The sequence below is a fragment of the Pseudomonas hygromyciniae genome, assembly GCF_016925675.1.
In the GTDB taxonomy this organism is placed as follows: Bacteria; Pseudomonadota; Gammaproteobacteria; order Pseudomonadales; family Pseudomonadaceae; genus Aquipseudomonas; species Aquipseudomonas hygromyciniae.
In genome coordinates this window covers 1,613,481-1,844,166 of record NZ_CP070506.1, presented here as the reverse complement: position 1 = coordinate 1,844,166, position 230,686 = coordinate 1,613,481, and the positions used below count along the sequence as shown (strand labels likewise).

Here is a 230,686-nt window from a genome sequence, read left to right as displayed (position 1 = left end):
TCGGTTTTTCAGTAACCACGAGGTGATGCTATCGCAGGCAAGCCAGCTCCCACATTTTTAGCCCAAGGGCATCAGGCGATTTCGGCGACCACTGCCGCCAAGGCCTTGGCCGGATCAGCCGCCTGGCTGATCGGGCGACCAATCACCAAATAATCAGAACCCGCATCCAGCGCCTGGCGCGGCGTGAGGATACGACGCTGGTCGTCCTGGGCACTGCCCGCCGGACGAATCCCTGGCGTCACCAATTGCAACGTCGGATGGGCAGCCTTCAACGCCTGGGCTTCCAGCGCCGAGCAGACCAGACCATCAAGGCCTGCCTTCTGCGCCAGGGCCGCCAGACGCAGCACTTGCTCCTGGGGCTCGATATCCAGGCCGATGCCGGCCAGGTCTTCACGCTCCATGCTGGTCAGCACGGTCACACCGATCAGCAACGGTTTGGGGCCGCTGCGTTGCTCCAGCACCTCACGGCACGCAGCCATCATGCGCAGGCCGCCGGAACAGTGGACATTGACCATCCACACGCCCATCTCGGCGGCAGCCTTGACCGCCATCGCGGTGGTGTTGGGGATATCGTGGAATTTCAGGTCGAGGAACACCTCGAAGCCCTTGTCACGCAGGGTACCGACGATTTCTGCGGCGCAACTGGTGAACAGCTCCTTGCCGACCTTGACCCGGCAGAGCTTGGGGTCCAACTGGTCAGCCAGCTTCAGTGCGGCGTCACGGGTGGGGTAATCCAGGGCGACGATGATAGGAGTCTGGCAGACGGACATTGGAATGGGCTCTCAGGCAAGTCGAAATCGGCGCGGATTGTAGCGCAAGCAGCGGCTTTGCGGGATCCGATGATCGGTAAATCCTCGGCTAGCGCCTATTTTTCTGGGATAACCGGCTAATATTTCAAAGCCGATACATTCACGACACGCCTGCAACATGCCACGGCAGTAGCCTCGCCCGCACGCCCCGACACGGCGCCCATGCTCACGCAATTACCCCGCCGCGACCCTTGGGCCGGGCGGCCAACCAGGCAGATGATCGCACCATGCATACCCCTTCCGCCCTGCCCCATGAACTTGCCACCGAGGACAAGCGCTGGAACACCCGCGCGCTGATCGTCGACGACGATGTGCCAATCCGCGAACTGCTGATCGATTACCTGGCCCGCTTCAATATTCTCGCTAGTGGTGTGACCGACGGCGCCGCCATGCGCCTGGCCATGCAGGCCGAGACCTTTGATGTGGTGGTGCTCGACCTGATGCTGCCCGGCGAAGATGGCTTGTCGATTTGCCGTTGGCTGCGGGCCGAATCAGATATCCCGATCCTGATGCTGACCGCGCGCTGCGAGCCCACTGATCGCATCATCGGTCTGGAATTGGGCGCTGACGATTACATGTCCAAACCTTTCGAGCCTCGGGAGTTGGTGGCACGGATCCAGACCATCCTGCGCAGGGTGCGCGATGACCGCACCGAGCAACGCACCAACATCCGCTTCGACAATTGGCGCCTCAACAGCGTGCTGCGCCAACTGGTGGCGGATGATGGCCTGGTGGTGCCGCTGTCCAACGCCGAATTCCGTTTGCTGTGGGTGTTCATCGAGCGCCCGCGCCGGGTGCTCAGCCGCGAACAATTGCTGGATGCGGCCCGTGGGCGCTCGATCGAAGCCTTTGATCGCAGCATCGACCTGCTGGTCTCGCGCCTGCGCCAGAAATTGGGAGACGACCCCAAGGCCCCGCAACTGATCAAGACCGTGCGCGGCGAAGGCTACCTGTTCGACGCGCGGGACATCGGCTGATGCGCAGCGCCTTCAACACCTTGTTTGGCCGCCTGTTCGGAGTGCTGCTGGTAGCCATTGTGCTGGCCCATGTGCTGGCGTTCTTTTGGTTTCACCACTACGGCCCGCCGCCACCACCGCCCGTCGACGTCATGATCGAGCAGGCGGACGGCTCCTTGCAGGCTGCGCCCCAGGCACATCGACGACCCTGGTTCGGTGGCCCGGTGGTGCCGCTGACCTTCCAATTTATCTCGCTGATCATCGCCGCGTGGTTTGGCGCCAAACTGCTCAGCCGCCCGATCCAGCGCTTGAGCGCAGCGGCCGAGCGTTTGAGTGTGGACCTGGACAGCCCGCCCCTGGACGAATCCGGCCCGCGTGAAGCCCGCCAGGCCGCCTCGACCTTCAACCTGATGCAGCGACGCATCCGCGAACAAGTCAGTCAGCGCGCCCGCATGCTTGGCGCGGTTTCCCACGACCTGCGCACCCCTCTGTCACGGCTCAAGCTGCGCCTGGAGCAGATCGACGATCTACGCCTGCAGGGCCAGATGCGCCAGGACCTGAACGACATGATCGGCATGCTCGACGCCACCTTGAGCTACCTGCACGAGCAACGCACCAGCGAAAGCCGGCAGTGGCTGGACGTGCAGGCACTCGTGCAGTCCCTGAGCGAAAACGCCCAGGACCAGGGAGCAGACGTGCAGTGCCAGGGCCAAAGCACGCCGTTGCGAGTGCAGCCCATGGCCTTGCGTTCGTGCCTGAACAACTTGATCGATAACGCCCTGCGCTATGCCGGTACGGCCCGCATCGAACTGCAGGACAGCCCCCCAGGCGTTGGTGATTCGGGTAATCGACCATGGGCCGGGGATTGCTGCCGAACAACGCGAGGCGGTATTCGAACCGTTTTTTCCGCCTGGAAGGCTCGCGCAATCGCAATTCCGGGGGGCGTGGGGTTGGGGATGACCATTGCCAAGGAGGCGGTTGAGCGGTTGGGGGGGCCGGCTACATCTGGAGGAAACACCGGGTGGCGGACTGACGGCGGTGCTAGGGCTACCCAGAAGCCAGCCTCTATAAGGGACTCCGTATGTTTACCGCCGTGATAAAAGCTTCATCTAACGTAGTTGCATCGTAGTGGCTCATAAAGCTCACAGCATTAGTAAAATGGTTAAACCGTTGCTGAGCAAGCATGTAAAAATCGTCACAATTACTGGCTACCTCCTCAACGTTATGCGATGAGATCAAAATTGCCGCGCCTTCGTTTGCAGCACCCCGCAGACACTTCCATATGTGATATCGAAACTCCGGATCAACACCCGCCGTAGGCTCATCAAGAATCACAAAGTCTGCCGCAACAGACAGCAAAGACAAAGTAAAAAACCAGCGCTTTTCGCCATAACTGCAAAGAGATGACTTTTTGTCCCAGATACTCAAATAACGGTCAACTAACGTCGGACTCCACAACTCCAGCTTCTCGAGAGACTCTTCTTTAGTGATTTTTTTTTCGGAGCAAAACAGGGTAATCATTTTAAAAATATCAGACATGCGAAATACAGCAGGCGTCGAAATCACCTGCGACAAATAAACTCGACTCGAAAACTCATCCGTAATCGCGCCACTATCAACACTCCTTAAACTGCAAACAATATCAAAAAAAGTAGTCTTACCAGAACCATTTGGCCCTAGAAGTCCTGAAATTGAGCCGGACTCGACTTTCATTGATGCATCTTTAAATACGGTATGACCCGCATATTTAAAGTCAATGGCTTGCGCAGAAAACCTTCTCATCAGTAGCGACTCCAAACGGGTGTCACAAGCAAACGTCTAACGGAAATCAAAAAGACCGCCACATACAATATAACTATAACAGCGACTAAAAATCTCAGTTGACCAACCCCCTCCATCATTATTCTATTCGCCCACCACAGCGGATTGAAAAAACTGACAACCGTCATTAACGGCAGAGACGAGTTCATCCCCGCCACACCGACTACCAGCATGGCAAATGACACGACGGAAAATAATGTACTCGCATTCTGGAAACTGATCGGAATCAACGTCAATAACAGAGCGAATGTAGAAAACAGGACAAAACACACATAAAATCTGACGAGCACAATACAAAACTCTACAAGACTCACTGGACCAAAAACAATATGTGTAATCGCGTAAAAAACAGCACAATATACCAAAGACATAAATGAACAAGCTATAAATTGCCCCAACATAAAAATAAATTTGCTACGAAAGGTATAAATAAATGACCTAACAAAGCCGCTCTCCCTACGCCCCACAATGTAAAACGCGAACCCAAACAATGCGACACTGGAAGCCACATAAGCATAAAACCAAGACGTGCTGGACAAATAGTCGCTTGATGCTGAATATATGAGACCTCTCGAATAGCTCAGCAAATAAAAAACCACTCCGGGAGACACGACAATCCAGAACAACGCAAGGGGCTCCTTGACTTGTTCCTTTATTAAAAGCCCTGCCAACGATAAGGACTTTGATATTAAGTTAGCGCGCATAATTCACCTCAAGGAAATGGCACCATCACCCTTAACCTATCCTGCACTATAGAATCCTTGAATACTTCACTGTATTTGTTTTCGATATTTACCCCCTGTGCATTATTCATATGCATAAACAAATCTGGCGAAATGTACTTACAAAAAACGCATCGTACACCCTCTACAACAGAGACATTAGAATACAAATAACCTGTAATTTTTTCGCTACTTAATGCTGAACGCAGGCCTAAAAAATCAAACCTGTGCTCAGAAACATTATTGCTTACCGAAGAAACCAGCACATCTGTAACTTCCAGATAGGTCGCATATGAATTACATTTTAAAAAATGCCGCAAATAGGCGTCCTTGATTTTTCTTTCGTCCGACTTTAAGGATACAAAAAGATCTACAAATCGAAATGTCTGCCACAACTCAAACAATGACTTTTCAATCGCTTCCCCAGCACCTGAAGCGAAGGACATTCCCGCACAGTAACGCACATGATGCCCCTCTTTACGTTGCCCATAAACAGTGAGAATACAAACACCAGGAAAAGCATGATCGGAAATATCTAATACAGAAACCTCACCAGCACCAGACAAAGCCTCATATAGCGCCAGAGATTTTTTTGTTTTCCAGAAGACTTTTGACTTGCCTCTCGCAAACTAATGAGTTGCATTTTTTGGTGAGCCAGAATCTTAGTAAAAACTGCCTTTCCATATGCTCTTTAATAGCCCCAAAAAAGGCCACCTCCGGATCCCAATGAAAACTACAACCACAAGTATCCCGAAGCGGATAGATCGGACTATCCTTTTCCAATCCATGCCAAGATAAAGATATGAAAACAGCCGGGATATAACAGGTTGAAAAATCAGAAATCCGAACCACTTTAGACATTTCGAACCTATGACCCTCAACACACTCACTTGACATTTTTCTGGAAGTCGTCTGCAAAAAAACCTTTACAAAACATTTAACCTCAGCCTCTCCTAAAAACTCACTGAGCAATGCACAGTCTTTTGAGACTATTTCCTTATAGAAGTGACGACGCTCAAAGTACTCACCTAAAGCAGTCCTAATTGAGTTTGTCCCTCCCCCTACTCCGGACCCAGTATTTGACCAACGATCTGTTACCTATACTGAACTCGGGAAACCGAGCAACCCTGCAGGCTGAAAGGCCAAAATATTAGGAAGCCCTGGCTTACCCATTAGATTAAATAGATTCATGTGCTTCACCTACAAAGTGGACACACATTGGTAGAAACATGGCAGGATTGAGACCCAAACTCTTGCTCAGCATGGTATCTGTATACCCTGACCATAGCCGACACACCAACCCTAAAGACTTGGCTCGCAACTCGACGAGCATATAAATAGAACCAACCTCCATAAGAGCCAAGCGATACCCACGATAACGGTATTTAAAAATAACCTTTGGCAGATACACCATATAAATAAGCGCAAAACTTGGACATCCAACACTCTGAGACACCGTTAAAAGTGATTTTTTTAATTGATCAACGTTTACTGCAGACTGCACAACTTCGAACCTACCTGAATTCGGTAACAAATGAAGAACTTTTCCCGAATACGGCCAACTATGATTCCCCTCAAACAGCGAACAAATAAAAACCTCAACGGGATAAAGAGCGCCCCCGCTTGGGTAGCCTCTCTTGTAAGATTCTTTATTCCTTGAAAGCAAGGGCCCTACTAGTTTCTCAACAATTGAAAAATCTATCTCTGATGGTAAAAAATGCTCACAAGATTCATTTCTATACAAACAACTTAACCCTTCATAACTACTGGCACTCACTGGAAAAGTCAGGTCCATATCAGCGTAAAGCCTTAATTCATTGCCTGTTAATTGCACAATATTCTCATCACTAATAGAGTGCAAACAAGTACGCCGCTGAAATGCTTCATGAATGGTGTAGTTACCACTACTATGAAAGTCAAGAACCTCATCATAGACAGATGGATTTACAAATTTCAAATAGTAGTCATGAGGAATATTTTTCATTATGCCACACTCAGACAGTCACACATATACCAATGAACACAGACATCTTCAGTCACCACCCCATTCACCAAATTGAGATAGGATGCCTGCAGTATATTGTCCTGATACAGCTTTGAATTTCCCAACTCAGTATAAAATTTCACCTTTCGAATGATCGCTCCTATTGTGACAATTTCCTGATACAGAGTAAGCGATTTAGATGGGACCTCTATGTGATTAACCCTACAAATCTCCATGAGTTTCGCCCAACTATTTCTTGCAGGACTAATTCGCTCACTATTTGTTATTTTGTCAACACTGCAGAAATGACACGGATTTCCGATGCTCCGCATATAAGGTTGCCCAATACAAAAAACATCTCCCATTCGATGACAAACACTTATCGCGCTCTCCGGGGCAGCTATAGCCAGCTCAAAATAAATCTGTTTTATTGCGTGATAATCATAAGACTCGCACAACAACACTATAAAGTACTGCTTTCCCGCCACTAAAGACAGGAGATCATCCGAAAACCCCCTAAACTCAAAGCATGTTGAAAGCTCTGACCTTAACAACTTTTCGAGCTCCACCTTCCCATTCCAGTCAGAAACAAAAATTGTTTTTTCAAAAAACATCTCTCCTACATCCCGCCGCATTCCCACTGCTGCCTCTAAAAAATCAAAGGCACAGCTTGGTACCAATCCATACTCAGAAAAAATCTCACTGACTTCATCCACCGCCATCACCGAGTGACCGCTTAACTTCCTCAGCGCACTCAACAACGGTTTAGAGTGAATTCTGGATATCCCTACTTCCGAAACAACCAAGTCCTCAGACTCTAAGTTTAATATTTCATAACTAGGTATATTGATGTTCATCTCAGGCTCCCTTTTTAATGGAGGTTTTTAAATAAACGATAAAGCTAAAAACCTCCACAACGCCCTTAAGTTACTTCTTTAATCACTATTCATCTGGGGACAGTTCGGGGGCGATTGCATTCCCTCCACAGCCACCGCATCCGCCGCTACCTCCGCTGCACCCTCCACCTCCGCCGCATCCACCACTGCCACCACAGCCACCCGCACTGCCAGAGGCTCCAGCAGCGCAAGAGAGCGAATCAAATCCAAAATCATCACTGAAGCTAAAAACAGCTTCGCCCAAGCTTTCACTTTTCATTTTGACTCTCCAAACTAATGAAATGTCGATTTCCATCACCCGATATAGGGTGGTAAAATCAAGTTAGTTCTTTCTGAGTTAAATTCAAATATCGAAAAAGCGGAGCGTAGGATTTTATTTATTTAAATATAAGTAGATTCCCACGTAAAAATCAGACCTTTCTGAACTGTATAAAACCCAATCAGCGAAAGCTAAAAAAATACTTTTAATAATTAATAATTTACCTAACCCCTCCGCTATACAGATACCCCACCACAAACCTTAATGCTTTGTAGGAAGTAATAAAACACTCCGTAAAATCCACAGAAAAACCGACAAACGGTATCACTAAGCGTCGTTTCAACAACGGTACTAGGTGCTAGAAAATAATCATCACATGAAGTTTTGCAGCATAGAAGAGCATGCTTAACAGCAGAAATTTGTAGGAAATGGCAGGTTGCGGGGGGAGGCGCGAGGCAAGGATAATTTCATTTGCGGGCTAGCTTTCAAAGCGAGCCATTGATCAGTTCCCGATAATATTGCTCCAGATACGCAAAGCCCTCTGTCGTGAAACGCTTGAGCGGCGGCTTGACAGCAAAAATGTGGCTACCCAGAACCTTTGGCTAGAGGGCTAGTCCCCCGCAGGGCTGCGCAGAAGCCCCAACACCAACCACCTCGGTGTACCTAGCACAACGTGATGAGGCTATTGGGGCGGCTTCGCCACCCAGCGCGGGGCAAGCCCGCTCGCCACAGAAAACCAGCGGTCCACAGCACGTTCCAGGCTGCTGCAACGCCCCTATGTGGATAGGTGCTAGCCCACCTTGTCTTCCCGGCGAACCTGCGCCTGACTCGCGCTCCAATCGGTTAACAGGCTATATGCCACCGCCAACAATGTCGGCCCGATAAACAAGCCGATAAAGCCAAACGCAATCAACCCACCAAATACCCCCAACAACACGATCACCAGCGGCAGGTTGCCGCCGCGGCTGATCAGGTACGGTTTGAGCACGTTGTCCACACCGCTGATGATGAACGTGCCCCAGACGCCGAGGAACACTGCGTAGGTGTAGTCGCCCTTCCACACCAGCCAGGCGGTGGCCGGGATCCAGACGAGCGGCGGTCCCATGGGGATCAGGCTCAGCAGGAAGGTGACGATACCCAGTACCAGCGCCCCAGGCACTCCGGCGATCAGGAAGCCAATCAGTGCCAGCAGCGCCTGGGCGGCGGCGGTGCCGATCACGCCGTTGACCACCCGCTGTACCGTGCCGGCCACCAGGTCGATGTAGTAACCGGCACGCTCACCAATCAAGCGCTCCAGGAGGCGGTGGACGAACATCGCCAGGCGCGGCCCGTCGCGGTAGAAAAAGAACACAAACACCAGGCTCAGAGTCAGTTCCAGGATGCCGCCGCCGATCTGCGCGCTTCGGGCCAGCAACCAGTTGCCGACCTGCCCCAGGTACGGCTTGATTGTGACCATCAAGGCCGCGCCCTGCTGGTCGATGCTGTCCCACATGCCTACCAGCCGCTCCCCCACAAACGGGATGGAGCCCAACCAGTTGGGTGCCTCGGGCAGGCCGTCGACCTGAATATCCTTGATCAGCGCCACGGCGTCGCGCACATGGTCGGCCAGGTTGAAGCCCAGCCACACCAGCGGCACCGCCACCAGCAACATCCAGCCCAGGGTCAGGATCCCCGCTGCCAGTGACTCGCGCCCACCCAGAGCACGGGTCAACAGGCGCATCAGCGGCCAACTGGCAAACGCCAGCACCGCGCCCCAGAACAGCGCCGACCAGAACGGTGCCATCACCCAGAAGCTGGCACCAAACAGCACCAGGAGCAGGATCTGCACCAGCAGGCGATCATTGTTGAGCATGTGGTTTCTCGAAAAGAAGTCTGTTGAGGGAGAGCTTAGGCGAACGGCGCGGGTCCGTTCGCCCTGGAACAATCAGCGGATCACTTGCAGATGCAGGCCCTTGGCCTCACCCGCACCGGTTTCCAATCGCGCCGCACGCACGCCCTTGTCGATCAGACCCTGGCGCCAGGCTTCGGCGTTAGGCCCGCTCACACTGACCCGCAAGGTGGTATCGAGGTTCAATCCACGGGAAATCAGGATCAACCACGTTGCATCAGGCTCTGCTCCCAGCAACGGAAAATCCAGGTCGCCGGTACTTTTCAATTCACGCAGCAGGGTGGCCGAGGTGGGTAGCAATTGGCCCAGTGGCGCGCTGGCGTCCATTTGTTCCACATGCAGGTAAGCGCGACGATTGCCACGAGTGATGCCGTAAAGCGCCACCAGGGAATTGTCCTGGGGGGCTGCCAGGCGCATTAACAGGAACTCCTGCTGGCCATCGGCGCCAACCAGTTTGGCATTGCCCAGCACTTCGTTGGCCCAGAGGCTGCTTTCGCCGCAATCGCGAGCCTGGCACCAGAACAGCAACTGCGCGCCTTGCTCTTGCAACGCCTCGCGGGTGGATTTGAAGGCCGCGCTGGAGCTGTGCTCGGCGGGCAGTTCATAGGTAATGGCTGTCACCTGGCCCCGCGCCGTGGCCTGGCCATCGTAGCGTAACTGGCCGCTGATCTTGCGGATCGCGCCCATGGGGTAGATGCGTTCTTTTTCTTCGGCGGGACGGTAGTCGACAATCTGCGCATCCACCTGTCGGGCCACGCTAGGCAGATCCTGGCTTCCCGGCAGGTCAGCAGCGAAAACCAACGGGCTGATGCAGCACAGCCCAAGCACACGGATAATTCCCTTGGTACTACTCATCGGATCGGTGCGCCTTGGCCGGTGGATGCCTTCGCGATATTCGGATTGTTCATGGTTGACTCCCTTTCAATCCGCCCAGCCTCGACAGTTGCCCCCGCCAAGTCAAGGCGCGGTGAAGAACCGATTGAAACAGTCTGCAACAAGAGCCGCCCCCGACTCGTCGTTCAGGTGCAAATGATGACCGCCTGCGAGGGTGGTTACAGTGAAAGGAAGCTGGGAAAGCAGCTCGGGATGTTTGGCCAGCATGCCCTCTTGTGCCACCACCAACTGTGTAGGACACGCCACTCGATGCACGAAGGCCATGGCCTGTTCTTCCGTCAGGCGCATCGGCGATGCCAGGGTCAAGCGACTGTCGCTGCGCCAGGTGTAGCCGCCCGGCACCGGCATCAAGCCGCGCTGGGCCAGGAGTTCCGCGGCTTCACGGCTGACGGCCACCACGCCTTTCATCCGCGCCTCCACCGCACGGTCGAGTGTGCTGTACACCGGTTTGCGCTTGTCTTGCAGGCTGATTTGCGCCTGCAACGCCATGCCCATGCGCTCGGCGGCATTCTCGCCGGTGGCGGTCGGCGGGATCACACCGTCGATCAACCCCAAGTGCGTCACACGCTCTGGCAAGGCCCCGGCCAACACCGTGGAGACAATCGCCCCGAGGGAGTGACCAAGTAATGCAAAACGTTTCCAGCCCAGTTGCTCGGCCACTTGCAGCACATCAAACACGTAATCCCAAACGGCATACCCTGCCCCGGCCGGGCGGTGGGCCGAGTGGCCGTGACCGGCCATGTCCAGGGCAACAATGCGCAAACCCTGCAGTTTCGGCGCCAGGCGCGCAAAGCTGTTGGCGTTATCCAGCCAGCCATGCAGGGCGATCACCGGCAGGCCATCTTCCGGGCCGAACAGGTGGGCCGCCAGCTCGATATGCGGCAGGCTCAAGCGGACTTCTTCGACGGGTGTGGTCATGCGCAACTGCGCTCACGCTCGCGGGCTTCCCAGCGGGTGAACAGGTTCTTGATCAAGGTCGCGGTGTCCTGCGGGCGCTCAAGGGGAAACATGTGGCCGCCAGGCATGGTCAGCATCTCACCCATGGGCAGGCGCGCGACGCCACTGGCGTGATGGCGCATCACCACCCGGCTCTGCCGGCCGCGCACCACGGCCAGTGGCACTTTCAATTGGCGGGTCTGGCCGGGGCTGGTGTGCGGCACGCCCCGGTAGATGCTGATTTCCGTTGCCGGATCGAACCGCAGGCGCAGGCGGTCGCCCACCTGGTGCAAACCGTGTTGCAAATAGGCCTCCAGGCATTCCGGGTCAAAGCCGCGGAACAGTGTCTTGCCGGAAAAATACTGGCGGGCAGCATCCAGATCGCTGAACTCTTCGCGCCGGCCCAGGGTACGACCGGCGGGGGTCAGGCGGTCAATCAGGCCAAAGCGCTTGGCCGCGCGGATCACCCAGCGGTCGGCCAGGGTCAGCACCGGCGAATCGAGCATCACCACCCCGCGATACAGCTGCGGGCAGCGCAGGGCCGCGTGCAAATGCAACACGCCGCCCAGTGAATGGCCGACACCCCACACCGGCTCCGGTTGCTGCTCCAGGTGATGGATCAGTTCGTCCACCAGGTTCTGCCAGTTGTCATCCACCGGGAACCGCGGATCGTGGCCGTGCTGCGACAGGTGCGCCACCGTGTACTCCGGCGCCAGGGCATCGAACAATTTGCCGTAGGTCGCCGAAGGGAAGCCATTGGCGTGAGTGAAAAACACATGTTGCGACATAACCAGTCCATCTTCAAAAACAGAAATCGATTGTCCCCACGCCTGGCCGCTACAGCAATGACTGTAACTGCCAGGAATGATGACACTCACGCCACGCCTATCGCGCCGGCGGGTTTTCGCCCAGCGGCACCACGGCCATGGTCAGGCGCGACACACAGCTGGCCTTGCCCTCGTCACTGGTCAGGCGAATGTCCCAGACATGGGTGGTGCGCCCGATATGGATCGCCCGAGCCACCGCCGTCACCCGCCCGGAACGCAGGCCGCGCAGGTGGTTGGCGTTGATTTCCAGGCCCACGCAATAGAACTTGCTGGGGTCAATGCACAAGTAGCTGGCCACCGAGCCCACCGTTTCGGCCAACACCACCGAGGCCCCGCCGTGCAGCAGCCCATAAGGTTGATGGGTGCGATGGTCGACCACCATGCTCGCGGTCAGGGACTGGTCGTCGAAGCTCTCGAAGCGAATATCCAGCACTTCACCAATGGTGTTTTTCTGTCTGGCATTGATTTGCTCGATATCGGGAACGGTGCGCCACAGGCTCATTGCAGTGTCCTTCTTGATTTTATTGAATGCTCAATCCTGCCACAGCACCGCCTCGGAGCGCGCACTCCAGGCCTGGAACTGTGGACCGTAGGTTGACTCGATGACGTTGCGCTTGATCTTCAGGGTCGGCGTCAGAAAGCCGTTTTCCACGGCCCAACTGTCCTTCACCACCACCAGTTGACGCAAGCGCTCATGTTTATCCAGCACCTGGTTGACCTCCTCCAGCAAGCGCTCCAGGCTGCCGTGCAAGGACTGCCGAGCCTCGCCGGCCGCCTCCTGTTGGCCCACCGCAGACAGCACGCATAAGCCCATCGGCGCGCTCAGGCCATCGCCAACCACGCACACCTGTTCGATACGCCCGTGCTCTGCCAGGCGATTTTCGATGGGGGCCGGGGCGACGTACTTGCCCTTGCTGGTCTTGAAGATTTCCTTGAGACGCCCGGTCAGGCGCAAGCGGCCTTCGGCATCCTGCTCGCCCTTGTCGCCGGTACGCAGAAAGCCGTCTTCGGTGAGGGTCTCGGCGGTCTTCTGCGGGTCCTTGAAGTAACCGAGCATGGTCGCGCCGCTGCGCACCTGCACCTCACCGGCCGGATCAATGCGCACCTCCACGTCCGGGCACGGCAGGCCGATCCAGCCGATTTTCTGCTGGCCGGGACGACAGACATGGGAATAGCCGCAGCTTTCGGTCATGCCATACACCTCCAGCACATCCAGGCCCAGGCTCTGGTACCAGCGCAGGAGCGCCTCGGGTACCGGTGCGGCCCCAGACAGGGCTACCCGTACCGCGTCCAGCCCAAGGCCGGCGAGGACTTTACGCCCGACGCGCTTGCCGATAAACGGCAGGCGCAGCAGAAGGTCCAGGCGTTTTTCCGGGATTTTGCCGTACACGCCCATCTGGAATTTGGTCCAGATCCGCGGCACACCGAACAAGGCCGTGGGCCGGGCGCGTTGCAGGTCGGTGAGGAAGGTGTCGAGGCTTTCGGCGAAAAACACCGTCTGCCCAGTGTAAATCGCAGCCATCTCGACAAACATGCGCTCGGCCACATGGCACAGAGGCAAGTAGGACAGCAGGCGATCGCCCTCCCCCAGGCCGAACAACTCGGTGCCTCGGGTCGCCGCAAACGCCAGGCCGCCGAAGGTGTGCATCACGCCCTTGGGCAGGCCCGTGGTGCCTGAGGTGTAGATAATGGTGGCCAGGTCTGTCGCAGCAGGTGCAGGATCATCCTGGATCGGCGAACAGGCTTGCAGGTCGGCCCAGGTGAAGTCGAATTCGCCCTCGGGGCACAGCGGCAGGCTGATGGTGGCCAGCCCAGGCTTGATACCCGGGGCCATGGCGGGCCAGTCGTCAAGTTTGCCGATAAACGCCAACGCTGCCTCGGAGTGCTCCAGCACATGGGCTACGGAGTCGGCGGTAAGGTTGGGATACAGCGGCACCGAGACATGCCCGGCCATCCAGATCGCCAGGTCGGCGATGATCCAGTGCGCGCAGTTTTTCGAGATCAGGGCAATGTGCGAACCCTGGGGCAGTTCCCGCGCGCGCAGCCAATGGGCGGCACAACGGGCCTGGTGACCGGCTTCGCCCCAGGTGAGGGTCTGCACCTCGCCACCGCCAATGGGCTGGACCAGGAAGCGCTGGCGCGGATGGCGCGCCTCACGTTCAAAGAAAACCTGCAGCGGCAAACGAAAAGCGACAGACATGGGACGCGCTCCTGTGTGTTCCGATGGTAGCCAACCAAGCACTTGCTTGGTGGACTATTCCATGCACACAGGAGCACTGCAAGTTCCTTGCTGACACAACACAAATAAGTGTGTGCGGGCTTGCTCGCGAATGCGGAGTGTCAGCCACTCTATTCATTGACTGATACACCGTATTCGCGAGCAAGCCCGCTCCCACAGTTGATTGTGTTGTGCCTGAAAAATCAGGGGTTTTTGACGCTGTTGAGGCTCATCAGCCCCGCCAACGGAAAGTCCCCTTCCAGCTCTGCCAGGCTGGCGGTGTGCATCGGTTGCGGCTGGCGCTGGTGCCCGTGCTGCAGAAAGCTGATCAGGTTGCCCACCAACGGTTGATGGCTGACCAGCAGCACCGTGTCATCGGTGTCGAGCTTTTCCAGCACTTGCTGGGGATTGCTGTCAGGCGTCAGCCACGGCACGGTACGGATCTCTGGCACAACGCCCAACGCCGTGCGCACCAACTCTGCGGTCTGCTGCGCCCGCACATAGGGGCTGGCGATGATCGCACTGATGGGCTGGTCGATCAGGTGTGCGGCGCTGCGCAGCACCTCATCGCGACCACGTTCGGTGAGGTTGCGTTGGGCGTCGCTGGGCGCATGGGACTCGGCTTCACCGTGGCGCAATACCCACAGCTTCATAGCTTGGGCTCCTCATCGCGCACCGGGTGCGGGGCCGGCGGCACGCTGTGGGCGGCCTCGCCCTCCGGCGCGCGCGGGGTTGGCCAATCGGCGAAGGGCCAGGGTTTCTGCTCGCTGTGGAAGCTGCCAAAACGGCCAATCTGCGCAAGGAACTGGCTGAGGCTGTCGCCAAAGTTCATCAGGCCCAGGTTCGGTGCGCCATAGATCAGGCGGTAGATCAACTGCACCACCACCAACGCGCCGAGGATAAACTGCGCCACTTGCCAGACCAGGGCAAACACCAGCATCCACAGGATGCGCAGGACGATAGATTCATACTTGGGTGCTGCTTTGGGATCGTTCATCGCGCGTTCCTCAGTTGAAACCACTGGTGGAAATAAAGTCGACATCAGTCTTGGGCTCGGCACGCATCAGCAACTCAATGACTTGGTTCAAAGTGCGCCCTTCGAACAGGATCGCGTGCAGGCCGGCGACCAACGGCATATAGACCCCGGTTTCCTGGGCCTTGGCCTTGAGCACTTTGAGGGTATTGACCCCTTCGGCCACTTCACCCAGGCGGGTGACGGCATCTTCCAGGCTCAAGCCCTGGCCCAGGGCAAAGCCCACCTGGTAGTTGCGGCTTTTGGGCGACGAACAGGTGACGATCAGGTCGCCCACCCCGGCCAGGCCAAGGAAGGTCATGGGGTTGGCGCCCTGGTTGACCGCAAAGCGGGTCATTTCCGCCAGCGCGCGGGTGATCAGCATGCTCTTGGTGTTTTCTCCCATGCCCAGGGCCACCGCCATGCCGGCGATAATGGCGTAGACGTTTTTCAACGCGCCGCCCAGTTCCACGCCAAAGCGGTCGGCACTGGCGTAGACGCGGAAGGTGCGGCCATGCAGCACCGCTTGTACCTGTTCGCACAGCGCCTCGTCTTCACTGGCGACCACGGTGGCGGTCAGGGCGTGTTCGGCCACTTCCCGCGCCAGGTTCGGCCCGGAGAGCACGCCGATGCGGGCCTGGGGCGCGATTTCTTCGAGGATTTCGCTCATCAGCTTGAAGGTCTGAGCCTCGATGCCCTTCGTCAGGCTGACCAGCATCTTGCCCGACAGCCGTTCGGCATGGGGCGCCAACACCGAGCGAAGGGCGCTGGAAGGCAGCGCGACAAAGCACAAGTCGCAGTCATCCAGCGTGGCCTGCAGGTCCGTGACCGGCGTGACCGCCGCATGAATCTTGATGCCCTTGAGGTAACGGGGGTTTTCCCGGTTGACCCGAATGGCCTCGGCCTGTTCCGGATCGCGCATCCACTGACGCACCTGATGGCCGTTTTCGGCCAGCAGATTAGCCACGGCGGTACCAAAACTTCCGCCTCCCAGGACCGCTATTGGGCGCTGTTCAGTCATATGCAATCCGTTAATCCATAGCAGTGGCGATGGCGGCATTATACGGGCCGGCCTGACGGCGGCCAGCCCTTACTTAATTTCCCGCGCTTGTCGGAAAATGGCCGAATAGACCACAGTAATTGCCATAGCGCCGACTGGCAAAAGCCCCCACCTCAGTTAACATGGGCGGCTATCCGCAATTATCAAGGCCGTTCCGTGTATTTGGGCCCTCCTTCTCGTTCATCTCTGTTGCTGGCGCTGTTGGTCAGTACGCCGTTGCTGGCCGACGATCTGTTCCTCGACAACCAGCCGCTGCCCCAAGTCCTCACGGCGACCCGACTCAAGCAGTCGGCCGCCGCCGTGCCCGGCAGCATGACGGTGATCGACAGCGAACTGATCAAGGCCAGCGGCGCGCGGGATATCGCCGAGTTGTTGCGCCTGGTGCCGGGGATGATGGTGGGCTACACCTCAGGCAACCAGGCAGCCGTCAATTATCACGGCACCAATGCCAGCGAAGCACGGCGCATGCAGGTGCTGATCGATGGCCGCTCGGTGTACCGCGCCGGCCTCGCCACCGTGGACTGGAGCGATATTCCGGTCGCCATGGAGGATATCGAGCGAATCGAGGTATTCCGTGGGCCCAATACCGTCAGCTACGGGGCCAATGCACTGATGGCGGTGGTCAATATCCTCACCCGCTCACCAGCCAACAGTCTGGGCACGCGGATGAAAATGACCCGGGGCGAGCGCGGGATCAACGACTGGTATGCCAGTCAGGGCCTGGGCTGGGACACCGGCAACCTGCGGCTATCGCTGTCCGGGCAACAGGATGACGGCTTCGACAGCGACCGGGTGGGCGCCGATTACCGCGACAGTCGGCGCCTGAGCCGCTTCAGCCTGAAGGTCAGCCAGACCCTCGACCAGCAGCAAAGCATTGACTGGCAAATCAACGCCAAGGAAGGGACCAACCAACGGCCCTATACCTACAAGCCGGTGTTTGCCGGGATTACCGATGGTGGCAATGATTCCGACGTCAGCGCCAAGGACTACGCGGCCTCCCTGCGCTGGAACTTCGATTTCAATCCCGACCACAGCCTGTATATCCAGGGTTCGGCGCAGCAATGGGATCGGCGCCAGGTCTGGAAAGCCTGTGATGCCAAAGTCTCGTTCAGCCCCGAGTTGACGCAACTGTGGCAAATGAACCCCAACTACGCTGAAAAGTTGGCGCGGCATATGAAGGACTATGAAAACGGTAGTCCCCCGCAAGGCTCCCCGGCAGAGCAGGCGCTGGCCGAAGAAGTCCTGAAACAATGGAATAGCGGCGGCAAGGAAAGCGTCTGCGGCAACATCGACCAAAGCACCAAGGAAAGCCGCTACGACCTGGAAATACAGGACACCCTGAGCCTGTCCGACAGCCTGCGCCTGGTCAGCGGCATGAACTACCGCTACGACCGCGCCGACTCCGACACCTACTTCAATGGCCGGCTGGACGACACCACCTGGCGCCTGTTCGGCCACCTGGAATGGCGCGCCAGCGAGCACTGGCTGTTGCAGGGTGGGGCGATGTACGAAAACACCGACCTGAGCGGCAACTCGCTGACGCCCAGGGTCGCGGTCAACTACCTGATCAACCCGCGCCACGGCCTGCGGGCGGTGTACTCCGAAGCCATTCGCTCGCCGGACATGTTCGAGAACAACGTCAATTGGAGCTATAAGGTCACCAACCTCAGCTCCCCCACCTATGGGCAAAACTCCGGCCAGTATTTCGTCAAGACCCGTGGCCCGGGCAATCTCGACAAGGAACTGATGCGCTCCCGGGAGCTGGGCTACAACGGCTTTTTTGCCGATATCGGGCTGAACATCGACGTCAAACTGTTCTATGACGAAATCACCGGCATGATCAGCGAGCCCTTGCGCAATAACCAGTACATCGCCAGCAACACTAACAGCTCGCGTTTTACCGGTACCGAGACCCAACTGGACTGGCACCTGAGTACCGCCGACCGCCTGCGCCTGACCTATGCTTATGTGGATGCCGACGCCAGCAACCCGCTGGACCGGCAACAGACCGCGCGCAACAGCGGTTCGGCCGGCTGGATGCGTGAATGGGGACAGGGCTGGTCCAGCGCGCTGTTCTATTATGGCAACGATGCACTCAATCAATATCGCTTTGAACGGGTCGACATGCGGGTCGCCAAACGCATCGCCCTGGGCAAGGCCAATCTGGAGCTGGCCGGCATGCTGCAACAACGCCTCGACCAGCAGCCCACCACCCATGTCGACAATAACTACGACCAGCGCCATGTGCTCTACTTCAGTGCCGAGTTAGAGTTCTGACATGAGCCCTGCCCAGTCAAGGATGAACGCCCTCTTTGGCGCCCGGTTCTGGCGCAGCTGCCTGCTGCTTGCCAGCCTGGCATGGGCCATGCCCGCGTGGAGCGCCGATATCCTGCTGACCGCCGCCGAAGATGGCCCCGGTGTGCAGGCATTCACCCAGGCCCTGCGCGAGCAACGCCCCGCCGATAGCGTCACTTTCAAGGCCCTGCCAGACATGCCCGCCCCCCGGCCAACTGCCGAACAGCACCCGCCTGATCCTGCTGGACCTGCCCAGCCTCGACTGGCGCCTGCAGGACACCCAGGGCCCGGCGACGCTGGTGCTGCGCATCAGCCGCCTGCAAGCCCACGCGCGCCTGGGCAATCATGTGCCCGGCAAGATCAGCCTGCTGTGGAGCGACCCACCGGTGGACCGGCAGTTGCGCCTGATCGCCAATATCCTGCCCCAGGCCCGACGCATTGGCGTGCTGTACGGCAACGACAGCGAATTCCTGCTGCCGGAGCTGCGCCAGCACGCCGAGGCCCTGGGTCTGGAAATCGTCGCCCAACACTGGGACAACATTAACGACAGTCGCCCGCTGCTCAGCCTGTTCAAAAGCAGCGATGTGTTGCTAGGGCTGGATGATCCCCAGCTCTACAACCCCAAGACCGTGAAAAACCTGCTGTTGAGCAGCTACGCCAGGCAATTGCCGCTGATCGGGCCCAACGCCGGCTTCGTGCGGGCCGGCAGCCTGGCCAGTACCTACAGCGACCAAGCTGACTGGCTGAATGTACTCGACCGCCTGCTCGATCGTCCGCCGGCTGGTTGGCCGCGCTCGCTGTACCCGGAACACTTCAAAGTCGTGGGCAACCCGCAAGTGGCGCGCTCGCTGGGCATCGAACAGGTGGACGAAACCGCCGTCGCGACCCGATTGGCCGAAGGGGAGAAACACCCATGACCTTGCGTCGCCGCTGGGATATCAACACCCGTACTCAGATCATCACCCTGGGCCCGGCCCTGTTGCTGACCCTGCTTTTAATCAGCTTCTTTACCTTCGTGCGGATCCAGGATCTGCGCCAGGAACTGGACCACACCGGCCAACTGATCGCCAACCAACTGGCCCCGGCCACCGAGTACGGCGTGATCTCGGGCAACAACGACGTGCTCGACAGCCTGCTGCGGGCCACCCTGGCCACGCCCCATGTGCGCTTTCTGGAGATCCAGGACAGCGCGGAAAACATCCTGGTGTACGTGGAGCAGCCCTCGGAAAAGCACGACCGCTCGCTGTCGGTGAAAATCTTCCAGGCACCGATTCGCCTGCAGCATATCCAGCTGGGCAACGATTTTTTCCAGGACAACACCGCGCAGCCCAAGGCGCCACGGGCCGACTATCTGGGCCGGGTGATCGTCGGCATGTCCAATGACGCCTTCAGCCAGCGCCAACAGGAAATCCTCTTCAAGGCCGCGATCCTCGCACTGTTTGCCCTGCTCTTTACCTTCCTGCTGGCGCGGCGCCTGGCCGCCAGCCTGTCGCAACCGATCAGCGCCATGGGCCATGCGGTCAAGGCGATCCAGCAGGGGGACTACAAGACCCCACTGCCGATTGTCGACGACTCCGAGCTGGGCGACCTGTCACGGCATATCAACAACCTCGCCGAAGGCCTGCATCACGCCAGCCGCGAACAGCAGCAGGCCATGGCCCAATTGATCCAGACGCGGGAAGAAGCCGAGCGCGCCAACAGCGCCAAATCCGACTTCCTGGCGATGATGAGCCACGAGCTGCGCACACCGATGAATGGCGTACTGGGTATGCTGCAACTGCTCGAAACCACGTCCATGACAGACGAGCAGACCGAGTACGCCGCACTGGCCTCGGAGTCCACCGAACACTTGCTCAAAGTCATCAACGACATTCTCGACTTCTCGCGTATCGAACGCTCGGCCCTGGAGCTTGAGCATATTCCGTTCAACCTGGTGGACCTGATCAACAGTTGCGCCCAGTCCTTCCAGCACAGCGCCATACAACGCGGGCTGGTCCTGGAATTGTCGATCCCGCCGGGCATGGACGCTTTGCGCGTACAGGGCGACCCGACACGAATCCGCCAAATCCTGGTGAATCTGATCGGCAATGCGCTGAAATTCACCGAGCGGGGCACGGTCACGGTCGAGCCCAACTGGCAAACCCTGGACCCTGAACTGCTGTGGTTTACCTGCACGGTGCGCGACACCGGGATTGGTATCTCGGCCGAACGCCTGGAACTGATGTTCGACGCCTTTCAACAAGCTGACAGCTCTATTTCCAGGCGTTACGGCGGTACCGGTCTGGGCCTGCCGATTGCTCGCACCCTGGCCGAGCGGATGGGCGGCACCTTGCGTGCCCTTAGCGAGGAAGGCGTCGGCTCGGTATTCACCCTGGAAATCCCCCTGGCGATCTACCAGCAGAGCCTGCCGCAGATCGCCCCGGACACCCAGCACAAAGCCAGCGCCGGTGAAGGTCGCCATGTGTTGCTGGTGGAGGACAATCCGGTCAACCGCACCGTGGTCGAAGCCATGCTGCGCAGCCTGGGGTTCGAGGTGAGCATCGCCACCGATGGTGCCGAAGCGATTCGCAGCGCTGAAAGCCTGATTTTCACGGCGATCCTGATGGATTGCCGGCTGCCGGTGATCGACGGCTATGAAGCGACGCACCAGATCCGCCAGTTGCCCGGCTGCGCCGACCTGCCGATCATTGCCCTGACAGCCAACGCGCTACAGGGTGATCGCGAAGCATGCCTGGCCGCAGGAATGAACGATTACCTGGCCAAGCCGTTCAAACGCACGGATTTGCAGCAAATCCTGCAACGCTGGGTGCATTAGATGGGCACCATCAGCCAACTGCGACTGGCGTGAAAGACGAAAGTGCGGCAGTCTTAGGCACCCGAGCGGGCCTATAAATGAGTCCGGTTTAAAATTTCAGTGCACAAGTGTACATTCATGTCCTTGATGCTGTGACTTTCACTACAACGCAATAGTCTACCTGTAGGCTGCCGACGTGAGGCAAGCACGCTTCAGTCGGTCGGGAAGATTTACCCGGCCCTGCCGCATGGGATTATTGAGGAGCTCGCATGACCAAACAAAACGCCTTTACCCGGGAAGACCTGCTGCGCTGCAGTCGCGGTGAGCTGTTCGGCCCAGGTAACGCGCAACTGCCCGCCCCGAACATGCTGATGGTGGATCGCATCACCCATATCAGCGAAGAGGGTGGCAAGTACGGCAAAGGTGAATTGGTCGCCGAGCTGGATATCACCCCGGACCTGTGGTTCTTCGCCTGCCATTTCGAAGGCGATCCGGTCATGCCAGGCTGCCTGGGCCTTGATGCCATGTGGCAGCTGGTCGGCTTCTTCCTCGGCTGGCAAGGCCTGCCGGGCCGCGGTCGCGCCCTGGGTTCGGGCGAAGTGAAGTTCTTTGGCCAGGTCCTGCCGACCGCCAAGAAAGTCACCTACAACATTCAAATCAAGCGCGTCCTCAAGGGCAAGCTGAACCTGGCCATCGCCGATGGTTCGGTGAGCGTCGACGGTCGCGAGATCTACACCGCCGAAGGCCTTCGCGTCGGCGTGTTTACTTCCACTGACAACTTTTAAGGGTTATCCGCATGCGCCGCGTCGTTATCACTGGTCTGGGCATCGTTTCGTGCCTGGGCAATGACAAAGAGACCGTCTCCGCTAACCTGCGTGCAAGTCGCCCTGGCATCCGCTTCAACCCGGAATATGCCGAAATGGGTCTGCGTAGCCAGGTTTCCGGCTCCATCGACCTCCCCCTCGAAGAACTGATCGATCGCAAGATCTATCGCTTCGTTGGCCACGCCGCAGCTTATGCCTACCTGGCCATGAAAGACGCAATCGCCGACTCCGGCCTGAGCGACGACCAGGTATCCAACGTGCGCACCGGCCTGATCGCTGGCTCCGGCGGCGCGTCGACCTTGAACCAGATGGAAGCGCTGGACATCCTGCGCGAGAAAGGCGTCAAGCGCGTTGGTCCGTACCGCGTCACGCGGACCATGGGCAGCACCGTTTCCGCGTGCCTGGCCACACCATTCCAGATCAAGGGCGTGAACTACTCGATCTCCTCCGCCTGCGCCACCAGTGCCCACTGCATTGGTACCGCTGTGGAGCAGATCCAGTTGGGCAAGCAAGACATCGTATTCGCCGGTGGCGGTGAAGAAGAACATTGGAGCCAGTCGTTCCTGTTCGACGCCATGGGCGCACTGTCCACCCAGTACAACGAAACCCCGGAAAAAGCCTCCCGTGCCTACGACGCCAAGCGTGACGGTTTCGTGATCGCCGGCGGTGGCGGCATGGTGGTGGTCGAGGAGCTGGAACACGCCCTGGCCCGTGGCGCGAAGATCTATGCGGAAATCGTCGGCTACGGCGCAACTTCCGACGGCTACGACATGGTTGCGCCAAGCGGCGAAGGCGCCATCCGCTGCATGCAGATGGCCATGGCCACCGTTGATACGCCAATCGACTACCTGAACACCCATGGCACCTCCACTCCGGTGGGCGACTCCAAGGAAATGGAAGGCGTGCGTGCGGTATTCGGCGACAAGGCTCCGGCCATCAGCTCCACCAAGAGCCTGTCGGGTCACTCCCTGGGCGCCGCTGGCGTTCACGAAGCGATCTACTGCCTGCTGATGATGGAAGGCAACTTCATGGCGGGCTCGGCCAACATCGAAGAGCTGGACCCAGCCGTTGCTGATATGCCGATCCTGACCAAGACCCGTGAAGATGCCACCATCAACACGGTCATGAGCAACAGCTTCGGCTTTGGTGGCACCAATGCCACCTTGGTGCTGAAACGCTGGCAGGGTAAGTAATACCCCGCAGGTTGTGCATATGAAAACGCCCCGACTGGTTCGGGGCGTTTTTTATTGGGCGGGGTTAACGCTAGACCGTGTCGCCTTCATCGCAGGCAAGCCAGCTCCCACACTGATCGCATTCCAACTCGGTCAAGTGTGGGAGTTGGCTTGCCTGCGATGGCGATCTTCAGCCCTACACCGAAAACCGCGCCACCATGCTGTTCAGGTCCACCGCCAATCGCGACAACTCCTGGCTCGCCGCACTGGTTTGATTCGCCCCCGCCGATGTCTGCATCGCCAGGTCGCGGATATTCATCAGGTTGCGGTCCACTTCCCGCGCCACCGCCGCCTGCTGCTCCGACGCGCTGGCGATCACCAGGTTGCGCTCGTTGATCAGAGTGAACGCCGAGGCAATCTCCTCCAACGCAGTGCCCGCTGACTTGGCAATGTCCAGGGTCGCACGCGCGCGGCCATTACTCTGCTGCATGGAACTGACTGCCAGATCGGTGCCCTGCTGAATCCCGCCGATCATCTGCTCGATTTCCTGGGTCGATTGCTGGGTGCGATGGGCCAGGGCCCGCACTTCATCGGCGACTACCGCAAAACCACGCCCGGCCTCGCCGGCCCGCGCCGCCTCGATCGCCGCATTCAGCGCCAGCAGATTGGTCTGCTCGGCAATCGCGCGGATCACATCCAATACCTTGCTGATGCCATACACCTTCTGCGCCAAGTCCTCGACCTGGGTGGCATTGGCGGTTACATCGTCGGCCAGGGATTCAATCGACAGCACCGTCTTGTGCACCTGCTCACGCCCGTGCTGGGCAATGCGATCGGATTCACGCGAGGCCTGTGAGGTGGCCACCGCGTTACTGGCCACCTCCTCCACCGCAGCGGTCATCTGGTTGACCGCCGTGGCGGCCTGTTCGATTTCCTGGCTTTGCTGGTGCAGGCCGCGGGTGGCATCTTCGGTGACACAACTGAGCTCCTCGGAAGCCGAGGCCAGTTGGTTGGAAGAGTCGGAAATGCGCCGGATCGTCTCACGCAGGCTTTGCTGCATGCTCTTGAGCGCCTGTTGCAGGCGCGCTGGCTCGTCCTTGCCGCTGACGGTGATCTCGCCAGTCAAGTCGCCGCTGGCGACCCCCTCGGCGACCCTCACAGACTGCGCCAGTGGCAACACAATGCTACGGGTCAACAAAACGGCCAGGGCGATGGTAATCAGCGCGGTCACGGCGATCATGCCAATCACCCAGACTCGCGACTCACTGAACACTTGCTGGGCCAGTGCGGCCGCCTGGTTGGCGCTGACTTTGTTGAGAGTGACGAGTTCGCCAAGGGTGCCGGCCAAGGTATCGGCCAGATGATTCATCTCGCCGTTGACCACCTTGATCGCGCCTTCCAACTGATTCTGCCGGGAAAGCGCCATGACCTGTTCCTGGCGTTGCAGATACTGTTGCTGCTCGACCTTGAAGCGGTCAAACAGCACCTGATCTTCGGGCAGGACAATCAACGCCTCATACAACAACTGCGCGGTGTGCAGCTGCTTTTTGATATCAATGATTTTTTGCTCATTCTGTGTCACCGCCGAAGGATCGCGGTTGATCAGCAGGCGCAAGGTCAAGGCGCGTATGCGCAGCAGGTCCTGATTCATTTCGCCGGCTGCCATCACGCTGGGCAGCCAGTTGGTTTCCACTTGGTCCGACTGCTCGCGCATATTGCCCATTTGCAGCAAGGCGAACCCGCCCAGCACAAACACCATCAACGCCAACAATCCAAAACCCAGGCCTGCACGCGGAGCGATATTGAGACTTCTGATACTCATTGCGCTGATTCCTTTCAAAAGCGCTGCATCCACCTGCAGCGAGTTGCTCTTGAAAGGTATCGGCGTCTTCGACTTTTTGCGTAAGACGAAAACGCGATATCAAAACGCCTTTATCTACCTAGTCCATAGCTGTGGCGGTTCAGCGCACGGTAAAGCTCTTCTGAGTCAGCAGGCGATCGCCCTGAAACACCATGAATCGCCACTCACCCGGCACCACTTCGTGGCTTTCGGTGAACTCATAGGCCATCATGTCCTGTGGCGCGCCGGGCACCAGTTTCTGGGTCACTTCGAATTTATCATGGCGCTGGCCATCGGCCGTGCGGATGCCAGGCGTGAAGTAGAGCAAGGTCAGCGGCGTATCTTCGGCGACCTTGCCCAGCAATTGATAACGCAGGCCGAACTTGGTGCCCAGCTTGGCCGGCACCTCGGTGGTGGCCTGGATCTGCTCGTTGCTGCGCCGCAACACGCGTTCGCCCGACTGCAGTTCGGCTTTGGGGCCTTCAAACACGCCAAATTCCACTGGGCCTTCAATACGGACTTCGGCGCTGGCAAAGCTGCTGATCATCATCAATGCCGTCAGGGCGCTTAAACGGGTGAGGTGCATAGTGGGCTCCTTGAGTGAGATGGCGGGAGCTTATGACACCGGTATGACGGGACGATGACAAACCCGATCAGCGCGCCTTGGGCAAGATCGCGAGAAAATTGTCCCGCGCAACTTTTCGCGCAACATCTTCTGGCAAGGCATCGAGGAAGGGATTGAAGCTGCGCATTTCCTTACCCAACTTGTTGAACCGCCCTACAACATCAGACCCCAGCATAAAACGCTCCGGGAAGCGCTCTACCAGCTTCAGCCACTCAGGCCGCGGCTTTCCCGCCTCATCCAGCAAGTAGGGCGTGAGCACGCTCCAGGACAGGTCGACGTAGAGATTGGGATAAGCCTCCAGCATCCGGCTCAGGGTCGGCAACAGGAAGTCCAGCTGCGTCTGGTGCCGGTGGATCTCCATGCTGGTACCGGCATGGGCCCAGATAAATCGGGTATGCGGATGATTGCGCAGTGGCTCTTCGATTTCTGCCAGATACAGGGGATTGCGCTCGCGCTTGGAGGTGATGTTGGAATGCACCAACACCGGCAGGTCATTCTCGGCGGCCAGGTGATAGATCCGCGTCATGGCCTCGTTATTGGCCCGCGGCGTATCTCCAGAAGTCAGTGCTGTCAGGTCATCGTGGCGGGTGAAGACCTCTCCGATGCCCTGCCACAGGCCTGGATTGAGGTCGAGCATGCGCTGGATATGGGCCTCGGAGTTCTTGTCGTTAGGGTTGAAGCCGCTGAGGAACGGATGGAAATGCTGGCGCTGTTCGGGGGTCAGCTTGTTGACCGCAGCGGCGACGATCACATCGGTGGCGCTGTACCAGTAGGCATCGGCATCATCACCAGCGTAATAGCGCGGGCGCTTGGGCTCGTCTTCATGCCATTTCTTCGCCACAGGCACGCCGGAAATCATCACATGTTCGATGCGATTGTCAGCCATGGCCTTGAGCAATTTGTCCATGCCGGCCGTCTCCTGGAAGAAGTCGACGTAATGCAGGTGCGCGTCGCTGTAGGCATAGTCGCGGGCGTGCACGGCGACGCTGCTGGCGCTCAGCAACAGGGCAAGGGTCAGGCGGGTCCAGGGCACGGTAAAACCTCAATCCAGGTTAAGTGAGGTAGACCGCCGGTAGCTTGCTGGGGTTCATCCGGCAAAAAAAAACGCGGAACACTCAGATGCCAGCATGCTCTATAACTGCATGACGTTCATCCTGCCACCTAGTGAGGTTTACCATGCCCGTTATCGTCAATACGCTGAACACCGAGAATTTTCGCCATAGCGTCAACATCAATAACCACGAGCTGTTTACCGACCTGCCCAAGAGCCTGGGTGGCGACGACTCGGCGCCCTCGCCTCACGATTACTTCGACGCCGCGCTGGCCTCCTGCAAAGCCCTGACCGTCAAGCTGTATGCGCAGAAAAAAGACATCCCTCTGACTGGCGTGACCGTGGAAGTCACCCATGACAGCAGCGAGGAGCAAAAGGGCAAATACAAACTTAACGTCAAGCTGACCCTCAAGGGCGTGCTCACCGACGAGCAGCGCGCTGAACTGCATCGCGTGGCCGACAAGTGCCCGGTGCATAAACTGATGACCACCGCCGAGATCAGCATCGATACCAAGCTCGCCGAAGGCGCGTTCAGCCAATAACACCTGCTTCCTGTCTGGCGGGTTATGCTCAAGCCCTACGAACCCGCTCAGACAGGGATGCTCCATGACCACCGTGACCGTGATTCGCCCGCGCCCAGAAGATGTGGAAGGCCAACCAATCCTGCGCCCCCTGCCCTCGCGAGAATGCCGCAGCGTTGGGCCCTTCGTGTTTTTCGACCATATGCTCCAGACCCGCTACGCGCCCGGCAGCGGCATGAATATCCGCCAGCATCCGCATATCGGTTTATCTACCCTCACCTACCTGTTTGAAGGCGAACTGCTGCACAGGGACAGCCTCGGCTCCGACCAAGTGGTGCAGGCCGGCGATGTCAGTTGGATGACTGCAGGCAGCGCGATTGCCCACGTCGAACGCACGCCCGACGAGCTCAAGGCCAAGGGTTTCAACCTGCATGGCCTGCAGGTGTGGCTGGCATCGCCCAAGGCCCATGAGCAGGGACCGGGGCATTACAGCCATCACCCCGCCATCAGCCTGCCGGTCAGTGACAACCTCGGCGTGACGATCCGCATGATCGCCGGCAGTGGCTTCTGCCTGGAGTCACCGGTGCCCGTGCTGTCGCCGACGCTGTATGCCGAGGTTCATATGCAAACCGCCACCACCCTGCTGATTCCTGATGAACATGAGGAACGGGCGGTGTACGTGCTCGACGGTGAAGCGCAGTTGGACGGCGAACCGGTGCAGGCCCATAGCCTGGTGGTGCTACCGGCAGGCCAGAGCATGGCGCTGTTTGCCGAGACCGAATGCCACCTGGTGGTCTTCGGCGGCGCGCCACTGGATGGGCCACGGCGGATCAATTGGAATTTTGTCGCCAGTGATCCGGCGTTGATCGAACAGGCGCGTCAGCGCTGGGCGGCCGGGGATTGGCCGACGGTGCCGGGGGAAAGCGGGAGAATCGAGTTGCCTGTGAGGTAGCTATCGCGGGCAAGCCCGCTCCCACATGTTGATTTGTGAACACCGTAAGTGTGGGAGCGGGCTTGCCCGCGATAAGGCCCTGACAGGCGCTGAAGACTCAGCCCCCGAACACTTCATCCAACAAATTATGCATCGCCTGGAACGCCCGACCAGCCGTCTTGGCGTCGTACATCATCTTGCCCGGCACATTGGCATGGGGATCGGTGAACGAATGCACCGCGCCGCCGTAGCTGAGCAATTGCCAATCCACACCGGCCGCGTTCATCTCATCTTCAAATGCAGGCAACTGCTCTCTGGGCACCAACGGATCGCTAGCACCATGCAACACCAGCACTGACCCCTTGATATTCTTCGCGTGCGCCGGGTTTGGCGTATCCAGGGTGCCATGGAACGACACCGCAGCCTTCAACGCCGCTCCGGTACGCGCCAACTCCAAAGCGCAGCAACCGCCAAAGCAGAAGCCAAAGGTCGCCAGCTTCGAGGTATCGACAGCGGCCTCGACCTGGCCTTGCAGTTGCTCAAAGGCCGCCTGCATGCGCGTGTTCAGCAGCCCACGGTCATTTTTCAACGGCATCATCGCCGCCCCGGCCTCATCGCCATTGGACGGGCGCACCTGCTGCCCATACAGATCGGCGATCAACACCACATAGCCCTTGGCGGCTACGGCCTTGGCGATCTCTTCGGCGCCGGCGCTGACGCCCATCCAGTTCGGCGCCATCAACAGACCCGGCAGCGGGCCCTTGTGGCTGGCGTCGAAGGCCAGGCGGCTTTCATAAGGCTGGCCATCAATCTGATAGACCACGGAACGCACGGTGACTTGGCTCATCATTTTCTCCAGTGAGAATGGATTAACGCGGTTCCCTGTAGGAGCGAGCTTGCTCGCGAAGAACGTCAACGATAACGCGCAAATGCTGAGTGAACGCGGTGATCACACGTTTTTCGCGAGCCAGCTCGCGCCTACAGTGGAGCCATAACGAAAAACCCCGCCGAAGCGGGGTTTTCTTGCAACGTTGTTAAACCGACAGTTCAACCAACAGCTTGTTCAGTCGGCGCACATAAGCGGCCGGGTCTTTCAAGCTGTCCCCTGCGGCCAGGGCCGCCTGGTCGAAGAGGATGTGCGACAGGTCGCCAAAGCGCTCTTCACTCTGCTCGCCGTCGAGTTTCTCGATCAACGGGTGAGCCGGGTTGAATTCGAAGATCGGCTTGGAATCCGGCACCTTCTGCCCGCTGGCTTCGAGGATCTGGCGCATCTGCATGCCCAGGTCCTGCTCGCCGATGGCCAGGATCGCCGGGGAATCGGTCAGACGGTGGGAAACCCGTACTTCGCTGACAGCATCGCCCAGGGCGGTCTTGATGCGTTCAACCAGGCCTTCTTTGGACTTGGCCACCTCTTCAGCGGCTTTTTTGTCCTCTTCCGAATCCAGGTTACCCAGGTCCAGGTCACCACGGGCCACGTCGACAAAGGATTTGCCGTCGAACTCGCTGAGATAGCTCATCAGCCACTCGTCGATACGGTCGGTCAGCAGCAGCACTTCGATGCCTTTCTTGCGGAAGACCTCCAGGTGCGGGCTGTTCTTGACCTGGGCGTAGGTTTCGCCAGTCAGGTAGTAGATCTTGTCCTGACCTTCCTTGGCGCGCGCCAGGTACTCGGCCAGGGACACCACCTGCTCGCCATCCTCACCTTGAGTCGAAGCAAAACGCAGCAGGCCGGCGATTTTTTCCTTGTTGGCAAAATCTTCTGCCGGGCCTTCTTTCATGACCTGGCCGAAGTTTTTCCAGAAGCCTTTGTATTGCTCAGGCTCGTTCTTCGCCAGCTTTTCCAGCATGTCCAGCACACGCTTGGTCAACGCCGACTTCATGGAGTCAATGATCGGGTCTTTCTGCAGGATTTCCCGCGACACGTTCAGCGACAGGTCGTTGGAGTCCACCACGCCCTTGATAAAGCGCAGGTACAGCGGCAGGAAGGACTCCGCCTGATCCATTACGAATACGCGCTGTACGTACAGCTTCAGGCCCTTGGGCGCTTCGCGCTGGTACAGGTCGAACGGAGCACGGGCCGGGACGTACAGCAGCGAGCTGTATTCCAGCTTGCCTTCAACCTTGTTATGGCTCCAGCTCAGCGGGTTTTCGTAGTCATGGGCGATGTGCTTGTAGAACTCCTGGTATTCCTCGTCCTTCACTTCAGTGCGCGGACGGGTCCACAGAGCGCTGGCGCGGTTGACCACTTCCCATTCCTGGGCTGGCGTCTCCTCGCCTTCGGCAGCCGCTTGTTCTTTCGGCAGTTCGATGGGCAGCGCGATATGGTCGGAGTACTTCTTGATGATGTTGCGCAGGCGCCAACCATCGGCGAATTCGTCTTCACCGGATTTTAGGTGCAGCACGATGCGGGTACCGCGATCAGCCTTGTCGACGGTGGCGATTTCGAATTCGCCCTCGCCTTTGGAGGACCAGTGCACGCCTTCGCTGGCGTCGAGACCGGCGCGACGGCTGAACACTTCAACTTTGTCAGCGACGATAAAGGCCGAGTAGAAGCCCACGCCGAACTGACCGATCAGGTGCGAATCTTTCTTCTGGTCGCCCGAAAGGTTCTTCATGAAATCAGCGGTGCCGGATTTGGCGATGGTGCCCAAGTGGGTAATCGCGTCTTCACGGCTCATGCCGATGCCGTTGTCTTCGAGGGTGACGGTCTTGGCGTCCTTGTCGAAGCTCACACGGATTTTCAGTTCCGCGCCACCTTCCAGCAACTCAGGCTTGGACAGGGCTTCGAAACGTAATTTGTCGACAGCGTCAGAGGCGTTCGAGATCAATTCGCGAAGGAAGATTTCCTTGTTGGAATACAGCGAATGGATCATGAGGTGCAGCAGCTGCTTCACCTCGGTCTGGAAGCCCAGGGTTTCCTTTTGAGTTTCCACACTCATGGTCATCAAACTCCAATTGGATGGCAGTGGCCGCGCCCGAGAGGGTTGGCGGCGGGTTGTCATCAAAGTTGGGGGCTAAGACCAGGATTTCAAGGGTGGCCCTGCTCCTGAATCTTGAAATGCGCACGAGCGGTGGCAATAGGCTCGGCTGGGGTGCTTTGCCAGGCGGTGATTGCCACATTGGCCACCCGCCGTCCCTGACGCCATACCTGGCAGGTGGCGTAAGTGTCACGAAACTGCCCGGCCCGCAGGTAATCCAGGGAAAAATCGACGATCTTGGGCAGGCCTTTTTCAACCCCTGGGGTACCCGTGGCCACCCACAGGTGAAAGGCCGCCGACAACTCCATAAAACCCGCGATCACGCCACCATGGATAGCTGGCAATATCGGGTTACCAATATTGTCCTTGTTGGCCGGCATGCGGAACAACAGTTCATCCCCCAGGCGCGTGCACTCGACGCCGATCAGACGCGCGTAGGGAATCAGCTCGAGCAACGCCTTATAGTCGCCGCGTTGGTGGGCCTGCTGCATCCGGGTCTTGAATTGGTGGGTCATGCCTGTTCTCCCTTGATGCTACTGCCCAGTCCCTTGGTGCCCTTCAATCGCTTGCCCATACGCATGAACGTACCCACCACATGGGCAATCGGCTGCTGGGGGTCGTCCTGGTAAGCAAAACCACGGGTGAAAATCACGTCGCTGGTCACTCGGTAACATTGGGCAAAGCCAAACACCGTCTTGTGCGGTTCGGCCGGGTGCATGTAGTCAATGCGCAGATCCAGGGTCGGGCAGACCTCGAACTCCGGCAGCACGCACAGGGTGGCCATGCCACAGGCCGTGTCCATCAGCGAGGTCAAGGCGCCGCCATGGATGATCCCGGTTTGTGGATCGCCGACGATCTGCGGGCTGTAGGGCAAGCGCAAGGTCATGCCCTCGGCGCTCGTATCATGCACCTCGATGCCCAGCACCTGACAGTGACGCAAGGCCGAGACAAAACGTGCGGCACGCTCAAAAAGGGGGGTATCGGTCATTCGATAAAGACTCTTATTAGTAGTGATCCGGCGAAAGAAATACCCCGGAAGAAAGTTCCTTGGCGAAACGTCTTATATATCTGTGGGATTAAAGGAACTAATGCAGGCACCCCGTGCTCGAAAGGCCACTAGATATCTTCAATAAGGAGAAACACCCCATGCGCAAGACTTTCGCTGTTTCCTTGATGTTGGCTGCCGCCCTTGGCCTCGCTGCCTGCGATAAAAAATCCGAGGACAAAGCTCAGGATGCCACCCAGCATGCTGAACAAGCTCAAGAAAAAATGAGCGAAGCTCAGGATAAAGTGAACGACGCTGCAAAAGAAAACGCCGAAGCCGCCAAAGCCCAAGCTGAATCTGACGCAGCCGCCGCTAAAGAAGCTGCTCCAGCTACACCTGCAACCGGTTCCTGATACCGCGGTTTAAATACCATGTTGCAAAAGAAAGCCCGCTTAGATAACGGGCTTTACTTTGTGCGGGAATTTTTATCAGATCAGCAAAGTGCGAAATGTAGGGCTAAGCATCAACAATAGTGAGCACAGCAACCCCACCAACCACACCAGGCTGCGTTGCCACGCCAAGTCGGCCCAATAGCAGGCTAGATAGATTACCCGCGCAATCACAAAGATGATCGCCAGCCAGTCAATCAGGTAGCCCTGGGTCTGAGTGGTATGGGCCATCAAGACTCCCGCCGCAAATAAGATAAACGCTTCAAAACTATTTTGATGAGCGGCCACCGCCCGCGCACCGAAGCCGGTCAACTGCGCCTGTTGATTGCGGGGAAGATGGTTGTCATACCCACCCTGTTCTTTCATGGCCTTGCCCACCGGCATCCGCGCCACGAAAATCAGCACTGCGCTGATAAATACACACCAGAACGGAATACTCACGATATAGCCTCCTTGGTCGCTTCAGGCATCGGCGCCTCTGTAGGGGTATAGACCATGACCTCCAGAACGTCGGAATGAAATTCCCGACGATACAACACCAGCACCACCCCACTGCTCATCAGCATGAACAGCCAGGGGCTGACAAACCAGGCAAGCATGGTCATGCCGAAGTAATAGGAACGCAGACCGAAGTTGAACTGGTTGGCAGCCATGGAGATCACCCGCGCTGCCCGCGAGGCAAACGCCTTGCGCTCTTGCTCGGAGACGTGACGCTCCCCGACCATCGGCGCCGAGCCAATCAGGATCGCCGCGAAGTTGTACTGGCGCATGCACCAACTGAAGGTAAAGAAGGCGTAGACAAACACCAGGGCCAGGCACAGCAGCTTGATCTCCGACATGCCCTGGGACGCCTGCTGCACCATGGGAATGTCCGCCAGCAGCGAGACGGCGCGCTCCGAAGCCCCGAGCACAGTGAGGATACCGGCGAGGATGATCAGGGTGCTGGAGGCAAAGAACGAGGCGTTGCGCTCCAGATTGCCGATCACACTGGCGTCGGCAATGCGGTTGTCCCGCAGGAGCATGCGGCGCATCCAGTCCTCGCGATACAGGTGCAGCACACTGGCGAGACAGGCCGTGTCCCGGGCTTTCCAGCTGGCATAGCGGGTATAGCCGCCCCAGCAGATGACAAACCATAGCGCAGCAAGCAAGTGGATCAGGTTGGCTTCGACGAACGACATGCGGGTCCTCTAAACAATAGGGCTGGCTCACTCGGTCACCTGCAAGAGCCGGCTTACCGGCGATGGCGTCCTTTCAGTCAGTATCAGGCCGACTGATATACCGCTATCGCTGGCAAGCCAGTTCCTACACCCGCCGCGCTTGAGCTTTAGAATTGCGTACCCGTTCGACGTTAGCCCACAAAAAAAGACACTGCCCATCGCCCATAAAAAATGCCCCGGATCGATTGATACGGGGCATTTCGTTGTCTGCGGATAACAGCTCGCTTTAGGCGATGGCTTCGCTGCGTTTGCCCAGCATACGGTCAACCCCGAATGCAGCCACCAGGGTAATCACACAAGGTACCAGCCATGCCAGGCCTTGCTCGCTCAATGGCAGGTTAGCCATTTGCGCAGGCATCCAACCGGCCAGGCCAGCGCCCTTGAGCGCGTCGATGGTACCGAAGATGAACGACACCAGCATCACCGGGCCAAGGATGCGGCCATGCTCATGCCAGAAGTCCTTGCAGAAGCTCAGGGCCACCAGAACAATGCACGGCGGATAGATGGCGGTCAGTACCGGAATCGAGAACGCAATCAGCTTGGTCAGGCCCAGGTTGGAGACCAGCAGCGAGAACGCGGCCAGGATCACTACCAGGGTCTTGTAGGACAGTGGCAGCACTCGGCTGAAGTACTCGGCGCAGGCACAGGTCAGGCCCACCGCCGTCACCAGGCACGCCAGGGAGATCAGCACTGCGAGGAAACCGCTGCCCAGGGAGCCGAAGGTGTGTTGCACATAAGCGTGCAATACCGCTGCACCGTTGGCTGCGCCGGCAGCCACTTCATGACTGCCCGAACCGAGGCGAAACAGGCTGATATACACCAGCGCCAGGCCCACGCCGGCAATCAGCCCGGCAATGATTGCGTAGCGGGTGATCAACTGTGGAGACTCGACGCCACGGGAGCGAATGGCGTTGACGATGACGATGCCAAACACCAGCGCGCCCAGGGTATCCATGGTCAGGTAGCCATTGATAAAGCCTTGGGAAAACGGTGCGGCAACGTATTCAGGCGTAGCAACGCCGATATCACCTGCAGGCAGGGCAAAGGCTGCGATACCCAGTACCGCCAGCGCAATGATCTTCAATGGCGCGAGGAAACGGCCAACGGTATCCAACAGGCGCCCTGGGTACAGGGAGATGAAGAACACCAGCAGGAAATACACCGAGCTGTAGAGGAACAGTGCCAGCGGGCTTTCACCCGTCAACGGCGCCAGCCCTACTTCGAACGAGACCGTTGCAGTACGTGGCGTGGCGAACAGCGGGCCGACAGCCAGGTAGCACGCTGCAGCCAGGATGCCACCGGCGACCTTGCCGATGGGGCTGCTCAATGCGTCCATGCCACCGCCGACCTTGGCCAGGGCGATGACCGTGACGACCGGCAGGCCGACCGCAGTGATCAGGAAGCCCAGTGCTGCCATCCAGACATGAGGCCCGGACTGCAAACCGACGATAGGCGGGAAGATGATGTTGCCGGCGCCCACGAACAGGGCAAAAGTCATAAAGCCCAACGCCAGGATATCCTGGTTTTTCAACACTTTCATTTGAGGAAATACCACACTACTGAATCGGAATTTAGAGAGGGATTCCCTATGGATGAGGGAAATGCTACCGGCCCTTATGGGGACCGGCCGGTCTAGCACGCGGCTTCCTTTTGGGATGCAGGCGCATAAAGAGGCGGCAAGCGTACAGAAATTGCCTGACAAACGCACTGTTGCGGGGCGGACTGTCCGATAAGCGACACTTTGATGTCGCGTTTTCATACTTAACTTAACAATACGAACAAATGTGGGAGCGGGCTTGCTCGCGAATGCGGTGGGTCAGCACTGAATGTATCAACTGATACACCGCATTCGCGAGCAAGCCCGCTCCCACATTTTGAGCTTCAGCAACTTGCAGAAAGCACAAAGGCCACCCGAAGGTGGCCTTTGTGTGGTGAAGCGTCAGATAAGCGCGAGGCTTACTTGATCGCCCAGCCAGTCAGCTCGGACAAAGCCTTGCCGATGTCTGCCAGCGAACGCACGGTTTTCACGCCTGCGTCTTCCAGGGCAGCAAACTTCTCGTCTGCAGTGCCCTTGCCGCCAGAGATGATTGCGCCAGCATGGCCCATGCGCTTGCCCGCAGGGGCAGTCACACCAGCGATGTAGGAAACAACCGGCTTGGTCACGTGTGCCTTGATGTAGGCAGCCGCTTCTTCTTCAGCCGAACCGCCGATCTCACCGATCATTACGATCGCTTCGGTCTTCGGGTCTTCCTGGAACAGTTTCAGGATATCGATGAAGTTCGAGCCTGGGATCGGGTCACCGCCGATGCCGACGCAAGTCGACTGACCGAAACCGGCGTCAGTGGTCTGCTTCACAGCTTCGTAGGTCAGGGTGCCGGAACGGGAAACGATACCGACTTTGCCTGGCAAGTGAATGTGACCTGGCATGATGCCGATCTTGCATTCGCCTGGGGTGATCACACCTGGGCAGTTAGGGCCGATCAGGGTAACACCCAGCTCGTCGCACTTAACTTTAGCGTCCAGCATGTCCAGGGTAGGAATGCCTTCGGTGATGCAAACGATCAGCTTGATGCCGCCGAATGCTGCTTCCAGGATGGAGTCCTTGCAGAAAGGAGCTGGAACGTAGATCACGCTGGCGGTGGCGCCAGTTTGAGCAACAGCTTCTTTCACGGTGTTGAACACTGGCAGACCCAGGTGCTCGGTGCCGCCTTTGCCCGGAGTTACGCCACCGACCATCTTGGTGCCGTATTCGAGGGCTTGCTGGGTGTGGAAGCTACCTTGCGAACCGGTAATACCCTGGCAGATAACTTTGGTGTCTTTATTGATCAGGACGCTCATTATTTGCCCTCCGCAGCTTTGACAACTTGTTGAGCAGCGTCGGTCAGGCTGGTAGCCGCGATGATGTTCAAACCGCTTTCTGCCAGTACTTTAGCGCCCAGTTCAGCGTTGTTACCTTCAAGGCGTACAACAACCGGGATTTTCACGCCGACTTCTTTCACTGCACCGATGATGCCTTCGGCAATCATGTCGCAACGAACGATGCCGCCGAAGATGTTGACCAGTACTGCAGCGACGTTGGAGTCGGACAGGATGATCTTGAACGCTTCGGTAACGCGTTCTTTGGTAGCACCACCGCCCACGTCGAGGAAGTTGGCTGGTTTGCCGCCATGCAGGTTGACGATGTCCATGGTACCCATGGCCAGGCCAGCACCGTTGACCATGCAACCGATGTTACCTTCCAGGGCTACGTAGTTCAGTTCGAACTTGGCAGCGTGCGCTTCGCGCGGATCGTCTTGCGACGGATCGTGGAAAGTCTTCAGCTTAGGCTGACGGTACATGGCGTTGGCGTCGATGTTGATCTTGGCGTCGAGGCAATGCAGATCGCCGTCAGCCTTGATCACCAGCGGGTTCACTTCCAGCAGGGCCAGATCGTGATCCTGGAACAGTTTGGCCAGACCTACGAAGATCTTGGCGAACTGGGCAACTTGCTTGCCTTCCAGACCCAGCTGGAAAGCCAGCTCGCGACCCTGGAATGGCTGAGCGCCAACCAGTGGATCGATAGTGGCCTTGAGAATTTTTTCTGGGGTTTCGTGAGCGATCTTCTCGATGTCCACGCCACCTTCGGTGGAAGCCATGAACACGATGCGACGGCTCGAACGGTCAACGACAGCGCCCAGGTACAGCTCTTTAGCGATATCAGTGCACGATTCAACCAGGATCTTGGTGACTGGCTGGCCATTGGCGTCAGTCTGGTAAGTCACCAGACGCTTGCCCAGCCACTGCTGTGCGAAGGCCTTGGCGTCTTCTTTGCTGCGAACCAGCTTAACGCCGCCCGCTTTACCGCGACCACCAGCGTGGACCTGGGCTTTGACAACCCACTCGGTGCCGCCGATTTTGTCGCAAGCTTCTGCTGCTGCTTCCGGGGTGTCTACTGCGTAGCCCTTGGAAACTGGCAGGCCGTATTCAGCGAACAGCTGCTTACCCTGATACTCGTGAAGATTCATGCTTTTTACCGTCTTCGTTAGGTACTGCGCATTCGGCGCTGCGCTCATTATGAGTGCCGCGCCACCTGTGACTGCTGCTCGCACAACTTGCCGAACTTAAGCCCGGTCAAGCTGCACAAGACTGCGTCCAGCGGATATTCCGCGGTGAGTCTTGCGCGCAAGGCTCACGACGGGCAACTCCGCCGTGGTTTCTTATTATCTCGCTTAGCGCTTCTTGCGGTTGGCGATGTGGATGGCGCCGCCATTCACAGCCAACGCTGCTTCGTGCAACGCTTCGGACAGGGTCGGATGGGAGAAGACCATCATGCCCAGGTCTTCGGCACTGGTGCCGAATTCCATACCGATAGCGCCCTGCTGAACCAGTTCTGCAGCGCTTGGGCCAATCACGTGGACGCCCAATACGCGGTCAGTCTTGGCATCAGCGATGACTTTGACAAAACCGCCAGTGTCGTTCGCTGCCATGGCACGGCCAGAAGCGGCAAACGGGAAGGTGCCGACGTTAACTTCAACGCCTTCAGCTTTCAACTGCTGTTCGTTCTTACCAACCCATGCAATTTCCGGGTGGGTGTAGATAACCGAAGGGATCAGGTCGTAGTTCATCTGGGTCTTGTGACCCTTGATGCGCTCAACCACCATGATGCCTTCTTCGGATGCCTTGTGTGCCAGCATCATGCCGCGAACCACGTCACCGATGGCATAGACGCCAGGAACGGTGGTAGCGCAGTGATCGTCGACATGCACAAAGCCACGCTCGTCGATGGTCACGCCGCTGTCGGAAGCCAGCAGATCAGTGGTCACTGGACGGCGACCAACGGCAACGATCAGCTTGTCGAAAGTGATGGTCTGTTCGCCATCCTTGTCGGTGTAGGTCACGACAACTTCTTCGCCGTTGACTTTCGAACCGGTCACGCGAGCGCCCAGCTTGATGTCCAGACCTTGTTTGGTCAGGGTTTTAAGCGCTTCTTTGGACACCGCGGTGTCGGCAGCCAGCAGGAACGTGTCCAGGGCTTCCAGTACGGTCACTTCGGAACCCAGGCGGGACCAGACCGAACCCAATTCCAGGCCGATTACGCCAGCGCCGATCACGCCCAGGCGTTTTGGTACCGATTGGAATTCCAGGGCACCGGTCGAGTCCACGATCACGTTCTGATCAACTGGAGCCGGTGGAATGTCGATTGGACGCGAACCTGGAGCCAGGATCACGTTTTCGGCTTCGATGATTTCGGTCGAACCATCTGGCTTGGTGATTTCAACTTTCTTGCCGGCCAGCAGTTTGCCGTGACCTTGCAGGGAAGTAACGCCATTGGCCTTGAACAGGGTAGCAACGCCAGAGGTCAGGCCTTTGACGATGTTGGCCTTGCGGCCAACCATTGCTGGCACGTCCATGGTCACGCCAGCGTGGTTGATGCCGTGGATGGCAAAACCGTCCTGGGCTTCGTGGAATTTCCAGGAGCTGTCCAGCAGCGCCTTGGAAGGAATGCAACCCACGTTCAGGCAAGTACCGCCCAGCGCCAGTTTGCCTTCCTTGTCGGTGTATTTTTCGATGCAAGCAGTCGAGAGGCCCAGTTGAGCGGCCTTGATGGCGGCAACGTAGCCGCCAGGGCCCGCACCAATCACTACAACGTCAAATTTCTGCGACATGAAAAAAAATCCTCTTTAGCAAAAAAGCTTCAAGCCCGAGCCACAAGCCAGGCTGCAATTGCTTGCAGCTTGAAACTTGCAGCTCACGGCCGCTTTATCAGATATCCAGCAGCAGACGAGCTGGATCTTCCAGCAGGTTCTTGATGGTCACCAGGAAAGTCACGGCTTCTTTACCATCGATCAGGCGGTGATCGTAGGACAGTGCCAGGTACATCATCGGACGAATCACAACTTGGCCGTTGATGGCCATCGGACGCTGGATGATGTTGTGCATGCCCAGGATCGCGGCTTGCGGCGGGTTGACGATCGGGGTCGACATCATCGAACCGAAAGTACCACCGTTGGTGATCGTGAAGGTACCGCCGGTCATCTCGTCGATGGTCAGCTTGCCGTCACGGGCTTTCTTGCCGAAGCCAGCGATGCCGCCTTCGATTTCAGCCAGGCTCATCAGCTCGGCGTTACGCAGGACTGGCACCACCAGGCCACGGTCGCTGGAGACGGCAACGCCGATGTCAGCATAACCGTGGTAGACGATGTCGCTGCCGTCGATGGAAGCGTTGACTGCCGGGAAGCGCTTGAGTGCTTCGGTGGCCGCTTTCACGAAGAACGACATGAAGCCCAGGCGCACGCCATTGTGGGACTTCTCAAACAGATCCTTGTACTTCGAACGCAGGGCCATGACTTCTGTCATGTCGACTTCGTTGAAAGTGGTCAGCATCGCCATGTTCGACTGTGCTTCAACCAGGCGCTTGGCCACGGTGGCACGAACGCGGGTCATCGGTACGCGCTTCTCGGTGCGGTCGCCAGCGGCGAACACAGGAGCAGCGGCAGCCGGGGCAGCAGCCTTGGCAGGCGCGGCAGCCGGAGCGTTTTTCTTGGCTTCAACAGCAGCTACCACGTCTTCCTTGGTCACACGGCCGTCTTTGCCGGTGCCTTTGATGGAAGCCAGGTTGATGCCGTTTTCTTCAGCCAACTGGCGTGCAGCCGGTGCAGCGATTGGATCTTCACCACCAGCGGCCGGAGCGGCAGCAGCAGGTGCGGCAGCCGGAGCAGCAGCGGCGGCTGGAGCAGCGGCAGCAGCGCTGCCCGCTTCGATCGAGCCCAGTACCTGGTTGGACAGGACGGTTGCGCCCTCTTCGGCAACGATGGCACCCAGGACGCCGTCGGCTTCGGCCAACACTTCCAGCACGACCTTGTCAGTCTCGATGTCGACGATCAGGTCGTCACGCTTGACGGCCTCGCCTGGTTTCTTGTGCCAGGTGGCAACGGTGCCATCGGCAACCGATTCCGGGAATGACGGGGCTTTGATTTCGATAGCCATTATCTGTGGGTCCTTAAAATTCGGTTTCAGTCAGCGCGAAGGCGTTAAACAGTGAAAGCATCTTGCAGCAGTTTTTCCTGCTGCTCGGCGTGCATCGATGCATAACCACAAGCAGGCGCAGCAGAAGCATCACGACCGGCATACTCCAGGCTCAAGGCCTTGTTGTGGTTGCCGATGCTGCGACGCAGGTGATGCTGGCTGCTGTACCACGCGCCCTGGTTCATCGGTTCTTCCTGACACCACACCACATTGGTGAGGTTGGTGTAAGGCGCAATGGCCTCCATCAGGTCGTCTTCCGGGAACGGGTAAAGCTGCTCGATACGCACGATGGCGATGTCTTCGCGGCCTTCGGCACGACGTTTTTCCAGCAAGTCGTAGTAGACCTTGCCGCTGCACAGGATCAGGCGAGTGACCTTGGCCGCGTCCAGGGTGTCGATTTCCGAGATAACGGTCTGGAACGAACCATCGGCCAGATCTTCCAGGGTCGAGATGGCCAATTTGTGACGCAACAGCGATTTCGGAGTCAGCACTACCAACGGCTTGCGCAGCGGGCGGATCACCTGGCGACGCAGCAAGTGGTAGATCTGGGCCGGGGTAGTCGGTACGCAGACCTGGATATTGTGCTCGGCGCACAATTGCAGGTAACGCTCCAGACGGGCCGAGGAGTGCTCCGGACCCTGACCTTCATAACCGTGTGGCAGCAACATGGTCAGACCGCACAGACGGCCCCACTTGTGCTCGCCGCTGGTGATGAACTGGTCGATAACCACTTGGGCACCGTTGGCGAAGTCGCCGAACTGGGCTTCCCAGATCACCAGCGCGTTTGGCGTGGTGGTCGAGTAACCGTATTCGAACGCCAGCACGGCTTCTTCGGACAGGAACGAATCGTACAGGTCGAAACGTGGCTGGCCTTCATACAGGTGCTGCAACGGGATGTAGGTGCCCGCGTCTTTCTGGTTGTGCAATACCGCGTGACGGTGCGAGAACGTACCACGGCCGATGTCCTGGCCGGTCATGCGGATCGGGTGACCTTCGAACGCCAGGGTCGCGTATGCCATGGTTTCGGCATAACCCCAGTTGATCGGCAGGCCGCCGGCTTGCATCTTCTGACGGTCTTCGTAGATCTTCGCAACCTGGCGCTGTACTACGAAGCCTTCCGGGATTTCCAGCAGCTTGGCGGACAGTTCCTGCAGGGTCTTCAGATCGAACGAGGTGTCGTGACGCGCAGTCCAGGCGTGGCCCAGGTACGGGCGCCAGTCCACGAACAACTCTTTGTTCGGTTCCTTGACCAGGCTTTTTACTACATGCAGACCGTTGTCCAGCGCGTTGCGGTATTCATCGATCTTCGCCTGAACACGCGCTTCATCCAGCACACCGGCCTTGGTCAGGCTTTCGGCGTACAGCTCACGGGTGGTGCGCTGCTTGGTGATCTGCTGGTACATCAACGGTTGGGTGCCGCTAGGCTCATCCGCTTCGTTGTGACCGCGACGGCGGTAGCAAACCAGGTCGATGACCACGTCACGCTTGAACTGCATGCGGTAGTCAATGGCCAGTTGGGTCACGAACAATACAGCTTCCGGATCATCCCCATTCACATGGAGGATCGGCGCCTGGATCATCTTGGCAACGTCGGTCGCGTACTCGGTAGAGCGCGCGTCCAGCGGGTTGCTGATGGTGAAACCAACCTGGTTGTTGATAACGATGTGAACGGTACCGCCGGTCTTGAAGCCGCGGGTCTGCGACATCTGGAACGTTTCCAGGACCACGCCTTGACCGGCGAATGCCGCGTCACCGTGGATGGAAATCGGCAGAACCTTCTCACCGGTAGAATCGTTGCGACGATCCTGACGCGCACGTACCGAACCCTCGACCACTGGAGAAACGATTTCCAGGTGGGATGGGTTGAACGCCATGGCCAGGTGAACTTCACCGCCGGTGGTCATCACGTTGGACGAGAAGCCCTGGTGGTATTTAACGTCACCGGAACCCAGCTCGACCTTCTTCTTGCCTTCGAACTCGTCGAACAGCTCGCGCGGGTTCTTGCCGAAGGTGTTGACCAACACGTTCAGGCGACCACGGTGAGCCATGCCGATCACGATTTCCTTGGTGCCGTAGGAACCGGAACGCTGGATCAGTTCGTCAAGCATCGGAATCAGGCTCTCGCCGCCTTCCAGGCCGAAACGCTTGGTGCCCGGGTATTTGGTACCCAGGTACTTTTCAAGGCCTTCGGCAGCGGTTACGCGCTCAAGCAGGTGGCCGCGCACATCGGCGGACAGCACCGGACGGCCACGCACGCCTTCCAGGCGATGCTGGAACCAGTGGCGCTGCTCGGAATCGGTGATATGCGTAAATTCAGCGCCGATGGTGCGGCAATATGTCTGCTGCAACGCTTCGTGAATTTCGCGTAGGCTCGCTTCCTCTTTGCCGATGAACAGGTCGCCGGCACGGAAAATCGTATCAAGATCGGCATTGGTCAAGCCGTAGTGATTGATCGACAGGTCTGCAGGTGCAGGACGCTGCCACAGCCCCAGCGGATCAAGCTGGGCTGCCTGGTGGCCACGCATACGGTAGGCCTGGATCAGTCGCAGTACTTCAACTTGCTTCTTCTCGTGCTCACTGCTCACGCTCCCGGCGGAAACCGGTTGGGCGCGGCGCTGGTTCTTTGCCAGCAGCACAAACTGATCGCGAATTGTTGCGTGCGATACATCGGTGGCAGCGTTGCCGTCTGAAGACAACGTCTGAAATTTGGTGCGCCATTCTTCTGGCACAGCGTTAGGGTCGTGCAGGTAGAGCTCATAAAGCTCTTCCACATAGGCAGCGTTACCACCTGAAAGATAGCCGCTGTTCCACATGCGCTGCATCACGCTTTCTTGCATGCTTGGTCACCCTCGATTTGGGGACACCACCGGCGAAAACACCGAGTTTGCTTGCAAAAGGCCAAGTGCAGCGACCAAAACAAGCCACTTAGGATCACGCTGATAGTTCGGGTACCAACCCGAATGCCCCTGCTTGTCTCATTTCTTCAAAGTAAGAGCTGCGGCTTTGTAAGTCGCTGCTCAAGTTAAAACTACGGCGCCGGTTGAAGCCTGCGCCGTAGCATTTACGGGCACAACGGTCCTGCTTTTACTACAACGTCTTACACGCCGCTTTGCAGCAGCATGTTACGGATGTGACCAATGGCCTTAGTCGGGTTCAGGCCTTTGGGACATACGTTGACGCAGTTCATGATCCCGCGGCAGCGGAATACGCTGAACGGGTCATCCAGTGAAGCCAGACGCTCGGACGTCTTGGTGTCACGGCTGTCTGCCAGGAAGCGATAGGCTTGCAGCAGAGCAGCTGGACCCAGGAACTTGTCCGGGTTCCACCAGAAGGACGGGCAAGAGGTCGAGCAGCAAGCGCACAGGATGCACTCGTACAGACCGTCGAGCTTCTCGCGCTCTTCCGGGGACTGCAGACGCTCGATGGCCGGAGCCGGCGTGTCGTTCTGCAGGAATGGCTTAACCTTCTCGTATTGCTTGTAGAAGATGCTCATATCGACGACCAGGTCACGGATAACCGGCAAACCTGGCAATGGACGGACAACGAGCGTGCCTTTCTTGACCACGGCAGACAGCGGCGTAACACACGCCAGGCCGTTTTTGCCGTTGATGTTCATGCCGTCGGAACCGCAGACACCTTCACGGCAAGAGCGACGATAGGAGAAACCTTCGTCCTGCTCTTTGATCAGGGCCAGCACATCCAGCACCATCAGGTCTTTACCACCGGTATCGACCGTGAATTCCTGCATGAACGGCGCAGCGTCCTGATCAGGGTTGTAGCGATAAACACTGACTTTCAACATGGCAGCCACCCTTAGTAAGTCCGAATTTTCGGTTCAAACGTCGGAACCGTCTTCGGCGAGAAGTTCACAGCACGCTTGGTTACGCGCTTGTCACCCGGGAAGTACAGGGTGTGGCACAACCAGTTTTCGTCATCGCGATCTTCATAGTCTTCACGAGCGTGGGCACCACGGGATTCTTTACGAACCTCGGCGGCGATCGCAGTCGCTTCAGCCACTTCCAACAGGTTTTGCAGCTCAAGGGCTTCGATACGAGCGGTGTTGAACGCCTGGCTCTTATCGTTGATCTTGACGTTGGCAATCCGCTTGCGCAGGTCAGCCAGTTGGGTAATACCCTTCTGCATGTATTCGCCAGTACGGAATACACCGAAGTAGTTCTGCATGCAGCTTTGCAGCTCGCGACGCAGGGTTGCCACATCTTCGCCATCAGTGCGCTCGTTCAGAGCATTCAGGCGCGCCAGGGCAGCTTCGATGTTGGCGTCGGTCGCGTCATCGTACTCGATGCCGTCGGTCAGGGCCTTTTCCAGGTGCAGGCCGGCAGCGCGACCGAATACCACCAGGTCGAGCAGCGAGTTGCCGCCCAGACGGTTGGCACCGTGTACCGATACGCAAGCCACTTCGCCTACAGCGAACAGACCATGAATGATCTCGTCCACGCCTTCGGCGTTCTGGGTGATCGCCTGGCCATGAATGTTGGTCGGCACGCCGCCCATCATATAGTGGCAAGTTGGAACCACCGGAACCGGAGCAACAACCGGGTCAACGTGCGCGAATGTCTTGGACAGTTCGCAGATACCTGGCAAGCGGCTGTGCAGCACTTCCTCGCCCAGGTGATCGAGCTTCAACATCACGTGGTCGCCGTTCGGGCCGCAACCGTTGCCGGCGATGATTTCTTTAACCATCGAACGGGCAACCACGTCACGACCGGCAAGGTCCTTGGCGTTCGGAGCATAACGCTCCATGAAACGTTCGCCGTGCTTGTTGATCAGGTAACCACCTTCACCGCGGCACCCTTCTGTAACCAGTACACCGGCACCGGCGATGCCGGTTGGGTGGAACTGCCACATTTCGATGTCTTGTACCGGAACGCCTGCACGCAGGGCCATGCCAACGCCGTCGCCGGTGTTGATCAGGGCATTGGTGGTCGAAGCGTAGATACGGCCTGCACCGCCCGTCGCCAGAACAGTAGCCTTGGCGCGGATGTAGGTGGTTTCACCGGTTTCGATGCAGATAGCGATCACGCCGACGAATGCGCCGTCCTGGTTTTTCACCAGGTCAACTGCGTAGTACTCGTTCAGGAACGTGGTGCCGGCTTTCAGGTTGCCCTGATAAAGGGTATGCAGCAGTGCGTGACCGGTACGGTCGGATGCCGCGCAGGTACGGGCAGCCTGGCCGCCTTTACCGTAATCCTTGGACTGGCCGCCGAATGGACGCTGGTAGATACGGCCTTGCTCGGTACGGGAGAACGGCAGACCCATGTGGTCCAGCTCGAACACCGCAGCCGGGCCTTCCTGACACATGTACTCGATAGCGTCCTGGTCACCGATATAGTCGGAGCCCTTGACGGTATCGTACATGTGCCAGCGCCAGTCGTCGTTCGGATCGGCAGAAGCGATGGCGCAGGTGATGCCACCCTGGGCCGATACGGTGTGGGAACGGGTCGGGAACACCTTGGTGATCACGGCCGTCTTGTGACCGCCCTGGGCCAGCTGCAGTGCAGCACGCATGCCGGCGCCGCCGCCACCAATAATGATGGCGTCAAAAGAAATCGTTGGAATGTTAGCCATGAATCAGATACCCCAGAGAATCTGCACACCCCAGACGAAGTAAGCGAACATCGCGACGCCGCATACTGCCTGGAAAAGGAAACGTACTGCAGTCGCGGACTTGCCCAGCGCCATCGGCGTCAGGTAGTCGGTCGCGATGGTCCACATGCCGACCCAGGCGTGAGCGCCCAGGGCCACAAGGGCGAGCAGACTGAAGATACGCATCCCGTTGTGGGAGAACAGACCATGCCATTGGGCGTAGCCAATGCCAGGGTTTGCAACGAGGTACCCGATCAGGAAAATGAAATAAGCCGCGAGAACGACCGCAGACACACGCTGCGCCATCCAGTCATAGAGGCCCGAACGCGAAAGGTTCGTAACGCTGGTTACCATATCCAAACTCCTGCCAGAACGATCAGCACCACGGAAATGGCGATGATGATTTTCGAGCCCAGGCGGCCGCCTTCCAGCGTCTCACCGATGCCCATATCCATGATCAAGTGGCGCACACCGGCTACCAGGTGATACAGCAGAGCGGACAGGAGGCCCCATGCTACGAACTTGGCCAGCGGGCTGGTCAAGCATGCCTTCACCTCGGCGTATCCTTCCTCGGAACCCAGGGATTTGCTCAATGCATAAAGCATGATGCCCAAGCCCAGGAACAGGATGATGCCGGAAACACGGTGCAGGAACGACGTAACGCCGGTGATGGGGAGTTTGATGGTCCTTAGGTCTAGGTTTACAGGTCGTTGGCTATTCACGGCTTTTTTTCACACTGAAGAGCCCCTAACAATCAGGGCAAAGTTGTTGGGGAGTGCACTGGTCAGGTAAGCACCACCCAGGGAGTGCGACCCCCAATGAAAGCAAGCCCAAAAGCCCTTGGCGGTCGGTGGCCGAGTATAGACAGTTAGGCTACTAATGACAACGCGCGCTCCTCACCCTAATAGCTGATTGCGCTGACGGGATAAAAGGCGTAAACGGCAGGCAATTTCGAGGAAAAAGTACGGTTAAAGCCTTCTGGGGCAAGACTTTAGGCAAATTGACATCTGGATTTATATCAATATAGTGGTGCGGGCCCTGCGTGGGGGGTCTGTCTGATGATTTGAAGCATAAATAGGAGGCCACATGGCTGACAAAAAAGCGCAGTTGATCATCGAGGGCGCAGCCCCCGTCGAGCTGCCCATTTTAACCGGCACCGTTGGTCCCGATGTTATCGACGTACGGGGCCTGACGGCCACGGGCCGTTTCACTTTCGACCCAGGCTTCATGTCGACCGCTTCTTGCGAATCGAAGATTACCTATATCGACGGCGACAATGGCATTCTGCTGCATCGCGGCTACCCGATCGAACAACTGGCCGAGAAATCGGACTACCTGGAAACCTGCTACCTGCTGCTAAATGGCGAATTGCCAACAGCCGAGCAAAAAGCCCAGTTTGTCAGCACCGTGAAGAACCACACCATGGTTCACGAGCAGTTGAAGACTTTCTTCAACGGCTTCCGTCGCGACGCCCACCCGATGGCCGTCATGTGCGGCGTAGTCGGCGCCCTGTCGGCCTTCTATCACGACTCCCTGGACATCAATAACCCGCAGCATCGCGAAATCTCCGCGATCCGCCTGGTTGCCAAGATGCCGACCCTGGCCGCAATGGTTTACAAGTACTCCATGGGCCAACCCATGATGTACCCGCGTAACGACCTGACGTACGCGGAGAACTTCCTGCACATGATGTTCAACACCCCGTGCGAGATCAAACCGATCAGCCCGGTGCTGGCCAAGGCCATGGACCGGATCTTCATCCTCCATGCCGACCACGAACAGAACGCCTCGACGTCCACCGTGCGCCTGGCGGGCTCCTCGGGTGCCAATCCGTTCGCCTGTATCGCCGCTGGTATCGCCGCACTGTGGGGCCCTGCCCACGGCGGTGCGAACGAAGCCGTGTTGACCATGCTCGATGAAATCGGCGATGTGTCCAACATCGACAAGTTCATCGCCAAGGCCAAGGACAAGAACGATCCGTTCAAGCTGATGGGCTTCGGTCACCGGGTCTACAAGAACCGCGACCCGCGCGCCACCGTGATGAAGCAGACCTGCGACGAAGTGTTGAAGGAACTGGGGATCAACAACGATCCGCAACTCGAACTGGCCATGCGCCTGGAAGAGATCGCCCTGACCGACCCGTACTTCATCGAACGCTCGCTGTACCCGAACGTCGACTTCTACTCGGGGATCATCCTCAAGGCAATCGGCATTCCAACCAGCATGTTCACCGTGATCTTCGCCCTGGCGCGGACCGTGGGCTGGATCTCCCACTGGAAAGAAATGCTCTCCAGCCCGTACAAGATTGGCCGCCCGCGCCAGCTGTACACCGGCTACGAGTCGCGTGACATTACCAAGCTGGAAGATCGCAAGTAAGCATTCAACTGCTTAGCTGCATTGAGAACGGCCTCCCTTAGTGGAGGCCGTTTTTGTTTGTGCTGCCTGACATACCGCTTTCGCGAGCAAGCCCGCGAAAGCAATAACCCAGGCAACACAGAACCCCAGGCAAAAAAATGCCCCGGCCTTTGGACCGGGGCATTTCTTATTGAGCTACAACCTTAGTGGTTAACCGCCCCGCTCGCCCCCAGGCCAGTCTGCGAACGCACAAACTGCGGGAAGTACAGCGCACGCTCTTTCACCGCCGCCGCCGACTTGTCGGTGATGGAGAAGAACCAGATACCCACGAACGCGATGATCATCGAGAACAGCGCCGGGTATTCGTACGGGAAGATCGCCTTTTCATGGTGCAGGATCGAGACCCAGATGGTCGGGCCGAGGATCATCAGGCCAACCGCACTGACCAGACCCAACCAACCGCCAATCATCGCGCCACGGGTGGTGAGGTTCTTCCAGTACATGGAAAGCAGCAGCACCGGGAAGTTACAGCTGGCCGCAATGGAGAACGCCAGGCCGACCATGAACGCAATGTTCTGGCTTTCGAACAGGATGCCCAAGCCAATCGCCAGCACTGCCAGGGCGATGGTGGTGATCTTCGACACGCGAATCTCATCCTTCTCGTTGGCCTTGCCTTTCTTGATCACGCTGGCATACAGGTCATGGGACACCGCCGAAGCACCGGCCAGGGTCAAGCCGGCAACCACCGCGAGGATGGTGGCAAACGCCACGGCCGAGATGAAGCCCAGGAAGATACTGCCACCCACCGCATTGGCCAGGTGCACCGCCGCCATGTTGTTGCCGCCCAACAGAGCGCCTGCTGCATCCTTGAACGCCGGGTTGGTGCTGACCAGCAGAATCGCGCCGAAGCCGATGATAAAGGTCAGGATATAGAAGTAGCCGATAAAGCCAGTGGCATACAGCACGCTCTTACGGGCTTCTTTGGCGTCACTCACGGTGAAGAAGCGCATCAGGATGTGTGGCAGGCCAGCGGTACCGAACATCAGGGCCAGGCCCAGGGAGAACGCCGAGATCGGATCCTTGACCAAGCCGCCAGGGCTCATGATCGCCTCGCCTTTAGGGTGGACCTTGATCGCCTCGGAGAACAGTACGTTGAAGTCGAAGTTGACGTGCTTCATCACCATCAGCGCCATGAACGAGGCACCGGACAGCAGCAGCACCGCCTTGATGATCTGCACCCAAGTGGTGGCCAGCATGCCGCCGAACAACACATAGAGGCACATCAGGATGCCCACCAGGATCACCGCTACATGGTAATCAAGGCCGAACAGCAGTTGGATCAGCTTGCCCGCGCCGACCATCTGCGCGATCAGGTAGAACGCCACCACCACCAGCGAACCACAGGCCGACAGGCTGCGGATCTGGGTTTGCCCGAGACGATAGGACGCCACGTCGGCAAACGTGTACTTGCCCAGGTTACGCAGGCGCTCGGCGATCAGGAACAGAATGATCGGCCAGCCCACCAGGAAGCCGATCGAGTAGATCAGGCCATCGTAGCCAGAGGTGAACACCAGTGCGGAAATCCCCAGGAAAGACGCCGCCGACATATAGTCACCGGCGATCGCCAGGCCGTTCTGGAATCCGGTGATCTTGCCACCCGCGGCATAGTAGTCGGCCGCCGAGTTGTTACGTTTGGATGCCCAGTAGGTAATGCACAATGTTGCGCCGACGAAGGCGACAAACATCAGGATCGCTGCGATGTTCAGCGGTTGCTTGTGCACTTCACCGGTCAATGCATCCGCCGCCCAAACAGCAGGAGCAAAAAGCGAAGCGCCGAATACAGCCAATAGACGACGGATCATTGCGCAGCCTCCTTGAGAATCGCATTGTTCAGGTCGTCGAATTCGCCGTTGGCGCGTCGCACGTAGATGCCTGTGAGAACAAAGGCCGAGACAATCAGCCCCACCCCGATAGGGATCCCCCAGGTTATGGACGATTCAGGACTGATCTTGGCCCCCAGCACTTGGGGTCCATAAGCGATCAACAGGATGAATCCGGAGTAAAGCCCTAGCATGATCGCCGAGAGAATCCAGGCGAACTTTTCCCTTTTTCTTACCAGCTCCTTGAAGCGCGGGCTGTTTTGAATCGAGAGGTAAATGCTGTCATTCATTGTTTTTATCCTCGCAGCACAGCTTTTTTATTATCGGAACGTATCCACTGTATGCGGCTGCAGGACAGGTTCCAGACGACCTTAGTCTTAGAACCAGTGTAGCGAGGGTTTACGGCGCGGCAGAAACAATTGTAGGAGCGAGCTTGCTCGCGAAAAACATCAACGATAACGCGCACATCCTGGATGCTTGCGGTGTCTTTGCGTTCTTCGCGAGCAAGCTCGCTCCTACAGGTTTATCCGATTAATTGGCGGTCCACTCAGCCACACGCTCAGGATGCTTGGCCACCCAATCCTTGGCCGCCGCATCAGGCTTGGCACCTTCCTGAATAGCCAGCATCACTTCGCCGATTTCATCCTTGGAGGCCCACTGGAATTTCTTCAGGAATGCCGCGACTTCCGGGGCTTTCTTTTCCAGGCCCTTGCTGCCGATGCTATTGACCGTCTCGGCGGCGCCATAAATGCCTTTTGGATCTTCAAGGAAACGCAGTTTCCACTTGGCGAACATCCAGTGCGGCACCCAGCCGGTCACCGCGATGGAGTCCTGCTTGTCTTCGGCACGGGTCAATTCCGCGATCATTGCCGCCCCGGAGCTGGCTTGCAGCTTATAGTCCAGCCCGTATTGCTTGATGGCCTCGTCAGTCTTGAGCATCACGCCTGAACCGGCATCGATGCCAACAATCTTGTTCTTGAAGGTGGTGTCGGTCTTCAAGTCCTCGATGGACTTGGCCTTGACGTACTCCGGTACGATCAAGCCGATCTTCGCATCCTTGAAGTTGGGGCCGTAGTCGACCACCTTGTCCTTGTTCTTGGTCCAATACTCGCCGTGAGTGACCGGCAGCCAGGCCGAGAGCATGGCGTCGAGTTTGCCGGTGGCCACGCCCTGCCACATGATCCCGGTGGCAACTGCCTGCAGTTTCACGTCATAACCGAGCTTTTGCTTGATCACCTCAGCCGCCACGTGGGTGGTGGCAACACTGTCCGACCAGCCGTCCACATAGCCGATGCTCAGGGTCTTGCTGTCGGCGCTGGCCAGTGTGGAACCCATCGCAACTACCAACGTGGCAGCTGCGCCCAAGAGTCGTCGCATCTTCATAGTGCATCCCCGAAAGTGCTGCGCCCGACGGATGCCGAGCGACGTCAACCTGTTGTTCTATGGTGCTGTAGGATCATCAACCCGCCGCCCCCGGCGACCTGCTCTGACTACGACCTCGGGTAAGCAAGAAACGACATCAAGTTGCCAGCAGGACGAACTGTAGGAAATCCCGTCAAAATTCCGCCCAAACTTTGCATGTCAAAATTATGCGACCCCACTGAAAACCGGCAAATACAGGTAACATGCGCGCCTTTGCTCCCACACGGCCTGACCATGACCGCGACTGCTCGCTTCCCCTTGCTGCCTTATGTATTTGCCTTGCTGCTCGGCCTGTTCGCCCTCGGTGGCTACTGGTACGGCCTTGGCCAGCCGGTAGTGCTGCCGGATGTGGCCAGCGCCAGCCACAAGCTGCAATGCGCGTCCTACACACCGTTCGACAAGGACCAATCGCCGTTCGACCAGCCCTTCAAACTGCGCCCCGAGCGCATGAACGCCGACCTGGCACTGCTGGCCACGCGTTTTGAGTGCATCCGCACCTACTCCCAGACCGGCCTCGAGGCCTTGCCTGACCTGGCGCGCAAACACGGGCTGAAGCTGATGAGCGGCGCCTGGATCAGCAGCAACCCGGTAGACAATGCCAAGGAAGTCGACAAGCTGATCGCCTCGGCCAATGCCAACCCCGACGTGGTCACATCGGTGATCGTCGGTAACGAAGCCTTGCTGCGCAAGGAAATCACCGCCACGCAGTTGGTGAAGTTGATCGAGCAGGTCAAAAGCCAGATCCAGCAGCCGGTCACCTACGCCGACGTCTGGGAGTTCTGGCTGCAACACCCGGAAATTGCCCCGGCGGTGGATTTCCTGACCATTCACCTATTGCCGTACTGGGAAGATAACCCGGCGGGCATCGATCAGGCCCTGCGCCATGTCAGCGATATTCGCCAGACATTCGGTAACCGCTTCGCCCCCAAGGACGTGATGATCGGCGAAACCGGCTGGCCCAGCGAAGGCCGTCAGCGGGAAACCGCGGTGCCGAGCCGGGTCAACGAAGCCAAGTTCATTCGCGGCTTTGTCGCCATGGCCGAAGCCAATGGCTGGCACTACAACCTGATCGAAGCCTTTGACCAGCCGTGGAAGCGCGCCAGCGAAGGTGCGGTCGGCGGTTACTGGGGGCTGTTTGATGCCGATCGCCAGGACAAGGGCATTCTGGCCGGCCCGGTCACCAACGTGCCGTACTGGCCTGTGTGGCTGGGTGTTGGCGGGTTGATCCTGCTAGGCACCCTGGTGCTCGGCGGACGTGTTCGCACCACCCGCGCCGCGTTGTTGCTGCCGTTGCTGGGCGCGGTAGCGGCGGGTTCGATTGGCAGTTGGGCCGAACTGACCCGGGTGACTGCGCGCTTCACTGATGAATGGATCTGGGCCGGGCTGTTGCTTGCCCTGAACCTGTTGGTGCTGGCCCATGCAGCCCTGGCCTTGAGCGCTCGCCAGGGTTGGCGCGAACGGGCCTTCGCCTGGCTGGAGCAACGCGCTGGCTGGCTGATCGCATTTGCCGGGTTCGCCACGGCGGTGATGATGCTGGCGCTGGTGTTCGACCCACGCTACCGCAGCTTCCCCAGCGCCGCCCTGCTGCTGCCGGCGCTGGTCTACCTGCTGCGCCCAGTGACCGGGCCACGACGGGAAATTGCCCTGCTGGCCTTCATCATCGGCGCCGGCATTGCGCCGCAGCTGTATCGCGAAGGCTTGATGAACCAGCAAGCGCTGGGTTGGGCGGTGGTGAGTGGGTTGATGGTTGCTGCCCTGTGGCGTTGCCTGCGAGTGCGCAAGGCTTGAGATTGCTATCGCGGGCAAGCCCGCTCCCACATTCGACCGCGTACTAAATGTGGGAGCGGGCTTGCCTGCGATCGGCCCTATCAGACAGCCCGAGGCGCCCTGACCAACCGCAACCCGGCAATCACCAGCGCAAACACCGCAAAATTGGTGTTGTACAACGCCAGTGCCGGAATTCCGAACGCCAGCCCCAGCACCGCCAAACCCCAGCCGGCACGGCCTGGCACCAAAAACGCCAGTACCGACGTGACCAACGCGGCCCAGCCCAACATCCGGAAGTGAATCATCAGCCCCAGATTGGCGCGCAGCTGGCATTCCCAGCGGCTGGCGTCATCGGCACAGATGCCCACCCACTGCCCGTCTTCCATAAACCCATAACGGGCGCCATAACTGGCGGCCAGCCATAACGGCAAGGCCAACAGCAGTAGGATCAGCGGCAAACGACGGGACATAAAGGCACTCCGATAGGCGAAAACGGCGCCCAGCTTAATCTCCCCGGGGGCATTGGCAAGGGTTGCACACAGATAACTATTCATCAAAGCGTGCCAAAGTGTATCGTCTGCCTACTATTACCTCGATTCCTGCGTTTTTTTCCGACTTTTAGTGCCGATGGCTGGCACTTCGGCGATAACGCGGTGGTCATAGCCTGCGAACTTCATTAAGCACGTTTCCTCTTAGGGATTTAGTCATGCTCCGTTCCTTACGCTGTGCTGCCCTGTTGGGTGGCCTTTTTTTGAGTGCGTCAGCACTGGCGGTCGATGTTGATCCGGCCAGCTATGGCTACCCTTTGACCAACCCGTTCGAAGCGACCATCGCCACAACGCCACCGGACCTGCGGCCGGATTTGCCGTCCATCGATGAGATCAACCAATCCGACTACAGCCTGAACATGCGCCCAGAGCGTGAATTCAGTCTGCCCGACAATTTCTGGCCGGTGAAGAAACTCACCTACCGCATCGCCAAGCAAGACCGCGCGGCCCCCCTGATTTTCCTGATCGCCGGCACCGGCGCGCGTTTTGACAGCTCCATCAACGAATACCTGAAAAAGCTGTACTACAAGGCCGGCTACCATGTCGTCCAACTGTCGTCGCCCACCAGCTTTGACTTCATCAGCGCCGCCTCGCGCTTTGCCACACCCGGCATCACCCAGGAAGACGCCCAGGACATGTACCGCGTGATGCAAGCCGTACGCGCGCAAAACGCCACGTTGCCGGTCACCGACTTCTACCTCACCGGCTACAGCCTGGGTGCCCTGGACGCGGCATTCGTCAGTAAGCTGGACGAAACCCGACGCAGCTTCAACTTCAAGAAAGTGCTGCTGCTCAACCCGCCGGTCAACCTCTATACCTCCATCACCAACCTCGACAAGCTGGTGCAGACCGAGGTCAAGGGCATCAACAACAGCACCACGTTCTATGAGCTGGTGTTGAACAAGCTGACCCGCTACTTCCAGCAAAAGGGCTATATCGACATGAACGATGCCCTGCTCTATGACTTCCAGAACTCCAAGGAACACCTGACCAACGAGCAGATGGCGATGCTGATCGGCACCTCGTTCCGTTTCTCGGCGGCCGATATCGCCTTCACCTCGGACCTGATCAACCGTCGTGGCTTGATCATCCCGCCCAAGTACCCGATCACCGAAAGCACCAGCCTCACGCCGTTCCTCAAGCGTGCGCTGCAGTGTGATTTCGACTGCTACCTCACCGAACAAGTGATCCCGATGTGGCGCGCCCGCTCCGACGGCGGCAGCCTGCTGCAACTGATCGACCAGGTGAGCCTGTACGCCCTCGAGGACTACCTGCGCGACAGCCCGAAAATCGCGGTAATGCACAACGCCGATGACGTGATCCTCGGCCCTGGCGACCTGGGCTTTTTGCGCAAGACCTTCGGCGATCGCTTGACCGTCTACCCGCTGGGCGGCCATTGCGGCAACCTCAATTACCGCGTCAACGCCGACGCCATGCTGGAGTTCTTCCGTGGCTAAACATCTCCTGCTTCTTGCGGCCTTACTCTGTGCAGGCGTTGCCAACGCGGACAACAGCAAGGCTCACGCACCGACCGTGGTCGACCAGGATGGCTTCAAGGAACCCTTGAGCAAACTCAAGTTCAACCCTGGCCTGGACCAGCGCGAGTTCGAGCGTTCGACCCTCAACGCCCTCAACGTCTATGACCCGCTGGAGTCGTGGAACCGTCGGGTGTACCACTTCAACTATCGCTTCGACCAATGGGTATTCTTGCCAGTGGTCGATGGCTATCGCTACGTCACCCCAAGTTTCCTACGCACCGGTGTCAGCAACTTCTTCAACAACCTGGGCGACGTGCCCAACTTGATGAACAGCCTGCTGCAACTCAAGGGCCATCGCTCCCTGGAAACCACAGGCCGCCTGCTGGTCAACACCACCCTTGGTATCGCCGGCCTGTGGGACCCGGCCACCGCCATGGGCCTACCGCGCCAGAGCGAAGACTTCGGCCAAACCCTGGGTTTCTACGGCGTGCCCGGCGGTGCTTACCTGATCCTGCCGATCCTCGGCCCATCCAACCTGCGCGACACTGGCGGCCTGTTGGTGGACTACACCGCCGAATCCCAGATCAACTTCCTCAACGTGTCTGAAGTCAGCTCCAACCACCCGGAAATCTGGGCGTTGCGTGCGGTGGACAAGCGCTACCAGACCAGCTTCCGTTACGGTCAGATGAACTCGCCGTTCGAGTATGAAAAGGTGCGCTACGTGTACACCGAGTCGCGCAAGTTGCAGATTGCGGAGTAACCGCCCAAGCACAAAAAAAGGCCATTCGATTGAATGGCCTTTTTTATGGCTCCCAGGTGCTCAAGCCTTGAGCGATTTCCACGCCTTGCCCACCCCGCTGACTACCGCCAGCACCAGCGCCCCCCGCAATGATCCCCGCCACGGCATTGAGCAGGGTCGGCATCAACCAAGTGATGCCACCGATGCTCTGGCTGACAGTTTCAATCCAATGATGCACCGCAGGCACGCCATGAGTCAGGATGCCGCCGCCGACCATAAACATGGCTGCCGTGCCGATCACCGACAGGCTCTTCATCATGTACGGTGCGGCCCGCAGAATCCCGCCACCGATGCTGCGCGCCATCTGCCCGGGCTTTTGCGTGAGCCATAGGCCCAAATCATCGAGTTTGACGATACCGGCCACCAGACCATACACGCCGATGGTCATGACCAAGGCGATGCCCGACAGTACGATCACTTGCTGCATCAACGGTGCGTCGGCGACGGTGCCCAGGGTGATGGCGATGATTTCGGCGGAGAGGATAAAGTCGGTACGGATCGCGCCCTTGATCTTGTCTTTCTCGAAGGCCACCAGATCTGTTGCGGGGTCGGCCACGGCTTGGACCAACTGGGCATGTTCGGCCTGATCGTCGGCCTTGCTGTGCAGGAATTTATGGGCAAGCTTTTCAAAGCCCTCGTAACACAGGTAGGCGCCACCGAGCATCAACAGTGGCGTGACCGCCCACGGCGCGAAGGCACTGATCAACAGCGCGGTAGGCACCAGGATCAGCTTGTTGATAAACGAGCCCTTGGCAACCGCCCACACCACCGGAATTTCCCGCTCGGCGCGCACGCCAGAGACTTGTTGGGCATTGAGCGCCAGATCGTCACCCAGCACGCCGGCGGTTTTCTTGGCGGCCATTTTTGTCATCAAGGCCACATCGTCGAGAACGGCGGCGATGTCATCGATCAGTACCAACAAGCTGCTTCCTGCCATGAATCGGGCGTCCTTAATGTGGGATGTTTCGCAGCATAGCGTGCTACAAGACGTCGCGGGCACATTCTTGAGACACGCGGATCGCCGGTGCTACCATGCGCAACCGCCTGTCCTGGCAAGGAATCATCTGGTCTATGAGCACCATTCGCGAGCGCAACAAAGAACTGATCCTGCGGGCTGCCAGCGAGGAGTTTGCCGACAAGGGCTTCGCCGCGACCAAAACCAGTGACATCGCCGCCAAGGCCGGGCTACCCAAGCCCAACGTCTACTACTACTTCAAGTCCAAGGACAACCTCTACCGCGAGGTGCTCGAAAGCATCATCGAGCCGATCCTGGCTGCCTCCACCCCCTTCAACCCAGACGGCGACCCCAAGCAGGTATTGAGCGGCTATATCCGCTCGAAAATCAGCATCTCCCGCGACCTGCCGTTTGCCTCGAAAGTGTTCGCCAGCGAAATCATGCACGGCGCCCCCCACCTGAGCCCCGAGCAGGTGCAGCAGCTCAACGCCCAGGCCAAACACAATATCGATTGCATCCAGAGCTGGGTCGATCGCGGCCTGATCGCCGCTATTGACCCTCATCACCTGATGTTCAGCATCTGGGCCGCAACCCAGACCTATGCCGACTTCGACTGGCAGATCTCAGCGGTGACCGGCAAGGCCAAGCTGGATGAGGCCGATTATGAGGCGGCGGCGCAGACGATTATTCGGTTGGTACTTAAAGGGTGTGAGCCGGACTGAAACACCGCGGTGTGGCCAAGATTCGCGAGCAAGCCCGCTCCCACACTAGATTTGTGCCAGACACAAAATGTATGAACAACAAAGATCCCATGTGGGAGCGGGCTTGCTCGCGAAAGCGCCCTCCCAGACACATCCTGCCAAAAGCCCGCCCGTCAGCCTCAAACTCCCCGATCTAGCCTCTCAAGACACCATATGAAGAGAGGCAACGGAATGCCTGATAGAGCCACCTCACACCGCCTGCGCATCGGACGGATCAGCGAACCCAACAATATCTACCTGATTACCACCAACACCCACGAACGTGTGCCGATCTTCAGCGACTTCTACCTGGGCCGCCTGGTGGTCTGGCAGTTCAGGCTCGCCCAGTATCAAGGGCTGGCACACTCTCTGGCCTGGGTGGTGATGCCCGACCATTTCCACTGGCTGATCGAGCTGCAAAAAGGCTGCCTGGGCGACTTGATGTGCCAGGTGAAATCCAAAAGCACTCGATCAGTCAATGGCGCCACTGGCCGCAAGGGAAGGCTCTGGCAAACCAGCTTTCATGACCATGCGCTTCGCAAGGAAGAAGACCTGGTGAAAGTGGCCAGGTATGTGGTGGCCAATCCATTGAGGGCGGGATTGGTGGAGAGAGTTGGCGACTATCCGCTGTGGGATGCGGTTTGGGTATAGATTCAAGACCGAGTCGCCGCTTTCGCGAGCAAGCCCGCTCCCACATTTTGACCGTGTTCACAGGTCAAAACTTGCGAAAGCGGGCCTCCCAGTCACTACAACCTCAAGCCGACACCCCCGCATCCGCCAACAACCCCACCCCTTCAATCGCCGTAATCGCGCACTGCTCATCAATATCCGACGTATCCCCACTGATCCCGATCGCCCCTAGCACCACGCCCGCCGGATCCCGGATCAACACCCCACCCGGTGCCGGCACGACACCGCCCTGCCCCAGGCTGTTCAAGGCAGCAATAAACGCCGGCCGTTGCTGGGCATCCAGGGCCAACAAGCGCGAGCCCTTGCCCAGGGCTATCGCGCCCCAGGCCTTGCCGATGGCGATTTGCGGGCGCAGCAGGCTGGCGCCGTCTTCCCGTTGCAGGGTGATCAGGTGCCCGCCGCTGTCGAGCACCGCGATGGTCAGCGGTGCAGCGGCAATGGTGCGGCCTGCGGTGATGGCCTGGCTGACCAGGTTGACTGCGACTTTCAAGGTTAGAGCGCTCATGGGTGCCGTCCTTATCTTGTTATTGAGAAAGCCTTGGGGCTCTGATTGATCAGAAGCCGGATGCAACAAATAGAACACAATAGATTTGTTTTTTTGTATACAATATTTCGAAACATACGCACCACACGTCGAAATACTCCCGCTAAAAAGCCTTCCGACGAATGCACAGGCTCTGGAACAAAATGGATTGACCTGCGCCGCTCGCCGTGAATACACTTTGAAGCAACACCACTTGTATACAATTACAAAACGCAAGAGGCACCAAAACCATGAGCAAAATGAGAGCAATCGAAGCCGCTGTCCTGGTGATGCGCCGTGAGGGTGTAGACACCGCCTTCGGTATCCCAGGCGCCGCGATCAACCCGTTGTATTCGGCCCTGCAAAAGGTCGGCGGCATCGATCACGTCCTTGCTCGCCACGTGGAAGGCGCTTCGCACATGGCCGAGGGGTACACCCGCACCAAGGCCGGCAATATCGGCGTGTGCATCGGCACTTCGGGCCCGGCGGGCACGGATATGGTCACCGGCCTGTACAGCGCCTCGGCCGATTCAATCCCGATCCTGTGCATCACCGGGCAAGCGCCTCGCGCCCGGATGCACAAGGAAGATTTCCAGGCCGTGGATATCACCAGCATCGTCAAACCGGTGACCAAGTGGGCAACCACCGTGCTGGAACCTGGCCAGGTGCCGTATGCGTTCCAGAAAGCCTTCTATGAAATGCGCTCCGGCCGCCCCGGCCCGGTGCTGATCGACTTGCCATTCGACGTACAGATGGCTGAGATCGAGTTCGACATCGACGCCTACCAGCCACTGCCATTGGCCAAGCCACTGGCCACGCGCATCCAGGTCGAGAAAGCCCTGGCCATGCTCGACCAGGCCGAGCGCCCGCTGCTGGTCAGCGGTGGCGGCGTGATCAATGCCGACGCCAGCGAACTGCTGGTGGAGTTCGCCGAACTGACGGGTATCCCGGTGATCCCGACCCTGATGGGCTGGGGCACCATCCCCGACGACCACCCGCTGATGGTGGGCATGGTCGGCCTGCAAACCTCGCACCGCTACGGCAACGCGACGATGCTCAAGTCAGACGTGGTCCTGGGCGTCGGCAACCGCTGGGCCAACCGCCACACCGGTTCGGTGGAGGTGTACACCGAGGGTCGCAAATTCATTCACGTTGACATCGAGCCGACGCAAATCGGCCGTGTGTTCACCCCGGACCTGGGCATCGTGTCCGACGCCGGTGCCGCGCTGACGATGTTTATCGAAGTGGCCCGCGAGTGGAAAGCCGCCGGCAAGCTCAAGGACCGCAGCGCCTGGCTGCATGATTGCCAGCAGCGCAAAGCCACCCTGCACCGCAAGACGCACTTCGACAACGTACCGGTCAAGCCGCAACGGGTGTACGAAGAGATGAACCAGGTGTTCGGTAAAGATACCTGCTACGTCAGCACCATCGGCCTGTCGCAGATTGCCGGCGCGCAGTTCCTGCACGTCTACAAGCCACGCCACTGGATCAACTGTGGCCAGGCCGGCCCACTGGGTTGGACCATCCCCGCCGCACTGGGCGTGGTCAAGGCCGACCCGAGCCGCAAGGTGGTGGCACTGTCGGGCGACTACGACTTCCAGTTCATGATCGAAGAGCTGGCCGTGGGCGCGCAGTTCAAGCTGCCTTACATCCACGTGGTGGTGAACAACTCGTACCTGGGGCTGATCCGCCAGGCCCAGCGCGGTTTTGAAATGGACTACTGCGTGCAGTTGTCTTTCGATAACCTCAATGCCCCGGAACTCAACGGTTATGGCGTCGACCACGTCGCCGTCGCCGAAGGCCTGGGTTGCAAGGCCCTGCGTGTGTTCGAGCCGGGCCAGATCCAGCCAGCGCTGCGCAAGGCCCAGGAAATGATCGAAGAGTTCAAGGTGCCGGTGATTGTCGAGATTATTCTGGAACGCGTGACCAATATTTCCATGGGCACCGAGATCAACGCCGTCAACGAATTCGAAGATCTGGCACTGGTGGGCAACGACGCACCGACTGCCATTTCATTGCTCGATTAAGGAGAACCCCATGCCGCGTTTTGCCGCCAACCTGTCCATGCTGTTTACCGAACAGGACTTTCTCGCCCGCTTCAAAGCCGCCGCCGACGCCGGCTTCAGTGGGGTGGAATACCTGTTCCCCTACGACTTCAGCTCTGCGCAAATCAAGGCACAACTCGACGCCCACGGTTTGACCCAAGTGCTGTTCAACCTGCCGGCCGGCGACTGGGCCAGCGGCGAGCGCGGCCTGGCCTGCCACCCCGACCGGGTCGAGGAGTTCCGCGCGGGGGGTCAACCTGGCCATCGCCTATGCCCAGGTGCTGGGCAATACCCAGATCAACTGCCTGGCGGGGATTCGCCCTGCCGGCGTGGATGACGCCACCCTGGAAAAAACCTTTGTCGCCAACCTCAAGTACGCGGCCGACAAGCTGCAAGCAGTGGGCATCAAGCTGGTAATGGAAGCGATCAACACCCGCGACATTCCCGGTTTCTACCTGAACAACACGGCGCAGGCCCTGGCGATTCGCGAACAGGTGGGCAGCGCCAACCTGTTCCTGCAATACGACATCTACCACATGCAAATCATGGAAGGTGACCTGGCCCGCACCATGGCGACGCACCTGGATCAGATCAACCATATCCAGCTGGCCGACAACCCAGGACGCAACGAGCCGGGCACGGGCGAAATCAACTATCGCTTCCTGTTCGAGCACCTGGACCGCATCGGGTATCAGGGTTGGGTGGGCTGCGAGTACAAGCCGTTGACCACGACCGAAGCCGGTCTTGGCTGGCTCAAGACCCATAACGCGATCTGACCAAAACACACACAACCCAACTGTGGGAGCGGGCTTGCTCGCGAAGGTCTGACATTCAACATTTTTGTCGACTGATCTACCGCAATCGCGAGCAAGCCCGCTCCCACATTTAGATCGCCTAGGTCTGGTAGACCGGGCCAGGCTCGCACAGAGAATAAAAAGAGGATTTGATCATGGCTAAAATCGGCTTTATCGGCACCGGCATCATGGGCCAACCCATGGCCGCGAACCTGCAGAAAGCAGGTCACCAACTGTTCCTGTCCGAGCACCATGGCAAAGCACCCGCCGAGCTGATCGCCGCCGGTGCCGTGGCCCTGGCCAACCCGCAGCAAGTGGCCCAGGAAGCAGAGTTCATCATCGTCATGGTGCCTGACACCCCTCAGGTCGATGACGTGTTGTTCCGCGCCGACGGTGTGGCCGCAGGCCTGTCGCCGAACAAAGTAGTGATCGACATGAGTTCGATCTCGCCCACCGCCAGCAAGGCCTTTGCCGCCAAGATCAACGCCACCGGCGCGCAGTACCTCGACGCCCCGGTATCGGGCGGCGAAGTCGGCGCCAAGGCCGCAACCCTGAGCATCATGGTCGGTGGCGAACCGCAGACCTTCGAACGCGCCCTGCCACTGTTCCAGAGCATGGGCAAGAACATCACCCTGGTGGGTGGCAATGGCGATGGCCAGACCGCCAAGGTGGCGAACCAGATCATCGTCGCCCTGAACATCCAGGCCGTGGCCGAAGCGCTACTGTTTGCTTCGAAGAACGGCGCAGATCCAGCCAAGGTACGTGAAGCGCTGATGGGTGGCTTCGCTTCATCGAAAATTCTCGAAGTGCATGGCGAACGGATGATCAAGGGCACCTTCGACCCGGGCTTCCGTATCAACCTGCATCAGAAGGACTTGAACCTGGCCCTGGCCGGTGCCAAGGAACTGGGGATCAACCTGCCCAACACCGCCGGTACCCAACAAGTATTCAGCACCTGCGCCGCGATTGGCGGCGGCAACTGGGACCATTCGGCGCTGATCAAGGGGCTGGAGCATATGGCGAATTTCTCGATTCGCGATAAGTAACCTCCCCTTTTGGAATGCAATACCTTGTGGGAGCTGGCTTGCCTGCGATAGCGGTCTTTGAGTTACAGATTTATCGCCTGGCATACCGCTATCGCAGGCAAGCCAGCTCCCACATTTTGTTTGCATTGCGCGTTTCAAATCCAATAACAAGAATCCGGGAGCCCGCTTATGTCGGTCGATCCGCAACACCTGCTTCGCGAGCTGTTTGCCACAGCCATCGACGCTGCCCACCCCCCGGCAAGTCCTCGAACCCTATCTGCCCGCCGACCGCAGCGGCCGCGTGATCGTGATCGGCGCAGGCAAAGCCGCGGCCGCCATGGCCCTGGTCGTGGAAAACAGCTGGCAAGGTGAAGTCCACGGCCTGGTGGTCACGCGCTACGGCCACGGCGCGCCCTGCCAGAAGATCGAAGTGGTCGAAGCCGCGCACCCAGTGCCCGATGCCGCTGGCCAGGCCGTGGCCAAGCGCGTGTTGGAGTTGATCAGCAATCTGAACGAAGACGACCGCGTGATCTTCCTCTTGTCCGGCGGTGGTTCCGCCCTGCTGGCCTTGCCCGCAGCAGGGATTACCCTGGCCGACAAACAGACCATCAACAAAGCCCTGCTCAAATCCGGCGCCACCATCGGCGAGATGAATTGCGTGCGCAAGCACCTCTCGGCGATCAAGGGCGGGCGGTTGGCCAAGGCCGCTTGGCCGGCCACGGTCTACACCTATGCGATTTCCGATGTGCCGGGCGATCAGGCCACGGTGATTGCCTCCGGCCCGACGGTTGGCGACCCGAGCACCTCGCAACAGGCCCTGGCAATTCTCAAGCGTTACCAGATCCAAGTGCCGGCCTCGGTGCGCAGTTGGTTGCAGAACCCAGAGTCGGAGACCGTCAAACCCGGCGATCCGTGCCTGGCGCGCAGCCATTTCCAGTTGATCGCGCGGCCGCAGCAATCTCTCGAAGCGGTAGCGGTGAAAGTGCGCCAGGCCGGTTTCAGCCCGCTGATCCTCGGCGACCTGGAAGGCGAAGCGCGGGACGTGGCCAAGGTCCACGCCGGCATCACCCGGCAGATCATCCAACACGGCCAGCCACTGGCGGCGCCGTGCGTGATCCTGTCCGGCGGCGAGACCACCGTGACCGTGCGCGGCAATGGCCGTGGCGGACGCAACGCCGAGTTCCTGCTGAGCCTGACCGACAGCCTCAAGGGCCTGCCCGGCGTATACGCCCTGGCCGGTGACACCGACGGCATCGACGGCTCCGAAGACAACGCCGGGGCGATCATGACCCCCACCACCTACGCCCGCGCCGAGGCCCTGGGCCTGTCGGCCAGCGACGAGTTGGACAACAACAATGGCTACGGTTATTTCGCCGCGCTCGACGCGTTGATCGTCACCGAGCCGACCCGCACCAACGTCAACGACTTCCGTGCCATTTTGATACTTGAGACTGCTGCCCATGACGCCTGACAAGAAGGTCAAAATCCTCGCCACCCTGGGACCTGCCACCGACGGTATCGATGACATCCGCGAACTGGTGCAAGCCGGGGTAAATATCTTCCGTCTGAACTTCAGCCATGGCGATCACGCCGACCATGCCCAGCGCTACCAGTGGATCCGCCAGGTCGAGCGCCAGCTCAACTACCCGCTGGGGATCCTGATGGACCTGCAGGGGCCCAAATTGCGCGTCGGGCGTTTCGCCGAGGGCAAGGTGCAACTGGTGCGTGGCCAAGCGTTGCGCCTGGACCTCGACCCCACGCCGGGCGACCAGCGCCGGGTCAACCTGCCCCATCCGGAAATCATCAAGGCCCTGGAACCGGGCATGGACCTGCTGCTGGACGACGGCAAGCTGCGCCTACGGGTGATTACCAAACATGCCGATGCGATCGACACCACGGTGTTGAATGGCGGCGAACTGTCCGATCGTAAAGGGGTGAATGTCCCACAAGCCTTGTTGGAACTCAGCCCACTGACCGCCAAGGACCGCCGCGACCTGAGCTTCGGCCTGGAGCTGGGCGTGGACTGGGTGGCGCTGTCGTTTGTGCAGCGTCCCGAAGACATCCGCGAAGCCCGCGAGCTGATCGGCGACAAGGCGTTCTTGATGGCGAAGATCGAGAAACCCTCGGCGGTGCGCTACCTGCAGGAAATCGCCGAGCTGAGCGATGCGATCATGGTCGCCAGAGGGGATCTGGGTGTGGAAGTGCCGGCCGAGAGAGTGCCGCAAATCCAGAAAGACATCATCAGCACCTGCCGCCAGTTGGGCAAGCCGGTGGTGGTTGCCACGCAGATGCTCGAGTCCATGCGTTTCTCGCCGGCACCCACCCGCGCCGAAGTCACGGATGTGGCCAATGCCGTGGCCGAGGGCACCGATGCGGTGATGCTATCGGCCGAAACCGCCTCTGGCGAATACCCGCTGGAAGCGGTGCAGATGATGAGCAAGATCATCCGCCAGGTGGAGAACGGCCCGGATTACCAGACCCAACTGGATGTGAGCCGACCCAAGGCCGATGCCACGGTGTCGGATGCCATCAGCTGCGCGATCCGTCGGATCAGCAGCATCCTGCCGGTGGCGGTACTGGTGAACTACAGCGAGTCGGGCAGCTCCAGCCTGCGCGCGGCGCGGGAACGGCCGGCGGTGCCGATCCTCAATCTCACGCCGAACCTGTCCACCGCCCGGCGCCTGAGCGTGGCCTGGGGCGTGCATTCGGTGGTCAATGATCGGTTGCGGCAAGTGGACGAGGTATGTTCCACGGCGCTGGAAATCGCCCAGGCCCAGGGCATGGCGCAGCGTGGGGATACGTTGCTGATCACCGCGGGGGTGCCCTTTGGGCAGCCGGGGTCGACCAACTCGTTGCGTATCGAGACGTTGATCTAACACCTGTTCTGGCCCCATCGCGAGCAAGCCCGCTCCCACATTTCACCGTATTCGCAGATCAAAATGTGGGAGCGGGCTTGCTCGCGATGGGGGCAACTCGGTCTTACTGACTTACCCACCATGCCCAACCCAACCTGCCCCGACTGGGCCGAAGCCCTGCTCAACGGCTTCAGCCAGATATTCCTGCAGCGCCACCCGCTGTGTGGCCTGCTGTGCCTGCTGGCGATCCTCACCTGCGCTCCGGCCCTGCTCGGCGGTGCACTGCTGGGCGGGGTCGCCGGCTTGCTCACCGCCCAGCGCCGCGACTATCCCAAGGCCGAGCGCCAGGCCGGGCTCTATAGCTATAACGGTGTGTTGCTGGGGTTGCTGATCAGTCAGCACTTCGCCTGGTCGGCGCTGGTACCGCCGCTGATCCTGGCGTGCGGTGGCCTGAGTGCGATCCTGACCCGGCAATGGGTCAAGCGCATGGTCCATGGCGATGACCTGCCGGCCTATACCGTGCCCTTCGTGGCCATCGGCTGGTTGTTGCTCGGCACGGTCTCACCCGCCGCGCTGCCGGTAACCCCAGCGGACTCCCTCGCCTGGCTCGGCGCCCCACTGGTCGGCCTGGGCCAGATCATACTGTTGGATCAACCACTGGCCGGCTTGCTGATCGCCATTGGCCTGCTGCTGGCCAGCCCTCGCGCGGCGCTGTGGGCGATGCTCGGCGCCAGCAGCGGCGTGGCACTCGGCCTGCTGCTCGACGACCCCGCCGGCGCCCTGCTCGGCCTACATAGCTATAACCCGGCGCTTGCCGCCCTGGCCCTCAGCCAGTACCGGCGCCAACCCTGGCTGCCGGTGCTCGGCATCCTCCTGGCAAGCCTGCTCGCCCCAGGTTTTGCCGGCCTGCACCTGGCGCCGCTGACAGCGCCGTTTATCCTTGCCTGCTGGCTGGTGCGCGCAACGCTGCGCCTGCGGCACAGGGCCAACATGGACAGCCCGTTCGAATCCCCCTAGGCTTCGCAGATCTTCGATTCAGGCGGACTTCATGGACAGCAACAACGACTGGCGCCAGCGGCTTTACGTCATGGTATTCCAGAGCGACACAGCGGCCGGGCGGCGTTTTGACGGCATCCTGTTACTGATCATCCTCGCAAGCATAGTGATCGTGATGCTCGACAGCATCGACCAGGTCCACCAGAACTACGCCAATGTGCTGGCCTATATCGAGTGGGGCTTCACGCTGATCTTCGCCATCGAATACGGCCTGCGCCTGTATTGCTCGCCCAAGCCGTTGCGCTATGCCTTCAGTTTCTATGGGCTGGTGGACTTGCTGGCCATCGTCCCCGGCATCCTTGCCCTGTACTACAGCGACGCGCAGTACCTGCTGATTATCCGCATCATCCGCATGTTGCGGATCTTCCGCGTGCTCAAGCTCAGCCCGTACCTCAAGCAAGCCAACTACCTGATGTCGGCACTGCGCGGCAGCAAGCAGAAGATCGTGGTGTTCCTGGTCAGCGTCTGCACCCTGGTGACGGTGTTCGGCACCCTGATGTACGTGATTGAAGGCCCGGAGCACGGTTTTACCAGCATCCCCAAAGGCATCTACTGGGCTATCGTGACCCTGACCACTGTGGGCTTTGGCGACATCGTGCCCAAGACCCCGCTGGGCCAAGTGATCTCATCGTTGGTGATGATCACCGGTTACTCGATCATCGCCGTGCCCACCGGGATTTTCACCGCCGAACTGGCCAACGCCATGCGCGGCGAGCAACTGCAACACGATTGCCCGGTGTGCAAGAAAAGCAGCCATGAACCCAACGCGGCCTTCTGTTCACGCTGCGGCAACGGGCTCTATCAGAAAGTGGAATAAGCAAAGTTCTTTTTAATCTTTAAACGTCTATGCAGCCCCGGCTATAGTCGTGGGCTATAAGCCACTACCTTCTCGAACAACAAGGAATGAGCAGTGAAAAAACTCGTTAGCGCTTCTCTCCTGGCCGCTGGCCTTGCCCTGTCTATCGGCGCCCAGGCCGCCTCGACCACCCTGCTCAACGTCTCCTATGACGTGATGCGCGACTTCTACAAGGATTACAACGCCGCGTTCCAGAAGCACTGGCAGGCCGAGCACCCGGACGACAAGTTGACCTTGCAGATGTCCTTCGGCGGTTCCAGCAAACAGGCGCGTTCGGTCATCGACGGGCTGCCGGCTGACGTCATCACCATGAACATGGCCACCGATATCAACGCCCTGGCGGACAACGGCAAACTGGTGCCGGACAACTGGGTCACCCGCCTGCCGAACAACAGTGCGCCGTTCACTTCCGCCACCGTGTTTATCGTGCGCAAGGGCAACCCCAAGGCCCTGAAAGACTGGCCCGATCTGCTCAAGGATGGCGTGCAGGTGATCGTGCCCAACCCCAAGACTTCCGGTAACGGTCGCTATACCTACCTGTCGGCCTGGGGCTATGTGCTGAAGAACGGCGGCGATGAAAACAAGGCCAAGGATTTTGTCGGCAAGCTGTTCAAGCAGGCACCGGTGCTCGATACCGGTGGCCGTGCCGCAACGACCACGTTCATGACCAACCAGATCGGCGACGTGCTGGTGACCTTTGAAAACGAAGCAGAAATGATTGCCCGTGAATTCGGCCGCGATCAGTTCGAAGTGATCTACCCAAGCGTCTCTGCCGAAGCCGAGCCACCGGTGTCGGTGGTCGACAAGGTCGTCGAGAAGAAAGGCACCCGTGCGGTGGCCGAGGACTACCTGAAGTACCTGTGGTCGGCAGAAGGCCAGGAAATTGCAGCCAACAACTACCTGCGTCCACGGGACCCGAAGGTGCTGGCCAAGTACACCGACCGCTTCCCGAAAGTCGACTTCCTGTCGGTGGAGAAGACCTTTGGTGACTGGCGCACCGTGCAAAAGACGCACTTCAATGATGGCGGGGTGTTCGACCAGATCTACAACGGCCAATAACTGAATGTGAGAGCGGGCTTGTGTGGGAGCGGGCTTGCTCGCGAATGCGGTGGGTCAGACAAATAGTTTTTGACTGATACACCGCATTCGCGAGCAAGCCCGCTCCCACATTGGCTTGCGCGCAAGGCATCAATGCCAGGCATGACTGAAATCATCAGTAACACTTTACCCCCTCCTTCGCCTACCCTTTACTCTTCACGTCCTCCTTCCCCGCTTTAACGAGAACACCATGATCGCTACCCCACCCGCGACCACCACCCTGACCCGTGGCATGGTGCTGCTGTTCGCGTTCTGCTGCGGCGCTATCGTTGCCAATATCTACTACGCACAACCGATCATTGAACTGATCGCCCCGGATATCGGCCTGACACCCGCCATGGCCAGCCTGATCGTGTCCCTGACCCAGATCGGTTATGCCCTGGGCCTGTTCTTCCTGGTGCCACTGGGCGACCTGTTGGAAAACCGCCGGCTGATGATCACCACCACCGTGGTCGCCATCGCCAGCCTGCTGGGTGCGGCCTTCGCCGAGCAGCCGAACCTGTTCCTGCTGGTGTCGTTGCTGATCGGCTTCAGCTCGGTGTCGGTGCAGATCCTGATCCCCCTCGCCGCGCACCTGGCGCCCGCCGAATCCCGTGGCCGGGTGGTGGGCAGCATCATGGGCGGCCTGTTGCTGGGCATCCTGCTGGCACGGCCAGTGTCCAGCCTGGTGGCTGACCACTTCGGCTGGCGCGCGATGTTCATGGTTGCTGCGGCGATGATGGCCCTGATCAGCGTGGTACTGCTGTTGACCGTGCCCAAGCGCCAGCCCGATCACAGCGCCAGTTACGGCCAGTTGCTGGGCTCGCTGGGCACTCTGCTGCGCGAGCAACCGTTGCTGCGTCAGCGGGCGTTCTACCAGGGCTGTATGTTTGCCGCCTTCAGCCTGTTCTGGACCGCCGTCCCCGTGGAGCTGTCGCGTAACCACGGCCTGAGCCAGAGCGAGATTGCCCTGTTTGCCCTGGTCGGTGCCCTGGGCGCCATTGCCGCCCCCATCAGCGGGCGGCTGGCCGATGCCGGCCATACCCAGCGCGCCTCGCTACTGGCGATGCTGTTTGCCGCGCTGAGTTTTCTGCCGGCGTTTATCCACCCGATCTACAGCGTGATTGGCCTGGCAGTGACTGGCGTGGTCCTGGATTTCTGCGTGCAGATGAACATGGTCCTCGGCCAGCGCGCCATCTATGCCCTCGACGCCAGCAGCCGCAGCCGCTTGAACGCGCTGTACATGACCAGCATCTTCATCGGCGGCGCCTTCGGCTCGGCGATTGCCAGCAGCGTGTACGAACATGGCGGCTGGCTTGGAGTGGTCGTAGTCGGCAGCCTGTTCCCGCTGGTGGCGCTGGTGCGGTTCCTGAGAGTGTCCAGAGTCGCCTCACCAGTGAGCGCCTGATATTGGCCAACGCCTAGCGTTTACCTGTGCCCCGCCTGGCTTCTCTCCAACAGGCGCAAGAGCCCCTGCATCATCATGAGAGCGGTCTGCAGCATACTCGTCAGCGATGCGAGTAGAGAGGGAGCAGGTGCCGGTGCCGGTGCCGGTGCCGGTGCCGGTGCCGGTGCCGGTGATGGTGATGGTGATGGTTTTGGCGCCTGCGCACTCGTCACTACATCGCTTGCTTGAATCTTGCCCACGGTGTTTACCAGCAAGTCAGGTTGGCCGTTTCCACTCATGTCGATAGCCAGGCTGCCACGCCCTGTACTCGCATCGTGGCTCAACACTGCACTACCGGGTCGCCCACTGAATTGACTGGAGAAGTTGAGGTCCTTGATCCCGGCCTCTCGCAAGGCGCCGGATACATCGATCTTGTCGACACCACTGGTGAAGTCCTCGATCAGATCTGGGTTCTTCGGCGTGGACTCGCTGGCTTTGTCATAGACAAATGTGTCAGCGCCGCCTCCCCCCCTTCAGCCTGTCTTGCCCCCCTCCTCCCTTCAGACGATTGTCCGCATTGTTCCCCCGTCAGCACGTCACTGCCTGAACCGCCGATGGCATTTTTCCAGTGTCACGCCCTTGGCGATGGAAACATTACCTTTCATTCCCCCAACGTCCGAGAAGGATTGCTCATTGAGATTAATGTTCTGGTTCTGCGAATACCCGGAAAAATCCAACGTATCGTTCCCACCACCGTCCCACACACAAAATACGGCTGAATCAGCAGCGCTCTTGAGGCTCAGCACCTCGCGCCCGGTGTTGGAATTGAAGCCATAGGTCGTGTCAGTGTTGCGGGTAGCGTGGTTGGCACCGTAAAGCCTCTGGACCGCCGCGATGTCGTACATCATGGGCGCCGAGGGCCCCTTGTTTTTGAAGTCGTGACCAGCGTTCTCGCGTTCAGACCAATAACTCATGACGGTGCCAGCCTTTGTATCCTGCGCAAACTTGGCACTGTTCACGTACGATCCGCCGCCGTTGTAATCACCGGGATGTGAAAGCCCAAGACAATGGCCGATCTCGTGAATCATCGTGGTGTGAAAATGGCTCCCAAGCTTTGGGTCATTTGACACGCCTTTGGTGCCGATCAGCGCACTCGTCTTGGCGTTTTGCGCTCCAGATCGCCATGCCACGCCCCTGTCCATGTGATTGGCGCCGGATACATGAATAGAACCGTCAGCCTTTCGGGCATTCTCATGAAAACTGATATCGGCCACGTCTTGCCAAGCCTGCATCGCCCGGCGGGCACAGGTTTTTTGCTGCTCGGTGAAACCACTCAAGCTGAAAGAAACCTGGGTCTTGCCATCCTTATCCCGATCATGAAAGCGCGTCCCCTCTCGCGTAAGGTACTGGGCAGCCTGATCAGTACTGATAGAGCGTTTCCCGCGAGCGGAAAACTGCTCCTTGGCCGCTCCATACAGTTCTGGCGAGCGGCAACCAGGCTGGGTAGCCGCGTTGTTGATTTGACTCATGGTGATCTCCGAATCGATTGATGGCTGGGATAACAGGTTTCCAATGCGTCAACTTTCATCGCAGAAAGCTGCATCGGTCACCGTCATCCGCGCCTAATCTTTCATGCAGGAAATCACCCCGCCACCCGCGCTTTGCGTCTGATTGAAACGCGTTGGCCTGCCGTCTGGTTTGCTGACAAAACACATGGATTCTTACAAAACCTGCGGGTTAATCAGTCTCGAGAATTCATGTTCAAGTCGCTGACAGCCATAAAAAAACGCAAAAAGGCAGAGAATTTTTTAAGCCAAATCGTCAGCAGTTCAAGAAACATCCGATCTACATTCCGCCGTGCACACCTAAGAACGCACCAACTTCTCCAGCGCCGCATCCGCCAGGAATGACGAGCGGCTCTTCACCTTGTGTTCGCGCACATACCGGTCAATGCGCTGGATCACATAGCCTGGCAATGTCACATTGACCTTCTCGGTCTTGCCCAGATAAGGCGAGATATCGAGCTCCAGCATGCCCCAGCCCATGCCCGCGTATTCGTCGTTGCCGTGGTACGCCGCGACTGAGGTCGGCATGGGAATCGCCCGGCCTTCACTCGCCATCTCCTGCAGCATGATGTGCGCCACTTCGACCGCTGCGTTGTACGCCTCTTCAAAACTGTCCCCGGCGGTCACTGCACCAGGAATGTCGGGGATCTGGATACCGGTGGCGGTAAAGTCATCGCCCCATTCGATACAGATTGGGTATTGCATGAATATTCTCCTGAAAAACCGCTCTAGAACGAAAACAGCCCGGCGCGCTGCCTGATACTTCGTACGGTGCCCAAGGGCAGGTCCTTCTTGGGATGGGGCACCGGTATCGTGTACGGGTTATAGCGATGAGTGAAAATATGATGGCTGCCCGTGACCCGATCCAGCACCCAGCCCGCCGCTTGCAGTTCCTTGATCAATAGCCTGCTTTGCACCACAGCCTCCTTGCTCCGGCCTGAATAAAAGTAACCCTAGAGTTATCTTTACTCAAGCACAGATTTATCGAGGCTGACTGGCGGTTGTTTTGCCGGATATTGAAAAGCCGCAGGACTTGGGTTAAAGCACCCGCCCATCCCAGCCCACCGTCACATGCCCCGGCAGTTCAGCGCGATGCTGCAACAGCCAGGCATCCAACGTGTGCCCGACGTGGGTCAACACGCCAAGCTCGGCGCCGCACGCGTCGATGCAGTGCAGGGCCAACGTCAGGTCATTGTGATTGCGCGGCGCCTGGGGTTGGGGTGGCATGGAGCAGTCGATGACCATTACGTCCAGGGGCTCGCGCCGCAACCAGGCAATGGTCGCCGGCGGCAGGCCCGTAGTGTCGGTCAGATAGGCCAGGCGCCGCCCCTGCCCTTGCAGCAGATAACCGAACGTCAGCTTGGAATGTTGCAGAGGCAACGCGGTGACCGCCAACTCGCCAAACTGCCGAGTCTCGAACTCGGCAAAGGGCTGGCTGAAATCAAGGATGCCGGGGTGTTTGTACAGGTCCGACAGGCCTTCGGGGTCTGCCGGGCCATGCACGGGAATGATCAGGCCCTGGCCCCAGCGCAGATGCAACAGGCCCTGGGCATGATCGGCGTGGTAGTGGGTCTGCAGAATGCCGTTGAGGCTGCGTGGCGCGAAGCGCTCGGTCAGGTCTGTCAGCCCGCTGTCGATCAACCAGCGCTGCTCGCCGCACTCGATCAGCGCGCTGCACTCGCGGCGGCGCAAGCGTTCATCGCTGCGCGCCAGGGCACAGGCCGCGCATTCGCAGCCATACACCGGAACTTGGCGGGCATCGCCGGTGCCCAGCAGGGTCAAGCGCATGCCGACTGCCCCGCGTCCAGACAAGCGAGCAACCGGGCGACGGTGTGCGCCAACGGCCCGGAGTTATCCAGCAGGAACACCCCCGGCGCGGCCTTCAGGCTATCGCTGAACTGAGCGTTGCGGGCCAGGCGTGCGTCGATTTCTGCCACCGACTCACGGCCCCGCGCCAGCAAGCGTTGGCGCAACACCGCCTGATCCACCGTCAGCAGCACCACCAACAGCGTCGGATAACGCGCACGGGTTTGCGCCAAATGCCCACGGGAGCCATTGACCAGCACATCGTCACCGGCCGCCAGCCAGTCGTCGATCTGCCGTGGAATGCCATAAGACAAACCATTGGCATGCCAACTCAGAGCAAAGCCGCCCTCGGCTTGCAATGTCGCAAATTGCGTGGGGCTTACGCCCTGAGCGGCCTCACCCACCGCTTCCGCCGAACGGGTGATGACCCGCCGCACAATGCGGCAGCCGCGCTCGGCCAATGGCGCGCGCGCGGCCTCCAACAGGCTGTCCTTGCCCGAACCCGATGGTCCGATGAGATAGATCAACCTGCCCGCCATCAAAACACCCTCTTGGCTTGTCGCCAGACTTGTTGGACTACCGGCAGCCCGCCCTGAGCCCTGGCTTGCACCAGGTCCGCACGCAGGCCCACGGCAATTTCCCCGCGATCCCTGAGGCCCGCTGCCTGCGCAGGGGCCAGGCTGATCATTTGGATCGCCTGGGGCAGATCACAGTCATTGTCCTGGGACGCCAGGGCAAAGGCCGCTGGCAACAGGCTGGCCGGGTAGTAGTCACTGGAAAGTATATCCAGCAATCCTTCGGCAGCCAGGCCGGCGGCGGCCACATTACCCGAGTGGGACCCGCCACGCACCACGTTCGGCGCGCCCATCAGCACTTTCATGCCCAATTGCCGGCAACCGCGCGCCGCTTCCAGGGTGGTGGGAAACTCGGCGATGCTCATGCCGTAGCGCGCCGACTCCTCGACATGGGCCAGGGTCGCGTCGTCATGGCTGGCCACCGACAGGCCACGCGCCAGGCAATGCTCGACGATTGCGGCGCGGTAGCGGTCGCTGTAGGCCTTGGAGTTGGCCACTTGCAGCACTACGAACGCATCCATGGTTGCCTCGTCCAGGTGATACTTGCCCATGTAGTACTCGCGGTACTTGGCCTCCAGCACAAACTGGCGCTGGCCCGGCGAGTGGTCCATCACCGACACCAGTTGCACCAGCGGGTTTTCCACGAGGTCGCGGAACACGCTCAAGGTGTCCGGATGGCACAGCTCGCAACGCAGGTGCAGGCGGTGTTCGGCACGGGTCAGGCCGGCCTCTTGCGCCGAGGCAATGGCATTGAGCATCGCCGGCAGTTTCTGCATGCGGTTGCCCTTGGGGTTCACGTCGCCGATGGACACCGCATCAAACACCGTGGTGATACCCGCCGCAATGATCTGCGCGTCATGGCTAAGCACGGCCGAGGTCGATGGCCAATCCACACCGGGGCGTGGGGTCATGTGTTTTTCCAGGTTGTCGGTGTGCAACTCCACCAGCCCCGGCAGTAGGAAATCGCCGCCCAGATCCTGGGCCTGGGGCAACTGGCTGCGGCCTTCGGCGAGGTCGACGATCACCCCGTCCCGCAGCACCACACTGCCTAGAAATACACGATCCGCGGTGACCAACTGGGCATTGCTGAGGATCTGTTCAGCGGGCATCGGCGTAGTCCTCATCGTTGATAACAGCGGCAGTCATGTCCAAATGGCGGTCGGCCACCGCTTCACGGGCAGCGCGGTCGTGGAAGATGCCAATCAGTGCGGCACCGCCCGCCTTGGCTTCGTTTATCAGTTCCAGGACAACCTGACGGTTGCTGTCATCCAGCGAGGCTGTCGGTTCGTCGAGCAACATCACCGGCCAGTCCACCATGAAGCCGCGAGCGATATTGACCCGCTGCTGCTCGCCCCCCGAGAACGTGCCCGGCGCCAATTGCCACAGGCGCTGCGGGATATTCAGGCGCGCCAGCAGGTGCTCGGCCCGTGCTTGCGCTTGAGGTTTGGGCCACCCCCGGGCCAGCGCTGGTTCCATCACCACATCCAGGCATGCCACCCGCGGGATCACCCGCAGAAATTGGCTGACATAGCCCAGGGTCTGCTGGCGTACCTGGAGAATGTCCCGGGGCTGTGCGCCTACCAATTCCAGCCATTGCCCATCGTGACGCAGGCGAATGCTGCCGCCCGCTGGCAGGTAGTTACCGTAGAGGGTGCGCAGCAAGGTACTTTTACCGGCACCGGACTGGCCGTGGAGCACCAGGCACTCACCGCCCTGCACGCATAGATCCACCCCGCGCAACACATTCAGCACCACGCCGTTCTGCTGGTGCAAGGTGAAGGTTTTCGAGAGGTCACGGACCTCGATCAAGGCATTCGTCATGGCTGCAATACCGAAGACACCAGCAGTTGAGAGTAAGGGTGCTGTGGATCGTCGAGGATCTGGTCCGTCAGCCCGGTTTCCACCACCCGCGAGCGGCGCATCACGATCAGGCGGTCGGCCAGCAGGCGCGCCACCGCCAGGTCATGGGTGACGATCACCACCGCCAGGTCCAGCTCGCGCACCAGGCCACGCAGCAGGTCAAGCAGGCGCGCCTGCACCGACACATCCAGGCCACCGGTGGGCTCATCCATAAACACCAGGCGCGGGCTGGAAACGAGGTTGCGGGCGATTTGCAGGCGCTGCTGCATGCCGCCAGAGAAGGTGCGCGGCAAGTCGTCGATGCGCTGCGGATCGATCTCCACCTGGCCCAGCCAATCCAGGCCGGCACCGCGCAGTTGCTGGTAATTGCGTACGCCCTGGGCCATCAGACGTTCGCCAATGTTGGCGCCGGCCGACACGCCCATGCGCAGGCCGTCGCGGGGGTTCTGTTCAACAAAGCCCCACTCGGTACGCAGCAAGGTACGGCGCTCGGCTTCGCTGGCACTGTAGAGATCCAGCCATTCGCCGTCCTTGCTGCGGTAGCCGACGCTGCCGGCCTGGGGCGGCAAGCGCCCGCTGAGTAGCGAAAGCAAGGTGGATTTACCCGAGCCGGACTCGCCGACAATCCCCAGCACTTCACCGGGGTACAGATCAAAACTCACTTCCTGGCAGCCCTTCTGCGGGCCGTACAGCAGGGACAGGTCGCGCACTTGCAATAGCGGCTGGCTCACTGGTTGTTCTCCTTGACCCGTTGGGCGCAGTACCAGGTGTCGGAACACACGAAACTCTGGGTCCCGGCATCATCGAGAATCAGCTCGTCGAGGAATGATTCATGGCTGGCGCAGATGGCGCAGTGGTGTTCCCACTTCTGCACTTCAAAAGGGTGGTCCTCAAAGTCCAGGCTGCTGACCTGGGTGTATGGCGGCACCGCGTACAGACGCTTTTCGCGACCAGCACCAAACAGCATCAATGCCGGGCTCATATCGAGCTTGGGGTTGTCGAATTTGGGGATTGGCGAGGGGTCCATCACATAGCGATCGTCGACCATCACCGGGTAGGCATAGGCGGTGGCGATATGGCCGAAGGTGGCGATGTCTTCATAGAGTTTTACGTGCATCACCCCGTAATCGTTGAGGGCGTGCATGGTGCGGGTCTCGGTTTCCGAGGGTTCGATAAAGCGCAGCGGCTCGGGGATCGGCACCTGGTAGACCATGATCTGCCCCGCCTGCAACGGGGTTTCCGGGATGCGGTGGCGGGTCTGGATCACCGTGGCGTCGGGAGTGGCTTCGGTGGTGGCGATGCCGGCGGTGCGCGCAAAAAAGCGACGGATGGACACGGCGTTGGTGGTGTCGTCGGCGCCCTGGTCGATGACCTTGAGTACGTCGTCGGCGCCGAGGATCGCCGCTGTCAATTGCATGCCGCCGGTGCCCCAACCATAGGGCAACGGCATCTCGCGCCCGCCAAAGGGCACCTGGTAACCGGGGATCGCCACCGCTTTGAGCAAGGCGCGACGGATCATGCGTTTGGTCTGTTCGTCGAGGTAGGCGAAGTTGTAGGCGGCGTCATTCATGGCGGTTGCCCTCGGCCGGTTGGCGCAGTTTGCGGATCAGTTCCAGTTCGGCCTGGAAGTCCACGTAGTGAGGCAATTTGAGGTGCGAGACAAAACCGGCCGCCTCGACGTTATCGCAGTGGGCCAGCACGAACTCTTCACGCTGGGCCGGCGAGACGATCTCTTCGCTGTACTCCTCGGCACGCAGCGAGCGGTCTACCAGAGCCATGCCCATGGCCTTGCGCTCGGCATGTCCAAACGCCAGACCATAGCCGCGGGTGAACTGCGCCAACTCAGTGGCTGAGCCGACGAACTGGTTGACCATCTCGCACTCGGTGACTTCAATGCTGCCCAGGCAGATAGCAAAGCCCAGTTCCTCGGGTTCGATCCAAACCTCTACGTCACCGATGCGAATCTCCCCGGCAAACGGGTGATTGCGCCCGTAGCCACGCTGGGTCGAGTAACCAAGCGCCAACAAAAAACCTTCATCGCCACGGGCCAGGGCTTGCAGGCGCTCGGCACGGCTAGCGGGGAACTCCAGCGGGTCGCGGGTGATATCGGCGACGCTGGCGTGGTCATCGGCTTCGTGCTTGATCAAGCCCTCTTTGGCCAGCAACCCCAGCACTCGTGGACACGGTTCAAGGCGCGCATCCGACGTGGTCTGCGGGCCTGGGTACTCGCCCTCGGCCAGCAGTGCGAAATCCAACAGGCGATGGGTGTAGTCGAAGGTCGGGCCAAGCAATTGGCCGCCGGGCAAATCCTTGAAAGTGGCCGACAACCGCCGGCTCAACGACATCTGCGCGGTGTCGATCGGCAGGCTCGGGCTGAAGCGCGGCAATGTGGTGCGGTAGGCACGCAGCAGGAAGATCGCTTCCACCAGGTCCCCTGCCGCCTGCTTGATCGCCAGCGCGGCCAGTTCTTCGTCGTACAGCGAACCTTCGGTCATCACCCGCGCCACGGCCAGGGGCAGTTGCTGGCGGATCTGCTCGACGCGAAGCTCAGGCACGGCAGGATCACCCCGGCGTTTTTTTGCCAGCAGGCGGTGGGCATTGTCGATGGCCTGCTCGCCACCTTTGACGGCTACGTACATCAGGCGTGCTCCTGTGTGATGCGGGTGCTGCGCGGCAAACCGAGCAGTTGATCGCCGGCGCTGAACAACACGTCCAGGCCTCGGGGAAAAGCCTCGCGGCGCTGGCGTTCCAGCCAAAAAGCCGGCGGCAGCGGCAGCGCGACTGAGCGTTGGGCCTGGATGCCCGGGCCGCGCCAGAGCAAGCCACGCCCGGCATCCAGGGCGGCAAGCTGGACCAGCAAGGTGCAGGATTGGTCCGGGTAGCGATCATTGCCGTGGTCGAAGCCGCTCAGGTCGAGCAGGTCCGGTTCGCCGAGCAACGCAAACGCAGCCTCCTCCCGACGCGCGGCCAAGGGGCAGCCACAGTGGAAGGCCAGGTTGGCGCGGATCAGTGGCGTGTCGAAGCCTGGTGCCAGCCACAGCGGCGTGTCGACATCCAGCAGCGCCAGGCACAAGGCGTAGGTGGCGGGCGCCAGGCCATCGAGGTGCGGGGCTGCTGGCAGGTGCTGGATCAAACCCGGCTCGGCCAAGGCCTTGAGCGCTGCACGAAAGCTACGCTGGGCATCCAGCACCGGGTCGACAAACGCCGGCTGCAATAATTGAGCGTGCATCAGTTTTCTCCTCGCACCAGGGTGAAGAACTCGACCTTGGTGGCCGCGGTGTCGGCTTCTTTTTGCGCGCGGCGCCGGGCTTGGGCCTGGGCCAGTGCGCTGATCAAGTCCCTGAGCCACGAGCTCGGCTGCGTGCTTTGCAGATGGGCATCGGCCAGGGCCGCCAGTTCGGCGTGGGCCTTGTCGCGCCCGGCCAGGTAGCTGTAACCGGTGCGGCCATCGGCCAGGCGCACCACACAGCGAGTCACCGTCATTTCACCGACGTTGAACGGCGCGCCATTGCCGCCCATGCGCCCGCGCACCAGGGTCATGCCGATTTCCGGAGCGCGGATCAGTTGGTACTCGGCGTCCTTCAATGCCGCTTCATGGGGTTGCAGTTCATTGAGCTGGGCACGGGCAAGTACGCCAATCCAATGCTGACGCGGGGACAGATTCATCGGGTTCTCCATCAAGTCACCACCTGGTACTGGAAGCGATCCGAACGGCTGGTGGACTGCGCCAGCTCCACCGGGCGGCCATCGCGATCGCGGGAAAGGGTGAATACGGTCAAGGCCGGCAAGTGCCGAGGCATCATCAGCAGCGCGGCTTCGTCGCGGCTGGGCAGGCGCGCACCGATCAGGCTCTGGGTGCGGGTCAGCGGCACGTCGCGCTCGCGCAGGTACTGGCGCAGGGAGCCGCCGTTGTAATCGGCCAGCAACGGCGCGTAGCTGGCGCAGTAGCGATGGCGGATCAGGCTGACGGGCTGCTGGTCGAGCTTGCGCAGGGTTTGCAGCTCGATCATCGATGCCATTTCGGCGATGCCCAGGTGCTGCGCTTCTTCGCGGCTGGCGTAGCAGTAGCGGCGCTTGAGCAGCAGCGCCTGCACGCCATGCCCCTGGGCCGACAGTGATTGGCTGTAGGCGGTGTCGGCGCCCATCGGGTAAATCAGCGGTCGATCCAGCACCTGAGTGCCTTTGCCCTGCTGGCGCAGCAGGCTGCCTTCGAACACCAGCTCATCAATAGCGCGGCGCAGGGTGTGGCGGTTGACGCCAAAGCGTTCGGCCAACTGCACCTCGCCCGGCAGGAACTCCCCGGCTTGGTAGCCGCTGAGTTCACGGCGCAGGATATCGGCAAGTTCGCGGTACACCGGCTCATCTTGTCTAGACAACTGCATACTTAAAAAAAAGCGCCCGCAGGCACCCCTCCAAGGTCAGATAAACCGCTTGCGCAGGCGCTGGGACAGCACGTCGATCAGGCTCACCACCACGATGATCACCAGCAGCACCGCGCAGGTCTGCACGAACTGGAAGGCGCGGATGTTCTCCCACAGGATCACGCCGATGCCGCCGGCGCCGACCATACCCACCACCGTCGCCGAGCGCACATTGGCCTCGAAGCGGTACAGCGCGTAGCTCACCCACAACGGCATCACTTGCGGGAGCACACCGTAGATCACCTCTTGCAAGGCGCTGGCACCGGTGGCGCGTACCCCTTCCACCGGGCCTGGATCGATGGCCTCGACAGCTTCGGCAAACAGCTTGGCCAGCACCCCGACGGTGCTGATCCACAGGGCCAGCACACCCGCAAACGGACCAAGACCGACCGCCACCACGAACAACATCGCAAACACCATTTCGTTGATCGAGCGCAAGGCATCCATCACCCGGCGCAGGGGTTGGTGAATCCACCAGGGGGTGATGTTGTCGGCGCAGAGGATGCCCAGGGGCACCGAGCAGACAATCGCCAGCACCGTGCCCCAAAGGGCGATTTGCACGGTGACGATCATTTCCTTGAGGTAGGAGCGCCATTCGTGGAAGTCCGGCGGGAAGAAGTCAGCGGCGAAGGTCGCCATGTTTCCCGAGTCGCGGTACAGCGCCAACGGGTTCATTTCCGCGCCTTTCCAGGCCCAGGCCAGCAGCACCAGAAACAGACCCCAGCCCAGGTATTGCGGCCAGGTGCGCTTGCCGACGGCTTCAGCGTGCAAGGTAGTCATGGATCACTCTCGATAAATGTTGGAGCTGGACCTGGGCGGGCTTGTGGGGGAGCGGGCTTGCTCGCGAATGCGGCGTGTCATTCAACACATCCAGCGACTGATCCAGCGCTTTCACGGCGGTGCGCCGATCCGACAAGCCCGCTCCCACATAGGCTCAGGTCCCAGAGGTGGTTAGCCGTTGGCGGCAGTTTTCTTGTCCAGCTCGGCCAAGCGCTGTTGCAGCTTGGCCAGGTCGGCGTCAATCTCTGCCAGCTTCCTGGCCTTGTCCGCCTCGGCCAGCTTGCTGTCGGCGCTGACGGTGGTGCGCTGCTTGAACAGTTCCAACTGGCGGATCGGCAGCAACTGGTCGTCGTTGGAGGCGAGGAACTTGCCCAACTGCATGTTCTTGAGCACCGCCTTCTCTTCGTCGGTGTCGCCGTAGCTGAAGATGAAATCGCGGATCTTGGTCTTCTCACTGTCAGTCAGGGCCTTGCTCCAGACCAGCGGGTCGGCGGGGATCAATGGAGACTTCCAAATCACCTTGAGTTGGGCGGCCTTGTCCGGTTGGGTTACTTCGAGGCGGTCCCAGCTTTCGGTGTTGAAAGTGGCCACGTCCAACTGCCCCTTGGCCACGCTCAGTGCGTTGACTTCATGGCTGGAGTTGAGCGTGCGCTTGAAGGCGGTGGCAGCATCCACGTTGTTCTTGGCGAACACGTAGTAGCCCGGCACCAGGTAGCCCGAGGTGGAGTTCGGGTCGCCATTGCCAAAAGTCAGGCTCTTGGCGTTCTTGAGCATGTCTTCGACGGAGTTGAGCGGGCTGTCCTTGCGTACGATCAGTAGGCTCCAGTAGCCAGCGGCGCCGTTGGCGGCAGCGGTCTGGGCGAAGATTTCGCCGTTGGAGCGGTCCACCGCTTCCATCGCCGCCTTGTTGCCGAGCCAGGCCACATCGACCTTGTTAAAGCGCATGCCCTGGATCAGGCCGGCGTAGTCAGAGGCGAAGGTAGCGTTGATGGTCAGGCCAGTCTGCTTGTGCATGTCATCGAGAAACGGCTGCCAAATACTCTTGAGGTTCTGGGAAGACTCGGTGGACATAATGCCGAAGTTGATGGCCTTCTCGGCGGCCTGGGCATTGCCCATGGCGACACTGGCCAACAACACGGCGGACAGGAAAACATGACCGATACGGTTCAACATGCAGGCGACTCCTAGGGATCGTGAGTGGGGGTTCAAGCGCGGGCCAGGGCCAGGCGCTGGGGTAGCTCGGAACGGCGCGGCGGCTCGCAAAACATCAGGCTGGTGTCAACGTCGGCACCGTACAGATCGTTGAGAAATTGGCTGTTCATCTCGCGGCCCTGCCCATCGAAATGAATGCGCCCGCCCTTGAGCGCCACGGCGCGTGGGCAATAACGCATGGCGTAATCGACTTGATGCAGGGTCACCACCACGGTCTTACCGTCGCGACGGTTGATATCGGCGAGGATCTCCATGACCTTGCGCGCCGACTCGGGATCCAGGGAGGCAATGGGCTCGTCGGCGAGGATCACTTCGGCCCGCTGGGTCAACGCGCGGGCAATCGCCACGCGCTGCTGCTGCCCACCGGACAAGGTTGAGGCGCGCTGCTGGGCCAGGTCCGCCAGGCCGACCCGGGCCAGGGACTCCATGGCAAACTGCTTTTCCTCGGCATTGAACAACCCGAGGTTGCCGCGCCAGCGCGGGACTCGGCCCAGGCAGCCGAGCAGCACGTTGTCGATCACACTCAGGCGATTGACCAGGTTGAACTGCTGGAAGATATAGCCAATATCCGCGCGCAGCCGCCGCACCTTGCCATTCAACCGCCCACTGGACTGCACCTCCCGGCCCAGCACCTTGACGCTGCCACCATTGCCCTTGTCGCAACAGGCCAGGCCTGCGAGGTGGCGCAACAACGTGGACTTGCCGGAGCCGGAAGCACCAATCAGGGCCACCATCTCGCCGCTAGCGATGGTGAGTTCGAGGTCGACCAATGCAGTTTTCTTCGCAAAGGTCTTGTTCAGGTGATCGACATGGATAGCGGGAGTCATGGGCTTCTCTGTCTGGTTTGAACAGCCTTGCGTGGCTGCGTTTGAGTTCAAACGACAGTAGGCGCGGGAGGTGTCAGACCTATGACTTGCACATGACTACAGAGGGGCGGTTTGATGAACGTTTTATGAAAGGTTGGCGGACGCGCATGGTTCTCCTGCGGGAACTCGCTTGCCTGCTCCCACATTTGGATTGGATTTCAAGTCAGAAAAAAAGGCGACCCGAAGGTCGCCTTGTGTCATTGCGCGTACTGCTTGCTCAGCCCGGGCGGTACGCCCTGCACATTCGTCTCTTCCCATGGCCCGTTGGGGCTGATGGACCGGCTCCAGCCGTTGCTCCAGCGGTAGTAGGTGCGCTGGCGGTAGAAGGTGTCCGGTTGTTCGTCCAGCACGTAGACCTGCATCTTGCCGTCCCAATGGCTGGCAGCGCCGGGAGGCGGGGCGAAGGTTGGGGACTTGCTCGGCAAGGGCTTGGGCGGGGCGATGACCGGGCCGCTGGGTTTGCTGCTCGGCTGGGTCGACGGGCCCGACGGTGGAATGGTCGGGCCCGTAGGGGCTGGTGGTGGCCGATGAACCGCGCAAGCGCTCAAGCCCAATACCAGGCTGAGCAGAGTGATACGAGCGATGGCGGTCATGGGCGTTTCCTCGAAATTATTGATCCGGACTGTCGATGGTCAACTGCTGGGTCGCCGTGGTGCTGCTGGCCAGGGGCTGACTGCGGCCGATCCACTCGCCGGCAGTTGGTTGACCGGCCCGTGAGATGCGCGCAACCAGTTGGACTTCGGCGAAGTTGGACAGTTTCAACTGCGGCATCATCGCGTCGGCATCGCCCAGTTCAACGGTCACCGGCAGGTCGGCCACGGTCACGCGCTTGGCCGCCAGTGGCGCCGGCGGGCCAGAAACGGCGCGGGCGAAGATGAAGACGCTGTCGGTCGGCAGCGCACGGGCTTTGACGTCGGCGGCGAGGTCCACCCGCACTTTCATCACGGCGCTCTTGACGATCGGGGCGACAACACCGCCACCTTCTTTCAACTTCTCGGCGGCGCGGTCGATGCCGCCTTGCAGCGCTGCGCGGGAGTTATCCTGCTCCGGCAACAGGGCCAACAGGCGGTTCCAGTAGTCGATGGCTTCCTGGTAACGCTGGCCCTCAAAGGCGGCGATGCCCAGCAGGCCGAGGCTGGTGACTTCCTTCGGATCGAGCTTCAACGCTTCGTCGGTCAAGGCCTGAAGCTGCGGCGACCACTGTTTATTGTTGGCAAAGTACTGCGCCTGGGCCCACTGCCCGAGCAATTCTGGCTGGCGACCGGCGAGGGCCACGGAGCGCTCAAAGACCTTGGCGGCATCGGCTGAACGGTCCTGGGCCATGTAGGCGCGGCCCAGAAAGTACAGGCCTTCGGCCGAATCCGGTTGCGCCGCCGCTGCCCGCTCCAGGCGCTGGGTCATGTCGGCAAGGGACACCGGCGGCTCGGCGAACTCGCGGGTCAGTTCAACTTTGTCGATGGCGCCGTAATGCAGGTACAGCGCCAGCCCCAATACCGGCACCAGCACCGCGGCCAGCAGTGGCAGCGGTTTGCCCAGGCGCGATTCCCGGGGCTTTTCCACGCCTTCGGTATCGGCCAGCAATTCACGGGCGGCTTCGGCACGACCGGTGTCGAGTTGCGCCGCGTTGAGCACGCCTTCGCTTTGTTGGGTTTGCAGTTCGGCAACACGTTCCTGATACAGCGCGACGTTCAACGCGGTGCGGTCTTCTTCACGTTGGGCGCGACGTACGCGCAACACCGGGATCAACAGGAAACTCAAGGCAACCAGGAGCAGCAGGCCAGCTGCGAGCCAGAAATCAATCATCAGTTTTTTTGTCCAGCAGTTGGTCGAGGCGTTGGCGCTCTTGGGCAGATAGCGCGTCGCTGCCATCGGTGGGAGCCGCACGGCGACGGCGGACGATCACGGCCATGACCACCAGGCCGCCCAGCAACAGGGCGGCGGGGCCAAACCAGAGCAAGGCGGTCTTGCCGGTCAGCGCCGGCTTGTAACGGACGAAATCACCGTAGCGATCAACCATGAAGTCGATGATCTGCTGGTTGTCCTTGCCCTCGCCCAACATGCGGAAAATCTCTTTGCGCAGGTCGGCGGCAATCGGCGCGTTGGAGTCGGCGATGTCCTGGTTCTGGCACTTGGGGCAGCGCAGTTCCTTGGTCAATTCGCGGAAACGCTCGCGGTCGCCATCCTTGGAAAATTCATAGGTATCGATGGCGGCATGGGCCACGCCCACCAGCCCCAGCGCCAATACAGCAGCGGTCAGCCAACGCTTCATGGCTTGGCCTCATCCACCAGGGCCTGGTACTTGGCCGCCAGTTGTTCGCGCCAGACCACTTCGTCGATCACCCCCACGAACTTGTCGCGGATCACGCCCTTGGCGTCGATAAAGAAGGTTTCCGGGGCACCGTAGACGCCGAGGTTCAGGCCCAGGTTGCCGTCTTCATCGCGCACGTCCAACTGGTACGGGTTGTGGAATTCCGCCAGCCACTTCAAGGCCGCCGCATTGTCGTCCTTGTAGTTGATGCCGTAGATCACCACGCCCTTCTCGGCCAGTTTGTTCAGCACCGGGTGTTCCACACGGCATGAGATGCACCAGGTGGCCCACACGTTGACCAGGGCCGGTTTGCCGATCAGATCGGCCTGGGTCAGGGTTTTGTCGCCCTGCACCGTCGGCAGCGAGAACGCCGGGAACGGCTTGCCGATCATCGCCGACGGCAGCTCGGCCGGGTCCAGGTACAGGCCACGATACAAAAACACCGCGACCAGCAGAAACAGCGCCAGCGGCAATACCATCAACCAACGCTTCATACAGCGGCTCCTTGCATGCCAAGGGCTTCACGCACTCGGCTCTTGACCTTGACTCGGTAACGCCGGTCCATCGCAGCCAGCAACCCACCGAAGCCGGTCAGCAGGCCGCCGAACCAGATCCAGCGCACAAACGGCTTGACGTGGACCCGCACAGCCCAGGCGCCATCGCCCAACGGTTCGCCCAATGCCACGTACAGGTCACGGGTGAACCCGGCGTCGATCCCGGCTTCGGTCATCATCGAACTCTGTACGGTGTACAGGCGCTTTTCCGGGTGCAGCACGGCGATTTGCTTGCCGTTGCGCACCACGCGCACGGTGCCTTTGTCGGAGGTGAAGTTCGGCCCTTCAAAATGCTTGGCACCTTCAAACACGAACTGGTAACCGGCCAGGTCCATGGACTCGCCAGGGGCCAGGCGCAGGTCGCGCTCGGCGCTGTTCTGGCTGGACAACACCACGCCCAGGGCACACACGGCAATGCCGATGTGGGCGATCTGCATCCCCCAGTAACTACGGGTCAGGGTCGGCAGGCCCTTGATCAGGCCTTTGTGGCGGGTCTTGTCGAAGATATCGCGCACACCGGCCAGCAACACCCAAGCCGCCAGCATGAAGGTCGCGAGCACGGCCCAGTTGAAGTCGCCGTAGGCAATCCCGGCAATCACCGACAAGGCGGCACTGCCCAGCAGCACCGGGGTCAGCATGCCAAGCAGCCATTTGACCGGGGTGTCTTTCCAGCGCACCAGCACGCCAATGGCCATTACCACCATCAGCAGGCCCATCAACGGGATGAACAAGGCGTTGAAGTACGGCGGGCCGACCGACAGCTTGGCGCCGGTCAAGGCATCGAGTACCAGCGGGTACAAGGTGCCCAGCAGGATCATCGAAGCGGCAACTATCAGCACCAGGTTATTACCCAGCAGCAGAGTTTCCCGCGACCACAGATTGAACCCCACGTGGCTCTTGACTACCGGCGCACGCAGGGCGAACAGGGTCAGCGAGCCGCCCACTACGCAGAGCAGGAAGATCAGGATAAACACGCCGCGCTCAGGGTCGGCGGCGAACGCATGCACCGAGGTCAGCACGCCGGAACGCACGAGGAAGGTGCCCAGCAGGCTCAGGGAGAAGGCGGCGATGGCCAGCAACACCGTCCAGCTCTTGAACACGCCGCGTTTTTCCGTGACTGCCAGGGAGTGAATCAGCGCCGTGCCCACCAGCCAGGGCATGAAGGAGGCGTTTTCCACCGGGTCCCAGAACCACCAGCCGCCCCAGCCGAGTTCATAGTAGGCCCACCACGAGCCCAGGGTGATGCCGATACCCAGGAAGGCCCAGGCGACGATGGTCCACGGCCGCGACCAGCGCGCCCAGGCGGCGTCGAGACGCCCGCCGAGCAAGGCGGCGATGGCAAAGGCGAACGCCACGGAGAAGCCCACATAACCCATGTACAGCATCGGCGGGTGGACGATCAGGCCGATATCCTGCAGCAGCGGGTTGAGGTCGCGACCGTCCACGGGAATCTGCGGCAGAATCCGCTCGAACGGGTTGGAAGTCATGATCAAGAACAACAGGAAGCCAATGCTGATCATGCCCATCACCGCCAGCACCCGCGCCAGCATGACTTGCGGCAACTGCCGGGAGAACACCGACACCGCAAAGGTCCAGCCGCCGAGGATGAAGGCCCACAGCAGCAGGGAACCTTCGTGGGCACCCCAGACGGCGCTGAATTTGTAGTACCAGGGCAAGGCGCTGTTGGAGTTGCTGGCCACATAGGCGACGGAAAAGTCGTCGGTCATAAAGGCATAGGTCAGGCAACCAAAGGCGAACGCCAGGAACGCGAACTGGCCCCAGGCGGCGGGTTGCGCCAGGCTCATCCACAGCCGATCGCCACGCCAGGCGCCCAGCAGCGGCACGATGGCCTGGACGATGGCAAAGCACAGGGCGAGGATCATCGCCAACTGGCCCAACTCGGGGATAAACAATGTAGAGGTCATCGCTTAACCCTCCTTGGCTGGGGTTGGCGCGGATTGGCCGCTTTCTTTCAGGGCCTTGGTTACTTCCGGCGGCATGTATTTTTCATCGTGCTTGGCCAGCACTTCGTCGGCCACGACCACGCCCTGGGCGTTGATCTTGCCGAGGGCCACGATGCCCTGCCCTTCGCGGAACAGGTCCGGGAGGATGCCACGGTAGGTGATGGTCACGGATTTGTTGAAGTCGGTGACCACGAAGGTCACGTCCAGGGAGTCGCCGGAACGTTTCAGGGAACCGGCCTCGACCATACCGCCGGCGCGGATCCGCGTGTCTTGCGGCGCTTCGCCATTGGCGATCTGGGTCGGGGTATAGAACAGGTTGATGTTCTGCTGCAACGCGCTCAAGGCCAGGCCCACGGCAACGCCGACGCCCACCAGGATGGCAAGGATGATCAACAGACGCTTTCTACGCAGCGGATTCACTTATCGGTCTCCCGGCGCAGACGACGCGCCTCTTGTTGCAGGTAACGCTTGCGGGCCAGGATCGGCGCAACGACGTTGAGGGCCAGGACGGCCAGGCTGATGCCATAGGCGGTCCAGACGTACAGGCCGTGGTGGCCCATGGCGAGAAAATCACTGAAAGAGGCAAAACTCATCCACGGGCTCCCAGGCTGTTTTGCACTTCGACCTTGACCCAGCTGGCGCGGGCTTCACGCTTGAGCACTTCGAGGCGCATGCGCATCAGCAGCACCGCGCCGAAAAAGCAGTAGAAGCCCAGAACCATCAGCAGCAGCGGCGCCCACATTTCCACGGGCATCGCCGGTTTTTCGGTGAGGGTGAAGGTGGCGCCCTGGTGCAGGGTGTTCCACCACTCCACCGAGTACTTGATGATCGGGATGTTGATCACGCCGACAATCGCCAGCACCGCGCAGGCCTTGGCGGCGCTGTCACGATTGCTGATCGCGTTGCCCAGGGCAATCAGACCGAAGTACAGAAACAGCAGGATCAACATGGACGTTAGTCGTGCATCCCAGACCCACCACGAACCCCAGGTCGGCTTGCCCCAGATCGCCCCGGTCAGCAATGCAACCGCCGTCATCCACGCGCCGATGGGCGCCGCGCATTGCAAGGCGACGTCGGCCAGCTTCATCTTCCACACCAGCCCGACGATGCCGCACACCGCCAGCATCACGTAGCAGGACTGGGCCAGCAGCGCGGCGGGAACATGGATATAGATAATGCGAAAGCTGTTGCCTTGCTGGTAGTCCGGTGGCGCGAAAGCCAGGCCCCAGACCAGGCCGATCCCGATCAGCAGGAAGGCGGCGACGGCGAGCCAGGGCAACATTTTGCCGCTGATGCCATAGAACCACTTGGGCGAGCCGAGCTTGTGAAACCAGGTCCAGTTCATTGCTGTTTCCATCACGGTTGCTTCTTGTCGTTGCAAGAAGCTTAGGGTCTTTACTGACTCAGTGAAAACACTGGATCAGACCTCATTATTCGCCGACGCTGATCTTCAGGCCGGCCGCTATAGCAAAGGGTGTCAGGGTTACCGCCAGGGCGGTCAGGCTGCCAAGCCACAAGAGGTAACCGGTCGCCGGCATCCCCATGAGCGCGGCCTGCAAGGCGCCGCTGCCCAGGATCAATACCGGGATATACAAAGGCAAAATCAGCAAGGCCAGCAACAGCCCCCCACGCTTGAGGCCTACGGTCAGTGCCGCACCGACGGCGCCCAGCAGGCTCAGCACCGGGGTGCCTAGCAACAACGAGGCCAGCAACACCGGCAGGCATTCGGAAGGCAGTCCCAACATCATCGCCAGCAGCGGCGCGAGCAGGACCAGCGCCAGGCCGGAGAAGGCCCAGTGTGCCAGTACCTTGGCCAATACCAGAAGAGGCAGGGGGTGCGACGAAAGGACCCACTGCTCAAGGGATCCATCTTCGAAATCACTGCGAAACAGCCCGTCCAGCGAGAGCAGGACGGACAAAAGTGCCGCTACCCACACCAGTCCCGGAGACAAGGTTTGCAACAGTTTAGTCTCGGGGCCGACCGCCAAAGGGAACAAGGCGATGACAATCGCAAAGAACACCAGCGGGTTGGCCAATTCAGCCGGGCGGCGACACAGCAAGCGCGCTTCGCGGGCGAGCAACAGGGCAAAGACACTCATACCGACCACCGCCCCAGATCCAGGTCGCGATAACCGGCGGGCATGCGGGTCAGGGTGTGATGGGTGGTGAGAACCACCATGCCGCCCTGCTCGCAGTGCCGGGACAGATGTTCCTCAAGCTGGGCCACGCCCTGTTTGTCGAGGGCGGTGAAGGGTTCGTCGAGGACCCACAGCGGCGGGCCATCCAGGTACAGGCGGGCCAGGGCCACGCGGCGTTGCTGGCCGGCCGACAGGGTATGGCAGGGAACATCTTCGAAGCCCTTCAGGCCCACGGCGGCCAGGGCCTGCCAGATCGACTCGCGTGTGGCCGGGTGATGCAAGGCGCTGAGCCAACTGAGGTTTTCCTCAGCCGTCAGCACATCCTTGATCCCGGCGGCGTGGCCGATCCACAGCAGGTTGCGCGCCAGCTCCGTGCGTTGTTCGTGCAACGGTTTGCCGTTAAGGCGCACCTGCCCTGCCGTCGGTTGCATCAAGCCGGCCAGCAAGCGCAGCAGGCTGGTCTTGCCGCTGCCGTTGGGCCCACTGATCTGCACCATGTCGCCGCCCGCCAGACGCAGTTCGAGGTGTTCGAACAGCATTCGCAGGTCTCGCTCACAGGCAAGCGCAACGGCTTCAAGTAGTGGACTGGTCACAAGATCGCGGGCCTTTACGGTTCAAGTCGGCGGTGGAACGGCCGTTAAAGAGATGCACAATAACTGCATTGACGGCCTGTTTTAGAGAGCTGGATCAATCAGTTGTGATGTTTTTGACCCGCTCTTTGAAGACGGGCGGCATTATACATGCGATGCCCTACTCTAAAGAGGGCAATTTCCTTGAGACGGCGGCCACGATGACCGGTGACATCAACCTTCCGACCCTCCCCCCAGCCCCGGCCACCGGGCCCAGGCCTGCGCCTGCAGTGGGCGAACTGCTGAAACTGCTGGAGCCGCAGACAGGGTTGATCGACGCCGGCAAAACCGTGAACGCCGAGGTGCTGGCGCTCAAGCAAGGCGGTGAAGCCTTCCAGCTATTGCTCAAGCTGACCCTCGAAGGCGGCCGGCAAACCCTGGTGCAAGCCGCGAGCAACCAGCCGCTGCCCCTGGGCAGCAACGTCGCGGTGAGCCAGACGGCGTCGGGCGACCTGGCGATCAGCCTGCAACAGGCCCTCAGCGCCAATGTCGCCGCCCTGACCCGTATCGACACCCAGCAATTGCCGGTGGGCACCTTGCTGCAAGCCAAGGTGCTGACCTCGCAGATGCTGCCCCAGGGCGCTGGCCAGCCGGCGCTGTACCGCTCGCTGGTGTCGGTGCTCAACAACGCCTTGAGCGGCACCACCCTGACCCTGGAAAGCCCGCAGCCGCTGCGCGTCGGCAGCTTGCTCAGTGCCGTGGTACAGGGCGCGCAGACCCTGGATTTCGTGCCTCTGAGCGGGCTGCGCGATCAACTGGCAGTCAGTCAGCAATTGGCGACTCAGCAAAGCCGCCAGGGTTCGCTGGAAGGCCTGCTCAGCGCCCTGCAAAACCTGCCGCGCAATGCTGACCTGCCGGCGGATCTGCGCGCGGCGGTAGAACGGGTGCTGGCCGGTATGCCCGACCTGGCCCAAGTCAGTAACCCCAAGGTGCTGGCGCAATTGCTGCACAACAGCGGCGCGCTGCTGGAAGCCAAGTTGCTGGCCGGGCAAAACCCGTTGGTCCCGCCTCTGGACATGAAGGGCAGCCTGCTGCGCCTAGTGGCCGAGCTGATGCCTGCGCTGCCCGCCGGTACCAATCTCAATGCCATCCTGGCCGCCAATACCCTGGCGCAAATGCTGCCCAGTTTTGTCCGCAGCCCCTTGGGCACCCTCGGCCAGATGGGCGCCCGCACCGCACCGGGCGGCTTCCCGCTGCCGGAGCGGCTGTTGCAGCGCCTGGAGGGTGAAAACAGCCTGGAAAACCTGCTGCGCCTGGCCGCCGGCGCTATCTCGCGTTTGCAAAGCCACCAATTGTCGAGCCTGGAACAGACCGGCACCACCGCCGATGGCCGCCTGCAAACCACCTGGCAGATGGAAATCCCCATGCGCACCCTGCAAGACATCGTGCCACTGCAGGTCAAGTTCCAGCGCGAAGAGCCTGCGCCGGACAAGGACGAGCCTGAACGCAAGATCGAGCGCGACGCCAAAAAGATGCTCTGGCGCGTGGAGCTGGCCTTCGACATGGAGCCCCTGGGCCCGTTGCAGATCCAGGCGCAACTGAGTGAAGGCAAACTCTCCAGCCAGTTGTGGGCCAGCCGCCCCTTCACCGCCAGCCTGATCGAAAGCCATCTGGGCAGCCTGCGCGAACGCCTGGTGGCCTCGGGGCTCAACGTCGGCGATCTCGACTGCCACCTCGGCACCCCGCCCCGCGGGCCAAAGACCGGCTTGGAACAACGCTGGGTGGATGAAACCGCATGAAAAACCCCAACCCACCGCGCCAGGCCATCGCCCTCAAATACGACGGCAAAGCGGCCCCCGCCCTGACCGCCAAAGGCGATGACGCCCTGGCCGAAGCTATCCTGAAATTGGCGCGGGAGCACGAAGTACCGATTTATGAAAATGCCGAGCTGGTGAAATTGCTGGCGCGCATGGAACTGGGGGGACAGCATCCCCGAAGAGTTGTACCGGACCATCGCCGAGATTATTGCGTTTGCCTGGACGTTGAAGGGCAAATTCCCGGTGGGCTATGATCCGAATGCCGAGCCAGAGGAGCGGGATGTGACGGCGCGCGGGGATGATTACTGAAATCCCAAGGCTGTATGCCGACCCAAAATGTGGGAGCTAGCTATTGTGGCGAGCGGGCTTGCCCCGCGCTGGGCTGCGAAGCAGCCCCCAAAACCAGCCTCCATGGTGTATCTGACACAATGCATTCGGCTTACTGGGGCTGCTGCGCAGCCCAACGCGGGGCAAGCCCGCTCGCCACAACAGCCCGCTTGCCACAACGGCCCGCTCCTGCATGGGAACTGCGGCACCTTCAGCTTTTGTGCAATTTGCTCATCAACTGCGCCTCGGCCTGGGTCAGGCCGCAGGATTGGGTCAGTTCATCCACCGTTGCGCCCATGCCCACCAGCTTCGCCGCTTGGGCGAAGGACAGGTTGGCCGGGTCGCGCTGTTCCAGTGCCGACAGTTTGTCGGGCAACGGGGCGACGATTGAACGCAATTCATGCACGTCCTCCCCCACCCGCACGGCGCTTTGCTGGTAGTTGTCCACGCGCTTGGCCATCTCGCGCAGACGTTGGTCGCGCACGGCGTCGCGCTCGGCCTGCTGCAGCGCCGACTCGCGCTGCTGGCGCATATGACGCAGCAACACCACGAGAGTCCCGACCCACAGCAGGGCCAGGACGATTACCGCTACCTCAAGCATCAATCAGATGTTCTCCAGGTCCGACCACTCTTCTTCGCTCATCATCTTGTCCAGCTCAACCAGAATCAGCAGCTCGCCGTTCTTGTTGCATACGCCCTGGATAAACTTGGCCGATTCTTCGTTGCCGACATTCGGCGCAGTCTCGACTTCCGACTGACGCAGGTAAACCACTTCGGCCACGCTGTCGACCATGATCCCGACCACTTGCTTGTCGGCTTCGATGATGACGATCCGGGTGTTGTCGTTGACTTCAGTCGGCATCAGGCCAAAGCGCTGGCGGGTGTCGATCACGGTCACGACGTTGCCGCGCAGGTTGATGATGCCCAGCACGTAGCTCGGCGCCCCCGGTACTGGCGCGATTTCGGTGTAGCGCAGCACTTCCTGCACGCGCATAACGTTGATGCCGTAGGACTCGTTGTCCAGTTTGAAGGTCACCCATTGCAGAATCGGATCATCCAAACCCTGTGCGGACGCTGACGACTTGTTCATACCCCTGACCCCTTCAAATACCGTTGATAACGGCGTGTGTTCTTCTTTGGCAGCACCGTGGCGCTGCGCCTCTTATCAAGTACGTTTGTTACCTGGCAGATCTTTTACCGCGCCGCTGGCAATCAGCTCCGCCAATTCGGCGACATCCAGCAGCGCGCACATATGTTCAATCACCGTGCCCGCCAGCCATGGCCGCTGGCCACGGTGGCTGCGCCATTTGATTTCGTTGGGGTCCAGGCGCAGCGAACGGCTGACCTGATGCACCGCCAACCCCCATTCGTAGCCCTGCACCGAGATCACGTATTGCAGGCCCTGGCGGAAATCATCGCGATAGCGGTCGGGCATCACCCAGCGCGCAGTGTCCAGCACCTTGAGGTTGCCGGCCTGGCTCGGCAGGATCCCGAGGAACCACTCCGGCTGGCCAAACAACGGCGTCAACTCCTGGCCTTCCAGGGAGTAGATCGACCCCAGGCACACCAGCGGCACCGCCAGCGTCAGACCGGCCACATCGAACAGCAGGCACTCGAACGACTCGGCAGCCCAGGCCGGCCGGCCATCGGTTTCCACCGGCGGCGGAGTAATGCTCGGCGGCCGATGCACCTCGGCCACTGGCGGTACCAGCACCAGCGGTACAGGCTCAGGCACGACCGCAACGGCGACCGGCACCACCAACGCATCACGGGCCTGCTCTTCCAGGACCGCCAGTTGGAACTCATCCAGGCCGGCCTCAGCCTCGACCACAGGCACCGCCACCACCTCATCCAGCACCAGGATCGGCTCGGGCAGCAGTTCCTCGGTCGCCTCTTGCAGCAGCGCATCCAGGTAGGACTGCAGCGCCAGTTGCGGCCGGGTCTTGATATCGACAGGACGATTCATCTGTATGCCCACGCGCAAGCCCCGTTAACCGTGTATTCAAAGGTTATCGGCGCGATGCCCCATGGACTTGAATTCAGGTTCATTTCACGCCACCTGCGCCACAAGTTGCTGGGCCAGCAGATGCTTGAGCAAGGCGCGGTACGCCAGTACGCCACGGCTCTTGCCGTCGAATTGCGACGGCGCCAGGCCTGCGCGGCTGGCGTCACGCAGGCGCGTGTCCACCGGGATATAGCCTTGCCAGATAGTTTCTGGGTAGGCGTCGCGCAATACGCGCAAGGTGCCGAGGGAGGCCTGGGTGCGACGGTCAAACAGGGTCGGCACGATGCTGAACGGCAGCGCCTGTTTGCGCGAACGGTTAATCATGGCCAGGGTGTTGACCATACGCTCCAGGCCCTTGACCGCCAGGTGTTCGGTTTGCACCGGGATCACCAATTGCTGGCTGGCCGCCAGGGCGTTGACCATCAGCACGCCAAGCAATGGCGGGCTGTCGATGATTGCGTAGTCGAAATCCTGCCACAGCTGCGCCAAGCTCTTGGCGATCACCAGGCCCAGGCCGCTCTGCCCCGGCGACTGGCGCTCCAGGGTGGCCAGGGCGGTGCTGGAGGGCAACAGGGAAATGTTTTCGTTGCTGGTGGGCAACAACAGTTGCCCGGGCAAGCCTGCGGGGACACTGCCCTTGTGCAGGAACAGGTCGAAGCAACTGTGCTCCAGGGCATCGGGGTCGTAGCCGAAATAGCTGGTCATCGAGCCGTGGGGATCCAGGTCGACAATGACCACGCGCTTGCCCGCCTCGGCCAGCAGACCGGCTAAGGCGATGGAGGTAGTGGTCTTGCCGACCCCACCTTTTTGATTGGCAACTGCCCAGACTCTCATTCGGATTGTTCCTCCCGGCAGGCACTGGCTCGACCGAGAAATAGCACGAGGTTATAGAGCCGGTGACGGAGAATTGACGGCACTCTCACGAACCGGCGGCTTTACGGGCGTCGGTGCAGTTTGTGTGCCAGCCCGCTTCATTGCAGCATCAGGTTGTGCATTGGCCGCGCCGGTGGCGGTCAGGCTGCGGCGCACATCCAGGTTGCGCGACACCACCAACACCACCCGACGATTGCGCGCACGGCCTTCAGCCGTCGCATTATTGGCCACGGGCTGGAATTCACCGTAGCCCACCGACGCCAGGCGCCCAGGGTTCACGCCCTGCATCGCCAGCATGCGTACGATGCTCGCCGAACGCGCCGACGACAGTTCCCAGTTGGTGGGAAATTGCGCGGTATGGATCGGTTGGTCATCGGTAAAGCCTTCGACGTGGATCGGGTTGTCGAAGGGTTTGAGGATGGCCGCCACCTTATCGATGATGCTGAAGGCAATATCACTGGGCAGGGCATCGGCGCTGGCGAACAGCAGGCTGGAATTGAGCTCGATCTCCACCCACAACTCGTTGCCACGAATGGTCATCTGGTTGGAGCTGATCAGATCGCCAAATGCCGCGCTGATATCGTCGGCGATGCTCTTGAGCGGATCGCTGCCGCCACTGATACCGGCGTCGGTCTCGTCGCTGTCCTTGACCAGGGGTTTGGCCGGGGTCATGGTCTTGGGCCGCTCGTCGCCAATGGGAATCGGCTTGAGGGCCCGATCGGAGTCGGTAAAAACCCCCACCAAGGCTTCGGAGATGACTTTGTACTTGCCTTCGTTGATCGAGGAAATGGAGTACATCACCACGAAGAAGGCGAACAGCAAAGTGATGAAGTCGGCGTAGGACACCAGCCAGCGTTCATGGTTGACGTGCTCTTCAGGCTCGCGGCGGCGACGGCTCACAGGCAATACCCCTCACAACACACATCAACTGTAGGAGCGAGCTTGCTCGCGAAAATCGCGAACGATAACGCGGGGCTGCGGGTTAAACGCGGTGCTCTCGGGTTTTTCGCGAGCAAGCTCGCTCCTACAGGGAGGCGCATGCTCATCAATCCATGAAGCCCTGGAGCTTCAATTCGATGGAGCGCGGGTTCTCGCCCTCGGCAATCGACAGGATGCCCTCCAAGAGCATTTCCCGGTAACGGGATTGGCGCATGGCAATGGATTTGAGCTTGCTGGCAATCGGCAGCAGCAACAGGTTGGCACTGGCCACGCCATAAATGGTGGCGACGAATGCCACGGCGATGCCGCTGCCCAGTTGCGAGGGGTCGGCCAGGTTGCCCATCACGTGGATCAGGCCCATGACCGCACCGATGATGCCGATGGTCGGCGCGTAGCCGCCCATGCTTTCAAAAACTTTGGCCGCGTTGATATCGCGGCTTTCCTGGGTGTAGAAGTCCACCTCGAGGATGCTGCGGATCGCTTCCGGCTCCGCGCCGTCGACCAGCAGTTGCAAGCCCTTGCGCGAGTAGCTGTCGGGTTCGGCATCGGCCACGCCTTCAAGGCCCAACAGACCTTCCTTGCGGGCGGTGAGGCTCCAGTTGACCACGCGGTCGATACCGCCAGCCAGATCCACGCGCGGCGGGAAAATGATCCACACCAGGATCTGCATGGCCCGCTTGAATGAGCTCAGGGGTGACTGCAACAGCGCCGCGCCGACGGTACCGCCGATCACGATCAGTGCTGCCGGACCGTTGGCCAGGGCGCCAAGGTGGCCGCCTTCCAGGTAGTTGCCGCCAATAATGGCGACAAACGCCAGGAGTATCCCAACCAGGCTCAACACATCCATCAGTGACAGGCCTCCACCAGGTGCTTGCCGATGTCATCCAGGCTGTAGACCGCGTCGGCCAGGTCGGCCTTGACGATGGCCATGGGCATGCCATAGATCACGCAACTGGCTTCGTCCTGGGCCCAGATCGAGCTGCCGCCCTGCTTGAGCAGGCGCGCGCCTTCGCGACCGTCGGCGCCCATGCCGGTGAGGACCACCGCCAGAACTTTGTCACCGTAGGACTTGGCTGCCGAACCGAAGGTGATATCCACACACGGCTTGTAGTTCAGGCGCTCATCACCCGGCAAGATTTTTACCGCGCCGCGACCGTCCACCATCATTTGCTTGCCACCGGGGGCCAGCAAGGCCAGGCCTGGGCGCAGGATATCGCCGTCTTCGGCTTCCTTGACGCTGATGCGGCACAGCTTGTCCAGGCGCTCGGCAAAGGCCTTGGTAAAAGCGGCGGGCATGTGCTGGATCAGCACGATGGGCGCGGGGAAGTTGGCGGGCAACTGGGTCAGGACGCGCTGCAAGGCCACCGGGCCGCCGGTGGACGTACCGATCGCCACCAGTTTGTAGGCCTTGCGCTTGGGCGCAGGCGACGCAGGACTTGGCGCCGCCGTGCGCGTCGGCGCCACGGCAGGCCGTGCCACTGGCGCGGGAGCCGGACGTCCGAAACTGCTGCTGGTCGGTGCAGGCGCCGCTACCGGAGCGGGAGCCACCGGCGCGCGGAAGCTGCTGCGGTTGCTGCGCGAGATGCTGTGCACCTTCTCGCAGAGCATCTGCTTGACCTTCTCGGGGTTGCGCGAGATGTCTTCGAAATTCTTCGGCAAAAAATCCACGGCGCCAGCGTCCAGCGCGTCGAGGGTCACTCGGGCGCCTTCGTGGGTCAGCGACGAGAACATCAACACCGGGGTCGGGCAACGCTGCATGATGTGGCGCACAGCGGTGATGCCATCCATCATCGGCATCTCGTAGTCCATGGTGATCACGTCTGGCTTCAACGCCAGGGCCTGATCAATCGCCTCTTTGCCGTTGGTGGCCGTACCGACCACCTGGATGTTGGAATCCGCTGAAAGAATTTCCGAGACGCGGCGGCGGAAGAAACCCGAATCATCCACCACCAGAACCTTGACTACCATAACCACTCCGTTAGGCCGGGCGAGGGACAATCGCCCCGCCCAACCAGAATCAAATACGCCGTGCGGCGTAACGCTTGAGCATGCTCGGAACATCGAGAATCAGCGCGATCCGACCGTCACCGGTAATGGTCGCACCCGACATGCCTGGCGTTCCTTGCAGCATCTTGCCCAATGGTTTGATGACCACTTCTTCCTGGCCAACCAACTGATCGACGACAAAGCCGATACGCTGGGTGCCCACGGACAGGATCACCACGTGGCCTTCACGCTGCTCTTCATGAGCGGCAGACGCCACCAGCCAACGCTTGAGGTAGAACAAAGGCAGGGCCTTGTCCCGCACGATCACTACTTCCTGGCCGTCGACCACATTGGTGCGCGACAGGTCGAGGTGGAAGATTTCGTTGACGTTGACCAGCGGGAAGGCGAACGCCTGGTTGCCCAGCATCACCATCAAGGTCGGCATGATCGCCAGGGTCAACGGCACCTTGATGACGATCTTCGAGCCTTGGCCCTTGGTCGAGTAAATATTGATCGAGCCGTTGAGCTGGCTGATCTTGGTTTTCACCACGTCCATGCCCACGCCACGGCCGGACACGTCGGAAATCTCGGTCTTGGTCGAAAAGCCCGGGGCGAAAATCAGGTTGTAGCACTCGGTATCGGTCAGGCGGTCGGCCGCGTCCTTGTCCATGACGCCGCGCTTGACCGCGATGCCGCGCAGGATATTGGAGTCCATGCCTTTGCCGTCATCGGTGATCGACAGCAGGATATGGTCGCCTTCCTGCTCGGCCGCCAGGATCACTTTGCCCAGGCGCGGCTTGCCGCTGGCTTCGCGCTCTTCCGGGGTTTCCACACCGTGGTCGACCGCGTTGCGCACCAAGTGGACCAATGGGTCGGCCAGGGCCTCGACCAGGTTTTTGTCGAGGTCGGTCTCTTCGCCCACCAGTTCCAGGGCGATCTCTTTTTTCAACTGCCGGGCCAAGTCACGAACCAGGCGCGGGAAGCGCCCGAAGACTTTCTTGATCGGCTGCATGCGCGTCTTCATCACCGCGGTCTGCAGGTCGGCAGTGACCACGTCGAGGTTCGACACGGCCTTTTGCATGGCTTCGTCGCCGCTGTTCAAGCCCAGGCGCACCAGGCGGTTACGCACCAGCACCAGTTCGCCGACCATGTTCATGATGTCGTCCAGGCGCGCGGTATCCACCCGCACGGTGGTTTCGGCTTCACTGGCCGGGGCTTTCTCGGCAGCGGCGGGCGCACGGGCTGGCGCCGGGGCGGCGGCACGTGCGGGAGCCGGTGCAGCGGCCTTGGCGGCGGCAGCGGGTGCCGGTTTGGCCACCGCCGCTGTGGCGGTCGCGGTCGCGGCGGCGGCAGGTGCCACCTCGGAAAACTTGCCCTTGCCGTGCAATTCGTCCAGCAGGGATTCGAATTCGTGGTCGGTGATCAAGCCATCCGCCGCCGGTGCGGCAGCAGGCGCCGCAGCAGCAGGTGCAGCCGCCGCAGCGACTGCCGGCAAAGCATCGGCAGCAAACGAACCCTTGCCATGCAACTGATCCAGCAGTGCTTCAAATTCGTCGTCGGTGATATCGGTGCTGGCCGCTGGCGCAGCAGGCTCCACAGGCTGCGGTGTGGCCGCCACGGCGTCCGGGGCAAACTGGCCCTTGCCGTGCAACTGGTCGAGCAAGGACTCGAACTCGGCGTCGGTGATGTCTTCGCTGGTCGGCACCATGGCCGGCGCAGCCGCTGCCGGTGCTTCGGCCTCGGCCTCGGCCTTGACGGCATTGAGGGAGTCCAGCAGTTGTTCGAATTCGCTGTCGGTGACGTCGGGTTCGGCCACCGGTTCAGGTGCGGCTTCAACCACCGGGGCGGCGACCAATGCGGCAGGTTCTGCCAGGCGCGCCAGGGCGGCCAGCAGTTGCGGGGTGGCGGCAGTAATCGGAGCGCGTTCACGCACTTCGTTGAACATGCCATTGACCGCGTCCAGGGCTTCGAGGATCACGTCCATCAATTCCGAATCAACGTGCCGCTCACCCTTGCGCAGGATGTCGAACACGTTTTCGGCGATGTGGCAGCACTCCACCAGCTCATGGAGCTGGAGGAAGCCGGCGCCCCCTTTTACAGTGTGAAAACCGCGAAAAATTGCATTGAGCAGGTTCGCATCATCCGGTCGGCTTTCCAGCTCGACCAGTTGCTCGGACAACTGCTCTAGAATTTCGCCGGCCTCTACAAGGAAATCCTGAAGGATTTCTTCATCGGCGCCGAAGCTCATATTGCGTGCTCCTTAGAAGCCTAAACTGGACAGCAAATCGTCTACGTCATCTTGACCTGACATAACGTCTTCACGTTTATCGGCATGAATCTGCGGACCTTCACCCTTGGCGAGGTGTTTTTGTGGATCTTTTTCCGAGAGGATCGCTTCGCGGTCATGTTCAATGCCGGCAAAACGGTCGACTTGGCCAGCCATCAGCACCAGTTTGAGCAGGTTGCTTTCCACTTCGGTGACCAACAGGGTCACGCGCTTGATCACCTGACCGGTGAGGTCCTGGTAATCCTGGGCCAGCAGGATGTCATTGAGGTTGCTGGAAACCGTGCGGTTTTCCTGCTCGCTGCGTGACAGAAAACCTTCGACCCGACGCGCCAGCTCACGAAATTCTTCAGCACCGACTTCGCGGCGCATGAAACGCCCCCAGTCAGCGCTCAACGCCTTGGCCTCATTGGCCATGCCGTTGACCAGGGGCGTGGCGTTTTCCACCAGGTCCATGGTGCGATTGGCTGCCGCCTCAGTCAGCCTGACCACATAGGACAAGCGTTCGGTGGCATCAGTGATCTGCGAGATTTCCTCGGCCTGGGGCATGTGCGGGTCGATCTGGAAATTGACGATCGCACTGTGCAACTCACGGGTGAGCTTGCCCACTTCCTGGTACAGGCCGCGGTCGCGGGTCTGGTTGAGCTCATGGATCAACTGCACTGCGTCGCCGAACTGGCCTTTTTCCAGGCTTTCGACGAGTTGGTGAGCATGTTTTTTCAGGGTCGACTCAAAGTCGGCCTGCGATGATTCTTTATGCTCCATAGCTCCCCCGTGGCAGCATCAATGACCGATGCGTTCGAAGATTTTTTCAATCTTCTCTTTCAAGGCCAGTGCAGTGAATGGCTTGACCACGTAGCCGTTGACCCCCGCCTGGGCGGCTTCGATGATCTGTTCACGCTTGGCTTCAGCGGTCACCATCAGCACAGGCAGGCTGCGCAGTTTTTCATCCGCGCGCACGTGGCGCAGTAGATCAATGCCGGTCATGCCAGGCATGTTCCAGTCAGTTACCAGAAAGTCGATGCTCCCGCTGTTGAGGATCGGAATCGCAGTAATGCCGTCATCCGCCTCGACCGTGTTAGTGAACCCAAGGTCACGCAACAGGTTTTTTATGATCCGCCGCATCGTTGAGAAGTCATCAACGATGAGGATTTTCATGTTCTTGTCCAATTCGACCTCCAAGCAGTCTTAAACGCGTCCAGCACCTGGGCGCGCCATATCATTCAACAGGCATTACACAAAAAGGACTGCTAGGGCACTCCACGAGCCGCTCCCGCCCGGCTCGCGCCCTGGCGGTTATCGTTCACAGTGTCCCCACACTGCCTGTCAGCGCGCTCGCCACTCTCCCAAACGCCCCCGCAAGCGGGCCGCGCATTGGCTATGTAGCTGGCTGACCCGCGATTCGCTGACCCCCAGGACCTCACCGATTTCCTTGAGGTTCAGCTCTTCGTCGTAGTACAGCGCCAACACCAGCCGCTCACGCTCCGGCAGATTGGCAATCGCGTCCGCCAGGGCGCCCTGGAAGCGTTCATCTTCCAGGTCGCGTGAAGGCTCCTGGTGAGCGCTCGCGCCGTCCTCGTGCAGCCCTTCATGTTCGCCGTCCTGTAGCAGGTCGTCGAAACTGAACAGGCGGCTGCCCAAGGTATCGTTCAAAATCCCGTAGTAATCGTCGAGACTCAATTGGAGTTCGGCCGCAACTTCGTGATCTTTAGCGTCGCGACCGGTTTTTGCTTCAATTGAGCGAATTGCGTCACTCACCATCCGGGTATTGCGGTGGACCGAACGCGGCGCCCAATCACCTTTACGCACTTCATCGAGCATCGCGCCACGGATACGGATACCCGCATACGTCTCGAAACTCGCCCCCTTGCTCGCGTCGTACTTGGTCGACACTTCGAGCAAGCCGATCATCCCGGCCTGGATCAGGTCTTCGACCTGGACACTGGCGGGCAGGCGTGCCAGCAGGTGGTAGGCAATGCGCTTGACCAGAGGCGCATAGCGCTCGATCAATTCGCCCTGGCTGTCACGCGCTGATTTTTTGTAAAGGTTGTAGCCGCTGGCTGTCATAGCACCGGTCCTGCACTCGTCTGATGCACCAATCGCTCGACGAAAAACTCCAGATGCCCCCGGGGATTGGCGGGCAGTGGCCAGGTATCGACCTTCTGAGCAATTGCCTTGAACGCCAACGAGCATTTCGAACGAGGGAACGCTTCGTAGACTGCACGCTGCTTTTGCACAGCCTTGCGCACACACTCGTCATAGGGAACTGCGCCGACGTATTGTAAGGCGACATCGAGGAAGCGATCCGTGACCTTGGTCAACTTGGCGAACAGGTTGCGCCCTTCTTGTGGGCTCTGGGCCATGTTGGCCAGCACACGGAAGCGGTTCATGCCGTAGTCACGGTTGAGCAGTTTGATCAGGGCGTAAGCGTCGGTGATCGAGGTGGGTTCGTCGCAGACCACCAGCAACACTTCTTGGGCGGCGCGCACGAAGCTGACTACCGACTCGCCAATCCCGGCAGCGGTGTCGATCACCAGCACGTCGAGGTTGTCGCCGATATCACTGAAGGCCTGGATCAGGCCGGCATGCTGCGCCGGGCTCAGATGCACCATGCTCTGGGTGCCGGAGGCGGCCGGGACGATACGAATCCCCCCTGGCCCCTGCAACAGCACATCGCGCAGCTCACAGCGGCCCTCTATGACATCGGCCAGGGTGTGTTTGGGCGTCAGTCCCAGCAGAACGTCAACGTTCGCCAGGCCCAGGTCGGCATCCAGCAGCATGACGCGGCGGCCAAGCTCTGCCAGGGCCAGGGACAAATTCACTGACACGTTAGTTTTCCCGACGCCACCTTTGCCGCCGGTCACCGCGATCACCTGTACGGGATGCATGCTGCCCATGTTCTTTCTTTACCTTGTCTTGCTTAGCCGCAGGCTACATAGGGTGGCCGCGGTAGCAGACCATCGATGTAGGTACATTGCACTGTGTTTCATGTTGCCTTCAGCCGACCCGCTTGGCTGGGTTGTGATAGAGGTCGGCGAACATATCCGCCATAGCCTCTTCACTGGGTTCATCCTGCATTTGCACACTGACTGCACGGCTGACCAACTGATGACGGCGCGGCAGATGCAAGTCATCCGGGATCCGCGGCCCGTCGGTCAGGTAGGCGACCGGTAATTCATGGCTGATGGCAAGGCTCAACACTTCGCCAAGGCTTGCGGTTTCATCCAGCTTAGTCAGGATGCAACCGGCCAGCCCGCAACGCTTGTAGCTGTGGTACGCAGCAGTCAGAACCTGTTTTTGGCTGGTTGTTGCAAGTACCAGGTAATTTTTCGACTTGATCCCGCGCCCGGCCAGGCTTTCCAGCTGCATGCGCAACGCCGGATCGCTGGCTTGCAGGCCGGCGGTATCGATCAGCACCACGCGCTTGCGCAGCAGCGGGTCGAGGGCGTTGGCCAGGGATTGGCCCGGGTCGACATGGGTCACCGGTACATTGAGGATGCGGCCCAACGTCTTGAGCTGTTCCTGGGCACCGATGCGGTAGCTGTCCATGCTCACCAGCGCAATATTGTGGGCGCCGTACTTGAGTACATAACGGGCGGCCAGCTTGGCCAGGGTGGTGGTCTTGCCCATGCCGGCAGGGCCGACCATGGCAATCACGCCACCTTCTTCAAGGGGTTCGATTTCCGGGGTCTGGATCATCCGCGCCAGGTGGGCCAGCAACATGCGCCAGGCTTGGCGAGGCTCTTCAATGCCGGTGGTCAGCTCCAGCAGGTCGCGCGACAACGGGCCGGACAAGCCGATGCGTTGCAGACGACGCCAGAGATTGGCCTGTTGCGGCTTGCTGCCTTGCAACTGGTTCCAGGCCAGCGAGCCCAACTGCACTTCCAGCAGTTCGCGCAGGCCATTGAGTTCAAAGCGCATCGAGTCGAACACGCGCTGGTCGACCGCAGCGGCCGGTGCTGGCGCGGCGGGACGTGGCGGCTCGACGAAAGTCGGTTCTACCAGTGGCTCGGCCGCAGTCAGCGGCAGGCCGGCAAACAATTGGCGATTGGTGGTCGCATCGCTGTCGCCACGCATGCTCAGCTCGGCCTGGGCCGAGACAATGCGCGAGGCGGTCTTGCGCAACTCGTCTTCGAGTTCCATGTTCGGCACGCGCGGCGCCAGGGCCTGGGGTTTGTAATCCAGGGCAGCCGTCAGCTCGACACCGCCGGCAATGCGGCGGTTACCGATAATAGCCGCGTCGGCGCCCAGTTCATCACGAACCAGCTTCATGGCCTGACGCATATCGGCGGCGAAAAAACGCTTTACTTGCATAACCCACTACCTCAGCCGTTGGGCCCTACTGTCGCGACGATAGTCACTTGCTTATTGTCAGGAATTTCCTGGTAAGCCAAAACGTGCAAATTTGGTACTGCCAAGCGTCCAAACCGCGACAACATCGCCCGGACGGGGCCTGCCACCAGCAGAATCACCGGTTGGCCCTGCATTTCCTGGCGCTGTGCGGCGTCGATCAACGAACGCTGCAGCTTTTCAGCCATGCTTGGTTCCAGCAGAACGCCCTCTTCCTGGCCCTGTCCTGCCTTCTGGATACTATTGAGCAATATTTGTTCCAACCTTGGTTCCAAGGTGATCACAGGCAGCTCAGAGTCAAGCCCTACAATGCTTTGGACGATGGCACGCGACAATCCGACGCGCACCGCTGCCACCAGCGCGGCAGTATCTTGACTCTTGGCGGCATTGTTGGCGATAGCCTCGGCAATGCTGCGAATGTCCCGCACCGGCACCTGTTCGGCCAGTAGCGCCTGCAGCACCTTGAGCAGCTGCGACAGCGACAACACCCCTGGCACCAGCTCTTCGGCCAGCTTTGGCGAGGCTTTGGCCAGCAATTGCATGAGTTGCTGGACTTCTTCGTGGCCAATCAGCTCGTGGGAGTGCTTGTACAAAATCTGGTTGAGGTGCGTGGCAACCACGGTGCTGGCGTCAACCACGGTGTAACCCAGGGACTGCGCCTGGCTCCGCTGGCTGACTTCGATCCACACCGCTTCCAGGCCAAAAGCCGGATCTTTGGCGGTTATGCCGCTCAGGGTGCCGAATACCTGCCCGGGGTTGATCGCCAACTCGCGGTCGGGGTAGATCTCGGCTTCGGCCAGGGTCACACCCATCAGCGTCAGGCGGTAGGCACTGGGGGCCAGGTCGAGGTTGTCGCGGATGTGGACGGTGGGCATCAAAAAGCCCAGGTCCTGGGACAACTTCTTGCGCACACCCTTGATCCGCGCCAGTAACTGGCCGCCCTGGTTGCGATCCACCAAGGGGATCAGGCGGTAACCGACTTCGAGGCCGATCATGTCGATGGGCGTCACGTCATCCCAGCCCAACTCCTTGGTTTCCTGGGCACGGGCCGGCGATGGCAACAGGTCCTGCTGGCGTTCCACCTCTTTCAAGGCCTGGACCTTGACCGTGTTCTGCTTCTTCCAGAACAGGTACGCACCGCCGGCGGCCAGGGCGGCCATGCTCAGAAAAGAGAAGTGCGGCATGCCCGGCACGATGCCCATGATCGCCATGATGCCGGCCGCCACGGCCAGGGCCTTGGGCGAGGCGAACATCTGGCGGTTGATCTGTTTGCCCATGTCTTCGGAGCCGGACGCACGGGTCACCATGATCGCCGCAGCTGTGGATAACAACAGTGATGGCAATTGCGCCACCAAACCGTCACCAATGGTCAGCAAGGCGTAAACCCTGCCCGCATCACCGAAGGTCATGCCGTGCTGGAAGATCCCGACCGCCATGCCGCCGATCAGGTTGATAAACAGGATCAGCAGGCCGGCGATGGCGTCGCCGCGCACGAACTTGCTCGCACCGTCCATGGAGCCATAGAACTCGGCTTCCTGGGCCACTTCAGAACGGCGGGACTTGGCCTGGTTCTGGTCGATCAGGCCGGCGTTGAGGTCGGCGTCGATCGCCATTTGCTTGCCAGGCATGGCGTCGAGGGTGAAACGCGCACTCACCTCGGAGATCCGCCCGGCACCTTTGGTCACCACCACGAAGTTGATGATCATCAGGATCGCAAACACCACGACACCGACCACATAGTTACCACCAATCACCACCTCGCCAAAGGCCTGGATCACCTTGCCCGCCGAGGCGTGACCGTCCTGGCCGTGCAGCATGACCACCCGCGTGGAGGCCACGTTAAGGGCCAGGCGCAGCAGCGTGGCAACCAGCAAAATGGTCGGGAATACCGCGAAATCCAAAGGCCGCAGCGCGTAGACGCAGACCAGCAGCACGACGATCGACAGGGCAATGTTGAAGGTGAAGAACACGTCCAGCAAGAACGGCGGTATCGGCAACATCATCATTGCCAGCATCACCAGCAGCAACAACGGCACACCCAGATTGCCTCGCGAGAGGTCTGTCAGGGTGCCACGGGCTGTGCTGAACATATTAGAGCGATCCACCGGTATTCCTCGTGTCCCTTGAAGCAAAACTTTGACGCCAGAAGGCGACTTGCAGGCGCTGTTGCAAGAAGCCTTCCAACTTTTGCTTGAGGACTTACCGGTGGTACGCCGCAGGGCTGGCTAGAGCGGCCTGACGTTTACTGCCTGCTTGCCTTTTGGGTCTTCGACGATATCAAACTCGACCTTTTGGCCCTCTGCCAGCGCTCTGTGACCGCTACCGAAAATGCCGAAAAAGCGAACAAACAGGTCCTCTGCGCCACCGTCCGGCGTAATAAAGCCAAAGCCCGTTGAATCGATGAACCACTTCACTGTACCGATTGCCATTGCCTTTCTCCCGAAACCACGCACTTCTACGACCTATCAAAGCGCGAGGCACCGGCGCTGGCTACTGTCAAAGTTGACAGGTTGCGCGCAACTTCAGACCGATGGTAAGAGCTTGCCTGGGGCTTAAGGAACTGTCTGTGGCTTAGGGGATTATCTGGGGCTTAGGGGCTTGTCTGTGCCTTAGGGGATTATCTGTGGTTTAGGGGCTTGTCTGTGCCTTAGGGGATTATCTGTGGTTTAGGGGCTTGCCTGTGGCGAGCGGGCTTGCCCCCGCGCTGGGCTGCGAAGCAGCCCCAATAAGAAGGGCGCCGCGTAGTGTCGGGCAGACCGCGGTGGTTGGTTTTGGGGCTGCTGCGCAGCCCAGCGCGAGGGCAAGCCCGCTCGCCACAGACAAGCCTTTAGCCCTCAGACAAGCCCTTAAGCCATAGACAAGGCCCCAACTGATACTCAGGAATCGCGGCGCAAATCCAGTGGAATCGGCAAGTCCTTGAGGGGATCCGGGCGCTTGCCCTTGCCCGCACGGTATTGGCGAATCTGGTAGACATAGGCCAGCACCTGCGCCACCGCCAGATACAGCCCAGCCGGGATCTCGTGATCCAGATCGGTTGAGTAGAAGATCGAACGCGCCAGCGCCGGTGATTCCAGCAGCAGGATGTCGTTGGCCTGGGCGATTTCGCGGATCTTCAAGGCGGTGAAGTCACTGCCCTTGGCCAGCAGCAACGGCGCACCGCCCTTCTCGGCGTCGTATTTGAGCGCCACGGCATAGTGGGTCGGGTTGGTGATGACCACATCGGCATCGGGCACCGACGCCATCATCTTGCGCTGGGACATCTCCCGCTGCAGCTGGCGAATGCGCTGCTTCACTTCCGGCTTGCCTTCCTGATCCTTGTGCTCGTCGCGCACTTCCTGCTTGGTCATCAGCAGTTTCTTGTGGCTTTCCCACAGCTGGATCGGCGCATCCACCGCCGCAATCAGGATCAGCCCGCAGGCCATCCACAATGAGCTCCACCCCACCAACTGCACGCTATGGATGATTGCCAGGTCCAGCGGCTCATGGGCGATGCGCAGCAAGTCGTCGATATCTGACTTCAACACCACCAGCGCCACGAACAGGATGATAAAAAACTTCGCCAGGGCCTTGAGCAGCTCCACCACGGCCTTGGCGGAGAACATGCGCTTGATCCCGGCGCCGGGGTTCATCCGGCTGAATTTTGGCGCCAGGCTGCCGGCCGCAAACAGCCAGCCGCCCAGGGAGATCGGCCCGATGATCGCCGCCAGGAGCAAGGTGATCAGCACCGGTTGCGCCGCCAGAATCGCGATCTTCCCTGAGTGCAGCAAATAGATGCCCATGGCGCGCGGGTCCAGCAGCACATCCCGGGGCAGGGAGAAGTTGTGCTTCATGATCTCCATCAGGTCCTGGGCCAGGCCGCCGCCGTAGATCAGCAGGCCACCGGCACCGGCGAGCATCACCGCGAGGGTGTTGAGCTCTTTGGAGCGGGCAATCTCGCCCTTTTCCCTGGAGTCCTTTTTCCGTTTCTCCGTGGGGTCTTCTGTTTTGTCCTGACCACTCTCGCTCTCGGCCATGGCTTAGCGCGCCCGTGCCAGATCACGTAAAAACTGCAAGGCATCACTGGCCAGCGGTTGATACTGATTGAGAATGTCGGCCAGGCCGATCCAGAAAATTCCCAGGCCCAACACCAGGGTCAGCGGGAAACCAATGGCGAAGATGTTCAACTGCGGCGCGGCGCGGGTCATCACGCCGAAGGCGATGTTGACCACCAGCAGCGCGGTGATCGCCGGCAGCACCAGCAGCAACGCGGCGCCCAGCACCCAACTGAGGCGGCCGACCACTTCCCAGAAGTGATTGACGATCAAGCCCTCGCCCACCGGCAAGGTAGTAAAGCTCTCGGTGAGGATCTCGAACGCCACTAGATGGCCGTTCATCGCCAAAAACAGCAAGGTCACCAGCATGGTCAAAAATTGCCCGATCACCGCCACCGATACGCCGTTGGTGGGATCGACCATGGACGCGAAGCCCATACCCATCTGGATCGAGACGATTTGCCCGGCAATCACGAAGGCCTGGAAGAACAGGGTCAGGGAGAAGCCCATCAAGGCGCCGATCAGGATCTGTTCGGCAATCAGCAGCAGTGCACTGAGGTCCAGGGCGTTGACCGGCGGCATCGCTGGCAACGTCGGCACGATGACCACGGTAATCGCCACAGTGAAGAACAAGCGCACACGCTTGGGGACCAGGGTCGTACCGATCACCGGCATGGTCATCAGCAAGGCGCCCACCCGAAACAACGGCAGGATGAACGCAGCCACCCAAGTGCTGATCTGGGTGTCGGTCAACGCCAGCAAGGACTGCATCAGGTCAGCCGATCAACTGCGGAATACTGCCGTACAACTGCAGGATGTATTCCATGAAGGTCTGTACTAGCCAGGGGCCGGCAACGATCAGCGTCACCAGCATCACCAGCAGGCGCGGAAGGAAGCTCAAGGTTTGTTCGTTGATCTGCGTGGCGGCCTGGAACATCGCCACCAGCAACCCCACCAACAGGCTGGGCACCACCAGCACGGCGACCATCAGGGTGGTCAGCCACAGCGCTTCACGAAACAGGTCGACGGCGACTTCTGGAGTCATGGCGCTATACCCCTCCGAAACTGCCGGCCAGGGTGCCGATAATCAGCGCCCAACCATCCACCAATACAAACAGCATGATCTTGAACGGCAGCGAAATGATCAGCGGCGACAGCATCATCATACCCATGGCCATCAGCACACTGGCCACCACCAGGTCGATGATCAGGAACGGGATAAAGATCATGAAGCCGATCTGGAACGCGGTCTTGAGCTCGGAGGTGACAAACGCTGGCACCAGGATCGTCAACGGGGCCTGGTCCGGGCTGGCGATGTCAGTGCGTTTGGACAGGCGCACAAACAGTTCCAGGTCGCTGGAGCGGGTCTGCGACAGCATAAAGTCCTTGATCGGGCCCTGGGCCTTTTCCACCGCGTCCTGGGCCGTCATTTTCTCTGCCAGGTAGGGCTGCAGGGCTTGCTGGTTCACCTTGTCGAACACCGGCGCCATGATGAACAGGGTCAGAAACAGCGCCATGCCGGTGAGGATCTGGTTCGACGGGGTCTGCTGCAGGCCCAGGGCCTGACGCAGGATCGAGAACACAATAATGATCCGGGTAAAGCTGGTCATGAGCATGACGAACGCCGGGATAAAGCTCAGCGCGGTCATGATCAGCAGGATCTGCAGGCTGACCGAATACTCCTGGGCCCCAGCCGCATTGGTGCCCAGGGTGATCGCCGGGATCGACAACGGGTCCGCGCCGAACGCCAGCGGCGCTGCCAGCAACAGCATGAGCGTCAATAGAACGCGCATTACTTCTTATCCTTCTGGTCCTTGCCCATCAGCTCCATCAGGCGCTGGGCGAACTCCGGTGTGGCGGCCTCGGTCTGGGCCACGCTCACCGGATGCTTGAGCACATGCAACGGGGTAATACGGCCAGGCGTCAGGCCGAGCAGGATCTGCTCTTCGCCCACCTGCACCAGCACCAGGCGATCACGCGGCCCCAAGGCCCGCGATCCCACCAACTCGATGACCTGGGCGTTGCCCGGGCCAATGCGTTGCACTCGGCGCAGCAGCCAGGCGAGGACGAAGATCAGCCCCACCACCAGCAACAGGCCCAGCACCAACTGGGTCAGTTGCCCCGTCACGCTGGCGCCGGCGGCGGGCACGGCGACCTGGGCCACCGGTTCAGCCGCCATCACGCCCAGGGGCAATGCCCACAAGAGTCCCAGCCAGCGACGCGCCATCTCAGCGCAGCTTCTTGATACGTTCGCTGGGGCTGATCACGTCAGTCAGGCGGATGCCAAACTTCTCGTTGACCACCACGACTTCGCCATGGGCAATCAACGTGCCGTTGACCAGCACATCCAGCGGCTCGCCGGCCAGGCGATCGAGCTCGATCACCGACCCCTGGTTCAGTTGCAGCAGGTTACGGATATTGATTTCGGTACTGCCCACTTCCATGGAGATCGATACCGGGATATCGAGGATCACGTCCAGGTTCGGACCATCGAGCGATACCGGCTCATGGTTCTTCGGCACGCTGCCGAACTCTTCCATGGGCAGGCGGTTGCCCACCGGCGCAGTGGCGGCATCGGCCGCCAGCAAGGCGTCGATATCGTCCTGGCCTGCGTCGCCGGTTTCTTCCAGGGCAGCCGCCCATTCGTCAGCCAGGGCCTGGTCTTCGGCGGAAGTGTTTTCGTGTTCGGTAGCCATTACATGTCCTCGGCGCAGCAAAAATCATGAATTAGAGGGGAATCAGCGGCGGTTGATCGGCTCGACCACCTGCAACGCCAGGTTGCCCTTGTGGGAACCGAGCTTGACCTTGAACGACGGCACGCCGTTGGCGCGCATGATCAGTTCGTCTGGCAGTTCAACGGGAATCACATCCCCCGGCTGCATGTGCAAAATGTCCCGCAGGCGCAATTGGCGGCGCGCCACGGTGGCGCTCAGCGGCACGTCGACATCCAGCAAGTCTTCGCGCAGGGCCTTGACCCAGCGTTCGTCCTGGTCGTCGAGGTCGGACTGGAAGCCCGCATCGAGCATCTCGCGCACCGGCTCGATCATCGAGTACGGCATGGTCACGTGCAGGTCGCCGCCACCGCCATCGAGTTCGATGTGGAAGGTGGAGACCACAATGGCTTCGCTGGGCCCGACGATGTTGGCCATGGCCGGGTTCACTTCCGAGTTGATGTACTCGAAATTGACTTCCATGATCGCCTGCCAGGCTTCCTTCAAGTCGATAAAGGCCTGTTCCAGCACCATACGCACTACGCGCAGTTCGGTAGGGGTGAATTCGCGGCCTTCGATCTTGGCGTGACGGCCGTCGCCGCCAAAGAAGTTGTCCACCAGCTTGAACACCAGCTTGGCGTCGAGGATGAACAGCGCAGTGCCCCGCAGGGGTTTGATCTTGACCAGGTTGAGGCTGGTGGGCACGTACAGCGAATGCACGTACTCGCCAAACTTCATCACCTGCACGCCGCCCACTGCCACGTCCGCCGAGCGGCGCAGCATGTTGAACATGCTGATACGGGTGTAGCGGGCAAAACGTTCGTTGATCATCTCCAGGGTCGGCATGCGTCCGCGGACGATGCGATCCTGGCTGGTCAGGTCATAACTTTTGACGCTGCCGGGCTCGGCAGCCATTTCGGTCTGTACCAGACCATCGTCGACACCATGCAACAGGGCATCGATTTCATCCTGGGACAGCAGGTCTTGCACGGCCATGTCGTGATCCTACTGCAATACGAAATTAGTGAAGAGCGCCTGCTCGACCACGACTTTGCCCAGTTCTTTCTGGGCCACTTCCTGCACGCTGGCAGTGACTTTCTGGCGCAGCATTTCCTGGCCCACGGGGGTGGCCAGGCTGTCGAAACTCTGCCCGGAGAACAGCATCACCAGGTTGTTGCGGATCACCGGCATATGCACCTTGAGGGCATCCATGTCCGCCTGATTGCGCGCCAGCAAGGTAATGCTCACCTGCAGGTAGCGCTGCCGACCGTTCTGGTTGTAGTTGGCGACAAAGGCCGGGAGCATTTGCTCGAAGATTGCCGGTTGCTTGACGTTGCTGGCGGTCTCGGCCACAGGTACCGGCTTGCTCTGGGCACTGTGCATAAAGTACCAGGTAGCCCCAACCGACACGCCGATGGCCAATAACAAGGCCAGGACAATCAACAGGATCATCTTGAGCTTGCCCTTGCCTGCTACAGGAGCTGTTGCTGCGTCGTCACTCTTCGCCATGCCAATAATCCGTCACTATTCGGGGTTTCATAGATCCACGGGAAGGCAAGAGCAAGTGTTATGCCAGAGTTGTCACGGATTTCAGCAACGCTACAAAACCAGTGTGGGAGCTGGCTTGCCTGCGATAGCGGTGTGTCAGGCACGAGCTATATTGCTGACCCACCGCTATCGCAGGCAAGCCAGCTCCCACAGAGGTCAGGTTTCAGGCGTAGTAGTCCACGGCGCTGGAGCCGATGACGGATTGGGCTATCGGCGCCGCCACTTCGGCGGCTTCGCCGGCAAGGCCCGTGTCATGCCCATCGCTGTGCCCACTGCTGCCACTGACACCACGGGCCTGGCTCTGCTGTTGGTCCTGGCCCTGGCCTTGCCAGCCACGGGACTGGTCGGACACGTTCACGTCGACCTGGCCCATGCCCTGCTGGGCGAACATCTCCCGCAGGCGCCCGGATTGGCTTTCCAGGGCCTCGCGCACGGCGGCATGGCCACTCATGAAGTTCACCTGGGCCTGCTGGTCGGCGGTGATGTTCACGCGGATATCCAGGCGCCCCAGTTCGGCCGGCTGCAACTGGATATCGGCAGACTTGAGGTTGGCGCTGGACAGGTACATGACCCGGTTCACCACTTCCTCGGTCCAGCCCCCCTGGTGCATGGCCAGCGGCTGGTTATTCAGCGGCAAGGCGTTGGCCGTCTTGGGCGTGGCGGCCTGGGTCAAGGCGGCCAGGCGATTGGCGAAGTCATCCACGCGGGTGTCGCTGCTCGCCCCCTTCAAATCCTTGAGGCCATCTTCGAGCAGGCCGCTGAAGGCCTTTTCGCCACCCTGGTCAGTGCTGTCCTTGGCCGCCTGCTGGTCAACCATGGCCGCCAGGCCGTTGGTGAAGTTCTGCGCGGCGGTGGGTTCAGCCTGGGTCGGCAGGTTCTTTTGCGCCGCCTGGCTGCTGGCAGACACATGGCCGCCCTGCTCCATCGCCAGGCGCACGGCGGGCAACGAGTCCAATGGATCGGCTTCGGGGTCGAAGGCCGGAGCGACCTCTTCAGTCACCGGCGGCGTGGTCACCAGCAGCGGCGTGCTGACGTCATCCACCACGCCGGCCTGGACCGCCACCGGAGCGGGCGCCGCCGCCGCGATCACGGCTGGATCGAGCACCGGATCGACTGCCGGTGGCTGGGCTTGCGCCAGATCCTTGTCGGCACTTTTATCGTCATCGCTGCTGGCTGCCGCGTCCGCCTTGGCAGGCGGCGTGGCAGGCAAAGTCTTGCCGCTATCGGCAACTGCTGGAGTGCCAGCGGCAGGCTTGTCGTTGCCGACATCCTTCTTTGCATTGGTCTCGGCCGGCTTGTCGCGGCTTGGCTTGGGCGCCATATCCACAGCCTTGGCGGGTGCCGCCTTGGACTCCTTGGCGAACACCTGTGCAAAGCCTGGCGCTCTAGCCCGCGTGTCCGCGGCCGTTGCCTGCGCATTGGCGGGGGAAGCCTGCGGCTTGACCGTGGGGGCGGCCTGCAGGAGCGAGTTGGGGGCTAGAGGCATAATTGGTCTCCGCTGCGCAGGGTCGAGGGCGCAGGCAGAAGATAGAGAGCAAAAGTCGGGCCAGCTTTTCAACCAACCCAGAACCGTTGGCACTCCGACTCGTACAACGGCTTGACCAAGGCAAACTCGTGGTCGATCTGATCCACCAAATCGGCCAGATCGGCGACCTGCGCGCTGGTCGACTCAATCTCCAGGCGCTGGCACAGCTCCGCCAGGCGCACCGCACCGAGGTGGCCGCTACTGCCTTTGAAGCTATGGGCAATCCGCCCCAGCGCCTTGGCGTCACCGCGCGCCTCGCGCAGTGCTTCGACGCGCTTTTGCGAGTCATCGAGAAAGGTGTCGAGCAAATGGGGGTATTCACCCTCCATCACGTCCTGCAAACCCACCAACACTTCAGGGTCCATATGTATCTGCGTCACTTGTTCGCTCCTTGATCAAGAATCGGCGGATTATGCCAGAGCCGCCCAGCAAAACTCCACGCACACACTGCGCCCGCCATCGGTCCAGCGTACATTGCTGCTCAGTTGCCGAACCAGGTTCAACCCACGCCCAGACAGACGGTCGATATCCAGCGGCCGAGCCAGCACCGCTTCCACATCAAAACCCGGTCCACTGTCTTCAATTCGAAGGCTCAAACAACCGCCCACCTCGGTCGGCACAACGTCCACATGCACGCGCACATAGCCACTGTCTAGCTGGTCGAGCCGCTCGTTGCGCAGGCCATAGTAGCGGGAAAACCCCTGCACATCGCGCTTGAGCTGGGAATCCAGGCCCAGCACGCCATGCTCCAGGGCATTGGAATACAATTCAGCCATCACACTGTACAGCGCGCCACTCTGGCCCCGCAGCCCGTGGATTTCCAGGAGCAACTGCAACAGGTACGGCAACGGGTTGTAACGCTTGAGGGTTTCGGCGCGAAACTCAAAACTCACCGACCAGTCCAGCGGGCACGACTGACCGCTGTCGGTGTACTGCACGGTCGACGACTGCAGCGCCTGCTCGGGCAACAGGCTGATTTCCACCAGGCTGACATCATCGCGCACCTGTCCACGAAACCTGGCAAGGGCCAGTTCGATCTCCTCGAACAGATGCTCAGGCTCGCGGTTGGCGGCGAACACCTGGAGCAAGCGCTCGACCCCAAACAATTGCTCGTTGGCATCCGCCGTATCAATTACCCCGTCGGACAGCAGGAACACCCGATCCCCCAAGGCCATGGGCCAGACCTCAGTGCAATCGTCAAACACCTCGGGCGCCAACACGCCTAACGGCAAATGCCGTGACACCAATGGCGTGCGCTTTCCCGTGGCCACTTCATGCACATAGCCATCGGGCATGCCGCCATTCCATACCTCTACCACCCGCCGCTGGACGCTGAGGCACAGCAGCGTGGCACAACAGAACATATCCACTGGCAGGATGCGCTTGAGCTTGGCGTTCATCTCCCGCAGGGTCTGCGCCAGGCCGTAGCCCTTGGCGGTCATGCCATAGAACACTTCGGCCAAAGGCATCGCGCCGACGGCAGCCGGCAGGCCATGACCGGTGAAATCGCCCAGCAACACATGCATATCGCCCGATGGGGTATAGGCTGCCAGCAGCAGGTCGCCGTTGAACAGCGCATAGGGGGATTGCAGATAACGAATGTTCGGCGCGGCATTGATGCAGCCGGAATGGGCGACCTTGTCGAACACCGCCTTGGCCACCCGCTGCTCATGCAGCAGGTAGTCATGGTGACGGGCGATCTGGTCGCGCTGCTGCAACACCGTGGCCTGCAACCGGCGCAGGCGGTCCATGGCGTTGATCTTCGCCGCCAGGATGACCTGGTTGTAGGGCTTGGCCAGAAAGTCGTCGCCGCCGGCATCCAGGCAACGCGCCAGGGCTTCACTCTCACGCAGGGAGGTGAGGAAGATGATCGGCACCAGCGCCTCGCCAGCCAGCTGCTTGATCTGCCGGGCCGCCTCGAAGCCGTCCATCACTGGCATCAGGGCATCCATCAACACCAACTGCGGGCGGTCGCGGGCAAACACCTGCACCGCTTCGGCGCCGTTGCTGGCAGTCAGCACTTGATGGCCCTGGCGGCGCACGATGGTCGAGAGCAATAGCAGATCGGTGGCGCTGTCTTCGGCGATCAGCACGGTCAGGGTTTCAGACACTTGAGTGCTCAAGTGATATCGAACAGCTTTTCGAAGTTGGAGATGGCGAGGATCTTGCGCACATCGGGGCTGCTATTGATCACCTGCACCTCAGCGTCATCGCCGCCAGCATGATCACGCAGCAACAGGAGCATGCCCAGGGCAGAACTGTCGAGATAGGTGGCGTCTTTCAAGTCCACTACGTAGGTCTCGGGGACCTTGTAGAACCGCTCGTAGGAATCACGAAAGGCTTGGTGGCTGCCGAAATCGAATCGGCCTTTGACGGCAATCGTCAACTTCTTCCCATCCAGGGATACTTCTGAGGCGACTGACATACGACTGGTTCCTTGTCGTGGGTATGTGCAACAAGGTGTAGCAGGTGATCGCAGAGTGGGCAACAAGCAGCAGCAAATGTGGTGTTTGTTGTGGGCAAGGCGCTGTCGTGGCGAGGGGGCTTGTCCCCCGCTGGGCTGCGTAGCAGCCCCAATAAGACCGCTGAGTTTTTCAGATAGACCGGGGCGGCAGGTCTTGGGGCTGCTACGCAGCCCAGCGGGGGGACAAGCCCCCTCGCCACAACAAGCGTGCGGCTAGTATTGATCCTGCCGCGGCAGGCGCTGGGACAGTTCGTCGAGCAGCTTCTGCTCGCGTTTGTCTTCCAGGGCGCGGGCTTCGTCGATGTAGCGCTGTACCAGCTTGCGCAGGCCTTCGACCCGGGCGTAGGCCTGTTGCCAGCCTTCGCGGGCCTTGTCGAGGTTGTTCTGGTGCCAGACCAGGCTCTGACGCTGCTGGCCGACGGCGCTTTCCAGTTGGTTGAGAAAGTGCTGGTAGTTCATCAGCCACTGCCCGGAAACGCCCTTGCTGCCGCGATCGATCCACTGCTGTTGGTATTCGCCGCGAAAGCGCTCCAAGTCGCCCAGCTTGCTCTCGGCCAGGCGCACCTGACCCTGGAAATGCCCCAAGCGCTGGGCGGCGGTGCGCTCGGCGCTTTCGGCCATTTCCACCACGGGAGCAAGGCGCGCGGCGCGACTGGAGGCCATGGGAGGTTAGCCGCCAGGCGCAGGCGCGAACACCGACGCCAGGTGCGCTTCGCTTTCAGCCATGCTGATGTTGTCGTTCAGGCCCTGGCGCAGGTAGGTCACCAGTTGCGGTTGCAGGGCGATCGCCAGGTCGGTCTCGCGGTCGCCACCGGCCACATAGGCGCCGACGCTGATCAGGTCGCGACTTTGTTGATAACGTGACCACAGCTGCTTGAACTGCTGGGCGCGGGTCATATGCTCGGCGCTGACCACCGACGGCATCACCCGGCTGATGGACGCTTCGATATCAATGGCCGGGTAATGCCCCTCCTCGGCCAGGCGCCGCGACAGCACGATGTGCCCATCGAGCACGCCCCGCGCCGAGTCGGCAATCGGGTCCTGCTGGTCATCGCCTTCGGACAATACGGTGTAGAACGCAGTGATGGACCCCCCACCGGCCTCGGCATTCCCCGCCCGCTCCACCAGCTTGGGCAGCTTGGCAAACACCGACGGCGGATAGCCTTTGGTGGCGGGCGGCTCGCCAATGGCCAGGGCGATTTCCCGCTGGGCCTGGGCGAAACGTGTGAGGGAGTCCATCAGCAACAGGACATTCTTGCCCTTGTCGCGAAAATATTCGGCGATCCGTGTGCAATACATAGCTGCGCGCAGACGCATCAGCGGCGCATCGTCCGCCGGGGAAGCCACCACCACCGAGCGCTTGAGGCCCTCTTCACCGAGGATATGCTCGATGAACTCCTTCACCTCACGACCCCGCTCACCGATCAGGCCGACCACGATAATGTCGGCCTCGGTAAAGCGCGTCATCATGCCCAGCAGCACACTCTTACCCACGCCGGTACCGGCAAACAGGCCCAGGCGCTGGCCGCGACCGACCGTCAATAAACCGTTGATGCAACGAATACCCACGTCCAGCGGCTGGCTGATGGGGTTGCGCTTGAGCGGGTTGATGGTCGGGCCGTCCATCGGCACCCAGTCTTCGGCCTTCATCCCGCCCTTGCCGTCCAGCGCACGACCGGCGCCGTCGAGCACGCGGCCGAGCATACTCATGCCCATCGGCAGGCGCCCGGTATCGGCCAACGGCACCACGCGTGCGCCTGGCGCAATACCGGCGAGGCTGCCGACCGGCATCAGGAAAATCTTGCTGCCGGAAAAGCCCATGACTTCCGCTTCCACCTGCACCTGGTGGTAACTGTCATCGTTGATCACCAGGCAGCGGCTGCCCATGGCGGCACGCAGACCTTCGGCTTCGAGGGTCAGGCCGACCATGCGCAGCAGGCGGCCTTCAAGGATCGGCTGGCCGGGCAACTCGGTGGCTTCGATATAACCGCCCAGGCGCTTGGCAAAGCTGGTGCGATCAAGGCGCATCAGGCGCGTCCAGGTCCGTGCTCAGGTCCGGTGCCGCCGGGTGCAGCGCTTGTTCGTGCAACTGGTCGAACAGCTTGGCCATGATCTGCGTGATACGCGTCTCGACCGTGGCATCGATCCGGCTGTGCTCGGTCTCGACCCGGCAACCACCGGGCTGCAACGCGGCATCCTCGACAATCCGCCAGGTTTCCTCATGGCGCTCGCGCAGGGCTTTGACCTGCTCGAAATCCTGCGGGTTGATGTACAGCCGCACGTTGCCGACGCCCAGGGGCAACAGCTTGAGGGCTTCGCGCATCACGCTTTCAATCTGGCTGGAGTCCAGCGCCAGTTCACGCTGGATAACCTGGCGGGTGATGTGCTCCACCAGCCCGACCATGGCCTTTTCCAGCTGCGAGTCCTGCTCGGCAATCGGCGCGAACAGGTTGCCCATCAGCCGTTCGAGGCTGGCCAGTTTCACAGCGAGGGCCGCGTCAGCTTCCTGGCGAACCTTGAGGGTGGTGCTGTGGAACCCCTCTTTCTCACCCGTGGCGAAGCCTTCGTTGTAAGCCTCCTGGCGGATGCTTTCGAGCTCTTCGAGGGTCAGCGGCTGGACTTCGTCCAGGGGCACTTCTTCCATTTCCACCGGGGTCTCTTCGACCGGCTCGGGCTCGGGTTCGGGCTTATGCGGGTCGAAGCTGGGCAGCGACCAGACGTCGAACCCGCCGACGTCCCGGGCGCGAATCAAGTCGCTGGGCGTCTCATCATTGTTCGACATGCGCTGCGCCTTAGATCATTTCTTCGCCGCCCTTCCCGCCGAGAACGATTTCTCCGGCTTCGGCCATACGGCGGGCAATGGTGAGGATTTCTTTCTGCGCGGTTTCCACGTCGCTGACGCGCACCGGGCCCTTGGCTTCGAGGTCGTCGCGCAACAGTTCCGAGGCACGCTTGGACATGTTCTTGAAGATCTTTTCCTTGACGCCCTCGTCCGAGCCCTTGAGGGCCAGCACCAGCACATCGGAGGACACTTCGCGCAGCAACGCCTGGATGCCACGGTCGTCGACATCGGAGAGGTTGTTGAACACGAACATCAGGTCTTCGATCTGCACCGACAGGGTGTCGTCGATCTCGCGGATCGAGTCCATCAACTGGCCTTCCACCGAGCTGTCGAGGAAGTTCATGATGTCGGCCGCGCGCTTGATACCACCCAGGGTGGTGCGTGCCGCGTTGGAGTTGCCGGAGAACTGCTTCTCCAGGATCGTGTTCAATTCTTTCAAGGCCGCCGGCTGCACGGTGTTCAACGACGAGACGCGCAGGATGATGTCCAGGCGCACCTTGTGGTCGAAATGGCCGAGCACTTCGCCGGCCTGGTCCGGGTCCAGGTAAGCCACGACAATCGCCTGGATCTGCGGGTGCTCGTAACGAATCACGTCCGCCACCGCCCGCGGTTCCATCCACTTGAGGCTGTCGAGGCCACTGGTGTTGCCGCCCAGCAGGATGCGGTCGATCAGGCCGTTGGCCTTGTCTTCGCCCAGGGCCGAGGTGAGCATCTTGCGGATATAGCTGTCGGAGCCAACGCCCAGGCTGGTCTGGTCGCCGACGATCTCGACGAACTCGCTCATCACCTGCTCGACTTGCTCGCGGTGCACATTGCGCATCTGCGCCATGGCGACGCCGACCCGCTGCACTTCCTTGGGGCCCATATGGCGCAGTACTTGGGCCGCATCGGTCTCACCCAGGGACAGCAACAGCACGGCGGCTTTGTCGACCCGGGTCAGCTTGGCAACAGAGGCTCGATTATCACTCATCTGCGTTGATCCACTCTTTCACGACCTGGGCCACACGACCCGGGTCTTCTGCCACCAGACTTTTGATTGCATTCAACTGCGCGTCATACCCTTCGCTCGGGCTTGGCAGCAGAATGCTCTGCGGCCCGCCAAGGCTGACGCGGTCGTTGGCCAGTTCGCCATCCAGGCCGCCCATGCCACCCAACTCGACATCGCCGAACGGCGCCAACTGCTTCTTGCCGTGGCCGGTGATGTTGTTGAGCACAGGGCGCAGCACGCCGAACACCAGCACCAGGATGAACAACACCCCCAGCACTTGTTTGACGATGTCCCAGAACCAGGGTTGAGAGTAGAACGGAATATCGGCAATCACCTCGCCGCGCTCCAGGGAGAACGGCATGTTGATCACGCTGACGCTGTCGCCACGGCTGGCATCGAAGCCCACGGCGTCCTGCACCAGGCGAGTGAAGCGCGCCAATTCATCGGCGGTCCACGGGGCGCGGGTGGTTTCGCCGTTGGCGGCGTTGATCTTGACCTGGTCATCCACCACCACCGACACCGACAGGCGGTTCAAGCGCCCTTGCTGTTGCTTGGTGTGGCTGATGGAGCGGTCCAGTTCGAAGTTTTTGGTGGACTGCTGACGCTTGTCAGCCGGGTAAGGCGCGAGCATCGGCTGGCCGGTGGCCGGGTCCATGATTTGCTGACCATTGGCGTCCAACAGCGGCTGGCCGGGCTGGATCGCGCTGGCGGTCGCGGCGGCGCCACCGGTGGTTTGCGGGGCACTGGCCGGCGCGGGCGGCTGATTGCTCAGGGCGCCGGGTACGCCTTGCGGAGGACCATTGGCGGCCGTGCGCTGTTCGCTGGTCGATTGCTCGCTGCGCAGGGCTGGCTGGTCGGGGTTGAACTGCTCGGAAGTCGACTCGACGGCGCTGAAGTCCACGTCGGCGGACACTTCAGCCTTGTAGCGGTCGTTGCCCAGTACCGGTTGCAGGATGTTGTGTACACGCTGGGTGAGCATGCTTTCCATGCGGCGGCTGTAGTCGAACTGCTTGCCGGCCATGGTCAACGCGGAGTTTTCCGCCTGGTCGGAGAGCAGGTTGCCCTTCTGATCGACCACGGTGATCTGTGACTTGCTCAACTCGGGCACGCTGGTCGCCACCAAATTGACGATGGCCAGGACCTGGCCCGGCTCCAGGGAGCGACCGGCAAACAGCTCGACCAATACCGAAGCGCTGGGCTTGCGCTCGTCGCGCACAAATACCGAGCTTTTCGGAATCGCCAGGTGCACACGGGCACCCTTGACGTTGTTCAGGCTAGAGATGGTGCGCGCCAGTTCGCCTTCCAGGCCACGACGGTAACGGGTGGCTTCCATGAACTGGCTGGTACCCAGGCCCTGGTCTTTATCGAGAATCTCAAAACCGATGTTGCCATCGGTCGGTGCCACGCCGGCGGCGGCCAGCTTCAAGCGGGCACGGGCGACGTCATCGGCCTTGACCAGCAAGGCGCCGGAGTTGGGCTCCACGGTATAGGCGATATCGGCGGCGGCCAGGGTTTCCATGACCTGCTTGGCATCCATCCCCGCCAGGCTGCCATAGAGTGGCCGGTAATCGGGTTGCTGGGACCACAACACCACGGCAAAACCAATCGCCACGCTGGCAGCCAGGCCGACCATCAGGCCCACCTGACGCAACATGGTCATTTCGGAGAGGTTTTCCAGGAACGACAGGCCAAACAGCGGCGGCTTGCCGTCTGTCTTGGCGGGTACGTTATCCACGACTGCTTCTGCCATGACTTAAATCTCGTCCTTAAACCGGCATCTGCATGATGTCTTGATAAGCCTGAACCAGCTTGTTGCGTACTTGGGTCAAGGCTTGGAAGGAAACACTGGCTTTTTGCGAAGCGATCATCACGTCGGTGAGGTCGACGCCACTCTTGCCGATTTCGAAAGCGGTCGACAGTTGGCTGGACGCTTGCTGGGTATCGCTGACTTTGTTGATGGCTTGACCGAGCATGTCGGCAAAGCTGCTTTGGCCCAATTCCGGCACTTGCGCGACGGATTTCGGCTGGGACATGGCGTCCATTTGCATGGATCGCATATCCAACATCAACCGATTGAACTCAACACCTTGGCTCATGAACTTCTCTCTCCGACGACCCGCAATTTTTTGACACTACGCAGCGGTTAGTAGGGGTGGTAGCAACAAGGGTGCCAGCTCCATGGCAACTCGTAAGAAAAGCCGACAAACCTTGTCAGCTGATGTGTATCTCAGCTAGCGAAAAGGAACGCTTCCACGTCCATCCCCGCATCGCGCATTTGCGCCAGCTTGTAGCGCAAAGTGCGCGGGCTGATGCCCAGGCGCTCGGCAGCCTCTTTGCGACGGCCACGTTCAGCACGCAGGGTGTCGATAATCATCTGGAATTCGCGGCGGCGCAGGTCGTCGCCCAGGCCACCAGCGGCCTCGGCCGGCGCGCTTTGCAAAGGCGCCGGGGCCAGGCTCGGCATCGGCGCCGCAGCGGCACCGACCGCCAGGCAGAAGTCCTGGGGCTGGATCAGGCCGCCCTGCTGCAAAATCAGTGCGCGCTGGATCGCGTTGTCCAGCTCGCGCACGTTACCGGGCCATGGGTAACTGATCAGGCAAGCCTGGGCCTCGGCCGACAGGCGCGCCTGGGCATGCTTCATTTTATTGACGTGTTTGTTCAACAGGCGCTCGGCCAGCGGCACGATATCGGCCGGGCGCTCACGCAGCGGGCGCCAGGCCAGCGGGAAGACCGAGAGACGGTAGAACAAGTCTTCACGAAAGCGCCCCGCCGCCACTTCGCCGGCGAGGTCACGGTTGGTGGTGGCGACCACGCGGATATCCAACTGGATCGGCTTGCGTGCGCCGACCCGCTCCACTTCGCGCTCTTGCAGCACGCGCAGCAGCTTGGCTTGCAGGCCGAGGGGCATTTCGGAGATTTCATCGAGCAGGATGGTGCCGCCATCGGCCTGCTCAAACTTGCCGGCCTGGGCGGCGATGGCGCCGGTAAAGGAGCCTTTCTCATGGCCGAACAGGGTGGCTTCGAGCATGTTGTCGGGGATCGCCGCGCAGTTGATCGCGATAAACGGCTGGCTGGCCCGATGGGATTGCTGATGGATATAGCGCGCCAACACTTCCTTGCCGGTACCGGACTCGCCGGAGATCAGCACGGTGGAATCGCTACGGGCGACCTTGGCCGCCAGCTCCAGCAGTTGCGCACTGGCCGGTTCGCAGGCAATCGGCCCCTCACTGTCTGCCGCCCCCACAACGCCGAGAGCATGGCGCGCCACCAGCTCGATCAAGGCCTTGGGCTCGAATGGCTTGACCAGGTAATCTGCTGCGCCCTGGCGCATGGCATCCACTGCCCGCTCTACCGCGCCGTGGGCGGTCATCAACAGCACCGGCAGTTGCGGCTGACGTGCGCGCAGCAGGCCGAGCAACTGGTGGCCGTCCATGCCAGGCATGTTGACGTCACTGACCACCAGGCTGAAAGACTCTTGCTCCACCGCCTCCAAGGCTTCCTCGGCCGAACCGACCGCCCGATAGTCATGGCCCGCCAACAACAGCGTGTCAGCCAGTGCTTCACGCAGGGCGCGATCGTCTTCAACCAGTAAAACCTTGATAGCCATTTATCCTTACTCCGCGCTTGCCGCGCCGGAAAACAGCGGCAGCGTTATCAATGCACAGGTGCCGCGCCCCACACGGGAGCGCAACTGCAATTCTCCCTGATGGGCACGGGCCACTGCCTTGACCACGGTCAGCCCCAGGCCGGTACCGTTGGTCTTGGTGGTAAAGAAGGGTTCGCCCAGGCGCTGTAACACGGCTGGATCAATCCCGCTGCCGCTGTCGCTGATGCACAGGCGCAGGGTTTGCTCGCGGCTGTACAAGTGCACTTTGAGCCGCGCCCCCGGGCCGCTGGCCTGGCTGGCGTTTTCGATCAGGTTGAGCAGCGCGCCCACTAGGGTGTCGCGATTGCACAGCAACTCGCCCCAATGGCTGTCGCACTGCCAGCGCACCGAGGCTTCCTGCACATGGGTCGCGGCGGCGGCTTGCAGCGACTGCATCAAGGCGGCAGGCGTGACCCGGTCGGTCAGCGGCAACTCGCCCCGGGCAAATACCAGCATGTCGCGCACCTGGTGCTCCAGCTCATGCAGGCGCTCCTTGAGCCGCCCGGCAAAACGCTGGTGGGTGGCGGCTGGCAATTGCTCATCAGTCAAATGACTGGCGTAGATCAACGCGGCAGACAACGGCGTGCGGATCTGATGCGCCAAAGAAGCGACCATCCGCCCCAGGGACGACAAGCGCTCGTGGCGCGCCAATTGGTCTTGCAGGTGACGGGTTTCTGTCAGGTCGTTGAGCAGCACCAATTGGCCGGGCTCGGCGTCCAGGGAACGGGTGGCGATGGACAAGCGGCGCCCGTCCTTGAGGGAAATTTCGTGGCCGTCGTCTTCGCGGGGGGCAAAGCAGCGCGTGATGACATGGCGCCACAGCTCGCCTTCCAGCGGCAGGCCCAGCAGATCGCAGGCCGCGGGGTTGGCTTCGCGCACACGGCCCTGGTCATCGATGACGATCACGCCACCGGGCAACAGGTCGAGGAGATTTTGCAGACGATTGGCCAGGCGTTCTTTCTCGGCCAGCTCTTGCATGCGCTGGGCACTGACCACGGCCAGCTCGCCTTTGAGCTCCGAAACCCGGGCTTCCAGCAGGCTGTAGGAGTCAGTCAACTGGCTGGACATCTGGCTGAACAGCGAAAACGCCTGCTCAAGCCCTTGCCGGCTGATCTGCTCTACGGACGGGACAAGTCCCTGGGTGTCAGGGACTGAAGAAAGGTGGGCGGCGTGGGGCATCGTGCTCTCTCGCTTGGCTGACCGTCAGTTAAACGGAACGTTGCGAGTGCTATAGCAATACCCGTGCCGGAAAAAATATCCTTATTTTTCAGCAAGTTAAAAAACAGGCGTCAATCATCCGCCTGTTCATCACCCTCACGACGGCTCATGCCGTACTTGCGCATCTTCTCCACCAACGTGGTGCGGCGGATACGCAGGCGCTCGGCGGCGCGGGCGACAATGCCATTGGCATCGTCCAGGGCTTGTTGAATCAGCCCTTGTTCGAGGCTGCCGAGGTAGTCTTTCAGGTCCAGCCCTTCGGGCGGCAACATGGCGGTGGCGCCGAAGTTAGGGGTATGGCCGTTGATCGCCACCCGCTCCTCGAGGTCGCTGCGCAGGCTGTCCACCAGTTGCTCGTCTTCGTCGTCGACATAGCGGAATTTCTTCGGCAACTCGACCACGCCGATCACCCCGTACGGATGCATGATCGCCATGCGTTCCACCAGGTTGGCCAGCTCGCGCACGTTGCCCGGCCAGCCGTGGCGGCACAGGGACATGATTGCGGCGGAGTTGAAACGGATCGAGCCGCGCTTTTCGTGCTCCATGCGCGAGATCAGCTCGTTCATCAGCAACGGGATGTCTTCCACACGCTCGCGCAGCGGGGCCATCTCGATGGGGAATACGTTGAGGCGGTAGTACAAGTCTTCGCGGAAGCTGCCGACCTCGATCATGCTTTCGAGGTTCTTGTGGGTGGCGGCGATGATGCGCACGTCGACGCTCTGGGTCTTGTTGCTGCCCACGCGTTCGAAGGTGCGTTCCTGCAACACGCGCAGCAGCTTGACCTGCATCGGCAACGGCATATCGCCGATTTCGTCGAGGAACAGGGTGCCGCCGTTGGCCAGCTCAAAACGCCCGGCACGGCTGGTGATCGCCCCGGTAAAGGCGCCCTTCTCGTGGCCGAACAGTTCGCTTTCGAGCAGCTCTGCCGGGATCGCCCCGCAGTTGACCGGCACGAAAGGTCCGTCGCGACGCTTGGAATGGTAATGCAGGTTCCGCGCGACCACTTCCTTGCCGGTGCCGGACTCGCCGAGGATCAGCACGCTGGCGTCGGTATCGGCCACTTGCTGCATCATCTGGCGCACGTGCTGAATCGCACGGCTGGTGCCGACCAGGCTGCGGAACAGGTTGGGTTCGCGGTGACGACCGCGCTCACGGGCCTGGTCGTACATCTCGCGATAGACCTGGGCACGGTGCAGGGAGTCGAGCAATTTGCTGTAGCTGGGGGGCATTTCCAGGGTGGAAAGCACACGGCGGCGCTGGTCTTCCGGCAAATCCACGGAAGAAACATCACCCATCAGCAACACGGGAAGGAACTCATCCCAGGTTGAGAGTGTCTTTAACAGGCCAGGAACTGCGCCAGGAGCGTTTACCGTCCCGATCAGCACACAGATGACTTCACGGCTCGACGACAAAGAGCTGACAGCCTGCTGCCAATCGTGGCTGCCGCAGGGTAAATTTTCTTCGCCAAGAAAATTCAAAATCACCGCCAGGTCGCGGCGGCGAACGCTATCGTCATCGATCAGCAGAATTTTGGTTTCACGCCACATGCAATAGCAACTTCCCTAGTAAAACTCAAATGCCCTCGAATCGGGGCAATCTAGATAGCTGTAGGCGTTTTCTGCACTACGGATACCTGACGTCTGAAAATAGCACTAGTTAAGTCAAAATTATGCGAACAGTCAAATTTATGACGCGCCATGTTCGGATTAACTGAGCCAGATCAGCCGAACAGATGGTAAACCTTTGACGCATTTTTCGCTTGGTTGATCTGCGACATCTCTTCAAATATCGCCTGGCGCTCGCCGGTCGTGACCTCCAGCAGCTGTTGGTAGACCGCTAACAGGCTCTCCAGCTTCTCGCGCAGCGCACCCTCGTCCACCGGCGCTTCGGTGAGCACCTCGTCGATCCAGACGCGGCAGCCCATGTCCAATTCGCTGATAGCATCCCAATTGCGCTCTGCCAGCGCGCCCACCAAGGCGTCGCGGGTTTCGTCAATGCGTTGCAGTGCGTGGCTCATGCTGTGTTCCTCAAGGCCGGCGGCCTTAATTGGCTGCCTCGGCAGCAATGGCATCCCAACCGCTTTTAACAGTGATCAGCAGGCCTGCAACCTCATCAATCATCTGAGCGTCGTTGCCACTGTTGGCCTCAACCAAACGAGATGTCATGTAGGCGTAAAGCTCATCCAGACGCTTGATCGACGCCGGATCTCCACCCTTTTCCGGATCCAGACCTTCGCGCAGCCCTGAAATGATTTCAATCGCCTTACCGAGCATCAACCCTTTCTGTGCCACATCGCCACGACTCATGGCGCCTTTTGCCTGCGCCATACGATCCAAACCACCCTCCATCAGCATCTGCACAAGACGGTGCGGACTGGCTTCGGAAATCTGCGCGTGGGAATTGACCTTCTGATACTGACGAAGGGCTCTCATGGGGTTCATATCTCTAACTCCCTACCGGAAATAGCTGAAAAATTGCTCTAACTATTATTTCGACCACGTGACAAAAAACTTTAAAACGCTAGCACATAGGCCCAGATCAAAAAACACAATTGATCCAAGCCTAAAGAGCCAAGCTGGAACTAGGTCGTCTTGGGGTTATTCAATGAGTTGAGCGTAGTCATGATACTGCTGCTGCTGGCCCGAAGCTTAGCGACCAGGGAATCCATGGCATTGTACTTTGCGCTCAGGGACAACTGCAGACTCTCGATTCGACGGTCAAGAGCCTTCTGCTCAGTGTCCAGATCAGTTAGTTTAGCGTCCAGACTACTGGTACGCGACGCCAGAACGCCAGTTGTGCCCACATAGCTGTCAGTGGCTTTAGTCATGCGGGTGATCAAACCCTTATCGCCGGTAAACAAACCCGCAACATCCGCACCACCAGTGGCTACCGCCTTGTCCCACTTTTTATTGTCAAGGGACAACAGACCAGTCTTCTGGTCAGTGTTTAGGCCAATCTGCGACAAGCTGGCCAGGGCGCCCGAACCCGAGCCGTTAAGCAGTTCGCCACGCAAGGTCGAAACCAACTGACGCATAGTCGCATCACCAGTCAGAGCACCCGCTGTGGTAGTCGCCGTTTCTCCAGTGGCAGTCACCTTGGTCTGGCTGTTGATCGAGCCAATCAAGGCATTGTAGGCCGTGACAAACGACTGCACCGAGGTCTTGAGGGTATCGGTATTGCTGGACACCTTGATGGAGCTGTCGCCCTTGGCAATCAACTCCAGATTCACACCACTGATCGCCGACGTAACCTTGTTACTGGTGGACTCCATTGAAATGCCATCAATGGTGTACTCAGCATTTTGTGCAAGCTCACCCACTCTCGTGAAAGTGCCCAGGCCAAGCGTACCGGAAGCAACGGTAATGTCGCTGCCCTTGCCAGTGGTTTGCGAAGTCATCACCAAGCGCGAACCATTGGCGTCGGTCAGGATATTCGCACTAAGTCCTTTGGACTGTAACTGGGTATTGATCAGATCACGCGTCTGTTGCAGCGTGGCACCCGCCGGGATTGACACCCTATGATCGGTGTCAGATTGGGAAATCGTAAGTATCTGAGCCTCCGAACCGGTGTTAACGACCGTCGAAGCACCATCGGCAAACACCGACGATTGGGTTTTGGATGCAGTAGCGAGTTTCTCTACATGCAGCGCATAACTGCCGCTGGAGGCAGAGTCGCCCAAGGTAACCTTGGCGAACTTCTCTTCAGAGGATGTGGCGGCCAGGCCCGTGAATGAGGAGGCCGTATTCAGCTTGGCGATAGCTGCACGATAAGCCTCCATCGCAGACTTAACACTGCCGACAGCGGACAACTGGGTAGTCGTGGTCTTTTGCTGTGCGGTAATCTGCGCTTGCTTTGGTGCCTTTTCAGCCGCTACCAAAGCCTTGACGATTGCCTGTGTATCGACGCCAGATCCCACGCCACTGATCGTTGAACTCGCCATCTTTTTGCTCCTTAACCGGCGACTGCTGCTTTCTTGACAAAAGCCCCTTCAAGCGCAGACACCAACAATTTTCATGCCAATTCAGGCTTTCATATCAAACAGCAGGCTGCTGGCATCGGTCAGACTCTGCGCCAATTTCAATGCGGTTTCCGAGGGAATTTGTCGAATCACCTCCCCACTGTCGGTAGCAATGACTTTGACCACCACCTTTCCTGTAGAGTCATCGATGGAAAAATCCAGCTCACGTCTTGCCGCCTGTACGAACTCGCGAATATCTGTCACAGCCTTCTCCAAATCGTCCCGTCTGGGCTCGCGGGCGGCCTGGGCCATCACCTCGATTTTAGGCTGATTGACGATCTCGGGCGTCTTCACGACTTGGGCCGCTGCAGCGGTCGGGTAGGATAAGTTCAGCTTCACGCTCATATCCATCTGTGCCACCTAATTATTCAAGTGAAAAAATAGAAGGCTACGCCACAGTGTGCCCCAGCCAATTGCCGTACCGCCCTACTCAAGCCTTGACTTCAGGGCAGGCCGTTTTTTTCAAAATCGTGCTGTCTACCTAGCAACTGCCTGAGGTGATTTACAAAGCCTCGTAGGATATATCGACCCAAAAACTTGTAGCTTGAGAGTTTTTTTGGATTATTTTCCTAAACCGACTATAGGCTGCGCGCTCAATCATATCGACCTCGCCCGCAAACGGAGCCATAAAAAAACAGAAGGGCGCACTAGGCGCCCTTCCGTCTTTAAACAGCCTTAAGCGATTACTGAAGCAGTTTCAGTACCGACGATGGCAGTTGGTTAGCCTGCGACAGGATGGCAGTCGAAGCCTGTTGCAGGGTTTGCTGCTTGGTCAGCTCGGCAGTTTCCGAAGCAAAGTCGGCGTCCTGCACACGACTACGGGCGGCGGTGGAGTTTTCCGAAATGCTTTGCAGGTTGGCAACGGTGCTGGTGAAACGGTTTTGCACCGCACCCAACTGGGAACGCTGGCTGTCAATCTGCTGGATCGCATCGTTCAACGCCTGAACCGAACGCTGCGAAGACGCCGCGTCCTGGATGCTCAGGTTGGAAACGGTGGTTTCCACGGTAACTGCCGTCGACGTGGCAGCTGTCAGACCCAGTTGAGCCAGACCAGTGCCAGCGCTGCCATTGGCAACGGTGAAGGTCTTGTTGGAGAACAGCGCCAGGGTATTGTCAGCATTTTTGCTGGCCGTTACGCCGGTGCTTGCGCTGTTGATCGAGGAAACGATCGCGTCAGCGGTGTCACCCTTCTTGAACTTCACTTCTACGCCGTTCAGAACCACTGAAGTGTCGGCAGTCAGCTTGGCTTGGGTAGTACCTGCTTGAAGACCAATTTTGGCCAAAGCACCTGGGCCGTTGGCAGTGCCACCGTTATCCAGCTTGATAGCCTTGCCATCTTCAGAAGTCAGCAACAGACGACCGTTTGCAACGCTAGCACCTACACCAGTGGTGGCTTTTTCGGCCTCAATGGCACCCGCGATAGCAGTCAGGTCCATGCCATTCGTGAGATTGACCAGGGTACCATTGACGCTGATGTCGGTATCACCAACCAGAGTGCGCGCAGCCGCGGTCGCAGTTCCAAAGCCCGCTTCTGCACTGTTACTTGTGGCAGTGAAGGCACTATCAGACTGAAGTACCAACTCATTCGCAGCACTCAGCGAGGCGGTGACGCCAGTGGAGGAAGTTTTGGCATTGATCAGCGCCACGGCCTGACCGGCAGTGGTGCCCGTAGCCAGATCAATAGTGGTGTCATTGAGTTTCAGGGTGTTGTTGGCTGTTGCCGTGGTGTATGCCGCAGCACCTTGCGCCGCAAACGGCAGTGATGAGCGTCCAACCACCGAAGCCGACAGGTCAGTCGCCGCACCAGCAGCCTTGGCTTCGCCGTAGGAACCTTTCAGGCCGGTAGCACTGATATCAGTCATACCAAACGAAATGGTTTCGTTGGCGTTGGCGCCGATCTGGAAGCCTACGTTGTCGAACGAACCGTCCAGAAGCTTACGGCCACCGAAGTTGGTGGTTTGGGAAATACGGGTCAACTCACCAGTCAACGCTGTGAATTCCTGCTGCAGGGACGTACGGTCATCATCGCTGTTCGAACCGTTCGCCGATTGCAGGGCCAGTTCACGCATACGCTGCAGAATGTTGGTCGATTCTTGCATCGCCCCTTCAGCAGTCTGGGCAATCGACACGCCGTTGTTGGCGTTAGCCACAGCGACAGTCAGGCCTTTGACCTGACTGGTCAGACGGTTAGCGATCTGCATGCCGGCAGCATCGTCTTTGGCGCTGTTGATTTTCAGGCCGGAAGACAAGCGGCTCATCGAGGTGCTCAGTGCGTCGGAAGCCTTGTTCAGGTTCTTCTGAACGCCCAAGGACGTGATGTTGGTATTAACAGATAAAGCCATGAAAAAGTCCTCGTAAATGGTATTAGCGGCTTCCGACCGGGCAACCGCCTGGCTTGATAGTGAAAACCTTACACAAGAGTTATCGTCGACATCGCCAGCTTCTTTAGATTTTTTTGCAACCCGACCCTTTTCCACTTGCAAATATCACTGAACCTTGCTCTATAAGAGTGTTTTCAGCTTGACTCCAGACAAAAAAAGGGCGCCCTAGGCGCCCTTCCATCTTTAACCAACCTCAAGCGCTTACTGAAGCAGTTTCAGTACCGACGATGGCAGTTGGTTAGCCTGCGACAGGATGGCAGTCGAAGCCTGTTGCAGGGTTTGCTGCTTGGTCAGCTCGGCAGTTTCCGAAGCAAAGTCGGCGTCCTGCACACGACTACGGGCGGCGGTGGAGTTTTCCGAAATGCTTTGCAGGTTGGCAACGGTGCTGGTGAAACGGTTTTGCACCGCACCCAACTGGGAACGCTGGCTGTCAATCTGCTGGATCGCATCGTTCAACGCCTGAACCGAACGCTGCGAAGACGCCGCGTCCTGGATGCTCAGGTTGGAAACGGTGGTTTCCACGGTAACTGCCGTCGACGTGGCAGCTGTCAGACCCAGTTGAGCCAGACCAGTGCCAGCGCTGCCATTGGCAACGGTGAAGGTCTTGTTGGAGAACAGCGCCAGGGTATTGTCAGCATTTTTGCTGGCCGTTACGCCGGTGCTTGCGCTGTTGATCGAAGAAACGATTGCGTCAGCGGTGTCACCCTTCTTGAACTTCACTTCTACGCCGTTCAGAACCACTGAAGTGTCGGCAGTCAGCTTGGCTTGGGACGTACCTGCTTGCAGACCCAGCTTGGACAGTGCGCCAGGACCGGTAGTAGCGTTAGTACCGTTGTCCAGCTTGATAGCCTTGCCGTCAACAGAGGTCAGAACCAGACGACCATCCTGCTGGGAAGCAGTTACACCTGTAGCCGTTACGGTGGCTGGAGTATTGATGGTAGTAATCGCCTGGGCCAACGTCTGACCTGCCGCGATAGAAATCGCTGTGCCGTTGATGCTGATTTCAGCGCCACTGACCAGGCCAGTGAACGCAACAGCAGGGGTAGCCGCCACCGGGCCGACTTCGGTAGTGCTGCCCTGGACACTAAAGGCGGTTGCCGAAGTCATCTTCAACTGACCAGCATCAACTACAGCGGTCACGCCTGTTTTGCTCGACTGCTGGTTAACCAGATCAACCGCCTGAGCCAGGGTAGTACCCGAGCCCATTGCAATGTCAGTACCGTTGACGGTCAAAACGCGAGCGGCTGTGGTGGTGGTGAAGGCGTTGGTGGTACCAAAGCCCGCAAACTGGCCTTCAGCACCCGTCACTTTAGCCGACAGGTCAGTCGCCGCACCAGCAGCCTTGGCTTCTCCGTAGGAACCTTTCAGGCCGGTAGCACTGATATCAGTCATACCAAACGAAATGGTTTCGTTGGCGTTGGCGCCGATCTGGAAGCCTACGTTGTCGAACGAACCGTCCAGAAGCTTACGACCACCGAAGTTGGTGGTTTGGGAAATACGGGTCAATTCACCGGTCAGCGCCGTGAATTCCTGCTGCAGGGACGTACGGTCGTCATCACTGTTCGAACCGTTCGCCGATTGCAGGGCCAGCTCACGCATACGCTGCAGAATGTTGGTCGACTCTTGCATCGCCCCCTTCAGCAGTCTGGGCAATCGACACGCCGTTGTTGGCGTTGGCCACTGCAACAGTCAAACCCTTGACCTGGCTGGTCAGACGGTTTGCGATCTGCATCCCGGCTGCATCGTCTTTGGCGCTGTTGATTTTCAGACCGGAAGACAGGCGGCTCATCGAGGTGCTCAGTGCGTCGGAAGCCTTGTTCAGGTTCTTCTGAACGCCCAAGGACGTGATGTTGGTGTTTACGGATAAAGCCATGACGAAATCCTCGTAAATGGGGTGTTGCGGCTTCCGGCCGGGCAACCGCCTGGCATGGTTTGAAAACCTTCATAGTGGTTATCGTCAGCCATGCTGGCTTCTTGAGATCTTTCTGATTTATTTGTAGGAATATTCATGGCACCTGCTGGAGCTACGGGGATCAAGCCAAAAAAAAACGGAAGGGCGCACTAGGCGCCCTTCCGTCTTTAAACAGCATTAAGCGATTACTGAAGCAGTTTCAGTACCGACGATGGCAGTTGGTTAGCCTGCGATAGGATGGCAGTCGAAGCCTGTTGCAGGGTTTGCTGCTTGGTCAGCTCGGCAGTTTCCGAAGCAAAGTCGGCGTCCTGCACACGACTACGGGCGGCGGTGGAGTTTTCCGAAATGCTTTGCAGGTTGGCAACGGTGCTGGTGAAACGGTTTTGCACCGCACCCAACTGGGAACGCTGGCTGTCAATCTGCTGGATCGCATCGTTCAACGCCTGAACCGAACGCTGCGAAGACGCCGCGTCCTGGATGCTCAGGTTGGAAACGGTGGTTTCCACGGTAACTGCCGCCGACGTGGCAGCTGTCAGACCCAGTTGAGCCAGACCAGTGCCAGCGCTGCCATTGGCAACGGTGAAGGTCTTGTTGGAGAACAGCGCCAGGGTATTGTCAGCATTTTTGCTGGCCGTTACGCCGGTGCTTGCGCTGTTGATCGAGGAAACGATCGCATCAGCGGTGTCACCCTTCTTGAACTTCACTTCTACACCGTTCAGAACCACCGAAGTATCGGTAGTCAGCTTGGCCTGGGACGTACCTGCTTGCAGACCCAGCTTGGCCAGAGCACCTGGACCATCGGTGGTATTAGAGCCGTTATCCAGCTTGATAGCTTTACCATCAGCCGAAGTCAGGGTCAGACGACCGTCGGCAGCTGTCGCGGTAACACCGGTCAGGGTGGTGTTTGCACCTGCAGCGCCATTAATATCGGCAGCAACCTGAGCCAGTGTACGACCCGCTGCAATGGTGATTTCGGTGCCATTGATGCTGATTTGCGCGGCGCTGTTGGTGGTCGTGGTTTTGGCAACAACTGCCGCCCCGGGAAGAATGCCCGCAGCAGAACCGGCTGCAGTGAAGCTAGAAGCCGAGGTCAACTGCAGCGTCGCGCCAACAGCTTGGGCCTTGACGCCAGTAACAGCACTTTGGTCGTTGATTTTAGTAATCGACTGCGCAAGGGTATCGGCAGCCAGCAGCGCAATCGAAGTGCCGTTGAGCGTCAAGGTGCCATCGGTCGGAGTGAAAGCGTTGACTGTAGAGAACTGGCCGATCTCGGCTTCGCCGCCTACCACAGTCGCAGCTAGGTCAGTCGCCGCACCAGCAGCCTTGGCTTCGCCGTAGGAACCTTTCAGGCCGGTAGCACTGATATCAGTCATACCAAACGAAATGGTTTCGTTGGCGTTGGCGCCGATCTGGAAGCCTACGTTGTCGAACGAACCGTCCAGAAGCTTACGACCACCGAAGTTGGTGGTTTGGGAAATACGGGTCAATTCACCGGTCAGCGCCGTGAATTCCTGCTGCAGGGACGTACGGTCGTCATCACTGTTCGAACCGTTCGCCGATTGCAGGGCCAGCTCACGCATACGCTGCAGAATGTTGGTCGACTCTTGCATCGCCCCTTCAGCAGTCTGGGCAATCGACACGCCGTTGTTGGCGTTGGCCACTGCAACAGTCAAACCCTTGACCTGGCTGGTCAGACGGTTTGCGATCTGCATCCCGGCTGCATCGTCTTTGGCGCTGTTGATTTTCAGACCGGAAGACAGGCGGCTCATCGAGGTGCTCAGTGCGTCGGAAGCCTTGTTCAGGTTCTTCTGAACGCCCAAGGACGTGATGTTGGTGTTTACGGATAAAGCCATGACGAAATCCTCGTAAATGGGGTGTTGCGGCTTCCGGCCGGGCAACCGCCTGGCATGGTTTGAAAACCTTCATAGTGGTTATCGTCAGCCATGCTGGCTTCTTGAGATCTTTCTGATTTATTTGTAGGAATATTCATGGCACCTGCTGGAGCTACGGGGATCAAGCCCAAAAAAAAACGGAAGGGCGCACTAGGCGCCCTTCCGTCTTTAAACAGCATTAAGCGATTACTGAAGCAGTTTCAGTACCGACGATGGCAGTTGGTTAGCCTGCGATAGGATGGCAGTCGAAGCCTGTTGCAGGGTTTGCTGCTTGGTCAGCTCGGCAGTTTCGAAGCAAAGTCGGCGTCCTGCACACGACTACGGGCGGCGGTGGAGTTTTCCGAAATGCTTTGCAGGTTGGCAACGGTGCTGGTGAAACGGTTTTGCACCGCACCCAACTGGGAACGCTGGCTGTCAATCTGCTGGATCGCATCGTTCAACGCCTGAACCGAACGCTGCGAAGACGCCGCGTCCTGGATGCTCAGGTTGGAAACGGTGGTTTCCACGGTGATCGCCGTCGAAGTACCCGCCGTCAAGCCCAGTTGAGCCAGGCCGGTACCAGCACTGCCGTTGGCCACGCTAAAGGTTTTGTTGGAGAACAGTGCCAAGGTGTTATCAGCATTCTTGCTAGCCGTCACACCGGTGCTTGCGCTGTTGATCGAAGAAACGATCGCGTCTGCGGTGTCACCCTTCTTGAACTTAACTTCCACGCCATTGAGGACGACTGAAGTATCGGCGGTCAGTTTGGCCTGAGTGGTGCCCGACTGCAGCCCCAAGCGAGCCAGAGCACCTGGGCCGTTGGCAGCACCAGCACCGTTGTCAAGCTTAATAGCCTTGCCATCGGCAGAAGTCAGAACCAGACGACCATCCTGCTGCGAAGCAGTTACGCCAGTAGCCGTTACGGTGGCCGGAGTATTGATAGTAGCAACTGCCTGGGTCAGCGTCTGACCGGCAGCGATGGTCACAGTGGTGCCGTTGATATTGATTTCAGCAGCTTGAGACAGACCAGAGAACGCTGTTGCGTTAGTAGCCGTGGTTGGCGCTACTTCTACGTTGTCACCCTGAACCGCAAAAGCTGAGGTGGAGGTCATTTTGATGTTGCCAGCGCCATCGGCTTCAGCCTTGACACCGGTAGTACCGGTCTGACCATTAATCAGACCAATAGCAGCAGCACGGTCATCACCACTACCAATGTTGATCGCGGTACCATTGACCGTCAGAACACGAGCAGCAGTAGTGGTGGTGTACGCGGTGGAGGTAGCGAAGCCACTGGCGAAGCTACCTTCACCACCGGTCACTTTAGCCGACAGGTCAGTCGCAACACCGGCAGCTTTGGCTTCGCCGTAGGAACCTTTCAGGCCGGTAGCACTGATATCAGTCATACCAAACGAAATGGTTTCGTTGGCGTTGGCGCCGATCTGGAAGCCTACGTTGTCGAACGAACCGTCCAGAAGCTTACGGCCACCGAAGTTGGTGGTTTGGGAAATACGGGTCAACTCACCAGTCAACGCTGTGAATTCCTGCTGCAGGGACGTACGGTCATCATCGCTGTTCGAACCGTTCGCCGATTGCAGGGCCAGTTCACGCATACGCTGCAGAATGTTGGTCGATTCTTGCATCGCCCCTTCAGCAGTCTGGGCAATCGACACGCCGTTGTTGGCGTTAGCCACAGCGACAGTCAGGCCTTTGACCTGACTGGTCAGACGGTTAGCGATCTGCATGCCGGCAGCATCGTCTTTGGCGCTGTTGATTTTCAGGCCGGAAGACAAGCGGCTCATCGAGGTGCTCAGTGCGTCGGAAGCCTTGTTCAGGTTCTTCTGAACGCCCAAGGACGTGATGTTGGTGTTTACGGATAAAGCCATGACGAGTCCCTCGTGGATTAAGTGCTACGGCTTCCGGCCGGGGCAAGCGCCTGGGTCGGCCTAGAAAACCTTCGTCATACTTATCGTCGCGCCTGATAATTTCTTGAGAAATTTCCTACAGAATAATGAAAACGCCCAAGGCGATTGACCTTGGGCGCTTGAGGAACCAAGCAAAACTCTACATTAAAGCCGGTATATAATCGCCGATCCCCAGGACAAGCCAACACCAAAGCCACTGATGGCCACGCACTTCCACTCGGCGTCCATCACGTGCTTTTCCAGCAGCAGCGGAATGCTCGACGACACGGTGTTACCGGTCTCGACCATATCCTTGATGAACTTCTCCACTGGCGCATCTTCAAAGCGGCGAGCCACGGCGTCGACAATCGCCGCACTGCCCTGGTGGATGCAGAACGCGTCAATATCATCGGCCTTCAGGTCCGACTCGTTGAGCAGCTCGTGCAGGTGCGCTGGCACCTTCAGCAGGGCGAAGTTGAAGACCTGGCGGCCGTTCATGAAGAACACCCCATCGCTGACCTTCAAGTGCGGTGCGCCGGAACCGTCGGTACCGAACTTGGCCTTGCCCAACTGCCAGGTGGCGTCTTCGCCCATCCAGGTGGCGGTAGCGGCGTCACCGAACAGCATGGTGGTGTTGCGGTCTTCCGGGTCGACGATCTTCGAGTACGGGTCGGCGGTCACCAGCAGGCCGTTTTTCAGGCCGGCGGCTTCCATGAAGCCTTTCATCGCGTAGATGCCGTAGACGTAGCCGGAGCAGCCCAGGGAGATATCGAAGGCCGCGACGTGGGTCGGCAGGCCCAGCTTGTCCTGGACGATGGCGGCGGTGTGCGGCAGCCCTTCTTCGTCGCCGTTCTGGGTCACGACGATCAGCGCGTCGATCGACTCACGCTTGAGCTCGGGGTTGTTGGCAAACAAGGCATTGACCGCCTCGACGCACAAATCCGAGGTTTCCTGTGCAGCATCCTTGCGCGGCAGGAATGCCGAGCCGATCTTGCCAATGATGAACTCTTCATCCTTGGCGAATTTTGCACCCTGGGCGTAGTTGTCCAGCCCTTCTGCCGGCACGTAGCTGGCGATGCTTTTTATGCCAATCATTGTGGCTTCCCAATACAAAATAGCTGGAGAACACCCCTGAAAATCCTTCAGGAGCGCTGACAATAAAGGGGATAACCCCGCAAAAACCCGCCGAAACTACCGAAGCCAAAGCCTGGAAAGCGGTCTGGCCTTTTCACACGATACAGTGAAGATGCGCTTTATGACTCATAGGTCACTCATTTTTGTGCGCTTTGTTTAAAAGCCTGCGCCAGAAACGACAACGGCCCACCCTGTATCCAGGGTGAGCCGTCGGGGATTTCCGGGACAATTACATCTTGCTGAACAGGCTTAATTGGGAGATTTTCACAAAGGCCAACTGCGAAGCCTCCAGCATTGCCTTCTGGAACGCCAGATCAACGGAGGCCGTAGCCATGTCGGTGTCACCAATGGCAGCGGTCGTCGATTTATTGGCCAACACCATGCTGGTGTTCTCAGTTTCCTGAATCGCCAGCGAGTTCAATCGAGCACCAATGGAACCCCGCACACTGTCAACTTGAGCCATAGAGGTCTTGATATTGGTGATGGCCGAGTTGACCACGTCAGTCACCATGGCCTGAGCAATCGGGTCGCCATCGGAAGGCGTTTCGAGGGCCTGGCGCAACTGGCTTAGGGTATCCAGCGCATTTTGCGTCTTGTGGGTATTGGAACCCACGGCGAACTGATCACCAATACCTGGCGCACCAGTGAGGTCGAACTTCACCCCTGCCGCCGTGACGCTGTCTGGCGTCGCGAGCACAGGCGGCGGCCCCGGCTGTGCTGGCGTGCCAGGCACCACAGTACCGTTGGAGACCGGCTTGCTGTCGGCCGTGATCGGCTGGGCATACACCTCGTAGGCGGTGCTCGAGGTAAATTTGATCACCGCGCCCTTGTTCGGGAAGGTGCTACCGTATTCCGCCTGGCTGGTGATAGTACCTCCCGCCAATTGCGCGGAGGACGTATTGCTCGGCGTACGCGAGATACTGAAGCTGTCCGGTTTGCTTTGCAGGGTGAATTCCCGGTCCTTATACTCCGCATCAGACTCGGCGCCGGGCTTGGTATCCCCTAGCTTCTGGCTGATATCAAAGGTCACACCATGCACAGTGACCGACGCACTTCCTTCCTTGGTCGCGTCGAACTTGCCATTACCCAGGGTCTGCGAGGTGATGTCGTTACCCGCCGCATCCGATACGGTGTACTCGGTGCTGCTGATAAAGGTCAGCTTGTACGGCTGGCCGTCAGTGAAGCTGCTGTCATAGGTAGACGGCGACGTCACGATACCGCCCGAGACCAGCACCTTGCCATCGTTGACGGTGGCTGTCGCCTGAGTACGGCCGGCATTGACCGTACTTTCAAGAATCGATTTACCGGTGTCGTTGACCACCATCGATAAGGTGTCCGAAACCTTCAGGCTCAGGGGTGTTTCATCACCCTGGTAGCTGTAAGTGCCGTCGCTGTTGCGAGCGTAGGGCGGCGTGTCGCTCTTGCCGCCGGCAAACAGGTAATGGCCGGACGAGTCCTTGCTGTTGAGCAGGCTCAGGACCTGCTTCTCGATTTCACCAATTTCGACGGCTACCGCCTTTCGCTCCGCATCGCTAATGCCGCCGCCGCCCTTGCCCCCAACCTGCAGAGCCAGTTCGCCGGCACGTTGAAGGGCCGTGTTGATACCATCAAGCACGCTTTCCTCGCTATTAAGCGAGTTCTTCATGCTGCTGATATTGCCCGCATACTGCCCCAACATGTCCTGCTGCTGTTGCAGCAGCAGCAAACGCGCTGCGCCCACCGGATCATCGGCCGCCGTCTGGATACGCACGCCGGAATCGATCTGTTGCTGGGTCTTGGTGACGTTGGAAAAGTTGCTCGAATAACGCGCAGTAGAGGTATTAAAAAACTGTTCGGTCGAGATTCGCATCGTCTCAAACTCCCTTAAAGACTGTTGATCAGCGTGCTGAAGGTTTCTTGCGCAGCTTTAATGATCTGCGACGACGCGGTGTAGTACTGCTGGAAACGGATCATGTCGCCGGCCTCCTCGTCCAGGTTGACCTGGGACACGGAGCTGCGATTGGACGTGGCGGCCGCAAGCATGGCCCCGGTCGCGTTGTTATCGACGTTGGCCTGGCTGGCCTTGCCGCCCACGGACGAGACCAACTGGCTGTACGCGGTGGTCATGCTCACACCGGCATTGCCATCGGTGGCGCCCACGGTCTTGCGGGTTTGCAGGTCGAGCAATTGCAGGGCGTTGCGGTTATCGAGCTTGCCGCCGCTGTTGAACGACACGCTGAAGCTGTCATCGGCTTTCGGCTCGCCACGGATCACCGTGTCCACACCGAACGTCTGCGCATTACCGGCGGCGTCGACGTAGGGCACATTGATTGTCAGCTTATTATCCTGGCCCGGCACGATGGTACCGTTGCCAATGGGCTGGCCCTGGGCGTTATTGATCACATAGCTCTGGGTGCCATCAGCGGCCGGCTTGCCGAAGGTCATCTTGACCGGCATCGAGTTCTTGATCGCAGCTTCCAACTGCGCCGTACCGGCACCACCATGGATATCCAGGGGCAGTGTCAGGGTCGGCGGCTCAAACACGCCAGTGCCACTGTTGTTCTTGTTGCCCTCGGCCAGCAACGGCGCAGAAAACGCCAGCTTGTTGGGGTCGGTCATCACCACCTTGAGGTCCATCGCGCCACCGGCGGTCGGGCTGACCTTGAACGTATCGCCCGCAGCCACTGGTCCCTTGCCATCGAGGGCCAGGGTGAAGCCATCGATTTCCGGTGGCGTCTGGGTGACGTCGAAGGGGCCCATGGACTTGCCGTCCGAACGCAGGACGCTGTACATCTTGTCGTCGCTGAAGGTCACCTTGTAGTCAAAGGTGCTCAGCTTGCTGGTGTCTTTGATCGTAACGTTCAGGTTGCCGGAGTTCGCGCTGTTGTTCGAGTCGCCCACACTGCGCTGGCCAATGGCAAACACGCTGTTGATGTCATTGAACAACGCGGCGCCGAACTGCCCATTGGCGTCCAGGCCCTGCCCCAACTGGGTGTTGATGGCCTCGCCGACGACCATGGCGGTACGCCCCAGGTCGTTGATGGCCGGCATCAGCACGTCCTGGCGATAACGCAGCAAGCCGCCGATGGAGCCACCGCTGACCACCGAACTGACGTCCATCGGTTGCCCGCCGGTGGTCAACACCACCGAGTACTGGCTCTTGTCATCCTTGCTCGGCACCGCCGACAGCTTGTTCGATACGCCGTCCGCGACCAGGGTTTGCCCGGTGCCCAGGGAGACATTGAAATGGCCGTCCGACTCAGTGACCTTGACCCCAACCAACTCGTTGAGCGAGCGCACCGCTTCGTTGCGCGCATCCAGCAGATTCGCCGGCTCACCATTGCCCTGGCCCTTGGCCTGGGAAATCTGCTGATTGAGGGCGGCGATCGAGGAGGTCAACTGGTTGACCTGACCGGTGATGGTCTCCAACTGGCTGTTGATGCCTTCTTTCTGTTTGTTCAGTTCGGTCGCAATCGAGTTGAAGCGATTGCCCAGGGTCTGGGCAATGGTCAGTACCAGTTGGCGCGCGGAATTGTCGCTGGGGTTGGCCGAAGACGTCTGCAACGCGGCGAAGAAGCTGTTCAAGGCCGCGCCGACACCGGTGGACTTATCGGACAGCAGCTTGTCCACCGAACCGATCTGGTCCAGATAAGCCTTGGCGTCGAAGTTCAGCGACGTGGTGGTCTGCAACTGGGTGTCAAGAAACTGGTTATACACCCGGCGCACATCCGACAGCGTGGTGCCGGTGCCGACAAAGACCCCGCCGGCCGCAGTCATACCATTGGCCGTCTGCATGGTCTGCTGACGCGAGTATCCAGGGGTCTTGGCGTTGGCAATGTTGTTACTCAAGGTCGCAAGCGATCCCTGAGCCGCATTGAGTCCTGACATCCCGATATTGAGCAAACCCATGGTTCAAACCTTATAAATGAGTGGATGCGCCAGCGGCAGCGTAGTTTTGATAGCTGTTCATGGTTTTGGCGATCTGCGAAATCTTGCTGGCGTACGCCGGATCCGTTGCATAACCGGCTTTTTGCAACTCGCGTACAAACTGTTCCGGGTTATCGGCCGACTTCAGGACTTCTTGATATCTTTCATTGCTTTGCAACAAGGTCACGAGGTCGTGGAAGCTGTCCTGGTAAGAGTCGTAGGAACGGAACTGCGCCGTTTCCTTGACCATCTCGCCATTGCGAAACTCGCTGGTGATCGCCCGCGCCTGGGCGCCCTGCCAACTTTGGCCTGCCTTGATGCCAAACAGGTTGTGGCTGCTGCTGCCGTCTTGCTGGCGCATCACCGATTTGCCCCAACCGGTTTCCAGGGCGGCCTGGGCCACCAGGTAGCGTGGGTCGATACCAATACGCTCGGCCGCCTGCTTGGCCATCGGCAGCATGGTGGCGACAAACTCGTCTTGGGAACTGAAGGCTTTTTTCGCTGGAGCCAGCGGTGGCTGGGCCACGGCACGGCCATAAATCTGCATGCGCGAATCGCGGGCGGCAAAGGTGCGCGCCGCACCGTTGATCACGCCATCTTCGGCGGCACTGTTGCGCAATGGCGCCGACTTGGCAGCGCCCGTCGCCTCGACACCCGGCACGATACCGGCCAGCAAGCGATCGGTGAGTTTGCTTGGCAAGGCAATGCGCCGCTGATTCATCAGGGCCATGTCATTGCGCAGGGTGCCGTCATCGGCCCGCGGCGCCACCTCGACCCGCGCCGCCCACAGCGCGCGCTGGCCATTGGAACGACCCAGCGGGCCAACCGCCTGGGTGCCAGCGGCAATCGGCGTCGGAACGTCGACTTTCTTCTCTACCGCGTCCGGGCCCTGCAAGGTCGAGGCCTGCCCTTCCACCGGCTTGTTCTTTTGCATCTGGCGCAACAGCACGTCCGCCAGGCCGATACCGCCGCCCTCGCGGGACAGCGAGACCGCCAGTTGCTGGTCGTACATTTCCTGATACTGCTTGGCCGCCGGGGTGTTCAGCGGGTTGTCCTTGCCCAGGGCATCGGTGGCCGAGCGCATGGATTTGAGCATCTCGTTGAGAAACAGCGACTCGAACTCCTGCGCCACCTTGCGCATGTTGCCGTCGCTGTTCTTGTCGCCGAACTTGAGCTGGTTAAGCCGGTTCAGGTCCGAGTAAGACCCCGAGTCTGCCGTGCTGGCGATACCGCTCTTGCGCATGTCCATGGCCACGACCTCAAATCACGATCAGGTCGGCTTGCAAGGCGCCGGCCTGTTTCAGGGCTTCAAGGATCGCCATCAAGTCGCCGGGCGCCGCGCCCACCTGGTTCACCGCACGCACGATTTCATCCAGGGTGGTGCCGGGGCCGAACTTGAACATCGGCTTGGCTTCTTGCTGGGCATTGACCCGCGAACGCGGGACCACGGCGGTCTGGCCACCGGACAACGGCCCTGGCTGGCTGACAATCGGGTCTTCGGTAATGGTCACGGTCAGGCTGCCGTGGGTCACGGCCGCTGGCGACACCTTGACGTTCTGGCCGATCACGATGGTGCCGGTACGCGAGTTGATGATGACCTTGGCCACCGCCTGGCCCGGATCAACCTCAAGGTTTTCCAGGATCGACAGGTAGTCCACACGCTGGCTCGGGTCCAGCGGCGCGGTCACACGGATCGAACCGCCGTCGATGGCCTGGGCCACGCCTGGGCCGAGCATGTCGTTGATTTTGTCCACCACACGCTTGGCGGTGGTGAAGTCCGAACGGTTGAGGTTCAGGGTCAGGCTGTTGCCCTGGTTGAACCCGCTGGGAACGGTGCGTTCCACCGTAGCGCCGCCAGGAATCCGCCCGGCCGATGGCACGTTGACGGTGATCTTCGAACCGTCGCGACCTTCAGCATCAAACCCGCCCACCACCAGGTTGCCCTGGGCGATGGCGTAGACGTTGCCGTCGATACCTTTGAGCGGCGTCATCAGCAAGGTGCCGCCGCGCAGGCTTTTGGAGTTACCGATGGACGACACGGTGATGTCCACCACCTGCCCAGGCTTGGAGAACGCTGGCAGATCCGCACTGATCGACACCGCCGCGACGTTTTTCAACTGCACGTTGCCCGAGCCTGCCGGCACCTTGATCCCGAACTGCGAGAGCATGTTATTGAAGGTCTGCAAGGTGAACGGGGTCTGGGTGGTCTGGTCGCCCGTACCGTTGAGCCCCACCACCAGGCCGTAGCCAATCAACTGGTTGCTGCGCACCCCGGAAATACTGGCGATGTCCTTCAGGCGTTCGGCCTGGGCAGCGACGCTCAGGGAGAGCAACAACACCGCTGCCATCAGCTGTTTGAGATTCAAAGTGATCACCTAGAAAGGGAACAGCGGGCTAAGGAAGAAACGGTCAAACCAACCTGGCTGACTGGCGTCGGCAAACGAACCCGTACCCGAATAGGTAATGCGTGCGTCGGCAATCCGCGTAGACGGCACGGTGTTGTCGGTGGCGATATCGTCCGCCCGCACCATGCCGGCAATGCGCACCAGCTCGTCACCGGTGTTGAGGGTCATCCACTTCTCGCCGCGTATGGCGATGATGCCGTTGGGCAGTACATCGGCCACCGTCACGGTGATCGAACCCACCAGGCTGTTACCCTGCCCGGCCTTGCTGCTGCCGTTGGTGGCACGGTCGCCGCTGTAGCCCACGTCCAGGCTCAAGTCACCGCTGCCCAGGGGGTTATTGGTGTTCAAGCCACCACCAAACAGCGAGGTCAGGCCGATGCCGGTCTTGCTGTTTTTGGCCACCTGGGAGTTGGCGTTCTTGCTCGCCGTGGTGCGCTCGTTAAGGGTGATGGTGATGATGTCACCGACGCGGAACGCCTTGCGGTCGCTGTACAGGTTCTGTTCGAAGCCGGCCTGGTAGATCGAACCGTTGTTGGCGGCGGCAGGCAGCGGCGTGCGCGGCAACACTGGCGCGTAGTACGGGTCATTGGGTTTTGGCGTCGGGGCGACACAGCCCGCGAGCACGGCAATCCCACTCAATGCCAGAACAGAAACAAAGCGACTCATGACCCTTACCTCACGGTGTTGCAGGCGCCTTATGAGCGCCCCATAGACTGGATTACAGATTCTGCGTAACGAACGAAAGCATCTGGTCGGCGGTGGAAATCACCTTGGAGTTCATCTCGTAGGCACGCTGGGTGGTGATCATGTTGACCATCTCTTCCACGGTGCTGACGTTGGAGGTTTCCAGGGTGTTTTGCAGGGTGGTGCCAAACCCGTTGAGGCCCGGGGTGCCGACTTGCGGCGCGCCGCTGGCGGCGGTTTCCAGGAACAGGTTGTTGCCGGTGGCTTGCAGGCCGGCCGGGTTGATGAAGTCGGCGGTCTGCAGGTTGCCGATCACTTGCGACGCCGGGTTGCCGGCGATAGTGACGGACACGGTGCCGTCGGCGCCGACCGTGAAGGTCTGGGCATCGTTGGGCACGACAATCGCCGGTTCCAGGGCAAAGCCGTTGGCGGTCACGACCTGGCCATTGGAGTCCAGGTGGAAGGTGCCGTCACGGGTGTAGGAAGTAGTGCCATCCGGTTGCAGTATCTGGAAGAAACCACGGCCATTGATCGCCATGTCCAGCGGCTGCCCGGTCTGTTGCAGGTTACCGGCGGTGAAGTTCTTCTGGGTGCCGACGATGGACACACCCGTACCCACTTGCAGGCCCGACGGCAATTCGCTGTCCTGGGTCGACTGCGCACCCGGCTGGCGCTTGATCTGATAGAGCAGGTCCTGGAACTCGGCGCGATCACGTTTGAAGCCCGTGGTCGAAACGTTCGCCAGGTTGTTGGAAATAACGGTCAGGTTGGTGTCCTGGGCGGACAGACCGGTTTTGGCAACCCATAGAGCCGGAAGCATGCTGTTCTCCTTCGTGCGCCTGTTTGTTGGCGCCGCGTTACGAAATTGGTAGTCAGTGGCGCTGCAATCAGCTCATCTGCATGACGCGGGTCATGGCCTGGTCGTCTTCTTTGGCGCTGTTCATCATTTTCACGTGCAATTCGAACTGCTTGGACAGGGCCAGCACTGCGGTCATTTCTTCGACGGCATTGACGTTGCTCGACTGCAAAAAGCCCGAATTCACCTTGACGCTGGCATCGGCCACCGCCGGCTGGCCGTCCTTGGTGTGGATCGCGCCGTCCAGGCCCTTGGTCATATTGGCCAAGTCCGGTTTGACCAGCTTGATGCGGTCCACTTCAGCCATCACCCGCGGGCCTTCGCCCATGGCGCGGATACTGATGGTGCCGTCTTCGCCGATTTCGACCTTCTGCTCGGGCGGCACGGAAATCGGCCCGCCATTGCCCATGATCGGCATGCCGTTGCCGGCCCGCAGGACGCCGAGCGCATCGATATTCATGCTGGCGGTACGCACGTAGGCTTCGCCGCCATCGGGGGTTTGCACCGCGATCCAGCCATCACCGCCGACGGCAACGTCCAGGTCACGACCGGTCTCGACCATCGAGCCAGGGGAAAAATCAGTGCCAGGGCGTTCGGTCAAGGCAAACGCCCGCGCCGGAAAGCTGTCACCAAACACCGGCATCGAGCGGGCCTGCTCCAGGTCACGCTGAAAACCGTTGGTGGAAATGTTCGCCAGGTTGTTGGCATGGGCCTTTTGCGCCAGTGCATTCTGGCTGGCGCCGGTCATTGCCACATAAAGGTACTTGTCCACGCTCATTCCTCTTACTGACGGACGTTTGCCGCCCACCGATGTACTGAGGAGTCTTTAGCAATTTGCGCACCAACTTTTTAAAAGTTGGGGAAAGCCAGGTGGGGCAAGGGGTTGGGGTGTATCAAGGATTATTGCAGGGACAGGACGAGTCGGAAAAACGGCGGAGTTCTGCCGCTTGCGGCAAGCACCGGTCTTGGCAGCTATACAAATTCAATGGGGAGTGGGCTTGTGTGGGAGCGAGCAAGTCGAATCGTCGCACCGCCGCTCCCACATTTTCTACCGTGTTGTGTCAGGGGCTTATTTGTCGGCCTTGAGCACTGCGTAATCGCGCAATTTGTTGGCGATGGTGGTGTGGGACACACCCAGGCGCTTACCCAACAACCGACTGCTGGGATGCTCGGCATACAGGCTCTCCAGCACCGCCTTTTCAAACCGCCCGACAATCTCGTCCAGGCCGCCCTCAAGGGAGAAATCGCCAAGGGGCTGGCGCACGCCGTAGTCCGGCAGGCGAATATGCTCAGCCTTGACCGTCCCGCCCTCACACAACGACACCGCCTGGAACAGCACGTTTTCCAACTGCCGCACGTTACCCGGCCAATGGTAGTGACTGAGCCGCTCCATGGCCGTCGGCGCCAGCTTGGGCAGCGGGCAGCCAATCAGGCGGCTGGCCTGGTCGATAAAGTGCTCGACCAGCGGCGGTAAACCGTCGAGGCATTCGCGCAGCGGCGGGATATGCAGCGATAACACGTTGAGCCGGTGATACAGGTCCTGGCGAAACTCCCCCCGGGCACACAGTTCCGACAAATCCACCTGGGTCGCGCAGATCACTCGCACATCCAGATAGACCTCTTCATCACTGCCTACACGGCGGAAGCAGCCGTCCTGCAGAAAGCGCAGCAATTTCACTTGCAAGCGCGCGCTCATTTCGCCCACGCCATCGAGAAACAACGTACCGCCCGCCGTCAGCTCCAACAGCCCAAGCTTGCCCTCCGCCCGCGCCCCTTCAAATGCGCCAGGACCGTAACCGAACAGCTCGGTCTCGGCCATCGACTCCGGCAAGCCCGCGCAATTAAGCGCCATCAACGGAGACTGCCCGCGCGGGCTGGCCAGGTGACAGGCGCGGGCCAGCAGTTCCTTGCCGGTGCCGGTTTCACCTTCTATTAATAGAGGGGCGTCGAGGGGCGCCATGCGCCGCGCTTCACGCACCACCGCGGCCATCACTTTGGAACTTTGGAAAATGCTGTCGAAGCCCCGCAACTCCTGCTTGCGCACATTGTAGATACGCTCACCGACGCGGTCGGCGCGGTGCAAGGTCAAAACCGCGCCGGCCATGGCTTCGCTGTCGTCATGCTCTGAGGATTGCAGCGGGGCGATATCGGCCAGGAACACGTCACCCTTGACCTTGACCCGCAGGCCATTGATCCGCGACTTGCTGGCGCGCACCAGTTCCGGCAGGTCGAAGTCCTCGGCGTAGCGCGACAAGGGAATGCCCGGCACTTCGTCCACCCGCACCCCGAGCAACTGCGCCGCAGCGCGGTTGGCCGCGACGATCGAGCCGCCCATGTCGATGGACAGCACCGGGAATTCCAACGCTCCGAGCAAGGCGTTGAGCTCCATATGCCGACGCTCGCTGGGCATCAGCCCTACCCGTTTGACGCCAAATACCCCGGCGATGGCCTCGAACTGCGGGCGCAGGGCCTGGAACTGCATGTTCACCAGGTTCGGGCAGTACAGGTAAATGGCATTGCCATGCTCGCCACCGACCTCGCCCTTGGCCACGTTGACGCCGTACTCCACCAGCAGGTTGAGGATGTCCCGCAGGATGCCGATGCGGTTCTGGCAATGCACTTTGATACGCATGTAAAGGCCCGGTTTGTTGTAGGAGAGCTGATCGGGCTGCGTCTTTTTGTCGCCGGACGCAGATAGTCGTCAAGATTATGTGACAGTCAACGACCTTTTCCCATCCGAAAATCACAATGCAGCGTGCGCCACGCCTAATCCGTAACGAATATTTTACGATAATCAGTGAATTTTCCTACAGCCCTACCCTAATGACAGGTGGAATCCACCGCCAGGCGGAGTATCAATAAGGCCATAGCAGGACATAACAAGAACGAATGCCTAGCAGGAGAGCCGTATGAAGCAGACGCACTACGTGGCCCGCGAGCCCGATGCGCAAGGTTTTATCCACTACCCGCCCGAAGAACATGCGGTGTGGAACACCCTGATCACTCGCCAACTGAAAGTGATCGAGGGTCGCGCCTGCCAGGAATACCTGGACGGCATCGACAAGCTCGGCCTGCCCCACGACCGTATTCCGCAACTGGCCCAAATCAACAAAGTGCTAGCCGAAACCACCGGCTGGCAAGTGGTGCGAGTGCCGGCGCTGATCCCCTTCCAGACCTTCTTTGAATTGCTCGCCAACAAGCAGTTTCCGGTAGCGACCTTTATTCGTACCCGTGAAGAGCTGGATTACCTGCAAGAACCGGATATTTTCCACGAGATTTTCGGCCACTGCCCACTGCTGACCAACCCTTGGTTCGCCGAATTCACCCACACCTACGGCAAGCTCGGCCTCGCCGCCACCAAGGAGCAGCGCGTTTACCTGGCACGCCTGTACTGGATGACTATCGAGTTCGGCCTGGTGGACACCCCTGAAGGCCGACGCATCTATGGTGGCGGCATTCTGTCGTCACCCAAAGAGACGGTGTACTGCCTCTCGGATGAGCCCAAGCACCAAGCCTTCGACCCGCTGGAAGCCATGCGCACCCCTTATCGCATCGACATTCTGCAGCCGCTCTACTTCGCCCTGCCCAACCTCAAGCGCCTGTTTGAAGTGGCGCAGGAAGACATCATGGGCATGGTCGAGCGTGGTATGCAGCTGGGTCTGCACGCGCCGCTGTTCCCACCCAAGCCCAAGGCGGCTTGAACTGATGCTTTAAAGGCCAGGTGAGTCTGTTCCCTGGCCGCGCGTTGCTTTAGGGTGACGCCACTGGCAACCGAATTCCACATACTCGATTTCAGGAACACCTTTATGACCACCTTGAACCAAGCCCATTGCGAAGCCTGCCGCGCCGATGCCCCACAAGTCAGCGACGAAGAACTGCCGGTGTTGATCAAGCAGATCCCCGACTGGAACATCGAAGTGCGCGACGGCGTGATGCAGTTGGAAAAAGTATTCCTGTTCAAGAACTTCAAATTTGCCCTGGCCTTTACCAACGCGGTGGGCGAAATCTCCGAGGCTGAAGGCCACCACCCAGGTCTGCTGACCGAGTGGGGCAAAGTCACCGTGACCTGGTGGAGCCACTCGATCAAAGGCCTGCACCGCAACGACTTCATCATGGCCGCGCGCACCGACGAAGTGGCCAAGGGTGCCGAGGGCCGCAAGTGATGCATTTCGCCGCAATTGGCCGGGTGCCGGGTGATCCGATCCTGGGCCTGATGGAGTCCTATGCCAAGGACGCCAACCCGCAAAAATTCGACCTCGGCGTGGGTGTCTATAAGGATGCCCAGGGCCTGACCCCGATCCTGCAGGCGGTAAAGCGCGCCGAGCAACGCCTGGTCGAGCAGCAAACCACCAAGACCTATATCGGCGGGCATGGCGACCCGGCTTTTGGCCGGCTGGTCAGTGAGCTGGTGCTAGGCGCCGATTCGGCACTGCTCAAGGCACAACGTGCTGGCGCCACGCAAACCCCGGGTGGCACCGGCGCCCTGCGCCTGAGCGCCGACTTCATCGCCCACAGCCTGCCAGGCCGTGGCGTGTGGCTGAGCAACCCGACGTGGCCGATCCACGAAACCATCTTCGCCAAGGCCGGGCTCAAGGTCAGCCACTACCCCTATGTGGGCAGTGACAACCGACTGGACGTGACGGCCATGCTCGCCACCCTGGCCACCGTGCCCGAGGGCGACGTCGTACTGCTGCACGCTTGCTGCCACAACCCCACCGGTTTCGACCTGTCCCAGGACGACTGGCGCCAGGTGCTGCAGATCGTGCGCGAACGCCACCTGCTGCCGCTGATCGACTTCGCCTACCAGGGTTTTGGCGACGGCCTGGAGCAGGACGCGTGGGCGGTACGCTTGTTTACCGACGAGCTGCCTGAGGTGCTGATCACCAGTTCCTGCTCGAAGAATTTCGGCTTGTACAGCGACCGCGTCGGCGCACTGATCGTGTGCGCCAACGATGCCGAGAAGCTGCTGGATGTGCGCAGCCAACTGGCGTTTATTGCGCGCAACCTGTGGTCGACACCGCCGGATCACGGGGCCGCCGTAGTCGCGACTATACTCGGCGACACTGAGCTCAAACAGCTGTGGAGCACCGAAGTCGAAGGCATGCGTTCGCGCATCGCGCAGTTGCGCTCGGGACTGGTCGAAGCACTGGTGCCCCATGGACTGGCCGAGCGTTTTGCCCATGTCGGCGTGCAGCGCGGGATGTTTTCCTATACCGGCCTGAGCGCCGAACAGGTGAAACAACTGCGGGAAAAACACAGCGTGTACATGGTCAGCTCCGGGCGCGCCAACGTCGCCGGGATTGATGAGACGCGGCTGGGGTTGCTGGCCGAGGCCATTGCAGACGTGTGCCGCAACTGACGAAACCGAATCAAATGTGGGAGCGGGCTTGCTCGCGATGAGGGTGTGTCAGTCGATACATATAGTGACTGACACACCGCCTTCGCGAGCAAGTCGAATCGTCGCACCGCCGCTCCCACATTTTTGACCGAGGCGATCTTCAGCCCGCAACCATCTCGGCCTTGACCTGCGCCTCCTTGGCCTGGGCATCCGCCAACCGATACAGCTCGATATGCCCGTCCCAGTGCTCGATCAACGCCGTGCACGACTCCACCCAATCCCCGCAATTGAGGTAGTCCACCTCGCCCACCTTGCGAATCTCCGCATGATGAATATGCCCGCACACCACGCCGTGCAACTCGCGCTTGGTCACTTCATGGGCGATGGCTTCCTCGAAATCGCTGATAAAGCTCACTGCCGTCTTCACCTTGTGCTTGAGGTACGCCGACAGCGACCAGTAGCCGTAGCCGTAGCGCGCCCGCCAGTGGTTCAGCCAGCGGTTGAGGGTCAGGGTGAATTCGTAGGCCGAATCGCCAAGAAACGCCAGCCAGCGGTGGTAGCGGGTGATTACGTCGAACTGGTCGCCGTGGATCACCAGCAGGTGCCGGCCATCGGCGGTCACATGCACCGCTTCGTCCACCAACTGGATATTGCCCAGGATCAGCTTTGAATAACGGCGCAGGAACTCGTCGTGGTTGCCGGTGACGTAGATCACCTCGGTGCCGCGCTTGCTCATGGTCAGCAGGCGGCGGATTACGTTGGTATGGGCCTGGGGCCAATACATGCCGCCGCGCATTTTCCAACCGTCGATGATATCGCCCACCAGGTACACCTTGTCGGCGTGGTAGCCCTTGAGAAACTGCGACAAGTGTTCGGCCTGGCAATCCCGGGTGCCCAGGTGCACGTCGGAGATCCACAGGGTGCGAACCCGTTGCTTGCGACTGGGTTTGGCGAGCTCGGCGCTGGTCATGGGCATACCTCGAGGGTGTTTTCGCCAGCTTGCTCCCGGGCAATTAATAGCCCATGACAGTCTTGCGTCAGTCAGATGACAGCGCCCGCCGCCCGTCGGGCGGTGTAAACTGCCGGCCTGCCCGGGAGATTGCGATGAGACCGACCCTCACGCTGCGCCACTACACCCATGACCTGATCACCCACAGCCATGACCACGCGCAACTGGTGTTTGGCCTGGCCGGCCGCCTGGACTTCGAGGTGGAAGGCATCGGCGGCGAAGTTTGCCCACAAGGGGTGATGGTTCTGCCCTTCTCCACCCAACACAGCTGTGGCAGCCCCCGGGGCAGCCAATGCCTGGTGCTGGATGTGCCCGACGAACAGTGGGTGATGCAATCTTTGGGCGAACACGCGGATGCCAGTCGCCGCCTGCTGGACCAACCGGCTCGGGTATCGCTGGATGCCCGCCAGGGCCAATTGGTCAACTGGCTGGCGAGCGGCGCACTGGATGACCCTCTGATCGCCCAGCAAGGTGCGGTGCTGTTATTGGCTACGTTCAATGGCCAGCCGCCTGCTCAAGCCAGCGCGCGACGCCTGCCCTACGGCGCATTCAACGCCCATATCGACCAGCACGCGGCCTACCCGCTGCAGGTCGCGGATCTGGCGCGCCTGGCAGATATGTCCGTCGCCCGCCTGCACGCCCGCTTTATCGCCGAATGCGGGTTGACCCCCATGGACTACATCCGCACCCGCCGCCTGCACATGGCCCGCGGCTTATTGCGCGATAGCCACCTGCCCATTGGCGAGATTGCCGCGCGGGTCGGCTATGGCTCGCAAAGCGCGTTTTCCGCGGCCGTGTTGCGCGAGTTCGGCAACTCGCCCGGGGCCCTGCGCCGGCTCGACAACGGGCGCTAGTCCTGCGATAAAACCGGCGACTCTCACGACAGACAGCCAAGCGCCCGACGCTCTAGACTGGATGCCTGCCTGCTTATTGTTTTAAGGACTGTCATGACTCCACGCACCGCCCTCGGCGCCCTGCACATCGGTGCACTGATGTTTGGCCTGACCGGCGTCTTCGGCAAGCTTGCCGCCGCATCGCCCGGCATCATCGTGTTTGGCCGTGCCGCTTTCGCGGTGCTCGCCCTGGCGCTTTTCGCACGTTTTGCCAGCAGCACGCCGTGGCAAAAACTCTCCAGCAACGACCTGCGGCGCCTGCTGCTCAGTGGCCTGCTGCTGGCCGGGCACTGGGTGAGCTTCTTTATTGCGGTGAAAGTGGCCGGCGTGGCGATTGCGACCTTGGGGTTTGCCACATTCCCGGCATTTACGGTGATCCTCGAAGGCCTGATCTTCCGCGAACGGATTCGCGCCAATGAAATGGTGCTGGTGCTGCTGGTCAGCATCGGCCTGGTGCTGGTCACCCCGGACTTCGATCTCGCCAGCCAGGCCACCAGCGGCCTGATCTGGGCCGTGGTCTCGGGCCTGTTGTTCTCGCTGCTGTCGTTGAACAATCGGGCCAGCGGCAGCATCCCGCCAGTGCAGGCGGCCCTCTGTCAAAACGTGGTGGTGGCCCTGTGTTTGTTGCCCGTCGCCGCCCCGGGTCTGGGCGAAGTACGCGCTCTGGACTGGCTATGGATCGGCCTGCTGGGGGTGTTCTGTACCGGCCTGGCCCATAGTTTGTTTGTCGCCAGCCTTAAAGTGCTCAAGGCGCGCACCGCTGCCGTGGTGTTCGCCATGGAGCCGGTGTATGGCATCACCGTGGCCTGGCTGCTGTTCAGCGAAACCCCGACCCTGCGCATGCTGCTGGGCGGCGCGCTGATCATTGCCGCCATCGTCGTTTCCGGCTTGATGAGCCGCCCCGTCAAGGCCAAACAGCCATCGGCCATGGCCTGATCTATACTTTTCCTATCCGCAACAGTCAGCTGTCGTTCAACGGATACAGACTCCTCGACGACAGCCGTGATCCTTGAAGTTGCTGCATGCGAGTGGTCGCTCCCCTAACGCTATGCAGGAGTTTCACCATGGACATGTTTATCACCCTGATCATTCAGATCATCAGTGGCGCCGTTGGCGGCAACCTGGCTGGCCTGAGCAAGCAAGGCCTGGGCTCCGGGCTCAATACCGTGGTTGGCGGCGTCGGCGGCCTGGTGCTGGGGCAGATCGTCTCGGCCATCAGCGGCCTGCCTCCTGGCGGCGCGCTGGATGTCGCGGCGGTGGGCAGCAATATCGTCGGCGGCGGTGTCGGCGGCCTGGTGCTGACGTTTGTCGTCGGCTGGATAAAAAATAAAATGGCCGCCAAGTAAACCCACTGTCACTGCCGGCCGAGCGCCGGCAGTGCCGCTTACGAGGTCCGGTCGTTGTGCCCCAGGTCACGCTCTGGATCGATCTGGTCGCGAACCCGCTGCTTGAGCACCTTGGCCTCCGGGAAGCCGCCATCAGCCTTGCGCTCCCAGATCTGCACGCCGTCGCAGGTAATGCGAAACGCCCCACCGGTCGCCGGCTCCAAGGCCACTTTGCCGAGGTCATCGGCAAAGGTGCTCAGCAGTTCCTGGGCCAGCCACGCGGCGCGCAGCAGCCACTGACATTGGGTGCAATAGGTGATGACAATCTCGGGCTTGGATGCGGACATAAAATGAAGAACTCCTGAGATGACGAGACAGCTGGATCGGATGGCTATAATACCGGCCTTTGCCGTCTAGCCCCGAGATTGATGATGCGCCGCCTGTTGTCCTGCCTGTTGCTGTGCCTGCTCCCTGTCCTTGCCCAAGCTGTGGAAGCACCCCGCCCGAAAGTCGGCCTGGTGTTGTCCGGCGGCGCCGCCCGTGGCCTGGCGCACATCGGCGTGCTCAAGGCCCTGGAAGAGCAAGGCATCCACATCGATGCGATTGCCGGCACCAGCATGGGTGCGGTGATTGGCGGGCTGTACGCGTCGGGCTACAAGATCGACGAACTGGAAAAGCTGGCACTGAGCATCGACTGGCAACTGGCGCTGTCCGATGCCCCGCCCAGGGAAGACGTGCCATTCCGGCGCAAGCAGGATGACCGGGACTTCCTGATCAAGCAGAAACTGAGCTTTCGCGACGACGGCAGCCTCGGGCTACCCTTGGGCGTGATCCAAGGCCAGAACCTGGCGCTGCTGCTGGAGAGCATGTTCGCCCACAGCAGTAACACCCGCGACTTCGACAAGCTGCCGATTCCATTCCGCGCCGTGGCCACCGATATCACCAGCGGCGAGAAAGTGGTGTTTCGCAAGGGCCACCTGCCCCAGGTGATTCGCGCCAGCATGTCGATCCCCGCGGTGTTCGCCCCAGTAGAACTGGACGGCCGACTGCTGGTGGATGGCGGCATGACCGATAACATTCCCCTGGATGTGGCACGTGAGATGGGGGTCGATATCGCCATCGTGGTGGATATCGGCACGCCATTGCGCAGCCGCAAGCAACTGGCGACGGTGGTGGATGTGCTCAACCAATCCATCACCCTGATGACCCGCCGAAATTCCGAGGAGCAACTCAAGGCCCTGCTTCCCGGCGACGTGCTGATCCAGCCACCGTTGGCCGCCTATGGCGTGACGGACTTTGGCCGCGCCAAAGACATGATCGACGCCGGCTACCGCGCCACCCGGGTCCTGGATGCACGCCTGGCACGCCTGCGCCCCAACGGCTCGGTGGATGCCGAACTGACCGCCGCCCGTACGCCCGGCCAGCGCAACCCGATAGTGACCGCGATCAAGGTAGAGAACGACTCGAAAGTCGGCGACGACGTGATCCGCTACTACATCCGCCAACCCATCGGCGAACCCCTGAACCTGGCCCGCCTGCAATCGGACATGGGCACCCTGTACGGCCTGGATTACTTCGAGCAGGTGCAATACCGCGTGGTGAAAAAGGGCCCGGACAACACCCTGGTCATCAGTGCTCGTGGCAAACGCAGCGGCACCGATTACCTGCGCCTGGGGCTCAACCTGTCCGATGACATGCGCGGCGACAGCGCTTTCAACCTCGGCGCCAGCTACCGGGTCAACGGCATCAACCGCCTCGGCGCCGAATGGCTGACCAGGGTCCAGATCGGTGATCGCCAGGAGTTGTACAGCGAGTTCTATCAGCCGATGGATACCGGCTCACGTTATTTCGTCGCCCCCTATATCAGCGCCCAGGCGCAGAACGTCGAACTGATCCTGGATAACGACCCGATCTCCGAATACCGCCTAGAGCGCTACGGATTTGGCCTGAACGTCGGTCGGCAGATCGGCAACAGCGGCGAAATCCGCTTCGGCGTCGGCGAGGCGTGGGGCAAGGCCGATGTGCGTATTGGCGACCGCGACTTGCCAAGCGTGAGCTTCAGCGAGGGTTTCTACGAACTGAAGTACTCGTTCGACTCCCTGGATAACGTGTACTTCCCTCACACCGGCGAGGATATTGGCCTGGCCTACCGGGAATTCGAACCAGGCCTGGGCTCCGACCAGCGCTACCGGCAATGGGAATTCAAACTGGACAAAGCCATGAGCCACGGCCCAGACACCCTGGTGCTGGGCGGTCGCTACGGGCGCACCCTGGATAATTCCGACGTGGTGATTTCCAGCTTCCTGCTGGGCGGCGCGCGGCAGTTGTCAGGGTTCCGCCAGGATGCGATTTCCGGGCAGAACGTCAGCCTGATGCGTGCCGTCTACTACCGTCGCCTGACACCACGCTCATACTTGCCACTGGACTTCCCACTGTACCTGGGAGCCTCCCTGGAGCGCGGGCGGGCGTGGAACAACGACAATGAGTTCGACAGTGGCTATATCAATGCCGCGAGCATCTTCCTCGGGTTCGATACGCCGCTGGGGCCGTTGAACTTCAGTTATGGGTTTAATGATGACAATCAGAAGGCGGTGTACCTGAACCTCGGCCAGACCTTCTAACGACACTTAGCCAAGACGGAGCGGGCTTGTGTGGGAGCGGGCTTGCCCGCGAAAGCAGTGGTTCAGTCACCGAATATATTGACTGACACACCGCTTTCGCGAGCAAGCCCACACACATTTTGATCAGCGGCGTAATCGGCTCAGGTCTTTTCCAGGTTCGCCAGGATATGCCCGTGCACCCGCATGCACACCCGCATGTCTTCTTCATCGACACCCACAAACAGCTCCTGGCGCAAGGCCGTGGCAATGGTCTCGATCTGATCGATCAACGGGCGGGCGGGATCACACAACACAATGCGCTTGGCACGTCGGTCTTCCACCACAGCCTGGCGTTGCACCAGGCCCTGGTTCTCCAGACTGTCGAGTAGGCGAGCCAATGTTGGCCCTTCTACCCCGACGCTCTGCGCCAATTCGCGCTGGGTCGGTGCTTCTTCAAAGCGGGCCAGATGCAGCAGCACCAACCAGCGGGCCTGAGACAATCCCAGCCCCGCCAGGCGGCGATCCAGTTCGGCGCGCCAGCCACGGGACATTTGCGCCAACTGCATGCCAAAACGGTGTTGATCGGTTAACGGCATAAAAAACTCGTGGGTTAGACTGAAAATAAAGTATGGCTAATTATTAGTCAGCTAAGCATGACCCATGACAGTAGGCAAGGTTTGCAATGTACTGATTCGTTACATTGTCGTAATTGACACATTAAATTTCGAATTCCGACTGCAAAGCGGCCCGTACACAGTACAAAACGCCCTCGGGTACCCGTCCGGTAAACAGCGGTGCTATATCGGAAACCGGGGGTAATTCCCCCTCGCCATCAAGAAACGCGTCCTGGATTTCACCGAGCAAGTCTTCTGGCAGGTCGAGGGCCTGCTCCAGAGACAACTGCTGCTTGCCAATGGATTCGGCCAGCAAGGTGTAGACGTTCTTTTCCGAACACTGCAACTGCCCGGCGATCTGGATCGGTGTCATGCCGGCGCGGGCCAGGCTGATCAGTTCGTGACGGATATCGGCGATTTCCTTCGGTGCCTCGGTCTGGCCGCCAAGGACTTCCAGGAAGGCCTGGCCATAACGCTCCAGCTTACGTGCGCCAACGCCGCTGACCCGAGCCATCTCAGCCATGGTGGTCGGCTGCTCGCGCAGCATTTCCAGCAAGGTGGAGTCGGGGAAAATGACGTAGGGCGGCACGCTGTGCTCTTGCGCCAGCTTGCGCCGCAACGCACGCAGGGCTTCCCACTGTTCCCGCTCCTCGCCGCGCACCAGTTGGCTGGCCTGGCTGGTGCTGCTGGACTTGGCAGTGGTCTGCGGCTTGAGGTCGCGGCGCAGTTCCAGGCTGACCTCGCCCTTGAGCAGCGGCCGGCAGCTGTCATTCAGACGCAGGCCGCCATAGCCTTCCAGGTCGATATCCACCAGGCCACGGGCCACCATCTGGCGGAACAACGACCGCCATTCGCCTTCAGCCCGCGCCTTGCCCACGCCATACACCGACAGGTGCTGGTGACCAAAACTGCGGATTTTTTCGTTGTCCTTGCCCAGCAGCACATCCACCAGATGACCGACGCCATAACGCTGGCCGGTACGGAAGATCGCCGACAGCCCCTGGCGTGCCGGTTCGGTTGCGTCCCAGGTCTGTACGCCGTCCACACAGTTATCGCAATGCCCGCACGGCTGGGGCATGTCTTCATCGAAATAGGCGAGCAAGGTCTGGCGGCGGCAGCGGGTTTCTTCGCACAGCGACAGCATGGCATCGAGCTTGTGCTGCTCCAGGCGCTTGTGACGCTCATCGCCTTCGGAGTTCTGCAGCATCTGCTTGAGCATCACCACATCCTGCAGGCCGTAGACCATCCAGGCATCCGCCGGCAGGCCATCGCGGCCGGCACGCCCGGTTTCCTGGTAGTACGCCTCAAGAGACTTGGGCAGGTCCATGTGCGCGACGAAGCGTACGTTGGATTTGTCGATGCCCATGCCAAACGCAATGGTTGCCACCATGATCAGGCCTTCCTCGTTGAGGAAGCGCTTCTGGTGATAGGCCCGCAACTCGTTGGGCAGGCCGGCGTGGTAAGGCAACGCGGGGTAGCCCTGTTCGCAGAGGAACGCAGCCACTTCATCGACCTTCTTGCGCGACAGGCAGTAGACAATCCCGGCATCGCTACGCCGCTCCGAGAGGAACGCCAGCAATTGCTTGCGCGGCTGCTCCTTGGGCACGATGCGATAAAAGATATTCGGCCGGTCGAAGCTGGAGAGAAAGCGCTCGGCGTTCTGCAGATGCAGGCGTTCGACGATTTCTTCGCGGGTACGCTTGTCGGCCGTGGCGGTCAGGGCGATGCGCGGCACATTGGGGAACAGCTCGGCCAGTTGCCCCAATTGTAGGTATTCACGCCGGAAATCGTGGCCCCACTGGGAAACGCAGTGGGCCTCGTCAATCGCGAACAGGGAAATTTCCAGGCTTTGCAGGAACGCCAGCATGCGCGGCTGCACCAGACGCTCGGGCGCAAGATAGAGCATCTTCACTTCACCCCGGCGGATCCGCGCCGCCAGGTCGCGCTGCTGCTCGGCACTCAGGGTCGAGTTCAACGCAGCGGCGGCGACGCCCAGCTCTTCCAGAGTGGCCACTTGATCGTCCATCAGTGCGATCAACGGCGAAACCACCACCGCCAGCCCTTCACGCAACAATGCCGGCACCTGGAAGCACAACGACTTGCCACCACCGGTAGGCATCAGGACCAGCGCATCACCGCCGCTGGCCACGCGCTCAATGATCGCACCCTGGCGGCCACGAAAGCTGTCGTAGCCGAAGATGTCCTTGAGGACGCGTTGAGCCTGTTCAAGCATGAAAAACTCCAAATTCCACCGAAATCCCTCTGTACAGGCTGGCTGAAAAAGCGCGCTTGACCGGGAAATAATCCGTAAGCGAACTTTTCCCGCAACCGCCTCCGGCCTGCAGGGGCATCACAAAACGCGGCAGTATACCCGAGCACTCCCCGGCAAAGGGCGCCACTGACGAATAGCGGCCCATCCGAAAACCTTGCAAATATGCAGTGCGGCTGGCCTGCACGCTCAAGAAGGCCTAGAATTCAGCATCGTTTATTCCCAAGGTAGTCTTTCAATGTCCTTCGCTGAGCAACTAAACCGCCTGCAAGCCTTCCTCGATGCCGATGAGCTGCATGACGAGGCGCTGGACTATGTGGCCGCCCACGGCTACCTGACCGCGCTGTCGATCTGCTCCGAGGTTGTACCTGATCGCGAATGGATCGACGCGCTGTTCGCCGAAGAGCCACACTACAAGGACGAGGCCCAGCGCACCGAAATCGAAGAAACCCTGGTCCAGCTCAAGGCGCACATCTCCCGCCAACTCGCAGCCGATGAAGAGTTCGAGCTGCCATGCGACCTCGACCTGGGCGAAGAGCCGGACGACTCCGACCTGCGCGGCTGGTGCATTGGCTTCATGGAAGGCGTGTTCCTGCGTGAAGCGGCCTGGTTCGAAACCGCCGAGGAAGAAGTCAGCGAAATGTTGCTGCCGATCATGGTCGGTTCCGGCCTGTTCGATGACCAGCCTGAGTTCGCCGATATCGCCAGCGACGCCAACCTGATGGACGACATGATCGTACAAATCCCGGAAGCGCTGACCGCCCTGTACCTGCTGTGCAATGCCCCCGACGAAAAACCGGCGATCCTCAAGCCTCGCCACCACTGAGTCCCCCGCCCGTGGCGCCCATGGGCAACCGCTCCCCGATTGTGTGCTACGCGCTTCTGGCCATTGGCTGGTTGAGCGTGGTGCTCGGCGTGATCGGAATCTTCTTGCCGGTCTTGCCGACCACGCCCTTCCTGCTCCTGGCTGCTGGCTGCTTTGCCCGTAGCTCACCGCGTTTCTACGCCTGGCTGGTCAACCATCCGCGCCTGGGCCCATGGATTCGGGATTACCTGGATGGCAACGGCATCCCTCTCAAGGGCAAGGTCTACGCCATCGGCCTGATGTGGCTGAGCATCGGCCTGTCCTGCTACCTGGTGCCATTGCCCTGGGCACGCGGGTTCATGTTGACCAGTGCGGTACTGGTGACGATCTATATCCTGCGCCAGAAAACCCTGCCTCCACGACCCAACTGACCCGTGGCGAGGGGGCTTGTCCCCCGTTGGGCTGCGCAGCAGCCCCAGTAAGGCCACTGAGTAATCTCAGGCAAAACCGAGGGTGCAGGTTTTGGGGCTGCTGCGCAGCCCAACGGGGGACAAGCCCCCTCGCCACGACAAGCACCGCCCATCCACCCCGCATGACAGCACCTACCCGACCTTCGTCGACACTGACTAACCCCGAGCATCATGCGAGACTGTCACCCCGGGCCTGGAATGCCTGGGTGTTCTTATGTCCGGAGTCCTCATGACGCTGTCCAGCGGGCTGATCGCCGCCGTTGCCCTGGCCTATATGGCCATTATGTTTGCCATCGCTTTCTACGGTGACCGCCGCCACGCGCCGCTGCCGCCACGGGTGCGTGCGTGGGTGTATAGCCTGTCGCTGGCGGTGTACTGCACCAGTTGGACCTTCTTCGGCGCCGTAGGCCAGGCCGCCGAACAGCTATGGGCTTTTTTACCGATCTACCTGGGCCCCGTACTACTTCTGGTACTGGCGCCCTGGGTCCTGCAGAAGATGGTGCTGATCAGCAAGCAGGAAAACATCACCTCCATCGCCGACTTTATTGCCGCACGCTATGGCAAATCCCAGTCCCTGGCCGTGGTCGTGGCGCTGATCTGCCTAGTGGGCGTGTTGCCTTATATTGCCCTGCAACTCAAAGGCATCGTGCTGGGGGTCAACCTGCTGATTGGCGCCGGCGCCGATGCCACCGGCACACGGGCCCAGGACACCGCCCTGATTGTTTCCCTGGTGCTGGCGCTGTTCACCATTGTGTTCGGCACGCGCAACCTCGACGCCACGGAGCACCACCGTGGCATGGTCCTGGCGATTGCCTTTGAATCCCTGGTCAAGCTGTTCGCGTTTCTTGCCGTCGGCGCGTTTGTCACCTACGGCCTGTACGACGGTTTCAATGACCTGTTCAGCCAGGCAATGCTCGCGCCAAGGCTGGAGGAGTACTGGAAAGAGACCGTCAATTGGCCATCCATGGTGGTGCAGACCGGCGTGGCGATGATGGCGATTATCTGCCTGCCCCGGCAGTTCCACGTCACCGTGGTGGAGAACATCGAGCCCCAGGACCTGCGCCTGGCCAAGTGGGTGTTCCCGGCCTACTTGGTGCTGGCCGCACTGTTTGTGGTGCCGATTGCACTGGGCGGCAAGATGCTGCTGCCAAGCTCGGTGCTGCCGGACTCCTACGTGATCAGCCTGCCCCTGGCCGAAGCCCATCCGGCCCTGGCGCTGCTGGCATTTATCGGCGGTGCTTCGGCGGCGACCGGCATGGTCATCGTCGCGAGCGTGGCGCTGTCGACCATGGTCTCCAACGATATGCTGTTGCCCTGGCTCCTGCGTCGCACCAACGCCGAGCGCCCGTTCGAAGTATTCCGCCACTGGATGCTCTCGGTACGTCGGGTCAGCATCGTGATTATTCTGCTGCTGGCCTATGTGAGTTATCGCCTGCTCGGCTCCACCGCGAGCCTGGCGACCATAGGCCAGATTGCCTTTGCCGCCGTGACCCAACTGGCCCCGGCGATGCTCGGCGCGCTGTACTGGAAGCAGGCCAACCGTCGCGGCGTGTTTGCCGGCCTGGCGGCGGGCACGTTCCTGTGGTTCTACACCCTGGTGCTGCCAATTGCCGCCCATAGCCTGGGTTGGTCGCTGAATATCTTCCCGGGCCTCTCGTGGCTACACGGCAACCCGCTGGGGCTGCCGATCACTCCGCTGACCCAGGGTGTGGTGCTGTCCCTGGCCGGCAACTTCACCCTGTTTGCCTGGGTCTCGGTCCTGTCGCGCACTCGGGTGTCGGAGCATTGGCAGGCCGGGCGATTTATCGGCCAGGAAACCAGCCAGCGCGCCAGCGCCCGCTCCATGTTGTCGGTGCAGATCAATGACCTGTTGAGCCTGGCGGCGCGCTTTGTCGGCGAGGAACGGGCGCAGCAGAGCTTCATCCGCTTCGCCTACCGCCAAGGCAAGGGCTTTAATCCCAACCAGAATGCCGACAACGACTGGATTGCCCACACCGAGCGGCTGTTGGCCGGCGTACTGGGCGCCTCATCCACGCGGGCGGTGGTGAAAGCAGCGATTGAGGGCCGCGAAATGCAGCTGGAGGACGTAGTCCGTATCGCTGACGAAGCCTCCGAAGTGCTGCAGTTCAACCGGGCACTGTTGCAAGGTGCAATCGAGAACATTACCCAGGGCATCAGCGTGGTGGATCAGTCCCTCAAGCTGGTGGCCTGGAACCGCCGCTACCTGGAACTGTTCAACTACCCCGACGGATTGATCAGTGTCGGGCGGCCGATTGCCGACATTATTCGCTACAACGCCGAGCGTGGCCTGTGCGGCCCCGGCGAGGCCGAAGTGCATGTGGCGCGGCGCCTGCATTGGATGCGTCAGGGCCGGGCGCATACCTCGGAGCGGCTGTTTCCCAACGGACGGGTGATCGAACTGATCGGCAACCCGATGCCGGGCGGCGGGTTTGTCATGAGCTTCACCGACATTACTGCCTTCCGCGAGGCCGAACAGGCCCTGACCGAAGCCAACGAAGGCCTGGAACAACGGGTCACCGAGCGCACCCATGAGCTGTCGCAACTCAACGTCGCCCTGACCGATGCCAAAGGCGTGGCCGAGTCGGCCAATCAATCGAAAACCCGCTTCCTCGCCGCAGTCAGTCATGACCTGATGCAGCCGCTGAACGCTGCGCGACTGTTCTCGGCTGCCCTCTCCCACCAGAGCGAAGGATTGTCCGGCGAGGCCCGGCAACTGGTGCACCACTTGGACAGCTCGCTGCGTTCGGCCGAAGACCTGATCAGCGACTTGCTGGATATCTCGCGTCTGGAAAACGGCAAGATCAATCCCCAGCGCCAGCCGTTTGCCTTGAGCGAACTGTTCGACGCCCTGGGCGCGGAGTTCAAGGTACTGGCCCAGGAACAAGGCTTGCGCTTCCGCCTGCGCGGCAGCCACTTGCGCATCGACAGTGATATCAAGCTGCTGCGGCGAATCCTGCAGAATTTCCTGACCAATGCCTTCCGTTATGCCCACGGCCCAGTGCTGCTGGGAGTACGACGCCGTCGCGGAGAACTGCGCTTGGAGGTGTGGGACCGTGGCCCTGGTATTCCACTGGATAAGCAGAAAGTGATCTTCGAAGAGTTCAAGCGCCTGGACAGCCACCAGACCCGTGCCGAGAAGGGCCTGGGGCTCGGCCTGGCCATCGCCGACGGGCTGTGCCGCGTGCTCGGCCACCGCTTGCGCGTGCGCTCATGGCCAGGCAAAGGCAGCGTGTTCAGCGTCAGCGTGCCGCTGGCCAAGGCGCAAACCAGCGTGCAGGTGCAGGTCACACCGGACAAGGGCCTGCCATTGAGCGGCGCCCAAGTGCTGTGCGTGGACAACGAAGACAGCATCCTGATTGGCATGCGCAGCCTGTTAAGTCGGTGGGGCTGCCAGGTCTGGACCGCACGCGACCAGGCGCAATGCGCGGTGTTGCTGGCCGATGGCATGCGCCCGCAATTGGCACTGGTGGATTACCACCTGGACCACGGCGAGACGGGCACCGAGTTGATGGCCTGGCTGCGGGCGCAACTGGCAGAGCCGATTCCAGGGGTGGTGATCAGCGCCGATGGCCGGCCAGAGATGGTGGCCCAAGTGCATGCAGCGGGGTTGGATTACCTGGCCAAGCCGGTCAAGCCTGCTGCGTTGCGGGCGCTGTTGAATCGGCATTTGCCGCTGTAGCTTGTTTAAACCCAAGCAGATAGGGGCTGCTGTGGCGAGCGGGCTTGTCGGAACGCCGTATCGCCCGCGTTGGGTGGCGCAGCCGCCCCAAAACCTGCCGGCTCGGTATGTCTTAAACAACTGCGGTGCCTGGGGTGGGGCTGCTGCGCAGCCCAGCGCGGGCGATACGGCGTTCCGACAAGCCCGCTCGCCACAGGGAGAGTCGTCAGTTTCTGAACGTTGTGTAGATACCCGATGCCACATTTGGGCTCTGCGTTTAGTCAGGTAGCTGTGCGACGCCATCTTCATCGGTCATCGCTTTCTCCAACAGGTCGGACGGCAAGCCTTTGCTTGCGCGCGCGCCCAGCAGCTTCAATTGCTCAACCCGGCTGACCAGATTGCCGCGACCGTCTGTGAGCTTATTGCGCGCTGCACTGTAAGCCTTATCCAGCTGCTGTAATCGATTGCCCACTTCGTCCAGGTCTTGGATAAACAGCACAAACTTGTCGTACAGCCAGCCGGCGCGCTCGGCGATTTCCCGGGCGTTCTGGCTTTGCCGCTCCTGCTTCCACAGGCTGTCGATCACACGCAAGGTCGCCAGCAAGGTGGTTGGGCTGACGATCACGATGTGGCGGTCGAAGGCTTCCTGGAACAGGTTGGGCTCGGCCTGCAACGCGGCGGAAAACGCCGCTTCGATGGGCACGAACAACAACACGAAATCCAGGCTGTGCAGGCCTTCCAGACGCTTGTAGTCCTTGCCGGCCAAGCCTTTGACATGGTTGCGCAACGACAGCACGTGCTGCTTGAGCGCGACCTGGCCGATCACGTCGTCATCGGCCGCCACGTACTGCTGGTAGGCCGTCAGGCTGACTTTGGAGTCCACCACCACCTGCTTGTCGCCGGGCAACATGATCAACACGTCCGGCTGGAAGCGCTCGCCATCCGGGCCTTTGAGGCTGACTTGGGTCTGGTACTCGCGGCCCTTCTCCAGGCCGGCATGCTCCAGCACCCGCTCCAGAATCAACTCGCCCCAGTTACCCTGGGTCTTCTGCCCTTTGAGGGCACGGGTGAGGTTGGTGGCCTCGTCCGACAGGCGCAGGTTCAATTGCTGCAGGCGCTCTAGCTCCTTGGCCAGGGAAAAACGCTCCCGCGCCTCGTTCTGATAGCTTTCTTCCACGCGTTTTTCGAACGACTGGATGCGCTCTTTCAACGGGTCGAGCAATTGCCCCAGGCGCTGCTGGCTGGTCTCGGCAAACCGCTGCTCGCGCTCATCGAAGATTTTCCCGGCCAGTTCGGCGAACTGCGCTCGCAACTCATCACGCGAGCCTTGCAGGTCGTTGAGGCGTTGTTGATGGCTGTCCTGCTGCTCACGCAGCTCGGCACGCAGGGAGGCCGACAAGGCGTCCAGGCGGCGTAGCTCGCCTTCCTTCGCGCCGCGCTCGATGTTCCAGGCATGAGCGGCATCACGCGCATTGTCGCGGTCGATCTGCAGCAACTCGACTTCCCGGCGTACTGCTGCCAGATCTGCCTGCTTGGCAGCATTGGCCTGGCTCAGGTAGCTGATCTCGTCACGGCTGGCGTCCAGTTGCGCGGCCAGCCCTTCCTGGGCCATCTGCGCCGTGGCCAGGCGCTCCTCCAACAGTTCCCAGCCGGCGCTGCGTGCATTCAGGCGGCGCTGGATCTGCCAGCACAGGACCGACAGAGGCAACGCCGCAGCGGCGAGGCCCAGTGCAACACTGGTCCAGTCAAAAGCCATAGCCATTCCTGCCATTACGGAAAAAGAGGAAGGTTAACCAAGCGGGCGCTTCGTGGACAGCTCAGTCTTTGATCTGGCCCAGTTCACGCTGGGCGCCCACGTCGCCGGCACGGGCGGCCTGGCGCAGAAGGTCGTGACCGATGCGGCGGTCCCGGGCGTTGCCACACTCGCGACACATCAACAGACCCAGGCGGCTCTGTGCCACGACCACCCCTTCACGCGCCGGCTGCTTGAGCAAACGTCCGGCGAAATGCTTGATATTGGGGTGATCGCCAATGCGCGGGCTATCCAGCAACCACAAGGCCACTTTCAAGGAGAAACGCTTGGGTGCGGTAACACTCGGAGGGTTGTCGGTAACAGAAGATGATACTGAGCGAAACTTCATAAAGCACTGTAGGGCAGAACGGAAGGCGCGCCACTCTACTCCTTTTTTCGTACGGGTAAAGCTGAAAAAACCCTGCACGCCCGTTCTAGAGCAAGCGCTTGGGACAATCCACAGAAGCTGTGGATAACTCAGTGGACAACCATGCTTTAACTCGCGCAAAGGCCCACGGGGCGGGGGCCGCGCTTAAACTGACGATTTTTTCACCAATAAAAAAAAGCCAGATTTTTCATTGACTTAAATTTTTGATGCAGGCATTCACGGGCCAAGCCAGCGCCGCACCATCCCGGTGACACACTACGCAACCAATGTGCACAACTACCTGCCTGGCGGTTATATCCCCGTGCTTTTGTGGGCCAAGGGCACAACAAAACGTTACGGGTGACACACAAACGCCACTTTTCAAAGGTCCGTGCGCTCGCCACACTGTTCGTCCTACAGCAAGGAGGTGCGCCACTTCATGAAAGGAATCCTAGTGTTCGCGTTGTTGCTGCTCGCCGTTTGTGTGATTTCCCTGGGCACCAATGCCGCGCTGCCGTCCCCTGATGGCGCGTTGTTTGCCATTGCTATCCTGTTGTCGGCCGCCTTCACGGCAGTCAGCTTGTGTATCGAGCTGGGTGACGGGCGGGTCAACGACATGCGCGATGTGGTGAAGGTCATCGAAACCGGCCAATCCCTGCGTCTGACCCTCGCCGCCTATGCACTGGGCTGTTCGTTGGCCGCAGCGTCCACTGTGCTGATTTATCGCGGGCTGATGGGCGGCTGATGAAAGTATTTGTGCTAACACACTTGCTTTACCTGTTTCAAGCCATTACTATCCGCAGCGTTAGTACCAAGCTGAAAGTCAATTCTGGTCGAACTAATCCCCGCGACGTAGCTTCCCTAAAGAGAAGTTCTGTCAATCTTGATGGGATCGACCACCTCGATGGTTTCCAGGTATCACTTGCGACGACACTGCCTTTGAACAATGCAAAGGGTGTCGCGAAGTATCCATACTCTGACCGAACCAACCTGCAAATTGATCAGGATCTTCACCCTGGGCCCAGAACCTTTGCCCCTGTTGTGTTGCCTGCCCTCCTAAGTACCTACCTGCCAGCCCAAGCGCGCCAAATTATTTAGCGCTTCAAACTGGCTGCTTTGTTCCAGTCGGGTTCTTCGCATGATCAATGGTGATCAGCGTCACTGGAACGTTTTAACGTTGCACGGTTCTTATCCGTGTCATTTGTAGGAACACCAATAATATGTCCACTCAAATCCATACTCAGGATGCCATTCGCACCCTAACCAATGCTTTTGCTCCAATGAACTGCCTGATCATGGCCGCTCGCAAAGGCTGCTTCAGCTTCACCCTGGTCAACGAACACGGCATCGCTCGTCACAGCGAACGCCTGTACCCCGATCAATACTCCAGCGCAGAACCGCTGCAGGCCGTGATCGAGCGTACCCGTCAGGCCCTGGTTGCCTGATTGACCCGACGCTGAACATCGAAAACCCTGCCCGCAAAGCAGGGTTTTTTATTGCCTGGGATTCGGCTTTTTAACGGCTGCCCTTAGGCCAAACAGATATAAAGCTTATAACCCGCGACGGGAAATATTTTAAAAACAGTCCTTTACGTCGTGAATCTGACACTACACTTCAACTCAGGCGGCCTGTTCCGCCTCCGGCGAGCCTGAGATCCGATCCACCGCTGCCAAGCCCCCCCCCTTCTCAGGCCTCGTCGACCACTTTCAACGTTTCGAGGGTTTTATGGGCATTGCCGCCGGCGAGTTGTGTCGTTATGTGATCCGCCCCACGTTGATTTACCTGGGCCGCCACAGTCAGACCGCTGAGACCCTGCTACTGGGGGTTGCCGCCAGCCAATCGGAACTGGGCTCAGCCTTGCACGACCGGCGCGGCCACGGCCTGTATCGCATTACCGAGCCGCGCCACAGGGCCCTGTGGGACGACTACCTGGCCCTCGACCCGGAACGGGCCAGCCTGGTGCGCGGCCTCGCCAGCCAACATGCCTTCCTCAGCGGGCCGCAACTGGAACTGACGGTCAACCTGCGTTACGCCACCGCCATCGCCTGGCTGCTGGTGGAGCAACATCGCCCCGAACTGCCCCAACCCGATGACGTGCTCGCCATGGCCCGTATCTGGAAAGAAATATTTCATCCCCAGGGCCGGCTGCGCGATTACACCCAGGCCTGGCAAACCTGTGTAAACCCAATGAATCAGGTCGCCTGCTGATCGGGCACTTTGCAAGATTCGGCAAAAATCGGCAATTTTGGTCGGATTGTCCTACAAAACCGCTCTATCTCCTACATTACAGCCTATAGCGCTAAGTTAGTTTTATTGGTACTTTCCGCAGCGGTGATCACCACGGAGTTCTAATAATGAAAAAAGTAATGCTCAAGACCACACTTAGCCTCGCCGTTGCCATGGCCTCTTCCCAATTGTTCGCAAGCGGCTTTGCCCTCAACGAACAAAGCGTCAGCGGGATGGGTACCGGTTTCGCAGGCCGTTCTTCTTCTGCCGATGATGCAAGCACTGTTTTTGGCAACCCTGCCGGTATGGCTCGCCTTGAAGGCCAGCAAGTCACAGGCGGTGTTGCGGCGATTGATGCCACGACCAATATCAGCCAGGTCAGCGGCAACACAAATACCCGCGGTAGCAACAAAGGCGATATGGTGCCTTTCACTGCCGTACCGTTCGGTTTCTACACCAACAAACTCAATGATCAATGGGCAGTCGGTTTCGGCGTCTATGCGCCGTTCGGCCTGGTCACTGACTACGAACGTGGCTTCCAGGGCCGTGGCTTTGGCAGCAAAAGCGAAGTGAAGGTCATTACCTTCCAGCCAACTGTCAGCTATGCCTTCAACGACCGAGTGTCCGTAGGTTTTGGTCCTACCTTCAACCGCATCGCCGGTACGCTGGAGTCGGATGTTTCGTTGCCGCAAGTGCCTAACGCCGTCAACAACATCAAGATCAAGGGTGACGATACCGCCCTGGGCTTTAACGTTGGCGTGCTGGTACAAGCCACCGACACCACCCGCGTGGGCCTGACCTACCATTCGAAAGTGAAGTACAAGCTCGAAGGCCACACCGAAGTGTCCCCGGGCGCTGGCGTTCCACCGCAGCTGCTGCGCGGCAACCGCTACGACGCTTCGCTGAAGATCGACACCCCTGAATCCTGGGACCTGTCGGTGACCCAGGACATGAACGATGCCTGGAAGCTGTATGCCGGCGCGACCTGGACACGCTGGAGCCGCCTGAAAGACATCACCGTCAACAACGAAGGCGTCACTACGGGCAACGGCGGCGGTGCAGGGCCACAGCTGGTGGGCACTATCAAGGAAGACCAGAACTGGCACGACACCTGGGCTTACGCAGTCGGTACCTCGTACCAGCTGACCAAGCAAGTGGTCCTGCGCACTGGCCTGACCTTCGACCAGTCGCCTACCAACAACACTAATCGTTCGCCACGTATCCCTACTGGCGACCGGACTATCTTCAGTGTTGGCTTGGGCTACGCAGTTATGGATAACATGACTATCGACCTGGCCTATTCGTACCTGCAGGAAGAAGACGTCAAGGTCAACAGCCACAACAAGCTGGGCCAGACGTACAACGCCAAGTATGAAAACAGCGCCAACGGTTTTGGCCTGGGCATGACGTACAAGTTCTGATCCAACGCTGCATATAAAAGCCCCGCTCTCCTGCAAAGGAGGCGGGGCTTTTTAGTGGCCGATAATCAGGGCTTGGAAGCCAGCGCCTGCTCCACGGCCTCGATCAGGTCCGGGCTGTCCGGCTTGGTCAGGCTGGAGAAGCTGGCGATCACCTTGCCCTGGCGGTCCACCACGTATTTGTAGAAATTCCACTTCGGCGCGTTGCTCTGCTCGGCCAGGACCTTGAACAGGTGTGCCGCATCGGGGCCCCTGACCTTCTGTGGCTCGGTCATGGTGAAGGTCACGCCATAGTTCACATAGCAAACCTTGGCGGTCTCTTCGCCCGTCTTGGCTTCCTGCTTGAAGTCATCGGAAGGCACGCCAATCACTTCCAGGCCGTCGCCCTTGTAGCGCTGATACAACGCCTCCAGGCCTTTGAACTGCGGGGCGAACCCACAGAAACTGGCGGTATTGACGATCACCAGGGGCTTGCCGGCAAAACGCTGGCACAGGTCGATGGACTCCTTGGCGCGTAACTTCGGCAACTGGCCTTCAAGCAACGACGGACAATCGGCGGCCATGGCGACACCGCCAAAAGCCATCATCAGGGCGGGTACTGCGAGCCAGCGCATCAACATGTCGAGATTCCTTGGACAGAGTCAGACAAGCAACCTAACAGATCGCCATGCCCAGTTGCATCAACGCCAGCCCGCTGCGCTGCCAACCCCACCAGGCCAGCAGCAACAGCGTCAGCAGCCCGGCTGCGCCAAACCAGTATCCGAGCGAGTTCATGCCACCCCCATCTGCGCCTGCAACCTTGCCACCGGTCGCTCACGCACCGGCCAGTTAAGGGCGGCCGCGACCAGGCTCAAGACAATAGCCACCTGCCAGATCAAATCGTAGTTGCCCGTTCGATCATAGACCACGCCACCCAGCCAACCGCCAAGGAACGAACCCAACTGATGGAACAGGAACACGATCCCACCCAGCATCGACAGGTTTCTGACCCCGAACAAGGTCGCCACCGTACCGTTGGTCAGCGGCACGGTCGACAGCCACAAAAAGCCCATGGCCATGCCGAACAGGTAGGCGCTCATCTGTGTCACCGGCGCCCACAGGAACAGCACAATCACCACCGCCCGCAGCAGGTACAACGCCGTGAGCAAGCGCGGCTTGGATATCCGCCCACCGAGCCAGCCTGCCGTGTAGGTGCCGAAGATATTGAACAGGCCGATCAGCGCCAGCACCGTAGTGCCGACGGTCGCCGGCAGATGCTGGTCCACCAGGTACGCCGGCAAGTGCACGCCGATAAACACCACCTGGAAACCGCAGACAAAAAAGCCAAAGGCCAGCAACCAGAACCCGGAATGGGAACAGGCTTCCTGCAAGGCCTCGCGCAGGGTTTGCTGACCGGCCATGACCGGTAGCGGGCGATCCTTGATCATCGTCACCAGTGGCACAATCAGCGCCACCAGCAGGCCCAGCACCAGCAAGGCCGCGGACCAGCCCAGCCAGCCGATCAGGCCCAGGGTGCCCGGCAACATGGCGAACTGGCCGAAAGAACCGGCAGCACTGGCAATGCCCATGGCCATGCTGCGTTTTTCCGGGGTCACGGCACGCCCTACCACGCCGAGGATCACCGAGAACGAGGTGCCGGACAGGCCGATGCCAATCAGCAAGCCGGCACTCAAGGACAGCGACCACGCCGAATCAGACAAACCCATGAACACCAGGCCCAAGGCATACAGCACGCCACCGATCATCACGACTTTGGCCGCGCCAAAGCGGTCGGCCAGGGCCCCGGTAAACGGCTGCGCCAGGCCCCAGATCAGGTTTTGCAAAGCGATGGCAAAGGCAAAGGTTTCACGGCCCCAGCCGAATTCGGCACTCATGGGCGCCAGGAACAGGCCAAAGCCATGCCGCACGCCCAGGGAAAGCGCCAGGATCAGCGCACTCCCGACAAGAATCCAGCCACTGGTACGCCACATCGAGGTCATTATTATTCTCCGCTCACGGGTATATACCCGCTTGTATTCGAACAAACCCGCGTTTAAGCGAGTTCGTCCAGCAAGGCCAACAGGGTTTCGCGTTTTTGCACGCCCAATTTATCGATCAATTTCTGCTGCGCCGCTTCCCAGGCCGGCAACGCGGCCGCCAGGCGCTGCTGGCCTTCCTCGGTGAGCATTACCAGGCGATTGCGCAGGTCATCGCCCTCGACCAACCGAACCAGGCCTTCACCTTCCAGCACCCGTAGGTTACGCCCCAGGGTGCTGCGGTCCAGGCCCATGGCATCGGCCAGGCTGGAAATACTCGGCTGGTCCAGGCGCTGCAGATTACACAGCAAGGAATACTGGGCGACGTTGATCCCGAAGCCATCGAGGGCGCCGTCGTAGTGCCTGCTGACGCCACGGGCGGCACGACGCAGGTTGGTGCATAAACATTGGGAGGCAAGCATGGAGCGTGTATATACCCGGGATTAAGGAAATGCAAGAAAGTGTTACAGAGCCAGGCCGATCAACACTGCTACTTCGAGCAGCTCCAGCAAAGCGCCGGCCGTGTCTCCGGTCGTGCCGCCCAGTCGATTGATCATCACCTGGCGCAGTCCTATAAAGCAGATAGCGGCCAGCAGCACCGCGACTCCACCACTGAAGCCGCCGATCAACACACAGGCCAGGCCGCTGAGGATCAGCACCTGCTGCCCGACAATCCGTGGCAAATGATCAGCCAGCGCCTGGCCCAGGCCCCCGGCGCGCACATAGCGAGTGGTGAGAAACAGCGCCAGCAGCGCGCTGCGGCCGATCAATGGGGCGAGGATCAACGCAGCGCTATTGTGTTGCTCGATCAACGCCACCAGTGCGGTGAATTTGAGCAGCAGCACCAAGCCCAGGGTGACCACGGCAATCGGGCCGCTGCGCGGGTCCTTCATGATGGTCAGGGTGCGTTCGCGGTCGCCAAAGCCACCCAGCCACGCATCGGCACTGTCCGCCAGGCCATCCAAGTGCAAGCCGCCACTGAGCAGCACCCACGCCGTCAGCAGCAGGGCCGCGTGCAGCAGCAGCGGCGCGCCCAGCAACAGCGTGTTCAAGCCCCACAGCAGTAGCCCGAACAGCAGCCCCACCAACGGATAAAACAGCAGCGAACGCCCCAGTTCCTGGGGTTGCGGCATGCCCGGCAGGCGGATTGGCAGGCTGCTGAGAAACTGCAAGGCAATCCAAAAGGACAACATTCAGGCGCCCTCGCTCAAGACGCCATCGGCCTCGACCCGCAGGCTGAACAAGCCGCCGTGCCCCACCTCGACATTCAACAATTGTTCACGGGGCAAGCCACGGGCTTGGGCCAGCAATAAACGCATGACACCACCATGGCTGATCAGCAGCACCCGTTGCCCGGCATACAGCTGATGCAGGCGTAGGACAGCGCCGCGTACACGCCAGGAAAACCCTTCGACAGGCTCGCCATCCGGCGGCGTAAAGCTATACGGGTCTGCCCAGAACAGCCCCAGTGCCTCAGCGTCGGTTTCCATCAACTTCGCCGCGCTCTGCCCTTCCCAGGCGCCGAAATGCAGCTCCTGCAGATCCGGCTCCAAGCTCACCGGCAAATCCAGGCGTGCGCCCAACTCTTCGGCAAACCGCGCGCAACGTTGCAGCGGCGAACTGACCAGGCGATCCCACGGCCCGCGCGCCAGCACCGCCTCGCGCATCTGCGTCCAGCCTTTGGCAGTCAGCGCATCATCCAGACTGCCGCGCAAGCCGCCGCCCAGTTCGGTTTCACCATGGCGCAACAGGTCCAGATGCAAGGTCATGCCGGGCGATCCGCCACAGCCGCTTCAGCGAATGTCGCCATCTGCCCGTGCAACGCACAGGCCAGGCGCAGCAGTGGCACCGCCAGCGCCGCACCACTGCCCTCGCCCAGGCGCAGGCCCAGCTCCAGCAGCGGCTGGGCTTGCAGGCTTTGCAGCACGTGGCGATGGCCCGGCTCGGCGCCCCGGTGGCCGAACAACAGCCATGGCCGGCAGGACGGGTTCAGGCGCGTGGCGACCAGCGCCGCGACGGTGCAGATAAACCCGTCGACCAGCACCACCACACCCGCCTGGGCGCAAGCCAGATAGGCCCCCACCAACCCGGCGATCTCCAGGCCACCGAGATTGAACAAGGTCTGCAACGGGTCGCCCCGCTGCCCGGCATGCAGTGCCAGGGCGCGCTCGATCACCGCTACTTTGTGGCTCACACCCTGGGCATTCAGGCCGGTACCGGGTCCGGTCAGGTCGCTGACCTGGCAATCGAGCAACGCACAGGCCAGCGCACTGGCGGCAGTGGTGTTGCCGATGCCCATCTCGCCACCAATAAACAGCTGCGCACCGGCGTTGATCGCCCGCTGCACGCTGTCACGCCCCGCCGCCAGGGCCAGTTGGCCCTGAGCCTCGGTCATGGCCGCGCCCAGCACGAAATTGGCCGTGCCCGGGGCGATATTCAGGTGGCGCACGCCCGGCAGGTCCAGGGACGGCGTGACAGTGCCCAGGTCCACCACTTCCAGCCGCGCATCCAGTTGGCGGGCCAATACGCTGATCGCCGCGCCACCACTGACAAAGTTATGCAGCATCTGCCCGGTGACTTCCTGGGGATAGGCCGACACACCTTCGGCGACCACACCGTGATCACCGGCAAAGATGGTGATCCACACGTGCTCGACCGTCGGTTTGACCCGGCCCTGCAAACCGGCCAATTGCACCGCCAGCGCTTCCAGTTGCCCCAGGGACCCGGCGGGTTTGGTCAGTTGTTGCTGGCGGGCCAGGGCTTGTTCATAGGCCGTGGCGTCCAGCGCCTTGCAGGGGTCCAGCCACCAGGATTGGCTCATAACGCAGTACCTTTCAAAGTCAGGGGCAGGCCCGCAACGGTCAGCACGACACGCTGACAACGCTCGGCCAGGGCTTGATGCAGCCAACCGGCTTCATCCACATAGCGGCGAGTCAATTCGCCCAGCGGCACGACACCCAGACCGGTCTCGTTGCTGACAAAAATGATTTCCCCCGGCAGCGACGCCAGGCAGTCCAGCAGTTGTTCGCGCTCCACACCCAAGCGCTGCGGATCGTCCAGCATCAACAGGTTGGTGAGCCACAGGGTCAGGCAATCAACCAGCAGGCACTGGCCGGGGGCGGCGTGTTCGCGCAGGACCCGCGCCAGTTCCAGCGGCTCTTCGATCAGGCCCCAATGGCTTGGGCGACGTTGGCGATGCAGGGCCACGCGCGCGTTCATTTCACCGTCCTGGGGTTGGCTGGTGGCGATATACGTGACAGACATGGCGCTGTCGCTGGCGAGTTTTTCAGCCAGGCGACTCTTGCCGGAACGGGCGCCGCCGAGGATCAGTTGCAACATGGTCAAACCCTCAAATGCCACATAACTGGCGCAGCAACCGGGTGTCCAGATGCTGCTCCACCAGGTCCGCCAGGCGCTCGATATCGCGCTCGCGCAAGCCGTGATAATCCACCTCCTGCACTTCCTGCAACCCGGCCCAACGCAGCAAGGCGCTGCATGCGGCGGGAGTCTCGAACAGACCGTGCAGATAGGTGCCGAGGATCTGCCCGTCATCGCTACAAGCACCGTCGCTGCGACCGTCATCCAAACGCACGGCTGGCTGCTCCAGGGCAGTACCTCGGGTCACGCCCGCATGGATCTCATAACCGCTGACTGGCGCATCTTCCAGCACCAGCCGGCCACGCACATTGCGCAATTGTTTCTCGGCTTCCAAGGTGGTGCTGAACGCCAGCAGGCCCAGGCCATCACTGGAGCCCGCAGTGCCTTCCAGGCCAAGCGGATCGTGGACTTGCTCGCCCAGCATCTGCAGGCCACCGCAGATACCCAGGACCTTGCCGCCATAGCGCAAGTGCCGGGCGATCGCACGGTCCCAGCCATTGGCGCGCAGGTAGGCCAAGTCGCTGCGCACGCTTTTCGAGCCGGGCAGGATGATCAGGTCAGCGGCAGGGATCGCCTGCCCCGGCCCGACAAACTGCAAATCCACCTGGGGATGCAGGCGCAGCGGGTCGAAGTCCGTGTGATTGCTGATGCGCGGCAATACCGGCACCACCACTTTGAGCACCTGCGCCGCCTTGTCGATCTGGCGCTGATCGATGCCATCCTCGGCTTCCAGGTGCAGGTCCATCACATAGGGCAGCACACCGACCACCGGTTTTCCGGTGCGCGCCTCAAGCCAGTCGAGGCCCGGTTGCAGCAGCGCGATATCGCCGCGAAAGCGGTTGATGATAAAACCCTTGACCCGCGCCTGCTCCGACGGCGATAGCAACTCCAACGTGCCAACCAGGTGGGCGAACACCCCGCCGCGATTGATATCGGCGATCAGCAGTACCGGGCAATCCACCGCTTCAGCGAACCCCATGTTGGCAATGTCATTGGCCCGCAGATTGATCTCGGCCGGAGAGCCCGCGCCTTCGACCATCACCACGGGGTAGGCCGCACTCAAACGCCCATGGGAGGCCAGCACCGCTTGCATGGCGATGGCCTTGTAGTCGTGATAGGCCACGGCATTCATGCTGGTTACCGCATGGCCATGGATGATGACCTGGGAGCCGGTGTCGCTGTTGGGCTTGAGCAGTACCGGGTTCATATCGGTGTGCGGCGCGAGGTTGGCGGCCTGGGCTTGCACGGCCTGGGCACGGCCGATCTCGCCACCTTCTGCCGTGACCGCACTGTTGAGCGCCATGTTCTGCGGTTTGAAGGGCACCACCGGCACGCCCTGGCGCACGACCCAGCGACACAGCGCGGTCACCAACGTGCTTTTGCCCGCGTCGGAGGTGGTGCCTTGCACCATCAAGGTGGTCATGAGGCGTGTTTCCAGGCAGTCAGGGCTTGTTCAAGGCGCAGCCAATCGGCGTCGGTCCCGGGCAGGCCAAAACGCAGACTGCTGTCGTGGACAAACAGGCGCAGCAGGATGCCGCGCTGGGCCATGAACTCATGCAACTGCTCGGCGCGATCGGCGATCAGCCACTGGAACAGCGCGCAGCCACCTTGTGGGCGCAGGCCATACTGATCCAGCAGGCTGAACAGGCGCTGGCTCGCTTCTTCGCAACGCTGGCGCTGATGGGCGTGGCCGGCGCTGTCGCGCAGGCAGACCTGCCCCAACTCCCGGGTCGGCCCGCTGACCGCCCACGGCCCGACCTGCTCGGCCAGCAGCTTGAGCAGCTTGCGTTCGGCCAGGACGAAGCCCAGGCGCACCCCGGCCAGGCCGAAAAACTTGCCGAACGAGCGCAACACAATCAACCCCACTTGGTTGGCCTGGCTCGCCAGGCTCAAGTGCGGGGTGTTGTCCATAAAGGCTTCATCCACTACCAGCCAGCCCCCGCGCTGGGCCAGCCGCGCATGCCAATCCAGCAGGCGCTGGGGGGTAAGGCTCAGGCCGGTTGGGTTATTGGGATTGACCACCACCAGCACGTCGAGGCTGTCGAGGAAGAAGTCGACTTCCTGCTCCAGCACCTCGCGCACGATATAGCCGGCGCGGCGCCAGGCCTCGGCATGCTCGGCATAGCACGGCGACAGCACGCCGACCTTGCCCGCTCGGCGCAGGCGCGGCAGCAACTGGATCGCCGCCTGGGAGCCCGGCACCGGTAACACCTGGGCCGCGCCGTAATAGTCGCAGGCGGCCTGCTCCAGACCATCATCGTTCTCTGGCAAACGTGCCCAGGCCCGTAATGGGATGGGCGGGATTGGCCAGGGCCAGGGCGCGAGGCCACTGGACAGGTCCAACCAATCTTCCTGGGCGATGCCGTACTGCATCGCGGCTTTGCGCAGCCGGCCACCATGTTCAAGCATAGAATTGCGCCCCCGCGCACAGGATCAACACCCACAACCACACGCCGCGCTGCACCAGTTGCCAGCCACGCTCGATGGAATCGGCATCGGCCGGTGGTCCTTCGCCGAGGACCGGACGCTGGTGCAGCTCACCGTGATAAATCGCCGCACCGCCCAACTCGACGCCCAGGGCGCCAGCACCGGCGGCCATCACCGGGCCGGCATTCGGGCTGTCCCAGGTCGGGCCCTGTCGGCGCCAGCATTTGAGCGCCAGGCGCGTTTTGCCGAGCACGGCGTAGGTCAACGCCACCAGGCGCGCGGGAATGTAATTAAGCAGATCGTCAATTTTCGCCGCCGCCCAGCCGAAGCGTTCAAAGCGTTCGTTGCGATAGCCCCACATGGCATCCAGGGTATTGCTCAGGCGGTACAGCACCACGCCCGGCACCCCGGCCACGACAAACCAGAACAGCGCGGCGAACACCGCGTCGCTGCCGTTTTCCAGCACCGACTCGGTGGCGGCGCGCGCCACTTCAGTGCTGTCCAATTCGCTGGTCTGGCGGCTGACCAGGTAACTGACGCGCGTGCGTGCCTCGTCCAGATCCCCACTGCGCAGGGCCTGGGCCACCGGCAACACGTGCTCACCCAGGCTGCGCATGCCCAGGGCCAGGTACAACGCGAGGATCTCGATCACCCAGCCAACGTAAGGCGCCCAGGACAAGGCCGTGGCCAGCAAGGTCAGCGGTATCACGGTGATAAACCATGCGCTCACGCCATGGCTGCGCCAGCCGCGACCTGCGGAGTTGAAACGCTGCTCGATGCGCTCGGCAAAATTGCCGAACGCCACCAGCGGATGCCAGCGCCTGGGCTCGCCCAGCAGCGCATCCAGCGCCACTGCAGCGACACTCAGCAAGGCCACACTCATTGATTCACTCCCCAATAGTTCTCATACAGCATGTCACTCAGCGGACGCGGTTCGGTCCAGCCTTCGAGTTGCAACATCGGTGCCGGGTAGAACGCCGTCACCGGGCCCAGGCACAGTACGGCCAGCGGCTTGGCGCCGGGCGGCAGGCCCAGCAGGTCGGCCAGGTCCTGGGGTTCGAACAACGACACCCAGCCCATGCCCAGGCCTTCGGCGCGGGAGGCCAGCCACAGATTCTGGATCGCGCAGGACAGCGAGGCCAGGTCCATTTCCGGCAACGTGCGCCGCCCGAAAATATGCCGCTCACGATCATCCATCAACGCCGCCACCAACACCTCGGCGCAGTCGTTGATGCCTTCGACCTTGAGCTTCATAAAGTCGTCCGAACGCTCGCCAAGGGCAGCCGCGGTGCGTAGGCGTTCTGCTTCCACCAACTGCTGGATCTGCCCACGCAGGTTGCGGTCGCTGATACGGATAAAGCGCCACGGCTGCATCAGGCCGACGCTGGGGGCCTGGTGAGCGGCTTGCAGCAGGCGATGCAAGAGCTCGGGGGCGACAGTGCCGCCACTGAAGTGGCGCATATCACGGCGTTCGGCGATGGCGCGGTAGATGGCCTGGCGTTCGGCTGCGGGGAAGGCGTTGTCGGTCATGACCCTATCGCGGGCAAGCCCGCTCCTACATTTGCAATGCAATCCCCTGTGGGCGCTGGCTTGCCGGCGATAGCGGCGTCCCGCTCAGGCGCAAAAAGCGCGGCCACCGCAACCGGGTTCGACGGGAAATAAAAGTGCACATAGGAGGCCGTCATCCGCCCCTGGCGATACACCGCCTCGGCGCCGCGCCCACCATTGGGGCTCAGGCCTCGGGCAATCGGCTGCCATTGCGTGCTGGTCAGGGAGTGATGATAGGTATGGCCGCGCAGCACGCCTTCCGGCAATTCCACCGTTTGCAGGGCCAGGGCCGCCAGGCGTTTCTGCATGACCGCATCGCCTTGCAACAGCCCCAGCAGTTCGGCGCGAGTGCCCTCGACATCGGTCAATGAGTCGAGCAAATAGAGCATGCCGCCACATTCGGCCAACAACGGCTTACCTGCGCCGTGGTGGGCGCGGATCGCCTGCAGCATCGCGGTGTTTTGCGACAACGCCTGATGATGCAGCTCCGGGTAGCCACCGGGCAGATAGAGGCTGTCGGCGTCGGGCAACACGCGGTCATGGATCGGCGAGAAGAAATGCAATTGGGCGCCCATCGCCCGCAGCAAGTCGAGGCTCGCACCATAGGTGAAGGCAAAGGCTTCATCCCGGGCCACGGCAATCCGCACGCCGGCCAGCAGTGGCTCGGCCGAGATCACCTCGGGCGCGGCGAACTCCACCGGCGGTGGCAGCGCTACCTCGCAACTGCCGGCCAGGGCTTCGGCGGCCGCATCCAGGCGCAGGTCCAGGTCATTCAACTCGCTGGCCTGCACCAGGCCCAGGTGGCGGCTCGGCAGTTCGATCCCGGTTTCCCGGGACAGCGCGCCGTACCAGCGCAGGCCTTCGGTCAGGCTGCCTTCGAGCAATTGCGCGTGGCGCACGGTCCCGACGCGGTTGGCCAAGACCCCGGCGAACGGCAGGTCCGCCTGGTAACGCGCCAGCCCCAGCGCCAGGGCGCCAAAGGTCTGGGCCATGGCGGTGCCGTCGATCACCGCCAGTACCGGCACGCCAAAGTGGCGCGCCAGGTCGGCGCTGGAGGGGGGTGCCGTCGAAAAGGCCCATCACGCCCTCGATCAGGATCAGGTCCGCCTCCCCCGCTGCTTCCCACAGCAAACGGCGACTTTCCTGCTCGCCCACCATCCACATGTCCAATTGATAGACCGGCGCGCCGCTGGCGCGCTCATGGATCATCGGGTCAAGAAAGTCCGGGCCGCATTTGAACACCCGGACCTTGCGCCCTAGGTTGCGGTGCAAACGGGCCAGGGCGGCGGTGACGGTAGTCTTGCCCTGGCCTGACGCCGGCGCGGCGATCAGCACGGCAGGGCAATGGCGCGGCTGGTTCAAAGTTCGATGCCTTTCTGTGCCTTGATACCGGCCTGGAACGCGTGCTTGAGCATGCCCATTTCGGTGACGGTGTCGGCCATTTCAATCAGCTCTGGCTTGGCGCCGCGACCGGTGACCAGCACGTGCTGCATCGGTGGCCGGGCTTGCAGGTCGCTCAACACCTGGTCCAGGTCGAGATAACCGTGCTTGAGCGCAATGTTCAGCTCATCCAGCACCACCAGGCCGATGGACGGATCCTGCAACATTTCCCGGGAGACTTTCCAGGCCGCTTCGGCGGCGGCGATATCGCGCTGGCGGTCCTGGGTTTCCCAGGTAAAGCCCTCGCCCATCACGTGGAACCGTACCTGTTCGGGGAAGCGGCGGAAGAACAACTCTTCACCGGTACTGTTGCGCCCCTTGATGAACTGCACCACGCCACATTGCATACCGTGGCCCATGGCGCGGGCGAGCATGCCGAAGGCCGAGCTGCTTTTGCCTTTGCCATTGCCGGTCAATACCAGCAGCAAACCGCATTCATTCGGTGAATTGGCAATGCGCTCGTCAATCACCGCTTTTTTGCGCAGCATGCGCGCCAGGTGGCGTTCGTCACGATCAGGGGAATCAGTCATGGCAGCTCTCCGTTGGGGCTGGACAAAAACGGCGGGCAGGAAAAGACAATCTCTATGAAGCCAAGCATCGCCCACCGTGATGCTGTTGGATGAATCAGGCCGGTCTCCGGGCTCATGAGTGGCGCCCTGTTGACCAGGGCGGGCCGACGATGCGCCTTCCCATATCGCACGCGATACAGTGGCAAAAGCAGCGTCTTGACTCATTTACCGTTGCGGGGGCAGCGCCGGGATCGTGGCCGCACTGTAGAAAAGTGCGCGCACTCACCGGCTTCCCTGTTTCACTCGGTCGACGCGTACGTCACAGAGCACCTGAAACAAGCGGCGAAGGTTAGTGGGTTGGGGGTACAGCGTCAATTAAAGCCGGCCACGCACTTGAACCATCGCCACGCACCGTACCTCTATGACTACAGGCATTGAGGAGAAAAACATGCACAAGACCCGACTCGCCGTACTGATCATGGCCGCAGGCGCACTCGCCGCCTGCGGGGAAAGCTCAACCTTGCAGGTCTCCGACGGCACCGGGCCCTCGCCCAAGTTGCCGGAACCGAACAAAACCCTGATCCCCACCGTCAACATCGCCCCCGCCATTGGCTGGCCCGATGGCGCCAAGCCCCAGGCCGCCGCCGGTACCCAGGTCGGCGCCTTCGCCGAAGGCCTGGACCACCCGCGCTGGCTGTATGTATTGCCCAATGGCGACGTGCTGGTGGCCGAGACCAACGCGCCGCCCAAGCCGGATGACTCCAAGGGCATTCGCGGCTGGGTCATGGAAAAGGTCATGGGCCGCGCCGGCGCAGGTGTGCCCAGCCCGAACCGCATCACCCTGTTGCGCGATGCCGACCATGATGGCGTGGCGGAAACCCGTACGGTCTTCCTGGAGAACCTCAACTCGCCGTTTGGCATGACCCTGGTGGGCAACGATCTGTATGTGGCCGATTCGGACAAGCTGCTGCGCTTCCCCTATCAACCGGGGGAAACCGCGATCAAGGCGCCAGGCACCAAGGTCATCGACCTGCCGGGCGGCCCGCTGAACCACCACTGGACGAAAAACGTGGTGGCCAGCAAGGATGGCAGCAAGTTGTATGTGAGCGTGGGCTCTAACAGCAACGTCGGCGAAAACGGCTTGGAAGCCGAACAGGGCCGCGCTGCGATCTGGGAAGTCGATCGGGCCAGCGGCAAACAGCGGATTTTTGCCTCCGGGCTGCGCAATCCCAATGGCATGGCCTGGGAGCCGCAAAGCGGCAAGCTGTGGACGGCGGTCAACGAGCGCGATGAAATCGGCAGCGATCTGGTGCCGGACTACATCACCTCGGTCAAGGATGGCGGCTTCTATGGCTGGCCGTTCAGTTACTACGGCCAACATGTGGATGTACGGGTCACGCCGCAGGACCCGGACCTGGTAGCCAAGGCCATTGCGCCAGACTACGCCGTCGGGCCACACACTGCGTCCCTAGGACTGACCTTCGCTGAAGGTAATACGCTGCCGGCACAATTTAGCCATGGCGCGTTTATCGGCCAGCATGGTTCGTGGAATCGCAAGCCGCACAGTGGCTACAAGGTGATCTTTGTGCCATTTGAGGGGGGCAAGCCGAAGGGGCAACCGGTGGATGTGCTGACCGGCTTTCTCAACAGTGATGAGAAAGCCATGGGCCGGCCGGTGGGTGTGGTGATCGATCAGCAGGGCGGGTTGTTGGTGGCGGATGATGTGGGGGAATAAGGTGTGGCGGGTGTCGGCTGCTAAATAGCAGGACTCGACAACACCACAAAACCAATGTGGGAGCGGGCTTGCTCGCGAAAGCGGTGGATCAGTCAGTACATCTGTTACTGATTCACCGCTTTCGCGAGCAAGCCCGCTCCCACATTTTTGATCGGTGCAGGTCTTAAGGGTTACGCGCCAGATGCTCGGCCGGCAACACGCGCTTGGCGCTCAGGTAGGCATTCTGCCAATAGGCCTTGGACAGGGTATCAAGCTTCACCGTACCGCCGGTTTGTGGCGCATGGACGAAGCGCCCTTCACCCACATAGATCCCGGCATGGCTAACCTGGGAGCCACCGCCCGTGGCGAAAAACAGCAGGTCGCCGGTTTGCAGCGCATCTTCACGCACGTCCTGGGCACGCATCACGATCAACTCGCGGGTGGTGCGCGGCAGCGAGATGCCAGCGGCATCGCGGTAGACAAAACCAATCAGGCCGCTGCAATCAAACCCCGAGTCCGGCGTGTTGCCGCCCCAGCGGTAAGGCGTGCCGACCAGGCCCAAGGCGCGAAACAGCACATCTTCGGCAACCGGCGAAAAGTTCTGGGTGGTGTAGTTGAATACCGGCTTGGGCTTGACGGCCACAGGCGCAGGTGAAGGACGGCTGGCGCAGGCACTGAGCAGCGCGGCGCAAACAAGAAGAATTAGGCGGGCCGAGGTCGACATGGGCAGAACAATCCTGATCTGGATGCGGCTTTCGCTGCCGAACGCTGAAAACTAGACCGCGCAAGCAAGCTCGCGCGGTCTGGTTCGCAACAATATCTCAGGATTCTAGCGCTTACGCGTCAAACTTCAAGTATCACTTTAAGTTTACTTGCGGGCGGTAACGCTAGTGGGGGCCATCGCCAGTGCGCGCTTGGCTTCGATGAAGGTCTTGCTCCAGTAGCTGTCGCCCAACTTATCAACCCGTACCCCACCGCTACGGCGGCTGCTGGAGTGGATGAACTGGTCATCGCCCAAGTAAATACCGGCGTGGCTGACACGCCCACGGCCATTGGTACTGAAGAAAAGCAGATCACCGGGCTTGAGGTTGTTTCGTGCGACCAACGGTGCATCCACGTTGATCATTTCGCGGGTGGAGCGCGGCAGGTTCATGCCGGCTTCTTCACGAAACAGATAGCCGATAAAGCCACTGCAGTCGAAGCCGGCTTCAGAGGTACCACCGAAACGGTAGCGGGTACCGATCAGGGACATGCCACGTTCGAGGATGCTGTCGGCCAGCAGCGGCAACTGATAAGGCTTGCTGTCGGCGAACTGGGCCAGTTCTTTTTCGGTCGCTACCTCTTCTTCATAAACAGAAGAAGACTGTGCTGCGACGAATTTGGCTTGATGCTGTTGTTGCGGCTTTTGCTGCTCAACCACCTGCTGGGGGTGGGTGGCGCAACCAAACAACAGGGTTACGAGTGCGAGAGGCACGAGGGGTGCGAAGCGATTTAGCATGGGCACGACCGTGGCTGATATGTAAAGAAGCCGAGACTATGCCTTCTATGACATCGATTTGCAAATTCAATCGTGATCTATGTGACTTCTTGTTTGACCTATGTCATCTAAGCCCTTAAACCCCATTTAGACCCTTTTGCGTGGCCAGAGCGGCCCAAACGCAGGTTTTCTGGCGCCTGGAATTTGCCAAGAGCCACGGTTTCAAAGGGCTGGCTACCAGCCGAGGGTTTCTTTGAGGAAGGGGATGGTGAGCTTGCGCTGGGCTTGCAAGGAGGCCTGGTCGAGCTGTTCGAGCAGGTCGAACAATGCGCTCATGCTGCGGGTGCCACGGGTGAGGATGAAATGCCCGACTTCATCGGTCAGGTGCAGACCACGGCGCGAGGCACGCAGCTGCAAGGCGCGCAATTTGTCTTCATCGGACAATGGGCGCATCTGGAAGATCAGCGCCAGGGTCAGTCGTGACTTGAGGTCAGCCAGCTTGACCGGCAATTCCCGAGGCGAGGTAGACGCAGCAATCAGCAGGCGCCGGCCACTGTCGCGCAGGCGGTTGAACAAATGGAACAGTGCTTCTTCCCAATCCGCCCTGCCAGCGACCGCTTGCAGATCATCCAGGCAAACCAATTCGTATTGCTCGAGGTTGTCGAGGATGCCGATGCCACGGTCCAGCAGTTCAGCCAACGGCAGGTACACCGCCGGCTCACCCATCTGCTCAAAGCGCAGGCAGGCTGCCTGCAACAGGTGGGTACGCCCCACGCCGTCCTTGCCCCAGAGGTAGATCAGGCTTTCCGTCCACCCGGCGTCGGCTTCGCAGAGCCGCTCGACATAGCCGAGTGCAGCGGCATTGGCGCCTGGGTAGTAATTGATGAAGGTAGCGTCGTCACGCAGACGCACACCTAGGGGCAGCTGAATCGGTTTCATGCTGACTGAACGGCTCCAATCGAACCGTTAGTGGCCTCTGTGAAAAGTTTGCAAAGTTTATACCCGTGACGCCGGGCGCACAATGCAACAGACCACAAGCAAAATCAAAGGTTTGCGTTAACTCATTGGATTTTTTGGAGATTGTTTGACGCGATGGCTAAATGCCAAGCCCTAGAGGCAACAAACCCGGCCTTGAGCCGGGTTTGTGATCAGCCTTACAACTGAGGATCATCGGCGCCCGTATAGACGTCCGAATCCTTGTACACATCATGCACATGGCGCACCAGCACCATGATCACCGCCGCCACCGGCAGCGCCAGCAGGATGCCGGTAAAGCCGAACAACTCGCCGCCCGCCAGGATCGCAAAGATCACGGCCACCGGATGCAGGCCGATACGATCGCCCACCAGCAACGGCGTCAACACCATGCCTTCCAGCGCCTGGCCGACCATGAACACCGCGACAATCCCCAGCATCGGGTACAAGTCGCCGCCAAACTGGAACAGACCAGCCACCAGCGCCGCGCCAATCCCGATGACAAAACCCATGTACGGCACAATCGCCGCCAGGCCAGCAATGATGCCGATCAGCAGGCCCAGCTCCAGGCCAATCGCCATTAGCCCGCCAGCGTAGATGATCCCCAACGCCACCATCACCAACAACTGCCCGCGAACGAAAGCACCCAGCACCTCATGGCACTCCCCCGCCAGAGACACAATGCGCTCCTCACGATCACGAGGCAGCAGGCTGCGGATCTTGGCGATCATGATGTCCCAGTCACGCAGCAAGTAGAACGCCACCACCGGGATCAACACCAGGTTGGTCAGCCAGCCGATCAATGCCAGGCTGGAGGCCGTGGCCTGACTGAGGATGACCCCGACGATATCGGTGGTCTGCCCCATATGCTCGCTGATCGCGGCCTTGACCTTGTCGAATTTCCAGAAGCCATCGGCCAGGCCCAGCTTGGACTGCGCCCAGGGCATGGCCGTGTGTTGCAGCCAGTCGAGCATCTGCGGTGCCAGTTCATACAGGCGGATCATCTGCTTGGCCAGCATCGGCACCAACACCAGCAGCAGCGCCATGACGATCAGGGTAAACAGCGCAAATACCGCCACCACCCCCCAGGTTCGCGACAAGCCGGCCTTTTCCAGGCGATCCACCACCGGATCGAACAGATAGGCCAACAGCAAGGCGACCAGGAACGGCGTCAGGATCGAATGCAGCAAGAACACAAAGACGCACAGCAGAACAATCCCGCCAAGCCACACCCAACGACGCGTATCCGCCATAAACCACTCCATCTGTCAGTTGCTTCTATATAAGGAAGAACATTTACCAACGAAAACGCAGTTGCGGCTCAGGCTCGAGCGGTGGCACTGGCGCAGGTGAAGCCCCTTCGGCCACCGGCGGCTGCACAGGCTGCGGCGCAAGCGCCTCACCGGCGGGCACTTCCTGCAGCTTGGCCAGGCTCAACTGGCTGCGCAGTTGTTCGCTGCTGCCGTTGACCCGATAGACGATCCGATCACCCTCCACCCGCTGCAACTGCGCGCCAAAAGGTTCCAGCAGATGACCGAGGGCGGCGTAGCGCTCCAGGGTCATGCCTTGTACTTGCAGCAACTGCTCGCTGGACACCCCGGCTTTTACCGCAAAACGGGGAGCAAGGCGCTCACTGACCGCCAGCAACACGGCATCAGCCAAGGCAGCCGTGTCGGCGCCCTGTACGCTGCCCTGCTCGGCTTTGTCACCCAGCCACAGGCGCCATTTGGCTTGCCATTGGCCCGCCTCTTCACGGGCGTGCACCGCCAGCAGGGCATCGGCGCCATAACGTTCGGAGGCAGAACGCAGGGGCGCGGGATCTGCACTTTCAAGATTAGGCGCGGTGGCAACGATCTGCTCATCGAGGTCGCCCAGTGGCAGGCGCAACGGCAAGCCGCGATGCTGGGCGGCACGGCGCAGGGGCTCGGCCGCCGACTGGCCATCACCCACCAGGCTGCTGCCTTCAGTGGAATCGCTCAGCCACCAGCCAAGGATCGACGGCCTATTGTTGCCCCACAACGCCAGACCGGCGTCGCGCAGGGCGCGGTCGGTGCTGACCGGGTCGAAATCCACTTGCAGGCTTTCGGGTGGGCCCGCGTCGTAACCGTACTGGCTGATGATCTGTTGCGGATCCTTGCGGATCGCTGCCAGGCCAGGGCCCTCGGCGGCCTTGGCGTCGCCGGTCAGGCGGATCACCAGGGTCTGCAGGGCACGCTGGGTGGCTTGTTCGCGCTCTTGCGGCGCCTGGCTGCTGACAGGCTCCAGTACTTGATAGAGGCCATTGAGGGTTTCGGCATGACTCGCCAGGCTGACCAACGACAAACAGCCGACAAAAAAGTATCTACTCAGACCCATGAAAAAAGATTCCCGAACGACAAAAAAGCGGCTGGAACAGGCCGCGTGAAGAAGGTTAAGCAAGGCTGTGACCACAGCAACCGGCAAAACATTCACAAGGCCCCGGTAAGTTTTCGTACTGTCATAACGATAGCGGGTTAAAGGCTATACCTTAATACAGGCGATCGCGGCGCCGATTAAGGTTTTTTTAGCACCATATGCCTCTGCCCGTCGGCCCGAGGATGGCCGCTGCCCCTCAAGCCTGATAAAATCGCGCGCCTTCGCAGACCGTCAACGGCTGGGCCGCCCTGAAGTGTTCAACTTCCGTACCCCCACCGCATCGGTCGTTACCCCTGAATCCCCCCCTAAAGGCCTGGATCATGAGCAAGCAACCCTCCCTGAGCTACAAGGACGCCGGTGTAGACATCGACGCCGGTGAAGCATTGGTCGAACGCATCAAGAGCGTCGCCAAGCGCACTGCGCGCCCCGAAGTCATGGGCGGCCTGGGCGGTTTCGGCGCCCTCTGCGAGATCCCGGCCGGCTACAAGCAGCCTGTGTTGGTCTCCGGCACCGACGGCGTGGGCACCAAGCTGCGCCTGGCGCTGAACCTGAACAAGCACGACACCATCGGCATCGACCTGGTCGCCATGTGCGTGAACGACCTGGTGGTGTGCGGCGCCGAGCCGCTGTTCTTCCTTGATTACTATGCCACCGGCAAGCTGAACGTGGAGACCGCTGCACAAGTGGTCACCGGTATCGGCGCTGGTTGCGAATTGTCGGGTTGCTCCCTGGTCGGCGGCGAAACCGCTGAAATGCCGGGCATGTACGAAGGCGAAGACTACGACCTGGCTGGTTTCTGCGTCGGCGTCGTGGAAAAAGCCGAGATCATCGACGGTTCCAAAGTCGCTGCCGGTGACGCCCTGCTGGCCCTGCCATCGTCCGGCCCACACTCCAACGGCTACTCGCTGATCCGCAAGATCATCGAAGTGTCCGGCGCCGACATCGAAAACACCCAGCTCGACGGCAAGCCGTTGACCGACCTGCTGATGGCCCCGACCCGCATCTACGTCAAGCCATTGCTCAAGCTGATCAAGGACACTGGCGCAGTCAAGGCCATGGCCCACATCACCGGTGGCGGCCTGCTGGACAACATCCCGCGCGTGCTGCCAAAAGGCGCCCAGGCCATCGTCGACGTAGCCAGCTGGCAGCGCCCGGCGGTCTTCGACTGGCTGCAAGAGAAAGGCAACGTCGACGAGACCGAGATGCACCGCGTGCTGAACTGCGGCGTGGGCATGGTCATCTGCGTAGCTCAAGAGCACGTGGAAACCGCGCTGAACGTACTGCGTGAAGCCGGCGAGCAGCCATGGGTGATCGGCCAGATCGCCACCGCTGCCGAAGGTGCGGCCCAGGTTGAACTGAAGAACCTCAAGGCTCACTGATGCCAGCAACCTGTGATGTCGTGGTGCTGCTCTCCGGCACCGGCAGTAACTTGCAGGCCCTGATCGATAGCACGCGCACCGGCGATAGCCCGGTGCGCATCGCTGCGGTGATTTCCAACCGCAGCGACGCCTACGGCCTGCAACGCGCCCAGGATGCAGGTATCGATACCCGCTCCCTGGATCACAAGGCGTTCGACGGTCGTGAGGCCTTCGATGCAGCCTTGATCGAACTGATCGACACCTTCAATCCCAAGCTTGTGGTCCTCGCCGGTTTCATGCGCATTCTCAGCGCTGGCTTCGTGCGCCATTACCAGGGGCGCCTGCTGAACATTCACCCTTCCCTGCTGCCCAAATACAAAGGGTTACACACCCACCAGCGCGCCCTGGAGGCCGGAGATACAGAGCATGGCTGCAGCGTGCACTTTGTCACCGAGGAACTCGATGGCGGGCCTCTGGTCGTACAGGCAGTAGTTCCGGTAGAGTCTGCGGACTCAGCGCAGAGCCTTGCGCAACGGGTTCACACCCAGGAACACAGGATTTACCCGCTGGCGGTTCGCTGGTTTGCCGAAGGACGTTTGGTGCTCGGTGAACAAGGTGCATTGTTGGACGGCCAGTTACTTGCGGCCAGCGGCCACTTGATTCGTACCTAGGAGATTTTATGCGTCGTGCCCTGCTCTTCGCTTTTGCTCTGCTTGCCCTGCCTACCGTGCACGCGGCAGATCTTCAGCCTTTCTCCGCCAGCTACACCGCCGACTGGAAGCAGTTGCCCATGAGCGGCCAGGCCTCCCGTAGCCTGGAAAGCACCGGCAACGGCGTCTGGAAGCTCAGCTTCAAGGCTTCGATGATGATCGCCAGCCTGACCGAAGAAAGCACCCTGACCCTGGACAAGGACACCCTGCTGCCCCAGTCCTACCACTTTGAACGGGGTGGCCTGGGCAAAGCCAAGAAGGCCGACCTGGACTTCGACTGGACCGCCAAGATGGTCACCGGCACCGATCGCGGCGACGCGGTCAAGATCCCGCTGAACCGCGGCATGGTCGATAAATCCACTTACCAGTTGGCCCTGCAGCATGACGTAGCGGCCGGCAAGAAAACCATGAGCTACCAGGTGGTGGATGACGGCGAAGTCGAGACCTATGACTTCCGCGTACTGGCTACCGAGAAAGTCGACACCAAGGCCGGCAAGATCGACGCCATCAAGGTTGAGCGCGTGCGCGACCCGACGCAAAGCAAGCGCACCACCGTGATGTGGTTTGCCAAGGACTGGGACTACCTGCTGGTTCGCCTGCAACAGGTCGAAACCGACGGCAAGGAATACAACATCATGCTGTTGGACGGTACGGTCAATGGCAAGGTTGTGAAAGGCAGCTGATCATTGGTTGTTTAAAAGAGCCTCGCGAAATGCGGGGCTTTTTTTCGCCTGGAATTTGTCGCGGGGCGACTGGCGTCATCGCAGGCAAGCCAGCTCCCATGGGTGACCGCTTGCGATGGCGGCGGGATACCCAACACAAGGCCAAAGCCTGATTCGAACATGAAACTTTTGTCATAAACCCCTTGCCCCTGCGACGCAACGTCGCGGTTTACGGGGCCTGGAGCATTGTTGCGGCTGCTGCAATGAATTGTTGCGCGCAAAGTCAGTTTACTTAGCAAGCTAACAAAACATATAACAAAGGCCTGCGACGCCTTGCCGCAGATCAACCAGAGACTGGAGCAAGCAGATGACAGTAAAAGTAACCGAACGCGACGATGCCCATATGTCCCACGAGGCCCTGGCCCACGGGATTCATATCTGGGATGTGCATCAACAAGACCTGCTGGTCGGTATGTTTCACAACGAGTGCGACGCCCATAATTATAAAAACGAGCTCGAAACCCTCGAAATGAAACGCCAGGCATCCAGCTCCTGACTCACTGGAGTGCCATGGGCCGCTCTGTGGCTATGGCCACGGATGCGGAAGTGATTGTGGCGAGCGGGCTTGCCCCGCGCTGGACTGCGAAGCAGGCCCAATAAGGCCGGCCGCGATCTTTAAGATACAGCGGTGGGCTTAGGTTTTGGGGCCGCTTCGCAGCCCAGCGCGGGGCAAGCCCGCTCGCCACAACAAGCCCGCCTGTCACAATAGCCCCGCTTACAACCGCAAGGCTGTTACCACATCAGATCATCAGGGATCTGGTAAGCGGCGTACGGATCATCCTCATCCGGTACCTGGGTCTCGGTGAGGATGTTGAGCTGGACGATACGCTCAGGGGCGCGCTCCTGGATTTTCAGCGCAGCCTCCCGTGGAATCACCTCGTAACCGCCGCCATGGTGGACAATCGCCAACGAGCCGTTGCTCAGCTTGTTGCGCATCAAGGTGTTGACCGACAGGCGCTTGACCTTCTTGTCGTCAACAAAGTTGTAGTAGTCCTCGGTGGTCAACTTGGGCAGGCGCGAGGTCTCGATCAATTGCTTGACCTGCGCGGCACGGGCCTTGGCCTCGACCTTTTCCTGCTGCTGACGGTTGAGCTCCTGGTCGCGCTTGACCTTCTCGGCCTGCGCTTCCAGGGCCAGGCGCTGCTGGGTGTCATCTGCCTGGGCCTGGCCTTTGTGAACCAGGCGCTGCTGCTTCTGCTTGTCTTTGCCGACCTGCTTGGCCTGCTTCTGATTGACCAGGCCTGCTTTGAGCAACTGGTCGCGAAGGGAAATGCTCATGGTGCTTACTCACTTAGGCAACTGCTCAACCGCAGTTGGACACATTCTTTTCCTGGCGTTTGGCTTCACCCCACAGGGCGTCCAACTCTTCGAGGGTGCAATCTTCCATGGGACGGTGGGTGTCGCGCAATGCCTGTTCGATAAATCGGAATCGCCTTTCGAATTTGGCATTGGCACCGCGCAGGGCGGTTTCCGGGTCCACCTTGAGGTGCCGGGCCAGGTTGACCGCCGCAAACAGCAGGTCACCGACTTCATCGGCAATCGCTGCCGGGTCATTGTCGGCCATGGCTTCGAGCACCTCATCGAGCTCTTCACGCACGTTATCCACCACCGGTAACGCCGCTGGCCAGTCAAAGCCTACCTGGCTGGCGCGTTTTTGCAATTTGGCCGCGCGGGACAGGGACGGCAAAGCGCTGGGTACATCATCGAGCAGGGACAGTTGCTGCGGGGCCTGGGACTTTTCTGCGCGCTCCTCGGCCTTGATTTGCTCCCAGCGCTCCTTGACCTGCTCTTCGCTTAACTGAGGAACATCCAGCGGCGCATACAGGTCGCCAGTGGGGAACACATGGGGATGCCGGCGAATCAGTTTGCGGGTGATGCTGTCCACCACCCCGGCGAACTCGAAGCGCCCTTCTTCCCGGGCCAGTTGGCTGTAATACACCACCTGGAACAACAGGTCGCCCAACTCGCCCTGCAGATGATCAAAATCCCCGCGCTCGATGGCGTCGGCGACTTCGTAGGCTTCTTCCAGGGTGTGGGGCACGATGCTGGCGTAGGTTTGCTTGATGTCCCACGGGCAACCATATTGCGGGTCGCGCAGCCGGTTCATCAGGTGCAGCAGGTCTTCAAGTGAATACATCGGTCAATCTCTGTTCGGGGAGCGCTGAGGATCAAATGTGGGAGCGGGCTTGCTCGCGATGGCGTTGTGTCAGTCGCCGAATATATTGACTGATCCACCGCTTTCGCGAGCAAGCCCGCTCCTACATTTTAGACCGCGCTCATCCAGCGATTTATGGCGTGCGGTTACGCCGCGTCTCGATGATGTTCGGCAACTGGGAGATACGCCCCAGCAGCCGCCCCAACGCGTCCAGCCCCGGAATCTCGATGGTCAGGGACATCAACGCCGTGTTGTCCTCCTTGTTCGAGCGGGTGTTGACTGCCAGTACGTTGATCCGCTCATTGAGCAGCACTTGCGAGACGTCACGCAGCAGCCCCGAGCGGTCGTAGGCGCGGATGATGATGTCCACCGGGTAGGTGAGCACCGGCACCGGCCCCCAACTGACCTGGATGATCCGCTCCGGCTCACGCCCGCCCAGCTGCAGCACCGAGGCACAATCCTGGCGGTGAATGCTCACCCCACGGCCCTGGGTGATGTAGCCAACGATGGCATCGCCCGGCAACGGCTGGCAGCAGCCGGCCATCTGGGTCATCAGGTTGCCTACGCCCTGGATCTGGATATCGCCGCGCTTGCCGGGCTTGTAGCCGGTGGCCTTGCGTGGGATCAGCTCCAGTTGCTCGCTGCCGCGTTCCGGCTCCACCAGTTGCTGGGCCAGGTTGACCAATTGCGCCAGGCGCAAGTCGCCGGCACCGAGGGCGGCGAACATGTCTTCGGCAATCTTCATGTTGGCTTTTTCGGCCAACTTGTCGAAATCCACCTGGGGCAGGCCCAAGCGACCCAGCTCGCGTTCGAGCAAGGTCTTGCCGGCGGCGACGTTCTGGTCCCGCGCCTGCAACTTGAACCAGTGGACAATCTTCGCCCGTGCCCGCGACGTGGTGATGTAGCCCAGGTTCGGGTTCAGCCAGTCGCGGCTCGGCGTACCGTGCTTGCTGGTGATGATCTCGACCTGCTCACCGGTCTGCAGGCTGTAGTTGAGCGGCACGATGCGCCCGTTGATCTTGGCGCCACGGCAGTTATGGCCGATCTCGGTGTGCACGCGATAGGCGAAGTCCAGCGGCGTCGCGCCCTTGGGCAGGTCGATGGCGTGGCCGTCAGGGGTAAAGATGTAGACCCGGTCGGGCTCGATATCCACCCGCAGTTGCTCGGCCAGGCCGCCGATATCCCCCAGTTCTTCGTGCCATTCCAGCACTTGGCGCAGCCACGAGATTTTCTCTTCGTACTGGTTGGAGCCGGCCTTGACGTCGGTGCCCTTGTAGCGCCAGTGCGCGCAAACGCCCAGCTCGGCTTCTTCGTGCATGGCGTGGGTACGGATCTGCACTTCCAGCACCTTGCCCTCGGGGCCGATCACCGCGGTGTGCAGCGAGCGGTAGCCGTTTTCCTTGGGGTTGGCGATGTAGTCGTCGAACTCCTTGGGAATGTGCCGCCACAGCGTATGGACGATACCCAGCGCGGTGTAGCAGTCGCGCATTTCCGGCACCAACACGCGCACGGCGCGCACGTCATAGATCTGGCTGAAGGCCAGGCCCTTGCGCTGCATTTTGCGCCAGATCGAATAGATGTGTTTGGCCCGGCCGCTGATATCGGCTTCGACACCGGTGGCCTGCAACTCCGAGCGCAACTGGCCCATCACATCGCTGATAAAGCGCTCACGGTCCAGCCGCCGCTCATGCAGCAAGGTGGCGATCTGTTTGTATTGATCGGGTTCGAGGTAGCGGAAGGACAGGTCCTCCAGCTCCCACTTGATATGGCCGATCCCCAGGCGGTGAGCCAGGGGCGCGTAGATATCGAAGACCTCACGGGCGACGCGATTGCGCTTTTCGTCATCGGCGGTTTTCACCGCACGGATCGCGCAGGTGCGCTCGGCCAGCTTGATCAGCGCGACGCGAACGTCGTCGACCATCGCCACCAGCATCTTGCGCAGGTTTTCCACCTGGCCCTGGGTCCCCAGCACCATTGACTGGCGCGGGCTAAGGCTGGCGCTGATGGCGGCCATGCGCAGCACGCCATCGATCAGCTTGGCCACCACCGCGCCGAACCGCTGGCTGACCAGCGGCAACGCAATATGCCCTTCGCGCACACCGCGATAGAGCACCGCGGCGATCAGCGAATCCTGGTCCAGCTTGAGGTCGGCGAGGATCTCGGCGATTTCAAGCCCAGTACGAAAACTGGATGTTCCTTCGGCCCAGAGGTTCTTGGCCGCATTGTCTTGCTGTTCTGCCTCGCGAGCGAACTCGCAGGCGGCTTTCAAGGCTTCACGGTCCAGTGCCGGATCGACACTGATGGCATGATCCAGCCATGCCTCGAGATTGATACTGCCGTCGGTGTTGATCGGCTGGTGTGCTCTCACCTGTACCATCTTGCTTACCTTCCCTACGACGCGCCTGTAGCGCGTCAAAATCGCTGACCCTTGTAACGCGAACTCCCTGGCAGGTCACAGGCCCTGGAGAACGCAGGCCAGTCGGACTAAGCGAGCATCCTAGCTCGCTTCAAATAACGCCATCGCCTCGACATGCGCAGTTTGCGGAAACATATCGAGGATCCCGGCACGTTTTAGCCGGTAGCCTTGCTTGACCAACTCGACAGTGTCCCGCGCCAGCGTGGCTGGATTGCAGGACACATACACCAGGCGATCAGCCCCCAGAGTGGCGAGCTTGCGCACAACCTCCAGGGCACCATCGCGGGGTGGGTCCAAGAGTACCGCACAAAAGCCTGCTTTGGCCCACTGCGCATCACTCAAAGGCTGGGACAAATCGGCCTGAAAAAACTGCACATTATGCAAATTGTTGCTTGCGGCATTCAGCGCCGCGCGGTCCACCATGGCCTGCACGCCCTCTACCGCGACCACTTCACGCACTTGGCGCGCCAGAGGCAGGGCAAAGTTGCCCAGGCCGCAGAACAGGTCCAGCACCCGTTCGTCGGAACGTGGTGCCAGCCAATCCAGCGCCTGGGCAACCATCGCTTCGTTGACCCCGGCGTTGACCTGCACAAAATCCCCAGGCCGGTAAGCCAGGTCCAAGTCCCACTGCTGCAGACGATAGCCCAGGCCCGGCCCAGCCGCGAACGGCTGCGGCTCGCCCTCTCCATGCAGCCACAACTGGGCATCATGGAAGGCACAGAATTCTTGCAGCACCACCAGGTCGGCGTCCGACAGCGGCGCCATATGCCGCAGCAACACCGCAATCGACGAACCGCTGAACAACTCCACATGCCCCAGGGCCTGAGGTTTGCTCAGGCGCCGCAACATGTTGGGCAGGCGCTGCATGATCGGTTGCAAGGCCTGTACCAGCACCGGGCAATCATCGATGGCCACGATGTCCTGGCTGGCCACGGCGCGAAAGCCAACGTCCAGGTGCTTGGCCTTGACGTCATAGCGCACGGCCACCCGGGCCCGGCGGCGATAACCGAACTCGGGCCCGCTCAACGGCGCGGCCCATTCCTGGGGCTCGACCCCGGCAACACGGGACAATTGCTCGGCGAGCATGCGCTGTTTCAGGGCAAGCTGTTCGTCATGGGGCAAGTGTTGCAAGCTGCAACCGCCACAACGGCCGGCATGGGCGCACGGCGCCGGGCGACGCAGTTCGCTGGCCTTGAACACCCGCTCGGTGCGGGCCTCGACCACTTTGCCATGGGCACCCAGCACCCGCGCCTCGACCTCTTCGCCGGCCAGGGCCCCCACGACAAACCAGGTGCGGCCTTCGAAAAACGCGATCCCCCGGCCATCATTGGCCAGGCGCTCGATGGTCAGGCGCTGCTTTTTACCGACCGGGATTTGTGGCGCCCGATTACCGCCCGTTGGCTGGAAACGCAGGCCTCGCTCTTGCTTGGCCATCAGTTGGGCGCGTCGAAAATGCCGGTCGACAGGTAGCGGTCGCCTCGGTCACAGATGATCGCGACGATAACTGCGTTTTCCAGTTCTGCAGACAAGCGCAACATGCCGGCCACGGCGCCGCCGGAGGACACACCGCAGAAGATGCCTTCTTCACGGGCCAGGCGACGGGTGGTGTCTTCGGCTTCACGCTGGGCCATGTCGATGATGCGATCGACCCGGGCGGCGTTGTAGATCTTTGGCAGATACTCTTCGGGCCAGCGGCGGATCCCGGGGATCGCCGCGCCTTCCATCGGTTGCAGGCCAACGATCTGGATCGCCGGGTTCTGCTCCTTGAGGTAGCGCGAGTTGCCCATGATGGTGCCGGTGGTGCCCATGGAGCTGACGAAATGGGTGATGGTGCCCTGGGTCTGGCGCCAGATTTCCGGGCCGGTGCTGGTGTAGTGCGCTTCTGGGTTGTCACCGTTGGCGAACTGGTCCAGGACCTGGCCACGGCCTTCGGCGGCCATGCGCTCGGCGAGATCGCGCGCGCCTTCCATGCCTTCTTCCGGAGTGACCAGCAACAGCTCGGCACCATAGGCGGTCATCGCCGCCTTGCGCTCGGCGCTGCCGTTGTCGGGCATGATCAAGATCATCTTGTAGCCCTTGATCGCCGCGGCCATGGCCAGGGCAATCCCGGTATTGCCGGAGGTGGCTTCGATCAGGGTGTCGCCGGGCTTGATCTGCCCACGCAACTCGGCGCGGGTGATCATCGACAACGCCGGACGGTCCTTGACCGAGCCCGCCGGGTTATTACCTTCGAGCTTGAGCAGCAAGGTATTGCTGGTGTTACCCGCCATGCGCTGCAAGCGGACCAGGGGGGTGTTGCCGACGCAATCGGCGATGGTTGGGTACTGCAAGGTCATGGCGTATTCGCAATCCAGACTGCGGGGGCGCCTATCATACCGGCAAACGCTGGCGGGCCATATCACGCAAAGTGTGGTGCTTATAACTCAACGAGCTAAAGCCCAAGGCTGTCGGTGGCTAGGAGCTGTTGTGGCGAGGGGGCTTGTCCCCCGCTGGGCTGCGCAGCAGCCCAATAAGATCACCGAGGTGTGTCAGATTAACCGAGGGTGCAGGTTTTGGGGCTGCTGCGCAGCCCAACGGGGGACAAGCCCCCTCGCCACAACAGCCCTCCAGCCACAACAGCCCCTCTTCCACAATAGCCCTTCTGGCCACAACAGCCCTTCTACCTGAGCAGCTCCTTGGTCGCAGGGGTTACACGGTATCCACCTTCAATGAGTGATCGTTGAGCATCCCGTTAATGATGGTCGCCGTATCCGCACCACCCGCAATCAAGCCACCGGCCCCCGGTGTCACACCGTATTGGGTCGCCAGGTTGACGCCGGCCAGGTCGATGGTCTGGTTCGGCGTGGCACCTGCAACGGCGCTGATGTCGATGGTGGTCGTACCGCCCACCACCTTGAAGTGCAGGTAGTCATCCAGGGACGCCGTCGTCGCATTCTCCCCTTGCAGCAATTGCGACAGGTCGAGCTTGTCGGTGCCCACGGCAAAGTCGGTGATGACATCGTGCCCACTGCCGCCGGTCAGGTATTGGAAGGTATCGGCACCCGCGCCGCCGGTCAGGGTGTTGTTGCCCGGACCACCGATCAAGATGTCATCGCCGCCCTCGCCCTTGAGGGTGTCATTGCCCAGGCCGCCCGAAATAAGGTTGTTGTTGCCGTTGCCGGTAAGGAAGTCGTTGAAGTTGGAACCGATCAGGTTCTCCAGGGCCATCAATGTATCGGTCCCGGCGCCCCCCGTGATTTGCCCTCCCACCGTGCCAAGGTTGACGGTCACGCCGGACGTGGCATGGGCGTAGCTCACTGTATCGATGCCCGCGCCACCATCGAGCAGGTCATTGCCAATGCCGCTGAACAACAGGTCATTGCCATTGCCGCCATGCATCTCGTTGTTGCCGTTGCCAGCGCTCAATACATCGTTGCCATCGCCGCCATTGAGGATATTGTTGCCCGCTCCGGCCAGGATGATGTCATCGCCGCTGGTCCCGTTGAGGGTGGTGCCGGCCTGGTAGGTGATGTCCACGGCAGCGCTGTCGCTGCCGCCGTGGTTATCGCTGACCGAGTAGTTACCGTGGTACTGCGGTGTGAAATCCTGGGCGCCGGCGTAGTTGACGGTCATGGTCAACTGGTAGTTTTCGAAAATACTGGCGTTCCCTGTGGGATTGGGGACGTTCGTGAGATGGATCTGGTACTCGCCCGTGGCGCCCGCAGTGAAGGTACCGTTATCAAGAATGGGGATCTCAGCGCCACCATTGAAGGAATACGCCATGACCATGCGTGTGTCCGACAGGTTATGGTTCAGGTTCAGGGTTTCCCCCTGATGCAGGGTGACATTGATGCGGTCTTCATCATTGTTGTTGCTGGCACTGACAGTGCCCAGGTAGCCGGTGACCAGCAGCACAGCCGTCGTGTTCGAGATGTTCGCGAAGGCATTACGCACATCCGCCAGGTTCTGGTTGGCGGGGGTGTCACCCATACCATTGAAAGTCCGACTGCCGCTCCCCGTAAAGCTGCCACCCTTGACCATCCAGCCGGTGGCAAAGCTGGTGGGAATGGGCGTCAGGTTGTCATGGTTGGCATCGCTGTCATTAGCCAGCAGCAACTCGGCAGGTACCACAATGTTGCCCGACAGGATATTGGTGATCACATGATCATCACCAGCCACCGGTGCCGCGTTGGGATTGACCTTGACCACCAGGCTGGAGGTCGCGAGATCGCCGTCGTTGTCGCTGACGGTCACCCCGAAGGTTTCGGTAATCAACGAGCCTGTCAGCTTCGGCGGCGTGTAGCGGAATTCGCCGTTGTCCATGTCCACCACCAGCGTACCGCCCTGGTTGGTGGTGATGGTGACGCTGTTGCTGACGGTGTCGAACGTGCCGTGCCCGCCTGGCAGGTTGGCACTCATCGAGCCCCCCGCCGCCGGGTTGTAGGTGTAGGTGATGCCGTCCACCGTGAGGGATTTGACGAAGCCGCCATCGGCACCGAATGTGCCATCCGTCAAAAGGCTCCCCGTGACTGGCGCGCCCTGCACCGTGCCGGCCAGCACCGCATCCAGGCCCGCCAGGTTGGCCACCACCACCGCATTGGTGTTGGTGTGGGTGCTGCCGTCGTAGGCCACCGGGTCCAGGTAAATGCTGTTGACGCCCGCGCCCAGGCCAATGGCATAGGCCTTGATGCCATTGGCATCGAGGAAGGCCCGCCATACGCCTTCTTCAGTGGCATCGATACCGTCGCCGTACTCCGGGTTGACCACGTTGCCAGGGTTGTTCGGGTTATTGGTGTTGGACGTGGTGGGGTTACCGTCCGAGAAGAAATACGCCACGTTTTGCGCACCTTCCAGCTTGCCGGCGGTGCCATAGGCGGTCTGCGCGGTGCCCAGGGCCGAGTCGTAGTTGGTGCCATTGAACGCGGTGAGGCCGTTGACCAGGGTCTTGGCCGTGGCGACGCTGACCCATTGGCTGCTCAGTTGTTGCGAGCTGTCGTTGAAGGTCACGATCTGCACCTTCACGTCGCCCATATCGTCATAGCGGTTAAGCAACTGGGTGATGGACGCCTTGGCCAGGTCGAGCCGCGTACCGCCGGCCCCTGAGGGGTCATTCATGCTGCCGGAAATGTCGATGATCAGCAGCAGGTTGGAATCCACCTCCGTCGCCGTGACCTCACGCGTGCTGGACACCACGATGGGTAAGTCGTCGACAATACTCACCACGATGTTGCTGGTGGTGGTATTGCCCAGTTGGTCAGTGACCTTGTAGACAAAGGTATCGGTGAGGGTATTCGGCCCGTCATTGGCGTTAGGCGTGGTTTTCGGCGCCGACGTCAGGGTGTAGGTGTAGGTGCCATTGGCGTTGAGCAGGATCTGCCCATAGCTGCCAGTAGCACTGCCGACCAGGCTGAAACTCAACGGGCCAGTGCCGCCGGATGTCGAGTCGGCGAGGTTACCGCTGGCGGTTTCCGTGGTCGCCGTAGGATCGCTGCCGACCACGGTGCCTGGCGCCAGGTCCTGGCCGTCCAGGTTCAGGTCCAGGGCTTTTTCGTAGACCGTGACATCACCATCAGTCAGCGCTTTCAGGCCGCTGTCGGTGACCGTGATGCTCAGGGTCGTGGTGCTGACGTCACCGTCGGCATCGCGCACGGTATACACGAACGTATCCACGGCCCCCGGTGGAGTCACCGAGTTGGGATAGCTGTGGTACACGGCGTTGCCGTTCGCATCCAGGGTCAGGTAGCCAAAAGCACCGTTGATATTGCTGCCCAGGCCGCCACTGGCCGGGGTGCCGATGTTGCTCCCCGCCCGCACTCCGACCACCGCGCCAGCCAGCGAGGGGCTGTCGGCGCCGCCTACGTCATTACTCAACACATTGGCGCTGACCACACCGCCTTCTACCACCGTACGCACGTCAGGGTTGGCAGTCGGCAGATCGTCGATGATGTTGATATCAATCGTGCCCGTCGCCGTATTGGTATCGTAATCGCTGGCCGTGACCGTGATCTGTTCGGGCAGGCTGTTACTGCCGTTGGCATCAGGGTGCATTTCATTGTCGAGCAAGGTGTAGCGATAGCTGACCACCCCGGTGTTGGGGTCGTAGCCAGTCACAACAAAGTTGTTGCCCAGCGCAGTGCCTTCCGACAACGGGAAGGTAGCAACCACGCCATTGGTCACCACGTTCAGGCCGCCGACAGTCAGGGTTTTCAAACCATCCAGGGCCGTCACGGTGAAGGTACCGGTCTGGGTCAGCGAGGGGATGTTCGGGTTGGAACCATCGATCAGGTTTTTTTCAAAGACGGTCAACTCACCGCCGGTGAGATCCAGGCCGGTCAGCACTACCGGGTCGTTGTTGTTATGCACCTGTAGCACCAGCTTGGCGGTACTGGTATCGCCGTCGCTGTCGTTCAACTGATAGGTGAACGTCTCGGTGCCATTCCCCCCGCCGTGAAGGGCAACAAATTGTGGGTCGGTCTTGTCGAGGGTGTAGGTGTAGCTGCCATCGGCAAACAATTGCAGGGTGCCGTAAGTACCGACAATCGTATTTGGCGTGACGGGGCCGGTGGCGATCCGATCCGCGCCTTGTACATCATTGCCCAGCACGCTGCCGGTCAGGGTGAGCTGGCTTTCAGAGGCCACGCCGCCGGGGTTGTCGTCGAAGGCTTTTGGCACATCGTCGACCACATTGACGTCCAACGTGCCCGTAGCGCCGCTGTTGTTGCTGTCGGTGGCAGTCACCGTGAACGACTCGCTGATGCTATTGGTGCCTGCGCCGGTTGGGTGACTGTCGGTGCCGTTGAGGGTGTAGCTGTAGCTGATCACGCCGGTGCTGGCGTTGTAGCCAGTAATGGTCAGGGTGTTGCCGAAGCCAGTAGGTTCCGATTGCGGGAACGTGGCAGCGACGCCGTTGGTGACGACGCTGATGCCGCCCACAGTCAGGTTCTTCAGGCCATCCAGTGCGGTCACGGTGAAGGTGCCGGACTGGGTCAACGCAGGCCCATCGTTGGCGCTGCCCAGCGGCAGGTTTTTCTCGTAGACGGTGACTTCGCCGCCGTTCACCTCAAGGCCGGTCAGAACCACTGGGTCGTCGTTGTTGTGTACCTGCAAGACGAGGTTGGCGGTGCTGGTATCGCCGTCGCTGTCGTTCAGTTGGTAAGTGAAAGTCTCAGTCCCGCTGCCACCGCCATTCAGAGCCATAAACTGCGGATCGGTCTTGTCCAGGGTGTAGACATAGCTGCCATCGGCAAACAATTGCAACGTCCCGTAGGTGCCGACAATGGTATTCGGCGTGACGGGGCCGGTGGCGACCCGATCAGCACCTTGCACATCGTTGCCCAGCACGCTGCCGGTCAGGGTCAGCAGGCTTTCAGAGGCCACGCCGCCAGGGTTGTCGTCGAAAGCCTTTGGCACATCGTCGACCACATTGACGTCCAACGTGCCCGTAGCGCCGCTGTTGTTGCTGTCGGTGGCAGTCACCGTGAACGACTCGCTGATGCTATTGGTACCTGCGCCGGTTGGGTGGCTATCAGTGCCGTTGAGGGTGTAGCTATAGCTGATCACGCCAGTGCTGGCGTTGTAGCCAGTAATGGTCAGGGTATTGCCGAAACCGGTGGGTTCCGATTGCGGGAACGTGGCAGCGACGCCGTTGGTGACGACGCTGATACCGCCCACAGTCAGATTTTTCAGGCCATCCAGTGCGGTCACGGTGAAGGTGCCGGATTGGGTCAACGCAGGCCCATCGTTGGCGCTGCCCAGCGGCAGGTTTTTCTCGTAGACGGTGACTTCGCCGCCGTTTACTTCCAGGCCGGTCAGGACCACGGGGTCGTCGTTGTTATGTACCTGCAAAACGAGGTTGGCGGTGCTGGTATCGCCGTCGCTGTCGTTCAGTTGGTAAGTGAAAGTCTCAGTCCCGCTGCCACCGCCATTCAGAGCCATAAACTGCGGATCGGTCTTGTCCAGGGTGTAGACATAGCTGCCATCGGCAAACAATTGCAGCGTCCCGTAGGTGCCGACAATGGTATTCGGCGTGACGGGCCCGGTGGCGACCCGATCAGCACCTTGCACATCGTTGCCCAGCACGCTGCCGGTCAGTGTGAGCTGGCTTTCAGAGGCCACGCCGCCGGGGTTGTCGTCGAAAGCCTTTGGCACATCATCGACCACATTGACGTCCAACGTGCCCGTAGCGCCGCTGTTGTTGCTGTCGGTGGCAGTCACCGTGAACGACTCGCTGATGCTATTGGTGCCTGCGCCGGCTGGGTGACTGTCGGTGCCGTTGAGGGTGTAGCTGTAGCTGATCACGCCGGTGCTGGCGTTGTAGCCAGTAATGGTCAGGGTGTTGCCGAAGCCAGTAGGTTCCGATTGCGGGAAAGTCGCGGCGACGCCGTTGGTGACGACGCTGATACCGCCCACAGTCAGGTTCTTCAGGCCATCCAGTGCGGTCACGGTGAACGTGCCGGATTGGGTCAACGCAGGCCCATCGTTGGCGCTGCCCAGCGGCAGGTTTTTCTCGTAGACGGTGACTTCGCCGCCGTTTACTTCCAGGCCGGTCAGTACCACGGGGTCGTCGTTGTTGTGCACCTGCAAGACGAGGTTGGCGGTGCTGGTATCGCCGTCGCTGTCGTTCAGTTGATAGGTGAAGGTTTCAGTGCCGCTGCCACCACCACTCAAGGCCATGAACTGCGGATCGGTCTTGTCCAGGGTGTAGACATAGCTGCCATCGGCAAACAATTGCAACGTCCCGTAGGTGCCGACAATGGTATTCGGCGTGACGGGGCCGGTGGCGACCCGATCAGCACCTTGCACATCGTTGCCCAGCACGCTGCCAGTCAGGGTGAGCTGGCTTTCAGAGGCCACGCCGCCGGGGTTGTCGTCGAAAGCCTTTGGCACATCGTCGACCACATTGACGTCCAACGTGCCCGTAGCGCCGCTGTTGTTACTGTCGGTGGCGGTCACCGTGAACGACTCGCTGATGCTATTGGTGCCTGCGCCAGTTGGGTGGCTATCAGTGCCGTTGAGCGTGTAGCTATAGCTGATCACGCCAGTGCTGGCGTTGTAGCCGGTGATGGTCAGGGTGTTGCCGAAACCGGTAGGTTCCGATTGCGGGAAAGTCGCGGCGACGCCGTTGGTGACGACGCTGATACCGCCCACAGTCAGGTTCTTCAGGCCATCCAGTGCGGTCACGGTGAAGGTGCCGGACTGGGTCAACGCAGGCCCATCGTTGGCGCTGCCCAACGGCAGGTTTTTCTCGTAGACGGTGACTTCGCCGCCGTTTACTTCCAGTCCGGTCAGGACCACAGGGTCGTCGTTGTTGTGCACCTGCAAGACGAGGTTGGCGGTGCTGGTATCGCCATCGCTGTCGTTCAGTTGATAGGTGAAGGTTTCAGTGCCGCTGCCACCGCCATTCAGAGCCATGAACTGCGGATCGGTCTTGTCCAGGGTGTAGACATAGCTGCCATCAGCAAACAATTGCAGGGTGCCGTAAGTACCGACAATCGTATTTGGCGTGACGGGCCCGGTGGCGACCCGATCAGCACCTTGCACATCGTTGCCCAGCACGCTGCCGGTCAGGGTGAGCTGGCTTTCAGAGGCCACGCCGCCGGGGTTGTCGTCGAAAGCCTTTGGCACATCGTCGACCACATTGACGTCCAACGTGCCCGTAGCGCCGCTGTTGTTACTGTCGGTGGCAGTCACCGTAAACGACTCGCTGATGCTATTGGTGCCTGCGCCGGTTGGGTGGCTATCAGTGCCGTTGAGGGTGTAGCTGTAGCTGATCACGCCAGTGCTGGCGTTGTAGCCGGTGATGGTCAGTGTGTTACCGAAGCCAGTAGGTTCCGATTGCGGAAAAGTCGCGGCGACGCCATTGGTGACGACGCTGATACCGCCCACAGTCAGGTTCTTCAGGCCATCCAGTGCGGTCACGGTGAACGTGCCGGATTGGGTCAAGGCTGGCCCATCGTTGGCGCTGCCCAACGGCAGGTTTTTCTCGTAGACGGTGACTTCGCCGCCGTTCACCTCAAGGCCCGTCAGTACCACTGGATCGTCGTTGTTGTGCACCTGCAAGACGAGGTTGGCGGTGCTGGTATCGCCGTCGCTGTCGTTCAGTTGGTAGGTGAAGGTTTCAGTGCCGCTGCCACCGCCATTCAGAGCCATGAACTGCGGATCGGTCTTGTCCAGGGTGTAGACATAGCTGCCATCGGCAAACAATTGCAACGTCCCGTAGGTGCCGACAATGGTATTCGGCGTGACGGGGCCGGTGGCGACCCGATCAGCACCTTGCACATCGTTGCCCAGCACGCTGCCAGTCAGGGTGAGCTGGCTTTCAGAGGCCACGCCGCCGGGGTTGTCGTCGAAAGCCTTTGGCACATCGTCTACCACATTGACGTCCAACGTGCCCGTAGCGCCGCTGTTGTTACTGTCGGTGGCGGTCACCGTGAACGACTCGCTGATGCTATTGGTGCCTGCGCCAGTTGGGTGGCTATCAGTGCCGTTGAGGGTGTAGCTATAGCTGATCACGCCAGTGCTGGCGTTGTAGCCGGTGATGGTCAGGGTGTTGCCGAAACCGGTAGGTTCCGATTGCGGGAAAGTCGCGGCGACGCCGTTGGTGACGACGCTGATACCGCCCACAGTCAGGTTCTTCAGGCCATCCAGTGCGGTCACGGTGAACGTGCCGGATTGGGTCAATGCAGACCCATCGTTGGCGCTGCCCAGCGGCAGGTTTTTCTCGTAAACCGTCACCTCCCCGCCGTTCACCTCAAGGCCCGTCAACACCACAGGATCGTCGTTGTTATGCACCTGCAAGACAAGGTTGGCGGTGCTGGTATCGCCGTCGGCATCCGTCAAGGTGTAGGTAAACGTTTCAGTCCCACTCCCGCCACCGTGCAGTGCCTGGAAGTCGCTATCGGCGGTGTTCAGCGTGTACACATAAGTGCCATTCGCCGCCAATTCCAGCGTGCCGTAGAGCCCAGTGAAGGACCCGGGCGTAACCGGCCCGGACGCCACTCGATCAGCGCCTTGCACATCATTGGTCAACACCGTGCCGCTGAGGGTCAGCAGGCTTTCAGACGCCACTTGCGCATTGCTGTCATCGGCAGCGGTCGGTACGTCGTCCACCACACTGATATGCAGCGTGCTGGTGGCCGTGCTGTTGTTGGTATCACTGGCGATCACGTTGAAGCTTTCGGTCAGCTCATTGACCCCCGCCGCCGTTGGATGCGCCTCGGTGCCGGTCAAGGTGTAGCTGTAGCTGATGACTCCGGTGGCCGGGTCAAAACCGGTGATGGTCAGGGTATTGCCCAGGCCGGTAGCGATCGATTGCGGGAAGCCGGCGGCAACACCACCGGACACCACGCTGATACCGCCCACGGACAGGTTCTGCAAGCCGTCCGCTGCCGACACGGTCAGGCTGCCAGTGCGGGTCAGCGCGTTAGCGTCGGGGCTGCTGCCGTCCACCAGGTTTTTTTCATAGAGCGTCAGGTCGGCGCCGTTGATGCTGATGCCACCGATCACCACCGGATCGTCGTTGTTATGGACCTGCAGCACCAGGTTGGCGGTGCTGCTGTCGCCATCGGCGTCGGTCAGGGTGTAGGTGAAGGTTTCCGTGCCATTGCCACCGCCCTGCAGCGCGACGAAGTCGGGGTCGGCGGTGTTAAGCGTGTAGGTGTAGCTGCCATCGGCAGCCAGGACCAGGGTGCCATATTGGCCGCTGAAGGTACCGCCGACGATGGGGCCAGTGGCGATACGGTCCGCCCCCTGGGTGTCGTTGTCCAATACGTTGCCACTAAGGGTCAACAGGCTTTCCGAAGCGCTGCCCTCATGGCTGTCATCCAGCGCCTTGGGCACGTCATCGATCACGGTGATATCCAAGGAGCCGGTGGCGGTGTCGTTATCGCTATCGGTGGCGACTACCGCAAATTGCTCGCCCAGGCTGTTGGTGCCGCCACCTGACGGATGGGCCTCATTGCCGGTCAAGGTATAGCTGTAGCTGATCACCCCGGTGGCCGCGTTGTAGCCGGTGATGCTCAGGGTGTTGCCCAGCCCGGTGGTAATCGTCTGTGGGAAGCTGCTGGCCACCCCGCCGCTGACCACGCTGATGCCGCCCACGGTCAGGCTTTGCAGGCCATCGGGTGCCGAGACGTTGAAGCTGCCGCTTTGCACCAACGCCGCCGGATTGCTGGCCGAGCCTTGGGCAAGATTGGCCTCGTTGAGCGTCAACTCACCGCCCTCGACCTCCAGCCCGCCCAGGCTCACCGGGTTGTCGGGAGGCACCACCACCGGCTGGCCGTTGCCGGTATCCGGCTGGCCGGCGACCTGGAACAACGGAAACTCGGGAATTCCGCCAAAGCCCGCCGTCGGAAAGCCGATGACCGGCTCCACGCGCCCGGCGACTTCGGTCAGCAGCACAAAGGAGTGCCCACCGCCCAACTCACCCGCCGCCGTACTGCCGGTCTGGCCGGCGGCGGTGGCCTCAGCGGTCTGGGTCGGGTCGACACCGGCAGCAATGGCTTTTTGCAGTTGCTGCACATCGGTCAATTGCGCCTGGCTTGGTGCAAGGTCTTGCGAGGCGTGAACCTGCGGCGCGTGGCCGGCCAGCAATTGCGGGGAAAGGTCCAGGCTGCTGTCGCGGCCCAGGGTCAGCTCATGGCCGTTGGTCAGTTTCACCGCCACCGCACCGGCCGCGCCGGTTTGCAGTCGCTCGTCGGCAAACAGTCGGTCGCCTTCGACCAGGCTTCGGCGGCTACCATCTCCCGCCACGGCAAAGACTTCCCCAACCACCTTGCTGACAACACCGATTGACTTGGCCATGTGCTTATCTCCCTGTCCGACCCCAGTAGTCGGCACCTCGGTTACGTGCACAAGTGCGGTGGAACGGGTGGCTCGGAGGTGGCACAAAACTGATTCAAATCAGCCGCCAATCCGCGCTTCGACCCGCCTGCAGAGAGCCTTCCAAGGGAACAAGTGACAAAAAACCGTCACCCAGAAATTCCCTTTTTTCCGCTACCCCATCATCCGCTTGCACTTGCGATTGAACTTTCCAAGCGCCTGGAAATGCGCCGAAGCGCACATAACTCAAGGCTTGTGCTTTGAACAATGTCTTGCTTCACGCAGAACGCATAAGTTTTTTTGGAGATAAACGTTATGAAAAATTCTTCTTAGGTCCTCCTACAAATGTTCTTAGCTCTGTTGTTACAAGCCTGAGACGGTTTGCCCCCTAAATTCGTCAAATAAATGGCGACAGACCAGCAGCACTGAGACACAGGAGATGTACCCATGCGCGTCTTTACCCCCCTCTGCAGCGCCATTCTGATCGCCATGGCATGCGCCAACACCCAAGCGATGTCGCTGACCCAAGCGATCCAAAGCACGCTGGACACTCACCCGGAACTCAATGCCAGTCGTAACAGCCGGCTGTCAGCCGATGAAGATGTGAAAGTCGCCAAGGGCGGTTTCTATCCCAGCCTCGACCTGAATGCCGCCTATGGCCGCGGCTACAGCGACAGCAGCACCACCCGCGCCCGTGGCGGCAACCACCACACCGAGACCGACAACTACACCCAGTCGGAACTGCGCCTGCGCCAGATGCTGTTCGACGGTTTCAACACCTCCAACGAAGTGCAACGCACCGGGGCGGTGGTCAACTCCCGCGCCTATTACACCCGTGGCACTGCCGAAAGCCTGGCCCTGCGCACCGTCGAGGTGTACCTGGAAGTGCTCAAGCGCCGCGACCTGCTGACACTGGCCAAGAACAACCTGCAGGCGCACCTGCGGGTCACCGACCAGATCGGCCTGCGCACCGAACGCGGTATCGGCAGCACCGCCGACCGCGACCAGTCCACCGCCCGTCGGGCCCTGGCGGACAACAACTACCAGACCGCGCTGGTCGATCTGCAGGACGCTGAATCAAACTTCTACAGCGTGGTCGGACGCATGCCGGACGAACTGGAAAGCCCGGCCTCGATCAAGGGCGAGTTGCCCGCCGACCAACTCGGCGCCCGGCGCAGCATGCTGGAGAACAACCCTTACCTGAAATCCGCCCAGTCCGATGTGATGGCCGCCGAGAGCCAGTACGAAGTGGCGAAGTCGCCGTTCTACCCACGCTTCGATGCCGAGGCGGCGGTGAGTGCCAATAACAATGTGCAGGGCGACCTGGGCCACGACAACGAATGGCGAGTGGGGGTCGTGATGAACTACAACCTGTTCCGTGGCGGCAGCGACAAGGCCCGCCTGGCGTCGGACTCGCACAAGATCAATCAGGCCATGGACATCCGCAACAACGCCCTGCGCATGCTCAACGAGAACCTCAACCTGGCCTGGCACGCCATGGACAACGCCCGCATCCAGACCCCTACCGCCCGCGAATACGCCGAAACCACCCAACGGGTACGCGCGGCGTATCAGGATCAGTTCGGCCTTGGCCAACGCACCCTGCTGGACCTGCTGGACAGTGAAAACGAGCTGTACAACGCCAACCGGCGCTACACCGAAGTGCGCTACACCGAAGAGTTCTCCATGTACCGCGTGCTGGCCAACATGGGCGAGTTGCTGAACAAGGAGCGCGTGGTGGTGCCGGCCGAAGCCATTGCCCAGTCGGAAGTCAGAAGCGAAGCCCACTTGCCTGACCTGAAGTAGCCAACGTGGAGCAGATCGCCGTGAGCCAGATGGAACCGCTGAACCCGGGTGTCGACCCGCGCCAGAGCTTTGATGACCCGTTGCTCGACGGCCTGCTGATCCTGTGCAAGCTGCATGGCTGTACCGTCAGCCGCGCCAGCCTGAGCGCCGGCCTACCCTTGGCAGAGCAACGCCTGAGCCTGGAGTTGCTGCCACGGGCAGCGGCCCGGGCCAGCTTGCAGGCACGGGTGTTGCGCCGGGACTTAAAGGCAATCTCGGCGCTGAACCTGCCGGTGCTGCTGCTGCTCAACGAAGGCCGCTGCGCGGTGCTGCGACGCTGGGGCGAGGATGGCCAGGCGCTGATCCTGCCCAGCGAAGCCGAAGGCGGCGAGCAGTGGGTCAGCCGCGAAGAGCTTGAGTCAGCCTACAGCGGCCAGGCCCTGTTCGCCCGGCCACGGCACGAAATCGAAGACCTGCGCGCACCGCTGGTGCCGCGGGTCGAGGCGTGGTTTCGCGACACCCTGAAGCTGTCGCGCTGGCTGTACAGCGATGCGATTCTCGCCAGTTTGCTGATCAACCTGTTGGGCCTGATGGTGCCGCTGTTCGTCATGCAGACCTACGACCGCGTGGTGCCGAACCAGGCCACCTCGACCTTGTGGGTGCTGGTGATCGGCCTGCTGATCGGCACGGGGTTCGAGCTGGTGCTGCGGGTGGTGCGCGCCCATCTGCTGGACACTGCTGGCAAAAAGACCGACGTGATTCTTTCCGCGACCCTGTTCGAGCGCATCACCGGCATGTCGATGAAAGCACGCCCGGCCACCATCGGTGGTTTCGCCCAGAGCATCCACGACTTCCAGGGCCTGCGCGAGTTTCTCACCGCCGTGACCCTCACCAGCCTGATCGACCTGCCCTTCGCCGTGCTGATGCTGGTGGTGATCGGCCTGCTCGGCGGCTGGCTGGTGATCATCCCTTTGTGTGCGTTCCCGCTGACCATCGGCTTTGCGATGCTGATCCAGGCACGCCTGCGCGACACCGTGCAAAAAAGCCTGAGCCTGGGCGCCGAACGCCAGGCGCTGTTGATCGAAACCCTCGGTGGCCTGGAAACCCTCAAGGCCTGCAGCGCCGAAAGCGAGCGCCAGCACCAGTGGGAAAGCACCCATGGCGCCCTCACCCGCCTCGATAGCCATGCGCGCAACCTCTCGGCGCTGGCCACCAATGGCACGCTGTTCATCCAACAGTTTTCCGGGATGGCAACCATTGTCGCCGGGGTCTACAGCATCATCGCCGGCAACCTCAGTGTCGGCGCACTGGTGGCCACCTACATGCTTGGCAGCCGGGTATTGGCACCGCTGGGGCAGATTGCCGGGTTGATCACCCGCTACCAGCAAGCGCAATTGACCATGCGCAGCACCGACGCGCTGATGGCCCTGCCCCAGGAGCGCGACCCACAGCAGCGTCCCCTGGAACGCACGCAACTGAGTGGCGCCCTGGAAGTCAGCCAAGTGACCTTCCGCTATGCCGGGCAGAACGCCCCGGCCCTGAACCAGGTCAGCTTCCAGCTCAAGGCCGGCGAGCGCGTGGGGATTATCGGGCGCAGCGGCTCGGGCAAAAGCACCCTGGGCCGGCTGGTGATGGGGTTTTACACCCCAGAAGAAGGCCAATTGCTGCTCGATGGTCTCGACCTGCGGCAACTGGACGTGGCCGACCTGCGCCAGCAAGTGGGCTATGTGGCCCATGACCTGCCGCTGCTGGCTGGCAGCCTGCGCGATAACCTGACCTTGGGCGCGCGCTATATCAGCGATGCGCGGATGCTCGAAGTGGCCGAGCTGACAGGCGTCAGCGAACTGGCCCGGCAACATCCACAAGGCTTCGACCGACCGGTGGGCGAGCGCGGGCAGTTGCTGTCCGGCGGCCAGCGCCAGGCGGTGTTGCTGGCCCGCGCGCTGCTGCTCGACCCGCCAATCCTGTTGCTGGACGAACCCACTAGCGCCATGGACAACAGCAGCGAAGAAACCCTGCGCCAGCGCCTGGATTTGTGGGTCAAGGGCAAGACGTTGCTTCTGGTCACGCACCGCACCTCGATGCTCAGTCTGGTCGACCGCCTGATCGTGCTGGACAACGGTCGCATCGTTGCCGACGGCCCCAAAGAAAGTGTGATCGATGCATTGCGCAAGGGCCGTGTCGGCTCGGCCGCCGTCTAGGAGCCCCACCATGTCAGCCACCCCCTCGTCACCGGGCTACTTCAAGAGTTTTGGCAAAACCGCCGACAGCGAATTCATGCCTGAACTGGCGGGTGCTGCGCTACAGGACTCGCCGCGCCGTTCACGGATTATCGTGTGGCTCACCGCCGGCCTGATCATCTGCGCCCTGCTGTGGGCCAACTTTGCCGTGCTCGATGAAGTGACCATGGGCGAAGGCAAGGCCATCCCGTCGAGCAAGGTGCAGGTGATCCAGAACCTGGAGGGCGGCATCGTCACCCAGATCTACGTGCGCGAAGGACAGATGGTGGACAAGGGCGACAAGCTGCTGCAACTGGACGACACGCGCTTTCGCTCGAACAAGGGCGAAAGCGAAGTCGACCGTTATGCCCTCACCGCCCAGGTCGAACGCCTGTCCGCCGAGGCCGAGGGACGGCCGTTCAAACTGTCCGATGAAGTCATCGCCAAGGCCCCGCAAGTGGCCGAGGACGAACGCTCGTTGTTCGAACAACGCCAGCGGCGCTTGAGCAGCGAACAGCGGACCTTGAGCGAACAACTGCGGCAGAAAACCCAGGAGCTGGCGGAGTTCCGCTCCAAGCAGGGCCAATTCAGCTCCAGCCTGGCGCTGCTGCAGCAAGAGATGAACATGTCGGCGCCCCTGGTGGGCACCGGCGCGGTATCGCCCGTGGAAATCCTGCGCCTCAAACGCAGCGCCGTGGAGATCCGTGGCTCATTGAACGCCACCACCCTGGCGATCCCCCGGGCGGAGTCGGCGATCAATGAGATCAAGAGCAAAATCGACGAATCGGTGCAGACCTTCCGCTCGGAAGCGGCCAAGGAGCTCAACGAAAAGCGCACTGACCTATCGAAAATCACCGCCACCAGCATCGCCATTGATGACCGTGTCAGCCGCACCACCGTGGTCTCGCCGGTCCATGGGGTGATCAAGCAACTGAAGGTCAACACCATCGGCGGCGTGGTCCAACCGGGCAGCGACATGGTGGAAATCGTACCGTTGGAAGACAACCTGCTGATCGAGGCCAAAGTGCGGCCCCAGGACGTAGCCTTCCTGCACCCGGGGCAGAAGGCGATGGTCAAGTTCAGTGCCTATGACTACACGATCTACGGCGGGCTGGCAGCGAAACTGGAACTGATCGGCGCCGATACGATTACCGACGACAAGGGCAACAGCTTCTACCTGATCCAGGTGCGCACCGATAAGAATCATTTGGGCGGGGAGAAAAAACCATTGCTGATCATCCCGGGGATGGTGGCAACGGTGGACATTATTACCGGGGAGAAAAGCGTGCTGGATTACTTGCTCAAGCCGGTGTTGAAGGCGAGGACGGAGGCGATGCGCGAGCGTTGAGCGTTAATGTGTCAGCGTCACACGACACTGCGTTATCAGCGTTGCCCTGTTTGCGCTGGGCGGCACACAAGGCTCAGGCATTTTGATGTGCCAACTGCTCTCGAAACAGTGCGGGGTTGAGTGTCCAGGTTTCCATATCAATCATCTCCCCCTCATTCACTCCAGCGCACAGACGATCCAAAATCTGCTCCAGTGTGCCGTCGTCACGCCAATCCCGATAGCGTTGATACACCGTCGACCATGCTCCGAACCGCTCCGGTAGATCACGCCAGGCTGCGCCGGAGCAAACGATCCAAAGTACACCATTGAGCATCAGGCGATCGTCATGACGCGGTCTACCCGTTTTTTGCGTTGTCGACATCAGGTCCATGATTGAATTCCACGCGCAATTGGGAAGTTCATAGCGCCTAACCATTTAAGACTCCTTCTACTTAGGTTAATAACTTGGCTACCAGGGAAACGCCATTTGAATATCGTCCAGAACCTTTCGCCGGACTTTTACCGAAAGCCCGATCAATCGAACGGACCTGCCTTCACGACGGGTATCCCAGAGCAGTCGACAGAGAGACTGAACGGTGTGCGTACACAGCCTGTTGGCCGACGCCTCTGTAGTTGAAATCGAAAAATCGGAAAACTTGAGCTTTACTAAATTTTTGGTGATGAGGTAATCATCTCCCATGTCTGCAATACGCTCCCTCAAGCCTTGCGACAATCGGTCCAACTCCTCCAGGCAATCGCACAACGCATCGCAGTCAGAGGGCAGTGTTCTTTCAATGCCGACAGACTTGATATCACTGCCCCCCTCATCCGCCTCTTCGATTCCCTGGCACCGCTCCCACACGTAAAACCCATGCACGCCGAGATAGCGCATCAATGCCGGAATTTTGTCCTCGGTAACGTCTTTGCACTGGCGGCAACCCAGGTTTTCCAGCACCGCGTAGGTCTTGGGGCCGACGCCGGGAATTTTACGAACATCCAGTTCGTCGAGAAATCCACGCACCTGACTCGGTGTAATGACGAACATTCCATTGGGCTTTCGCATTTCCGAAGCAATCTTGGCCAAGTATTTCAACGGAGCCACTCCAGCAGAGGCCGTCAGGCCGAGTTCTTGCTGGACCGTGGCGCGAATGTGCGCGGCTATATGGGTGGCCGACCCGTTGAAGCATGCTTGCCCCGTCACTTCGAGGGCCGCTTCGTCGAGTGACTGAAACTCTACTTTGTCGGTATATCGCCGGAAGATCTCGTCGAGCTTTCGCGTGATCGCTTCATACGCCTCGAAGCGCGTTGGCAGCAGTACCAAATCCGGGCACAAACGATGCGCCGTGGCGGTGGCCATGCCGCTTTTTACGCCAAACTTTCTTGCGATGTAATTCGCTGTGCTGATCACTCCACGCTCTGCCGCAGTCCCCCCTACGGCGACTGGGCAATGACTTAAATGGGGCGCGTCGAGAAGCTCAACAGAGACAAAAAAAGAGTCCATGTCGATATAAATGAACTTTCGCTCGCTCGCGCCTGCTGTAGTACCCGCCATTGACTGTCCTGTGCGCATTGATATCAAACCGATAGGTCATCCAGTACATGGACCTGAAGGGCCAAAGTACCGTCATCATGTTGTCCGTAGTGAACCCCTTGGATATGAGGTGCAAGGTCGGGATAGAGATTGGCCAAGGCTTGCACGGCCAGGAGGTACCCAACCAACGCCGAATTCCAGCACTCCCCGGGAGCGATGCACATAACCCCTGGCGGATAAGGAATGACCCCTTCAGCCGCCACACAACCAACGGCATCTGCGATGTCGATCAGCCTGGACCGTCCGCGTACGAAGGCTTGGTTTGCCGCATACGGCGTCAACACGGCCTGCGTCGCTGCCACAGAGCTGAATATGTTGGATTGGAGCTGCTGGATCTGATGGTGCTGGAACAGGTGGTTGATGACGCAGCACAACTCGCGCAAGGAAATGTTTGCGTAACCCTGCCCGCTGCTCGCAAGCGACGGCAACACGTCGCTGACCCAATCACCTTGCGCCAGCGCCCGCTCCAGTTGCTCCAGCGAGTGCATCAGCCGGGTCAACTGCGTTGCGTCGGAAGAAGGCGACACCAGTAGGGTGAAGTTGTAGAAATCGGATTTTTCCGGCGTGAAGTTCATCTCTCTGAGGTAGCAAGTGACGATGCTTGCAGGAATCGAAACGTACCCGTCGGCAATCGCGTCCTCATTCGCACGCGTAGTGAACATGACCTTGCAGGGGTCCAGGTAATGCAGGCCGCGTTCGATTGGGTTAGCGTCGCGACTGACGGGGCAAAATTCCTGCGTATAGACCTGAGAAACAAGATCGTAGGATGGCGTCCGGTTGCCGTAGTACGGCTTGATAACCGTGCAGTGCTGATCGACCTGGCGTCTGAACTCATTGGCCATTGAGACAGCGCCACTCCATAGCCGTTGACCGTGGCCATCGGCATGAATAGCCGCATTGACCTCCAAGGACATGAACAACGGATAAAACGGGCTGGTAGAAGAGTGCAACATGAAAGCGCTATTGAACACGCGACTGGAGCAATAGCGCTGCTGGGACTGGATATGCCTGTCCTTTTTATGGATCTGCGAGGTTTGTGAAAAACCGGACATTTGCTTGTGGACAGACTGCGTCACAATGATACCCGGGGCATCCGGCAGTAACGGGATATGCAATGGCGATCGGTGGGCAAGCAGATCGACAAATGGTTCGTAGCCTAACCATGCGCAATCAAAGAGCACGTAATCGCACAGGTGACCGATTCGTTCCAATAGTCCACCAGCATCCACGACAACACCGTCGCAAGTGGCGTGTTGCACGATTGCCAGGCGAAACGGCCTTGCCTGCCGCGCCTTCGCCTCATCTATTTTGCTCGCTCGGGCTCTGAGCTGGTCCTCTTGCAAGGCGCCTTTTCGGTAGCCGCCCAGTACGCCGCAGTCATCGCGGAAATTATCGAGATACACCGCACGCGCGCCACTTTGTACCAGCGCCCCTAAATACACCGATTTGTGATTGTTCCGATCCATCAGTACAAGGTCGCCCTCGGTAAGCAAGGCACTGGTGACAATCTTGTTAGCGGTCGAGGTGCCATTGAGGACAAAGTAGGTTTCGTCGGCATTAAATACCTTGGCAGCGAGTTCCTCAGCCTGCTTGATCGGCCCTTCATGACTGAGCACATCGCCCAGCTCGGGCGCAGCGTGGGGCACATCCACACTGAAAACCTCTGCTCCGACCAACTGTTTGAAACGCACTCCGGCAGGGTGCAGATCCAGACATTGCCCGCCTTGATGCCCTGGGCAGGCAAACGTAGGTCGTTTCTTTGACACAAACTGCGCGATTGCCGAACTGAACGCTGGTAGAGCCCTGGATTCGAAGCCTCTGGCGGCATCAATGATGCGATTGGCTGCATGCTCCGATAATGGTGCCTGTAGCAAAGTCGGCTGCAGTTTGGCTAGTGCGGGAGAGCACTGCTCTTGCCCGTCGTGATGTATCACAAACAACGGAATCTGCCATTTTTCCACGCAGTCGATTACGCGCGCTATCGATGCATCTTCCACGCTCAAAACCAGCGCGCCAGCCCCCAGCAAATCATGGCTCCCTGCGAAAGCTGCAACCACCACCCCAGGCCGCTCCTCAAGATGGACGGTTGCGCTACAAACGATCCTTATCTGCATCATCTCTTCTCAGGCTCCAACCCAAGGGTGCAACACACAGCATGAACGTCATGCCAATAAAAGTAGCCGGCCCCACGATGAGAAACATAAGGCACGCGATAAGCCCTGACATAGCATCGCCAATGACTGCCGTAAAGTAATACAACGAAAAGTTCTTACCCACTTCCTGTGGATTCGACAGACATTGAATATTGGTAATAATTGCAATATCGACGAACGCACCGATAAACCCCACGCACAGCAACAGCAAAAAAAACAAATACGTATTGAATTGCAAGGCGATAGCCGTGGACAAAAAAAGCACGCCATACAACAACCAATAGACAATGACTGAACGCGCCGTGGTCGTCGCATTGAACTTCACATACAACATACCGCCCATCACCGTACCCAGGGCAAGCAGGGAATAAATGTAACCAACAGCCGCTTCCGACTGAAAATGCTCGATAACGGCAGCCGGCAATATAAAACGTATTACTGAAGTGGCAAACATCGCACACAACGTAGTGCAACAGATGACCGTAAAGAGTGGCTTGTTGAATTTTCGCAGACTGCCAACGCTGCGTGTCGCTTCTTTGAAAATAGCCAGTATATTGAAAGACTCTTGTGTAGTTCTTGCAGACGACAGCAACATCAACATACAAGTGGCCGACACCAACAAACTTACCGCGAAAAATGCAAACGCATAGCTTGGCGCAAGAACAATTGCAATAAGAGAAAATATAAGCGGACCAATGATCGAAGAGATATCTTCAATGACCTGTATTGCACTATTGACAGAAGGCAAGTCATCGTTATGCACAATATCGGGAAAGTAAGCACGAAATGTCGGTGTGTACAAACAGTCAAGTGCCGTCATGAGCATGGAGGCAACGATGACCATCGCCACCGTCGGTTGCGAGTACTCGAACATCACGAACATCGCAACTGCCAAGGCGCACTTCATTAATTCAACAACTACCAGCGTAGACTTTTTTTCAACGTTATCCGCCAGCCAGCCGCCTATGGGAGAAAACAATGCACTGGGTAAGTAACGAAAAAAGTAGACCAAGCCCATCAGTAGAATATCGGCATCGGTCAACGTTACAACGGCTACAGCAAACGCCGTCTCGAAAGCAAACTCACCGCATTTCGAGAAAAAAAAAGCGATCGAGAGCCGTTGGGTTCCATGATTGAGTGTAAGTGCGCGCATATCCACTGCCTACCAAGTGGTTCTAACCTGCAGAATAAATCAACTCATCCCGAGTGATATCTCTTCCGTCGGCACTAAGCTTCTCAAACACTATTTTTTTTCAAGATATTTTGTTCACTTTCTGGAATTAAGTAAAACATAATGTTGCTGTACCACAACCAGCCCAGTTTGGTCAGTTCAAAGCTTGTCGGGGTTTCAGTGATAAGGTCCGCTTCCACTAGTTCCTGCAGACGCGCCAGGAGTCCTTGAGGTAGCCGGCTCATCGCCACCTTGGATTTGTCGATTTCTCCGTGATAGGGAAGACGCAGTACAACCGGCTTGACCAGATCCAACACCGGGGCATGCTGGCTGACCTGACAGACATAATCACCAGCGCTCATTTTGGCGATATATTGTTCGCGCAACGAGGTGTTGGTGATCACGTTTTCCGCTACCGAGGAGATCGCGCCGACGCCAAAACCCAGCAGGTCGTGGTCGGCATAGCCGTAAACGTGCTCATGGTAGATAAATGAGTAATCTGGGGTAATCAACGTCGGTTGCGCACTGGTTCGCCGCACATAGCCATGCCCGTTGTAAGGCAGGTAGCCCTTCTGTCGCATGTGCTCATCAATCATCAGTTTCATGTTCAATTTACGCATTGCCGGGAAAACTTCAGCAGTACGTTCTTTGATTTGCTTGTGGAGTTTTACTGAAGTGACGACGTTGTTGATCGGATAAATGTCTATGTTGCTAAGACCCAACTCAACGGCTTTGTCGATATCTGCCAGCGTCTGAGCCTCATTGCTTCCGTTCATACCGTACATGATGTCGCACAGGACGTGCTCGAACGTGGGCACCAACAGATCGGCCGCGCGCTCGATTTCAGCAATATCCTCATTGAGATTGAACAGTTTTCGCCAAGTAGGATCAATCGTCTGTAAACCAAAGCGCGCATGCGTAACGCCAATGTCAGCCAATGCAACATTGCGTTCACGCGTAACACTGGTGATGTTGAACTCGAAAGAAAATTCCTCAACCGTCGACATGTCGAAAAATCGATGCAAGGCCTCACCGATATCATTGATATTCTGTGGTGAGAGTAGCGAAGGCGTACCGCCTCCGAAGAATATCGCCCTGACCGGAACTGCTTTAAAGTCCATCAGCCGTGATTTATATTCGATTTCCTTTATCAATGCCTTGGTATAACGATCAATATCCTCTGCATTTTTGTACAACCCCCGAGTAAACGGACAAAAAGAGCAGATAGCCTCGCAAAATGGAATATGAAAATATAATGCGCGCGACTTCGCTTGGGCATTGGCTCCATTCAGCAAGTTGGACAACTGCGTTTCGCTCGGGCGAAAGACGTTCATGGACTGCGAAGGAAAAAAGAAATTGTACAGTGGAAACTGATAATCGAATTTAATCAATCCATTATTGACAAGTTTCATTTTCCACCTCTGTAGTAACAACCACATTGCTGCCACGAAGCAACGTACGGCTTTTGACTTTTACATCACCACCAAAAAAACCGCGGATTCCTTCATTGATTGACAGGTTATTCGAGCCGCACGTATAGACGTCGATGCTAATGTAATGACTTTCTGGATAGGTGTGATAGGAAAGGTGAGATTCGGAAAGTAGATAGAGACCTGTCACCCCCTCGCCGCCGGCATTGAATTTGTGGGTCAAATGATCTAGTACAGTAAAACGTGAACGCTGCAAAGTACTGAGGAAGAAATCATGCAGTGCCGGCGCATCTTTCAACAAGCGCGCATCTGCACCTGTGATATCCCAAATCGTATGATAACCAAAGTCGTCCATACGAACATTGCTCCTATCCTTGGGCATGAAATACTTCAAATAAAGAGAAGGGGAGATTAACTCCCCTCCCCCTTTTGCATTTACCAGAGGCAAACACCTTTGGTAGTAACGCCAGTCACTTCAGTTTGAAACAGGTCGATTGCAGATTTCATGATACGCTCCTTGTTCAAGTTTAAGTGTTGCCCGCCGTTACGGGGCAACTTAAAATTAGCAGGAAACTTTTACTAAAAAAGTCTGAAAAAATGTAAAAAAATTTTTTCAGCCAAGACAATTCTTATACTTTTTTAAATATTTCCAAACATGTCATTCCGGCAACTTGCCAACTACAGCCGCACACTAAAACTCAATCTAGCTCCAAATCCTCCACTAGTGCTGGCGCTCGCCGCCTCTGGGTGTAGTCATTCAAGGGGGGAAGCCCCCTCCTGCAAGGGCTATCAAGTAGACTTTTCGTACAAGAGCAGGCCTAAAATCATGCAAAAAAAAGTAGGCGTTCTCCTCATTATTTCGACACTGCTTTACTCACGTAACTGACCTGAAGTCAGCGTCCAATGCCTCTGCTTCAACACGGATCAGGCTCAAAATGCGCTAAATGCAGCGACCCTCAAGACCTCGACTGGAGCAGCCCACCCCACTGCTCCTGACTCCGTTAGACAGAACTCGTATCCCCGTGATTCCTGCGGTAGATATGTTCGCCCATCGCCGCAATCTGCCCCTCGATCAACGCCTCAAACGGCCGCAACAACGGCTCGAATGACTGCGGCGCCTCCAGCACCTGCAGCGCCTGCACAATCGCCTCCACCGTCGACAACGCCCCCGGCCCCGGTGCCTTGCGCAACCGATAACGGGACACCGCGCCCGCAGCCAGCGTCACCCGTGGCAACGCCGCCAGCAGCGGGTTGAGGTGCAGCAACTTGCGCGCCTTGCGCCAGGTGCCGTCGGGCACCACCAGCAGCAACGGTTCGTCGGATGGGCTGTAGGCCTGCAGCGGCTGCGCATCCTCGGCGGGAAACAACAGCCGCGCCTGGTACCCAGGCGGATTGAGCAAGTTCTGCAAGTCCTCGAATACTTCACCCACCACCAGTTGCGCATTCACCAGGCCCAACGCGGCCAGACGCGCGGTGTTGAGTGCATGGTTGACCTCGCTGGGATGTTGCAACAGCAACACTCGGGTGCGGCTGTCCAGGTTCGGAATCAGCGCGCACAGGCAGTGGGTGGTCGGCCGCAGGCAGCGGGGGCATTGGGGTCTGGACATATTCAGGCCTGATTGAGCTGTGCTTTGAGTAAATCGCGGAAGGTCTGGATCAACGGCTCGCGGCTGCGCCCACGGCGCATGATCAGCGAAAACGGCGCCTGATAGCCAAAAGTCGCCGGCAGCAGCACCCGCAAGTCGCCCTTGTCGGCCCAGGCCTGGGCGTAGTGTTCGGGCAAGTAGCCGATGTAGGCGCCGGACAGCACCAGGATCAGCTGCGCTTCCATGCTTTCCACTGTCGCGGCGCTATGTTTGAAGCCATGGCGCGCCAGTTCCGCCTGGCTCCAATAGCCGCGCCCAACCATACGTTGCTGGGTAATCACCTGTTCCGGGATGCGCCGCTCGCTGAACAGTGGGTGCCGCGAACTGCAGTAAAGCCAGTGCTGTTCGCGGTACAACGGCATGTACATCAGCCCGCTCATGCGGTTGGAGAAGGCGCCGATGGCCAGGTCCAGGCGATTGTCCTGGACCCCCAGTTGCAGCTCGTAGGGGCTCATGACCGACAGATTCAAATGCACCGCCGGGTGCTCAAGGCTGTAGGCGCCGATGACTTCGGCGAATGGCAGGGCCTTGTCGCTGACGGTGGAGTCGAGCACGCCCAGTTTGAGCGTGCCGCGCAACTCGCCCTTGAGCGCCGCGGCATATTGCTCGAAGCCCTCCAACTCGGCCAGCAGGCGTAAGGTTTCCTGGTGAAACAGCTCGCCCTTGCTGGTCAGGCTGAAACCGCCACGCCCGCGGTGGCACAGCACCAGGCCCAACGCGCCTTCCAGCTGGCTCATATAGGTGCTGATGGCGGACGTCGACAAGTTGAGCTCGTGCTGGGCATTGGCAAACCCTTGGTGGCGGACCACGCTGACGAAGATGCGCAGCAGTTTCAGGTCGGGCAAGGCGCTGGCCATGGAACCTCCAGGCAAAAAATCGGCTGACAGGCCCATTCCCTGTAGGAGCGAGCTTGCTCGCGAAAAACCTGAGAGCGCCGCGTACATTCTAAATGCCCGCGTCATCGTTAACGTTTTTCGCGAGCAAGCTCGCTCCTACAGGGAACAGGTTTTGCACACCGGTGGAGTCTACCCCAGGCATTAGTTCAGAAAAATCTGAACTAAGTATTTCCCCGCAGCGATTCTTCCTGTGCCCTACATTTCGCAGAATCGGCCTCTGATAACCACAACATCGATGAGGCATTCCTGTGGACAAGATCTTTCACCAACCACTGGGCGGCAACGAAATGCCGCGCTTTGCCGGCATCGCCACCATGATGCGCCTGCCCCACCTGCAAACCGCCGCCGGCCTGGATGCAGCCTTTGTCGGCGTGCCCCTGGATATCGGCACCTCGCTGCGCGCCGGTACCCGCTTCGGGCCCCGCGAGATCCGCGCCGAGTCGGTGATGATCCGCCCCTACAACATGGCCACCGGCGCCGCACCGTTCGACTCACTGTCGGTGGCTGACATCGGCGATGTGGCGATCAACACCTTCAACCTGCTGGACGCCGTGCGCATCATCGAAGAGTCCTACGATGAGATCCTCAAGCACGACGTGATCCCGCTGACCCTGGGCGGCGACCACACCATCACCCTGCCGATCCTGCGGGCGATCCACAAGAAGCACGGCAAGGTCGGGCTGGTGCATATCGATGCCCACGCTGACGTCAACGACCACATGTTCGGCGAGAAAATCGCCCACGGCACCACCTTCCGCCGTGCCGTCGAAGAGGGCCTGCTCGATTGCGACCGCGTGGTGCAAATCGGCCTGCGCGCCCAGGGCTATACCGCCGAAGACTTCAACTGGAGCCGTAAACAAGGCTTTCGCGTGGTCCAGGCCGAAGAGTGCTGGCACCAGTCCCTCGCGCCGTTGATGGCCGAAGTCAGGGAAAAGGTCGGCGGCGGCCCGGTGTACCTGAGTTTCGACATCGACGGCATTGACCCGGCCTGGGCACCTGGTACCGGCACCCCGGAAATCGGCGGGCTGACCACCATCCAGGCGATCGAGATTATCCGTGGCTGCCAGGGCCTGGACCTGATTGGTTGTGACCTGGTGGAAGTTTCTCCGCCCTACGACACCACCGGCAACACCTCGTTGCTGGGCGCCAACCTGCTGTACGAAATGCTCTGCGTGCTGCCTGGCGTCACGCACCGTTGATGTAGCGCGGGGCCATGTGCCCCGCGCCTGAACACCTATAAAAATAATAATTGGAGACTCGCCACCATGGCTCTGGATCTATTCGTCGTACTTATCTACGCCGCCGGCATGCTCGTGCTCGGCTATTTCGGCATGCGCCGGGCCAAGACCCACGAAGACTACCTGGTCGCCGGGCGCAACCTGGGGCCGACGCTGTACATGGGCACCATGGCAGCAACGGTACTCGGTGGCGCGTCCACCGTGGGCAGCGTGCGCCTGGGGTATGTCCACGGTATTTCCGGCTTCTGGCTCTGCGCAGCGCTGGGCGCGGGGATCATCGCGCTGAACCTGTTCCTCGCCAAGCCCTTGCTCAAGCTGAAAATCTTCACCGTGACCCAGGTCCTGGAGCAGCGCTACAACCCCACGGCCCGCCAGGCCAGCGGGTTGATCATGCTGGCCTACGCGCTGATGCTGGCAGTGACCTCGATCCTGGGGATCGGCACCGTATTGCAAGTGATATTTGACCTGCCGTTCTGGGCCGCCATCCTGCTGGGCGGTGGCGTGGTGCTGGTGTATTCGACCATCGGCGGCATGTGGTCGCTGACCTTGACCGATATCGTGCAGTTCGTGATCAAGACCGTCGGCCTGATGTTTATCCTGCTGCCGATCTGCCTGTACCGCGTGGGCGGCTGGGATGAGCTGGTGGCCAAGTTACCAGCGGCCAGTTTCAGCTTCACCAGCATCGGCTGGGACACCATCATCACCTACTTCATGATCTACTTCTTCGGCATCCTGATCGGCCAGGACATCTGGCAACGGGTCTTTACCGCCCGTGACGAAAAGGTCGCCAAGTATGCAGGCACTTTCGCCGGTTTCTACTGCATCCTCTACGGCCTGGCCTGTGCCCTGATCGGCATGGCCGCCCATGTGCTGATCCCGGACCTGGACAACGTCAACAACGCCTTCGCCGCCATCGTCAAACTGTCGTTGCCCGACGGCCTGCGTGGCCTGGTGATCGCAGCGGCCTTGGCGGCCATGATGTCCACGGCCAGCGCCGGGCTGCTCGCCGCCTCCACCGTGCTCACCGAAGACCTGCTGCCACGCCTGCGCGGCGGCAAACAGTCGAGCCTGAACATCAACCGCCTGTTCACCCTGCTGACCGGTATTGCCGTACTGGCAATCGCTCTGGTGGTCACCGATGTGATCAGTGCCTTGACCCTGGCCTATAACCTGCTGGTCGGCGGCATGTTGATCCCGTTGATCGGGGCGATCTACTGGAAACGCGCCACCACCTCAGGGGCAATCAGCGCCATGGCACTCGGGTTTGCCACGTCGCTGGTGTTCATGATCAAGGATGGTCTGGAGGCAAACACACCGATCTACTACAGCCTGGGCGTGAGCGTGGTGAGTTTTGTACTGGTGAGTGTGCTGTCGCGTCGGCCACAGGTGACGGCAGCCGACGCAGCCTGAGTAAAGCTTGCTTCAGCGGGTGCGACGTCGGTTGTCGCATCCGTTTTTTTAATCCCCGGGTTTTGCAAACAGGTCGCTGCACTCTTCACAGGTAAAGTACTGCTCTGCCGACGGACACTGGACGACCCCAGTGGCTCCCGCCCTTACCTGCCACATACAAACCTGCCCGTTGTACTTCAGACTGCCCTCCAGATAGCAAGGTGCCCACTCGTAACGGTCATGCAGGGTGCGGCTATCAATCTTCGACGCCCGTTGGAAAAACGCCTGCACACGGCTTGGATCGAGTGGCACGTCAGAAGACCGGCAACTCTCGGGTTCTTGGGATTGGAAGCTAGAGATAACAATGCTTTCAAGGTCGGGGGTGTTGTGCAGATCCGTACATCCCGCAAGAACGAGTAATGCGCCAATCGGCCACGCTTTGATCGTCATCATTCCCACACCGCACTACTGGCTTCACCTGGGTTTTTATAGGATATCTGCGGGTGCCTGTAGACATCACCCGAGGACAGGTTGAAATGAACATACAACTCGTTGACGAGCCATTGAAGGGATTGGTTCTGGGCGGGAGTAACGGTCTCATACCGAGAGGTATCCAAGTGCTTGCCCACCAGTTCGATGCCAATAGAGTCGGAGTTCACGGGATAGCGTTCAGGATAGCTTTTGGCTCGCTCATGCGCGTCCAACGCCTTGATCTGCGCAGTCCACGATAACGTTTGAATGCGGGCCATCTGGGCGCTGTCACACGTTTTTTTATCAATCGCCAAGCACTTCGAGCGAATGAGTTTTCCAACGTGGTAACAGCGTTTTTTCAAACTGGCCGTCTGGTAAACAAAACCATTTTTATCAATCAGAAAGTGCGCACCACTGCCTTTTTCGAGGTAGCCATTGAACGTATGTTGCGCCGTAGGTGCATCCGTCTGGTGGACAACTAAAGCCTGTACACCGTGCAAATCCCCATGCTCGATCGCGTGAAATCGACGCAGTATCACTTTGTCGGAAATCAGCATCCCATCACTGTTAACAAACGACATACACCTGCCTTCCTTCCTTGAAGAGAGCAGGAATATAAAGCGTCTAAATACAGAAAAGGTCGAGGGAGCAGACAAAAGGAAACGTCCGACCAGAATAGTTCCATGGTCAGACAAAGCGAGCGCAACTTAATTTAGGAACGTGGTCTTCGACTGGTGCGGTTCTATTACATACAAGCGCGCACCCATCTACTGTGTTCCTGGGAAAGTGCGACCAGTGATCGCGCCCAAACACCAATGCCTGAGCGCTTTTCCGGACTTACCTGCGACGCGGGCGGCGTTGTTCGTCATCGGTGCGGATAGGCACCGGTTGCAGCGGTGGCTCGATCAAGCCGAGTGCGACGCCGAGGTCGTGCAGCCAGTTTTGCAGTTTTTCTTTCATGGTGCCCCCTTTGAGGGTAGTGCCGAGCAGCTGGAATTCTGTGGCTGCTTCCTACAGATAGTAGTACTAAGTCCCACGTAATGCTTGCCTGAAACCGCAACGAACCATTACTGAATTGATACAAATCCTGACGATGCGGTCAGGCAATCGCCCGCGCCTCTTGTGGCAGCCGCGTCTTGCCCTCTTGCTGCAGGTCAATCCAAGCATTCAGATTAGCCCCAAGCATGCCCTTGCGCCACATCAGCCACGTAGTGGCGTGGGCAAACGGCTCGGCCAGGGGATGGATCGAGACGCTGTGCTTACCGGGCAGGCTGTCGAGCATCGATTCGGACATCAACGCGACCCCGGAACCGGCGATCACACACGCCAGCATGCCTTGATACGACTCAATCTCGATGGCCCGCCCCATGGCTACGCGGTCGTGGGAAAACCACGCTTCCAGGCGCGCCCGATAGGAACAACTGCGTCGGAAGGTGAACACCGAGCGCCCGGCCACATCCTGCGGGCCGCGCACCGGCGGGTGGTCCGCCTCGCAGATCAGCAGCAAGCGCTCCTCGCACAACGGCACACCGTCCAGAGTCGCCAAGGTCAATGGGCCATCCACCAGCGCCGCATCCAGGCGCCCGGTGATCAGGCCCTCAAGCAGTTCGCCGCTGGGTGCCGATTGCACCTGCAGGTTCACCATGGGGTAAGCCTTGTGATACTGCGCCAGCAATTTCGGCAAATGGATCGCGGCGGTGCTGTACATGCTGCCCAGCACAAAGTCCCCGGCTGGATGGCCGCCCTGCACCGCGCCGTGCGCCTCGTCATGTAGGGCTAAAAGGCGCGTGCTGTAGTCGAGCAACACCTTGCCGGCGGGCGATAGCTGCAGGCGCTGGCGCTCGCGCACGAACAACTCGACACCCAATTGCTCTTCCATTTGCTTGAGCCGGGTCGAGAGGTTCGACGGTACCCGGTGCAAACGCTCTGCCGCACGGGTGATAGAGCCCTCTTCGGCCACGGCCTGGAAAATACGCAGTTGGCTGAACTCCACAGGCCTTCTCCTAAACTGAACAAGTTGCTCAGTATTATTCATTTTTACTGAATACCAATCCACCTTAACCTGAGGTCATCGCTTCTTGCAGGAGTTTGGCCCATGTCGCCCCTGGTCCGTTTACTCGCCAGCTTTATTGCCCTGATGATGGCCATGGGCATTGGCCGCTTCGCCCTTACCCCGCAGATGCCGCATTTGCTCAGTGAAGGGCAAATCGACCTGACCGACGCCGGGCTGATTGCTGCAGCCAACTACCTGGGCTATTTCGTGGGGGCCGTGGACTCGATGTTCGCACGCAGTCATCACCACATACGCGGGCGGTTGCTCGGCGGTTTGTGGCTGTGTGTACTGCTGACCCTGGCGTCGTTCTGGGCCAACGGTTTCTGGTCGCACCTGATGTTGCGCTTTGGCACCGGCGTGGCCAGCGCCTGGGTGCTGGTGATGATCACCGGCCTGAGCCAACCCCTGGCG

202 protein-coding genes, 11 pseudogenes and 1 riboswitch (1 of these 214 running past the window's edge) are annotated in these 230,686 nt (G+C 60.1%); of the genes and pseudogenes, 52 read left to right on the top strand and 161 right to left on the bottom strand.

The features are described 5' to 3' along the window. Positions 1 to 71 precede the first annotated feature (71 nt). Positions 72 to 770 (bottom strand): orotidine-5'-phosphate decarboxylase, encoded by a 699-nt coding sequence (gene pyrF, locus JTY93_RS08180; protein ID WP_169994288.1) that lies wholly within the window; start codon positions 768 to 770, stop codon positions 72 to 74. A 266-nt stretch (positions 771 to 1,036) separates the two neighbouring features. Here pyrF and JTY93_RS08175 point away from each other — a divergent pair, with 266 nt between their 5' ends. Together JTY93_RS08175 and JTY93_RS08170 are read left to right on the top strand one after the other, a co-directional pair. Continuing rightward, positions 1,037 to 1,786 carry a response regulator gene (locus JTY93_RS08175; protein ID WP_169994290.1) on the top strand — a complete coding sequence of 250 codons (750 nt, stop codon included), beginning with the start codon at positions 1,037 to 1,039 and terminating at the stop codon, positions 1,784 to 1,786. Beyond that, positions 1,786 to 2,862 carry a HAMP domain-containing protein gene (locus JTY93_RS08170; protein ID WP_375373784.1) on the top strand — a complete coding sequence of 359 codons (1,077 nt, stop codon included), beginning with the start codon at positions 1,786 to 1,788 and terminating at the stop codon, positions 2,860 to 2,862. Before JTY93_RS08175 ends, JTY93_RS08170 begins: the two co-directional genes overlap by 1 nt. On the opposite strand, the gene JTY93_RS08165 is transcribed toward JTY93_RS08170, so the two are convergent. From JTY93_RS08165 to JTY93_RS08105, 14 genes are all read right to left on the bottom strand, one after another. Further along, positions 2,831 to 3,547 (bottom strand): AAA family ATPase, encoded by a 717-nt coding sequence (locus tag JTY93_RS08165; protein WP_205475567.1) that lies wholly within the window; start codon positions 3,545 to 3,547, stop codon positions 2,831 to 2,833. The genes JTY93_RS08170 and JTY93_RS08165 overlap by 32 nt on opposite strands. 751 nt (positions 3,548 to 4,298) lie before the next feature. Further along, on the bottom strand, positions 4,299 to 4,874 hold the full coding sequence (locus tag JTY93_RS28935; protein ID WP_240344115.1) for a hypothetical protein: 576 nt from the start codon (positions 4,872 to 4,874) through the stop codon (positions 4,299 to 4,301). Positions 4,875 to 4,878: 4 nt separating this feature from the next. Further along, entirely contained in the window at positions 4,879 to 5,301 is a 423-nt protein-coding gene (locus JTY93_RS28930; RefSeq protein WP_240357300.1) for a hypothetical protein, read from the bottom strand. Positions 5,302 to 5,485: 184 nt separating this feature from the next. After that, positions 5,486 to 6,292, bottom strand: coding sequence for a nitroreductase family protein (locus JTY93_RS08155; RefSeq protein WP_205475568.1), 807 nt, complete (start codon positions 6,290 to 6,292; stop codon positions 5,486 to 5,488). After that, complete coding sequence (locus JTY93_RS08150) at positions 6,292 to 7,149, bottom strand: McbB family protein (protein WP_205475569.1); 858 nt, start codon at positions 7,147 to 7,149, stop codon at positions 6,292 to 6,294. The genes JTY93_RS08155 and JTY93_RS08150 overlap by 1 nt, the downstream gene beginning before the upstream one ends. A gap of 1,088 nt (positions 7,150 to 8,237) precedes the next feature. Next, positions 8,238 to 9,299 carry an AI-2E family transporter gene (locus JTY93_RS08145; RefSeq protein ID WP_205475570.1) on the bottom strand — a complete coding sequence of 354 codons (1,062 nt, stop codon included), beginning with the start codon at positions 9,297 to 9,299 and terminating at the stop codon, positions 8,238 to 8,240. Positions 9,300 to 9,371: 72 nt separating this feature from the next. After that, on the bottom strand, positions 9,372 to 10,190 hold the full coding sequence (locus JTY93_RS08140; protein ID WP_205475571.1) for a DUF4892 domain-containing protein: 819 nt from the start codon (positions 10,188 to 10,190) through the stop codon (positions 9,372 to 9,374). 102 nt (positions 10,191 to 10,292) lie between these two features. Further along, complete coding sequence (locus tag JTY93_RS08135) at positions 10,293 to 11,147, bottom strand: alpha/beta hydrolase (protein WP_205475572.1); 855 nt, start codon at positions 11,145 to 11,147, stop codon at positions 10,293 to 10,295. Beyond that, on the bottom strand, positions 11,144 to 11,953 hold the full coding sequence (locus JTY93_RS08130; RefSeq protein WP_205475573.1) for an alpha/beta fold hydrolase: 810 nt from the start codon (positions 11,951 to 11,953) through the stop codon (positions 11,144 to 11,146). The genes JTY93_RS08135 and JTY93_RS08130 overlap by 4 nt, the downstream gene beginning before the upstream one ends. 97 nt (positions 11,954 to 12,050) lie before the next feature. Beyond that, on the bottom strand, positions 12,051 to 12,494 hold the full coding sequence (locus JTY93_RS08125) for a hotdog fold thioesterase (protein WP_169994304.1): 444 nt from the start codon (positions 12,492 to 12,494) through the stop codon (positions 12,051 to 12,053). 30 nt (positions 12,495 to 12,524) lie between these two features. Further along, complete coding sequence (locus JTY93_RS08120; protein WP_205475574.1) at positions 12,525 to 14,192, bottom strand: AMP-binding protein; 1,668 nt, start codon at positions 14,190 to 14,192, stop codon at positions 12,525 to 12,527. Between the two features lie 221 nt (positions 14,193 to 14,413). Next, positions 14,414 to 14,863 (bottom strand): phosphohistidine phosphatase SixA, encoded by a 450-nt coding sequence (gene sixA, locus JTY93_RS08115; protein WP_205475575.1) that lies wholly within the window; start codon positions 14,861 to 14,863, stop codon positions 14,414 to 14,416. After that, positions 14,860 to 15,207 (bottom strand): DUF4389 domain-containing protein, encoded by a 348-nt coding sequence (locus tag JTY93_RS08110; protein WP_029292722.1) that lies wholly within the window; start codon positions 15,205 to 15,207, stop codon positions 14,860 to 14,862. Before JTY93_RS08110 ends, sixA begins: the two co-directional genes overlap by 4 nt. 10 nt (positions 15,208 to 15,217) lie before the next feature. After that, a complete protein-coding gene (locus JTY93_RS08105) occupies positions 15,218 to 16,243 on the bottom strand; it encodes an NAD(P)H-dependent glycerol-3-phosphate dehydrogenase (protein ID WP_205475576.1) in 1,026 nt (341 codons plus the stop codon). A 195-nt stretch (positions 16,244 to 16,438) separates the two neighbouring features. Here JTY93_RS08105 and JTY93_RS08100 point away from each other — a divergent pair, with 195 nt between their 5' ends. The 5 genes and pseudogenes from JTY93_RS08100 to fabB all read left to right on the top strand — a co-directional run bounded on the left by JTY93_RS08100 (position 16,439) and on the right by fabB (position 23,388). Beyond that, entirely contained in the window at positions 16,439 to 18,559 is a 2,121-nt protein-coding gene (locus JTY93_RS08100) for a TonB-dependent receptor plug domain-containing protein (RefSeq protein ID WP_205475577.1), read from the top strand. A 22-nt stretch (positions 18,560 to 18,581) separates the two neighbouring features. Further along, a pseudogene (locus JTY93_RS08095) lies at positions 18,582 to 19,494 on the top strand (ABC transporter substrate-binding protein). After that, entirely contained in the window at positions 19,491 to 21,392 is a 1,902-nt protein-coding gene (locus JTY93_RS08090) for an ATP-binding protein (RefSeq protein WP_205475578.1), read from the top strand. The pseudogene JTY93_RS08095 and the gene JTY93_RS08090 overlap by 4 nt, the downstream one beginning before the upstream one ends. A gap of 248 nt (positions 21,393 to 21,640) precedes the next feature. After that, a complete protein-coding gene (fabA, locus tag JTY93_RS08085) occupies positions 21,641 to 22,156 on the top strand; it encodes a 3-hydroxyacyl-[acyl-carrier-protein] dehydratase FabA (RefSeq protein WP_010211704.1) in 516 nt (171 codons plus the stop codon). Positions 22,157 to 22,167: 11 nt separating this feature from the next. Beyond that, the gene (fabB, locus tag JTY93_RS08080) at positions 22,168 to 23,388 is read left to right on the top strand and encodes a beta-ketoacyl-ACP synthase I (protein WP_092234675.1); all 1,221 of its coding nucleotides are present in this window, start codon (positions 22,168 to 22,170) and stop codon (positions 23,386 to 23,388) included. Positions 23,389 to 23,563: 175 nt separating this feature from the next. Here fabB and JTY93_RS08075 read toward each other — a convergent pair whose 3' ends face one another. The 3 genes from JTY93_RS08075 to JTY93_RS08065 form a co-directional block, all read right to left on the bottom strand. Next, on the bottom strand, positions 23,564 to 25,189 hold the full coding sequence (locus JTY93_RS08075; protein WP_205475579.1) for a methyl-accepting chemotaxis protein: 1,626 nt from the start codon (positions 25,187 to 25,189) through the stop codon (positions 23,564 to 23,566). A 139-nt stretch (positions 25,190 to 25,328) separates the two neighbouring features. After that, complete coding sequence (locus JTY93_RS08070; protein WP_205475580.1) at positions 25,329 to 25,793, bottom strand: DUF3859 domain-containing protein; 465 nt, start codon at positions 25,791 to 25,793, stop codon at positions 25,329 to 25,331. Positions 25,794 to 25,860: 67 nt separating this feature from the next. Further along, positions 25,861 to 26,865, bottom strand: a complete 1,005-nt coding sequence (locus tag JTY93_RS08065; protein ID WP_169994319.1) for an amidohydrolase family protein — start codon at positions 26,863 to 26,865, stop codon at positions 25,861 to 25,863. A gap of 143 nt (positions 26,866 to 27,008) precedes the next feature. Between JTY93_RS08065 and JTY93_RS08060 the strand changes: the two genes are divergently transcribed. Together JTY93_RS08060 and JTY93_RS08055 are read left to right on the top strand one after the other, a co-directional pair. Continuing rightward, on the top strand, positions 27,009 to 27,425 hold the full coding sequence (locus JTY93_RS08060; protein WP_205475581.1) for an OsmC family protein: 417 nt from the start codon (positions 27,009 to 27,011) through the stop codon (positions 27,423 to 27,425). A gap of 64 nt (positions 27,426 to 27,489) precedes the next feature. Beyond that, positions 27,490 to 28,356, top strand: coding sequence for a pirin family protein (locus JTY93_RS08055; protein WP_205475582.1), 867 nt, complete (start codon positions 27,490 to 27,492; stop codon positions 28,354 to 28,356). Between the two features lie 97 nt (positions 28,357 to 28,453). Here the strand turns inward: JTY93_RS08055 and JTY93_RS08050 are convergent, their stop codons facing one another. The 4 genes from JTY93_RS08050 to JTY93_RS08035 form a co-directional block, all read right to left on the bottom strand. After that, positions 28,454 to 29,182, bottom strand: a complete 729-nt coding sequence (locus JTY93_RS08050) for a dienelactone hydrolase family protein (protein WP_205475583.1) — start codon at positions 29,180 to 29,182, stop codon at positions 28,454 to 28,456. A 187-nt stretch (positions 29,183 to 29,369) separates the two neighbouring features. After that, positions 29,370 to 31,274 (bottom strand): molecular chaperone HtpG, encoded by a 1,905-nt coding sequence (gene htpG / locus JTY93_RS08045; RefSeq protein ID WP_205475584.1) that lies wholly within the window; start codon positions 31,272 to 31,274, stop codon positions 29,370 to 29,372. An 89-nt stretch (positions 31,275 to 31,363) separates the two neighbouring features. After that, positions 31,364 to 31,828: a PaaI family thioesterase gene (locus JTY93_RS08040; protein ID WP_205475585.1), complete on the bottom strand. Its 465-nt coding sequence runs from the start codon at positions 31,826 to 31,828 to the stop codon at positions 31,364 to 31,366. Next, complete coding sequence (locus JTY93_RS08035) at positions 31,825 to 32,301, bottom strand: PaaI family thioesterase (protein WP_205475586.1); 477 nt, start codon at positions 32,299 to 32,301, stop codon at positions 31,825 to 31,827. Before JTY93_RS08035 ends, JTY93_RS08040 begins: the two co-directional genes overlap by 4 nt. A gap of 158 nt (positions 32,302 to 32,459) precedes the next feature. Here JTY93_RS08035 and JTY93_RS08030 point away from each other — a divergent pair, with 158 nt between their 5' ends. Further along, complete coding sequence (locus JTY93_RS08030) at positions 32,460 to 32,711, top strand: hypothetical protein (protein WP_205475587.1); 252 nt, start codon at positions 32,460 to 32,462, stop codon at positions 32,709 to 32,711. Between the two features lie 75 nt (positions 32,712 to 32,786). Here JTY93_RS08030 and JTY93_RS08025 read toward each other — a convergent pair whose 3' ends face one another. The 12 genes from JTY93_RS08025 to sdhC all read right to left on the bottom strand — a co-directional run bounded on the left by JTY93_RS08025 (position 32,787) and on the right by sdhC (position 47,295). Next, positions 32,787 to 33,188, bottom strand: coding sequence for an MAPEG family protein (locus JTY93_RS08025; RefSeq protein WP_205475588.1), 402 nt, complete (start codon positions 33,186 to 33,188; stop codon positions 32,787 to 32,789). Then, the gene (locus JTY93_RS08020; RefSeq protein ID WP_169994334.1) at positions 33,185 to 33,925 is read right to left on the bottom strand and encodes a DUF599 domain-containing protein; all 741 of its coding nucleotides are present in this window, start codon (positions 33,923 to 33,925) and stop codon (positions 33,185 to 33,187) included. Before JTY93_RS08020 ends, JTY93_RS08025 begins: the two co-directional genes overlap by 4 nt. A 265-nt stretch (positions 33,926 to 34,190) precedes the next feature. After that, on the bottom strand, positions 34,191 to 35,504 hold the full coding sequence (brnQ, locus tag JTY93_RS08015) for a branched-chain amino acid transport system II carrier protein (protein ID WP_205475589.1): 1,314 nt from the start codon (positions 35,502 to 35,504) through the stop codon (positions 34,191 to 34,193). A gap of 416 nt (positions 35,505 to 35,920) precedes the next feature. Next, a complete protein-coding gene (sucD, locus tag JTY93_RS08010; protein ID WP_057438865.1) occupies positions 35,921 to 36,802 on the bottom strand; it encodes a succinate--CoA ligase subunit alpha in 882 nt (293 codons plus the stop codon). Beyond that, complete coding sequence (sucC, locus tag JTY93_RS08005) at positions 36,802 to 37,968, bottom strand: ADP-forming succinate--CoA ligase subunit beta (protein ID WP_003233235.1); 1,167 nt, start codon at positions 37,966 to 37,968, stop codon at positions 36,802 to 36,804. Before sucC ends, sucD begins: the two co-directional genes overlap by 1 nt. A 204-nt stretch (positions 37,969 to 38,172) precedes the next feature. Continuing rightward, positions 38,173 to 39,609 carry a dihydrolipoyl dehydrogenase gene (gene lpdA / locus JTY93_RS08000; RefSeq protein ID WP_029292680.1) on the bottom strand — a complete coding sequence of 479 codons (1,437 nt, stop codon included), beginning with the start codon at positions 39,607 to 39,609 and terminating at the stop codon, positions 38,173 to 38,175. Positions 39,610 to 39,706: 97 nt separating this feature from the next. Next, positions 39,707 to 40,930, bottom strand: a complete 1,224-nt coding sequence (gene odhB, locus JTY93_RS07995) for a 2-oxoglutarate dehydrogenase complex dihydrolipoyllysine-residue succinyltransferase (RefSeq protein ID WP_205475590.1) — start codon at positions 40,928 to 40,930, stop codon at positions 39,707 to 39,709. Between the two features lie 44 nt (positions 40,931 to 40,974). After that, a complete protein-coding gene (locus tag JTY93_RS07990) occupies positions 40,975 to 43,806 on the bottom strand; it encodes a 2-oxoglutarate dehydrogenase E1 component (protein ID WP_205475591.1) in 2,832 nt (943 codons plus the stop codon). Positions 43,807 to 44,066: 260 nt separating this feature from the next. Further along, a complete protein-coding gene (locus JTY93_RS07985; RefSeq protein WP_169994342.1) occupies positions 44,067 to 44,771 on the bottom strand; it encodes a succinate dehydrogenase iron-sulfur subunit in 705 nt (234 codons plus the stop codon). A gap of 11 nt (positions 44,772 to 44,782) precedes the next feature. Next, entirely contained in the window at positions 44,783 to 46,555 is a 1,773-nt protein-coding gene (gene sdhA / locus JTY93_RS07980) for a succinate dehydrogenase flavoprotein subunit (protein ID WP_169994344.1), read from the bottom strand. 3 nt (positions 46,556 to 46,558) lie between these two features. Next, positions 46,559 to 46,927 (bottom strand): succinate dehydrogenase, hydrophobic membrane anchor protein, encoded by a 369-nt coding sequence (gene sdhD / locus JTY93_RS07975; RefSeq protein ID WP_029292670.1) that lies wholly within the window; start codon positions 46,925 to 46,927, stop codon positions 46,559 to 46,561. After that, positions 46,921 to 47,295, bottom strand: a complete 375-nt coding sequence (gene sdhC, locus JTY93_RS07970; protein ID WP_003172804.1) for a succinate dehydrogenase, cytochrome b556 subunit — start codon at positions 47,293 to 47,295, stop codon at positions 46,921 to 46,923. Before sdhC ends, sdhD begins: the two co-directional genes overlap by 7 nt. A gap of 364 nt (positions 47,296 to 47,659) precedes the next feature. On the opposite strand from sdhC, the gene gltA reads away from it, so the two are divergent. Then, positions 47,660 to 48,949 (top strand): citrate synthase, encoded by a 1,290-nt coding sequence (gltA, locus tag JTY93_RS07965; protein ID WP_003222994.1) that lies wholly within the window; start codon positions 47,660 to 47,662, stop codon positions 48,947 to 48,949. 182 nt (positions 48,950 to 49,131) lie between these two features. Here the strand turns inward: gltA and JTY93_RS07960 are convergent, their stop codons facing one another. The 3 genes from JTY93_RS07960 to JTY93_RS07950 all read right to left on the bottom strand — a co-directional run bounded on the left by JTY93_RS07960 (position 49,132) and on the right by JTY93_RS07950 (position 52,191). Beyond that, positions 49,132 to 50,790, bottom strand: a complete 1,659-nt coding sequence (locus JTY93_RS07960; protein ID WP_205475592.1) for a cation acetate symporter — start codon at positions 50,788 to 50,790, stop codon at positions 49,132 to 49,134. Next, the gene (locus tag JTY93_RS07955; protein WP_029292656.1) at positions 50,787 to 51,098 is read right to left on the bottom strand and encodes a DUF485 domain-containing protein; all 312 of its coding nucleotides are present in this window, start codon (positions 51,096 to 51,098) and stop codon (positions 50,787 to 50,789) included. Before JTY93_RS07955 ends, JTY93_RS07960 begins: the two co-directional genes overlap by 4 nt. A 241-nt stretch (positions 51,099 to 51,339) precedes the next feature. Then, on the bottom strand, positions 51,340 to 52,191 hold the full coding sequence (locus JTY93_RS07950; protein WP_205475593.1) for a glycine betaine ABC transporter substrate-binding protein: 852 nt from the start codon (positions 52,189 to 52,191) through the stop codon (positions 51,340 to 51,342). Between the two features lie 273 nt (positions 52,192 to 52,464). Between JTY93_RS07950 and JTY93_RS07945 the strand changes: the two genes are divergently transcribed. After that, positions 52,465 to 54,018, top strand: a complete 1,554-nt coding sequence (locus JTY93_RS07945) for a glycoside hydrolase family 17 protein (RefSeq protein WP_205475594.1) — start codon at positions 52,465 to 52,467, stop codon at positions 54,016 to 54,018. An 80-nt stretch (positions 54,019 to 54,098) separates the two neighbouring features. On the opposite strand, the gene JTY93_RS07940 is transcribed toward JTY93_RS07945, so the two are convergent. Continuing rightward, positions 54,099 to 54,467: a hypothetical protein gene (locus JTY93_RS07940; RefSeq protein ID WP_169994350.1), complete on the bottom strand. Its 369-nt coding sequence runs from the start codon at positions 54,465 to 54,467 to the stop codon at positions 54,099 to 54,101. Positions 54,468 to 54,703: 236 nt separating this feature from the next. Between JTY93_RS07940 and mlaY the strand changes: the two genes are divergently transcribed. Then, the gene (mlaY, locus tag JTY93_RS07935; protein ID WP_169994352.1) at positions 54,704 to 56,002 is read left to right on the top strand and encodes a lipid asymmetry maintenance lipase MlaY; all 1,299 of its coding nucleotides are present in this window, start codon (positions 54,704 to 54,706) and stop codon (positions 56,000 to 56,002) included. Next, the gene (locus JTY93_RS07930; protein ID WP_205475595.1) at positions 55,995 to 56,783 is read left to right on the top strand and encodes an MlaA family lipoprotein; all 789 of its coding nucleotides are present in this window, start codon (positions 55,995 to 55,997) and stop codon (positions 56,781 to 56,783) included. The genes mlaY and JTY93_RS07930 overlap by 8 nt, the downstream gene beginning before the upstream one ends. 60 nt (positions 56,784 to 56,843) lie before the next feature. Here the strand turns inward: JTY93_RS07930 and JTY93_RS07925 are convergent. Continuing rightward, positions 56,844 to 57,759: pseudogene (locus JTY93_RS07925) on the bottom strand (DUF808 domain-containing protein). A 134-nt stretch (positions 57,760 to 57,893) separates the two neighbouring features. On the opposite strand from JTY93_RS07925, the gene JTY93_RS07920 reads away from it, so the two are divergent. Both JTY93_RS07920 and JTY93_RS07915 read left to right on the top strand, forming a co-directional pair. Next, complete coding sequence (locus JTY93_RS07920) at positions 57,894 to 58,499, top strand: TetR/AcrR family transcriptional regulator (RefSeq protein WP_029292641.1); 606 nt, start codon at positions 57,894 to 57,896, stop codon at positions 58,497 to 58,499. A gap of 210 nt (positions 58,500 to 58,709) precedes the next feature. Next, on the top strand, positions 58,710 to 59,168 hold the full coding sequence (locus JTY93_RS07915) for an REP-associated tyrosine transposase (protein ID WP_205475597.1): 459 nt from the start codon (positions 58,710 to 58,712) through the stop codon (positions 59,166 to 59,168). 103 nt (positions 59,169 to 59,271) lie between these two features. Here the strand turns inward: JTY93_RS07915 and JTY93_RS07910 are convergent, their stop codons facing one another. Then, positions 59,272 to 59,712 (bottom strand): GlcG/HbpS family heme-binding protein, encoded by a 441-nt coding sequence (locus JTY93_RS07910; RefSeq protein WP_038447058.1) that lies wholly within the window; start codon positions 59,710 to 59,712, stop codon positions 59,272 to 59,274. Between the two features lie 269 nt (positions 59,713 to 59,981). On the opposite strand from JTY93_RS07910, the gene gcl reads away from it, so the two are divergent. From gcl to JTY93_RS07865, 9 genes and pseudogenes are all read left to right on the top strand, one after another. Further along, complete coding sequence (gene gcl / locus JTY93_RS07905) at positions 59,982 to 61,757, top strand: glyoxylate carboligase (protein WP_057438849.1); 1,776 nt, start codon at positions 59,982 to 59,984, stop codon at positions 61,755 to 61,757. A gap of 10 nt (positions 61,758 to 61,767) precedes the next feature. Continuing rightward, positions 61,768 to 62,551 (top strand): annotated as a pseudogene (hyi, locus tag JTY93_RS07900) (hydroxypyruvate isomerase). Between the two features lie 173 nt (positions 62,552 to 62,724). Further along, complete coding sequence (locus tag JTY93_RS07895; RefSeq protein WP_205475598.1) at positions 62,725 to 63,615, top strand: 2-hydroxy-3-oxopropionate reductase; 891 nt, start codon at positions 62,725 to 62,727, stop codon at positions 63,613 to 63,615. Positions 63,616 to 63,783: 168 nt separating this feature from the next. Beyond that, positions 63,784 to 65,065 (top strand): annotated as a pseudogene (locus JTY93_RS07890) (glycerate kinase type-2 family protein). Continuing rightward, entirely contained in the window at positions 65,055 to 66,470 is a 1,416-nt protein-coding gene (gene pyk / locus JTY93_RS07885) for a pyruvate kinase (protein ID WP_205475600.1), read from the top strand. Before JTY93_RS07890 ends, pyk begins: the two are co-directional and overlap by 11 nt. 120 nt (positions 66,471 to 66,590) lie before the next feature. Continuing rightward, positions 66,591 to 67,466: an urea transporter gene (locus JTY93_RS07880; RefSeq protein WP_205475601.1), complete on the top strand. Its 876-nt coding sequence runs from the start codon at positions 66,591 to 66,593 to the stop codon at positions 67,464 to 67,466. A 31-nt stretch (positions 67,467 to 67,497) separates the two neighbouring features. After that, the gene (locus JTY93_RS07875; protein ID WP_205475602.1) at positions 67,498 to 68,322 is read left to right on the top strand and encodes an ion transporter; all 825 of its coding nucleotides are present in this window, start codon (positions 67,498 to 67,500) and stop codon (positions 68,320 to 68,322) included. A gap of 93 nt (positions 68,323 to 68,415) precedes the next feature. Beyond that, positions 68,416 to 69,420 (top strand): sulfate ABC transporter substrate-binding protein, encoded by a 1,005-nt coding sequence (locus JTY93_RS07870; protein WP_169994372.1) that lies wholly within the window; start codon positions 68,416 to 68,418, stop codon positions 69,418 to 69,420. 229 nt (positions 69,421 to 69,649) lie between these two features. After that, a complete protein-coding gene (locus JTY93_RS07865; RefSeq protein ID WP_205476969.1) occupies positions 69,650 to 70,846 on the top strand; it encodes an MFS transporter in 1,197 nt (398 codons plus the stop codon). A 20-nt stretch (positions 70,847 to 70,866) separates the two neighbouring features. Here the strand turns inward: JTY93_RS07865 and JTY93_RS07860 are convergent. The 26 genes and pseudogenes from JTY93_RS07860 to ccmA form a co-directional block, all read right to left on the bottom strand. Continuing rightward, positions 70,867 to 72,354 (bottom strand): annotated as a pseudogene (locus JTY93_RS07860) (M10 family metallopeptidase C-terminal domain-containing protein). A 336-nt stretch (positions 72,355 to 72,690) separates the two neighbouring features. Beyond that, positions 72,691 to 73,095 carry a type II toxin-antitoxin system HicB family antitoxin gene (locus tag JTY93_RS07855; RefSeq protein WP_205476967.1) on the bottom strand — a complete coding sequence of 135 codons (405 nt, stop codon included), beginning with the start codon at positions 73,093 to 73,095 and terminating at the stop codon, positions 72,691 to 72,693. 23 nt (positions 73,096 to 73,118) lie between these two features. Next, positions 73,119 to 73,307 (bottom strand): type II toxin-antitoxin system HicA family toxin, encoded by a 189-nt coding sequence (locus tag JTY93_RS07850; protein WP_029292612.1) that lies wholly within the window; start codon positions 73,305 to 73,307, stop codon positions 73,119 to 73,121. Positions 73,308 to 73,428: 121 nt separating this feature from the next. Continuing rightward, entirely contained in the window at positions 73,429 to 74,178 is a 750-nt protein-coding gene (phnP, locus tag JTY93_RS07845; RefSeq protein ID WP_205476966.1) for a phosphonate metabolism protein PhnP, read from the bottom strand. Next, on the bottom strand, positions 74,169 to 74,735 hold the full coding sequence (phnN, locus tag JTY93_RS07840) for a phosphonate metabolism protein/1,5-bisphosphokinase (PRPP-forming) PhnN (protein ID WP_205476965.1): 567 nt from the start codon (positions 74,733 to 74,735) through the stop codon (positions 74,169 to 74,171). Before phnN ends, phnP begins: the two co-directional genes overlap by 10 nt. Next, positions 74,735 to 75,880 (bottom strand): alpha-D-ribose 1-methylphosphonate 5-triphosphate diphosphatase, encoded by a 1,146-nt coding sequence (locus JTY93_RS07835; protein WP_205476964.1) that lies wholly within the window; start codon positions 75,878 to 75,880, stop codon positions 74,735 to 74,737. Before JTY93_RS07835 ends, phnN begins: the two co-directional genes overlap by 1 nt. Then, complete coding sequence (gene phnL, locus JTY93_RS07830) at positions 75,870 to 76,592, bottom strand: phosphonate C-P lyase system protein PhnL (RefSeq protein ID WP_205476963.1); 723 nt, start codon at positions 76,590 to 76,592, stop codon at positions 75,870 to 75,872. Before phnL ends, JTY93_RS07835 begins: the two co-directional genes overlap by 11 nt. Further along, on the bottom strand, positions 76,589 to 77,398 hold the full coding sequence (gene phnK, locus JTY93_RS07825; RefSeq protein ID WP_169956506.1) for a phosphonate C-P lyase system protein PhnK: 810 nt from the start codon (positions 77,396 to 77,398) through the stop codon (positions 76,589 to 76,591). The genes phnL and phnK overlap by 4 nt, the downstream gene beginning before the upstream one ends. Further along, positions 77,359 to 78,201 (bottom strand): alpha-D-ribose 1-methylphosphonate 5-phosphate C-P-lyase PhnJ, encoded by an 843-nt coding sequence (locus JTY93_RS07820; RefSeq protein ID WP_205476962.1) that lies wholly within the window; start codon positions 78,199 to 78,201, stop codon positions 77,359 to 77,361. Before JTY93_RS07820 ends, phnK begins: the two co-directional genes overlap by 40 nt. Continuing rightward, the gene (locus JTY93_RS07815; protein WP_205476961.1) at positions 78,194 to 79,270 is read right to left on the bottom strand and encodes a carbon-phosphorus lyase complex subunit; all 1,077 of its coding nucleotides are present in this window, start codon (positions 79,268 to 79,270) and stop codon (positions 78,194 to 78,196) included. The genes JTY93_RS07820 and JTY93_RS07815 overlap by 8 nt, the downstream gene beginning before the upstream one ends. Next, a complete protein-coding gene (phnH, locus tag JTY93_RS07810) occupies positions 79,270 to 79,860 on the bottom strand; it encodes a phosphonate C-P lyase system protein PhnH (RefSeq protein WP_205476960.1) in 591 nt (196 codons plus the stop codon). Before phnH ends, JTY93_RS07815 begins: the two co-directional genes overlap by 1 nt. Then, positions 79,860 to 80,297, bottom strand: a complete 438-nt coding sequence (gene phnG / locus JTY93_RS07805) for a phosphonate C-P lyase system protein PhnG (RefSeq protein WP_205476959.1) — start codon at positions 80,295 to 80,297, stop codon at positions 79,860 to 79,862. The genes phnH and phnG overlap by 1 nt, the downstream gene beginning before the upstream one ends. An 11-nt stretch (positions 80,298 to 80,308) precedes the next feature. Then, positions 80,309 to 81,013 carry a phosphonate metabolism transcriptional regulator PhnF gene (gene phnF, locus JTY93_RS07800; RefSeq protein WP_205476958.1) on the bottom strand — a complete coding sequence of 235 codons (705 nt, stop codon included), beginning with the start codon at positions 81,011 to 81,013 and terminating at the stop codon, positions 80,309 to 80,311. Positions 81,014 to 81,049: 36 nt separating this feature from the next. Then, a complete protein-coding gene (gene phnE / locus JTY93_RS07795; RefSeq protein WP_205476957.1) occupies positions 81,050 to 81,832 on the bottom strand; it encodes a phosphonate ABC transporter, permease protein PhnE in 783 nt (260 codons plus the stop codon). 171 nt (positions 81,833 to 82,003) lie between these two features. Further along, on the bottom strand, positions 82,004 to 83,005 hold the full coding sequence (gene phnD / locus JTY93_RS07790; RefSeq protein WP_205476956.1) for a phosphonate ABC transporter substrate-binding protein: 1,002 nt from the start codon (positions 83,003 to 83,005) through the stop codon (positions 82,004 to 82,006). 32 nt (positions 83,006 to 83,037) lie between these two features. Further along, a complete protein-coding gene (gene phnC, locus JTY93_RS07785; RefSeq protein ID WP_205476955.1) occupies positions 83,038 to 83,871 on the bottom strand; it encodes a phosphonate ABC transporter ATP-binding protein in 834 nt (277 codons plus the stop codon). Between the two features lie 236 nt (positions 83,872 to 84,107). Continuing rightward, positions 84,108 to 84,503 carry a flagellar basal body L-ring protein FlgH gene (locus JTY93_RS07780; RefSeq protein WP_205476954.1) on the bottom strand — a complete coding sequence of 132 codons (396 nt, stop codon included), beginning with the start codon at positions 84,501 to 84,503 and terminating at the stop codon, positions 84,108 to 84,110. Positions 84,504 to 84,519: 16 nt separating this feature from the next. Next, complete coding sequence (ccmI, locus tag JTY93_RS07775; protein ID WP_169994386.1) at positions 84,520 to 85,713, bottom strand: c-type cytochrome biogenesis protein CcmI; 1,194 nt, start codon at positions 85,711 to 85,713, stop codon at positions 84,520 to 84,522. Continuing rightward, positions 85,706 to 86,179 carry a cytochrome c-type biogenesis protein gene (locus JTY93_RS07770; RefSeq protein WP_205476953.1) on the bottom strand — a complete coding sequence of 158 codons (474 nt, stop codon included), beginning with the start codon at positions 86,177 to 86,179 and terminating at the stop codon, positions 85,706 to 85,708. The genes ccmI and JTY93_RS07770 overlap by 8 nt, the downstream gene beginning before the upstream one ends. Beyond that, positions 86,176 to 86,712 carry a DsbE family thiol:disulfide interchange protein gene (locus JTY93_RS07765; RefSeq protein WP_029292599.1) on the bottom strand — a complete coding sequence of 179 codons (537 nt, stop codon included), beginning with the start codon at positions 86,710 to 86,712 and terminating at the stop codon, positions 86,176 to 86,178. Before JTY93_RS07765 ends, JTY93_RS07770 begins: the two co-directional genes overlap by 4 nt. Further along, positions 86,709 to 88,697: a heme lyase CcmF/NrfE family subunit gene (locus JTY93_RS07760; RefSeq protein ID WP_205476952.1), complete on the bottom strand. Its 1,989-nt coding sequence runs from the start codon at positions 88,695 to 88,697 to the stop codon at positions 86,709 to 86,711. The genes JTY93_RS07765 and JTY93_RS07760 overlap by 4 nt, the downstream gene beginning before the upstream one ends. 3 nt (positions 88,698 to 88,700) lie before the next feature. Continuing rightward, complete coding sequence (gene ccmE / locus JTY93_RS07755) at positions 88,701 to 89,156, bottom strand: cytochrome c maturation protein CcmE (RefSeq protein ID WP_104911854.1); 456 nt, start codon at positions 89,154 to 89,156, stop codon at positions 88,701 to 88,703. Continuing rightward, positions 89,153 to 89,329: a heme exporter protein CcmD gene (ccmD, locus tag JTY93_RS07750; protein ID WP_029292593.1), complete on the bottom strand. Its 177-nt coding sequence runs from the start codon at positions 89,327 to 89,329 to the stop codon at positions 89,153 to 89,155. Before ccmD ends, ccmE begins: the two co-directional genes overlap by 4 nt. Continuing rightward, positions 89,326 to 90,081, bottom strand: a complete 756-nt coding sequence (locus JTY93_RS07745) for a heme ABC transporter permease (RefSeq protein WP_057958958.1) — start codon at positions 90,079 to 90,081, stop codon at positions 89,326 to 89,328. The genes ccmD and JTY93_RS07745 overlap by 4 nt, the downstream gene beginning before the upstream one ends. A gap of 85 nt (positions 90,082 to 90,166) precedes the next feature. Then, positions 90,167 to 90,835, bottom strand: a complete 669-nt coding sequence (gene ccmB, locus JTY93_RS07740) for a heme exporter protein CcmB (RefSeq protein ID WP_205476951.1) — start codon at positions 90,833 to 90,835, stop codon at positions 90,167 to 90,169. Next, positions 90,832 to 91,467: a cytochrome c biogenesis heme-transporting ATPase CcmA gene (gene ccmA / locus JTY93_RS07735; protein ID WP_205476950.1), complete on the bottom strand. Its 636-nt coding sequence runs from the start codon at positions 91,465 to 91,467 to the stop codon at positions 90,832 to 90,834. Before ccmA ends, ccmB begins: the two co-directional genes overlap by 4 nt. A 197-nt stretch (positions 91,468 to 91,664) precedes the next feature. On the opposite strand from ccmA, the gene fliK reads away from it, so the two are divergent. Together fliK and JTY93_RS07725 are read left to right on the top strand one after the other, a co-directional pair. After that, complete coding sequence (gene fliK / locus JTY93_RS07730) at positions 91,665 to 93,242, top strand: flagellar hook-length control protein FliK (protein ID WP_205476971.1); 1,578 nt, start codon at positions 91,665 to 91,667, stop codon at positions 93,240 to 93,242. Then, positions 93,239 to 93,569 (top strand): annotated as a pseudogene (locus JTY93_RS07725) (EscU/YscU/HrcU family type III secretion system export apparatus switch protein). Before fliK ends, JTY93_RS07725 begins: the two are co-directional and overlap by 4 nt. A 229-nt stretch (positions 93,570 to 93,798) precedes the next feature. Here the strand turns inward: JTY93_RS07725 and JTY93_RS07720 are convergent. The 53 genes and pseudogenes from JTY93_RS07720 to JTY93_RS07455 all read right to left on the bottom strand — a co-directional run bounded on the left by JTY93_RS07720 (position 93,799) and on the right by JTY93_RS07455 (position 150,697). Beyond that, positions 93,799 to 94,191, bottom strand: a complete 393-nt coding sequence (locus JTY93_RS07720) for a DUF2802 domain-containing protein (RefSeq protein WP_205476949.1) — start codon at positions 94,189 to 94,191, stop codon at positions 93,799 to 93,801. Continuing rightward, entirely contained in the window at positions 94,192 to 94,677 is a 486-nt protein-coding gene (locus JTY93_RS07715) for a chemotaxis protein CheW (RefSeq protein WP_029292578.1), read from the bottom strand. A 75-nt stretch (positions 94,678 to 94,752) separates the two neighbouring features. Further along, positions 94,753 to 95,553, bottom strand: a complete 801-nt coding sequence (locus JTY93_RS07710) for a CheW domain-containing protein (protein WP_205476948.1) — start codon at positions 95,551 to 95,553, stop codon at positions 94,753 to 94,755. Between the two features lie 84 nt (positions 95,554 to 95,637). After that, positions 95,638 to 96,426 carry a ParA family protein gene (locus tag JTY93_RS07705; protein WP_169994394.1) on the bottom strand — a complete coding sequence of 263 codons (789 nt, stop codon included), beginning with the start codon at positions 96,424 to 96,426 and terminating at the stop codon, positions 95,638 to 95,640. A 51-nt stretch (positions 96,427 to 96,477) separates the two neighbouring features. Beyond that, positions 96,478 to 97,365, bottom strand: a complete 888-nt coding sequence (motD, locus tag JTY93_RS07700; RefSeq protein WP_029292572.1) for a flagellar motor protein MotD — start codon at positions 97,363 to 97,365, stop codon at positions 96,478 to 96,480. 145 nt (positions 97,366 to 97,510) lie between these two features. Further along, positions 97,511 to 98,251 carry a flagellar motor protein gene (locus JTY93_RS07695; RefSeq protein WP_169994396.1) on the bottom strand — a complete coding sequence of 247 codons (741 nt, stop codon included), beginning with the start codon at positions 98,249 to 98,251 and terminating at the stop codon, positions 97,511 to 97,513. Next, the gene (locus JTY93_RS07690) at positions 98,251 to 99,372 is read right to left on the bottom strand and encodes a protein-glutamate methylesterase/protein-glutamine glutaminase (protein WP_205476947.1); all 1,122 of its coding nucleotides are present in this window, start codon (positions 99,370 to 99,372) and stop codon (positions 98,251 to 98,253) included. Before JTY93_RS07690 ends, JTY93_RS07695 begins: the two co-directional genes overlap by 1 nt. A 49-nt stretch (positions 99,373 to 99,421) precedes the next feature. Next, positions 99,422 to 101,638, bottom strand: coding sequence for a chemotaxis protein CheA (locus JTY93_RS07685; protein WP_205476946.1), 2,217 nt, complete (start codon positions 101,636 to 101,638; stop codon positions 99,422 to 99,424). A 12-nt stretch (positions 101,639 to 101,650) separates the two neighbouring features. Continuing rightward, complete coding sequence (locus JTY93_RS07680; protein WP_169955945.1) at positions 101,651 to 102,439, bottom strand: protein phosphatase CheZ; 789 nt, start codon at positions 102,437 to 102,439, stop codon at positions 101,651 to 101,653. Between the two features lie 18 nt (positions 102,440 to 102,457). Beyond that, positions 102,458 to 102,832 carry a chemotaxis response regulator CheY gene (locus JTY93_RS07675; protein ID WP_005790040.1) on the bottom strand — a complete coding sequence of 125 codons (375 nt, stop codon included), beginning with the start codon at positions 102,830 to 102,832 and terminating at the stop codon, positions 102,458 to 102,460. A gap of 168 nt (positions 102,833 to 103,000) precedes the next feature. After that, complete coding sequence (gene fliA, locus JTY93_RS07670) at positions 103,001 to 103,741, bottom strand: RNA polymerase sigma factor FliA (RefSeq protein WP_038447000.1); 741 nt, start codon at positions 103,739 to 103,741, stop codon at positions 103,001 to 103,003. Continuing rightward, positions 103,738 to 104,571: a MinD/ParA family protein gene (fleN, locus tag JTY93_RS07665; RefSeq protein WP_205476945.1), complete on the bottom strand. Its 834-nt coding sequence runs from the start codon at positions 104,569 to 104,571 to the stop codon at positions 103,738 to 103,740. Before fleN ends, fliA begins: the two co-directional genes overlap by 4 nt. Positions 104,572 to 104,671: 100 nt before the next feature. Next, positions 104,672 to 105,988, bottom strand: coding sequence for a flagellar biosynthesis GTPase FlhF (gene flhF, locus JTY93_RS07660; protein ID WP_029292553.1), 1,317 nt, complete (start codon positions 105,986 to 105,988; stop codon positions 104,672 to 104,674). Between the two features lie 11 nt (positions 105,989 to 105,999). Continuing rightward, entirely contained in the window at positions 106,000 to 108,114 is a 2,115-nt protein-coding gene (gene flhA / locus JTY93_RS07655) for a flagellar biosynthesis protein FlhA (RefSeq protein ID WP_205476944.1), read from the bottom strand. A gap of 135 nt (positions 108,115 to 108,249) precedes the next feature. Then, positions 108,250 to 108,453: a cold-shock protein gene (locus JTY93_RS07650; protein ID WP_205476943.1), complete on the bottom strand. Its 204-nt coding sequence runs from the start codon at positions 108,451 to 108,453 to the stop codon at positions 108,250 to 108,252. A 447-nt stretch (positions 108,454 to 108,900) separates the two neighbouring features. After that, positions 108,901 to 110,037, bottom strand: a complete 1,137-nt coding sequence (gene flhB / locus JTY93_RS07645; RefSeq protein ID WP_205476942.1) for a flagellar biosynthesis protein FlhB — start codon at positions 110,035 to 110,037, stop codon at positions 108,901 to 108,903. A gap of 3 nt (positions 110,038 to 110,040) precedes the next feature. Beyond that, positions 110,041 to 110,826, bottom strand: coding sequence for a flagellar biosynthetic protein FliR (gene fliR / locus JTY93_RS07640; protein ID WP_038446990.1), 786 nt, complete (start codon positions 110,824 to 110,826; stop codon positions 110,041 to 110,043). A 4-nt stretch (positions 110,827 to 110,830) separates the two neighbouring features. Continuing rightward, positions 110,831 to 111,100, bottom strand: a complete 270-nt coding sequence (gene fliQ, locus JTY93_RS07635; RefSeq protein WP_003192936.1) for a flagellar biosynthesis protein FliQ — start codon at positions 111,098 to 111,100, stop codon at positions 110,831 to 110,833. 4 nt (positions 111,101 to 111,104) lie between these two features. Further along, on the bottom strand, positions 111,105 to 111,848 hold the full coding sequence (gene fliP, locus JTY93_RS07630) for a flagellar type III secretion system pore protein FliP (RefSeq protein ID WP_029292538.1): 744 nt from the start codon (positions 111,846 to 111,848) through the stop codon (positions 111,105 to 111,107). Then, the gene (gene fliO / locus JTY93_RS07625) at positions 111,848 to 112,282 is read right to left on the bottom strand and encodes a flagellar biosynthetic protein FliO (RefSeq protein ID WP_240344336.1); all 435 of its coding nucleotides are present in this window, start codon (positions 112,280 to 112,282) and stop codon (positions 111,848 to 111,850) included. Before fliO ends, fliP begins: the two co-directional genes overlap by 1 nt. Position 112,283: 1 nt before the next feature. Next, entirely contained in the window at positions 112,284 to 112,751 is a 468-nt protein-coding gene (gene fliN, locus JTY93_RS07620) for a flagellar motor switch protein FliN (protein ID WP_029292534.1), read from the bottom strand. Between the two features lie 42 nt (positions 112,752 to 112,793). Further along, entirely contained in the window at positions 112,794 to 113,762 is a 969-nt protein-coding gene (gene fliM, locus JTY93_RS07615; protein WP_029292532.1) for a flagellar motor switch protein FliM, read from the bottom strand. A 9-nt stretch (positions 113,763 to 113,771) separates the two neighbouring features. Next, positions 113,772 to 114,275 carry a flagellar basal body-associated protein FliL gene (fliL, locus tag JTY93_RS07610; RefSeq protein ID WP_205476941.1) on the bottom strand — a complete coding sequence of 168 codons (504 nt, stop codon included), beginning with the start codon at positions 114,273 to 114,275 and terminating at the stop codon, positions 113,772 to 113,774. Between the two features lie 202 nt (positions 114,276 to 114,477). Further along, complete coding sequence (locus JTY93_RS07605; RefSeq protein WP_205476940.1) at positions 114,478 to 115,800, bottom strand: flagellar hook-length control protein FliK; 1,323 nt, start codon at positions 115,798 to 115,800, stop codon at positions 114,478 to 114,480. A gap of 68 nt (positions 115,801 to 115,868) precedes the next feature. Then, the gene (locus tag JTY93_RS07600; RefSeq protein ID WP_205476939.1) at positions 115,869 to 116,219 is read right to left on the bottom strand and encodes an Hpt domain-containing protein; all 351 of its coding nucleotides are present in this window, start codon (positions 116,217 to 116,219) and stop codon (positions 115,869 to 115,871) included. Positions 116,220 to 116,249: 30 nt separating this feature from the next. Beyond that, a complete protein-coding gene (locus tag JTY93_RS07595) occupies positions 116,250 to 117,950 on the bottom strand; it encodes an ATP-binding SpoIIE family protein phosphatase (protein WP_205476938.1) in 1,701 nt (566 codons plus the stop codon). A gap of 8 nt (positions 117,951 to 117,958) precedes the next feature. Further along, entirely contained in the window at positions 117,959 to 118,264 is a 306-nt protein-coding gene (locus JTY93_RS07590) for an STAS domain-containing protein (RefSeq protein ID WP_205476937.1), read from the bottom strand. Positions 118,265 to 118,516: 252 nt separating this feature from the next. Then, a complete protein-coding gene (gene fliJ, locus JTY93_RS07585) occupies positions 118,517 to 118,966 on the bottom strand; it encodes a flagellar export protein FliJ (protein ID WP_205476936.1) in 450 nt (149 codons plus the stop codon). A gap of 6 nt (positions 118,967 to 118,972) precedes the next feature. Next, positions 118,973 to 120,331, bottom strand: coding sequence for a flagellar protein export ATPase FliI (gene fliI, locus JTY93_RS07580; protein WP_205476935.1), 1,359 nt, complete (start codon positions 120,329 to 120,331; stop codon positions 118,973 to 118,975). Then, positions 120,321 to 121,085 (bottom strand): flagellar assembly protein FliH, encoded by a 765-nt coding sequence (fliH, locus tag JTY93_RS07575; protein WP_029292516.1) that lies wholly within the window; start codon positions 121,083 to 121,085, stop codon positions 120,321 to 120,323. The genes fliI and fliH overlap by 11 nt, the downstream gene beginning before the upstream one ends. Positions 121,086 to 121,095: 10 nt before the next feature. Next, positions 121,096 to 122,115: a flagellar motor switch protein FliG gene (gene fliG / locus JTY93_RS07570; protein ID WP_029292514.1), complete on the bottom strand. Its 1,020-nt coding sequence runs from the start codon at positions 122,113 to 122,115 to the stop codon at positions 121,096 to 121,098. Continuing rightward, positions 122,108 to 123,883: a flagellar basal-body MS-ring/collar protein FliF gene (gene fliF / locus JTY93_RS07565; protein WP_169994423.1), complete on the bottom strand. Its 1,776-nt coding sequence runs from the start codon at positions 123,881 to 123,883 to the stop codon at positions 122,108 to 122,110. The genes fliG and fliF overlap by 8 nt, the downstream gene beginning before the upstream one ends. A 16-nt stretch (positions 123,884 to 123,899) precedes the next feature. Continuing rightward, complete coding sequence (fliE, locus tag JTY93_RS07560; protein ID WP_169994425.1) at positions 123,900 to 124,229, bottom strand: flagellar hook-basal body complex protein FliE; 330 nt, start codon at positions 124,227 to 124,229, stop codon at positions 123,900 to 123,902. Positions 124,230 to 124,360: 131 nt separating this feature from the next. After that, on the bottom strand, positions 124,361 to 125,740 hold the full coding sequence (locus JTY93_RS07555; protein ID WP_205476934.1) for a sigma-54-dependent transcriptional regulator: 1,380 nt from the start codon (positions 125,738 to 125,740) through the stop codon (positions 124,361 to 124,363). 6 nt (positions 125,741 to 125,746) lie between these two features. Further along, on the bottom strand, positions 125,747 to 126,958 hold the full coding sequence (locus tag JTY93_RS07550) for a sensor histidine kinase (protein ID WP_178120272.1): 1,212 nt from the start codon (positions 126,956 to 126,958) through the stop codon (positions 125,747 to 125,749). A gap of 110 nt (positions 126,959 to 127,068) precedes the next feature. Beyond that, complete coding sequence (locus JTY93_RS07545) at positions 127,069 to 128,544, bottom strand: sigma-54 dependent transcriptional regulator (protein ID WP_169994429.1); 1,476 nt, start codon at positions 128,542 to 128,544, stop codon at positions 127,069 to 127,071. Positions 128,545 to 128,717: 173 nt separating this feature from the next. Further along, positions 128,718 to 129,014, bottom strand: coding sequence for a flagellar protein FliT (gene fliT, locus JTY93_RS07540; RefSeq protein ID WP_169874581.1), 297 nt, complete (start codon positions 129,012 to 129,014; stop codon positions 128,718 to 128,720). A gap of 25 nt (positions 129,015 to 129,039) precedes the next feature. After that, positions 129,040 to 129,438 (bottom strand): flagellar export chaperone FliS, encoded by a 399-nt coding sequence (gene fliS / locus JTY93_RS07535; protein WP_205476933.1) that lies wholly within the window; start codon positions 129,436 to 129,438, stop codon positions 129,040 to 129,042. A gap of 140 nt (positions 129,439 to 129,578) precedes the next feature. Beyond that, on the bottom strand, positions 129,579 to 130,937 hold the full coding sequence (gene fliD / locus JTY93_RS07530) for a flagellar filament capping protein FliD (RefSeq protein WP_205476932.1): 1,359 nt from the start codon (positions 130,935 to 130,937) through the stop codon (positions 129,579 to 129,581). 81 nt (positions 130,938 to 131,018) lie between these two features. After that, positions 131,019 to 131,366, bottom strand: a complete 348-nt coding sequence (locus JTY93_RS07525; RefSeq protein ID WP_169994435.1) for a flagellar protein FlaG — start codon at positions 131,364 to 131,366, stop codon at positions 131,019 to 131,021. A gap of 332 nt (positions 131,367 to 131,698) precedes the next feature. Continuing rightward, positions 131,699 to 133,357: a flagellin N-terminal helical domain-containing protein gene (locus JTY93_RS07520; RefSeq protein WP_205518988.1), complete on the bottom strand. Its 1,659-nt coding sequence runs from the start codon at positions 133,355 to 133,357 to the stop codon at positions 131,699 to 131,701. Between the two features lie 240 nt (positions 133,358 to 133,597). Then, a pseudogene (locus JTY93_RS07515) lies at positions 133,598 to 135,269 on the bottom strand (flagellin N-terminal helical domain-containing protein). A 224-nt stretch (positions 135,270 to 135,493) separates the two neighbouring features. Then, on the bottom strand, positions 135,494 to 137,161 hold the full coding sequence (locus JTY93_RS07505; RefSeq protein ID WP_169993252.1) for a flagellin N-terminal helical domain-containing protein: 1,668 nt from the start codon (positions 137,159 to 137,161) through the stop codon (positions 135,494 to 135,496). 225 nt (positions 137,162 to 137,386) lie between these two features. Then, positions 137,387 to 139,062: pseudogene (locus tag JTY93_RS07500) on the bottom strand (flagellin N-terminal helical domain-containing protein). 183 nt (positions 139,063 to 139,245) lie between these two features. Next, positions 139,246 to 140,175, bottom strand: coding sequence for a ketoacyl-ACP synthase III (locus JTY93_RS07495; protein ID WP_205477176.1), 930 nt, complete (start codon positions 140,173 to 140,175; stop codon positions 139,246 to 139,248). Between the two features lie 268 nt (positions 140,176 to 140,443). Beyond that, positions 140,444 to 142,063, bottom strand: a complete 1,620-nt coding sequence (locus JTY93_RS07490) for a flagellar hook-associated protein 3 (protein WP_205477175.1) — start codon at positions 142,061 to 142,063, stop codon at positions 140,444 to 140,446. 14 nt (positions 142,064 to 142,077) lie between these two features. After that, positions 142,078 to 144,102 (bottom strand): flagellar hook-associated protein FlgK, encoded by a 2,025-nt coding sequence (gene flgK / locus JTY93_RS07485; protein ID WP_205477174.1) that lies wholly within the window; start codon positions 144,100 to 144,102, stop codon positions 142,078 to 142,080. A 10-nt stretch (positions 144,103 to 144,112) separates the two neighbouring features. Beyond that, on the bottom strand, positions 144,113 to 145,369 hold the full coding sequence (gene flgJ / locus JTY93_RS07480; protein WP_205477173.1) for a flagellar assembly peptidoglycan hydrolase FlgJ: 1,257 nt from the start codon (positions 145,367 to 145,369) through the stop codon (positions 144,113 to 144,115). 10 nt (positions 145,370 to 145,379) lie between these two features. Continuing rightward, positions 145,380 to 146,468: a flagellar basal body P-ring protein FlgI gene (locus tag JTY93_RS07475; protein WP_205477179.1), complete on the bottom strand. Its 1,089-nt coding sequence runs from the start codon at positions 146,466 to 146,468 to the stop codon at positions 145,380 to 145,382. A 27-nt stretch (positions 146,469 to 146,495) separates the two neighbouring features. After that, on the bottom strand, positions 146,496 to 147,191 hold the full coding sequence (flgH, locus tag JTY93_RS07470) for a flagellar basal body L-ring protein FlgH (RefSeq protein WP_169993266.1): 696 nt from the start codon (positions 147,189 to 147,191) through the stop codon (positions 146,496 to 146,498). A gap of 52 nt (positions 147,192 to 147,243) precedes the next feature. Continuing rightward, positions 147,244 to 148,029 carry a flagellar basal-body rod protein FlgG gene (gene flgG, locus JTY93_RS07465; RefSeq protein WP_205477172.1) on the bottom strand — a complete coding sequence of 262 codons (786 nt, stop codon included), beginning with the start codon at positions 148,027 to 148,029 and terminating at the stop codon, positions 147,244 to 147,246. A 67-nt stretch (positions 148,030 to 148,096) separates the two neighbouring features. Continuing rightward, complete coding sequence (locus JTY93_RS07460) at positions 148,097 to 148,837, bottom strand: flagellar basal-body rod protein FlgF (RefSeq protein WP_029292474.1); 741 nt, start codon at positions 148,835 to 148,837, stop codon at positions 148,097 to 148,099. Between the two features lie 297 nt (positions 148,838 to 149,134). Further along, positions 149,135 to 150,697: a sigma-54-dependent transcriptional regulator gene (locus JTY93_RS07455; protein WP_205477171.1), complete on the bottom strand. Its 1,563-nt coding sequence runs from the start codon at positions 150,695 to 150,697 to the stop codon at positions 149,135 to 149,137. Positions 150,698 to 150,974: 277 nt separating this feature from the next. Between JTY93_RS07455 and phhA the strand changes: the two genes are divergently transcribed. The 3 genes from phhA to JTY93_RS07440 all read left to right on the top strand — a co-directional run bounded on the left by phhA (position 150,975) and on the right by JTY93_RS07440 (position 153,424). Next, positions 150,975 to 151,766 carry a phenylalanine 4-monooxygenase gene (gene phhA / locus JTY93_RS07450; protein WP_205477170.1) on the top strand — a complete coding sequence of 264 codons (792 nt, stop codon included), beginning with the start codon at positions 150,975 to 150,977 and terminating at the stop codon, positions 151,764 to 151,766. A 105-nt stretch (positions 151,767 to 151,871) separates the two neighbouring features. Beyond that, positions 151,872 to 152,228, top strand: a complete 357-nt coding sequence (locus tag JTY93_RS07445; protein WP_205477169.1) for a 4a-hydroxytetrahydrobiopterin dehydratase — start codon at positions 151,872 to 151,874, stop codon at positions 152,226 to 152,228. Further along, a complete protein-coding gene (locus JTY93_RS07440) occupies positions 152,225 to 153,424 on the top strand; it encodes an amino acid aminotransferase (protein WP_205477168.1) in 1,200 nt (399 codons plus the stop codon). Before JTY93_RS07445 ends, JTY93_RS07440 begins: the two co-directional genes overlap by 4 nt. 139 nt (positions 153,425 to 153,563) lie before the next feature. Here JTY93_RS07440 and JTY93_RS07435 read toward each other — a convergent pair whose 3' ends face one another. Further along, positions 153,564 to 154,373, bottom strand: a complete 810-nt coding sequence (locus JTY93_RS07435) for a UDP-2,3-diacylglucosamine diphosphatase (protein WP_032857082.1) — start codon at positions 154,371 to 154,373, stop codon at positions 153,564 to 153,566. Positions 154,374 to 154,507: 134 nt separating this feature from the next. Here JTY93_RS07435 and JTY93_RS07430 point away from each other — a divergent pair, with 134 nt between their 5' ends. From JTY93_RS07430 to JTY93_RS07420, 3 genes are all read left to right on the top strand, one after another. Beyond that, positions 154,508 to 155,266, top strand: a complete 759-nt coding sequence (locus tag JTY93_RS07430) for an AraC family transcriptional regulator (RefSeq protein WP_205477167.1) — start codon at positions 154,508 to 154,510, stop codon at positions 155,264 to 155,266. A 93-nt stretch (positions 155,267 to 155,359) separates the two neighbouring features. Then, the gene (locus tag JTY93_RS07425; protein WP_205477166.1) at positions 155,360 to 156,241 is read left to right on the top strand and encodes a DMT family transporter; all 882 of its coding nucleotides are present in this window, start codon (positions 155,360 to 155,362) and stop codon (positions 156,239 to 156,241) included. Between the two features lie 128 nt (positions 156,242 to 156,369). After that, positions 156,370 to 156,651 (top strand): hypothetical protein, encoded by a 282-nt coding sequence (locus tag JTY93_RS07420; protein WP_029292456.1) that lies wholly within the window; start codon positions 156,370 to 156,372, stop codon positions 156,649 to 156,651. Between the two features lie 38 nt (positions 156,652 to 156,689). Here the strand turns inward: JTY93_RS07420 and JTY93_RS07415 are convergent, their stop codons facing one another. Continuing rightward, entirely contained in the window at positions 156,690 to 156,977 is a 288-nt protein-coding gene (locus JTY93_RS07415; RefSeq protein ID WP_169993285.1) for an Rdx family protein, read from the bottom strand. An 84-nt stretch (positions 156,978 to 157,061) separates the two neighbouring features. Here JTY93_RS07415 and JTY93_RS07410 point away from each other — a divergent pair, with 84 nt between their 5' ends. After that, positions 157,062 to 159,251: a patatin-like phospholipase family protein gene (locus JTY93_RS07410; RefSeq protein WP_169993288.1), complete on the top strand. Its 2,190-nt coding sequence runs from the start codon at positions 157,062 to 157,064 to the stop codon at positions 159,249 to 159,251. Positions 159,252 to 159,391: 140 nt separating this feature from the next. Here the strand turns inward: JTY93_RS07410 and JTY93_RS07405 are convergent, their stop codons facing one another. Together JTY93_RS07405 and recQ are read right to left on the bottom strand one after the other, a co-directional pair. Beyond that, positions 159,392 to 159,826: a MarR family transcriptional regulator gene (locus JTY93_RS07405; protein WP_029292449.1), complete on the bottom strand. Its 435-nt coding sequence runs from the start codon at positions 159,824 to 159,826 to the stop codon at positions 159,392 to 159,394. A gap of 121 nt (positions 159,827 to 159,947) precedes the next feature. After that, positions 159,948 to 162,077 carry a DNA helicase RecQ gene (gene recQ / locus JTY93_RS07400; RefSeq protein ID WP_169993290.1) on the bottom strand — a complete coding sequence of 710 codons (2,130 nt, stop codon included), beginning with the start codon at positions 162,075 to 162,077 and terminating at the stop codon, positions 159,948 to 159,950. A gap of 274 nt (positions 162,078 to 162,351) precedes the next feature. On the opposite strand from recQ, the gene JTY93_RS07395 reads away from it, so the two are divergent. The 3 genes from JTY93_RS07395 to JTY93_RS07385 all read left to right on the top strand — a co-directional run bounded on the left by JTY93_RS07395 (position 162,352) and on the right by JTY93_RS07385 (position 167,088). Beyond that, complete coding sequence (locus JTY93_RS07395; RefSeq protein WP_169993293.1) at positions 162,352 to 162,939, top strand: YecA/YgfB family protein; 588 nt, start codon at positions 162,352 to 162,354, stop codon at positions 162,937 to 162,939. Between the two features lie 20 nt (positions 162,940 to 162,959). Beyond that, positions 162,960 to 163,349, top strand: a complete 390-nt coding sequence (locus tag JTY93_RS07390) for a YbaN family protein (RefSeq protein ID WP_205477165.1) — start codon at positions 162,960 to 162,962, stop codon at positions 163,347 to 163,349. 268 nt (positions 163,350 to 163,617) lie between these two features. Further along, positions 163,618 to 167,088 carry a hybrid sensor histidine kinase/response regulator gene (locus JTY93_RS07385; protein ID WP_205477164.1) on the top strand — a complete coding sequence of 1,157 codons (3,471 nt, stop codon included), beginning with the start codon at positions 163,618 to 163,620 and terminating at the stop codon, positions 167,086 to 167,088. A 256-nt stretch (positions 167,089 to 167,344) separates the two neighbouring features. On the opposite strand, the gene JTY93_RS07380 is transcribed toward JTY93_RS07385, so the two are convergent. After that, positions 167,345 to 168,709, bottom strand: a complete 1,365-nt coding sequence (locus JTY93_RS07380) for a DNA recombination protein RmuC (protein WP_205477178.1) — start codon at positions 168,707 to 168,709, stop codon at positions 167,345 to 167,347. Positions 168,710 to 168,884: 175 nt separating this feature from the next. Beyond that, positions 168,885 to 169,208, bottom strand: coding sequence for an SEL1-like repeat protein (locus JTY93_RS07375; RefSeq protein WP_029292437.1), 324 nt, complete (start codon positions 169,206 to 169,208; stop codon positions 168,885 to 168,887). A gap of 457 nt (positions 169,209 to 169,665) precedes the next feature. Here JTY93_RS07375 and JTY93_RS07370 point away from each other — a divergent pair, with 457 nt between their 5' ends. From JTY93_RS07370 to JTY93_RS07355, 4 genes are all read left to right on the top strand, one after another. Beyond that, on the top strand, positions 169,666 to 169,971 hold the full coding sequence (locus JTY93_RS07370; protein ID WP_169993302.1) for a hypothetical protein: 306 nt from the start codon (positions 169,666 to 169,668) through the stop codon (positions 169,969 to 169,971). Between the two features lie 475 nt (positions 169,972 to 170,446). Beyond that, positions 170,447 to 170,671, top strand: a complete 225-nt coding sequence (locus JTY93_RS07365; protein ID WP_007898912.1) for a hypothetical protein — start codon at positions 170,447 to 170,449, stop codon at positions 170,669 to 170,671. Positions 170,672 to 170,951: 280 nt separating this feature from the next. Next, positions 170,952 to 171,434, top strand: a complete 483-nt coding sequence (locus tag JTY93_RS07360; protein ID WP_169993305.1) for a hypothetical protein — start codon at positions 170,952 to 170,954, stop codon at positions 171,432 to 171,434. 146 nt (positions 171,435 to 171,580) lie between these two features. After that, a complete protein-coding gene (locus JTY93_RS07355; protein ID WP_169993308.1) occupies positions 171,581 to 172,873 on the top strand; it encodes an OmpP1/FadL family transporter in 1,293 nt (430 codons plus the stop codon). A 65-nt stretch (positions 172,874 to 172,938) separates the two neighbouring features. Here JTY93_RS07355 and JTY93_RS07350 read toward each other — a convergent pair whose 3' ends face one another. The 13 genes and pseudogenes from JTY93_RS07350 to cobO all read right to left on the bottom strand — a co-directional run bounded on the left by JTY93_RS07350 (position 172,939) and on the right by cobO (position 184,208). After that, positions 172,939 to 173,490, bottom strand: coding sequence for a glutathione peroxidase (locus tag JTY93_RS07350; protein ID WP_169993311.1), 552 nt, complete (start codon positions 173,488 to 173,490; stop codon positions 172,939 to 172,941). A gap of 150 nt (positions 173,491 to 173,640) precedes the next feature. After that, the gene (locus JTY93_RS07345; RefSeq protein WP_205477177.1) at positions 173,641 to 174,840 is read right to left on the bottom strand and encodes an MFS transporter; all 1,200 of its coding nucleotides are present in this window, start codon (positions 174,838 to 174,840) and stop codon (positions 173,641 to 173,643) included. Positions 174,841 to 174,902: 62 nt separating this feature from the next. Continuing rightward, complete coding sequence (locus JTY93_RS07340; protein ID WP_169993313.1) at positions 174,903 to 175,307, bottom strand: MarR family winged helix-turn-helix transcriptional regulator; 405 nt, start codon at positions 175,305 to 175,307, stop codon at positions 174,903 to 174,905. Positions 175,308 to 175,349: 42 nt separating this feature from the next. Then, a complete protein-coding gene (locus JTY93_RS07335; RefSeq protein WP_205477163.1) occupies positions 175,350 to 176,078 on the bottom strand; it encodes an adenosylcobinamide-GDP ribazoletransferase in 729 nt (242 codons plus the stop codon). After that, on the bottom strand, positions 176,079 to 176,654 hold the full coding sequence (cobC, locus tag JTY93_RS07330) for an alpha-ribazole phosphatase family protein (protein ID WP_205477162.1): 576 nt from the start codon (positions 176,652 to 176,654) through the stop codon (positions 176,079 to 176,081). It abuts the gene before it with no gap. Next, the gene (gene cobT, locus JTY93_RS07325; protein WP_205477161.1) at positions 176,651 to 177,706 is read right to left on the bottom strand and encodes a nicotinate-nucleotide--dimethylbenzimidazole phosphoribosyltransferase; all 1,056 of its coding nucleotides are present in this window, start codon (positions 177,704 to 177,706) and stop codon (positions 176,651 to 176,653) included. The genes cobC and cobT overlap by 4 nt, the downstream gene beginning before the upstream one ends. Continuing rightward, positions 177,703 to 178,224 (bottom strand): bifunctional adenosylcobinamide kinase/adenosylcobinamide-phosphate guanylyltransferase, encoded by a 522-nt coding sequence (gene cobU, locus JTY93_RS07320; RefSeq protein ID WP_205477160.1) that lies wholly within the window; start codon positions 178,222 to 178,224, stop codon positions 177,703 to 177,705. Before cobU ends, cobT begins: the two co-directional genes overlap by 4 nt. 10 nt (positions 178,225 to 178,234) lie before the next feature. Next, positions 178,235 to 179,686: a cobyric acid synthase gene (locus tag JTY93_RS07315; RefSeq protein WP_205477159.1), complete on the bottom strand. Its 1,452-nt coding sequence runs from the start codon at positions 179,684 to 179,686 to the stop codon at positions 178,235 to 178,237. After that, positions 179,683 to 180,672 (bottom strand): threonine-phosphate decarboxylase CobD, encoded by a 990-nt coding sequence (gene cobD, locus JTY93_RS07310; protein ID WP_205477158.1) that lies wholly within the window; start codon positions 180,670 to 180,672, stop codon positions 179,683 to 179,685. The genes JTY93_RS07315 and cobD overlap by 4 nt, the downstream gene beginning before the upstream one ends. Further along, complete coding sequence (gene cbiB / locus JTY93_RS07305; RefSeq protein ID WP_205477157.1) at positions 180,665 to 181,573, bottom strand: adenosylcobinamide-phosphate synthase CbiB; 909 nt, start codon at positions 181,571 to 181,573, stop codon at positions 180,665 to 180,667. Before cbiB ends, cobD begins: the two co-directional genes overlap by 8 nt. Then, on the bottom strand, positions 181,570 to 182,220 hold the full coding sequence (gene bluB, locus JTY93_RS07300) for a 5,6-dimethylbenzimidazole synthase (RefSeq protein WP_205477156.1): 651 nt from the start codon (positions 182,218 to 182,220) through the stop codon (positions 181,570 to 181,572). The genes cbiB and bluB overlap by 4 nt, the downstream gene beginning before the upstream one ends. Next, positions 182,217 to 183,600, bottom strand: a pseudogene (locus tag JTY93_RS07295) (cobyrinic acid a,c-diamide synthase CobB). Before JTY93_RS07295 ends, bluB begins: the two are co-directional and overlap by 4 nt. Next, positions 183,597 to 184,208, bottom strand: a complete 612-nt coding sequence (cobO, locus tag JTY93_RS07290; RefSeq protein ID WP_092234464.1) for a cob(I)yrinic acid a,c-diamide adenosyltransferase — start codon at positions 184,206 to 184,208, stop codon at positions 183,597 to 183,599. The pseudogene JTY93_RS07295 and the gene cobO overlap by 4 nt, the downstream one beginning before the upstream one ends. Before the next feature lie 80 nt (positions 184,209 to 184,288). Then, positions 184,289 to 184,536: riboswitch (cobalamin riboswitch) on the bottom strand. A 99-nt stretch (positions 184,537 to 184,635) separates the two neighbouring features. Between cobO and JTY93_RS07285 the strand changes: the two are divergent. Beyond that, positions 184,636 to 185,950 (top strand): annotated as a pseudogene (locus JTY93_RS07285) (PQQ-dependent sugar dehydrogenase). Between the two features lie 135 nt (positions 185,951 to 186,085). Here JTY93_RS07285 and JTY93_RS07280 read toward each other — a convergent pair. The 5 genes from JTY93_RS07280 to JTY93_RS07260 all read right to left on the bottom strand — a co-directional run bounded on the left by JTY93_RS07280 (position 186,086) and on the right by JTY93_RS07260 (position 190,708). Further along, the gene (locus JTY93_RS07280; protein WP_205477154.1) at positions 186,086 to 186,625 is read right to left on the bottom strand and encodes a C40 family peptidase; all 540 of its coding nucleotides are present in this window, start codon (positions 186,623 to 186,625) and stop codon (positions 186,086 to 186,088) included. A gap of 144 nt (positions 186,626 to 186,769) precedes the next feature. After that, complete coding sequence (locus tag JTY93_RS07275; protein WP_205477153.1) at positions 186,770 to 187,399, bottom strand: C40 family peptidase; 630 nt, start codon at positions 187,397 to 187,399, stop codon at positions 186,770 to 186,772. A gap of 213 nt (positions 187,400 to 187,612) precedes the next feature. Further along, positions 187,613 to 188,317 carry a DnaA regulatory inactivator Hda gene (gene hda / locus JTY93_RS07270; protein WP_032857040.1) on the bottom strand — a complete coding sequence of 235 codons (705 nt, stop codon included), beginning with the start codon at positions 188,315 to 188,317 and terminating at the stop codon, positions 187,613 to 187,615. 215 nt (positions 188,318 to 188,532) lie between these two features. Next, positions 188,533 to 189,606, bottom strand: coding sequence for an AI-2E family transporter (locus tag JTY93_RS07265; RefSeq protein WP_205477152.1), 1,074 nt, complete (start codon positions 189,604 to 189,606; stop codon positions 188,533 to 188,535). A gap of 43 nt (positions 189,607 to 189,649) precedes the next feature. Continuing rightward, complete coding sequence (locus JTY93_RS07260) at positions 189,650 to 190,708, bottom strand: DUF2066 domain-containing protein (protein ID WP_205477151.1); 1,059 nt, start codon at positions 190,706 to 190,708, stop codon at positions 189,650 to 189,652. Between the two features lie 359 nt (positions 190,709 to 191,067). On the opposite strand from JTY93_RS07260, the gene purM reads away from it, so the two are divergent. The 4 genes from purM to JTY93_RS07240 all read left to right on the top strand — a co-directional run bounded on the left by purM (position 191,068) and on the right by JTY93_RS07240 (position 194,033). After that, positions 191,068 to 192,126 carry a phosphoribosylformylglycinamidine cyclo-ligase gene (purM, locus tag JTY93_RS07255; RefSeq protein WP_205477150.1) on the top strand — a complete coding sequence of 353 codons (1,059 nt, stop codon included), beginning with the start codon at positions 191,068 to 191,070 and terminating at the stop codon, positions 192,124 to 192,126. Beyond that, positions 192,126 to 192,776 (top strand): phosphoribosylglycinamide formyltransferase, encoded by a 651-nt coding sequence (purN, locus tag JTY93_RS07250; protein ID WP_205477149.1) that lies wholly within the window; start codon positions 192,126 to 192,128, stop codon positions 192,774 to 192,776. Before purM ends, purN begins: the two co-directional genes overlap by 1 nt. A gap of 8 nt (positions 192,777 to 192,784) precedes the next feature. After that, the gene (locus JTY93_RS07245; protein ID WP_169993346.1) at positions 192,785 to 193,498 is read left to right on the top strand and encodes a DUF3108 domain-containing protein; all 714 of its coding nucleotides are present in this window, start codon (positions 192,785 to 192,787) and stop codon (positions 193,496 to 193,498) included. Between the two features lie 346 nt (positions 193,499 to 193,844). Next, complete coding sequence (locus tag JTY93_RS07240) at positions 193,845 to 194,033, top strand: hypothetical protein (protein WP_029292397.1); 189 nt, start codon at positions 193,845 to 193,847, stop codon at positions 194,031 to 194,033. 236 nt (positions 194,034 to 194,269) lie between these two features. Here the strand turns inward: JTY93_RS07240 and JTY93_RS07235 are convergent, their stop codons facing one another. The 6 genes from JTY93_RS07235 to JTY93_RS07210 form a co-directional block, all read right to left on the bottom strand. Further along, the gene (locus tag JTY93_RS07235; protein WP_038446852.1) at positions 194,270 to 194,815 is read right to left on the bottom strand and encodes a DUF2058 domain-containing protein; all 546 of its coding nucleotides are present in this window, start codon (positions 194,813 to 194,815) and stop codon (positions 194,270 to 194,272) included. Positions 194,816 to 194,840: 25 nt separating this feature from the next. Continuing rightward, a complete protein-coding gene (gene mazG / locus JTY93_RS07230; protein WP_133714205.1) occupies positions 194,841 to 195,674 on the bottom strand; it encodes a nucleoside triphosphate pyrophosphohydrolase in 834 nt (277 codons plus the stop codon). 151 nt (positions 195,675 to 195,825) lie between these two features. Beyond that, the gene (gene relA / locus JTY93_RS07225; protein WP_169956980.1) at positions 195,826 to 198,069 is read right to left on the bottom strand and encodes a GTP diphosphokinase; all 2,244 of its coding nucleotides are present in this window, start codon (positions 198,067 to 198,069) and stop codon (positions 195,826 to 195,828) included. 120 nt (positions 198,070 to 198,189) lie between these two features. Continuing rightward, a complete protein-coding gene (rlmD, locus tag JTY93_RS07220) occupies positions 198,190 to 199,542 on the bottom strand; it encodes a 23S rRNA (uracil(1939)-C(5))-methyltransferase RlmD (RefSeq protein ID WP_205480481.1) in 1,353 nt (450 codons plus the stop codon). After that, on the bottom strand, positions 199,542 to 200,444 hold the full coding sequence (gene cysM, locus JTY93_RS07215) for a cysteine synthase CysM (protein WP_032857024.1): 903 nt from the start codon (positions 200,442 to 200,444) through the stop codon (positions 199,542 to 199,544). The genes rlmD and cysM overlap by 1 nt, the downstream gene beginning before the upstream one ends. A 352-nt stretch (positions 200,445 to 200,796) precedes the next feature. Then, positions 200,797 to 210,888 carry a retention module-containing protein gene (locus tag JTY93_RS07210; RefSeq protein ID WP_205518985.1) on the bottom strand — a complete coding sequence of 3,364 codons (10,092 nt, stop codon included), beginning with the start codon at positions 210,886 to 210,888 and terminating at the stop codon, positions 200,797 to 200,799. 465 nt (positions 210,889 to 211,353) lie between these two features. On the opposite strand from JTY93_RS07210, the gene JTY93_RS07205 reads away from it, so the two are divergent. The 3 genes from JTY93_RS07205 to JTY93_RS07195 are packed head-to-tail and all read left to right on the top strand — an operon-like array spanning position 211,354 to position 216,258. After that, positions 211,354 to 212,712 (top strand): TolC family outer membrane protein, encoded by a 1,359-nt coding sequence (locus JTY93_RS07205; protein WP_205477337.1) that lies wholly within the window; start codon positions 211,354 to 211,356, stop codon positions 212,710 to 212,712. Between the two features lie 20 nt (positions 212,713 to 212,732). Beyond that, entirely contained in the window at positions 212,733 to 214,892 is a 2,160-nt protein-coding gene (locus JTY93_RS07200; protein ID WP_205477336.1) for a type I secretion system permease/ATPase, read from the top strand. Positions 214,893 to 214,902: 10 nt separating this feature from the next. Next, entirely contained in the window at positions 214,903 to 216,258 is a 1,356-nt protein-coding gene (locus JTY93_RS07195; protein ID WP_169993359.1) for an HlyD family type I secretion periplasmic adaptor subunit, read from the top strand. A gap of 168 nt (positions 216,259 to 216,426) precedes the next feature. Here JTY93_RS07195 and JTY93_RS07190 read toward each other — a convergent pair. The 8 genes and pseudogenes from JTY93_RS07190 to JTY93_RS07155 form a co-directional block, all read right to left on the bottom strand. Next, a pseudogene (locus JTY93_RS07190) lies at positions 216,427 to 216,673 on the bottom strand (transposase); the annotation flags it as partial. A 33-nt stretch (positions 216,674 to 216,706) separates the two neighbouring features. Next, complete coding sequence (gene dinB, locus JTY93_RS07185; RefSeq protein ID WP_205477334.1) at positions 216,707 to 217,789, bottom strand: DNA polymerase IV; 1,083 nt, start codon at positions 217,787 to 217,789, stop codon at positions 216,707 to 216,709. A 23-nt stretch (positions 217,790 to 217,812) separates the two neighbouring features. Beyond that, on the bottom strand, positions 217,813 to 219,888 hold the full coding sequence (locus JTY93_RS07180; protein WP_240357276.1) for an Orn/Lys/Arg family decarboxylase: 2,076 nt from the start codon (positions 219,886 to 219,888) through the stop codon (positions 217,813 to 217,815). A gap of 31 nt (positions 219,889 to 219,919) precedes the next feature. Beyond that, positions 219,920 to 221,134, bottom strand: coding sequence for an MFS transporter (locus JTY93_RS07175; protein ID WP_205477333.1), 1,215 nt, complete (start codon positions 221,132 to 221,134; stop codon positions 219,920 to 219,922). Positions 221,135 to 221,217: 83 nt separating this feature from the next. Next, on the bottom strand, positions 221,218 to 222,564 hold the full coding sequence (locus JTY93_RS07170) for a coproporphyrinogen-III oxidase family protein (protein ID WP_240357275.1): 1,347 nt from the start codon (positions 222,562 to 222,564) through the stop codon (positions 221,218 to 221,220). Continuing rightward, positions 222,548 to 222,937, bottom strand: coding sequence for an adenosylmethionine decarboxylase (gene speD / locus JTY93_RS07165; RefSeq protein WP_205477331.1), 390 nt, complete (start codon positions 222,935 to 222,937; stop codon positions 222,548 to 222,550). Before speD ends, JTY93_RS07170 begins: the two co-directional genes overlap by 17 nt. 646 nt (positions 222,938 to 223,583) lie before the next feature. Further along, entirely contained in the window at positions 223,584 to 224,189 is a 606-nt protein-coding gene (locus JTY93_RS07160) for a tRNA-uridine aminocarboxypropyltransferase (protein WP_169993371.1), read from the bottom strand. A gap of 2 nt (positions 224,190 to 224,191) precedes the next feature. Next, the gene (locus JTY93_RS07155; protein WP_205477330.1) at positions 224,192 to 225,085 is read right to left on the bottom strand and encodes a LysR family transcriptional regulator; all 894 of its coding nucleotides are present in this window, start codon (positions 225,083 to 225,085) and stop codon (positions 224,192 to 224,194) included. A gap of 287 nt (positions 225,086 to 225,372) precedes the next feature. Between JTY93_RS07155 and speB the strand changes: the two genes are divergently transcribed. Together speB and JTY93_RS07145 are read left to right on the top strand one after the other, a co-directional pair. After that, positions 225,373 to 226,323 (top strand): agmatinase, encoded by a 951-nt coding sequence (gene speB, locus JTY93_RS07150; RefSeq protein ID WP_032863463.1) that lies wholly within the window; start codon positions 225,373 to 225,375, stop codon positions 226,321 to 226,323. A gap of 66 nt (positions 226,324 to 226,389) precedes the next feature. After that, positions 226,390 to 227,772, top strand: coding sequence for a sodium:solute symporter family protein (locus tag JTY93_RS07145; protein ID WP_205477328.1), 1,383 nt, complete (start codon positions 226,390 to 226,392; stop codon positions 227,770 to 227,772). Positions 227,773 to 227,820: 48 nt separating this feature from the next. Here the strand turns inward: JTY93_RS07145 and JTY93_RS07140 are convergent, their stop codons facing one another. The 4 genes from JTY93_RS07140 to ptrR form a co-directional block, all read right to left on the bottom strand. Next, positions 227,821 to 228,204 (bottom strand): hypothetical protein, encoded by a 384-nt coding sequence (locus JTY93_RS07140; protein WP_205477327.1) that lies wholly within the window; start codon positions 228,202 to 228,204, stop codon positions 227,821 to 227,823. Then, a complete protein-coding gene (locus tag JTY93_RS07135) occupies positions 228,201 to 228,803 on the bottom strand; it encodes a peptidoglycan recognition protein family protein (protein WP_205477326.1) in 603 nt (200 codons plus the stop codon). Before JTY93_RS07135 ends, JTY93_RS07140 begins: the two co-directional genes overlap by 4 nt. A gap of 256 nt (positions 228,804 to 229,059) precedes the next feature. Further along, positions 229,060 to 229,182 (bottom strand): PA1414 family protein, encoded by a 123-nt coding sequence (locus JTY93_RS29555; RefSeq protein WP_003210728.1) that lies wholly within the window; start codon positions 229,180 to 229,182, stop codon positions 229,060 to 229,062. A 139-nt stretch (positions 229,183 to 229,321) separates the two neighbouring features. Continuing rightward, positions 229,322 to 230,215, bottom strand: a complete 894-nt coding sequence (ptrR, locus tag JTY93_RS07130; protein ID WP_205477325.1) for a putrescine utilization regulator PtrR — start codon at positions 230,213 to 230,215, stop codon at positions 229,322 to 229,324. A gap of 102 nt (positions 230,216 to 230,317) precedes the next feature. On the opposite strand from ptrR, the gene JTY93_RS07125 reads away from it, so the two are divergent. After that, positions 230,318 to 230,686, top strand: the start of a protein-coding gene (locus tag JTY93_RS07125) for an MFS transporter (RefSeq protein ID WP_205477324.1). It continues 798 nt past the right edge of the window; the window shows 369 of its 1,167 coding nt (coding positions 1-369); its start codon is at positions 230,318 to 230,320; its stop codon lies beyond the right edge, outside the window.

Bases quoted from the DNA above. Each gene is read 5' to 3' on its own strand.
- pyrF (WP_169994288.1), bottom strand. From the start codon at position 770: ATGTCCGTCTGCCAGACTCCTATCATCGTCGCCCTGGATTACCCCACC.
- JTY93_RS08175 (WP_169994290.1), top strand. From the start codon at position 1,037: ATGCATACCCCTTCCGCCCTGCCCCATGAACTTGCCACCGAGGACAAG.
- JTY93_RS08170 (WP_375373784.1), top strand. From the start codon at position 1,786: ATGCGCAGCGCCTTCAACACCTTGTTTGGCCGCCTGTTCGGAGTGCTG.
- JTY93_RS08165 (WP_205475567.1), bottom strand. From the start codon at position 3,547: ATGAGAAGGTTTTCTGCGCAAGCCATTGACTTTAAATATGCGGGTCAT.
- JTY93_RS08155 (WP_205475568.1), bottom strand. From the start codon at position 6,292: ATGAAAAATATTCCTCATGACTACTATTTGAAATTTGTAAATCCATCT.
- JTY93_RS08150 (WP_205475569.1), bottom strand. From the start codon at position 7,149: ATGAACATCAATATACCTAGTTATGAAATATTAAACTTAGAGTCTGAG.
- JTY93_RS08145 (WP_205475570.1), bottom strand. From the start codon at position 9,299: ATGCTCAACAATGATCGCCTGCTGGTGCAGATCCTGCTCCTGGTGCTG.
- JTY93_RS08140 (WP_205475571.1), bottom strand. From the start codon at position 10,190: ATGAGTAGTACCAAGGGAATTATCCGTGTGCTTGGGCTGTGCTGCATC.
- JTY93_RS08135 (WP_205475572.1), bottom strand. From the start codon at position 11,147: ATGACCACACCCGTCGAAGAAGTCCGCTTGAGCCTGCCGCATATCGAG.
- JTY93_RS08130 (WP_205475573.1), bottom strand. From the start codon at position 11,953: ATGTCGCAACATGTGTTTTTCACTCACGCCAATGGCTTCCCTTCGGCG.
- JTY93_RS08125 (WP_169994304.1), bottom strand. From the start codon at position 12,494: ATGAGCCTGTGGCGCACCGTTCCCGATATCGAGCAAATCAATGCCAGA.
- JTY93_RS08120 (WP_205475574.1), bottom strand. From the start codon at position 14,192: ATGTCTGTCGCTTTTCGTTTGCCGCTGCAGGTTTTCTTTGAACGTGAG.
- sixA (WP_205475575.1), bottom strand. From the start codon at position 14,863: ATGAAGCTGTGGGTATTGCGCCACGGTGAAGCCGAGTCCCATGCGCCC.
- JTY93_RS08110 (WP_029292722.1), bottom strand. From the start codon at position 15,207: ATGAACGATCCCAAAGCAGCACCCAAGTATGAATCTATCGTCCTGCGC.
- JTY93_RS08105 (WP_205475576.1), bottom strand. From the start codon at position 16,243: ATGACTGAACAGCGCCCAATAGCGGTCCTGGGAGGCGGAAGTTTTGGT.
- JTY93_RS08090 (WP_205475578.1), top strand. From the start codon at position 19,491: ATGACCTTGCGTCGCCGCTGGGATATCAACACCCGTACTCAGATCATC.
- fabA (WP_010211704.1), top strand. From the start codon at position 21,641: ATGACCAAACAAAACGCCTTTACCCGGGAAGACCTGCTGCGCTGCAGT.
- fabB (WP_092234675.1), top strand. From the start codon at position 22,168: ATGCGCCGCGTCGTTATCACTGGTCTGGGCATCGTTTCGTGCCTGGGC.
- JTY93_RS08075 (WP_205475579.1), bottom strand. From the start codon at position 25,189: ATGAGTATCAGAAGTCTCAATATCGCTCCGCGTGCAGGCCTGGGTTTT.
- JTY93_RS08070 (WP_205475580.1), bottom strand. From the start codon at position 25,793: ATGCACCTCACCCGTTTAAGCGCCCTGACGGCATTGATGATGATCAGC.
- JTY93_RS08060 (WP_205475581.1), top strand. From the start codon at position 27,009: ATGCCCGTTATCGTCAATACGCTGAACACCGAGAATTTTCGCCATAGC.
- JTY93_RS08055 (WP_205475582.1), top strand. From the start codon at position 27,490: ATGACCACCGTGACCGTGATTCGCCCGCGCCCAGAAGATGTGGAAGGC.
- JTY93_RS08050 (WP_205475583.1), bottom strand. From the start codon at position 29,182: ATGAGCCAAGTCACCGTGCGTTCCGTGGTCTATCAGATTGATGGCCAG.
- htpG (WP_205475584.1), bottom strand. From the start codon at position 31,274: ATGAGTGTGGAAACTCAAAAGGAAACCCTGGGCTTCCAGACCGAGGTG.
- JTY93_RS08040 (WP_205475585.1), bottom strand. From the start codon at position 31,828: ATGACCCACCAATTCAAGACCCGGATGCAGCAGGCCCACCAACGCGGC.
- JTY93_RS08035 (WP_205475586.1), bottom strand. From the start codon at position 32,301: ATGACCGATACCCCCCTTTTTGAGCGTGCCGCACGTTTTGTCTCGGCC.
- JTY93_RS08030 (WP_205475587.1), top strand. From the start codon at position 32,460: ATGCGCAAGACTTTCGCTGTTTCCTTGATGTTGGCTGCCGCCCTTGGC.
- JTY93_RS08020 (WP_169994334.1), bottom strand. From the start codon at position 33,925: ATGTCGTTCGTCGAAGCCAACCTGATCCACTTGCTTGCTGCGCTATGG.
- brnQ (WP_205475589.1), bottom strand. From the start codon at position 35,504: ATGAAAGTGTTGAAAAACCAGGATATCCTGGCGTTGGGCTTTATGACT.
- sucD (WP_057438865.1), bottom strand. From the start codon at position 36,802: ATGAGCGTCCTGATCAATAAAGACACCAAAGTTATCTGCCAGGGTATT.
- sucC (WP_003233235.1), bottom strand. From the start codon at position 37,968: ATGAATCTTCACGAGTATCAGGGTAAGCAGCTGTTCGCTGAATACGGC.
- lpdA (WP_029292680.1), bottom strand. From the start codon at position 39,609: ATGTCGCAGAAATTTGACGTTGTAGTGATTGGTGCGGGCCCTGGCGGC.
- odhB (WP_205475590.1), bottom strand. From the start codon at position 40,930: ATGGCTATCGAAATCAAAGCCCCGTCATTCCCGGAATCGGTTGCCGAT.
- JTY93_RS07990 (WP_205475591.1), bottom strand. From the start codon at position 43,806: ATGCAAGAAAGCGTGATGCAGCGCATGTGGAACAGCGGCTATCTTTCA.
- JTY93_RS07985 (WP_169994342.1), bottom strand. From the start codon at position 44,771: ATGTTGAAAGTCAGTGTTTATCGCTACAACCCTGATCAGGACGCTGCG.
- sdhA (WP_169994344.1), bottom strand. From the start codon at position 46,555: ATGGCTAACATTCCAACGATTTCTTTTGACGCCATCATTATTGGTGGC.
- sdhD (WP_029292670.1), bottom strand. From the start codon at position 46,927: ATGGTAACCAGCGTTACGAACCTTTCGCGTTCGGGCCTCTATGACTGG.
- gltA (WP_003222994.1), top strand. From the start codon at position 47,660: ATGGCTGACAAAAAAGCGCAGTTGATCATCGAGGGCGCAGCCCCCGTC.
- JTY93_RS07960 (WP_205475592.1), bottom strand. From the start codon at position 50,790: ATGATCCGTCGTCTATTGGCTGTATTCGGCGCTTCGCTTTTTGCTCCT.
- JTY93_RS07955 (WP_029292656.1), bottom strand. From the start codon at position 51,098: ATGAATGACAGCATTTACCTCTCGATTCAAAACAGCCCGCGCTTCAAG.
- JTY93_RS07950 (WP_205475593.1), bottom strand. From the start codon at position 52,191: ATGAAGATGCGACGACTCTTGGGCGCAGCTGCCACGTTGGTAGTTGCG.
- JTY93_RS07945 (WP_205475594.1), top strand. From the start codon at position 52,465: ATGACCGCGACTGCTCGCTTCCCCTTGCTGCCTTATGTATTTGCCTTG.
- JTY93_RS07940 (WP_169994350.1), bottom strand. From the start codon at position 54,467: ATGTCCCGTCGTTTGCCGCTGATCCTACTGCTGTTGGCCTTGCCGTTA.
- mlaY (WP_169994352.1), top strand. From the start codon at position 54,704: ATGCTCCGTTCCTTACGCTGTGCTGCCCTGTTGGGTGGCCTTTTTTTG.
- JTY93_RS07920 (WP_029292641.1), top strand. From the start codon at position 57,894: ATGAGCACCATTCGCGAGCGCAACAAAGAACTGATCCTGCGGGCTGCC.
- JTY93_RS07915 (WP_205475597.1), top strand. From the start codon at position 58,710: ATGCCTGATAGAGCCACCTCACACCGCCTGCGCATCGGACGGATCAGC.
- JTY93_RS07910 (WP_038447058.1), bottom strand. From the start codon at position 59,712: ATGAGCGCTCTAACCTTGAAAGTCGCAGTCAACCTGGTCAGCCAGGCC.
- gcl (WP_057438849.1), top strand. From the start codon at position 59,982: ATGAGCAAAATGAGAGCAATCGAAGCCGCTGTCCTGGTGATGCGCCGT.
- JTY93_RS07895 (WP_205475598.1), top strand. From the start codon at position 62,725: ATGGCTAAAATCGGCTTTATCGGCACCGGCATCATGGGCCAACCCATG.
- pyk (WP_205475600.1), top strand. From the start codon at position 65,055: ATGACGCCTGACAAGAAGGTCAAAATCCTCGCCACCCTGGGACCTGCC.
- JTY93_RS07880 (WP_205475601.1), top strand. From the start codon at position 66,591: ATGCCCAACCCAACCTGCCCCGACTGGGCCGAAGCCCTGCTCAACGGC.
- JTY93_RS07875 (WP_205475602.1), top strand. From the start codon at position 67,498: ATGGACAGCAACAACGACTGGCGCCAGCGGCTTTACGTCATGGTATTC.
- JTY93_RS07865 (WP_205476969.1), top strand. From the start codon at position 69,650: ATGATCGCTACCCCACCCGCGACCACCACCCTGACCCGTGGCATGGTG.
- JTY93_RS07855 (WP_205476967.1), bottom strand. From the start codon at position 73,095: ATGCAATACCCAATCTGTATCGAATGGGGCGATGACTTTACCGCCACC.
- phnP (WP_205476966.1), bottom strand. From the start codon at position 74,178: ATGCGCTTGACCCTGCTGGGCACCGGCGATGCCCGCCAAGTTCCGGTG.
- phnN (WP_205476965.1), bottom strand. From the start codon at position 74,735: ATGGCGGGCAGGTTGATCTATCTCATCGGACCATCGGGTTCGGGCAAG.
- JTY93_RS07835 (WP_205476964.1), bottom strand. From the start codon at position 75,880: ATGCCCGCTGAACAGATCCTCAGCAATGCCCAGTTGGTCACCGCGGAT.
- phnL (WP_205476963.1), bottom strand. From the start codon at position 76,592: ATGACGAATGCCTTGATCGAGGTCCGTGACCTCTCGAAAACCTTCACC.
- JTY93_RS07820 (WP_205476962.1), bottom strand. From the start codon at position 78,201: ATGAATGACGCCGCCTACAACTTCGCCTACCTCGACGAACAGACCAAA.
- JTY93_RS07815 (WP_205476961.1), bottom strand. From the start codon at position 79,270: ATGTACGTAGCCGTCAAAGGTGGCGAGCAGGCCATCGACAATGCCCAC.
- phnH (WP_205476960.1), bottom strand. From the start codon at position 79,860: ATGCACGCTCAATTATTGCAGCCGGCGTTTGTCGACCCGGTGCTGGAT.
- phnG (WP_205476959.1), bottom strand. From the start codon at position 80,297: ATGAATCTGTCCCCGCGTCAGCATTGGATTGGCGTACTTGCCCGTGCC.
- phnF (WP_205476958.1), bottom strand. From the start codon at position 81,013: ATGCAGTTGTCTAGACAAGATGAGCCGGTGTACCGCGAACTTGCCGAT.
- phnE (WP_205476957.1), bottom strand. From the start codon at position 81,832: ATGACTACCTTGCACGCTGAAGCCGTCGGCAAGCGCACCTGGCCGCAA.
- phnD (WP_205476956.1), bottom strand. From the start codon at position 83,005: ATGTTGAACCGTATCGGTCATGTTTTCCTGTCCGCCGTGTTGTTGGCC.
- phnC (WP_205476955.1), bottom strand. From the start codon at position 83,871: ATGACTCCCGCTATCCATGTCGATCACCTGAACAAGACCTTTGCGAAG.
- JTY93_RS07780 (WP_205476954.1), bottom strand. From the start codon at position 84,503: ATGACCGCCATCGCTCGTATCACTCTGCTCAGCCTGGTATTGGGCTTG.
- ccmI (WP_169994386.1), bottom strand. From the start codon at position 85,713: ATGATTGATTTCTGGCTCGCAGCTGGCCTGCTGCTCCTGGTTGCCTTG.
- JTY93_RS07770 (WP_205476953.1), bottom strand. From the start codon at position 86,179: ATGAAGCGTTGGCTGACCGCTGCTGTATTGGCGCTGGGGCTGGTGGGC.
- JTY93_RS07765 (WP_029292599.1), bottom strand. From the start codon at position 86,712: ATGAAGCGTTGGTTGATGGTATTGCCGCTGGCGCTGTTTCTGCTGGTC.
- JTY93_RS07760 (WP_205476952.1), bottom strand. From the start codon at position 88,697: ATGACCTCTACATTGTTTATCCCCGAGTTGGGCCAGTTGGCGATGATC.
- ccmD (WP_029292593.1), bottom strand. From the start codon at position 89,329: ATGAGTTTTGCCTCTTTCAGTGATTTTCTCGCCATGGGCCACCACGGC.
- JTY93_RS07745 (WP_057958958.1), bottom strand. From the start codon at position 90,081: ATGAACTGGACCTGGTTTCACAAGCTCGGCTCGCCCAAGTGGTTCTAT.
- ccmB (WP_205476951.1), bottom strand. From the start codon at position 90,835: ATGAGTGTCTTTGCCCTGTTGCTCGCCCGCGAAGCGCGCTTGCTGTGT.
- fliK (WP_205476971.1), top strand. From the start codon at position 91,665: ATGACCGGTGACATCAACCTTCCGACCCTCCCCCCAGCCCCGGCCACC.
- JTY93_RS07715 (WP_029292578.1), bottom strand. From the start codon at position 94,677: ATGAACAAGTCGTCAGCGTCCGCACAGGGTTTGGATGATCCGATTCTG.
- JTY93_RS07710 (WP_205476948.1), bottom strand. From the start codon at position 95,553: ATGAATCGTCCTGTCGATATCAAGACCCGGCCGCAACTGGCGCTGCAG.
- JTY93_RS07705 (WP_169994394.1), bottom strand. From the start codon at position 96,426: ATGAGAGTCTGGGCAGTTGCCAATCAAAAAGGTGGGGTCGGCAAGACC.
- JTY93_RS07695 (WP_169994396.1), bottom strand. From the start codon at position 98,251: ATGGATGTGTTGAGCCTGGTTGGGATACTCCTGGCGTTTGTCGCCATT.
- JTY93_RS07690 (WP_205476947.1), bottom strand. From the start codon at position 99,372: ATGGTAGTCAAGGTTCTGGTGGTGGATGATTCGGGTTTCTTCCGCCGC.
- JTY93_RS07685 (WP_205476946.1), bottom strand. From the start codon at position 101,638: ATGAGCTTCGGCGCCGATGAAGAAATCCTTCAGGATTTCCTTGTAGAG.
- JTY93_RS07680 (WP_169955945.1), bottom strand. From the start codon at position 102,439: ATGGAGCATAAAGAATCATCGCAGGCCGACTTTGAGTCGACCCTGAAA.
- JTY93_RS07675 (WP_005790040.1), bottom strand. From the start codon at position 102,832: ATGAAAATCCTCATCGTTGATGACTTCTCAACGATGCGGCGGATCATA.
- fliA (WP_038447000.1), bottom strand. From the start codon at position 103,741: ATGACAGCCAGCGGCTACAACCTTTACAAAAAATCAGCGCGTGACAGC.
- fleN (WP_205476945.1), bottom strand. From the start codon at position 104,571: ATGGGCAGCATGCATCCCGTACAGGTGATCGCGGTGACCGGCGGCAAA.
- flhF (WP_029292553.1), bottom strand. From the start codon at position 105,988: ATGCAAGTAAAGCGTTTTTTCGCCGCCGATATGCGTCAGGCCATGAAG.
- flhA (WP_205476944.1), bottom strand. From the start codon at position 108,114: ATGTTCAGCACAGCCCGTGGCACCCTGACAGACCTCTCGCGAGGCAAT.
- JTY93_RS07650 (WP_205476943.1), bottom strand. From the start codon at position 108,453: ATGGCAATCGGTACAGTGAAGTGGTTCATCGATTCAACGGGCTTTGGC.
- flhB (WP_205476942.1), bottom strand. From the start codon at position 110,037: ATGGCCGAGAGCGAGAGTGGTCAGGACAAAACAGAAGACCCCACGGAG.
- fliR (WP_038446990.1), bottom strand. From the start codon at position 110,826: ATGCAGTCCTTGCTGGCGTTGACCGACACCCAGATCAGCACTTGGGTG.
- fliQ (WP_003192936.1), bottom strand. From the start codon at position 111,100: ATGACTCCAGAAGTCGCCGTCGACCTGTTTCGTGAAGCGCTGTGGCTG.
- fliP (WP_029292538.1), bottom strand. From the start codon at position 111,848: ATGCGCGTTCTATTGACGCTCATGCTGTTGCTGGCAGCGCCGCTGGCG.
- fliO (WP_240344336.1), bottom strand. From the start codon at position 112,282: ATGGCGCGTCGCTGGCTGGGACTCTTGTGGGCATTGCCCCTGGGCGTG.
- fliN (WP_029292534.1), bottom strand. From the start codon at position 112,751: ATGGCTACCGAACACGAAAACACTTCCGCCGAAGACCAGGCCCTGGCT.
- fliM (WP_029292532.1), bottom strand. From the start codon at position 113,762: ATGGCCGTGCAAGACCTGCTGTCCCAGGATGAAATCGATGCCCTGTTG.
- fliL (WP_205476941.1), bottom strand. From the start codon at position 114,275: ATGGCGAAGAGTGACGACGCAGCAACAGCTCCTGTAGCAGGCAAGGGC.
- JTY93_RS07605 (WP_205476940.1), bottom strand. From the start codon at position 115,800: ATGCCTCTAGCCCCCAACTCGCTCCTGCAGGCCGCCCCCACGGTCAAG.
- JTY93_RS07590 (WP_205476937.1), bottom strand. From the start codon at position 118,264: ATGTCAGTCGCCTCAGAAGTATCCCTGGATGGGAAGAAGTTGACGATT.
- fliJ (WP_205476936.1), bottom strand. From the start codon at position 118,966: ATGGCCTCCAGTCGCGCCGCGCGCCTTGCTCCCGTGGTGGAAATGGCC.
- fliI (WP_205476935.1), bottom strand. From the start codon at position 120,331: ATGCGCCTTGATCGCACCAGCTTTGCCAAGCGCCTGGGCGGTTATATC.
- fliH (WP_029292516.1), bottom strand. From the start codon at position 121,085: ATGTCGAACAATGATGAGACGCCCAGCGACTTGATTCGCGCCCGGGAC.
- fliG (WP_029292514.1), bottom strand. From the start codon at position 122,115: ATGAGTGATAATCGAGCCTCTGTTGCCAAGCTGACCCGGGTCGACAAA.
- fliF (WP_169994423.1), bottom strand. From the start codon at position 123,883: ATGGCAGAAGCAGTCGTGGATAACGTACCCGCCAAGACAGACGGCAAG.
- fliE (WP_169994425.1), bottom strand. From the start codon at position 124,229: ATGAGCCAAGGTGTTGAGTTCAATCGGTTGATGTTGGATATGCGATCC.
- JTY93_RS07555 (WP_205476934.1), bottom strand. From the start codon at position 125,740: ATGGCTATCAAGGTTTTACTGGTTGAAGACGATCGCGCCCTGCGTGAA.
- JTY93_RS07550 (WP_178120272.1), bottom strand. From the start codon at position 126,958: ATGCCCCACGCCGCCCACCTTTCTTCAGTCCCTGACACCCAGGGACTT.
- JTY93_RS07545 (WP_169994429.1), bottom strand. From the start codon at position 128,544: ATGTGGCGTGAAACCAAAATTCTGCTGATCGATGACGATAGCGTTCGC.
- fliT (WP_169874581.1), bottom strand. From the start codon at position 129,014: ATGAGCCACGCACTGCAACGCATTGACGAAACCCGCGACGCCTTGGTG.
- fliS (WP_205476933.1), bottom strand. From the start codon at position 129,438: ATGAACCCCATGAGAGCCCTTCGTCAGTATCAGAAGGTCAATTCCCAC.
- fliD (WP_205476932.1), bottom strand. From the start codon at position 130,937: ATGGCGAGTTCAACGATCAGTGGCGTGGGATCTGGCGTCGATACACAG.
- JTY93_RS07525 (WP_169994435.1), bottom strand. From the start codon at position 131,366: ATGGATATGAGCGTGAAGCTGAACTTATCCTACCCGACCGCTGCAGCG.
- JTY93_RS07520 (WP_205518988.1), bottom strand. From the start codon at position 133,357: ATGGCTTTATCTGTTAATACCAACATCACGTCCTTGGGCGTTCAGAAG.
- JTY93_RS07505 (WP_169993252.1), bottom strand. From the start codon at position 137,161: ATGGCTTTATCCGTAAACACCAACATCACGTCCTTGGGCGTTCAGAAG.
- JTY93_RS07495 (WP_205477176.1), bottom strand. From the start codon at position 140,175: ATGATTGGCATAAAAAGCATCGCCAGCTACGTGCCGGCAGAAGGGCTG.
- JTY93_RS07490 (WP_205477175.1), bottom strand. From the start codon at position 142,063: ATGCGAATCTCGACCGAACAGTTTTTTAATACCTCTACTGCGCGTTAT.
- flgK (WP_205477174.1), bottom strand. From the start codon at position 144,102: ATGGGTTTGCTCAATATCGGGATGTCAGGACTCAATGCGGCTCAGGGA.
- flgJ (WP_205477173.1), bottom strand. From the start codon at position 145,369: ATGGACATGCGCAAGAGCGGTATCGCCAGCACGGCAGACTCGGGGTCT.
- JTY93_RS07475 (WP_205477179.1), bottom strand. From the start codon at position 146,468: ATGGCAGCGGTGTTGTTGCTCTCCCTGAGCGTCGCTGCCCAGGCCGAA.
- flgH (WP_169993266.1), bottom strand. From the start codon at position 147,191: ATGAGTCGCTTTGTTTCTGTTCTGGCATTGAGTGGGATTGCCGTGCTC.
- flgG (WP_205477172.1), bottom strand. From the start codon at position 148,029: ATGCTTCCGGCTCTATGGGTTGCCAAAACCGGTCTGTCCGCCCAGGAC.
- JTY93_RS07455 (WP_205477171.1), bottom strand. From the start codon at position 150,697: ATGCGTATCAAAGTGCATTGCCAGAACCGCATCGGCATCCTGCGGGAC.
- phhA (WP_205477170.1), top strand. From the start codon at position 150,975: ATGAAGCAGACGCACTACGTGGCCCGCGAGCCCGATGCGCAAGGTTTT.
- JTY93_RS07445 (WP_205477169.1), top strand. From the start codon at position 151,872: ATGACCACCTTGAACCAAGCCCATTGCGAAGCCTGCCGCGCCGATGCC.
- JTY93_RS07435 (WP_032857082.1), bottom strand. From the start codon at position 154,373: ATGACCAGCGCCGAGCTCGCCAAACCCAGTCGCAAGCAACGGGTTCGC.
- JTY93_RS07430 (WP_205477167.1), top strand. From the start codon at position 154,508: ATGAGACCGACCCTCACGCTGCGCCACTACACCCATGACCTGATCACC.
- JTY93_RS07425 (WP_205477166.1), top strand. From the start codon at position 155,360: ATGACTCCACGCACCGCCCTCGGCGCCCTGCACATCGGTGCACTGATG.
- JTY93_RS07420 (WP_029292456.1), top strand. From the start codon at position 156,370: ATGGACATGTTTATCACCCTGATCATTCAGATCATCAGTGGCGCCGTT.
- JTY93_RS07415 (WP_169993285.1), bottom strand. From the start codon at position 156,977: ATGTCCGCATCCAAGCCCGAGATTGTCATCACCTATTGCACCCAATGT.
- JTY93_RS07410 (WP_169993288.1), top strand. From the start codon at position 157,062: ATGCGCCGCCTGTTGTCCTGCCTGTTGCTGTGCCTGCTCCCTGTCCTT.
- JTY93_RS07405 (WP_029292449.1), bottom strand. From the start codon at position 159,826: ATGCCGTTAACCGATCAACACCGTTTTGGCATGCAGTTGGCGCAAATG.
- recQ (WP_169993290.1), bottom strand. From the start codon at position 162,077: ATGCTTGAACAGGCTCAACGCGTCCTCAAGGACATCTTCGGCTACGAC.
- JTY93_RS07395 (WP_169993293.1), top strand. From the start codon at position 162,352: ATGTCCTTCGCTGAGCAACTAAACCGCCTGCAAGCCTTCCTCGATGCC.
- JTY93_RS07390 (WP_205477165.1), top strand. From the start codon at position 162,960: ATGGGCAACCGCTCCCCGATTGTGTGCTACGCGCTTCTGGCCATTGGC.
- JTY93_RS07385 (WP_205477164.1), top strand. From the start codon at position 163,618: ATGACGCTGTCCAGCGGGCTGATCGCCGCCGTTGCCCTGGCCTATATG.
- JTY93_RS07375 (WP_029292437.1), bottom strand. From the start codon at position 169,208: ATGAAGTTTCGCTCAGTATCATCTTCTGTTACCGACAACCCTCCGAGT.
- JTY93_RS07370 (WP_169993302.1), top strand. From the start codon at position 169,666: ATGAAAGGAATCCTAGTGTTCGCGTTGTTGCTGCTCGCCGTTTGTGTG.
- JTY93_RS07365 (WP_007898912.1), top strand. From the start codon at position 170,447: ATGTCCACTCAAATCCATACTCAGGATGCCATTCGCACCCTAACCAAT.
- JTY93_RS07360 (WP_169993305.1), top strand. From the start codon at position 170,952: ATGGGCATTGCCGCCGGCGAGTTGTGTCGTTATGTGATCCGCCCCACG.
- JTY93_RS07355 (WP_169993308.1), top strand. From the start codon at position 171,581: ATGAAAAAAGTAATGCTCAAGACCACACTTAGCCTCGCCGTTGCCATG.
- JTY93_RS07350 (WP_169993311.1), bottom strand. From the start codon at position 173,490: ATGTTGATGCGCTGGCTCGCAGTACCCGCCCTGATGATGGCTTTTGGC.
- JTY93_RS07345 (WP_205477177.1), bottom strand. From the start codon at position 174,840: ATGTGGCGTACCAGTGGCTGGATTCTTGTCGGGAGTGCGCTGATCCTG.
- JTY93_RS07340 (WP_169993313.1), bottom strand. From the start codon at position 175,307: ATGCTTGCCTCCCAATGTTTATGCACCAACCTGCGTCGTGCCGCCCGT.
- JTY93_RS07335 (WP_205477163.1), bottom strand. From the start codon at position 176,078: ATGTTGTCCTTTTGGATTGCCTTGCAGTTTCTCAGCAGCCTGCCAATC.
- cobC (WP_205477162.1), bottom strand. From the start codon at position 176,654: ATGACCTTGCATCTGGACCTGTTGCGCCATGGTGAAACCGAACTGGGC.
- cobT (WP_205477161.1), bottom strand. From the start codon at position 177,706: ATGAGCCAATCCTGGTGGCTGGACCCCTGCAAGGCGCTGGACGCCACG.
- cobU (WP_205477160.1), bottom strand. From the start codon at position 178,224: ATGTTGCAACTGATCCTCGGCGGCGCCCGTTCCGGCAAGAGTCGCCTG.
- JTY93_RS07315 (WP_205477159.1), bottom strand. From the start codon at position 179,686: ATGACCACCTTGATGGTGCAAGGCACCACCTCCGACGCGGGCAAAAGC.
- cobD (WP_205477158.1), bottom strand. From the start codon at position 180,672: ATGCTTGAACATGGTGGCCGGCTGCGCAAAGCCGCGATGCAGTACGGC.
- cbiB (WP_205477157.1), bottom strand. From the start codon at position 181,573: ATGAGTGTGGCCTTGCTGAGTGTCGCTGCAGTGGCGCTGGATGCGCTG.
- bluB (WP_205477156.1), bottom strand. From the start codon at position 182,220: ATGACCGACAACGCCTTCCCCGCAGCCGAACGCCAGGCCATCTACCGC.
- cobO (WP_092234464.1), bottom strand. From the start codon at position 184,208: ATGACTGATTCCCCTGATCGTGACGAACGCCACCTGGCGCGCATGCTG.
- JTY93_RS07280 (WP_205477154.1), bottom strand. From the start codon at position 186,625: ATGTCGACCTCGGCCCGCCTAATTCTTCTTGTTTGCGCCGCGCTGCTC.
- JTY93_RS07275 (WP_205477153.1), bottom strand. From the start codon at position 187,399: ATGCTAAATCGCTTCGCACCCCTCGTGCCTCTCGCACTCGTAACCCTG.
- hda (WP_032857040.1), bottom strand. From the start codon at position 188,317: ATGAAACCGATTCAGCTGCCCCTAGGTGTGCGTCTGCGTGACGACGCT.
- JTY93_RS07265 (WP_205477152.1), bottom strand. From the start codon at position 189,606: ATGGCGGATACGCGTCGTTGGGTGTGGCTTGGCGGGATTGTTCTGCTG.
- JTY93_RS07260 (WP_205477151.1), bottom strand. From the start codon at position 190,708: ATGGGTCTGAGTAGATACTTTTTTGTCGGCTGTTTGTCGTTGGTCAGC.
- purM (WP_205477150.1), top strand. From the start codon at position 191,068: ATGAGCAAGCAACCCTCCCTGAGCTACAAGGACGCCGGTGTAGACATC.
- purN (WP_205477149.1), top strand. From the start codon at position 192,126: ATGCCAGCAACCTGTGATGTCGTGGTGCTGCTCTCCGGCACCGGCAGT.
- JTY93_RS07245 (WP_169993346.1), top strand. From the start codon at position 192,785: ATGCGTCGTGCCCTGCTCTTCGCTTTTGCTCTGCTTGCCCTGCCTACC.
- JTY93_RS07240 (WP_029292397.1), top strand. From the start codon at position 193,845: ATGACAGTAAAAGTAACCGAACGCGACGATGCCCATATGTCCCACGAG.
- JTY93_RS07235 (WP_038446852.1), bottom strand. From the start codon at position 194,815: ATGAGCATTTCCCTTCGCGACCAGTTGCTCAAAGCAGGCCTGGTCAAT.
- mazG (WP_133714205.1), bottom strand. From the start codon at position 195,674: ATGTATTCACTTGAAGACCTGCTGCACCTGATGAACCGGCTGCGCGAC.
- relA (WP_169956980.1), bottom strand. From the start codon at position 198,069: ATGGTACAGGTGAGAGCACACCAGCCGATCAACACCGACGGCAGTATC.
- rlmD (WP_205480481.1), bottom strand. From the start codon at position 199,542: ATGGCCAAGCAAGAGCGAGGCCTGCGTTTCCAGCCAACGGGCGGTAAT.
- cysM (WP_032857024.1), bottom strand. From the start codon at position 200,444: ATGACCTTGCAGTACCCAACCATCGCCGATTGCGTCGGCAACACCCCC.
- JTY93_RS07210 (WP_205518985.1), bottom strand. From the start codon at position 210,888: ATGGCCAAGTCAATCGGTGTTGTCAGCAAGGTGGTTGGGGAAGTCTTT.
- JTY93_RS07205 (WP_205477337.1), top strand. From the start codon at position 211,354: ATGCGCGTCTTTACCCCCCTCTGCAGCGCCATTCTGATCGCCATGGCA.
- JTY93_RS07195 (WP_169993359.1), top strand. From the start codon at position 214,903: ATGTCAGCCACCCCCTCGTCACCGGGCTACTTCAAGAGTTTTGGCAAA.
- dinB (WP_205477334.1), bottom strand. From the start codon at position 217,789: ATGGCGGGTACTACAGCAGGCGCGAGCGAGCGAAAGTTCATTTATATC.
- JTY93_RS07175 (WP_205477333.1), bottom strand. From the start codon at position 221,134: ATGCGCGCACTTACACTCAATCATGGAACCCAACGGCTCTCGATCGCT.
- JTY93_RS07170 (WP_240357275.1), bottom strand. From the start codon at position 222,564: ATGAAACTTGTCAATAATGGATTGATTAAATTCGATTATCAGTTTCCA.
- speD (WP_205477331.1), bottom strand. From the start codon at position 222,937: ATGGACGACTTTGGTTATCATACGATTTGGGATATCACAGGTGCAGAT.
- JTY93_RS07160 (WP_169993371.1), bottom strand. From the start codon at position 224,189: ATGTCCAGACCCCAATGCCCCCGCTGCCTGCGGCCGACCACCCACTGC.
- JTY93_RS07155 (WP_205477330.1), bottom strand. From the start codon at position 225,085: ATGGCCAGCGCCTTGCCCGACCTGAAACTGCTGCGCATCTTCGTCAGC.
- JTY93_RS07145 (WP_205477328.1), top strand. From the start codon at position 226,390: ATGGCTCTGGATCTATTCGTCGTACTTATCTACGCCGCCGGCATGCTC.
- JTY93_RS07140 (WP_205477327.1), bottom strand. From the start codon at position 228,204: ATGATGACGATCAAAGCGTGGCCGATTGGCGCATTACTCGTTCTTGCG.
- JTY93_RS07135 (WP_205477326.1), bottom strand. From the start codon at position 228,803: ATGTCGTTTGTTAACAGTGATGGGATGCTGATTTCCGACAAAGTGATA.
- JTY93_RS29555 (WP_003210728.1), bottom strand. From the start codon at position 229,182: ATGAAAGAAAAACTGCAAAACTGGCTGCACGACCTCGGCGTCGCACTC.